Genomic DNA, 182,507 nt, shown 5'->3' with positions numbered 1-182,507 from the left:
ATCCTCGATGGCCTCACCGCAACCGAATGCACCAACTACTTCGAAAACGCCGGATACTGTTCAACCTAAAATCATCCAGCTCTAGGGCGGAGCAAGGAGCGAAGCGACGCGCGCAGACCCTAGACTAGGATCCATTCCGTTACGCTAAGGCGTTGCAATGGTTACGGAATTCTGCCGTCGCACGCTATGGCAGAGGTCACGGCATGGGATCCTCGGGTCAAGCCGGTCAAGCCCGAGGATGACGAAGGAGTCAGTTACGCAGCCGCGACCTGCGCCGAGTTCGAGCCGATATAATTGCGGATCGTCTCGATGACCTTGTCCTGGTCGGCTTCGCCGAGATAGGCGTGCATCGGCAGGCAAAGGATCTGCTTCGGCAGCTTTTCCGAAACCGCGAGACCGGTCGGCGTACGCGCATAGTCGCGGTAGGCGATTTGTTCGTGCAGCGGCTTCACGTAATAGATGACCGACGGGATGCCTTTCTCGCTGAGATGGGCCTTCAGCCCATCGCGCTTCGGCGTCTCGATGGCATATTGCGCCCAGGCCGAGCGGCCGTGGCCGAGATTGCGTGATGCCTTCACGATGTCGCCAAGCCCATTGGCGTAACGGTCGGCGACCGCCTGGCGCGCCACCATCTCTTCCTCGAGGATGGCGAGCTTCTCGATCAGGATCGCCGCCTGCAGCGTGTCGAGGCGCGAATTGATGCCGACGCGGATGTTGTCGTACTGCGTCTCGCCCTTGCCGTGGAAGGCGAAGGAGCGCAGCTTGTCGGCGAGCGCTGCATCATTGGTGAACATCGCGCCGCCGTCGCCGTAGCAGCCGAGCGGCTTGGCCGGATAGAAGCTGGTCGAGCCGATATGGCCGAAGGCGCCGCACATCTTGGCGTCGGCGGAACCGCCGATCGCCGTGCCGTCGGCCGAGCCGCCCATCGACTGGGCGGCGTCCTCGATCACCAGCAGGCTCTCGCGCTTTGCGATCGCCATGATGGCCTCGTAGTCGGCAGCAAGTCCGAACAGGTCGACCGGGATGATCGCCTTGGGCTTCAGCCTTCCTTCCTTCTTGACCATGTCGATCGCCGCCTCGAGGCTGGCGATATCGATGTTGTAGGTGTCGGGATCGACGTCGACGAAGACAGGCTCGGCCTTGGCGAGCGCCACCACTTCGGCCGTTGCGGCGAAGGTGAAGCTTGGCACGAACACGGCATCGCCCGGACCGATGCCGGCCGCAAACAGCGGCAGAAGCAGCGCATCGGTGCCGTTGGCGCAGGCCACCACATGCTTGACGCCGACATAAGCCGCGAGCTTGTTCTCGAATTCTGTGACTTGCGGGCCGAGGATGTAACGGCCATCTTCGACCACCTTGTCGATCGCGGCTTTCAGCCGGTCGCGGATTCGTTCGCGCTGCGCGCCAAGATCAATGAACTGCATGTCGGCCTCAGATGCTGCCTGTAAACCGGCCCGCTGGTACCAGACTTGCCACGGCTGAAAAAGCCGGCCATGGCCCAGGCGAATTGCGCAAGTGTCGCAGCCTGTTACCGTTTTTTGCCGGTGAATTGCCAGAAGAAGCCGGAAATCCGGGCTTCCAAGACAATTCTAAGCGCCTCTTGTCGCGCTGTTCCGGCCGTTCGAAACATAAAGTGATCGCTCCGGCAGGGACCGCCGGCGAGACCGGGCAACCGATCAGGCGATTTCGTGCCGCCATGGCGGGTTGGCGCCGGCCCGAGATACCGTCACGGCGGCCGCCTTGGCGCCAAGCTCCAGCGCCCTGCGGATGGCTTCCTCTGAGAGACCGCCGATCGCTGCCTTGGTGAGGAGACCCTGCTCGTGCAGCGAGGCAAGAATGCCGGCATTGAAGGTGTCGCCGGCGCCGACCGTGTCGACCACCTTCACCTTCCGCGGCACCACGGTGACCTTGTGCTCCCTGCTGTAGCCGACGGCGCCTTCGCTGCCATGGGTGACGACGATCAGCCTGGGGCCGCGGTCCAGCCAGTTGCGCACGACCTCCTCATGCGAGCCCGCTTCGTCGAACCAGTTGAGGTCTTCGTCCGACAGTTTGACGATGTCGGCCATCGCCATCATCTCGCGGATGCGCCTCAGATGCTTGGCCTTGTCCGGAATGAAGTTCGGCCGGATGTTGGGGTCGAGCATCATCACCCGGCTGTTGTGCTCGCGCCGCATGAACTCCTCATAGGCCGATCCCGCCGGTTCGGAGATCAGGCTGATCGCGCCGAACAGCATCGCCTCGATCTCGGCGCCGAGCTTCGGCAGGTCCTCGATGGCGAGCATGCGCCCGGCGGTGTTCTCGTCGTAGAAGGTGTAGGTCGCCTGGCCGTCGGTGAGTCGCACGAAGGCGAGCGTGGTGGGCTTTGGCGAGGTGTGCGCATAGGTCGAGCTCACTTTGCTTGCTCCCAGCGCCTCGCGGAGCTGGCCGCCGAAAAGGTCGGACGAGAGGCCTGAGAAGAAGCCTGCCGGAGCGCCCAGCCGTCCGAGCGCGATCGCCGTGTTGAACACCGCCCCGCCGACATAAGGCGCGAAGGCCGCTTCGCCTTCAGCCGTCGTGCGCGGCAGCATGTCGATCAGGGCTTCGCCACAGCAGAGGATCATTGTGTCTCGGTCTCCGGCGGATGGATCACGCCCTTACGGATGATGATATTGGCATAGAGCCTGGGTTCGCTGGTCGCGACGATCGCATGCGCGGCCTTGACGCGTGCATAGAAGTCGGCCCCCGCCAGCGCAATCACCTTGTGGCCCGGCGCGCGCTTCGCGCAGACCGCTTCCATCTCGTGATGCACGGGATCGGCGAGCGCCGGATCGCCTTTGACCGAGGCGCGGAACAGCGCCTCCGGCACCGCCTCATCCACCGGCAGCACGCTCAAAACGGCGTCCAGCACTGGAATGACGGGATGGCCGTCGGCGCGGATCAGCCTGCGCGCCTGTCCCTCGGCCGGATAATTGCCGTCGACGATGGCGATCTCGTCGCCATGGCCCATGGCCCTGAGCGTCGCCAGAAGCTGCGGGCCGAGCAGCGACGGAATGCCGATCAGCATGGTCAGGCGCTCCTGGAAATCGTCGTCGGTCCGATCAGGAAGCGTTCGGAAAGCGGCAGGCTGGCGCCGCCAAGCGCCCGCGCATGGATACCGACCGTACCTTCGCGTACCACCGGCAGCTTCAGCCCCTCGGCGTCGATACCGGTGATCGCGTCCGTCACCGCATCGACAAGCCTTCCTCGCACATCGAGCGGCATCCAGCCGTCGATCACCGCAGCCTCGAAATCGATGACCGACGAGGCGGCGACGATCGCATAGGCCAGCGCCTGTGCAGCACTTGCGATCCAGTCGTCGAGCTCGGCGCCGATCTCGCCCCATTCCTGCGGCGAGGTCCACAGATAGGAGCCGTCGATGCCCTTGGCGCTCAGCGCCTTTTCCAGCATCGCGATCGAGGCGACGTCGATAAGCTGTGTCGGCTTGCCGTCCGGTCCGGGCACCGGCATCGAACCCAGCGCGCCGGCATTGCCGGTCGGCCCGCCGAACAGGCGGCCGTTAAGCACGATGCCGCCGCCGGCAAAGGCGCCGATGTAGAAATAGACGAAATCGCGCGCCGCTCCGGCCTGGCCGAAGACGAGCTCTGCCCCGCAAGCGGACGTGGCGTCGTTCTGTAGATAGACCGGAAAGTCGCACTGCGCCTGGATGTCGGCACGGATATCGCGATGGCGCCATTCGTCCATGATCTCGCGCGGCGCGCCGGCTGTGTCGGCCCAGCTCCAGAGCTCGAACGGCATGGCGATTCCGAGCCCTGCGATGCGCTTGTCCTGCGCCGGCGTCAGCTCGCCGCGCATTTGTTTGATCCCTGCGCTGACGAACTCCACCGTCTCGCGCGGCGCCGGATAGCGATAGGAATTCTGCAGCATCGATCGCACATTGCCGAGGAAGTCGATCAGCACCAGCTCGGCGCTGCGGCGGCCGATCTTGAGGCCGATGAAGAAGGCTCCTTCCGGATTGAGCGCCATCGGGATCGACGGCTGGCCGATCTTGCCGCGCAGCGGCGCCTGGCGCACGAGCAGCTTGTCCTCTTCCAGCTCGCGCATGATGACGGATACCGTCTGGGCCGAAAGCCCGGTCATGCGCGCGATGTCAGATTTGGCGAGGCTGCCATGCTGGCGCACCAGTGAGAGCACAAGCCTTTCATTGTGGTCGCGCATGCCGCTCTGGTTCGTGCCGCGATGCAGCCGGCTCTCCAGAGCCTCGGGCGAACCGTGCCTCGCCATGCCGGTCTCCACCCTCATCCTCCCGTCGGTTTCCCACACTGGCTTTTCGTTCAGAATGAGTGAACAGCGCAAGTCTGTCAATAATAAATAAGAGTGATTTAATTATTGACAGATGCCGCGGACTGGTGTCTTTTGGGGTAGCGTCCACGCTGGGAAAAATGGTTGGATGCGCTCGAGGCGCCGGGTTGGCCGGCGTCCGGAATGGTTCCATTGGGAGGAAATCGTGACCAAGAAATCGCTGCTGAAGTCCACCGTATTCGCGGTGGCCGGGCTGGGCCTGCTCGCATTCGCCTCGTCCGCATCGGCTGCGGGCGTCGGCGCCTGCCTGATCACCAAGACCGACACCAATCCCTTCTTCGTGAAGATGAAGGAAGGCGCGACCGCCAAGGCCAAGGAACTCGGCGTCGACCTGAAGACCTATGCCGGCAAGATCGACGGCGACAGCGAGAGCCAGGTCGCGGCGATCGAAAGCTGCATCGCCGACGGCGCCAAGGGCATCCTGATCACCGCCTCTGACACCAAGGGCATCGTGCCGACGGTGAAGAAGGCGCGCGACGCCGGCCTGCTGGTGATCGCGCTCGACACGCCGCTCGATCCGATCGACGCTGCCGATGCGACCTTCGCCACCGACAATCTGGAGGCCGGCAAGCTGATCGGAGCCTGGGCCGCTGCCACGCTCGGCGACAAGGCCAAGGACGCCAAAATCGGCTTCCTCGACCTCACTCCCTCACAGCCGACCGTCGACGTTCTGCGCGACCAGGGCTTCATGATGGGCTACGGCATCGACGTGAAGGACCCGAACAAGATCGGCGACGAGGACGATCCGCGCATCGTCGGCCATGACGTGACCAACGGCAACGAGGAAGGCGGCCGCAAGGCGATGGAGAATCTCCTGCAGAAGGACAACACCATCAACGTCATCCACACCATCAACGAACCGGCCGCCGTTGGTGCCTACCAGGCGCTCAAGGCCGTCGGTCTCGAAAAGCAGGTGCTGATCGTTTCGGTCGACGGCGGCTGCCCGGGCGTGAAGTCGGTTGCCGAGGGCGTGATCGGTGCCACCTCGCAGCAGTACCCGCTGCAGATGGCGGCGCTCGGCATCGAGGCGATCGCCAAATTTGCCAAGGACGGAACAAAGCCGAAGCCGACCGAGGGCAAGAACTTCTTCGACACCGGCGTCAATCTCGTCACCGACAAGCCGGCCAACGGCGTCAAGTCGATCGACACCAAGGAAGGCCTCGCCAAGTGCTGGGGCTGACGCTCTGACGGTTCACAAGCTTGCGGCTGGGGGCTTGATCCCCGGCCGCATCGGGTGGACGATGCGCCTTCGTCAAGCGCGGACAATCCTGGCGACAGACCGGAAGAGGCGCCGACGGCGCGCGCAGCAGTGAGAAGGCTGTGCGCATACGGGAGGATACATGTCTCAGATTCAGGAATTCGAGAAGGTACTTTCGGGCAGCGACACCAGCGTCGCGGCCTTCGACGAGCACGGCAAGTCGTTCGTCAAGCGCGCCCAGCATTTCCTGCACTCCACGCCGGCGGCGGTGCCGCTGATCGTTCTGGTGCTGTCGGTCATCATCTTCGGCATTGCCATCGGCGGGCGTTTCTTTTCGTCCTACACGCTGACGCTGATCCTGCAGCAGATCGCCATCGTCGGCATTCTGGGCGCTGCCCAGACGCTGGTCATCCTGACCGCCGGCATCGATCTTTCGATAGGCGTGGTGATGGTCATCTCGGCGGTGGTGATGGGCAACTGCGCCATCACCTACGGCATGCCGACAATCCTGGCCGTGTTGCTCGGGCTTGCCGCGGGCGCGGTTTGCGGCATGCTCAACGGCTTGCTGGTGGCCTATATGAAATTGCCGCCCTTCATCGTGACGTTGGGCACCTGGAACATCGTCATGGCCACCAATTTCATCTACTCGGCCAATGAGACGATCCGCGACGCCGATGTCGACGCTCAGGCGCCGCTGCTGCATCTCTTCGCACTGAGCTTCAGGGTCGGCTCCGCCGTGCTGACGGCCGGCGTCATCGCCATGGTCCTGTTGGTGCTGCTCCTGTGGTATGTGCTAAACCACACGGCGTGGGGCCGCCATGTCTATGCCGTCGGCGACGATCCGGAAGCGGCGAAACTCTCCGGTATCCAGACCAAATCTGTGCTGATGGCTGTTTATACGCTTGCCGGTCTGATTGCCGCCTTCGCTGCCTGGGTGTCGATCGGCCGCAACGGCTCGATCTCGCCCTCCGCCGCCGTCACCGACTACAATCTGCAAGCGATCACCGCGACCGTGATCGGGGGCATCTCGCTCTTTGGCGGCCGCGGCTCCATCCTCGGCACGCTGTTCGGGGCCATGATCGTCGGCGTCGTCTCGATGGGCCTCAACATGCTGGGCGCTGACCCGCAGTGGAAAGTGCTGCTCACCGGCGTCCTGATTATCGGCGCCGTGGCGATCGACCAGTGGATCAGAAAGGTTTCGGTGTAACCATGACCCAGCAGGCTGTTCTCACCGCGCGCGGTCTGACCAAGCGCTACGGCCGCGTGACGGCGCTCAACAACTGCGACTTCGATCTCTACCCGGGAGAAATCCTGGCCGTGATCGGCGATAACGGCGCCGGCAAGTCGACGCTCATCAAGGCGATCTCCGGCGCCGTGCATCCCGATGAAGGGGTGATTGAGCTGGACAGCAAGCAGGTCCAATTCAAATCGCCCATCGAGGCCCGCGAAGCCGGCATCGAGACCGTCTACCAGAATCTGGCCTTGTCGCCGGCACTGTCGATCGCCGACAACATGTTCCTCGGCCGCGAGATCCGCAAACCGGGTCCGCTCGGCAGCTGGTTCCGCATGCTGGATCGTCCGGCGATGGAGAAGCGCGCCCGCGACAAGCTGACCGAACTCGGCCTGATGACCATCCAGAACATCAGCCAAGCGGTGGAGACGCTCTCGGGCGGCCAGCGCCAGGGCGTCGCCGTGGCGCGCGCCGCCGCCTTCGGATCGAAGGTGGTGATCATGGACGAACCGACGGCGGCGCTCGGCGTCAAGGAAAGCCGCCGCGTGCTCGAGCTTATTCTCGACGTCAAGAAGCGCGGCCTGCCGATCGTGCTCATCTCGCACAACATGCCGCATGTCTTCGAGGTCGCCGATCGCATCCACATCCACCGGCTTGGACGGCGTCTATGCGTCGTCGATCCGAAGCAGATTTCGATGTCGGATGCCGTCGCGCTGATGACCGGCGCCAAGAAGCCGCCGGAGGACGCGCTGGCGGCCTGATCTCCTTCCCACCATGGTAATCAGCCGCAGGAGTATCAGATGGACATCCTGTCCTAAATCGATTTAATATTTTATGCTGCAGCGCGGCAAACTAGGGTAGGAGAAACGGTGAAAGCCGCTATGATCAGGCCAACCGAACGAGAGGCGATATGAAACCCGCCATGACGATCGAAGCCCCCGCTCTAGACCACCCGGATCCCAGGACGCTCGCCGAAGAAGTCCTGATGTCGCTCAAATACCGGGTCGGCAAGGACACGACCGTCGCAACGCCCTATGACTGGCTGACCGCCTCGATCAAGGTGGTGCGCGACCGCGTCGTCGATCACTGGATCCAGGCGACCAAGGAAGCCTACGACCAGCAGGAAAAGCGCGTCTACTATCTCTCGCTCGAATTTCTCATCGGGCGCCTGATGCGCGACGCCTTCTCCAATCTCGGCCTGATGGAGAACATGCGCGAGGCGCTGGCTTCGCTCGGCGTGGATCTCGACCTCATCGCCGGCCTCGAACCGGACGCAGCCCTCGGCAATGGCGGCCTCGGCCGGCTCGCCGCCTGCTTCATGGAAAGCATGGCGACGGTCGATATCCCCGCCCACGGCTACGGCATCCGCTATGCCAACGGAATGTTCCGGCAGGAGATCCATGACGGCTGGCAGGTCGAGCTGCCGGAGACCTGGCTCGACCACGGCAACCCATGGGAGTTCGAGCGGCGCGAACGTTCCTTCGAGGTCGGCTTCGGTGGCTCCGTGGAATCGATCACCTCAAAGGATGGCCGCCTGGAGCGCCATGTCTGGAGGCCCAATGAGCATGTCCTGGCGGTCGCCTACGACACGCCGGTCGCGGGCTGGCGCGCCAAGCGCGTCAACACGCTGCGGCTCTGGTCCGGCATGCCGATCGACCCGATCCTGCTCGACAAGTTCAATGCCGGCGACCACATCGGCGCGCTCGCCGAAAGCAACAAGGCCGACGCGCTGTCGCGCGTGCTCTATCCCGCCGACTCCCACATGGCCGGGCAGGAGCTCCGGCTGCGCCAGGAATATTTCTTCTCGACTGCTTCGCTGCAGGACATCGTCCAGCGGCATCTCAGCCAGTACGGTGATCTGAAGTCGCTGCCCGACAAGGCCGCGATCCACCTGAACGACACCCATCCGGCCGTCGCGGTGCCGGAGCTGATGCGGCTTCTGATGGACGTCCACGGCATGGATTTCGACCTTGCCTGGGACATCACCAAGCGCACCTTCGCCTACACCAACCACACGCTGCTGCCGGAGGCGTTGGAAAGCTGGCCGGTGCCGCTGTTCGAGCGTCTGTTGCCGCGCCACATGCAGATCGTCTACGCCATCAATGCACAGGTTCTCCTGGAGGCGCGGGCTACCGGAAAATTCTCGGGCGAGCAGATCGCCCGCATCTCGCTGATCCAGGAAAATGGCGACCGCCGCGTGCGCATGGGCAATCTCGCCTTCGTCGGCTCGCATTCGATCAACGGCGTCTCGGCGCTGCACACCGATCTGATGAAGGAGACGGTGTTTGCCGATCTCCACAAGCTCTACCCGGACCGTATTAACAACAAGACCAACGGCATCACCCCTAGGCGCTGGCTGATCCAGTGCAATCCGGGCCTGACCGCGCTTGCCCGCGAGGCGATCGGGAACCGCTTCATGGACGACATCGAGGCAATCAAGGATCTCGATCCTCTTGCCAATGACGCCGCCTTCCGCGAGAAGTTTGCCGCCGTGAAGCGCCAGAACAAGGTGCGGCTTGCGAACCTCGTCGCCGACCGGCTCGGCATCAGGCTCGATCCTTCGGCGCTGTTCGACATCCAGGTCAAGCGCATCCACGAATACAAGCGCCAGCTGCTCAACATTCTGGAGGCGATCGCGCTCTACGATCAGATCCGCTCGCATCCCGAGCGGGACTGGATGCCGCGGGTTAAATTCTTCGGCGGCAAGGCGGCGCCGAGCTACCACAACGCCAAGCTCATCATCAAACTGGCCAACGACGTCGCCAGGGTCATCAACGGCGACCCCTCGACGCGCGGCCTGCTCAAGGTTGTGTTCGTGCCGAACTACAATGTCAGCCTGGCCGAGGTGATGATGCCGGCGGCCGATCTTTCCGAGCAGATCTCGACCGCCGGCATGGAGGCTTCCGGCACCGGCAACATGAAGTTTGCCCTCAATGGCGCCTTGACCATCGGCACGCTCGACGGCGCCAATGTCGAGATCAAGGAGCGCGTCGGCGACGACAACATCTTCATCTTCGGCCTCGCCACCGCCGAGGTCGCCGAACGCCGCAACAACGGCTACAACCCGCGCGGCGTAATCGAGTCCTCGCCGGAATTGTCCCAGGCGGTGTCGGCCATCTCCTCCGGCGTCTTCTCGCCTGACGATCCCAACCGCTACCGCGACCTCATGAACGGCCTTTATCAGAGCGACTGGTTCATGGTGGCGGCCGATTTCGACTCCTACGCCTCCTGCCAGCGCGAGGTCGACGATGTCTGGCGCAACAGTCCCGACTGGTATGCGCGCGCCGTCCGCAATGTCGCCCGCGTCGGCTGGTTCTCCTCCGATCGCACCATCCGCCAATATGCGAAAGAAATCTGGAACGTGCCTGTCTGATGTGATTGCATGAGGCCGCCGACAACGTGGACGTGCATGTCGCCCAAAAGTGCGTAGCGGTTTTGGGCAACGATATGCACAACCCAAAATAGTTCCCAGGGAGGGACGCCGCCTGATGAGGAAGCCGCGCGCGACCGCTGCAACAAGCGGGCCGGACGGACTGGCGCCAGCCGGCGATGTCGCGGCGATCGTCGCCGGAACGCATGGCGATCCCTTTGCAATTTTGGGTGTGCATGCAGCCGGCAAGGGCTTCGTCGCCCGCTGTTTCGTGCCCAATGCCGAATTCGTCACCGCCTATACGCTCACCGGCAAGGAAGTCGGGGAACTCGTGCGCAGCAACGATGCCGGCTTCTTCGAGGGCAAGGTTTCGATCCGCAAGCGTCAGCCGCTGCGCTATCACGCGCGGAATGCCGGCGGCGACTGGTGGCTGACCGACCCTTATTCCTTCGGCCCGGTGCTGGGGCCGATGGACGACTACTACATGGCGGAGGGCTCGCACCTAAGGCTCTTCGACAAGCTCGGCGCCCATATCATCGAGCATGAGGGCGCCACCGGCGTGCATTTCGCGGTATGGGCGCCCAATGCCCGGCGCGTCTCGGTGGTTGGCGCCTTCAACGACTGGGACGGCCGCCGGCACACCATGCGCGATCGCAAGGACACCGGCATATGGGAGCTGTTCATTCCGGACCTCGGCGCCGGCCAGCCTTACAAGTTCGAGATCATCGCTCCCGACGGCGTGCGCTTGCCGCTCAAGGCCGATCCGTTCGCCTTCGAGTCCGAGCTGCGTCCGGCGACCGCTTCGGTGACGGCGCCGCCGATGGCGCATCAATGGGGCGACGAGGCGCATCGCAGCTTCTGGGAAAAGGCCGATCCGCGGCGCGAGGCGATCTCGATCTACGAGGTCCATGCCGGCTCGTGGCAGCGCCGCGATGACGGGACTTTTCTCACCTGGGACGAGCTCGCCGCGCAGCTGATTCCTTACGTGGTCGAAACCGGCTTCACCCATATCGAGTTCCTGCCGATCTCGGAGCACCCCTACGATCCGTCCTGGGGCTACCAGACGACCGGTCTTTATGCGCCGACCGCGCGCTTCGGCGATCCCGACGGCTTCGCCCGCTTCGTCGACGGCGCGCATCGTGCCGGCGTCGGCGTCATCCTCGACTGGGTGCCGGCGCATTTCCCCGTCGACGAGCATGGCCTGGTGAAGTTCGACGGCACCGCGCTCTATGAGCATGCCGACCCGCGCCAGGGTTTTCACCCCGACTGGAATACTGCCATCTACAATTTCGGCCGCCGCGAAGTGGTCTCGTTCCTCGTCAACAACGCGCTGTTCTGGGCCGAAAAATACCATGTCGACGGTTTGCGCGTCGACGCGGTCGCCTCGATGCTCTACCTCGATTATTCGCGCAGGTCGGGCGAGTGGATCCCCAACGAGAAAGGCGGGCGCGAGAATTTGCAGGCCGTCAGCTTCCTCCAGAAGATGAACAAGGAGCTTTACGGCCATCATCCCGGGGTGATGACGATCGCCGAAGAATCGACCTCATGGCCGAAAGTCTCGCAGCCGGTGCACGAAGGCGGGCTCGGCTTCGGCTTCAAGTGGAACATGGGCTTCATGCACGACACGCTGGAGTATTTCTCCAAGGAGCCGATCTACCGCAAGCACCATCACAACGACATCACCTTCGGCCTGGTCTACGCTTTCTCCGAGAATTTCGTGCTGCCGCTCTCCCATGACGAGGTCGTGCACGGCAAGGGCACGCTGCTCCACAAGATGGCAGGCGACGACTGGCAGAAATTTGCCACTCTGCGCGCCTACTACGCCTTCATGTGGGGCTATCCCGGCAAGAAGCTTCTGTTCATGGGCCAGGAGTTCGCCCAGCGCCGCGAGTGGAGCGAGGAGCGCGCGCTCGACTGGAATCTGCTGGAGCACGCCCCGCACCGCGGCGTCCGGCAGGCGGTGCGGGACTTGAACTACCTCTACCGTTCGCGCCCGGCACTGCATGCGCGCGACTGCGAGCCGGAAGGCTTCTCCTGGCTGATCGTCGACGATCGCGACAATTCGGTCTTTGCCTGGCTGCGCAGCGCGCCGGACGGCAACCCGATCGCCGTCATCTCCAATTTCACGCCGGTGCCGCGCGAGAACTATCGCGTGCCGCTGCCGAAGGCGGGCGAATGGCGCGAGATCATCAACACCGACGCCGCCGAGTATGGCGGCTCCGGCATGGGCAATGGCGGCATGATCGTGGCGAGCGGGGAAGGGGGCGGCACGTCGGCGGCGATGCTCTTGCCGCCGCTGTCGACGATCATGCTGGAATTCGTCGCGGATGAAGCGAAGGTCCGGACAGCTTAGGAGGGAGGCAAACGATGGCAGAGATCAAGAGAACCCAGCCGCTGGCGCGCGATGCCATGGCCTATGTGCTGGCCGGCGGCCGCGGCAGCCGCCTCAAGGAGCTGACCGACCGGCGCGCCAAGCCCGCCGTCTATTTCGGCGGCAAGACGCGCATCATCGATTTTGCGCTGTCCAACGCGCTCAACTCCGGCATTCGCCGCCTCGGCGTCGCCACCCAATACAAGGCGCACTCGCTGATCCGCCACCTGCAGCGCGGCTGGAACTTCCTGCGGCCCGAACGAAACGAGAGCTTCGACATCCTGCCCGCCTCGCAGCGCGTCTCGGAAACGCAGTGGTACGAGGGCACGGCGGATGCGGTCTACCAGAACATCGACATCATCGAGGCCTATGGCCCGGAATACATGGTCATCCTAGCCGGCGACCACATCTACAAGATGGATTACGAGCTGATGCTGCGTCAGCACGTCGATGCCGGCGCCGACGTCACCGTCGGCTGCCTCGAAGTGCCGCGCATGGAGGCGACCGGCTTCGGCGTCATGCATGTCGACAAGAAGGACACCATCATTTCCTTCATCGAGAAACCCGCCGACCCGCCCGGCATACCGGACAAGCCGGATCACGCGCTGGCCTCGATGGGCATCTATGTCTTCAAGACCAAGTTCCTGATGGAGCAGTTGCGCCGCGACGCGGCCGAGCCAGGATCCAGCCGCGACTTCGGTAAGGACATCATCCCCTACATCGTCCAGCACGGTAAGGCGATCGCCCACCGCTTCGCCAAATCCTGCGTGCGCTCCTCGCACGAGTCGGAGCCTTACTGGCGCGACGTCGGGACGGTGGACGCCTATTGGGAAGCCAATATCGACCTGACCGACGTCACGCCTGAACTCGATCTCTACGACCGCGATTGGCCGATCTGGACCTATGCCGAATTGAAGCCGCCGGCCAAATTCGTGCATGACGAGGACGGCCGTCGCGGCGAGGCGATCTCCTCGCTGGTGTCCGGCGACTGCATCGTCTCCGGCGCATCGCTGCGCCGCAGCCTGATCTTCACCGGCGCGCGCATCAATTCCTATTCGAAGCTCGAGGAAGTGGTGATGCTGCCCGACGTTCAGGTTGGCCGCAACGCGCGCCTCAAGCGCGTCGTCATCGACCATGGCGTGCAAATCCCGGAGGGACTGGTGGTCGGCGAGGATGCGGCACTCGACGCCAAGCGCTTCCGCGTTTCGGAAAAGGGCATCTGCCTGATCACGCAGGATATGATCAACAAGCTGTCAACCTGATAGGGTTGATCGGCAAGTTGTCAGTCTGATCAACAAGCCGTCACTTTAGCCGTGGATCTTAGGCGCATGCAGGTTCTGTCCGTCACGCCCGAAATCTTCCCGCTGATCAAGACCGGCGGGCTTGCCGACGTGACCGGGGCCCTGCCGATCGCGCTCGCCGGCAAGGGCGTGGCGATGCGCACGCTCATCCCCGGCTATCCGGTGGTGATGGACGCTTTCAAGAAAAAGAAGGCCGTCTACCAGTACCCGCTGCTGCAGGGCGGCAAGGCTTCGGTTCATGCCGTCAAGATCGGCGAGCTCGACCTCTTCGTGCTCGACGCGCCGCATCTTTTCGACCGCCAGGGCGGGCCTTACGGTACCGCCTCGGGCTCGGACTGGCCCGACAACTGGCGGCGCTTCGCGGCGCTGAGCCAGGTCGGCGGCGACATCGCCGGCGGCGCGATCTCCGGCTACCAGCCAGACATCGTGCATGCCCATGACTGGCAGTCGGCTATGACGCTCGCCTACATGCGCTACGGCAATGCGATCGGCGTGCCGTCGCTGATCACCGTGCATAACCTTGCTTTTCAGGGACAGTTCGGCTCAGGCATTTTCGGCGAGCTCGGCCTGCCGGGCGTCGCGATGCAGCTCGACGGTGTCGAATATTATGGCGGCGTCGGCTTCCTCAAGGCCGGCCTGCAGGCCGCCTGGGCGATCACCACGGTGAGCCCGACCTATGCGCAGGAAATCCGCTCGCCGGAATTCGGCATGGGCCTCGACGGCCTGATCAACATGCGCGCCGTCGACCTCTACGGCATCGTCAATGGCATCGATGTCGACATCTGGAACCCGGCGACCGACAAGCACCTGGTCGCCAACTATTCGGCCCAGACGCTGGAAGCGCGCGCTCTCAACCGCAAGGCGGTCGAGGATCGCTTCAGCCTCGAGCCGGACGACAGCCCGATCGTGTGCGTGGTCAGCCGTCTGACCTGGCAGAAGGGCATGGACATACTGGCTGCCGTGGTCGACGGCGTCGTTCAGCGTGGGGCACGACTGGCGGTTCTGGGCTCGGGCGATGCCGGCCTCGAAGGCTCGCTGCTTGCCGCGGCCGCGCGGCATCGCGGCCGCGTCGGCGTCGTCATCGGCTATGATGAGGCGCTCTCCCACATCATGCAGGGCGGCTGCGACGCCATCGTCATCCCGTCGCGCTTCGAGCCCTGCGGGCTGACACAGCTCTATGGCCTGCGCTATGGCTGCGTGCCAATCGTCGCCCGAACCGGGGGGCTTGCCGATACGATCATCGACGCCAACGAGGCGGCACTTTCGGCCGGCGTCGCCACCGGTTTCCAGTTCGCGCCTAACAATGGCGGCGCCCTCCTGCACGCCATCCGTCGCCTCGTCGAGGCGCATGCCAGACCCGCCGCTTGGGCCTCGATCCAGCGCCAAGGCATGAAGGCCGACGTTTCCTGGGACAAGAGCGCCGAGAAATATGTCGAACTCTATCGCTTGCTGCTTTCAAAAAGGGCTGCCTGAGGCATGATCAAAACCGTCCCCACCAAACCCTATACCGACCAGAAGCCCGGCACCTCCGGCCTGCGCAAGAAGGTGCCCGTCTTCCAGCAGGAGCATTATGCCGAGAACTTCATCCAGTCGATCTTCGACGCGCTGGAAGGGTTTCAGGGCAAGACGCTGGTGATCGGCGGCGACGGCCGCTTCTACAACCGCGAGGTCATCCAGACGGCCATCGCCATGGCCGCTGCCAACGGCTTCGGCAAGGTGATGGTCGGGCAGGGCGGCATCCTGTCGACGCCGGCCGCGTCCAACATCATCCGCAAATACAAGACGTTTGGCGGCATCATCCTGTCGGCCAGCCACAATCCGGGCGGCCCGCACGAGGATTTCGGCATCAAATACAATGCCGGCAATGGCGGCCCTGCGCCGGAGAAGATCACCGACGCGATCTTCGAAAAGACCAAGACGATCTCGAGCTTCAAGATCGCCGACATCGGCACCGTCGACATCGATACCATCGGCACCTTCAAAGCCGGCGGCATAACGGTCGAGGTCTTCGACCCGGTCAAGGACTATGCCGAGCTGATGGAGAGCCTGTTCGACTTCGACGCCATCCGCGCCAATTTCAAATACGGCTTCCGCATGCGCTTCGACGCCATGCATGCGGTGACCGGCCCCTATGCCAAGGAGATCCTCGAGCGCCGGCTTGGCGCGCCGAACGGGACCTGTCGCAACTTCAAGCCGCTGCCGGATTTTGGCGGCCATCACCCCGATCCGAACCTGGTCCATGCCAAACATCTCTATGACGAGATGATGGGGCCGGACGCGCCGGATTTCGGCGCCGCTTCCGACGGCGACGGCGACCGCAACCTGATCATCGGCAAGGGCATCTTCGTCACTCCGTCGGATTCGCTGGCGATGCTTGCCGCCAATGCGCATCTGGCGCCCGGCTACAAGGAAGGCCTGAAGGGCATCGCTCGCTCGATGCCGACCAGCGGTGCTGCCGACCGCGTCGCCGAAAAGCTCGGCATCGGCATCTACGAGACGCCCACCGGCTGGAAGTTCTTCGGCAATCTGCTCGACGCCGGCATGGCGACGATCTGCGGCGAGGAAAGCGCCGGCACCGGCTCCAACCATGTGCGCGAGAAGGACGGGCTGTGGGCCGTGCTTTTGTGGCTCAACATCCTCGCGGTGCGCGGCGAGAGCTGCAAGGACATCGTCACCAAGCACTGGGAAGCCTACGGCCGCAACTATTATTCGCGCCACGACTATGAGGAGGTCGAGACAGACCGCGCCAACGCACTGGTCGACGAATTGCGCGCCAAGCTCGGCTCGCTGCCCGGCACCAGCGTGCGCGGCCTGAAGATCGCCAGCGCCGACGACTTCGCCTATCACGACCCGGTCGACGGCTCGGTCAGCAAGAACCAGGGCATCAGGATCCTGTTCGAAGGCGGCTCGCGCGTCGTCTTCCGGCTCTCCGGCACGGGCACGTCCGGCGCCACGCTGCGCGTCTATATCGAGCGTTTCGAGCCCGACAAGGCGAGGCATGATCTCGACACGCAGCAAGCGCTCGCCGACCTCATCGCCGCCGCCGACGACATCGCCGGCATCAAGAACCACACCGGCCGCAACAAGCCGAGCGTGATTACTTGAGGGGGGTGCCGACCTTACCCTCCCCCTTGTGGGGAGGGTCGATCCGCGCAGCGGATCGGGGTGGGGGTACTCGTAAAGCGCGTTTCCTGCGCCGACCCCCACCCCGCTCACTTCGTTCGCGACCCTCCCCACAAGGGGGAGGGTGGGGGCCGCGCCCATGACACAGCTCGGCGCCACCATCACCCCCGACGGCATCCGCTTCACCGTCTGGTCCTCATCGGCGCGGCGCCTATGGGTGTCGCTCTTCGACGACACCGGGGCGCGTGAGATCGAACGGTTGGAACTCAACCCGGAAGGCGAGGGCGTGCATGCGCTGCTTGTCCCCGGCCTTGGCGACGGCATGCGTTACGGTTTCCGCGCCGACGGCGACTATGCGCCGGAGCGTGGCCTCTGGTTCGACCCGAACAAGCTGCTTACCGACCCCTACGCCTTGGAGATCGATCGCCCATATCAATACCACTGGCGGCTCGCCGCCAAACGCCACGAGGGCGCCGACACCGCACCGCTGATGCCCAAGGCGATCGTGGCCGCGCTGCCTGAGGCCGTGGCGCCCCAGCCGGCCCTGTTCCAGCCCGGCGGCCTGATCTACGAGCTGAACGTCGGCTCCTTCACCAAACTGCATCCGGATGTGCCGGAAGCGCAGCGCGGCACCATCGCCGCGCTCGCTCATCCGGCTATCCTCGAACATCTGAAACGCCTCGGTGTCTGCGCCGTTGAACTGATGCCGGTCACCGCGTCGATCGACGAGCGCCATCTGCCCCCGCTGGGACTCTCCAACGCCTGGGGTTACAACCCCGTCACCTTCATGGCGCTCGACCCGCGCCTGGCCCCTGGCGGCCTCAAGGAATTGCGCGACACCGTCGCGGCGCTGCGTGAGGTGGGCATCGGCACGATCCTCGATCTCGTCTTCAACCACACCGGCGAAAGCGACCGGCTCGGCCCGACACTGTCGCTGCGCGGCCTCGACGCGCGGACCTATTACCGGCACATGCCGGACGGCCGACTGGCCAATGACACCGGCACCGGCAACACCATCGCCTGCGATCACCCGGTCGTGCAGCGGGTGGTGCTCGACACGCTCCGCCATTTCGTCCGCAACGCCGGTGTCGACGGCTTCCGCTTCGATCTGGCGCCGGTGCTCGGCCGCGTTGACGGCACGTTCGATCCGGAGGCGCCGCTTCTCGAAGCCATCGCCGGCGACCCCGTGCTCGCCGACCGCGTCCTGATCGCCGAGCCATGGGACATTGGCTCGACCGGCTATCAGCTCGGCAATTTCCGGCCGCCTTATCTCGAATGGAACGACCGCTATCGCGATGACGTCCGGCGCTTCTGGCGCGGTGACGCGGGCGCGATCGGCGCTTTAGCCACGCGGCTTGCCGGTTCCTCCGATGTGTTCGGCGGGGCGGGCCAGCCGGTGAGCCGCAGCGTCAATTTCATCGCCGCGCATGACGGCATGACGCTGGCCGACATCGTCGCCTATGAGAAGAAGCACAATGCGGCCAATGGCGAGCACAATCGCGACGGCCACAATGACAATCTGTCGTGGAACAACGGTGTCGAGGGCGAGACGAACGACGCCGAAATCGCCAACGCCCGATTCGATGACCAGCGCGCGCTGCTGGCGACGCTCTTTGCCTCGCGCGGCACCATCATGCTCACCGCCGGCGACGAGTTCGGCCGCACACAGAAGGGCAATAACAACGCCTATGCGCAGGACAACGCCATCACCTGGCTCGACTGGGCCGGCCGCGACCAGGCACTGGAGCGGTACACAGCAGCGCTCTCGCAATTGCGCAGTGCCTTTGCGCCGTTATCCGACACGAATTTCCTGACCGGCAAAGCTGCAGCGGAAATCCCGGACGTCGAGTGGCTGACCGAAACCGGCGCCCCGCTCGGCGAGAGCGACTGGAACGATCCCAGCCGACATCGCCTCGTCATGATGTTGGGGAACCGCGAGGGCGGTCGCCTTGCCGTCATGGTCAATGGCGACCGCCGCCAATGCGTCTTCACCTTGCCGCTGCGAGACGGTTACGAGTGGCGTCCGGCGATCGAGACGCAGGCGATCGACCTGGCGCGGCCGCTGCCCGGACGCACCGTCAATTTCATGATCGAGCGCAGGGCCGGGAAGGCCCGCGCCGGGAAGGGTTCGTAATGGCTGGTGAGAATGCCGAATGGTGGCGCGGCTGCGTGATCTACCAGATCTATCCGCGCTCCTTCCAGGATACGACCGGCGACGGCAGCGGCGATCTCAAGGGGATAACGTCGCGGCTCGCCCATGTCGCTTCGATCGGCGTCGACGCCGTCTGGCTCTCGCCCTTCTTCAAGTCGCCGATGGCCGACATGGGCTACGACGTGTCGGACTATCGCGATGTCGATCCAATGTTCGGCACACTGGAGGATTTCGATGCGCTGGTCGCCGAGGCGCACCGGCTCGGCCTGAAGCTCATCATCGACCAGGTGATCTCGCATTCGTCGGACAAGCACGAATGGTTTAGCGAGAGCCGCGCCAGCCGCGACAATGCCAAGGCGGACTGGTATGTCTGGGCCGACGCCAAGCCGGATGGCAGTGCGCCCAACAACTGGCAATCGCTGTTCGGCGGGCCGGCCTGGGAGTGGGACACCACCCGCCGGCAATACTACATGCACAATTTTCTCGCCGCGCAGCCGGATCTGAATTTCCACAATCCGGAGATGCAGGATGCGGTCCTTGACACCGTGCGCTTCTGGCTGGAGCGCGGCGTTGACGGGTTCCGGCTGGACACCGTGAACTACTATGTCCACGACCGCTGGCTGCGCGACAACCCGCCGCTGGCTTCAAGCGTCGCCGGCACCAACGTCGCTACCACCACTTACGCCTTCCAGGAACATCTCTTCGACAAGACGCGGCCCGAGAATCTCGATTTCCTGAAGCGCTTCCGTGCGCTGCTCGACAAGTATCCGGACCGCGCCGCGGTCGGCGAGGTGGGCGACGAGGAGCGTTCGCTGCAGACGCTCGCCGCCTACACCTCCGGCGGCGACAAATTGCAGATGTGCTACACCTTCGACCTGCTCGGCCCGCAATTCTCGGCCGCTCATGTGCGCGGCTGCGTCGAGGCTTTCGAAAACGCGGTTGCCGACGGCTGGGTCTGCTGGGCCTTCTCCAACCACGACGTCATGCGCCATGTCAGCCGCTGGACGCGGCCCGGCGAAAATCCGGACGGGGTGGCGAAGTTCGCAATCGCGCTGTTGTCCTGCTTGCGCGGCTCGATCTGCCTCTACCAGGGCGAGGAACTTGGATTGGAGGAAGCCGAGCTTGCCTATGAGGACCTGCGCGATCCGCTGGGCATCCGTTTTTGGCCGGGCGTGAAGGGCAGGGACGGCTGCCGCACCCCGATGGTATGGGAGGCCGGGGGCGAAAATGGCGGCTTCTCTGCGGCCAAGCCCTGGCTGCCGGTGCCACCGGCGCATCGCGCCCGCGCGGTCGATGTGCAGGAGGGCGAGGACGGTTCTGTCCTTGCCGCCTATCGCTCGATGCTGGCCTTGCGCAAGCGCCATCCGGCGCTGGTCAGGGGCTCGATCCGCTTTCTCGAGGCGGAGGGCGACGTGCTTGCCTTTGTCCGCGAGGGCGGCGGCGAGCAACTGCTTTGCGTCTTCAACTTCGCTGGGGAACCGGCGGACTGGACCCTGCCGCCAGATCTCGGGCATGTCGAGGCGATAGACCTTGGGAGTATCAGCGCGTTCATCGGCGAGTATGGATTGTCACTGCCACCTCTAAGTAGTTTTCTGGGGAGAACTAACTAGGCGGCAAGCCGTAAGCCTATGCAACAAAAGCCTCTGAAGAGATTGGGTTTTGCAAAGGCGCTGGTGAAGTTGCACGCTAATCAAGCGTTGGACGGGGTTTGGCTATGCGTATCGAATTCACCAATGAAGTCGCGTTTGGGGAGCCTCCCCCGTCTGTAATTGTATCGTGCACGTTGCGCGAGGTCAGAGAGCTGTCTTCCAGATTGTTGCATCAGGATAAGTTGGACCTATCATCTGAATTTGAAGCGAAGTTTTCAGCGGGAATATCCGGTTTTCAGATTGCGATTTCTGAAGGTGATGAGCACTTAGTCAAGGTGGAAGACGGAAAGGCATCGATATCCTTATCCAGAGAGAACGCCCGGACTATTTCAGAGATGCTAAACGGCGTCGATTCGGCAGGGCAGACCATATATGTCGATCTGGATGGTCTGGACCTCTTTGAAGAGGCAAATTTAATTATCTATACGATCTGACTACTGCACCAGCACCGAGCGTCCGCAGGTCGCGCCGGTGACGCGGACATCGGCTTCGCCGACATGGACGCCAAGCGCTGCAAGCACGTTGTAGACGAGGTTGTCGACCGGCGCGGTGACGCCATTGAGCAGCGTCGTCACCGCCGGCTTCACCGTGCCGAGCAGCGTGGTCGCGTCGAGGCCGAGGCCGAGCGCGTTGACCGTCAGCGACAGGTTGTTCACCAGCGAGGTGGTGAGCGACTGCGTCAGGTTCTTGGTCGACACTGTCTTGATCGCCTTGTTGGTGATGTCGGTGGCGCCGAAGGTCAGGTTCGTCGGCGCCATGTTGGCGACCGAGAAAGCCGACGATCCCTTGATCTGCAGCAGATTGAGGTTGACCAGCAGCATCTTGAGGCTGACGTCGGCGATGTCGGCGTCGCTGAAGGATTGCGGCTTGCTGAAATCTGCAAAGCCGCTGGCGTTGCTGTCGGCGAGATGGGCCGCGACGACGCCCGGCTGCGCGGCGATGGAGACCTTGATGCTGGAGGGGCCGGTCGGGCAGCTGATGTCGGTCAGCTTGGCTTCGGCATGGGCGACTTCGATATTGAGCGGCAGGTTGACGGCAAGCAGCTTGACACCGCCGCCCAAATTCATTCCGGCTGTGCCATTTCCGGTGCCGTTGCCAAATCCATTGCCGTTGTTCCCGTTTCCAATCCCGACGCTGGCATTGAGCTTGATGCGCGTCTGCGCAGTGCGCACCACCGTGCCCAATTCTCCCACCGCCAGCCATGGCGAGGATTGCATGGGTTCGCCGATGGCGACCTGCAGCGTCGTCGATGTCAGTCCCGGTATCGTCGCCCCGAGATCGACCGTAACCTAGTTCGTGCCGTTGGCGAGCGCCGCGGCTGCGCTCAGCATGCTCATGGCACTGGCGTTAACCGAAAGCCCGGCGGGCTTCTGTCCGAGGCCGTGCTGTCCTTGGCGTCGACCGTCAGCTTGTTCGGGTCGACAAAGGCATAGCCCGCGACGTCATGGCTGATGAAATCGGTGACCAGCGCCTGGCGCTCCGTCTGGTTGAGGCCGGCGATCGCCGTTCGCGCCGCGTCTGCGGCGATCTGCTGGACCGAATGGCTGGCGCCGAAATAGATTCCGTATGCAACCATTGCGAGCAATAGCAGCATAAAGATCGGCGCCAGCATGGCGAATTCGACCGCGGACGTGCCCGCGGCATCAGCCCGGAAACGGAACCAAGGAGCAGGGAAATTTCGGTTCTTCAGCATGGCCCGGAGAATGCCAAAACCTGCTTGCAAAAACAGAAAACGGCTGGAACAACCGAAAGATGCACAAAGTTGAACGGGTGCCTGAGCTTTAGATTTCGCTGTTTTAGCGAGACGCTGCTCACTCAACGTCAAGCAGCGGGCAGTTGAAATAAGATATTCCTCTGTCTAGTCTCCCGCCACCAGCCGCCGGAAGGGAACCGGCGGCGCGCTAAAAGGGACCCGTTGATGGTTCCGGGGCGTCAACACTCAAGGCGTGGTTGAGGGGCCGCGCCCAAAGGGAGAGACTTCATGCTGAAAAACCTGCTGAAGGCGACCGTGTTCGCCACCACGATGGCTTTGGCGACCGGTGCCTTCTACACGCCTGCCTTTGCCGAGACCGTCTACAATCGCGGATCCGCTGCCGAGGCGGAGACGGTCGATCCGCACAAGACGTCGACGGTCTACGAGGCCGATATTATACGCGACCTGTTCCAGGGCCTCGTCATGCATGACCAGAAGACGAACCTCATTCCGGGCGCCGCCGAAAGCTGGACGGTGTCCGACGACGGCACTGTCTACACGTTCAAGCTGCGCAAGGACGGCCTCTGGTCGGATGGCAGCCCGGTGACGGCGGACGACTTCGTCTACTCGTTCCATCGGCTGGAAGATCCCGCCACCGCTGCAGAATACGCCTCGATGCTCTATCCGGTGAAGGGCGCCGAGGACTTCAACACCAAGAAAGGCAAGGCCGAGGATATGGGCGTGAAGGCGGTCGACGCCAACACGCTGCAAGTCACGCTGAAGGCTCCGACGCCCTACTTCCTTGAGATGCTGACCCACCAGGCGACCTATCCGGTCAACAAGGCTTCCATCGACAAGCTCGGCGCCGACTGGATCAAACCGGGCAAGCTGGTCTCCAACGGCGCCTATACGCTGGCGGAGTGGGTTCCCAACGACCATATGAAACTGATCAAGAACCCGAAGTTCTGGGATGCCGCCAGCGTCAAGCTCGACGTGGTCAACTACATCCCGACCGAGGATCGCTCGTCCGCGATGAAGCGTTTCGAGGCCGGCGAACTCGACAGCTATGGTGACCTGCCGACCGAACAGCTCGCCGATCTCAAAACCAAATTCGGTGACCAGATCCGTGTGGGGCCATATCTCGGCACCTATTATTATGCGGTCAAGACCGACAAGGCGCCTTGGGACAATGTCGAGCTGCGCAACGCCATCTCCATGGCGATCGATCGCGACTTCCTCGCCGAGAAGGTCTGGCAGAACTCGATGCTGCCCGGCTATTCGATGGTGCCTCCGGGCATCGAGGGCTACACGCCGGCACTGGCAAAATACGCCGACATGTCTCAGATCGACCGCGAGGATGCGGCCAAGAAAGTCCTGGAAAAGCTAGGCTATACACCCGAGCATCCGTTGAAGATGGAGATCCGTTACAACACCTCGGAGAACCACAAGAACACGGCGGTCGCGATCCAGGAACAGCTGAAGCCGCTCGGCATCGAGGTGACGCTGCTCAACACCGACACCAAGACCCACTATGGCTTCCTCGAGCAGAAGGGCAACTACGACGTCGCCCGTGCCGCCTGGATCGCCGACTACAAGGATCCGGAGACCTTCCTCGGCATCTCGCGCAAGGCGAGCGGCAACAACTACTCAACTACAACAGCCCTGCCTATGAAGCCGCGATGGACAAGGCAGCCGCCGCCGGCGGCAAGCCTGAGGAGCGCATGAAGGACCTCGCCGCAGCCGAGCGCATCCTCGTCGACGATGTCGGCCAGATCCCGCTGCTCTACTACAGCTACCACGACATCGTGTCCTCGAAGCTGCATGGCTTCGAGGACAATGTGATGGACATTCATCCGTCTCGCTTCATCTCCAAGGACTGACAAGGAACCTTGGCCGTGCCGCCGCTCTCTCTACAGCGCCGCGCGTCCTTCGGGACGCGCAAAGGACGCTGTAGCACCTAGAAGGCGCATGATCCCATCCGAACCTACGGTTCGGGTCATGCGCAAGAGCGGCGGCCGCGGTCTGTCGTCGTGCCGGGCCGAAAGTCGGATTGGATTTTCGGCAATCCCGGTGCGAAGATCAGAGATGCCAGCGCGCCACGATCTCGTCTGGAGAGCCGTCGCCCTGGCTGAAGCGGGGCGCCGATGCTGCGTTATGTCTTCCGGCGGCTATTGACCGCCATCCCGACGCTGTTCGTCATCGTGACGGTGGCGTTCTTCCTGATCCGCGTCGCGCCAGGCGGCCCGTTCAACCAGGAGCGGGGCTTGAGCCCCGAGATCAGGGCCAATCTCGAAGCCCAGTTCGGCCTGGACGATCCGCTCTGGCTGCAATATGTCCACTATCTCGGCAATCTTTTGCGCGGCAGTTTCGGACCGAGCTACAACCTGCCGGATTTCACCGTCACCGAACTGTTCGCCAAGGGCCTGCCGATCTCGGTGCAGATCGGTACCTCGGCGCTGGTGCTGGCGCTGCTGCTGGGCTCGATCCTTGGCACGATCGCGGCGCTCAACCAGAATAAAATAGCCGACTATTCGGTGATCGCTTTGGCCACCGCCGGCAGCACCATCCCGACCTTCGTCACCGCGCCGGTGATCCAGCTCGTCTTCGGGCTTTCCTGGAAGCTGTTGCCGATCGGGGGCTGGGGTGACGGCGCCTTGATCAACAAGGTCGGGCCGGTGCTGACGCTCGCCCTGCCGCAGATCGCCATCGTCGCCCGCCTGATGCGCGGCTCGATGATCGAGAGCCTGCGCTCGCACCACATCCGCACCGCCCGCGCGCTCGGCCTCTCCGACTGGTCGGTGGTGGTCAAGCACGCGTTGCGCGGCGCCGTGCTGCCGATCGTCTCCTTCACCGGTCCGGCGGCGGCGGCGCTGCTCACCGGCTCGATCATCGTCGAGACCATCTTCTCCATTCCAGGCGTCGGCCGCTACTTCGTCGACGCCGCGCTCAACCGCGACTACACGCTGGTCATGGGAACCGTGGTGGTGATCGCGCTCTTCACGATCGTCTTCAACCTGATCGTCGATCTTCTCTATGCGGTCGTCGATCCGAGGGTGCGCTATGACTGAGCTTGCCGTCGCCGTTCCCGAGCCGATCGTCGGCCGCTCGCTCTGGGGCAATGCCTGGGCGCGGCTGAAGCGCAACCGCGCCGCCATGTTCAGCCTCTACTATCTGGCATTCATTGCCGTCATCAGTGTATTCGGCCCTATGGTCGTGCCGCATGAATACACGACCATCTACGGCGACTATGTGCGCACGCCGCCGAGCCTTTCGGCCTATCCGAAGCCCGACATGATCCAGGGCGCGCTGAGCGACGCGATCAAACGCATGCGCGTCGACATCAAGGAGTGGCACCAGGACGGCAGCCGCGTCATCGTCACCGTCACCTCCAAGAAGCCGGTCGACGACCGCAACATCCGCTATCTCGACCGCTCCGACGCATTCGACGACACGAAGATCGAGAGCAAGTCGCCGGATGGGCTCGAAATGACCATGAGCTCCGCCGTCAAGCAGCAATATTTCATCTTCGGCACCGATAACACCGGGCGCGATCTCTTGTCTCGCACGCTGATGGCCGGGCGCATTTCGCTCGCAATCGGCCTGCTTGCCGGTGTCGTCGCCGGCGTCATCGGCGTGATCTACGGCGCGACGGCCGGCTTTGCCGGCGGCAGGGTCGACGAGGTGATGATGCGCATCGTCGACGTGCTTTACTCGCTGCCCTTCATCTTCTTCGTCATCATGCTGGTGGTGTTCTTCGGCCGCAACTTCGTGCTGATGTTCCTTGCGGTGGGCGCGGTGCTGTGGCTCGACATGGCGCGCATCGTGCGCGGCCAGGCGCTGTCGATCCGCAGGCAAGAGTACGTTCAGGCGGCGGAAGCGATGGGCGTCGGCCAGCGCGGCATCCTCGTGCGCCACGTCATCCCCAACCTGCTCGGGCCGGTGGTGATCTACATGACGCTGCTGGTGCCGCAGGTCATCATCCTGGAAAGCTTCCTGTCCTTCCTCGGCCTAGGCGTGCAGGAGCCGATGACCAGCTGGGGCGTGCTGATTTCGGTCGGTGCCAAGAACATCGGCTATGCCAACTGGCTGCTGTTGTTCCCGGCCTTCTTTCTCGTCTCGACGCTTTTCGCGCTGAACTTTGTCGGCGACGGCCTGCGCGACGCGCTCGACCCGAAAGATCGATAAAGATGGGGATCGCTGACATGGCTTCCGAAACGATCCTCAGCGTCCAGGACCTGCGCGTCCGCTTCCAGACCCTCGACGGCACGGTCGAGGCGGTGAAGGGCATCAGCATAAAGGTCAATGCCGGCGAGACCGTCGCCGTCGTAGGCGAATCCGGATCCGGCAAGAGCCAGACGATGATGGCGGCGATGAGCCTGCTTTCCTCCAATGGCGAAGCGACCGGCCAGGTCGACTACCGCGGCCGCAACCTCCTGGAGATGACCAAGAGCGAGCTCAACAAGGTTCGCGGCCGAAAGATCAGCATGATCTTCCAGGAGCCGATGACCTCGCTCGATCCGCTCTACACCATCGGCAACCAGCTCATCGAGCCGATCCGCCGCCATCGCGGCCTGAACGCCCAGGCGGCGCGTGAAGAGGCGCTGAAGCTGTTGAGACTGGTGCACATCCCCGATCCCGAGCGGCGGATGAAATCCTATCCGCACGAAATGTCGGGCGGCCAGCGCCAGCGCGTCATGATCGCTATGGCTTTGGCGAATGATCCCGATATCCTGATCGCCGACGAGCCGACGACGGCGCTGGACGTCACCATCCAGGCGCAGATCCTGATGCTGCTTGCCGAGCTGCAGCGCAAGCTCGGCATGGCGATCGTGTTCATCACCCATGACCTCGGCATCGTCCGCCGTTTCGCCGACCGCGTCTATGTCATGCGCCAGGGCGAGGTGGTGGAGGAGGGGGAGGCGGAGGCGCTCTTCGCCAATCCGCAGCACGCCTACACCAAGATGCTGCTTGCCGCCGAGCCAACCGGCACCAAGGCGGCCGCGCCAGCCAATTCGCCCGTGCTGCTCGAAGGCCGCAACGTCGAGGTCGTCTTCAAGATCGGCGGCGGCTTTCTCGGCGGCGAGCCGCTGATGCTGCGGGCCGTCGACAAGATATCGATCCGGCTGAAGCGCAACCAGACGATCGGCATCGTCGGCGAGTCCGGCTCCGGCAAATCGACGCTCGGCCGCGCGCTGCTGCGGCTGCTGCCCAGCGACGGCGTCATCCGCTTCGGCGACCGCGACATTTCAGAGGCCGACCGCCACGCGATGCGGCCGCTGCGGCGCGAATTGCAGCTCGTCTTCCAGGATCCGTTCGGCTCGCTGTCGCCGCGCATGACGGTTGGCCAGGTCATCACCGAAGGGCTTTTGGTGCACGAGCCTTCGCTGACGGGCAAGCAGCGCGACCAGCGTGCCGTCGAGGCGCTGCGCGAGGTCGGCCTCGACCCGAACGCGCGCAACCGCTACCCGCATGAGTTCTCCGGCGGCCAGCGCCAGCGCATCGCCATTGCCCGCGCTATGATCCTGAAGCCGAAAGTGGTGGTGCTTGACGAGCCGACCTCGGCGCTCGACCGCTCGGTGCAGAAGCAGATCGTCGAGCTATTGCGCAAGCTGCAGGCGGACCACGGACTGTCCTACCTCTTCATCAGCCACGACCTTGCGGTGGTGCGCGCCATGGCCGACTACATCATCGTCATGAAGCAGGGAAAGATCGTCGAGGAAGGGCCGGCCGAGGAGATCTTCGGCAATCCGCGCGAAGCCTACACGCAGACGCTGATGAAGGCGGCGATCGATACGACCAGGTTCCGCGTCAGCGCTTGAGACTTCCGCTGCTCGGCGACGCCCTGCTCACTGCGAGGACGGGCAGCGGCTCTTCCTGGCCCCGATGATCGCCTGCTGCTGTTGCTGCAGCCGCTCGATCCTGGCGGTATCGCGATTGGCCACGACCGTCTTCACGCGCTCGCCGCCCGGCAGCCAAGTCGGCACGCTGGTATTGGCGACCTTGCCGCGGCTGATCGCCGTCCGGGAAATATCGGTGGCGGTGTCGCCGAGCGCGCTGTTGAGCTCGGCGCAGCTCATCCTGTCGTATTTCGCCGGATTGATGGACGCAACACTCGACGAGCAGCCTGCGATCAAGGTCAATGGCAAGAGACCCAGCAGCGTGAACTTCATACCCTTACCCGGTCTCGCCGTTCCAAAATCGTCCAGCGGCTCTCGAATGGATAGCGGCAACCATTAGGCCAAAGTGAGGGCCTATTGTCGACCATTTATCTGATCGACCGATTGACGGCAGGCTTTTGCCTAGATCTCGGCGCCGCGGAAGCGCGTGGCGTGATATCGATGCGGATACGCACCCACAGAAAACGCCGGACAGAGGTCCGTCCGAATCGAGAGCCGTAAAATTGTATTGCGGTCCGTTACCGATCCTTAGGCATGGTTGAAACTGCTCGGCGGCGTTAACGCCACGGTTGCGCTGCGTCTGTGATATTGCCGGCTGCACAACTCAAGGGTGGGACCTCCATGATCGACCAGATACGCTCGCTGCTCGAGCAGCATCCGATGATTCCGCTGAACTTCGGTGCGCTCGCCGACGACGCCAATCTCTATGACGCGGGGCTGACCTCCTTCGCCTCGGTGCAGATGATGCTGGCGCTCGAAGAGGAGTTCGACATCGAATTCCCTGAGACGATGCTGACGCGGCGCACCTTCTCTTCGCTGGCCAGCATCGCGGATGCCGTTTCGCAATTGACGCGCAAGGCGGCGTAGCCATGAACGTGTTGAGAAAGATAGAGGCGGCCCCGCTCGCGGAGGCGCCCGAAGCCGTAACCGAGCGCATGCGCCGCGTCGCCGAGATCGCCGCCGGCCATGCCGACGCCGTCGACAAGAACGGGCGTTTCCCGGCGGAGACGATCGATGCGCTGAAGCGCGAGCGCCTGCTCGGCGTGGCGATCCCGATCGAGCATGGCGGCGAGGGGCTCGGCACGATGCAGATCGCCGACCTCATCGTCCAGCTCGGCCAGGCCTGCGGCTCGAGCGCGATGATCTATGCCATGCATCAGATCAAGACGTCGAGCTTCGTCACGCACGGCGGCGCCAGCGACTGGCACCGCGCCTATATGCGGCGCATCGCCGACGAGCAGCTTCTGATGGCTTCGGCGACAACGGAGGCCGGCATCGGCGGCAATTTGCGCAATTCGATCTGCGCGGTCGAGGTCGCCGGCGGACGCTTCGCGCTGACCAAGGAAGCCACCGTCATCTCCTATGGCAACTATGCCGACGCCATCCTTGCCACGGCGCGCCGCGCCCCGGATGCGGCCAGCTCCGATCAGGTGATGGTGGTGATCCCGGCCGATGGCAGCCGCACGCTTGAGCGCACGTCGGTGTGGGACACGCTCGGCATGCGCGGCACCTGCTCCGACGGCTTCCATCTGGTCGCCACGGGTGACGCGGCGCAGATATTCCCGAAGCCGTTCTCCGAGATCGCGGCGCAGTCGATGCTGGCCAGCTCGCACATCTTCTGGGCGGCGACCTGGTTCGGCATCGCCGCCGACGCCTTCAATCGGGCGCAGGCCTTCGTCAAAGCGGCGGCGCGCAAGCAGCCCGACTCCATGCCGCCGGGCGCGCTGAGGCTGGCCGAAGCGGCCGCCCTTTTGCAGGAGATGAAAGGCCACCTGACGGCCGCCATCCACCGCTTCGAAGCGGCCGCGGGCGACGACGACGCGCTGTCTTCGATCGGCTTCGCCGCCGAGATCAACGCGCTGAAGGTCGCGGCCAGCGAGAAGGCCGGCGCCGTGGTGCGTTTCGCCATGCTGGTCAACGGCATCCTTGGTTACAAGAACGGCACCCCGTTCAGCGTCGGCCGGCACCTGCGCGATGTGACCTCGGCGCCGGTGATGATCTCCAACGACCGCATCCTTTCCAATACCGCGACGCTCATGCTGATGAGCCGCTTCGACACCGGCCTGGGGAGCTGAGATGGACGCCAAGACATTCGACTCCAAGTCGCTGCTCGACAGCCTGTTCGAGAACGGCATCCTGTTCGAATCCGGCGTCGACGGCCTTTATGGCCGTTCGGGCGCATTCGAGGAAGTGATCGAGCGGTTTGAGCGTCTCGTCACCCGGCTCGGCGCGCCCGACAAGGCCACCCGCATCCATTTTCCGCCGGGCATGAGCCGCGCGACGCTGGAGAAGAGTGGCTACATGAAGAGCTTTCCGCAGCTTGCCGGCTGCGTGCATTCCTTCATGGGCGGCGAGCGGGAGCATGCGCAACTGCTCGGCATGATGGCTGATGGCGGAGACTGGACGGAGCTGCAGAAGGCGACGGACCTCGCGCTGACGCCCGCCGCCTGCTATCCGCTTTATCCCACCGTCGCTGCGCGCGGCCCGGTGCCGGCGCAGGGCCTGCTTTTCGAGCTCTCCTCCTACTGCTTCCGTCACGAGCCGTCGAAGGACCCGGCGCGCATGCAGCTTTTCCGCATGCGCGAGTTCGTCAAGATCGGCACGGCCGAGCAGGTGCGCTCGTTCCGCGAAAGCTGGCTGAAGCGCGGCAGGGCCATGATCGAGTCGCTCGACCTGCCTTGCGAGGTCGATCTTGCCAACGATCCGTTCTTCGGCCGCGGCGGCAAGATGATGGCCAACAACCAGCGTGATCAGGGCTTGAAATTCGAGCTGCTGATTCCGGTGACCAGCCTCGAGAAGCCGACCGCCTGTTTGAGCTTCAATTATCACCAGGACCATTTTGGCCAGACCTGGGGCCTGAAGTTCGCCGACGGGGAGTTCTGCCATTCGGCCTGCGTCGGCTTCGGGCTGGAGCGTGTGGCGCTGGCGCTGTTCCGCCATCACGGGCCGGACGCGGAGGTCTGGCCGGCGGCGGTCCGCGACGTGCTCTGGAGCGTTTGATATGCTGAGAGCTATCGCCGGCCTCGATCCGGCCAGCTACCGGCCGCACTGGCTGCACGATCCGCAAAGGCGCTGGCCGCAGACCAACTGCTATGTCGACCTTCTGATTGAGGTTCTGCACGCGACCGGGCACGATCCGGTCGCAGCGCTCGGTTTCACCGTGGCGCAGGATTTCGAAGGTGATCAGTTTGCGTTCTTCAAGTTCCCGACCGCCGACCTGCAGAGGCTAGCGGGCCTGGACATCCAGGAGCTGGCGGTCTTCGACCGGCTTGAGACGCATGTGCTGACGCAAGTTGAGCTCGGCCGGCTGCCGCTGGTCGAGGTCGACGCCTTCTACTTGCCCGACACCAAAGGCATCACCTACCGCAGCGGCCATTCCAAGACCACGGTCGGCATCAATGCGCTCGATCCCGAGGCGCGGCAGATGCGCTACTTCCACAATGACGGCTACTTCGCGCTCGAGGGCGAAGACTATGACGGTATTTTCGGCCAATGGGATAGTGTGTCGGCGGGCGACCTGCCGCTGTTTCCTTACGCGGAATTCCTGAAGCTCGACGCCACGCGCCCGGCCCGTGACGCGGTCGGGACCGCGGCGGTGCTGCTCGCGCATCACCTGAAGCGGCGGCCGAAGCGCAATCCGCTCGGCGCCTATGCGGCCGCGTTCGGCCGCCACGCTGAAAGTCTGGCGACGAAGTCGCCTGCCTATTTCCACACCTATGCCTTCAACACGCTGCGGCAGGTCGGCGCAAATTTCGAACTCCTCGGCAGTCATCTCGAATGGCTGGGGCAGCACGGCGAAACCTGCATGGCAGAGGCGGTGCAAGCCGCCAGCAACATTGCCGACGGCGCCAAGGTCATGCAGTTCAAGCTCGCCCGCGCGATGGCGCGGCAGCGCTTCGACGGCTTGAGCGAAGCAATCGCGCCAATGGCGCAGGCCTACGAAACGGTGATGGAAGTGCTGGACGCCCGCATGGCGGATGTCGCCTCCAAGGCGGCCTAGCGGGCCGGCCGAGGTGCATTCGAGCATGGGTGGGGGAATGGACGCCACGATGTCGGTCGCCGGCACTGCCGGATTGCTGGATCGGGGTTGGCGGATGGCCGTCTCCGCGGCAGGCGCCTGGGCTTCGCCGGATGACATCGACGCAAATGCCGAGTGGCTGGACGCGGCCTGTCCCGGCACGGCGGCCGCCACGCTGGAAAAGCATGGCCGCTGGGACCGCAAGCAGCCAACCCGGCTGCACGACCGCGATGTCTGGTACAGCCGCAGGCTCGACGCGACCGGTCCGGTGCGGCTGGTGTTCGAGGGCCTGGCGACTGTCGCCGAAGTCTGGCTTGGCGAGCGGCTGCTCATCACCTCAACGTCGATGTTCGAGCGCCATGAGGCTGCGGTAAGCCTTTCGGGGGGCGAGCAGCTCGCCATCGTCTTTCGCAGTCTCGATCGCCATCTGGAAACGGCGACCGGTCCACGCGCCCGCTGGCGCCCTCGCATGATCGACGATCAGCGGCTGCGGCTGGTGCGCACGACCCTGATCGGTCATATGCCGGGCTGGTGTCCGAGCTTCGATGTCGTCGGGCCGTGGCGCCCCGTCAAGCTGATCCGCGAAGAGGGCGGGCAGCGCATCCTCGACGTCGACATTCGCGCCAGGCTCGACGGCACGACCGGGCATCTTGCCGTTGCCATCACCCTCGCCGAACCCCTCGACAATGCGCAAACGGCGCATGTCAGTTGCGCCGGAGTGCGCGCGCTCCTCGAGGTCGAGACACCCACCCGGCTGACGGCGGAATTGGCTATTGCCGATGTCGCCCCATGGTGGCCGAACAGTCATGGTGAGCCGGCGCTGCACGAAGTGATGGCGACGCTCGGCACGGTGCGCAGCCGGCTGGGCCGGGTTGGATTCCGCCGCATCGAGATCGATCGCGGCGCTGACGGACGCGATTTCCGCCTGGTCGTCAACGGCGTGCCGGTGTTCTGCCGGGGCGCGGTCTGGACGCCCTCCGATCCCGTGCGGCTGCCCTGCGAGCGGGCCGAAATCGAGCCCGACCTCGACCTCGCGCGCCGAGCCGGCGTCAACATGCTGCGGGTCGGCGGCACCTTCGCCTATGAAAGCGATGGCTTCCACGAGTTGTGCGACGAGATGGGCATTCTGGTCTGGCAGGACCTGATGCTCGCCAATTTCGACTATCCGGCCAAGAGCCAGACCTGGCGGACGGCGCTGTCGCGCGAAGTGGAAAATCTATTGAGACGGCTTCGACATTCGCCGTCGCTGGCAGTGCTGTGCGGCGGCAGCGAGGTGGCCCAGCAGGCCGCGATGCTCGGCATGCCGGTGGCGATGGATCCGACACCCTGGTTCGACGATGTCGTGCGTCCGGCCGCACAGGCGATCCTGCCCGATCTGGCGCTCGTGTCCTCATCGCCCTCCGGCGGCAGCCTGCCCTTCGCCGCGGATGGCGGCCCGACGCATTACTATGGCGTCGGCGCCTATTGCCGGCCGCTGGAGGATGCGCGCCGCGCCGAGGTGCGTTTCGCCAGCGAGTGCCTCGCCTTCGCCAACGTGCCGGAACAGGCGACGCTGGATGAGCATCTGCCCGTTCCGCCCGGCCACGATCCGCGTTGGAAGGCCGGCGTGCCGCGCGATGCAGGTGCGTCGTGGGATTTCGAGGACGTGCGCGAGCATTATCTGGAGACGCTTTTCGGCGTCGATGCGCGCCGGCTGCGCATGGAGCATCCGGCGCGCTACCTCGACCTCTCGCGCGCCGTCATTGCCGAGGTGGTTGAGCGCACGATCGATGAATGGCGCAGACCAGCCTCGCCGACGGCGGGCGCGCTGTTGTTCTTCTGGAAGGATCTGCGCCCGGGAGCAGGGTGGGGCGTCGTCGATTCTGCCGGTCGGCCGAAATCGGTCTGGCATGCGCTGAGACGCGCCTTCGCGCCGCTCCGGCTGACGCTGAGCGACGAGGGCGTCAACGGGCTGGGCGTCCATCTCGTCAATGATACGGCCAAGGCAGTCGAGGCGACGCTATCGCTTGCCTGCCTGCGCGATGGCCTCACCCCGGTGGTCACGGCGCGCCGGCCGCTCACCCTGCAGGCGCGCGGGGCCCAGTCGCTGTCGGCGTTCTCGCTGCTCGGCGCCTTCTTTGATCTGTCTTACGCCTATCGCTTCGGCCCGGCGGGTCACGAGGTAACCGTGGCAAGGCTGGAAGGCCGGGACGACGAAATCCTGGCCGAAGCCGTTCATGTGCTCCCCGGCGCCATGACTGCGCGGTGCGATGTCGGCCTATCAGCACGGCTGATGCGCGGAAGAGACGGCTGGCGCCTGCGGCTCGCCTGCAGGCGCGCCGCCTATCACATCGCCATCAAGGATGGGCTGTTCTTTCCGCGCGAGAACGGCTTCCACCTGATGCCGGGCGCGGTGAAGGAAATTGGCCTGGATGGGCCGGCCTCCGCCACGCCGGCAGGCGTCGTGACGGCGCTGAATGGCGATCGCGACGTGGCCTACGATGCGCCGCAAGCCGACAATGTAGAGACCAGGGCGGAGTTCATGCGGGCGTTGCAGCCCGCCGGGAGCGTGGCATGAAGGGGATCGTCTTCGCCGACACGATCGGCTGGCTTTATGAAGGCAAGGGCACCGAGCGGCGCGGCCGGGGCGTCGTCATCGCCGGGGCGCATGGCCACGAGGACCTGTGCAGCCGGCGTTTCCTGCGGCTTCTGGCTGACAAGTTGGCCGAAAACGGTCTGCCGGCGCTGCAATTCGACTATCCCGGCTGCGGCAATGCCGCCGGGGACCATTCAACGCCCGGTCAGGTGCAACGATGGACGGGGAGCATAGGCGCTGCGATCGATCGGCTGAAGCAGGATTGCGGCGTGGCGGACGTCATCTTGGTCGGCTTCCGGCTTGGTGCCTTGCTGGCCCCGCTGGCGGCGGCCGGACGCGACGACGTAGCGGGTCTCGTGTTGCTCGCGCCGCCGTCCTCCGGCAAGACCTATGTTCGCGAGATCACAGCCATGTCGCGCATGATCGATGCGCCGCTGGCCAGCCGTTCGGCGGGCGAAGGGGTGTTCACCGAGGGGCGCGAGGCCGCCGGCTTCCGACTTTCGCATGAAACGCTGGCCGATCTCTCGACGCTCGATTGGCGGCTTGCCGCGGCAGGCCTTCCATCCCTGCCGATGCTGGTGCTTACCAACGGCAAGCCGCTGGCTGCCGAAGAGGTTCGCGCCGACAGGGTGGGCGCTCCAGAGATCGCGACGGCCGAGTTCGATGGCTATCCGCTGCTGATGTGCGACCCGACCGCGAACCGGATTCCGGCCGCCACTCTCGATCGCTGCGCGGCCTGGATCGCTGGCCATGGCGACGAAGCGGCAGCCGGAAAGGCCATGTCGCGCGATGCGTCCGAAATCCTGGATGGTCCGCATTACACGGAAAGCCCGGTGCTGATCGGACCGGAGCCGATGATCTGCGGTGTGTTTTGCCGACCGCGTGGACGCCAGACCGCGGCCGAGCCGGTGATCTTCCTCAATGCCGGCGGCGTGCCGCATGTCGGCTGGGCGCGCGGCACGGTGGAAGCGGCGCGAGCCCTGGCGGCGGAAGGCGTAGCTTCGCTGCGCGTCGACCTGCCCGGACTTGGCCTCAGCGATCCGACCGAGGAAGGGCGCCTGTTCCTTTATGACCGGCGGACGCGCCATGATGTAAGTCGTGCGATCAATTGGATGGAGCGAGCCGGCTACCCCGGGGTCGGCCTGGTCGGCACCTGCGCCGGCGCATTTCAGGCTTTTCACGCCGCGCGGGCCGATCGGCGGGTACGGATGCTGACCATGATCAACCCGCTTTGCTTTGCCTGGAACAGTTCCTACGCGCTGGAGATGGCGGTCTGGAAGACTTACGAGACGTCCAAGGCCGTGCTCGGGAAGAACGCCGCCGCCATGCAGGAGAGCCGTGAGCCGGCCGCCCCCGCATGGCGCGGGATCGCTTCGCGCTACGCCCGGCTGATCGTCCGGCGTGGGCTCGAGGCGATCAAGTCCACATTGTCGATGCTGCATCCGGGCGCTTTGCTGGGACAGCGGCGGGTGGAACGCTGGATGCGCGACCTGTGCTGCCGCGGCGTGCAAGTCCTCCTGGTGACCTCGGAAGGCGACCTGAGCCTGAAGGAGATCGCCCGCCATTTTGGCTCGGAGGAAGAGCGGCTCGATAGCATTCATGGTGTGACCAGGGTGTCGCTGCCGAATGCCGACCATACGTTGACGCCGTATCACGCGCGGCGCGCCGTGATCGCCCGCCTGATCGATCATGGCGGCATCAGGCGTGACGGCTATGCTCGTTCCGAGCCGGTGCGCGCGACGACAAGCCCTTCCTTCCTGGCGCCATAGGGCATCATCAGTTCGGCTTCGGCATCGACATGCGGCAAACGCGTCGCGTCTTGCAGCATCACGCTGCGGTTCTCTGCGCGAAAGCCCGCAAGCGGTTGAATTATCAGGAAAATCGAAGATTTTCGGGAGACTTCGTTCTGGTCGGAGTGGCAGGATTTGAACCTGCGACCCCATCGTCCCGAACAAGCCGTCTTGCCAGAAGAAGCCCGGAATTCCGGGCTATTTCGATTAATGTTCGACGCCCTTTTCTGCCTTTGTTCACGTTTGTTTCCGGGGTTTCAGGTGGGTTTCAGGTGGGAGCACCGAAGCGGACGACAGTGCTCTTCCGGCGCGGCGCCGGCGCCTTGGCGGTGATCGCGGCGGCGGCGTCGGCCTGGAAATCGGGGTGATGGTGGTAGTAATGCTTGCGCAGCACGGCTTCCGTCATGCCGCAGAAGTCGGCTGCCTTGGAAAGCTCGACCCCGTTCTGCATCAGCCATGTCGCAGCTGTATGGCGCAGCGTGTGCGGGGTGACATCTGTGACAAAGACTTGCGTCTCGACGCCTTTGACGATCCGCGGCTCGTACCAGCCGAGGCCAGCGATCTCGCATGCCGTCTTGAAGGCCTTGCGCACGGATCGAACGGGGCCGCCTTCCCATTCGACGATGAAGTCATGCGCGATCATGCGGCCGATCGTGCGGCTTTTTCCGCGCCGCTTGGTCTTAATGTCAACCGGGGTGCGGGCCCAGCGGCGCATGTGCGCCAGCAGCCGGTCCGGCACCCTGACCGGCGGCTGCCGCTTCCTGGTCTCGACCATGTCGGCGGCTCGCCTGTAGAAGACGCCGCGTTCAAGGTCGACGAAGCCACGTCCGGTCGTGGGCCGTGTCGCGGCGCCGCAGATGGCGGCAGAACGCGTGCCGGTGTAGAGCCCGGTCAGGATGAAGCGGGCTAGGTGCCGGCCGGTCCGGCGATCGCTCTCTTGCCCCTTCCACGTTTGCCGCATCTGCCAAGCCGCCCAGAGCAGCGTCGCCGCCTCTGATCGCGTCAACGCGCGCTTGGCCTTCTCCGATCGCGCCGGCAACACGATCTTCGGCACGGCCGTGATGTATTTTTCGGCGTGATAGTGGTTGATGGCAGCGCGCAGATCCTCGAGCTGCCGGCGTCCCATGGCAGGCGTCGGCAGGATCCGACCATTCTTAGCCGGGCCGTTGACGTATTCGCGGCAGAGCGCGCCTGAGATGTCGGCGACCGTGCCGGTGAAGAAGGTGAGAATGGCGAGCAGGCGCGCGGCCGTTTCCTTGCGATAGCTCTGCGAGGGGTTGAGCGCGACCACGTCCTCGGCATAGACGTTGACGACGTCCGCGATCTTTACTTGGTCCGGGTCGCGGTTGCGCTGACGCGTCGGCTGATGTTGTTCGTTGATGTATTCGGCGAGCCGCCTTTGAGCTTCAACAAGCTCGCTCTTGCCGCAGCCAGTGGGATGTCGTCTTCCGGCATCCTCGATGTACCAGGCGGCTTTGCTGCGCAAGCTGCCGTCGGCCTTTCGGCTCTCGGACCGCCAGACGAGTCGAATTCCTTTGCTTGGACGCGGCATTGCTTTCGCATTCTCCCGATTGCTGCGAGTGTGGTGTATTCCTTGCCGGCGATGATTTCCGTCTCTAATCGCCCGCGGTCGCGCTCCTTGCGCAAACCGGCTGGGCCCATCGAGCCATCAGGAAAAGCAATCCGGGCCGCGATGTCCAGCCGCAGCGGCGCGTTTTCCGTATAGTCGTCGGACCCGTTCATCGAGTGCAGTTGCCGCTGGTTTTCATGCCAATACCTGCACGTTCAGCACGTCCGCGCTGCGATACCGAGATAGCGCTGCAGGCGGTCGATGAAGGCAAGCTCTGCCTTCATGGCCCCCCACGGTGCGATCGCACCGACAAGCTTTGGCGGAGGCAGCGAAACGCGCGGCAGACAGGGACTGTCGGGCCTTGCTCCGAACAGGGCCACGGCCTCGGCAACCAGCATGCGATCGTCCATCTCGCGGATCTGACGGCCGTAGGCCGGCACGGCATGGATGTCTGGCAGTTCAGCCGCCTGATAGATCGCAACGTCGATGCTGCGCTTAACAGATGCGATCGCGCGGTGGGCGAGCTGATCGATGAAGTCTGCAGCCAATCCGGCGTCTTTCGCTAGCCGACCGATGTGATGCTGAATGAGGTCGACTGCCGGCCTGGTGATATCCCCCAGCGCGTATTCATGCCCGTCATGAAGAAGGAAATAGCCGGCAGCCACGCCGTCGCCGGTTTCGCGGAACAGCGCGTCGGCGCCCATCACCGAGTGCTGCGCCACAGAGTAGGCCGGGCAGCGATACAGACCGTTGAACCGGGCCAGCTTGGACAGCGTGTTGGCCATATCGGCGAAGCTGATGTCGGACGCCTTCGGTTCGAGCAGGTCGAAGGCCGACCCATCCGGCTTGAAGGTTGGTATGATGGCGGGGCCACCGCTACGCGCGTTGCTGGCGGACCTCATTGGTGCACCCGCGGCATAGCTGCTTCGACGGCGGTGATAACGCTCGACCGGATGGCCGGGAAGATCGGCAGCCGCTCGAGATAGCCCGACAGCACGGAAATGCAGCGCTCGCGTTGACCAGACCAGGGGTCGAGCAGCAAGGCGCCGCGGGCGGCACAATATTGGCCCCAGGCCAGGATGAGGCTCTGTGTAGGCTCCGCGCCGCCGGGCAGCGGTGGCCGATTGGGCGCTGCGTGCCGGGCCTTCTCAATCATGTCTGCAAGCAAATCGGGGCGGATGCTGATCTGCTTGGTGCTGGCGAGCAAAGCGAGGCGTGCGGCGCTGTCCTGAAATTCGATGATTTCGGCGCTTGTGAAGCCGGCGCCGATGAGGTCTTCGAGCCGGACGCCGCCGCCAACAGCGAAGAGATCGCGCATCGCCTCTGCCATTTCCAGGCAGCGCGGATGGGCCTCGACCGTGGCTTCCGGAAACTCGCGGCGGGTTTGCGATGAACGTCGGGCTTGATCGAGCAAGACGGGTCTCCTTGAACGAAAAATCAGAGCGCGCCGACGGTGACGGCGGCGCAGAATAGGGTGGCGGCAATGAAGGCAAGTGAGGCGAGCCGCTTCGCGACGGCTTCGTCCTTGTGATAGCGTTCGAACCGCGAACCACGGGCAGGGGTGATTGGATGAGAAAGCTGGTGCGGGCTGCCGTGGCGTTGTTCGTCTTGCCGGGTCCGGCCTTTGCCTACAGCGACGGGCAATTGGCGGTTATGTCCCATGTCGGGCAAGCGATCGCCGGCACCAAGATCTGTCCGAAGCTGGAAATCAATGAAGGCGCCATGGCCCTGATGTTCGCCGACGAGGATGTCAAGCTCGACGACCCGACCGTTGCCGCCGTCATTCGGACTAAGATCGAGGAGACCGTTCGGGCCTGGGACGGTAAGGACGAGGGCCTCGGCTGCGCCGCGGTGCTGATGCTTTACGGACCGAGCGGAGCCAAGGTCTCCGGACTCCTGCGTTTCAAGGATTGATTCCACCTGCTGGCTCCAACTCGTGATATCGTAATGGTAGGTATTACCTACCTACCTTACCTTGTCAAGTCGAGTAGGTGAGAGCTGCAGCTCTGGGCTGTGGATTTGTCGCACTGGCCCGCCAGGTTTGTACTTGTTTTGTTCCAATGACTGAGTCAGATTGACGCGGCTAAGGAGGCGGCATTGCTGACGTATTTTGTGGTTCAGAGTTTCAGGCTGACGTCCAAAGGGGCAATCACACCGGGAGAAGCGGTCGAGGTTCAGGACGTCGAACACGCGCTACGGCTGGCAGAAAAACTGGCGGCGAGCTCTGCCGGCGTGGTTGCGTTCAGTCGGACTGGGGATCCTTCCACCGGAGAGTTCGAGGATGCCGTGGTCCTCTACGCCAACGGGGTAGTGCCAGTGCTTGAGCCCGAACTGGCGATTGCTTGCTGAAGGTTTAGGGCCCGACTGCCCCTGGGAATTATCGTGTGGACCGAATGGGTCTGCGTTCTTCAGACTCCGGTCTGCGGAGCACAATTCGGTTGCGGCCTCTTTCCTTCGCGAGGTAGAGCGCTGCGTCCGCTTGACGCTGTAGCTGCTCCGGCGAGACGGCCTCGTCAGCGGTCTGAACCGCAACTCCAATGCTGAGCGTGACGCGGCGAGCGCGAGAGCCTGGGTTGGGGATGGCTGCGGCCTCAATGCTCTTTCGAATGCGTTCGGCAACCGAGGTCGCCTCTTCCTCGGTCACCCCAGGCAAAAGCACGAGGAACTCTTCGCCGCCGTAGCGGGCCACGTGATCGTGATCGCGTCTGACGTTTTCCTGGATGATTCTGGCGACCTCGACCAGACAGCGGTCGCCTTCGGCATGCCCGAGGTGATCGTTGAGCTTCTTGAAGTGGTCGATGTCGCACATGAGCATTGCCGCACCGTCGAGGCAGCGTCGGTCGCTTCCCCAGATACGGCCGAGCGTTTCCGTCATCCAGCGCCGGTTGGCGATGCCGGTGAGCGGATCGGTCCTTGCCAGCATTTCCAACCGCTGGTTCGCCTTGGCCAGTTCGGCTACCCTGCGCCGATCACGCAGCTCAAACAGGAAAGTCTTCTGAGCAAGAATTGTCATGATGCGCCGCGCGGCGACGGTTGCGAAGATACCGCTCGCGAAGAACAGGGTCGCAGCCACGGCGCTCCCGAATCCGATGGCCGGGTTCTGCAGCTGAAACAGGAGATAGAGCCCGAGCGCGAGCCCGGCGATGGCCACAGTCCAGGCCAGCGGGATACCGAAGATGATGATGGCGGTAATGGCCACGAACAGCATGACATTCAATTGCCCTTCATAGAACTCGCCGCCGGCGCTTACGCCGACCAATGCGACGGACAGCAGGATGAGGAACATGCCCGCAATCAGGGAAGTTCCTTGCAGCCAGGCCGCCTGCGGTTTTCGCCACGCAAAAACAACGGCTACTGCCACTGGCGGAATGATGGCCCCCGGCAGGAGCATGGAGTGCGCGACAGACCTTGGCAGAATCAGCATGTTGAGCGCCAGGGTCAGCACGTCAAGCAAGGCCACCCAGGTCATCCAAGAGCGAATGATTTTCGCCGTTTGCGACCAGACACGTGCTCGAAAGAGGTTCTTTATCTCGCCTTTTAGACGGATGTCGCGCGTGCGGCGCGCCAGAAGCCGGTCGACTTCGGCGGCGAGGGCGGGGTTATCGTGCCCCTCGAGGTGCATCAGATCTGACACGGCCGCTAAGCTCTAGAACGCTTCCTCGTCGAACTCGTCTGACCCATTGGATCGCAAAAGAACGCGCTAGCATGCCTAGTTATGATGAAGATTTGATTTCGAGCGGCGATCGCATGGCAACCAGCTCCTGAGCCGCGATCTGCTCATGCTTTCTTCGCGAAAGCCCACACCATCAGCGGGTACTCCTCGTCGTTGCTGAGATCCCGCCATAAGCCATAGGCCCGCACCGGCCCGCCGATGTGCGCCCTCGCGCAGGCCTTGTTGCCCCAGCCGAAGACCTGCACGTCATTTTCTGCGAAGCCGCCTTCGATCATGACCTGCTTCAATCCCGCCGGCGTCCAGCGGTTGTAGTCATGCGGCCGGGCGTGCACCCTGAACAGGAAGGGTGTCGCCACCATCGCCCAACCGCCTTGTTTGGTCATTGCATGGATGTTGGCGGCGGCCGCGAGCGGCCGCTGCACGTGCTCGAGCACCTGGTCGGCGATGACGATGGAAAATTGCTCTTCGGTGCGGTCGCGGCAGATGTCAAATTCGGGGAAATCGACGGACCGATAGTTTGGACACATCGCCCGCCAGTAGCGGTTCCAACCCGGCGAGATCTCGATCACATCGCGGGATTTGCGGTTTGCTGCTTCGAGGAAAGTGGTGAACGCTTCGATCTGGCGGATCCGCAGCCAGTTGCGGGAATCATAACCAATCAGCCGCTTCACAGCCCGCTTGCCACGGTCTTTCAGCGCGCCGGCAAGGCTTGTCATCATCTCGACCTCCTCGCAGCCCGCCGCAAACGTACTACATCGCAAAGCGTACAAAAAAATGACGCGAGGGAGCGCAGCGTCTCCCTGCATCGAAGGTTAACGATGAGCCCAGCCGCCTTCGAAGGCCGCTGCGGAGTCACGATATCTGCGCGAGAGTTGATCGACGCTTGTCGTTCGTCAGCTTGGGGCTATGGTTGGAAAGGTTGCGTCGGACAAGGGACAAGATTTTGCCTCGTCGATCGGCACGATCCCATCTGCTTGGCCTTATCGCAGCGGCCGTGTTGCCGGTCTGGCTGTTTGCTGCCTATTTGTTTGTTACCTATGCCGTGCATGAGCGGTCGCGCATCGAACAAGAGGCGCTATGGACTGCCCGACAGGTGTCGCTGGTCGTCGACGGCGAACTCGCAAACCTGAAAACCCTTCTTGACGGCCTCGCTAGATCTCCTGCTCTCGCCAATGGCGATCTCCAGGCTTTTGGCATTGAAGCCAACCGCCTCGTCGAGGGCACAGATCAGGTGATCACGCTGCGTGCTCTCGACGGGCGCGCCCTGGCCAGCACCCAATCCGCCAAGGGCTCCCAGTTGCCTAAGCCCGAACAGTTGACGGGCGAGGAGCGCGAGCAACTGGAACTCGCCGGACTGCTGGTCAGCAACGTCTTCGCTGGGCCGGGAAAAAACGAATATCGCATCGCAGTTACCAGGCAAGTGTCGGGCTCAAAGGGCGAGCCGTTGCTGCTTTCGATATCGGTTCCGACTGAGCGTGTTCGCCTCGTGATGCTGCCAGCGGTACCGGAAGGATGGACGGTCGGCGTTGGTGATCGTGAGGGCAAGTACGTCGCGAGATCAAAGCTGCACGATCAGTGGACCGGCAAGCCGGGTTTGCCCGAATATGTAGAAAAGATCGTCGGCCGCGCCGGTACTTTCCGGGCTAGCAATTTCGAAGGCACCACGCTGCTGGCTGGTTATTACCGGTCCCCCTATTCCGACTGGTTCTACACCGCCAATGTTCCGCTCTCGGATGTTCAGGCACCTCTCTGGTGGTCGCTCGCACAGATTGGCGCAACCGGCCTGACCGCACTGCTTATTTCACTCGCTCTGGGGTACGTCGTCGGAGCGCGATTGACCAAGGCCACAGTCGACCTGGCCGCGCGCGCCGATGCGCTCGGCACCGGCAGCGAGGTCGAACCTATGTCAACCTCCGTCGCCGAGTTCGACACGATTGCGCAAGCGATGATCAAAGCCGGGCGCGCAATCGCAGAACGCACACGCGAGTTGGAAACGGTTCTGGAAACGGTGCCCGCGGCGGTCTGGTTTACCTATGACCCGGAGGCCCGCCAGGTTATTCGCAACCGGTTCGCTGCGGAACTCATGGGAATGCCGACCGAGTCTCGCAAAGCGTTCGGCAAGCCCGAACTCGTGATCGACACGCTGGCCTACAGGAACGGCCAACCGGTCAGCCGGGAGGATCGCCCGCTGAGTAGGGCGATGCGCGGCGAGGAAACCAACAGCGAAGAATTTGCCTATACCCTGCCGTCAGGAGTGCAGCGGTACCTGCTTTCCAGCGCGAGACCCATCCGCAGCGCGGAAGGGTCAATCATAGGCGCGGTGCAGATCAGCCTCGACATCTCCGAGCGCAAGCGGGGTGAGGAGCAGCGTCAACTGCTCGTCAACGAGCTAAACCACCGGGTAAAGAACACCTTGGCCGTGGTTCAGGCGATAGCGAGCCAGACAATCCGCAACGCCACCAGTCTTGCCCAGGCCGGAGCGGCGCTTTCCAGCCGGCTTGTCTCGCTGGCAAAGGCGCATGACATCCTCACCCGGGAGAACTGGAGCGGTGCCGATCTCCGCACGCTCATTGCCGCCTCGATCGAGCCTCATGCGCCGCTCGATCGGTTTGATTTAAGTGGCCAACAGGTTTGGCTCCCTCCCAACGTAGCGCTTTCCTTCGCCCTCGCCTTTCATGAGCTTACGACGAACGCCATCAAATATGGAGCGCTCGCGAATACGGCCGGATCGATCTCGATCTCATGGAAGCTCGCGGAAGGCGAGATCGACCGGGTCCTTGAACTGGAGTGGCGTGAGACAGGCGGGCCGCCTGTCGCCCCTGGCAAGCAGGGGTTTGGGACGCAATTGCTGCAGCGGGTGTTCGAACATGAAAATGCCGGCCGGACGATCCTGAACTATGAGGAGTCCGGTCTGCTTTGCGCCTTTCGAGTGAGCTTACCCGCTGAAAGAGAACGGCTCCAAACGATTCAAGCCTCACCGGCTGATCTCCCCGGGTAAGGAGATCAGCCGATCGGGCGATATCAATAGTCGCCGCGGTAATACCGATCGTCGCAAGGCGCGGTGTAGATGCTGCCGTCGTAGCGGTCCCGATAGCGGCAGAGCTGCTCGCCGCGGCGCTGCGGGGTGGTGGCGCTGCCGACGACGGCGCCGAGCAGGGCGCCGCTCGCGGCGCCGATAACGGTGCTCTTGGTATTTCCTCCGATGGCCTGGCCGACAAGCGCGCCGCCGGCGCCGCCGATCAGCGCGCCGGTGGTGGCGCGCTGCTGGCCCTCGGTTTGGGTCTCGCATCCGGCAAGTGCTGCGGTCATCAGAACCGCCACGAAAACCTTCTTGATCATCATCTCCAGAACTCCTTCGAAGCCCCAAAGACCAAAAGAAACAGGGGCGTACCTGGCCGAAGTGGGCTCGCATTGCGGCGGAACGGCGGCGGATCCTGCTCACGAACTGAGTCATGGTTTCCCGGCTGTTGAACAGCATGGTGGCCAAAATGGAAACGTTGGGGGAGCTAATTGTGAAGCCCTTCGTACCGCTGCGGCCAGGATCCTCGTCTAGGCCAGCCGGTGATGGCCGCAAGTCACCACTGTTTTAGAAGAACCTTAATTGCCTTGTGGGAATTTCGCAGACGGCTGGTGGGGCCAGTCGAGCGCACGTTGGGTTTGCGGCGTTGCGACGTCGCGGGTTGGGCAAAATGGAACAAGCATTTTCTGAAGGTGAATGCCAGGGTTGCGGCGGCACCGGCACGATGTTCGAATGTCCGAGATGGCGGAGCTCGAACGGCCACTGCTGCCCGGCAGGAACGCATGAGCATAGATGTCCCGGCGTAAGCGTGCGCTGCGTGGAGTGCGACGGGACAGGCTCCGGGGCGCCGAAGTCACGCGACCTTCAACCCGGCCGACCTGTTAACTCCATCGTAGCTTCAGACGCACCAGGACAGTAGCGAGCAGGTCGCTCTCGGCTACCACACGCTCGAGCGATGTCGGCTCGGGAATGGGATAGCCGTCCTCTATAAGCCCCTCGACGTGAAAGGCGAGCGCCGGCTCGGCGAGCCGACGCACTTCAGCCATTGTCCGGCCGGCGGTAACGAGACCCGGGAAATCGGGAAAAGAAAGCCCGAAGTCGCTGTCGATCTCCTTGTGGATCACTCCAACATATCGGCGCATACCACCTCCATAGCTTGTCGGCGAAGCCAGCGAACCTATTTCCAGATCGCGGATGTCCCGGCCGTCCTTGGCTGATTGGGCGGGATGTCGCTGGGTCAACTCATGGGTACGACGACGCGAAGCGATGGACAAGTTTGCAGCGGCCCGCAACGCTCCTCGAGAGAGACGCAGGGTTCGCGCGGCCCAATATCTGCGGATGTCCACCGATCGGCAGGCGTATTCCATCGAAAATCAGAGGGACGCCATCCGCGACTATGCCGCCCTCATGTGTTACGACATCGTCGCAACCTATGAGGACGCCGGCCGCAGCGGTCTCAACATCGAAAGGCGCCCGGCACTGCAGCGGCTGCTGGCGGATATTGAAAGCGGGCAGGCCGATTACGAAACGGTCGTGGTATACGACGTGAGCCGCTGGGGGCGCTTCCAGAACATCGATGAAAGCGCTTCCTACGAATACCGGTGCCAAAGGGCCGGGGTGCGGATCGAGTTCTGCGCTGAGCAATTCGCAAATGACGGCAGCGTCGGATCGGACGTGCTGAAGGCCATCAAGCGCAGCATGGCCGCAGAACTCAGCCGCATGCTCTCGCAAAAGGTCTTCATCGGTCAAACTCGGGTCGTGAAAATGGGCTTCCGCGGAGGCGGGCACGCCGGATATGGCTTCCGGCGCCTTCTGGTGGATGCATCTGGCAAGCCCAAGACAATTCTCAAACGCCATGAATGGAAGGCGCTCGCGACGGATCGCGTCGTGCTCGTGCCCGGGCCGGAAGCAGAGATTGAGATCGTCCGCTGGATCTTCAAGCAGTTCATAAAGGGCAAGCTGGAAGTCGAAATCGCCAGGGCTTTGAACGAGCGCGGCGTTCTGACGGACCTGGGCCAGCCATGGACGACCGCTTCGGTGCGCTCGATTCTCACCCACGAGAAATATATCGGCAACAATGTCTGGAACCGGACTTCAGAGAGGCTTCATAGCAACCGAGTGAGAAATCCTGCGAGCGCCTGGATCCGCGTGGAGAACTGCTCGGCGCCGCTCGTCAGCCGCAAGCTGTTCGAGCGTGCCCGAGCCATCGCACAGGCACGCCGTTCCCGTATCTCCAATGAGCAGCTGCTGGTCGAGCTTTCCAAGCTTCTGGAACAGCGAGGAAAGTTATCGGGCTCGATAATCAACGCGGAGCCCGGCTATTCGACGAAAAGCATGTACATCCATCGCTTCGGAACCCTGCAGGCAGCTTACGACCTGGTCGGATATGAGGCCTCGGCGAACTACCGCTATTTCAACATCATCACCCAGCTTCATCGGCGCCGGCTGGAGATCATTGAGGACCTTCTAATGGTCATAGGCCAGGCGGGCGGGCGCGCTCGTTACGACTCCAAGACCAAGCTAGTGACGGTGAATGAGGAATTCTCCATCGCGGTGTGGATCGCCCGCTGCCGGCCCTCGACCTATGGCTATCCTCACTGGCCATTCCACAAACGGCGCCTCCTTGGGGCCGACGTCTCGATTTTGATCAGGGTACTGCCCGACAATGTAACGGTGCGCGACTATTTGATTGCACCGGCATGGGAGGCGGAGCGCGCGGCGCCCATGCTGTCCCCCAACAACGGGGTCAGGCTTGATGCCTTTCTGTTCCAGTCGCTGGATCCCGTGGTGGAAATGGCAAAGCGAGCCCCGATCGGGGAGGTCGGATGACGCAAGCCGCCCAGGTCCTGAAGAGCAGCCGGCACGCAATTCATCTGACCGGCGATTTGCGGGAGCCCGCTCGCTCGCCTCACAAATACGTGTTCCTTGTGACCCACAAGAAACTGAGTGAGCGAATGCGGTGTTTCATCGGCGAGGCGAATGAGTCGCGTGACCGGTTGGAGAGTGTCGTTGAGGCGCTCCGGCAACTGCTGGCAATAGATGTTTTTCGAGGCCTGCTGAAGGCGGAGGGGTTCACCGCCATGCCAGCGATGCTGGCGGATCGGATCTCGGGCCGAACTGTTTCGGTCGCAAGAAGGAAGCCCAACCAAGGCGAGACCAGCGGGCCGCTTATCCGAGGAATTTGCCCCGAAGTTCTCGACCTTGTGCAGGATTGCGTCGTGCCGCCGAAGATGTTTGGCGTGCTGCGTCAGGTTTTGCCGAGCCGACAGATCGAGATTGTAGAGATGATGATCGCGCTCGAACGGGTGAAGCTCAACACGGCAAGGGTCTTCATCCTATTCACCCCGCAGTCACAGCTTGCCGATCCGTCGACCCCGCGGAAGCAGTTCGCCGGCATCACTCCGGAGCAATTCGCCGCCATGGAAGCCGAGTTTGACCAGTTGAGCAGGAAATTTCGCAACGCCGCCGAGCGCAGTGGCATCTGCAATCTCGAGCTCGTGGCGGCAAGGGGCTACCTGGACCGCATCATGGGGAACATGCGCGTGGTGAAATATCTGGCGCACAAGTTTCCGGAGCGGTTTTCCCAGTTTCAATCGATCCTGGAACCCTCGAGCGGATCCTCTTCACAAAATCCGCGCGTCAAAACAAAAAACGCCGGGCGGAGCCCGGCGCCCTGATCATGTCCCCGCCTTTGGCGGCTTAAAACTTGATGCCGATGCCGACCCGGAAGTCATGTGTCTGCGCGGTGTGCTGGAGCACGCAAAAGCTGCCGCAGTATTCGAACGTCTTCTTTCCGAAGAATGAGAAATCGTACTCACCACGAAGGAACACGTTGTGCGTCAGCGGCACGTCGATGCCGGCGCCGACAATCCCACCAACGACCGTTCCGTCCCGTTCCGCAAAGCCGACCGCGTCGGTTTTCAACCGCGACGCCGTAACACCCGCCGTCAGGTAGGGCAGGTACCCGCCCAAGTCCATGCCGACCCGACCCTTGAGAGAACCGAACAGGCCAAGCGACTCGTCGAGATCGCCAGGGCCTGGCACGTCGTGGAAGTGGCCCTTCTTGAACCGGTAGCCCAGCTCGCCTTCAACGCCGTAGACGATGTTGCCCGATTGGAAGTTGTAGCCGACAAAGCCGCCGATCGTCGGCGAGCCGACATTATGGGTTACGCTGGCGCCGGCGTTCGGCTCGCGAATTTTGTAGTGCTCGAGTGTGCCGGCGCCGAAGGCGCCGGCATAGGCTCCCTGCCACGTCCACTCTGTCGTCGCTGCCGGTTCTACGATATCGGCCGCCATGACAGGGCCGCAGACAGAAAGGCCGAATACGCAAGCAAGCAAAAGAGATTTCATGTTTGTCCCACCGCAATTTAACGTTGACTCGACATATACCGCACAGCGCGCCGGATTGCTGTTGCGAAAACATCACGGCCGCCGCGCTTATGTACACACCCGGACTGCTCCGCTGACTGGCAAGGGCAGAACGGACTTCAAGTCTTCGGCGGCCCGCAGCGCCCTTTGAGGACAGCGATCTCGGTCTCATGATCGCCACCGGACATCGACGATACCGGCACGCCGATGAGGAAGACGCCAAGCGCGTCACCGGTCGCAGCCTTGTTCTGCTGATTTGTCAGGACCGCCAAACGCTCTTTGTCGGCTTGCGTGCAAGGGCCAGCATTCGGCACGCCTGCTATTTTGTCCGGTGGTGTCGCGCAGCCAGCAATGCAAACGAAAGCAGCGACGGCTAAAACAAACCGCTTCATAGGCCCCCCAAAGTCTCCAACCCAACTAGCAACGTTGCTTAGGTTGAAGCGAATGGCAAGCCGCCAAAGTCGGATTCGACAACAAAATCGGAATGGACCATTATGCCAGCCGGTGTCGGGGGATACCTCAATGAATTTGCGATCGTATTTTGCCACAGCTAGTGTGGTGCTGTTATCAGGCTGCGCTGCCGACTATTTGAACGATTATGACACGATGACGCTTGCGTCTGGCGACGCAAACAACGCCAATTCGCTTCTGCAAACGGTCGACCCGTTCAATCCGAACGGCAACAACACGCATATTGAAGGCGACGGGCAACGCAGCGTGGCACTCATCGAGCGCTATCGGTCGCCTGCATCGAGTGGAGGCGGCTACTCGGGCAACTGTCCGACCGATGAAAGCACGGCGGCCGATGGATCGCGCTGCGGCGGCCGCTCGGCCGAGAGCCGTCCGGGCGGCGCGACGTGAGCGGGATCGACAAATCGCGCTACGACAACCGCTCTGACCAGTGGCGGCGGCGCACCGGCGCGAAGAGCTTACGCACCAGGCGATGGGCAAGCGTCCCGCTTCGTCTTGTGCTCGTGACGGTAGCCGCAGTTTCTGCCCTGGTCGCCCAATTCGTCATGCACAACAGCGCGTCGCTGCCGGAAATCGACCTGCAGAACATCATCAAGCCGAGGCCGGTGGTGATCACCGGCCTCGCCTCGGTGATCGATGGCGACACGATCGAGATCCACGGCCAGCGCGTGCGCTTCAACGGCATCGACGCGCCGGAGAGCCGGCAATATTGCGACGATACGAAGGGCTTCGAATATCCGTGTGGCCGCCGTTCCGCCGAGGCTCTGGACAAATTCCTCGCGGCATCCCGGCCGCTGCAGTGTTCATTCGTGACATGGGACCGCTACGGGCGCTTTGTCGGCAGTTGCACGCGCGCGGACGGGACCGACGTGGCCGCCTGGATGGTCGAGCACGGGCAAGCCCTGGATTGGCCGAAATACAGCAGCGGCGCCTATGCGGCGCAGCAGGCCAAGGCCCAGGCGGCAAAGCTCGGCCTATGGGTTGGCAATTTCCAAGCGCCCTGGGATTGGCGGACGCAGCGTAGCGACGATGTGCGCGCGCCTGTTGCACCGACCTTCGCGCTCGGCAGCGGCAACGCCGGTTGCAGCGTCAAGGGTAACATCTCGGCCGACGGCGAGCGGATCTATCATCTGCCCGGGCAAAAATATTACAGCGTCACCATCATCAACCCTGCCAAAGGCGAGAGGTGGTTCTGCTCGGAAGCCGAAGCCGTCGCGGCGGGTTGGCGGCGGTCCAAGCGGTAAGAGCGCTGCGGTGCTCGCTCGTATTACGCCGAAGCTCAGGGTAAACAAACCCCTCGCTCGGTGACCCAACGGGCCACCTGCCTCCCGGGCTGAATCAATTTGCGCCCACGACAGACTTTGACAGCTTCCGCTCGGTTAAAGCCGCTTGCAAGATACTGTTGGGTATAGCCCCTTTATTAAGAAGAGCTATGTACCTGTACCTCGCTCGGGTAATCACTAGATACATCTCCCGAAGGACCTGCTGCTCGACTGCAGATGCAAGAGCCACATTATCTACTATCCGAGGGGGGACGATCCCCTGTTCCAAACCGACCGCGAAAACGGCATCGAACTCCTGCCCACCGACGAAAGCAGGACGGCTGAGTACTACCATTGGTTGATCCGGCGCGACCTTCTCGCCGCGCTGCTGCAGGACGTGGAGGGGTAGGCCCGATGCGGTAAACGCATCCAGCATTTCCTTCCAATATGTCTCCGCGTGGCAAACGACCGCAATTTGGCGAACATTGCTCGCCCTGAGCTTCTGGACCTGCTTAACCGCGAAGCGGCCAAAACTAGGCTGTTCGTCATTGCACGTGATGATGAATGGCGGGGCGGCCAGCGGATGGGTCGATGAGACCATTGCTTCCTCGATCGACTTGAAGTCCGGAAAGTCCGTCGAAAAAAGGTCTGTGGTCTGCTGGATAATGAAAAAAGCGAGGTCCACGATCTCGCGTGTTGACCTATGATTGGAAGGCAGATTTTTGTCCTCAACGTCGGCTATCCCAAGCGTCGCGAGACCGGCGCTAGAGAACGCGTACAAATCCTGGGCGTCGTCGAGAGCCAACGCGATAGGCGTGTGCGAAGCGTGGCCGTTTGCGAGATACGGGAAAATGCGCCGCTCGTTTTCGTTAAACAACTGCGCCTCGTCCACACAGATGAAGTCGAAGGCTTCCTTTTTTCTTTTCAATTGCCACAGCGGAGTTCTTAAACGTCCGGCCAGTGTAAGAGCGATGTCATCGGAATCCAGCATCTCGAACTGTTCGAAGACCGCAGCATGATAGCTTTTGAAGCATGAGAAGATGATTTGCCGCTCAGTCGTATTTAGAACGCCGTGCAGGCGACTCAAGGGAGTTTCGGCGTTCACATAGCCCTTTTCGTTATCGGTTAGGCCGCGACCTTTGATGGCGTTTGATATTTCAGTCACGATCAGGGCTGCAAAAACAATGAAAAGATCTTCGTTCGTCGCCACTTGGCTCATTAGCGGGCTTGCCGCGACCTTTTCAGCGTTCTCCGAAAGCACTTTCCGGAGACTATCGCGCACTTGCGTGAGCTGAAAGAGCTTAGTCTGCTGTGCGTCCTTGTCTATAACCATGGCCTCTGTCAGGCCGGACACTTGCCGGCCAAACTCTGCCAGCGTGGTTATCTTGAGGTTCTGAATAGGATTAGTAAAATAATCCTCCGCGCCTAGTGTCCGGAAACGGTCGGAGACCGTCTGGGCCATCGCTGCATTATGCACAATGTAGAGGAATTTGCATTCACTCTGGTTTTGTTCCGCGCGGCGAAGATACCGGATCGCCAGAAGCTGCATGAGGAGTGTCTTACCTGACCCGGCAGGACCGATAACACGAACCGGATGTCGGAGAAGAACGTCGGATTCGAGGACTGCCCTCTGAGCATCGTTGAGCGCACCCTTGGTGATCCAGTCGTCATAGCTCCAAAAGGCCGTCTCGTGAGGCAGGATCCCGGAGGTTCTATGGTGGAACGAGGCGCTGACGCTGACTTTATCAAACTGGAACTCATGCTGGCGCGCAGGAGATAACGCTTCGCGCAAAGCATGGAATGCAGGGGCCTCGATCAGTGGCCTCCGACGGGTGTCTATAATACCATCGGCCGCAGCGGCGATGGGAGTCATTGCTTCTGTCTCGCGGGCAATTTCTTTTTGTAGAACGTTGAAATCATGGGCGGGACCGATTGCAATAACAGCTTTTGCGTTGAGCGCGCCAAAACCAGGGCTACCTTCAAAATAGCAGATCGAAAACTGTCGGGCTTCCGTACCTCGTCCAGCTAGGCACGTTTGACATCCGTTGGGCCAGCTTCGATGAATGAAGTCGCTATCGATGATTAAGCTCTGAAGCCTTTGATTGAAGACATAAATCTGACGCTCAAATACCTGTTGGCCTATTGAAAGATGACTCAGGAGGCCGAACGGCCCCGATAGTTTAATTATTCCCCATGCTTCGTGCCCAGTCCCACTCAAGTATTCCTTGTTCCACACTGAAACGAACCGCCCATCTGTGGTGCCAGCAAGCCTAAGGGGGCCAGCCGCGAACTCACCTTTTGTGAGACTCTCGACTTCTCTGTTTTCGATTGCTTTGTAGAGGGCGCTTGTCACGGCATTGTGCGCCAGGAGCCATGAACATGTTTGCTGCGTAATTGCCAGATATTCAGCCATTTTCGAGTTCCGATGCGTACCTTTCGATCTGCATTTGAGAAAAGTCCGGCGAGCCAATCCGACTGTAAAGCGAGGTAAACCTATTTAGCAGGTCGACGAGGAATGACGCCTTGATTGAAAGGCATTTCAGGGGAGGCATGCTAATTATCTGACGCGATAGAATTGAATCACCTGCATAGCCATCAACAAATGATGCCCATTGATCGGTTCGGTGAGTCTGTGCCGCTGCCAGAAGCTCTGCGTGTAGTGTCATTGGGTACCGGAAAAGAACGAGGGAGTGCGAGCCAAGATGACTTTCGTTGTTCGGGCCATTGTCTTTCGGGAGGAAATGAACGTCCGAGCGGAAGGAGTTAGAGATTAACTGGTGCTTAACGCCTGCCCACTTCGATCCGAATAACTTCGCCACGTCAGAGAGAGAACCTTCTTCAGTTTGCGCACAAGCCCTTGCGATACGAAAGCCAGCCGCGGCACGAGGTAGATGGTCTCGCTCGGGCTTGCTAATTTTATCTGACGCGAGACGCTCCTCGATCGACGCCAACTCCTTGTCAATTTCCGAGGCGTTGGGAGTCAGGTACCCCGGTTCGGGCCAAGCGCTGTTCGCTTGATAAGACGCGGAGCGCAGCCGTTCAGCAATCTCTCGCCGAAGTGTCGGAATGAAGCCGATAGTCGAAAAGTAAGATTTTACCGGGATGATTGGAAGGTACGTTATAGTCTCTGTTTTAAAGTTGCTCACGTCGCACGCCGGCGATACCACCACGCCGGGTGTTTTATCGTTCTCAGCAAGCCGAACGTCGGCATGTGGAGCCAAATATCTCCACATGAATTCTCGTATGGAGGCAAGTACTCATAATATGATTTCGCGTTCACAGGGTGGAAGATGGTCATTGCCGATTAACTGCATGAGAGCGGATTTGCCCATGTACAGATATCATGGGATGGTGGAAAGTGAACCCGGGCAGTATTCACACTTTTCACTAGAGCAGCTAGGTTCAAAGACGCTGGCGATCAGACCCGTGCAGGGCTGCTGAGCCAGTAGTCCTTGAAGGGCCTACCGCGCGTTATATTTCCCCACCACCCGATGGCAAATCGGCCAATCGACGCGGCTCTCGGTAAACGTCTTCGCCGGCCGATACTGCTCCAGCGTCCATTCGCGGTCGTTCATGCCGACCAGGCGCTTGATGATTGCTTCCTCGTCGCCGCGCTCCTTGGGCGGGGTGTGGAAGAATACAGCGTCGGAGTCCCGCGCCGGCTGCAGATGCGGGTTCACCAGCGCAGTGTCGCCCGGCCAATAGGCGGGGATCATGGATTCGCCGCGCACCAGGATGCCGTAGCCGCCGCGCACATTCTGCAGCACCGCCGGCCGCTTCACCCAGTCGATCGCCTCGAAGGTGACGATCATGTGGCCTTCGCCGCCCATCGCCGCGGCGTAGATCGGCAGGTCGCGGCCGCCGACCAGCTCGTCGCCGGGGATGATCGGCGTGCGCGAGGCCCGCGGCTTCGGCTCGCGTGCCACTGGCACCGGTGCGGCGCCTGAGGCGTCGAGCAGCCAGGCAACATCGGTCTTGAGCAGTGCGGCGAGCTCGGGCAGACGCTCCATCGAGGGACGGGTGGTATCCGCCTCCCATTGCGTGACCGAGACCCGCTTGATGCCGAAGTGATCTGCGACGTCGTTCTGCGTCAGGCCGGCAGCCTCCCGCGCCTGGCGCAGGCGCTGGCCGAGGGAGGTCGAGTCGGTGCGTATCGTCGCGATCATGCCGCGCATAGTAATTGTTGCTTACTTTTTTGCAAGCGATGGCCTGTTGACATAGTAGGTAGGTAATACCTACCATCATGTCATGATCGAAATCGCCCGGCCGCGTCGCCGCGGCCAGGGAGCAAAAATCCACCAATTGTCGAAGGGCGCCTGCGGCGCTGTGATGCACATATCGGAACGACAGCCGATAGCTTCAAGACATTGGCCGAACAGGGGCTCGATTAATGCAAGCCGCGGTCGCACTCTTCGTCGAGGATGCGCGCTCTGTGCCGATCGTGGATGCAGCTAAGAAACTCGGTTTGAAGTTCAGCGGCAATCGACACGAGCACCCGCAGCCCTGTCCGCAGTGCGGCGGCAGCGACACCTTTGCCTTCAACACCGCCAAGAACAAATGGAATTGCCGGGCCGGCGGCGCCGGCGGCAATGATGGCATCGGCATGGCCGCGCATTGCGAGGGCCTGGATCTGCATCGGCGCGCGCATTTCCTGGAAGCCTGCGCGATCGTTCTCGGCCAGCCGATACCCGACGAGGCCGAGCAGGAGAGCGCGGAAGAGCGCAGCCGAAGCCTGAGGCGGATCGAGCAGCGCCGGCGGCAGAACGAAACCAATGCCGCCGGCAAATCAGGAACTCAGCTCGAGTTCCGCGAGCGAGAACGGCAAAGGGCGCGCGCGATCTACGATGCCGCCGCCCCTGTGGGCAAATACGGGCGTCCGGTGGCCGACTATCTCGCTGCGCGCGGCTGCGGAGAGATCAGCTCCTCGCGATGGCTTCGCTATGCCTCCAGCCTTGCCTATTGGCATGGCCAGGACGAGCGAGGGCATCCGGTCGCCCTCCATGCCGGGCCGGCGATGATCGCGCCGTTTGTCGACCGCTCGCTTGTTGCGATCGGGTGCCACATCACCTGGCTCGATCTCGCCTGCGCGCCAAAATTTCGGCCGCAACTGTTCGACCCTGCCAGCAGCGAGCTGTTGCCGTCCAAGAAGATGCGAGGCTTGAAAAAGGGCGGATTGATCCCGCTCTTCGGCGATCCCTCGGCTCGGCGATGGGTCGGGGGCGAGGGCATCGAGAACGGCGCCGCCTTTGCCTGCTGGGAGAACTGGCGGCCCGACACGTTCTATTTCGCCGCCGGCGACCTCGGCAATCTTGCCGGCCCGGCCGATCCCGCCTCGCGCTTCGTCCATCCGGTGTTGAAGACGCCCGATGCGAAAGGCGTGGCGAGACCACTGATGATTGCCGGGCCGATCCCTCGACCCAATCAGGATGCGCATGACGCGATGTGGGTTGCGCAGCACGTCACCGAGCTGGTGCTGCTTGCCGACGGCGACTCCGAGCGCGTGATGACGGCAGCCGCCATGGCGCGCGCCCGCGCCAGGCATGCGAGGCCGGGCAGGGCGATTCCGATCGTCTGGCCACGCCCCGGAAGCGACTTCGCTTCCATGGCGGCGGAAGCGGCGAAGAGGGTGGCGTGAGCAGCAAGAAGCCCGCCATGCCGGACGAGGTGGCCGCCGTGCTCGTGGAAGCCCAGCGGCAGGCTGCGGCTTATGGCATAGAGCCCCGATCCCCCTTGCCCGGCGCGCGTGAAACGCGGCGACAGCTTCCCGAACAGCTCGACGAGCAGTCGGTTCTGAGCGACTGCGCCTCGGAGCCGGAGACGGATATCGGCAACGGACGCCGTTTCCTGATCCGTTACGGCTCGCGCGTGCTGCATGTGGCGCGCGTCGGCTGGCACGGCTTCGACGGCACGCGCTGGAAAGAGGACGAAGATGGGTCGGTGGTCCGGCCGCTGGCGCAGAAAACCGCCGAGTTGATCTCGGCCGAGGCCGCTCTGCTGACCGCGACCGAGGATGAGGAGAGGGCGCTGGAGGCCGGCCGGAACGCCCGCCTGGAGCGCAAGCGCTTAGGCGCGCCAAGGAAGGACTGGGACGCCGAGAAGCTCGGCCGGCTGATGGAGCTGGAAGACATCATCGACGCGGCCAATGAGGCGCAGAAGAGCGCCAACGCCAGGAAATCGTCACGGCATCGCCATGCGAAGAGCTCGGCCGGTTCCTCGAAGCTGGACAACATGATGAAGGAGGCGCTGCCGCATGTGGCCAGGATGGTGGGCGACCTCAACAAGGATGTCTACGCCTTCAACTGCCGCTCCGGCACGCTGCGCTTCGTGCGGATGGAGCACGAGGAATCTGATCCGCAGGATCCTGTCTATGAGTGGCAGCCGCGCCTCGACCTCCACAACCCCGTCGACCTGATCTCGAAAAGCGGCGAGGCCGACTATCGGCCGGGTGCTGCGGCGCCGGTCTTCGACGCCTTCCTGAAAGAGGTGCAGCCCGATCCCGAGATCAGGGGCTTCCTGCAGCGTTTTGCAGGCTATTGCCTGCTCGGCCTCACGGTCGAGCAATGCCTGGTGTTCTTCTACGGCGCCGGTTCGAACGGCAAGTCGACCTTCGTCGACCTGCTCTGCTCGATCTTCGGCGACTTTGCGGTGACGCTGTCGATCGACAGTTTCGCCGGCGACACCAGACGAGGGGGCAATGAGGCGACGCCGGACCTCGCGCGCCTGCCCGGCGCCCGGCTGGTCGCGGCCTCCGAGCCTGAAATGGGGGTCAAGCTCAAGGACGCGCTGATCAAGACGTTGACCGGCGGCGAGAAGATCGCGGTGCGCCGGCTGCACCAGGATTTCTTCGAGGTGGTGCCGCAGTTCAAGATCCTGCTTTCGGGCAACCATAAGCCGCGCATCGACGACACCTCCGACGGCATCTGGCGCCGCGTTTACCTCGTGCCTTGGGAAGTCCAGATCCCCAAGGACAGGATCGATCGTGATTTGCCCAAGAAGCTGCGCGCAGAAGCCGACGGCGTATTCGCCTGGCTGGTGAGGGGAACGGTCGACTATCTGAACTATGGCCTCAGGCCGCCGGAAAGCGTGCTCGCCGCGACGCGGGAATATCGGGAAGAGAGCGATCCGATCGGCGCCTTCCTGCGCAACGCTTGCATCGTGACGGGCAAGGAGGATGACGAGACCTCGCCGGGCGACTTGCATCTCGGCTACGCCAACTGGGCAGCCCGTGAGGGCGCGGCCGAGTTCAAGTCGTCGACGTTCTCGCGCAAGCTGCCCGACTACACGCGGCTGACCTGGCGATCGCCCGAAGGCGCGATGAAGCGCTTCTGGAAGGCAAAAAGCGGCACCACGATTTACCGCGGCATCAAGGTCAAGGATGAGTTCGTCAGGTCGCCAGGTCGCGACCCGGGGCCTTCGCCGGAGGCATACGGCTATGAAGGCTGACCCTTTCCCCCTTTCGCCAAGGCCGCGAGGGACGGAAGAGTGCGAGTTGGGGCGGGGAGCCGGACTGAAAGGGTTTGGGAAAACAGCAGACTAGGACGCGAGGGACGCTAGGGTCGATTCTTCTCGGTTTGTCCGTGCGCGCGATGAGATCAAATGGAGGGCAAAGAGGAATGGCGGGGCGTTTCATGTATGGCGCGGATTTCATCGTCCCTTGCGCCCCTTCGATCCCGGCACTCCGCTTACCCGGCTGCTTTTGTTCGCTTTCCTGTTTTTCGATTTGGGTCGAATAGCAGCGAGTTGGGTCGATAAGACGAAAATTGGGACGAAGGGGTGAATGCACATGAAGACGGTGAACATAGAAGAGCTGTTGACCTGGGCCTTCGTCCATGAGTTGCCGAAGGGCGGTGGCGTGGAAGGTCTGGAAAATCCACATTCGGCCTGGCGCATGCTCCAGGCTTCCTCATGGAGCAAGATCACCAGCTTTGGCGAGCTTGGCGCGCTGATAGACGGCGGCCGCAACGACTACGAGAACTTCTGGATCGAGCAGGGCGAGCCGCACGAGGATGCGGTGACGGTCGGTCGGGCTGCCGCGGGGCTGGCCGCTTGCGAGGTCATCATCCCGCAGGGCTGGAATGCCTTGGCCGATTGGCCGGATACGCACGGCTTGGCCGAACTTTATGTGGCGCGCGCGGTTGAGCGATATGGCGCCCGTTCGCAGGCGCAGCGCGGCGAGGGGATCGTCAGCCTGGTCGTCGGAACCGCCATTCTGGGGCGAGAGCCGGACTGGGGCGCGGAGCCGGCGAGGGTGCGGCTGGCCGAGCGCAGCGGCAAGCCGGCCTGGTTCGTGATGAAGCGCGTGACCGACAACAACGGCCAGACCTACGACATCGAGGTGCATGGCTATGACGAGCGCCTCAAGCGGCCGGCGAAGGGCGCCTACCGCAAATACGAGTTCGTGTCCGATCCGAGCGGCGACATCATGGGTCGGCTCGACTACCAGGTCTGGGTCGCGGCGCTGCGCCGGCTCGAGGCCGAGCTCGGGCCGCAGCTTATCGCGCATCGGCTGCTGTCTTGCGATCGCTCTATGACGCCTTGGCTCGACGAGGACAGACCGGGGATCTGGTTGGCGGACAGCGCTGCGGGTCAGCGCGCGAAAAAAACTGCGTCCGTCCGTTGACGCGCGGCAGAAACTTGACTTAGACCTGATCACGGTAAGAAAGAACTCGCCCCGGCGCTCCTCGCGACCGGGGCTTTTCATTTTTGGAGTGCCACGTGGACGGCTTGCTGACGATCAGGTGGGCCGATCTCTCCGGGCTCAAGCGGCTCGACAACGCGCTGGGCCGCTTGAGCGAGATGCAGCGCAGCTTGGTGTTGGCGCGAGCCATCAATCATGTCGGCGATCGGTTACGCACCAAGCTGACGCGGACACTGGCCAGCCAGACGGGCCTGCCATACCGGACGATCCGCAGGGCGATCAAGGTCGAGCGCGCCAACTATGGCGAGCTCGCCTATGCCATGCGCACACAGGGCGGCGACATCTCGCTCAAATACTTCAAGCCGCGCGAGACGCGGGCAGGCGTGACCGCTTCGCCCTTCGGCACGCGGCGGCTGTTTGCCGGAGATTTCACCAAGGCAGGCCGGTTTCCAAATCGCGTAACAGCCATGGGCTTGCGCGGCCACGTCTACGCTCCGAACCGCTCCTCGACGAGGTGGGGCAGGCCCATCTCGTTCGTCGATTCAGGCGTCATCATCCCCGCTGAGATGGTCAAGGGCGACACGGCGCAAGAGTTCACAACCTTTGCCAACCGCGAGCTGCCGCCGCGGGTCATGCATGAGATCAGCTTCATGCTCCCCGGCTTCTTCGACTGACCCGCAAGACAGCCGCGCCAGCCGTGTAAAGTTTAGGGACCGTATCCCGCTCCTCGACCGCGGACGGGCAGACCGGCCGCTGGATTTCCGCCAGTCGCACCATCGAAAAAGTTGGGTTGTCAGGGTTGTCAGCGGCCCGAAGGAAGTTGTCTGAATGCCGTCTGAAGAAACCGTGATGGCGACGCCGGCCGACGTTGCGGCGCGCGATGGCGTCACAAAGCAGGCCGTGACCAAACTCGTGCGGCGCCTGGTCGAGGAGCACGACCTTCCCGTCGAGCGCGACGCTCGCGACCGGATCATGCGCTTCTCGCTGGCGCACTACGATCACTACCGCGGCGAGTTCGCCAGCTCCGAGAAGATTGCGGTCGCTCGCAGGGACGCGCCGTCGGCTCCGCCGGCCAACTCCAGCACGTCGCGCGACGAAGCGCTTCGGCAAGACGCCTGGCTGAAAGTCGGACGCGAAAAGCTGCGGCGGCAGGAAGAGATCGGCCAGCTCGTTCGCGCCGACCGCATGCGCGAGGCCCTGACCATCTGCGGCCGGGAGATCCAGTCGAGCATCGCGCGCCTGCAGAACAAGGCCGACGACATGGCTTTGGCTGTCTCGCGAGAGGGCTCCCACGGACTGCGTGTGTTGCTCCGACAGATCGCCTTCGACCTCAACAGCGAGATTGCCGATCGCCTGGGCGCAATCATCGAAAAGGCGGCCGAACACGACGAGGCGCTCGAGGACGAAGAGTTATGAGCATCCATGTCGGGCGCGGCCATCCGGGAGCGCTCCGCCTAGCCGGCATGGCACTGGCGGAGGCGATCAGGCCGCGCCCGCCGGCACGCTTTCGCGACTGGCTGCCGGCGAACATCGTGCTGGTCGACGGACCGAAAAAGGGAGAGCTCTGGGCGCTCGACGACGCGCCCTATCTCGGCGAGATCGCCGACTGCCTGTCGCTGGACCATCCCTGCAATCTGGTGACGGTGCGGAAGTCGCAGCAGACCGGCGTCTCGATCCTTGCCCTTGCGTGGTCGCTCTACATCGCCGACACCGCGCCGGACAACACCATCTATGGCCTGCCGTCGATCGACTTCCTGCAGGACATGAACAGCCAGAAGCTGCAGCCGCTGATCGAGGCGTGGCAAAGGGAAACCGGCAAGGAGGTCATCTTCCCGGCCGTGAGCCGATCCGGCTCGGGCTCGACCATCTACGAAAAGCGCTTCGCCGGCGGATCGCTGATGCTCGCCAACGCCAACGTCGCGACCGATCTCTCGGGCAAGACCACGCGCTACGGCGTGAAAGATGAGGTCTCGAAGTGGCAGACGCATGTCAGCGGCGACGATCCGGAAACGCTCTTCTTCGGTCGATTCACCGCCTTCCGGCGCACGAAGGCCTTCAAGATCTTCGAGCTGTCGACGCCTGAGATCGACACCGGCGATGAACTGGGCGATCTGCCGGGGCATTGCCGAATCGACCGCTCCTTCAAGCGCTCCGACCAGCGTTTCTGGAATATTGCCTGCGTTGAATGTCGCGAAGAGTTCGTCCAGTCGCACGAGGGCTTCCACCTCGATCGACTGCATCCGCACAAGAGCTTCTATGTCTGCCCGCATTGCGGTCACATCATCAGCGAAACGGAGCGGGTCATCGGCGTCCGCAATGGGCGGTATATCGCGACCCTGGCCGGTCCTGACCGGCACCCCGGCTTCCATGTCGATGCCTTCATCTCGCTGATGATGAGCTACGAAGCGATCGCGGAGGACATACTCAACCACTCCAAGTCCGGCGGTCTCGGCGACAAGGGTATTTTCAATCTGGTGTACGGCCTGCCCGCCAAGGTGAAGGGCAACGCGCCGGAATACGAGCGGCTGATGGAGCGCCGCGAACCCTTCGCGGAAATGAAGATCCCTGCCGAAGGGCTTATTCTCGTCGCCGGCGCCGACGTGCAGCACAATGGCATCTGGACCGTCGTCGTCGCCTTCGGCGAAGACCGGCAGTGCTGGGTGCTAGGCGTCCGCTTCTTCGCGGGTGTGACGGACAACACCGGCGAAGGCGCCTGGACGAAGCTCGGTGAGTTCTTCGCCAGGCCGCTCGACGACGCTTTCGGCAGCTGGCGCCGGATCGAGGCGCTGGCGGTGGACGGCGGCGACGGCGGCCGCACCAACCAGGTTCTCGAATGGTGCCGGCGGCGCCCCAATGCCTATGCCGTCAAGGGCGTCGGCGGGCGCGGTGTGCCGGCAGTCAGCGTCCCGGCGAAGAAGTCGGTCACCAAGCGCGGCAGGCGCAAGCGTTTCGGCAGCGCCATGCTATGGCCGGTCGGGACATGGGGCTTGAAGTCCGAGCTATTCGCCAATCTGCACAAGCCCGGCCTGCGGTCCGGCGAGCCGGCCGATCCGCCTGGCTACGTGCATTTCGGCGACTTCCTGCCGAAGGAATATTTCCTGCAGCTCACGGCCGAAGCCTTCGTCGCCGAGGTCGTGCGCGGCAAGTTCCATGAGGAATGGAAACGCCTGCGGCCGGACAATCATTGCCTGGACGCTCAGGTTTACGCCATGGCGATGGCGGAAATGCTCGGGCTGTCGACCAACAGGGCGGACGACTGGGCGGCGTTGCGCGAGCGGCTGAGACCTGCTTCGGAGCCGGACCTGCTGCACGGCCTGCGCCATGCTCCGAGACAGGACACCATGGACCCGACAGAACCGACGACGGGCGAGGCCTCGCAAGCGCGTCGCGAGAAATGGAAAAGGCGCGCATGAAGGTTCTGGACCGGATATTCGGCAGGGGAGGCGCGTCCGCTCCGCGCCCGCCCGCACATGCCGGGTATCTGCGCGACAGCCGCTCGAGGATTCTGTCGACTCGCGGCACCGCTCTGCGTGACCACCGCGACGAGGTTCGCACCGCCTGGCGACGCGCGGCCGGCCTTGCCATGGACATCATCCAGAATTCAGGCCGCCTGAGAGGCGCGGTCGACCAGGTCATCGCCGACACCGTCGGGGTCGAGCTCATCCTCAATCCCATGCCGGAGCTGTCAAAGCTTGGTTACGACAGGAAGGAGACGGACGATTTCATCAAGCTGTTGAAGGCCGAGTGGAAGCGCTGGGCGTGGAACGCGCGCGAATGCGACCTCAAGGGCAAGTTCATCGTGCCGCAAAAGGTCGACATCGCGCTCCGTCATGACGTCGTCTTTGGCGAGGCGCTGATGCTGATGGACTATATGTCCGCCGGCGACCGTCGCCGCTATGGCATCAGGTCCGGCACCAAGATGTGCCTGACGACGCCTACCGCTTTGGTGCAGGACACCAGCGAGTTCGAGGGGCTGTATCAGGGCGTTATCCACGATCCGAACGGCCGCCCGGTCGCCTATCGTCTCGCCGAGAAGGAAGCCGTCATCGTCGTCAAGCGCGACCATCGGGCCTATGACGCGCAAGGGCGGCAGATGGTCGCTCATGTGTTCGACCCGGTCGACGGCAACGACGTGCGCGGCATTTCCCGGCTCGTCGCGGCCTTTCGCGAATACCTGCAATGGGAGACGCTGGTCGACGTGACGATCCAGACCGGCATCCTGCAGACCGTCTTTGCCCAGGTGCTGACCAGCGAAAGACCGTCGGCGGAGGCCTTCGAGGCTCTTGAAGCGCTTGGCGAGAGCCAGGACGGCAAGGAGTTGCGCGCCCAGTTCCGCGACTACTTCCTTGCCGTCATGGACAAGGCGGCTGAAAGCGAGATCTCGGTCGGCAGCGATCCGAAAATCTCGCATCTGGCGCCGGGAGAAAAACTGGACCTGATGTCGACCGGCATTCCGGGGCCGCAATTCCTGCCCGTGTCCAACGAGCTGCAGCGCGGCATCGCGCGCGCGATCGGCATCAGCGTTGCCAGCTACACGATGAACTATGAGGGCGCGACCTATTCCTCGACCCGGATGGAAGGGGCGTCCCTGCATCCGGTTGTCACCCGCCGCCGCGATCGCATCGCTTCGCCGATCTGCCAGATCGGCTTCGAGCATCTGGTGGACGAGCTGATCGGCACCGGCCGGCTGCCGTTCAAGGGTGGCTACGAAGCTTTCTCCGCCAACCGGGACAGGGTGCTTTGGGCAATGTGGCAAGGCCCGGCCAAGGCCACTGCCGACGACCAGAAGAGCGCCAAGGCGGCGAGCGAACGGCTGCTCAACGGGACCTCGACGCTTGACATGGAATGCGCCGAGATCGGGGCGGACGCGGAGGAAGTCTTCGAGCGCCGGCTCTACTGGCACAAGCGCTATGTAGACGCGGGCATGCCGTCGCCTTTCGCTCCAAGTCAGGGGTCGGGCGACGCGAAGGACGACGTCATCCAGGACCAGAAGGCACCGAAAAAAAAGGAAGAAGCCTGATGCCGGTCCTCGTCACCATCAACGGCGTTGCCGTGGACCAGGATGACCCCTGTGCACTCTACCAGGCGCTCTATGCGGTCAAGCTGCGCGCGCTCGCTGGCGAGCATGTCGAGGAACTTTCTATCCAGTCGCCGGTGACGCGAGAGCAGCTTCGTTTCTCCGGAGCCGACGTCAAAGCGCTCGACGCCGAACTTATGCGGCTCGCCGCTGCCTGCTCGGCAAAGAACGGCAAACGTTCGCGCTACGCCAAGACCACGCGGTTCGTGCGGTAGGAGCGTCCATGACATCGCTGATCCATATCGCCGACCGGGTACTGAATCGGCCGCTGCTGATCACGCGTGACAAGGCCGAGGTGGTGCTTTCCGTCCTCGCCGGCAGGCTAGGCGTCAATGGGCCCGAGAGTTCCCGATTCGAGGGGGGATCGGTGGTCGAGGACGAGAACGGCGCCCGTCGCGCCGTGCCTTATCGCGTCACCCGCGACGGGGTTGGCATCATCACGATCACCGGCTCACTGGTGAACCGCGGCGCCTGGATCGGGGCCAGCTCCGGTCTGACCTCCTATGAAGGGATCGGCTTCCAGCTGAAGTCGGCAGCTGCCGACCCGGCTGTCAGGTCTGTTATCCTCGACATGCATTCGCCTGGCGGCGAAGCCGTGGGCGCCTTCGAAACCGCGGCCTTCGTGCGCAATCTTGCCGCAAAGAAGCGAACCGTCGCGGTTGTCAACGGCATGGCGGCTTCGGCCATGTACGCCATCGCGTCGGGTGCCAACGAGATCGTCACCACCGAAACCGGCATATCGGGCTCGATCGGCGTCGTTCTTCTGCACGCCGACTTCAGTCGGCAGCTGGACCGCGACGGCATCACCCCGACGCTTATCCATGCCGGCGCCCACAAGGTCGACGCCAACCCCTTCGAGCCGCTTTCCGACGCCGTCCGCGAGGACCTGCAGGCGGAAGTCGATGCCTTCTACGGCGCATTCCTCGGCACGGTGGCGAAAGGGCGGGGCTCCAGGCTCACCGCAGCCACCGCGCGCAAGACGGAAGCGCGCACTTTCATCGGCAAGGCTGCGGTCGACGTCGGCATCGCCGACCGCGTCGGTTCGTTCGAAAGCGTACTTACTGAACTTTCCCGCGCCTCCACGCCGAACGGCGGGCGCTCAACGCCGCAGAAAGGGAGCACATCCATGAGCGAGACCACCGGCGCGCCCGCCGCCATCGAAGTTGCCGGCATTCCGAAAGCCGACCACGACGCAGCCGTCGCCGCTGCCGAGACCAAAGGCCATGCCACCGGCGTGTCGGCCGAGAACAAGCGTCTGACGACCGCCCTTGGCGCCGAGGGCGTCAAGGGGGACGGCACCCGCATGGCGGCGGCGCTCGACCTGGCGACCAAGTCGCCCGCCATGACCGGCGAGGATGTCGCGGCTTTCGTCGTAGCCAATGTCGCTGTGTCCAAGCCGGCCGGGGCGCACGCCGAGGCCTATGAGAAGTCGCGTCTTGCCGCGGCCGGCCTCGCACAGCCCGGCGCTGGAAAGTCCGCAGCGGCATCGCAGGAAACGGCTAACCGAATTCTCGCCAACTACCGCGCCTCGATGGGTGCGCCGGCCAGGCAGGGCTGATGGTTCGAACCATCCAACCGCAACTCTTCACCTGAAAGGGTCGATCATGATCAGCATTCCATTTGCACAGCCGGGCATGGCGGCTCGGGACGTGTCCGATACGTTCACCTCCGCCGAAATCTTCAATTCGGCCATCCCGCACCCTGTCACCGAAGACTTCCCCGTGGCAGCGGATGTAGCGCTGCCGGCTTTCTCGGTTGTCGGCCTCGCAGCCTCAGACACCCTGGCCATGGCGACTTTTATCCATGCGCCCGGCAGCAAGGCGACCGGCCGGCTGGTCTTCTCCGGTGGCGGCGCCGTCGACGACACCATCACCATCGGCGCGACGGTCTATACCTTGAAGGCTGCGCCGACCACCGTCGCCGGCCAGGTCAAGATCGGTGCGACGGCGGCGGAAACCGCCAGCAACTTGATCGCGGCGATCAATGTCGGAGCTGGTGCCGGCACCGCATACGGCTCGCTCACCACTCCCCATCCCGATGTCAGCGCTCAATCCGATGCCGCCGGCATCGTCGGTATCGTCGCCAGGGCCGCGGGAGCGACCGGCAACGCCATCCCAACCACCGAGACCGCCGCCGCCATCGCATTTTCCAACGCCACCCTCGTCGGCGGGGCGGATCAGATCGGCGTGGCGCCGCTTGGCATCACGACGGCCCCGGTGGTCGATACCGAGGCCGCGCAGCGCGTCGCGATCTACCGCGCCGGCAATTTCAATCCGGACGCGCTCAACTGGGATGCCTCGTTCAACACCGACGACAAGCGCGAGGCTGCTTTCCGCGCCGCGCCATCGCCCACCAACATTGTCATCCGCAAGCGGCTCTGACCCGCGAAACCTTCGACGCAATCGCGGCCTCGGCCGCCTCCTTTACAAAGGCCCCCGATCATGGCGGACTTCGACCATTATGAACTCTGGGACACGCACACTCTCCTCGGTGTGTTCCGTGAACTCGACATCGTGCCGAGCTACTGGCTCGATCTTCTCTTCCCCAACCAGATGTCATCGACCGACGAATACATCGACCTGGAGAAGATTCCGCGTTCGGGCCGCAAGCTCGCGCCCTTCGTCGCCCCGATGGCGCAGGGCCGGCCGATCTACGAGGAAGGCGCGCGCGTCGAGCGCTTCAAGCCAGGTTATGTCAAGGCGAGCGATCCTGTCTCGCCGCTGCGGGCTCTGACCCGCCGCCCGGGCACGTTGCTTGGTCCCAATGCGCAGAGCCCAGCGGCGCGATACGACGCGGTCAAAGCCGACATCCTGCAGTTCCATCGCGTTGCGGTCGAAAGGCTCTGGGAGTGGATGGCCGCCAAGGCCGTCATTGATGGTAAGGTCGTCATCGAAGGCAAGGACATGCCGCAACGGCTGGTCGATTTCGGTCGAGCGGCCGCACACACTGTGGTGCTCGGCAGCGGCGCGCGCTGGGGCGACCCCGGCGTGTCCATCCTCGACGACATCCAGAGCTGGGCGGACACGATGCATTCGGCCGAATTCGGCGGCGCGCCGAACCGCATCACCGTCGGCACGGATGCTTGGGGTGTCATGCGGCGCGACAGCGAGATTCTCGGCGAGATGGACTTGACCAGGCGCGGCAATGCCGACCTGACGATCAAGACCGGCCTCATGACCACCGGCGAGGTTCGCTATGGCGGCACGCTCGGGGGCGGCATCGAAGTCTGGGTCTATAAGGACTATTACACCGTCAATGGCTCGGTCACACCGTTCATGTCGCCCAAGGATGTCGTGCTGACCGGTCCGAACGTGCAGGGCTACCGCTGCTTCGGCACGATCGTTGATGTGCATGCGCAGTTCGAGGCGCTGCCGATCTTCCCGCGCAACTACATCCCCGAAGGAGATGTGGCGATCGAGCAGATCCTCACCCAGTCGGCGCCACTGATGGTGCCCGTCAACCCGAACGCGACGCTGAAGGCGACCGTCCTGGGCTGATTGCCCCGGTCCGGCCTCGGCATTCAACACAATTGGAGATAGCATCATGGTCAAAGCCGTTGCTTTGAGCACCGTTCACCTGTGCAAGTCGCCAGGCGAGAAGAGCCCGGAAGGCAAGACGGTCAAGCGCGCCGAGATCGAGGTCAAGGCGCCCGGCTCGATCATCGACGTCGACAAGAAGCAGCTCGAGGATCTTGTCGTCAAGGGCGCCGCGCGCCCAGCCACCAAGGTCGACCTTGCGCGGGCCGACGAAGCCAACCAGATGGACCTCGGCCAGGCCTGAGGTCTCATCTCATTCGGAGCCTCTCATGGACATTCGTGCAGCCCGCTCGCGCCTTGTCCATGAGACGCGCTCTCGCCTCGGCGATCTCATCACCATCCGCGCCAAGCTGCGGGGCGAGATGTCGGTGGCCGACGATCCGTCGCGTCCGGCGATGGTCAACCTGAAAGGCCGGTTTGACATCGATCCGGACCTCGATTTCCTTGGCGGCCGCGACCGCGGCATGGCGCCGACGCGCTTTGCGGGGCGCTTGTGCACGATCTCGATCCCGCGTTCGGATATGGCCTGGTTGCCCAAGGACGGCGACCAGGCGGAGGTGACTAGCCGCCCGGCCGAGCCGATCTATTCAATCGTGCGCGTCGTCGACGACCTGCCCGAGGTGATCGTGTTCTTCCTGTCCAACCTCAAGCCAGCCGCATGAGTTCAAGAACATGAGCTTGGTCAACGCAATGCTGCGCATGCTGGCGGTGCAGGCGCTGCGCGGCAACACCATCGCCGCCGACGGCGTGACCGATTCCTCGATCGAGGCGCTCTCCGCCATCATGACCGACCGGCAGGCGCCGGTCATCCTGGTGCGGATCGACGAGAGCAAGTATGCCGGCCAGAACGAAGGCTTCTTCGCCACCTCCGGCACGGTGAGCTTCGCGCTCGACCTGATCGTCGCCTCGAGCGTCGCCTATCAGACGACGGATGGCCAGACCGTCGCCCAGATCGAGATCGCGGCGACCGATGCCGGCCTCGAATTCTCGCTCGACATGCTCGACCGGCAATGGCGCCGCGTGCTGTCCGATCCGAACAACGCCTTCGCCGAATGTTTCAGGTCGCTGGTTGCCGCTATCGGGCCGATCAAGGCCAATCGCGGCGTCGACCCGGAGGGCGGTCGCAAGCATGCGATCCGAATGGTCGAGATCGAGATCGAGCCGGTCTGCGATCCGGCGCCCGGTGCTGGGTTGCCCACAGTCATCGACGCTGCGTTGACCCAGTTGGCGACCGTCGCTGATTACCAGTCCGCCGTCACCATCATGCGCGCCGAGCTCGGCAAGGGCGCGGACCTGTTGACCTGGCAGAAGGTGCAGTCGACCCTGATGACGACGGCCGCTGTACCGGGCATGCTCGGCGTCGCTCCGCCGGACGAGGAGCAGCTGGTCGAGGTCGTCGAGTTCGACCAGGTTGGCACCGTGCTCAACGGCGCGCAGACCGAGCTGACGGAAGACATCCTGCCCGATCCCGAGCTCGGCGGTGCAGCCTGATGTCTGATGTCGAGTTGGTGAGGGTCATTCTCGGCCTGCAGGCCGATATCGCGGCCCTCAAACGCATGGTTGCCGGCAATCTGCGCTTCGGCACGGTGAAGAAGGTCGACCACGACACCAAGCGCGTGCAGCTGCTGCTGTCCGACGCGAACGGCCGCGAGTTCCTGTCGCCGCTGCGGCCATGGGGCGAGATAGCCGGCAACGAGAAATCCTGGCGGCCGCCGACGGAAGGCCAGCAGATGATGCTGGTCGCGCCGCATGGCGACATGCGCCAGGCGGTGTGACCTTTTCGGATCAGAACCCGTCGCCCTCGTCGGACCCTGAAACGAGGATCCTGTCGAAATACGGCTCCGCCACGATGCTGTTCGACGGCGGCGGCGACCGGGCGGAACTGTCAGCACCGCGGGTCGATCTTGGCGGCGCAGATGGCCGCAAGGTCGCCCGCATCGGTGACAGGGTCCACGTCATGTCGGGCTCCTCGACCGGCCTTTGGCCGATCGTCGAGGGGTCCTCGAAAGTCTTCGCCGCTGATTAACGAGCATCGCCAGATGCTTCGATGGAGGCCATCTTGAAGTTCATTGTCACCGATCGCGCGCCGAAGCTTGGCGCGCCGGGCTCTACCGTCGAGATGACGCCTTCGCAGGCCGCTTATGAGCGGCTGCGCGGGCACCTTGTTCCGCAAGTCACGGTGGTTGACCCGCCGCCAAGCCAGATCGAAATCGCGGACCAGGTCGATGTCGCGAAGGCGGTCGGGCGCGGGAAGCGCAAGTGACGCAATTCGGCATGGACCGCTCGACCGGCCTCCGGCAGAGCGGTTGGGACAATGTCATCCAGGCGATCGAGATACTGCTGACAACGCGCTATTTCGAGCGCGTGTTGCGGGAATATGTCGGCAGCCCGGTTCCGGCGCTGCTCGGCGAACTCGCCAACGTGCAGACGGTGATCCGTTTCCAGTGGTCGGTCGCGGCCGTGATCCTGCTCTTCGAGCCGCGCTTCACGCCGACCCGGATTTCACCGCTGACGCTCGACCGCACTGGCGCCTCCGACTGGTCGATCGAAGGTATCTACCGTCCGCGCGCTCATCTCGGCGACCTGACGCCGGCCGGCACCGTTTCGCTTCGCCTGGCGCAGTCGGGCGGCAATCTGATTGTCACGGGGTAGACCGATGCTCGACCTGTCCACCCTGGAAGGTCTGCCGGAGCCGCAAGCGATCAGCGTCACTTCGGAGGCTGACGCGCTCGCTGCGGTGAAGGCGACCTTCGTCGACCTTGCGACCAGCTATGGTCTCGACGTGTCCGGCATCATCGATCTCGAGGGCGAGCCGGCCAACATCCTGCTGCAGGCCGGCGCGTTCCGCGAGGTGCTTTACCGCGCTGCGATCAACGACGCGGTCAAGGCCAACCTTCTGGCCTTCGCCGCCGGCGTCGATCTCGACCATCTCGCCGCCTTCTACGATGTGGTGCGCCTGACAGGCGAGAGCGACACCAGGCTTCGCGCCCGCACCGTGGTCGCCATATCCGGCCGCTCCACCGCGGGCAGCGAGGACTGGTACAGGACTGCCGCGCTGCGCGCCTCGATTCGCGTCAAGGATGTCGCCGTCTATCGCGTCGGCACCGGCCCCGACATCCGTATCGCGGTGCTTGCGACCGACAATTTCGGCGAGCCCGATGCCGCGCTGCTCGCAGCGGTCGACGCCGAGGTGCAGAAGAACAGCGTTAGGGTGATTTCCGACCGCATCACCGTGGTCTCTGCAACAAGCGCCACGGTCAATGTCGCAGCCGATATCTGGCTTCTGCCGACGACGCCGATCACGGTCTTCGAAAGCCTTGAGACGCTGCTGCGCCAAGCCTTGGCGGACGAGGGCGGGCTCGGCTTCAACGTCACGCGCTCCTGGCTGATCGCCAAGCTGCAGGCGCCCGGCGTGCAGCGTGTATCGCTGGCTGCGCCGGTGGCTGACGTGGCGGTCGACGACGGTTCGGCCGTCAAGATCGGCGCCGTCTCGCTCGCCTACAAGGGGCGCGACCGGTGACGGAACGGCTCAATCTCCTGCCGCAGAACACGACGCTTTTCGAGCGCGCGCTCTCGGAATCGTTCGATCGCCTGCCGGAGCTGCAGCCCGGCTTCGACGAACTGCGCGGCTTCAAGTTCGCACCTGGCCAGGAATCGATCCTACCCTGGCTCGTCGTCGAGTATGGGCTTGGCGGGATCACGCAATATCTGCCGGACCTCGCCTCCGTCATCGAATATGGCCTGCGCTGGCAGCGGGTGAAGGGCACGCCGCAGGGGGTCGCCGAAAGCCTGACATGGGTCGGCTATGCGTTTTCGACCTTCTATGAGGCGCCGGTGCGCCGCACGCGCTGGCACCTCTACGAGCTCGAGCTCGACCGGTTCCGCGACAATGAAGACGACCTCGCCACGATCGAGGCTGTCGTTCGCCTGTCGGACCCTGTTCGGTCCGAATTCTATCGCGCATGGAACGGCTACAACGTGCGGGAGCACGATTGGGCCTATTCCAGGTGGGGAGACGGCATCTGGGGCGACAATTCCGGCGTCTTCCTCCATGGCGGCGGCGTGAAATGGTCGTTCGGCCGCACCTTCGACGCCGGCTTCCATGAATTGACCGAGGCCGAGCTGAGAGCTCTTGGCGCGTGGATCGAGCCGGTCGAGGGCGGGTCGATCAGCTGGGGACCGTTTCCCTGGAACACGCCCGGGCTGCAGTGGGTTTCGGACGCGGCCGCCTCGCGGGCGCAGATCATCGCCACCGCGCTGCTGGCAAAGAGCTGCTGGGTTGGCGTCTACCGGCAGGACGGCACGCCGATCGGTTTCCGCAAGGCGCACGTCTACCGGCCAGTGACGGCCCTCTTCGGCGGCTATTACCAAGCTGGCGGGCTGGGATGGATCGCATCCGATATCCCCGGCCCGAACATCTACGTCGAAGCCCGCATGGACTTCGGCGAGGGCGACGGCGAGACCGTTCATTCGTGGAGCGTCACCCTTGGCGGCAATGTCGTGGGAACGCACCCCGCCGGCATCCGATGGCTGTCCGGCGCTGGCATCAGCGGCGGCTCGATCGTCGGCGGGTTCGACATCGCGCCGGCACTTCTCGGCAAGACTTCGCGCGAGCGCTTTCGCGCTCTCCTGAAAATCGTTTGAGGCAAAATGGCTTACGAGCATAAGTCGAACCTGACTGGCGCTTACGACCGTTCCGTTGCCTTTCCGCTGTGGGACATGGTTCTCACGCGCGAGGGCAAGATCGGCCAGGCGGCCGAGATGTTCGAAGCGCAGCAGATTCTGCAGCGGAAGATCCGCTCGGTCGGCAACCTCGTCGCGCGCGACGGCGACCGCGTCGAGGGCGCCGACATCATCATAGATGCGGAAGCCGAGACCGTCACCCTCACGCTCGGCAAGCTCTATGTGAACGGCCGTGTTCTCGACGCTCCGGCCGCGGTCCTGACCGACGTGCCGATGGTGGGCGCTGTGCATATCGGCGTTCGCGTGCTCGAAACCTATCTGACCGAGTTGGACGAGCCGGCATTGCTCGGCCTGATGCCCGGCGCGCTGTCGGAAGAGGAGGCAGGCGCCGCGCGCGTGGTGGTCTCGCTCGCCTGGGGCTTCTCCGGTGACGACGGGGAGGGCGACCTCTATTCGGTCTATCTGCTCAAGGATGGCGTCGCCATCGATCAGACGCCGCCGCCGAACCTCACCGGCATCAACGCGCAGCTCGCGATCTACGACTTCGACGCCAACGGCAACTACATCGTCTCGGGCTGCACCGTTTCTGCTCTGGGCAAGGATGGCACCGACCAGGTGTTCTCGATTGCGGAGGGAGTGGCGAATATCAAGGGCCAGAAGCGCACGCGGTACGCCGCGCTGCGCCACCGCGAGACGGAGACTTTCGACCTCTTCCGCATCCCGACCGAGGTGCACACCTTCGGCACCAACCCGACGGTGGTCACCCTCAATCACGGACCGATCGCCACGATCCGTGAAGTCCTGGTCGAGAAGGAAGTCACCGAAACGGTCGTGCGCGGCGGCACCCCGAACGGGTCCGATGCGCTGGTCAATACAGGCGTCACGTCGATCCTCGAGGTCAAGCAGGGCGCCACGACTTATGCGACGCCGGCCGATTACACGAAGGCCGGCGACCTGGTGTCATGGGCGGCCGGCGGCGCCGAACCGGCGACCGGGTCGAGCTACACGGTCAAATACCGCTATCTCGGCATCGTCTCGCCGACCGACATCACCGCCACCTCGATCACGGTCGCCGGCGGCGTCAACGGCGGGCAAATCCAGGTCGACTATGACTTTAAGCTGCCGCGCGTCGACGTGCTCGGCCTCGATAGCGACGGCAATTCCGTCTACCTGAAAGGGGTTTCCAGCCGCACCAACGCGCTGCCGCCCACCGTTCCCGCCGACGTGCTGCCGCTCGCCCTGGTCGAGAACGTTTGGACCGGCACGCCGAACGTCACCAACATCGGCGTGCGCGCCTACACCATGGCCAAGATCGACCGCATGTATAACAGCCTGGTCGATGCGCTCGACCTGATCGCGCTCGAGCGGCTGCAGCGCGACATCGACAGTCGCGAGCCGATCTCCAAGAACGGCGTCTTCGTCGACCCCTTCACCTCGGACCGCTATCGTGACGAGGGCGAGCCGCAGACCGCCGCCGTGTTCGGCGGGCTGCTGCGGCTTGCCATCGACCCGACCTTCCATGCGATCAACCTGCCTGGCGTGACGCTGCTCGACTGGACCGAAGAGGTAGCGATGGAGCAGGCGCTGGCCACCCGCTGCACCAAGATCAACCCCTACCAGAACTTCACGCCGCTGCCGGCGTCGATGGTGATCAACCCGCCGGTCGACTACTGGACCGAGAGCGCGACCGAATGGGCGTCCGACAGCGCGGCCGCCCTGTCTTCGCCGGTCGTCATCACCACGTCGAAGTCGACCACCGGCCGCACCACGACGACCACCACGACGACACAGAAGGAGACGATCGAGAGCTCGACCCGCGAGGAGACGCTGGCCTATCTCAGGCAAATCTCCCTGCAGTTCACCATCAAGGGGTTCAGCGCGGGCGAGAACCTGACCAAGCTCGAGTTCGACGGCATCAACGTCAACCCGGGCGGTGTCAGCGCCGACGGCTCCGGCCAGATCGTCAACAGCTTTACCATCCCTGCCAATGTGCCGGCCGGCTCGAAAGGTCTGGTCGCGGAAGGCCAGGGCGGCTCGAAGGCGGCCGCCATCTTCGTCGGCCAGGGCACGATCGATATCGAGACGCTCCGGCGCGTCATCACCACGACCGTCCAGCAGACCTCGGTCACCGCGCCGCGGGAAACCGGCGGTGTGGGCGGTGGCGGCGGCGGCAATGGCGGCAGCCGGTCCGACCCGCTGGCGCAGACCTTCACGCCCACCGAAGGGCGGCACATTGCCGGGGTCAACCTGAAAGTCTGCCTGGTCGGCGATCCGGACAACCCGATCGTGCTCGAGCTGGTCGAGGTCGCCAACGGCATCCCGACCGTCAACGTCATCGCGCAGGCGTTCTACGACATGAACGAGGCGGTGATCGGCCAATGGACCGAGATTCGGTTCCCATACCCGATCTGGCTGGCGGGCGGCGTCGAGTATGCCTTCGTCGTCAAGACCAATGACGGCAACCATTCGATCAAGACGGCCAAGCTCGGCGACTTCGACGCCGACCTCCAGCAGCCGGTCGCCGCGCAGCCCTATTCGGTCGGCGTCATGCTGTCGTCGTCGAACGCCGTCACATGGACCCCACACCAGGACGAGGACATCTGCTTCCAGCTGATCGCGGCCAAGTTCGCGCCGACGACCAAGTCGGTCGATGTCGGCACCTTCGCCGTCGCCAACATGAGCGACCTCCTGATCCGCGCCGAGGTCGAGCTGCCGACCGCAGCGGCCGCGATGCATTTCGAGGTCGAACTCGACGACGGCTCCGTCACGCTGCTCAATCCCGACCAGGCTTGGGAGCTGCAGTCGTTCTATACCGGGAATGTCGAGGTCCGGGCAGTGCTGTCCGGCTCGCCCAAGGTCTCTCCGGTGGTCTTCCCGGTCATCCTGGCGATCGAGGGCGAGCTGCAGACGACGGGTACTTACGTGACCCGTGCCTTCGACATGGGTACCGGCGTCGACATCCTGTCCTACCTGAAGACCAAGATCCCGACCGGCGCGACGATCGCGCTGCATGCCGACGCGGCGAACGATGTTTGGACGCCGGTTCCGCAGGTGACGCAGACGCCGTTGCAGGACGCCGGCTGGGTCGAGCGCAAATACAGCGTCACCGGCTTCAACGCCAATCCGGTCGGGCGCATCCGCATCACGCTGACCGGGACACCGGCGGCGCGGCCGATGGCCTACGACTTCCGGGCGATCTCCGCCCCGTAACGCCGACAAGGATCGCCATGCCGACTGAAAACGCCACGCCGAACCGCGGCTACCAGCTGCCGGACGGCAGCAACAATCTAGAGGACGATGTGCTGCGGCTGATCGCGGCACTGTCGGCGATCGATGTCGACATCGCCGGCCTGCTGGTCTCGGTCGCCCAGCGCGCGCTGCTGGTCCACAGCCATGTCATCGCCGACACGACGGGGCTGCAGGCCGCGCTCGACAGCAAGCAGAACGAGAGCGAAAAGGGCAACGCGAACGGCTATGCCGAACTCGACGCAACCGGCAAGGTCCCGGCCGCGCAGCTGCCGTCGGCTCTCTTCGGCTCCCTGTCCTATCAGGGCACTTGGAACGCGAACACCAACACGCCGACGATCCCGGCGGCGTCGAGCGCCAATAGAGGCCAGTACTACAAGGTTGCCACGGCGGGCGCGACGAATGTGTCCGGCATCACCGATTGGCAAATCGGCGACTGGATCGTTTCCAACGGCACTGCTTGGGACAAGATCGACAACACCGATCAAGTTTCAAGCGTGGCCGGGCTTGTGGGCACGATTACGGTCGCCGCGCTGAAGACGGCCCTCGTTCTCGTGAAAGCCGATGTCGGGCTCGGCAACGTCGACAATACCGCTGACAGTGCCAAGCCAGTCTCTACTGCGCAAGCTGCCGCCGATGCCCTGAAAGCCGACAAGGCTACCACGGTTTCAGCCGGCGGGCTTGCGACCGGCGGCGGAGATCTGTCGGCAAGCCGAACGATCACCGTTACGAAATCCACCAACGCGCAAGCTATGGCGGGTACGGATGACACAACGGCCATGACGCCGTTGCGCGTGAAGGACGCGATCACAGCCCTTTCACCGGCACCGAACTACGGGGTCGGCAATGCGGCGCTGGCTTACGGTGCTGTCGGGACTTACGTGTTCGGCTACTCCCTTAACAGCACCGGCATTGTGGATGGGTCGACGTACGCTGGCTCCGCCATTCAGCCCGCGGGCGTCACTACGAATGTTGGCACTGATCCCGGCGATGACGTGGTGTTTGGCTCGGGTTCCATCACCGGAGTTAAGGGCGGCAGCACTCTCTCGGGGACCTGGCGTGCGATGGGCCGCGTGAACAACAGCGCCGGCTCTAATCGCCTCCGGCAAACGCTCTTTCTGAGGGTTTCGTGATGGACTTTCGCAACCCCGTCTACAACCAGTTCGGCACAATTGATGTCGAAATTGAGCATCCGGAATTTGGCTGGATACCCTTTACGGCGTCTCCGGATGATCCCGAAGAGCTTGGCGGGACCTTGTTTGCCGATGCGGCTCCGATCGCGGCAGCATATTCGCCGCCGACAGTCACGCTAGAGGAAAGTCGCGCGGCTAAACTCGCGGCTCTCGCAGAAAAGCGCTGGAAGGTCGAGACTGGCGGGACGATCGTAGGCGGCGTTCCCGTCCGGACGGATGCGAACAGTCAAGCCAAGATTACCGGCGCCGTGTTGCTCTTCGGCAATGACCCGGAGTTGACGGCTATAGATTGGGAGGCGCAGCCGGGGGTTTGGGTAACAGTAGACGCAGCGACCATGAAGTCGATCGGCGTAGCTATTGGCCGCCATGTGCAGGCGTGTTTCAGCCGGGCTAAGGCGCTATCGGCGGAGATCGTGGCGGCGTTCGACTCCGCGGCCCTCGACGCGGTCGACATCGAAAGCGGGTGGCCAGTCTAGGCTTACCAGAGCCGCCACAAGATGAGGCAGAGGACGGCCAAGCAAAGCCATAGCGAAAGGCGAATTTCGAACAGCGCTTGCGTGACAGCGTTTGGCGCGACCTCCTCGAAATGCTCCCCCTCGAAGCGTTCCTGCGCTTCGATGAATAGGCTCTCCGCCTTTGTGGGCCTGTCCTTAGTCACTGCTGCTGGTCTTCTCTGATCTTCCAAGCGAGTTCCCATAGCTCGATAGTTACGCAGTGTCCAGTTTGACAAATATTACTTGTCTCTAAAGTAATGCACCAACCCGCACAGCGGGGTCTTCTTTCTGTCCACAGGAGAAACCACCATGACCGACCCCGTCTTCGGGATCACAATCCGTCGCGACGCCAACGAGGCGGCCGTGCCGTCCAATGCGCTGATGAGCGTCGTCGGCATCTGCATGCCCTTCGCCAAGGCGGCGACCGCGACGCAAGCTGCCTTCGAAGCGGCCTTCCCGGCCGGTGTCGCGGTGCGTCTCAACTCCAACGACGCGACCAAGCTCGCGCTCTGCGATCCCGATTCGCTGTTCGTCGACGCCGTCGAGGGCATCAACGCGCAGCTCGGGCCATACCAGGTCGCTGCGCAGCTGGTGGTCAACCGTGTTGCCGAAGGCGCCGACATCGCGGCCACCATCGCCAACATCGTCGGCTCCTCGGTCGCTGGCACCGGCATCCATGCCTTCGTCAATGCCGGCGCCGATCTCGGCGTCTATCCCCGCCTCATCCTGGTGCCCGGCTACACGACCCAGCAGTTCGGCGCGCTGACCGCGCTGGCGCTCGCCACTCAAGGCACCAACATGACCGCGGCTCCCGATGTCGCCTTCACGGGCGGCGGCGCCGATCCGAACAAGGTGCTGCCGACCGCGCACGCCGTCATGGGCTCCGGCCCCGGCGCCCAGAAGGTCGCCTCGCTCGTCATCGACACGCCCGGCGCCTATCTGTCGGCGCCGCTCAACGTCACCTTCTCCGGGGGCGGAGCGGACGCCGGCAAAGTGCTGCCGACCGCGACCGCCACGGTTGAGGAACTGGCCAATGCCGTCTGCGCGGCGCTGCCGGAAGTGCTGAACAAGATCCTCGCCGTGGCGATCGTAGACGGCCCGAACGGCCCCGACGCCTTCACCCAGTGGCGCGAGACCCTGTCTTCGGACCGGCTGATCCCGGTCACTCCCGGCATCAAGCGTCTCGACGCTTCCGGCGATGTCGTCACCCGGCCGGCAGCACCTCGCATCGCCGGCGTCGCGGTGCGCCGCGACTATCAGAACGACGGCCGGCCGTTCCGCTCCTGGGCCAACCAGGCGCTCTACGGCATCGTCGGGCCGGAGCAGAACTACCGCTTCTCGCTCACCGACGGATCGACCGAAGGGCAGGAAATCCTGGCCGCTCAAGGGGGGATCATCGTGCGCGGCGACAGCGGCGACGATTTCGCAATCGCCGACGGCGGCTTCGTCTATATCGGCACCGACAATCTGTCCGACCAGACGATCTGGCAGCAGTATCACAAGGTGCGCGGCCGCGACTTCATCGAGCTGACCTGCCTGCGCACGCTGCGGCAGTTCCTGGGCAAGTTCAACCTCACCACGCAGACGATCCAGTCCGTCGTCAACACCGTGCACGACATCCTCGCCAAGGCCGAGGCGAACGGCGACATTCTCGGCTTCAAGTGCCGCTTCGACCCGCAGCTCAACAACGCGCAGGATCTGCGCTCCGGCCACATCTACATCGACGCGCAGTTCGAGGAAGCACCGGTGTTCCGCCGCCTGACCATGACCAGCCGCCCCTACGCGCCTGCGCTCCAGGCGACGATCGACGAGCTGATCGCTAGGCAGAACCTGATTTCCTAGGCCTCCAGCCGCGCACCGGCTCCGGCGGGGCGGCGAACGGTCGCCCGCCCGCAGTCGCGGGCTCGGGCTTCGCCCGGGCCACCTCTTCACCGCTGTCTCATAGAAGGACCATTCAACCATGGCCGAGAAACTTCTGCTGCTCGAACAGGTCAACCTCTTCGTCGGCGACCAGGACCCGGAAGATTCGAACCACATAAAGCTCCAGTCGCTTGGGCTCCCGACGCTGGAGCAGGTGACCGTCGCGCATCTCGGCGGCGGCGCGCCGGGCGAGGTCGAATGGGGCATGAACGCCATCAAGGCGCTGCAGCCGACCTTCAAGCTCGCCGGCTTCGCCAAGTCGAGCTATCGCGCCATGGGCGTCGGCACCAACCAGCCGCTGAACTTCACCGGCTATGGCGTGCTGAAGAACAAGCAGACGGGCGATGCCTTCCAGGCCAAGACCGTCATCCGCGGCATCGTCAGCCGCATCGCGCCGGACGCCTTCGACCGCGCTTCGGCCTTCGGCCACGATCACCAGGTCAGCGAGGTGACGCACTACGAACTGTCGGTCGACAACGAGGAATGGTTCTACTGGGACTATTTCACGACCCGCCGCCGGCAGTTCGGTGTCGACGAGCTGGCCAAGGCCCGCGTCCTGCTGGGCATTGAATAATGCCGCCCAAGAACGCGATTGAGGACTTCATGACGGGCGCCGACGAACCGGCGCCCGTTGCGGCCGCTGCGGCGGCTGCGGAAATCGGCGGAGGGCTGGAAGAGGCCGCGCTCGAATTGACCGATGCCGACTACCGCTATCTGACCCTTCGCCGCCCTGTCACCCGCGGTGGCGAGCGCATCGTCCGGATCAGGATGCGGCCGTCCACGCTGGAGGACATTGACGACTGGTCGAGCGCCGGGATCAGCAACCGCGAGCTGCTGGCGCGGCTCTGCGCCTTGCCGCCCGAGGTGCTGAAGAAGCTCGCTTGGGACGATGCTGAGGCCTTGATGGAAGTGTTCCACCAGGTCGTGCCGGAGTTCGTCTTCGCCGCTGCCAAGGATGATGCCTGATGGCCAGGATGTCGGCCGAGCTGATTGTCTCCCTGCTCGACCGTGTGTCGGGCCCCGCCGCCAAGGCGCGGACCAGCCTGACCGCGCTGCAGAGGGCCGAGCGCGATGTCTACCTGGCGCGCAACAACACGCGCCTGACGCGCACGCAGGTGGCCGAGGAGCGGCTCTTGGCGGCGCAGGACGCGGAACGGGAGAGGCGTCTCGCGCGAGTGGCGACATTCGGCAAGGTTGCCGGCATCGCCACCGCTGCCGCCGGCTATGTCGCGATCCGCACCGCGCGCGACTACGCGCAGCTCGAGCGCACCATCGGCCGCATCATCATCAATGCCGACAAGCCCGCAGCCGCGATCAAGCCGACCATCGCCGTGCTGCAGGAGCTTGCCGACAAGTCCAAGCTGCCGTTCGACAATGTGGTGCAGGGTCTCGAAACCCTGATCGCCTCCGGCCGCTCGCTGGAGGAGGCGCTGGCCTTCCTGCCGACCGTGGCGCGGACCGCGCAGGCCTCCGGCGCCGAGATGTCGGATATCGCGCTCACCGCCGATGCCTTGGCCAACTCGCTCGGCATCACCGCCGACAAGATGCAGGAGGCGTTCGACATCCTCGCCTTCGAGGGCAAGGCCGGCAAGTTCGAACTGAAGGACATGGCGGCGGAGCTGCCGGCCATCGCGCCCGCCTTCGCTGCGCTCGGCTACAAGGGCACCGAAGGGCTGAAGCGCCTGGCTGCCATGCTGGAGATCGTGCGCAACCAGACAGGATCCTCGGCCGAGGCTGCGACCAACTTCTCCAACATCCTGCAGAAGGCCTATGGCAACGAAGTCGCCAAGAACTTCAAGAAATATCACATAGACATCCGCAAGGAACTCGATCGCACCCGGAAGGAGGGCGGCGACGTCATCCAGACGCTGGTCGAGCAGACGCAGAAGGCGCTCAAGGGCGACCTGTCGAAGCTGCCGCTGATCTTCACCGATATCCAGATGCAGCAAGGCATGCGCGCATTGCTGACGCAGATGCCGGAACTGCAGAAGCATCTCGACGCGCTTGGCGGCTCGGCCGGGACCGTGGCCAAGGACTTCGCCCAGATCACTGGCGATTCCGAAGGCAACTGGCAGCAGCTGATCAACAATATCCAGGAGACGGGGAGGGCCCTTGGCGACCTTTCCGGGCGGGCGCTCAATCCCGTGCTGGAGAAGGTGAACCAGCGGCTGTCCGATATGATGGCGGTCGACAAGGGTTACGAGGCCTTGCGCGCCAGCGGCCGCGATCCCATGGCCTACATGGCCGAATTCAGGGACCGCTACAACAAGCAGCATCCGGAGCTGGGGTGGTTCGATCGCAACATCACCGGAGCATCCGCCGAGAATGCTTTCCGCGCGGCGCTTGCACAGCTCGGCCGCGGCGAGATCAAGAACGTCTTCGATTCTCTTCAGAAGCAGTCCTCGGCTATCGAAGACCGGCTGACGCGCGTGCCGAATGCCGGCGTGCAGCCTGCCGGCACGCCCGTGCCCACGCCGCGGCCGAAGCGGTGGGAGGAAATGACCGCAGCCGAGCGGCAATTTCGGGCCATCAGGGAGGGCGCGCACGCACCGGCGAAAGGCGGTGACAAGGCGCCGGAGCCGCTCGGCCGGCCCTTTGACATCGGCGAAATCGAACGCAGCCTGCAGTCCGGCGGCAATGACGCGGGCGCCAAGATTGCCGAAGGCGGCACGCAGGCCGGCCAGAATGCTGCGCAGACTTTCACATCGGGCGTCGCGGGCGCCGGCCAGTCATTCGGCCAGAGCGCCGCCGCGGCCTTCATCGCCGGGGTCGGCGGCTTCCTGTCTTCGGCCAAGGGCGATCTGATGCGGCCTATCGGCTCGCTCGGTCAGAGAACCACGGGGCAGCAGGTGCAATCCGACACGCGCGGGCAGGCGATCGACTTCGGAGGGCCACGCTGATGCTGATGAAGATCGGCCTGGTCGAATGCGATCTCTCGTTCAACATCGATACGCATTCGCGAGAGACAACGCATGACTATGCGGAAAAACCGGTCGTCGGCGCGATGCCGCCGCTCGAAGATGTCGGCCTCGGCGCCGAGACGCTGACCGTCTCCGGCCAGCTGCTGCCGACCAAGCTCGGCGGCTTGGGCACTTTGAACATTCTGCGTGGCGCTCAAGCGGCCGGCACGCCGCAGCTGGTGACGCGCGGCGACGGCTCGGTGTTCGGTTTCTATGTCGTGCAGTCGGTGAACGACGAGCACACCTACCTGGAGCGCGACGGCGTCGGCCAGGTCGTGGATATCATCGTCAAACTGCAGAGATCGGCGGCGCCGGCGGCGAGCGACTTCTTCACATCGCTGTTCTCGCTGCTGGCCTAAAGATGGTGCCGAGCGCTTCCACGGCCCGTGCGGTGAAAAAAACGATTACGTCGTTGGAACCGGAAGGCAATTGAAAGCGTAGTGGCCCGAATAGGGACCGGCCAATCAATGAGTGACAGCGAGATTCTGGTCGTTGAGGACGAACCTCTCATCCTCTTGGAAATCGAAACGGCTTTGGAGGAAGCAGGCTTCTCTGTGCTCAGCAGCAGGAGTGCTGAAGACGCGCTGAGCGCCTTCAACGCGAAGCCCGAAAAGTTCAAGGCGCTCATCACCGATATTCGGCTGGGCCCGGGCAAGTCGGGGTGGGATTTGGCTCGGCTCGTTCGCGAAGCCAGTCCAACGATGCCCGTCATTTATGTGAGCGGTGACAGTGCCATCCACTGGTCTGCAGAAGGCGTTCCCAACAGCGTCATGATTCCTAAGCCTTTTTTCATGCCGCAGGTCATAACCGCTCTGGCTACGCTGCTTAATGGGCAGCCGCCGGCTAGCCTATAGCTAGAGCAACTCCCGCAACACATATGGGAAGATACCGCCATGACCGAGACCGTCATCGTCAAGACGGAAGGCACGACGCTGTCCGCATTGCTGGCGCGGCATTATCGCAAGGTCTTCTCGGGCATGGTGGCGAAGACCTTCGCCCTGAACCGGGATCTCGCCCGGTCGGGCCCGCTCCTGCCGGTGGGTCGCGTCGTCACGGTGTTGACGCCGGCCGAAATGGCGGCCGAGGGCGGCGCGGCGAAATCCGTGATTGACCTGTTCTCATGAGAAAAGGTCATTTCCGCGTGGTTGTCGGCGGACAGGACGTAACCTCACGTTTCTTGCCGCGCCTGATCTCGCTGTCGATCACCAAGTCGAGCACCGAGGCGACGCAATCGGCGACCTTCACGCTTGACGACAAGGATGCGACGGTCCGCTTTCCGAAGACCGGCACGCCTGTGTCGATCGAGCTCGGCTGGCAGGGCGGCGCGATGCGGACTTTCGAGGGAGAAGTGGACACTTGCGACTGGTCGCTCGACCGGGGATCCGGCAGCGTGCTCTCCATCACCGCGCGCTCGGCGAGCCTGAAGGGCAAGGTCAAGCAGCCGGTCGACCGGCATTGGGAGAAAAAGACGCTTGGCCAGGTCCTCGAGGACGCGGCGCAAGACGCAGGCCTGTCGATCAAGGTGCATCCGTCGCTTGCCAGCCGGCAGCTGGAATATGAGGCGCAGGACAATGAGAGCTTCTTCGCCTTCGCCGATCGGCTTGCGCGTGAGCATGGCGCGACCTTCGCCATCAAGGGCCAGCAGGCTGGGTTCGTGCCGCGCAACCAGGGCGTCTCGGCGACCGACCAGCCTCTGCCGACCATCGTCATCACCCGCGGCATAGTGATCTCGGCGAGCGGCCTGACGCCAGTGACGGACCGGCCGCGTTTCAAGAAGAAGAAGGGCCGCTGGTACGACTTCCACCGGGCAAAGCAGGTGATCGAAGAGGTCGAGACCGGCGAGGATGTCGAGCCGGAGGACGTGCTGCGCTTCATGGAGCCGGACGCCACGGCCGCGCAGACCCGGGCCGATGCCGATCGCGTCGACGGCGCGCGGCAGAAGGGATCGGGGTCGATCACAATCGAGGGCGAGCCGACCGCCGAGCCGGAAGGCACGGCCGTGATCATGGTGCGCGCCGGCGTCGACGGCAGGTACACGATTGCCTCGATCACCGACACGCTCGACCGCGGCAGCGGCTACACCACACAGATTTCGCTTGGCAACCCGCAGGGCTCGGCTGGTACGGACGCCCGCTAGGTCGAGAGCAGCTTCACCATACTCAGTCGCCGATGCGCCAGGTGTCGTGCTGAGGTCTGGAACGCCTCGCGCTCGGTTTCGAGTAGGAAATCCAGCGTCATCATGTCGAGCAGGAATTCGTCGATCGCCTCAGCCAGTCCCTGAGACTTGCCTTTTAGTTGAGCGAGAAGGGCGCGCGCCTCTCCGACGGCGTTGGCGCCGCCGGCCTCGATAAGCGTCTCGAGCTTCCTGAAACAATCCAATCCCGAAATCCCCCTTGCCGCGGCCATCAATCGCCGACGGCCAGGAAAGTTCCCAAGCTCAAAAGGAAAAATTCATGACCGCATCTCGCGAGCAGGAATCGCTCGCCCGCGTGCTCGCGCACGAGGGCGGCTATAGCAATCATCCGGCCGACCCGGGCGGGGCCACGATGAAGGGCATTACGCAGCGGATCTATGATGCCTATCGCCGGAGCAAGGGGCTGGCGCTTCGTTCCGTGAAGGGCATTATGGGCCAGGAACTCTTCGAGATTTACGATCGCCAGTACTGGGACGCGGTGAAAGGCGACCAACTGCCTGCCGGGGTCGACTACGTCGTGTTCGATGGTGCGGTGAACTCTGGCCCGAAGCAGTCAATCATCCGGCTGCAGCGCGCGCTCGGGCCGCTGTACCAGGGCCGGCTTGACGGCGTCTTGGGGCTCGGCACCATCGCGGCCGTCCAGGCCTGCAACAACCACGATGCCCTGATCGACCGGATATGCGATCTGCGGTTGGCCTTCCTTCAGCACTTGAAGACATGGCCGGTGTTCGGCCCCGGCTGGTCTTCGCGCGTCGCGGAGGTCCGGTCGATCGGCCAGTCCTGGGCATCCGGCCTCACGCCGCAGATAGCGAGCTTCGTCGACGGCGGCCAGGCGAAAGCCTTTATCGGGGATGCCAAGGTCGCCCCATCGACCGCACCGGCCGATGCGGCAACTGGAGCCGGTGCCGGCGGACTTGGCGTCTCCGGCTACCTGTACGATCTGCAGAACCAGCTTTCGCCCTTCGCCTACACCAGCGAATGGATCGGCAAGGTCGTCGTCGTCCTGGCAATCGCAAGCGCGCTGCTCGCCATCGGCGGTCTCGCCTGGCGCTGGCGTGCGAACCGCAAAGCAAAGCACCTGCTGGCGGCTCTTGGGGCGGAGGCGGCGTAATGGAGAACCTTGCCTCCGTCTTCGCCGTGGTCCTTCATCGCGGCCTGCGCCTGGTCGGTGCCGTAGGCCTGGCAGTCATAACCGGATTCCTCATCTGGTGGCTCGTATGAGCGTCCTGATCAGCCTGCTTGTCGGCCGCCTTGGCATCTCGCGCCTTTTGGCAGGCGCTATCGCCTGGGCGGCCATTGCGACCCTCGTCTCGGGCGCCGCTTTCACCGTTTGCGAAGTCATCAAGTACCGTGGCGCCGAAGAGGTCCGCGCCAAGATCGAAAAGGAAAATCAGGATGCGATCAGGAGGGGCATTGATGCTCGCATGTCTTTTGACGACTGCGTCGACGCTGGCGGCGTGTACGACTTCCGACGTCAACGGTGCGCCGGCGCTGCGCTCGGCCATCGGTAATAGCCTGGCCGGAGCGCAGGGCAAGACAACCGCCGATCAGAACAGGATCGACAAGACCATGGCGCCGGGCTGCGCCATCGGTGTCTATACGCCGGCGGAATGCGACCGCCACACCAGGGCGAGCGCCGCGCGTCGAGCTGAGCTGGGGAGGGGAGATTGAGCGAATTCAACTCCAATATCGCGTTCCTACTTGCCGTCGTCAGCGCGGTGGCTGGCCTGTGGTGGCGCATCGAGGCGGCCATCAAATCGGCTCGGGACGAGGTCAAAAAGGATGCGCACGACGCACATGCCAGGGCAGACATGGCGATCGCATCGGTATCGCTGCTTGCCGAGCAACTCGCCGCGCACAAGCTACACGTTGCGGAGACCTACATCACCAAGGCCGGCCTTCGCGAATTTCGCGACGAGGTGATGACGGGCGTGCGCGACCTCAAAGGCAGCGTCTCGACGCTGCACGAGCGCATGGACCGCTTCATCGAGAGCGATAAGATCGCCCGACATCGTTCTTCTTCGCAGCTCGAGTAAAGCTGCCATCCTATTTTGGACCGGTCGACCCCAGCCGGAGTTGTGCGACCAAGCAGCAGCAGATGGCTAGCCCGGCGATCAGGTATTTTAAGCGCGATGACAGAAGCAGTCCGAACAGGCAAAGCGTCGCAACGGAACGGATGCGCATCCCCCGGCGCTCTCAGTTTGAAATTTGAAGCGGCAAAACCCGTCGTCGCGATCCGGCCCGAACTCCTATACGCTTAGCGCAAAGCATGGGAGGAAAGGCTTGTCTCAAAAGAGTGACATGCGCATGTGGCGCGAGGCTGGGAAACTTGCCGCATCGGGCGACTGTGAAGGGTGGCAAGCCATCGAACGGGAGCTTCTTAGCAAAGGTTTCCCGCGCGCCAAGCTACTGCTTGATAACGATCGGGTCCGCGACAAATTAGATCATCTCTGTAAGAGCGCACAGGAGAAACGTGCCGATGCCAACCGGGCCTAGAAATACGGCCGCCTTGGAGCGGAAAGTGGAACCCACAGGTATCACTAGCCACGCGCGGCGGACGTGATTATTCTGAGCGGGGGTGTTTGGACGGGTGGCAAAGCCATGCCTATGGGGCGGTTGACAAAGGGCGTATTCAATCCCGATGAAATAGAGGCCCTGAGCCGAGTTTTTGCGGCCACCTCTGCACCCAACGAAACGGAGGAGCAGAAGGAGCACCGCGCCTCGCGCATTATTGCAAACTACATGGCGGGCATCACCGACGAGCGCGAACTGATCGAGCTCTCCCGCAAGCCGCTGGGCAGATAGCTCGTCGCTCGTCATGCCTACTTGTACACTGCGCGGCTCCGCTCGTCAGTGGCACGCACTCAATACCGTTCGTCGCGTCGACCCCGGATTTCTCTCCTTACTGTAAGGCCGGCACCAACCAGCGGCCAATTTCTGCGACTGAAGTCCCGGGTGCCATCCCATTCTTAACAGCGAAACAAACCCCTCGCGCCCATCCCAACATTTTAACAATCGGCAAAATGCACCAGTAATGACGGTTGGTAACTGTTGATTCAACCATTGCTGGTATCTGTGGTGGCGGCTCCGACATTGGCAGTTGGGCTGCTAGGTGTTGCCGGAGCCGCCTGCGCGGCCGATGGGAGAGACCGCGCTGTCTTAAAATAGGACAGCGCGGTCTATAATTCGTTAAGGCTAACGTAATCCTCCCATCCCCCTCCTTTGTACACTAATAGGACGGCTTTCCCCGGCAGTTCCTGGCTTGCAGGCCCCCTCGCATCCAGTCGGTCCGACCCAAACAGTCCGCTCGCGCAGGGGGCGCTGCGCGACGTGGCAGGCATTGCACGGTAAGCCCCGTTTTACCAAACCGTATGAAATGTGAGTGGACCTTTCCCGCATATGCGAGGTTATAGGTCGCTATGCCCAAGTTTTTCTTCGATGTATCCGACGGTGGCGAAGTCTACCACGATGCGCGTGGGGTCATCCTCCCGAACGAGGACTCGGCCAAGCTTCGAGGCTGCGAAATCGTCACCAGACTTGTCGTCGGAACGCACCATCCCAAGGACGAGAGCCGCGAATTGCTCTGTACGATACGCGACATGGCCGGGCGTCCAATGATGAAGATCAGAGTTGAATCGGGCGCGCCTGTAGTCAGCGAAGAGACTGAGAGCCCCAGCGCTGAGGAGTGATCAGCGCTGGGGGCCTTGGCCACGTACGCGGTACTCATTCAACCCAAACAGATGCCCGTCACTCCAGGGAATGGCGGGCATCTCTCTAGCTGCTGCCGACGAGGAAGGTGACGCATTTCCTCACCGGCCCTATCAAATGATGCAGCGAGCCTTAGGTTTCAGCATAGGGACCAAAGCGTCAGCATCTCGGACTTCTGTCGCATATCCCGACGGGCAAGGGTTTAGGCTCCGACGTACGGTTCTGCCCCCGATTATCCGAGCCGTCTGAGGCTCGTGAAAAACTCGAGCGAGCTCGGTTCAGTTTGATTTGACAGGCTGCCTTCGGTGTCGACCGGCTGTCACCTCTGGTAGCGCCAGAGCGCGCCGCACGCTTTTGCGGCGTAGACAAGACCCTCGCCTGGCGGGGGCTGGCAGAGGCCACAAAGAAAGCCCGCCGCGGGTTAAGGCAGAACGGGCTTTTCTTCGGGAATGTCGCGCACTTAAAACGGTCGGCGACAACGTACGGAGTTATTTCTTCCCCGGAGGCCCGAGATGTATGTGGTTCTTGTCACCCCATCCATTCCCCGGGCGTGCTCCTCCCGATTTGGCGATCGCCCCAGAGTTCAGGCTCGTGCCGAGCAAAATGGTTATGGCCGGTGGGGTCACCGCCGCAAAACGCCCTGCTTTCTTCAAAAAGTCCCGGCGCGCCTCGCCCTCTGAAACAAGCTTTTCGGAGTTCTTTTCCGTCAGTCTTGTGCTCTCATTTGACATGTTGGCACTCCTTCCGAGGATTAAGTTTAGTTGCTGGATGCGAAGAAAGTAGTTCCCCAAAAGGCGTACATAGCCCGCTGGGTCGGACTGTTCCCCATTGCAATCGGCATTTCAGCAACCGCTAACGGAACGCTTGCGACTGTTCCATATTGAATCAAATTCGAGTTTCGCATTGGGGTTCGCATGCGTAAGCCTGCCGGCAGAGCCCGGCTGTCCTTCATCAAGCCTCTGGACCCAGTCCAGGTCGAGACGCCGCCGGTCAGCGACGATTGGCTGCACGAGATCAAATATGACGGCTACCGAACCCAGCTGATCCTCGACTGGGCTGGCGCCCGCGCCTTCTCTCGAAACGGGCATGACTGGTCGAAACGGTATTGGCCGATCGTCCAGGCGGCCGAAGAGCTACCCGCGGAATCCTTCATCATCGATGGGGAGGTGATTGCGCCGGATCCCGACGGCCGTCCGAACTTCCACGAGATGCACTCGCGCATGACCTGGAACGCCGAGCTGCTGGCGTTTGTCGCGTTCGACCTGCTGTATCTCAACGGCGATCATATTCGTCCCCTGCCGCTGGTCGAGCGCAAGGCGAGGCTCTGGAACCTGATCAAGCCGGCCAAAGGCATCATCCAGTATAGCGATCATGTCGAGGGGAACGGCGCCGTCTTCTTCGAAGCTGTCGAGAAGATGGGCCTCGAGGGCATCGTCTCGAAGCGCCGCACTAGCGACTATCGGAGCGGCAAGCAGGACTTCTGGGTAAAGACAAAGTGCTGGGAGGTCGGCGACTTCGAGCTGCTGGGCCTCAGGCGCGAGCCTGGGAGGCCTGCTGCTGCGATTATGGCGCGCAATGGCCGATATGCTGGCATGGCGGCAGTGACGCTTCCCAAGGGCGTCAGAGAGCGTCTTTGGCAGCGTGTCCAAGAGACCAGGGCGTCGAAGCCAGCGCAGAGGGTGCCGAGCGCCTTCGCCGATGATGTCGAGTGGATAAAGCCCGGCATCACTGGCCGGGTGAAGTTCCTTCGCGGCGAACACACGCTCCGCCATGCGACACTGCAGGACTTCGAGGAAGGAACCTAAGGCAGCCGGCCAACTTGTCTCAGCATGAGCGCGCGAGCCGTGGAGTTCCTGGACATGTGGATGGCAGAACATCTGCCAAACGTCATCACCGATGATCCCGTTGCCATCAGCGACCTTGTCGACGAACTGATGGCGGCTGCGAAGGGTGAAGGCATCAGGCCCAAAGAGTTTCACGAAGAAGTCGACAGCGTGTTCGAAGTCATCTTCGAGGCGATGCAGCACCGCGAGCGCGGTTTGGCCGATGGCGATGAGGCTGCCAGGGACTTGCTGGCGGGCCGCCTGGCCCAGGAAGCAGGCGTTACCAGGGAGCAAGCGCAGGATCTGATCCGGCGCTTCGGAATCGATTGGGAACCGCTGCTTCGTGAGGCTCATTTCTTGAAAGAACAGCGGTAAGATGAGCGAACGTGGGGCAGAATTCTATGGCAAGTGGATCAAAGACAATGCGCGGCAGCGTCGGCGCCGATATCATTTCGGTTGCTGAGTTGACGGCCAAGTTATTCGCCGATGCGAGGGCGGCCGAAATATCCGAGCATGAGATTGAAGAGGAGATCGGCAGCGCCTGCAACGCAATCCTGGCCGCGATTGTCGGTCCACAGGAGAAGTGCAACTGAGCCCTGTGGCGCTGGCTCAGCCTTTCAGGCGTCGAGTTCCAGCGGCTCGTGCTCGGGCTGCTCATGCCAGATGACTTGTCGCAGATCCCTCCGGTCGACCTGCTGGCCGCACCGCCGGCAATTGTAGAAATGATCCTGCTCACGCGCCGGCTCGTCGCCCTGTCGCGTGCCCTTGACCGGGGGTCGGAGATCGGAAAGTTTCGTCATCATGGCGCCCGAACACCTGCGGCCGCGCGATGTTCCGTCACGCCGGCGGGAGCCGGGAACATTCTCCCGGTGTCCCGGTTGGGTCTCGCACCGCATTGAGGATCAAAGGCGGTTCGAAGCGTCAAACTTGAAGGCATACTTATAGTACGCCCGGCTCCGCTCATCGGTCACCAGTACCCAGGACCATTCAGCCCGTCTGCCTTGGACCGGCTTACCGGTGGCCTTCTCAGCTGCCTCCCAAGGGGTATCCGCTTCGGCGACATGATAGGACGCCACCTCGTCCCCAGCCATCACCTCAACGCTGTATGTCTTCATGGGGCCGTTCCAGCAGCATCGATCCCAGGCTTGGCGGGGCCAGGTCCGGCTCCGCGAAATGGCCGGCGGCCGACGCATTCTGATGGAGTGTGGGGTTACAGAAAGCCTCGGCCGCCAACTTTGGGCGGCGCGGGGTGGCGCCTCCAATAAGGATGCCCTGATATGGTGAACGAATGGTTACTATCCAGAGCCATGGCGCGAGCCGGGAGGCCTTGCGGCTTTGAACCGTGCATGCGCTCGTGAGTTTGGCTACAGCGGTCGATCTCTTTCCCCGGCAGCGGTAGCCCGCAGGCTTGCGCGAGCGGTTGTCCAGCGCGTGCAGCAGGGCAAACTGGCCGAGCCGCGCGCCCGCCCGGTGCCGACCTACTGGGTGAAGCCGGGAATCACCGGCCCTAGTTTTGCAGCCGGGCAAATATCGAGCCTCGCTGTTCCGCAGAGGGGTCGCTTGGCCCTAGCAGATCTGGCTGCGCCGGCCGTCCAAGGTAAAGGAGATGATACGGCCCCAATTTCGATCGAATTCGCAGGACCCGGTAGTCCGGATAGGAGCATGCGCCTTGTTGCGCATCTCAAACTCGATCGTCACCTTTGGAGGATTGACCTCTTCGATCGCGCTGAGCGCCTTGTAAGCCATTCCGCGTTCGCGTGAGTTCAGCCTCAACAGGAAGAATTCGCAACGCTCGGCGGGGGACTGCGGCGGTGACGGCGCAGGTTGGCGAATCGTGAGGGCGTAGACGCCTGGCGCTGCAATCGCCAGACATGCCGCCATGGCCAAGGGAAAGAGCTTATTCATCGCTATGAGCTCTCGAGACGCTCCCGAACCCAAACAGATGCCCGTCACCCCAGGCAACGGGATGGCGGGCATCTATTCACTTCCGCCGACGATGAAGGGACTGATGCTCGCCGGCTCTATCAAACCATGCAGCGCGGCTTAGGTTTCAGCATCGGGACCAAAGCGCCAACCTGTCCGACTTCAGTCGGATCGGAGTACGCGCTGCCAGGCCCGCGCCGTTGGGAGTCCCGCCCGCCACCCCTCAAGGTGAGCGGGCTCTAACCTTTCCGGTGGTCGCTACATTTTGGTGGCCGTGATTTTGGGCAGGCCAAGGCGCCTATACGACAGGGTATGTGGCCCGGTGGCCTTGGGTGTGGCTTTGGGCGCGCCACCGGGCCTTGGCCGGCAGGGGTAAGAGCCGGCAAGGGCATATATGCGTATCTGCTAATGAATGGAAATTCAGCCAAAAGGCCGAGCCCAACTTGAATCCACAGTGAGTAACGGCTGTACACTGCAAGAGCTGACGGACGCGGGCGTGTCTGTCATGGCCGGCGGCCTCGATGGCAGGATTTCCCAACACGAGATCTTTGGCGGTACGCGCGTTGCCGGAGACTTGGTAGCAGGACGATCGATGCAGGAAACATCGCCCGGCGGCATAAAATCTGGAATGCCGAGCCTCGGGGATAATTTCCGACTCGACGGAGCGCTGAAAGGCCGTTCACGTTATAAGCCCATGGAAACCCCGCCTCCAGACGGTCCCCGTCGAGAACATCGCCCGCGCGTGCTGAAGGGCGCAACGATTATCACCGGTTTCCAAAACTCGGAAATCAGCTGCTCTCTACGCAATCAGCACTCCCAAGGAGCCGAACTGAGGGTGGCCGCAGACATCCAGATTCCAGCACGCTTTCTGCTTTATGTCCCCGTTGACGGCATCGCTTACAGAGCTGTTGTTCGATGGCGAAAGAATGACCGCGTCGGCGTCGAATTCGATGGTACCGAGCCAAAGCCGAAGTTCCATTACGGTTGAAATGCCGGAGGCACCACGCCCTTGGACTGGGGCGTTAGAAGGCCCGGACTGTCTGCTTAGGTCGTTCCCCGACTTCCCGCAGCCCGGGCCCCTTGGATCAACGCGCGTGCAGGTCTCTCCAACTCGGGCTGACGGGGAACATCCTGGCAGGCAAGCGGTTTTATAATTCGGCGGCACGGCCAGTTATCCGAGTCGTCCCGCATAGGAGCAACCGAGCCCGCTCGACCTCTCTCCGAGCGGGCTGTTGCAATTTTCTGGCGGCCTGGATGTTCGCAGCCTACCTCACCGGGCATGAGTAACGGCTGGTCAACAGCTGATCGACGCGCGCATGTCCGTCACGGCGGGCTGCCTCGATTGCCACCGTTATCAGAAGCTCGATCTCACTCCGCGATCGCTTCGGCTCTGATGCACCCGCCATGGAACGCGATTTGAGGCCATGGCTGAAGCGCGCTGTCTGCGGCCGCAAGCGCATCACACTGACCTATGCGCCTGATATCAGCCCGAAGCACCTTCGCCAGAGATAGCCTGCCAATGCTCGCTAGGAACTTCAGCGGTATCTAAAAGTTCTCCCAGGGAAGTCCCGTACAGTGGGTGCAAGATGGCCGAGTTGGCATTCGCTTTCGTGTATTATTCAGGGCTCACCGGCCATGACATGGTGGGCGGCGTCGTCTCGTTAATCGCCGGCCTGGTTCTCTATAATGTCATGCGCGAGGACAGGCCAAGCCGTTAGCAGCTCCTTGCCGCGGCGCTCCAAATCCCTAGGGCGCGCGGTTTGCCTGCCGGCGCCGCCACGTTCTGTTGTCGGTGTCGCGAGTCCGATGCTGGGCTTCAAAGCGGGTAAGTGAAGGGCTCCCCTCAAGCGGAAAGACAATCCCCGCCCCCTCCAAGGCTCGGCGTATGGCGGCAACATAGCGGGGATTCGGTGTCCTAAACCCGTTCTCGAATTCGCTGATCGTCGCTTCGCTGAGATTCGCCTTGGCGGCGAGTCGCACTCGCGACCAGTTCAATAGAGCTCGTGCGGCTTTTAGTTGTTGCCCTGACAGTATTTCACGGCTGTCCATAGGCGTGGAACATTCAATGGGCCTAAAATGTTCCGGCCGCAAATGCCGTGTGCGCTTCGCGGCTGAAAGTCATCCTGCGACCGGGATTTCCGTGCCCCGCTAGGTCGTGCTGCGGTTCAAGAAGTTCGAGAGAGGCTTCGGACCTCAGTCTGACCCTAATTGACTCGAAGCCTCTTGCTGTTGTTGGGTATCGGGGTAGAGGGTAATCGATGCGTGGAAGCGAGCATAATGCTGTCCCGCTCAGGAAAGCGGGATACGGAATAGTCGAACCGGCCGAGGTCAGCATTCTTGCAAAGGCCGTGAGTGATTACTGCTCAAGTCACAAGATCGAACGCGTGGATGAGCGTGAAAACATCGCGATCAAAGTCATGCGCTTGTTCGGACGCGGTGTGACGGACCCTGACCAGCTATTGGTAGAGCTCGAAAAGGTAGGCTAGGCGAACCTGGCCCTACTGGGCGCGCCCGGCCGCCAAATCCTGTGTCACCATGATAGCGGCCGGGTCGCCCAGAGGGCTTCATCATTTTGCGAAGTCTGTGCGCACGGGCTGCTCTTCGACGCCGAACTCGTGGACGCTGGCGTTTCTTTCGTCAACGACACGGAACCAGCGCTTGTGGTCACTTCGGGCAGAAATCTGGCCCCCGGTGACTGCTTTGACGGCGCTCAGCGCGTCGGCAGCACGGGTAACATGTCTGGCGAGGACAGTATCACCCGCCATCTCTTCAGCATGGAATTGTGGCATGCTCGGCTCCGTTTCTGGAGCAACCGTGCCCCGCCGAGAAGGTTCCAGCCTGATTCACGAAACCGTGACAGCAGGCTCGGACGCGTGGCTCCATGCGCGGAGCCGCCTGGGAACGTTCCATCGGGACGGAGCGTTCCCGCGCGAAGGGGAGATTCGAACCGCGCGCGTTCCTGCGAGACCGTTATGTGCAACGATTACGAGCAGCACATTGCTTGGGCCGAATACCGCCGCATGATGGAGACGCTCGCCTTGCGAGTTCCCAGCCATCAAAGCGAACTCGACCTGCCGCAAGCTGACGACATCCGCATCAACGACCCGGCTCCGATCATGCGGGCCGCCGGTGACGCGGTGGAACTTGCCTCGATGACATTTGGCTTGCCGCCTTCCGGTCCAAAAGGCGGGCCGGTGTTTAATTTTCGGTCTGAGGGGCGACAGTTCGCAAACAGCAGGCGCTGTCTTGTGCCGGCATCGGCCTTCTTCGAGTTCACCGGAACGAAGTACCCGAAGGCGAAGCACCGCTTTACGCTCAACGGCGCCCCGTTCATGGCAATTGCCGGGCTTTGGCGCGAAGCGGCCGGCAACATGCCGCCGAGCTTCACCATGCTGACGACGGATCCAGGGCCGGACGTCGCGCCATATCATAATCGTCAGGTCGTGGTTCTTGAGCCGGTGAACTGGTCCGCCTGGCTCAACCTGACAAAGCCGGAAGGTGAGCTGCTGCGGCCGCTTCCTGCCGGGTCGCTCACAGTCGAGACGGTGAGGCTAGAGAGACAGTGACCATTCTGGCGTTACAGCAAATAGCCCACCAGCATCCCGATGAGAGCGCTTGCGCCCGCCTCGGTCCAGCCCCTCCCTGTGGCGCCAGACCGGGCCAGCCTGAACCCGCGCTCTAGCCGCTGTGCGAATAGTCGAGCAATCTCGTAGCGACGGGCGACTTGTGACGATGCTCCGAATTGGCGCGGTCGATCCCGTCAACGGTGATGGCGAACATCCCGTTTTCGATCCTTCCTATCCATCCCTTCGCCTTGAGGTACCAGAGATGAAACTCCAGATGCTCGGTCGGGCAACCCGACAGGCGTTCGAGTTCTTCATCGCCGATGCCAGGATTGTGGACGTCCTGTCGGCGCCTTGTGCAAAGAAGTGACAGCACCTTCGCTTGAACGACAGAATCCCGCTCGATGGATCTCGGGTCAGCAGCGGCTTCAGCCAACTCTCGGCGATCACTTACATAATCTCGGTATTGGATATCGTACTGCGCGCGCTTCAGCGGATCTTTGAGCGTATTGTGCGCCTCTACGATGTCATTGAAGCGAGATTCATCGCCAGTGTCCCGATTGTCGGGATGGTAGCGCATGGCGAAATAGCGAAATATTCGTTCGACCGTCTCAGAGGTGGCCTTCGGGCTGATCTCTAGAAGCTCGTAGTAATCAGTGAACATTTCAGTGGTGTCCCCCAACTTTACACCACACTCCCCCAAAGCAGAATCGCGCAACTTCAGATCGCGTGCAAGGCGCCCCCAGACCTATTTCGCGGAATAGTAAAGAGGTTAGGCCTTCCTCAGGCGTTAACCGCGATCGTGTGCGGCACCTTCACAGGGACAGGTTCCCGACGGATGAGATGCGGCTAAAAGATTTCCACAAGCAGTCTTGACGATCGAGGAAAATGTTCCTTTTTTGTTCTCATGCCCGAGACCTATGGCCCGAAGCGGCGTGACTATCCGCTGTCGAACCTGAACGACACCATGCGCCTGGTTCGGGTGCGGTGCCGCTACTGCAAGCGGCAGCATAATTATCATCCCTCGGATCTGATCCAGATCTTTGGCGATGTCGACGTCGACTCGCTCGCCCGTCGCATGAAATGCGAGAACGGCGCCGACCACGGTATGCTCGATGTCGAGGCCTTCGTCCCGACCGGCCGCGAAGGCGTCGGCTTGCGCATCCGACGCCTGGTGGCGATCAAGATAAACCGGGTGCCGGTTTGGAAGGAGGAAGGACCGAAATGACGACCGACCAATTCGAACGCGTACTTGGGGCCCTGCTCGACGCCGACCCTGGGCCGATGTCGATCGCGGCCGGCATCGCCGCGTTGCGCGCGATCGGGTTCGAGGAGACGGACGGCGATCTGCAATCGCTGGTCGGAACGTTCGCAGCCGAACGGGGCAGGGCGATACGTTTTGACCTCCGAAGCTAGCAGGGCGACGACCATCATCGGCCGGACCCTGAGTTTCAGGTGGGATATCAGGTGGGAGGCAAAATCAGGAGAAGGCTAACTGCTTGTTTTTTCTGGTCGGAGTGGCAGGATTTGAACCTGCGACCCCATCGTCCCGAACGATGTGCGCTACCAGACTGCGCTACACTCCGTGACCAGACGGCGGGCTTATAGCTGCCACTTTCCGATCCTGCAAGCGTCAATGGCTGCACTTGTGTCGCATTTCTCGGCTTTCACCAAGCTTGCCCGGAAGGCACGCGATTTAGCCATCGGATAAAGACCGGCTTAAAAGCTTTTTGATAAGCCGCGCTTTCTATAGATCGGCATTCCGGCTCTCTGGAGTTTCAACCATTGACCCTGACGATTGTTGGCGAAGCCCGGCCCAGCAGCTTCGCATTCGAGACCTCGGCGCTGATCAGGGCGTCGGGCTTTCGCGAATATGACGCGCGCTGGTGGTTCGGCCATCCCGGCTCGACCAAGGCGCCGGAGCTCAATTTGATCGGCGTCCAGGCGCTCGGCATGGGCCTGGGCACGCTGATCCGCCGCTTGGGCGTTGGGCCGGATATCGTCACCGGCCATGATTTCCGCTCCTATTCGCTGTCGATCAAGCTGGCGCTGGTCTCCGGCTTGATGGCGGCTGGCGCCCGGGTGAAGGATATCGGCCTGGCTTTGTCCCCCATGGCCTATTTCGCGCAGTTCGCGCTCAACACACCCTCGGTCGCCATGGTCACTGCCTCGCACAACGAGAATGGCTGGACCGGCGTCAAGATGGGGGCGGCGCGGCCGCTCACCTTCGGTCCGGAAGAGATGAACGCGTTGAAGAAGATCGTGCTCGAAGCCGACTTCGGCCTCCGCGGCGGCGGTGCCTACGAATTCGTCTCCGGCTTCCGCGAGACCTATCTCGCCGATCTTACCAAGGGCAAACACATCTCGAGAAGGCTCAAGGTCGTTTGCGCCTGCGGCAACGGCACGGCCGGCGCCTTCGCGCCGGAAGCGCTCGCGCGTGTCGGCTGCGAGGTGATCCCGCTCGACGTCGAGCTCGACCATACGTTCCCGCGCTATAATCCCAATCCGGAGGACATGCAGATGCTGCATGCCATCAGCGAAAAAGTGCTGGCGACGGGCGCGGATGTCGGACTGGGCTTCGATGGCGACGGCGACCGCTGCGGCGTCGTCGACAACGAGGGCAACGAGATCTTCGCCGACAAGGTCGGCCTTATGCTCGCGCGCGATATTTCATCGCTCCGTCCGGGCGCGGCCTTCGTCGTCGACGTCAAGTCGACGGGGCTCTTCGCCACCGATCATGTGCTCAAGGCGAACGGCGCCGTAACTGACTATTGGAAGACCGGCCATTCCTACATCAAGCGCCGCGTTGCCGAGCTCGGTGCCGTCGCCGGCTTCGAGAAATCCGGGCATTTCTTCTTCAATCCGCCCATCGGCCGCGGCTATGACGATGGGCTGATCACCGCGATCGTCGTCTGCCAGATGCTCGACCGCAACCCGTGGAGCTCGATGGCCGATCTCTATCGCGCGCTGCCGCTGACCTACGGTACGCCGACCATGTCATCGCACTGCCCCGACGAGGTGAAATACGGCGTGGTCGACCGCGTCGTGGCCGATTTTCAGACGATGCACCGCGAAGGTGCTGACTTCGCCGGCCAGAAGATCGCAACGCTCATCACCGTCAACGGCGTGCGCGTCGTCGCCGAGGACGGCACCTGGGGCCTGGTGCGCGCCTCCTCGAACAAGCCCGAGCTTGTCGTGGTGGTGGAGAGCCCGGTATCGTCCGAGCGGCGCCGGCAGATGTTCGAAGCCGTCGACGCCGTGCTGCGCCGCAGTCCCGAAGTCGGCGCCTACAACCAGACTTTCTGACAGGGCAGCCATGAGCCAGCGCATCGTCAGTTTCGTCATGAGCGGCGGCGTCGGCTCGCGGTTATGGCCACTGTCGCGCGAGGACAATCCCAAGCAATTCCATGACCTTTCCGGCGACGGCACGATGCTGGCCAAGACCTTGCGCCGGCTGGCCGCGCGGTCTGAAGGGCAGACTCCGATCTTTCTCATCGCATCGGAGCGCCATGCCGAGCGCGTCCATGCCGATCTTGCCGGCATTGATCTCGCCGGCGGCGGCCCGCTGTTCGAGCCCACGGGTCGCAACACCGCCGCTGCCGCGGCGCTGGCTAGTCTGCGCACCCTCTCCGAATTTGGCGATGAGCTTGTCCTCGTAGTGCCCTCCGACCACGAAATCTCCACCGCACGCCAGTTCTGGCAGAGCATCGAAGCAGGTGCTGCAGCGGCGAGAGCCGGTCGCCTGGTGGTGTTCGGCATCAAGCCGACGCAGCCCGAGACCGGCTATGGCTATATCGAGGTCGCCGACGACCGGGACGGTGTGTTCGACGTCTCACGCTTCGTCGAGAAGCCCGACCTCGCCATGGCGCGGGCCTATCTGGACGCCGGCAATTTTTACTGGAATACCGGCATTTTCCTGTTTCGCGCCGGCGCCATGCGCGATGCCTTCGCCGCCTTCGAGCCCAAGATCTGGCAGGCGACGGAAGCCGCTTATCAGGCGGCCACCAACGATCTTTCCGGGCTCTACATGCCGCTGGAACTCTACTCGGCCATCCCGTCGACCTCAATCGACTACGCCGTCATGGAGCGAGCCAAGGACATCGCCATGGTGCCGGCCGGATTCCGCTGGAACGATCTCGGTTCGTGGCAGTCGCTGCTCGACGTCGGCCCGTCGGACAAGGATGGGAACGTCATCCTCGGCGATGTCGTCGCCATCGATTGCGAGAACTCCTACATTCGCGGCGACGGCCGGCTGCTGTCGGCCATCGGCATGAAGGACGTGGCCATCGTCTCGACCGCCGATGCCACGTTCGTGGCGCCGGTCAGCCATAGCCAGCACGTCAAGAAGATCGTCGAGCAGCTGGAGAAATCCGGCCGGCTGGAGACGAGGTTCACGCCGGCGCATGACCGCGTCATCGAGACCGGCGCCTGGCGGCGGCGCGTGCGGCACTGGCTGTTCGAGGAGACGCTGCCGCTGTGGTCGAGCGCCGGCGTGGATGAGCGTCATGGCGGCTTTCACGAGGCATTGGGCTTCGACGCTTCGCCGCTGATGAAGCCGAAACGCATGCGCACGCAGGCGCGCCAGGTCTATGCCTTCGCGGTCGCCAAGGAGCGCGGCTGGGACGGCCCGGCCGACCGGCTGATCGCTCATGGCCTCGACTTCATGGCAGGCCGGGGCCGCACCGACAAAGGCGGCTGGGTGCGCACGCTCAATATCGACGGCTCGGTCGCCGATCCGGTCGAGGATGCCTACGATCATTCCTGCGTGCTGTTGGCGCTGGCGCACGCCCATATGTCAGGTCATCCCGATGCGTTGCGGCTCGGCGAGGAAACATTTGCTTTCCTCGATGCCCATCTCGAGGACAGCCGCATGACCGGTTTCCTCGAAACCTCGGACGGCGATGGCGAGCGTCGCTCCAACCCGCACATGCATCTGCTCGAAGCCTTTCTCGCTTGGCACAGGGCCACCGGCGAACGCGCCTATCTGCGCCGCGCGGCGCGCGTTATCGATCTCGTCCGCAGTCATTTCTTCGATGCCGAAAGCTGGACGTTGGGCGAATATTTCGACGACGGGTGGCAGCCCGTGGCGGGCGAGAAGGGCGCCTGGACCGAGCCCGGCCATCATTTCGAATGGGCCTCGCTGCTCGTCGATTTCGCCGCCCGCAGCGGCCAGTCCGAACTCACCGGCTTCGCCCGCAAGCTCTATGCCTCGGCGGTCGCCAACGGCCTCAACCGCGCTACCGGCCTTGCCTACGGCGCCGTCTCGCGCCAGGGCCTGCCACTCGACACGGTCTCGCGCAGCTGGCCCCAGGCCGAGGCGATCAAGGCGGCGATCGCGCTCGACGGCTCGGGCGGGCCGGACCTCAAGCCGGAGATCGAGGCGCGCGTCGGCCGCCTGTTCCGCTGGCACATCGATCCGGCGCCGCTCGGCCTCTGGATCGACCGCATCGACGAGCGCGGCCGGTCATTGGCCAGCGACGTCCCGGCCAGCATCTTCTACCATCTGGTCTATGCGCTGACGCAGTATCTGGATGGGACGGCGGAGAAGGGGTGAGGAGTTGGGGGAGGCGGACGCCAGCGATTTTGTAGAAGTTCCGGGCGACACAACCCTTTGGAAGACACAGGGCATTCCGCCGATAAGGATCAAACTCCCCATCGAGGCCAGCGGCCGCTTTCCTTGGTACTGGCCCATCTTCGGCATAGCCTCGGTGTGGGCACTATCGTCTTCGGTGAAGTTCTACTCTACTGCTGTCCAAAACTGGGAAGCAGGAAATTCACTCGGCCGGCTAGGGTGGGTTGCTGGGATATTCGGATGCCTGTTTGTCAGCTTTCTGTTCGCGGGGATGTTAGCAAGGGCGGTATTGGACGCGGCAAGTTCACGTCCATTGCTCATTCTCACGAAAGAAGCCCTGTGGGATAGGCGGCAGCTGGACGAACCGATGCCGTGGAGCAACGTCGAACAAGTAAGCTTTCAATCCAGTAGGCTTTCGTTGGCCGCTCACCTGAAACTTGCCCAACCTGTGTATGTCCGAAGCGGGCTGTTCCGATTCGGTGGGACAGTCACGAGCGGGCTCAGATCAAATGTGGTCGTCTTGATTTCGGACTTGGACATGGACGAGGGGGTGATCGAGAAGGTCATCGTCGCCCTTCCCAAGAATGCGCAACCGTAACCAAGTCAGTAAGGCGCCGCCACGTCCCCCGTCTCGACATAGATCGCCTTCAGCTGCGAATAGTGCGCCAGCGCCGCCAGCGAGTTCTCGCGACCGATGCCCGACTGCTTGACGCCGCCGAACGGCATTTCCACCGGCGTCAGATTGTAGGCGTTTATCCAGCAGGTGCCTGCCTGCAGCTCGGCAATCACCCGATGGGCGCGGGGCAGGTCGCGGGTGAAGACGCCCGCAGCGAGGCCGAATTCGGTATTGTTGGCGCGTTCGATCACCTCGTCTTCGCTGTCGAATTTCAGCACGCTCATCACCGGTCCGAAGATTTCCTCGCGCGCGATGCGCATGCCATCGGTCACGCCGGTGAACACGGTCGGCTCGATGAAGAAGCCACCCTCGAAGCCCTGCAGCGACGGCACGTTGCCGCCGCAGGCAAGCGTCGCCCCTTCCTCTCTACCGGCGGCAATGTACGATGCAACCTTGTCCTGCTGCGCTTTGTTGACCAGCGGCCCCATCTGCGTTTCCGGATCGAGCGGATCGCCGATGCGGATCTTTTTGGTGCGCTCAATCAGCCGCTCGACGAAGCGGTCGTGCAGGTCCTTCTGCACGAAGACGCGCGTGCCGTTGGAGCAGATCTGGCCGGTCGAATAGAAGTTGCCCAGCATGGCGCCGCCGATGGCGTTCTCGAGATCGGCATCGTCGAAGACGATCAGCGGCGACTTGCCGCCGAGCTCCATCGTGGCGTGCTTCATCTTCGAGCCGGCAAGCGACAGCACCTTGCGGCCGGTCGGCACCGAGCCGGTCACCGAAACTTTCGCCACGACATCATGACCGACGAGGCCGGCGCCGACATCGCCATAGCCCTGGACGACGTTGAACAGCCCGTCGGGCAGGCCGGCCTCGCTGTAGATCTCGGCCAGCGCCAGTGCCGAGAGCGGCGTGTTCTCCGACGGCTTGAACACCATGGCGTTGCCTATGGCTAAAGCCGGCGCCGACTTCCAGCCGGCGATCTGGATCGGATAGTTCCAGGCGCCGATGCCGACGCACACACCAAGCGGCTCGCGTCTGGTGTAAGCAAACGGTCCGCCGAGATCGATCATCTCGCCGTTGAAGGCCGCCACTGCGCCGGCGAAATATTCCAGGCAATCGGCGGCCGAAGGCGCATCCGCCACCAGCGTCTCCTGGATCGCCTTGCCGGTGTCCAGCGTCTCGATGCGCGCCAGGTCGGCATTGCGGGCGCGCAGGATATCCGCGGCGCGGCGCAGGATGCGGCCGCGCTCGATCGGCTTCATCCGCGCCCAGGCCGACTGCGCCGCGCGCGCCGCTTCGATCGCCAACTCAAGCACGTTCGGCGTCGCCGAATGCAGCGTGGCGATGGTCTCGCCCGTCGCCGGATAGATCACCGGCAGTGGCGCGCCGCCTTCGTCCTCGACGTAGCGGCCGTTGACGTAGTGCGATGCCGTTGGCTGGGCGCGCATGGTCTTCTCCGTTCGTAATCGCCGGGGCAGGGGGGCGCCCGCCGGATCATGCGCTATCTGTCGGCCACCTGCCAGCGCGGATTGATCCAAGGTTCTTGGTTCGATGGCGCGAGCGGCGTGCGGCCGAGGATGTGGTCGGACGCCTTCTCGCCCGTCATGATCGACGGCGCGTTGAGGTTGCCGTTGGTCACCCGCGGGAAGATCGAGGAGTCGGCGACGCGCAGACCCTCGACGCCGATCACCCGGCATTCCGGATCGACGACGCTGGTCAGGTCGTCGGCGCGGCCTATCCTGCAGGTGCCGCAAGGGTGATAGGCGCTCTCGGCGTGATCGCGGATGAAGGCGTCGAGCTCGTCGTCGGTCCGCACATGACTGCCCGGCGAAATCTCCTTGCCGCGAAAGCCGTCGAAGGCCTTCTGGCCAAAAATCTCGCGCGTCAGCCGGATGCAGTGGCGAAACTCGCTCCAATCTTCGGGATGTGACATGTAGTTGAAGCGGATCACCGGTTTCGCTTTCGGATCGGGCGAGCGCAGGCTCACCGAGCCGCGCGACTTCGACCGCATCGGCCCGACATGTGCCTGGAAGCCATGCGACTTCGCCGCCGCCTTGCCGTCATAGCGCACCGCCGCCGGGATGAAGTGATACTGGATGTCGGGGTAGTCGACGCCGGCGCGCGAGCGAACGAAGGCGGCGGCCTCGAAATGGTTGGTAGCGCCGAGGCCCGTCTTGAAGAACAGCCATTGCGCGCCGATCATTGCCTTGGAGAACGGGTTGAGCACTGAATTCAGCGTGATCGGCCTGGTCGATTCCTGCTGGATATAAAGCTCCAGGTGGTCCTGCAGATTGCCGCCGACGCCCGGCCGGTCGGCAATTACATGGATGCCGTTCTCCTGAAGATGCGCGCCAGGGCCGATGCCGGACAGCATCAGGATCTTGGGCGAATTGATCGAGGATGCCGCGACGATCACCTCACGTCGCGCCTTAACGACCTGAATCTGTTTGTTAGCTTCGATCTCCACGCCGACGGCGCGTTGATTCTCGATCACCACGCGTCGGGCGAAACCCTTGAGCAGGGTGACGTTTTTTCGTTTGAGCGCCGGCTTCAGATAGGCGTTCGCGGCCGACCAGCGGCGGCCACCGCAAATGGTCTGCTCCATCGGTCCGAAGCCTTCCTGCTTCGATCCGTTGTAGTCGTCGGTGAGCTCGAAGCCGGCCTGGCGCCCGGCCTCGATGAAGGCGCCATAGAGCGGATTCTTGCGCGTGCCGCGCTGCACATGCAGCGGGCCGCCGTGACCGCGCCAGCCGTCCTCGCCGCCGTCGGAATTCTCCATGCGCTTGAAATAGGGAAGCACGTCGGCGAAGCCCCATCCGGCAGCACCCTGTTCGGCCCAATGGTCGAAGTCGCGCGCATGGCCGCGCACATAGACCATGCCGTTGATCGAGGACGAACCGCCGATCACCTTGCCACGCGGCGTGGCGAGCACGCGACCGCCGAGATGCGGTTCCGGCTCGCTGGCGAAGCCCCAGTCGTAAAGGCTCATGTTGAGCGGGATCGACAGCGCCGACGGCATCTGGATCAGCGGCCCGATATCCGTGCCGCCGAATTCGACGACGATCACCGAATGCCTGCCGTCTTCCGAGAGCCGGTAGGCCATGGCCGAGCCGGCGGAGCCGGATCCGATGATGACGAAATCCGCTTCAAGCATTGTTCATATGCGCCATGAAATCGGCGAGCGAGACATTGCCGCCGGTAGCCACCACGAGGACGGTTTTGCCCGCCACATCCACTTTGCCGCCGAGTAGCGCCGCAAGCGACGCCGCGCCCGAAGGCTCCAGCACCAGCTTCAGCCACTCGAACGCGATCTTCATTGCACGCCGCACCGCGGCGTCGTCGACGGTGATGCCGCGAGCGCTGGCAGCACTCACCGCGGCGAAAGGCGCCTCGCCTGGCTTGCGCGCCATCAGCCCGTCGCAAATGGATTTCGGTCCGATCGGCATCGTCTCGATCGCGCCATGCGCCAGCGACGAGCCCATGCCGTTGAAGCCTTCCGGCTCGACGGCGACGATCTCGGTCTTCGGCGACAGATAATGGAAGGCGAGCGAAACGCCGCCGATCAGCCCGCCGCCGCCGACCGAGCAGAACACCAGATCGACGTGGGCCTTCTTCGCCGCCAATTGGTCGAGCGCTTCCAGCCCGGCCCCTGCCTGGCCGGCGACGATCTCGGGATCGTCGAAAGGGTGAAGCAAGGTGAGGTGCTCGGTCTCGGCGATCTCGCGCGCCTTGGCGGCGGCGACTTCCTCGCGGGCACGGTCGCCATGATCGGTCAGCACGACGCGCGCGCCGTAACCGGCAGTGGCGTCGCGCTTGGCGGCAGGCGCATCGACCGGCATGACGATCGTGACGGGGATGCCGAGCGCCTGGCCGGCGGCCGCAAGCCCTTGCGCGAAATTGCCGGAGGAATAGGCGACCACGCCCGCCCTCGCTTCATCCGGCGACAGCCGCTTAAGTCGCCAATAGGCGCCGCGCACCTTGAAGGAGCCCGCCCATTGCAGCGATTCCGGCTTGACGAAGACCCGTGCGGCGCCGGTCTCCCTCGCAAGCGCGGCCGACTCCAACAGCGGCGTGACTTGCGTCGCCGTCGAGGTGACGGCGTAGGCCTGCTTCAGGCGGTCGAGGGTGGGAACCAGAACGTCTGACATCATTCGCCTCGCGGATACCGTTTGCTCTCTTCGAGATTGTCGAGATTCATGTGATTGCGCATGTAGCGCTCCGAGGCTTTCTGCAGCGGCTGGAAATCCCAAGGGTAGTAGGCGCCGTTGCGCAGCGCCGGGTAGATGACCCAGCGACGCGCCTGGCTTTCGCGCACGGCGGCATCGAATGCGGCCATGTCCCATCGCGCCCGGACTTTTTCCATGAACGCCGCCACCAGGGCTGCGTTCGCCGGGTCGTCAGCGAGGTTGTTCCGCTCGAGCGGGTCGGCCTCTAGGTCAAACAGTTGCGGCGCGTCGAGCTCGCAGTGCACGAATTTGTATTTGCCGTCGCGGATCGCGGCCAGCGGCGCATAGGAGCCTTCGGCGGCATATTCCATGAGAACGGGTGCGGTGCGCGCCTGGCCATTGAGCAGCGGCAGCAGCGACTGGCCGTCGGTCCACGGCGCGATTGCAGCGATATCGATGCCGGCGAGGTCGCAGAGCGTCGGCGTCACGTCGAGATTGGAGACGGGCGCCTCGATGAGGCCGGCTGGCACGCCGTTGCCGGCAATCATCAGCGGCACGCGCGCCGAGCCCTCGAAAAAGCTCATCTTGAACCACAGGCCGCGCTCGCCCAGCATGTCGCCGTGGTCCGAGCAGAACAGGATGATGGTGTCGTCAAGCATGCGGGTGCGCTTGAGGACGTCCAGAAGCTGGCCGAGCTTATCGTCGACATAGGAAATGTTGGCGAAATAGCCGCGCCGGGAACGGCGCACCTGCTCGGGCGTGATCTCGAAGGACGGATAGTCGCCCGCCCGGTAAAGGCGCTGCGAATGCGTGTCCTGTTCGTCATGCGGGATGAACGGCGTTTCGGGATCGAGCGCCTGGCAGTTCTCGTAAAGATCCCAGTACTGCTTGCGCGCGACATAGGGATCGTGCGGGTGCGATAGCGAAACGGTGAGGCACCACGGCCGATGTCCCGGATCGTCCTGCTCGCGCGAAAGCTGATAGAGTTTTTGCTCGGCCAGAAACGCGACCTCGTCGTCATACTCCATCTGGTTGGTGGTCTCGGCAATGCCGGCGCCGGTGACCGAGCCCAGATTGTGATACCACCAGTCGATCCGCTCGCCGGGCTTGCGGTAATCCGGGGTCCAGCCGAAATCGGCCGGATAGATATCGGTGGTCAGCCGCTCCTCGAAGCCGTGCAACTGGTCCGGTCCGACGAAATGCATCTTGCCGGACAGACAGGTGTAATAGCCGGCGGAGCGCAGATGATGCGCGAAGGTCGGGATCGAGGAGGAGAATTCGGCGGCGTTGTCATAGACACCGGTGCGCGACGGCAGCTGGCCGCTCATGAACGAGGCCCGGCCCGGCGCGCAAAGCGGCGAGGCGGTGTAGTTGTTGGCGAAACGCGCCGAGCGGGCGGCAAGCGCCTTGAGATGCGGCACATGCAGGAAATCCGCTGGGCCGTCGGGGAACAGCGTGCCGTTGAGCTGATCGACCATGACGATCAGGAAATTGGGCCGTTTGATCGTCAAGGCAGGCTCCGTCCGCTGAGCTTGATTTCGAGATAATCTTCGACGAGCGCGATCGCTGTCTGCGCATCGGGCACGCCGTCCTTCAGCGCGCGCCGTATGTAGAGCCCGTCGATCAGCGCCGCCGTCGCTTCCGCGACGCGGTCCGCTTCGGCTCTCGGCAGAATGCCGGTCAGCCCGCTCATCAGATTGGAATTGAGTCGCCGCGCATAGATGCGAAGCAGCCGTCGCAGCTCGGTCGATTGCTGCGCCTCGACATAGAAGGCGAGCCAGGCGGCGATGATCTCCGGCTGGAACTGCTCGTCGGAGAAACTGACCGCGACGACGGCCGAGACGCGCTGGCGCGGTGTCGCGGCGACGCGAAGCGCTCGTCTTGTATCGACGTTGAGCTCGGCAAGGATGTGCCGCATCGTGGCGAACAGCAGCTCGTCCTTGGCGCCGAAATAGTGATGTGCGAGCGCCGACGACACGCCGGCGCGGCCGGCGATCTCCGACATGGTCACGTCCAGCGAACCGCGTTCGCCGATCGCCGAGATCGTCGCGTCGATCAGCGCCCTGCGGCGCAGCGGTTCCATTCCGATTTTCGGCATTTGAAGGGTCCGGTTCGAAGTCAGATTATTTTTTATTGACGGATCAATCAATAAAAATTCGGCATCGGGATCAATCGATCGTGTCGCTCTGGCCTATCCCTCCGCTGGAAAACGGTTCACTGTTGAACAATATTGAATGTCATGCCGCGATCGGAAGTGCTAGGCTGCGCGGCAGATGGAGGCTGCCATGACCGCATGCATCGTCGGCTGGGCGCATTCGCGCTTCGGCAAGCTCGAAGGCGAGACGCTGGAGGGCCTGATCACCAAGGTCGCCGTGGACGCGCTCGATCACGCCGGCATCGGCCCTGACGATGTCGACGAGATCGTGCTCGGCCATTTCAACGCCGGCTTCTCACCGCAGGATTTCACCGCAAGCCTGGTGCTGCAGGCCGACGACCGGCTGCGCTTCAAGCCGGCGACGCGCGTGGAGAATGCCTGCGCCACCGGTTCGGCTGCGGTGAGGCAAGGCGTCCGCGCCATCGATTCCAACGCCGCCCGCATCGTATTGGTGGTCGGCGCCGAGCAGATGACCACCACACCTGGGCCCGAGATCGGCAAGAACCTGCTGAAAGCCTCCTATCTGCCCGAGGACGGCGAAACGCCGGCTGGTTTCGCCGGCGTCTTCGGCAAGATCGCGCAGACCTATTTCCAGCGCTATGGCGACCAGTCCGATGCGCTCGCCATGATTGCGGCCAAGAACCACAAAAACGGCGTCGACAATCCCTTTGCCCAAATGCGCAAGGATTTCGGCTACGAGTTCTGCCGTCAGGAAAGCGAGAAAAACCCCTTCGTCGCCGGACCCTTGAAGCGCACCGACTGTTCGCTGGTCTCGGATGGCGCCGCCGCGCTCGTGCTCACCGACACCGCGACGGCGCTCAGGATGCGCCGCGCCGTGACCTTCCGCGCCAACGAGCATGTCCAGGATTTCCTGCCGATGTCGAAGCGCGACATCCTTGCCTTCGAGGGCTGCGAGCGGGCTTGGGGCCAGGCGCTGAAGAAGGCCGGCGTCACGCTCGACGACCTCTCCTTCGTCGAGACGCATGACTGCTTCACCATCGCAGAGCTCATCGAATATGAGGCGATGGGCCTGGCCAAGCCCGGCGAGGGCGCGAAGCTCGCGCTGGAAGGCGTCACGGCAAAGGACGGCCGACTGCCGGTCAATCCGTCCGGGGGCTTGAAGGCCAAGGGCCATCCGATCGGCGCCACCGGCGTCTCGATGCATGTGCTCACCGCCATGCAGCTGACCGGCGAGGCCGGCGGCATTCAGGTGCCTGGGGCAAAACTCGGCGGCATCTTCAACATGGGCGGTGCCGCGGTGGCGAACTACGTTTCCATCCTCGATCGGATCAGGTAGAAGCGGCCCGCATCAAAGCGGCGCCCGCTGGCGCGCGCGTGCGGGAGGCAGCATGGCAAATCCGGTTCTGGTCGAAGTCACGCGCGGCGCGGCGGTCGAAAGCGCCCATCGCGGCGCGGTTTCTGTCTTCGACGCCGACGGCAAGCCTGTCTGGGAGATCGGCGATACGGCGCGCCCGGTGTTTCCGCGCTCGGCGGTGAAGGCGATCCAGGCGCTGCCGCTGCTCGAATCCGGTGCTGCCGACGCCTACGGCTTTGGCGATCGCGAATTGGCGCTGGCCTGCGCCTCGCATTCAGGCGAGCCGGCGCATGTCGAACTGGCGCAAGCAATGCTCGCCAAGGCCGGTCTCGACAAGACGGCGCTCGAATGCGGCGCGCACTGGCCGTCGAGCCACGTTGCGACAATCGCGCTGGCGCGCGCCGGCAGCGCGCCCAACCCGCTCCACAACAATTGCTCCGGCAAGCATGCCGGTTTCCTCTGTACCTGCGTGCATTCCGGCATTGCCCATGGCGGCTACATCAAGGCCGGCCATGCGCTGCAGGAGATGGTGCGCGACGCGATGCAATCGGTGACCGGCGCCGCGCATGACCTCGACCATTGCGGCACCGACGGCTGCTCGATCCCAACCTATGCCGTGCCGCTGAAGAGCTTTGCGCTGGGCTTTGCGCGTATGGCGACTGGCAGGGGCTTTGCGCCCGAACGCGCGAAAGCGGCGAAGCGCCTGCTCTCGGCCTGCATGGCCGAACCGTTCCTGGTGGCCGGCACCGGTAAGGCGGACCTCGCGCTGATGCGGGCCGCGCCGGGCCGCATCTTCGTCAAGACCGGCGCCGAGGGCGTCTATTGCGCGGCCTTGCCCGAGCTCGGCCTCGGCATCGCCTTGAAATGCGATGACGGCGCCGGCCGCGCCTCCGAGGTGATGATCGCCGCCGTGCTGGCCAAGCTGCTGCGCAGCGACGAAGCGCTCGCGGCCAAGCTTACCGAACTCGCCCATCCGCCGGTGGAAAGCCGTATTGGCGCCAAGGTGGGCTTGCTGCGGCCGACTGCGGCGCTGGCCTAACTCACCTTATTCCGCTCGACGGTCAGATGCGCGTAGCCGGTATAGGTTGATCCTGCCAGATCGCCCGTCACCGGATTGGCCCAGCGCTGGCCGATAATGGCGCCGTTCTGCGCGGCGTCGATGATGTTGTCCGAAATGACGGCGCTGCCGGAACCCTCGACGACGCTGACGACGATGCCCGTGCCGGACTTACGGATGATGTTGCCCGTTGCAACCACATTGCGCAGATAAGGTCCCCAGCCGAGCTGCATGCCGTAGAGTGGCGCGTTCTCCACCACATTGCCGGAGACGGAGGTATCGGCCTCGGCGCTGATGCCCACGCCGAAGCCTGGCGGCTCGGCGGTGTAGGGGCCGACGGTCGAGAGGTTGCGCACAATGTTGTTCGCGCACACGGCCATGCGGCCGCCTTCGTTGAAGTTGACGATCGAGATGCCGTTGGCGGCACCGTCGACCAGATTGTTGCTGAGGATCGCGCCCTCGAAGGAGAATTCCGAATAAATCCCCGTCTCGCCCGAGCGCGAGCAGGTGTTGCCGGCGATCTGCAGATTGCTGGAGCTGTTGGCGCGGATCGCCGAGAAGGCGCAGTCCGAGACGACGTTGGCGGAGATGATGACATTGCCGGCGCGGAAGGCGTTTATGCCGTTGCCGTTCTGGCCGGTGCCGCCGCTCCTCGCGCCGATGCGCTGCACGCGATTGCCGCTGACGATGGTGCCGTCCTCGGCCGGTTGCCAGCGATGCACCAGAATGCCGCCATTGGCGCAATCTGAGACGGTATTGCCCGAAATCTCCAGCCCGCCGGCCTCGACCGAATAGATGCCGGCATCCGCCGCGCCCGAAACATCGCAGCGCCCGATGCGGCCGGCAACATGTTCCAGCGCCAGCCCGTTTTTGCCGCTGCCTGTTACCTGGCAATTGTCGATGGCGAGATGCGCGACACGGCGCAGATCGAGCAGCCCTTGCGTATAGTCGGCCAGCCAGCGGTTGCTGCCGTCCAGCACCAGCCCGCTGAGCTCGATATGCTCGGCCTGTTCGGCCATCATCAGGTGGCCGTTGCCGCCATAGACGATGCGGGTCGCGCCGGGGACGCCCGAAAGGCGCACGCGGGCAGGCAGCTTCAGGTTGGAGACAAGATAGGTGCCGGGCGGCAGAAACACCGGCGCATCGCGGTCGCTAGCGTCGCTGAGCATCGTGGCGAAGGCCTTGCTCTGGTCGTCCAGCGCGCCCGGCTGCACGCCGATTTCGATGGCGTTGATAGAGCCGCGCATCGCGGCCTTCTCGATGCCGGGCAGCATCTTCGCCGATGCCTTGCCGGCAAAGAGCCCGGCAGCGGCGAGGCCGGCGGTGCGGGCAAGCAGCGTTCGTCTGTTCAACATCGGCACAGGTCCTGGCGTTTCGACCGCTCCATCGCAGGAATCGTGCCAGGGCAGGCTTAGGCAAACCGCTTGTGCAGTTGCCTCACCAAGCTTAAGTTCATGTTATGAGTAGAGCTTTCACCCGCGAGGAAGACAGCGAAAACGCCATTGCCGGTGTCGGCGAACGGCCGATCAGTCCGCACCGCAATCTGGTAACGGAGCGGGGACTCGCGATGATCGAAGAGAACCTCGCCGAACTGCGAGATCAGATGGCCAAGGCCGAAAGACGCGGCGATCGCGAGCGCCTCGCAATCGTGTCCCGCGACCTGCGCTACTGGACCGCGCGGCGCGAGAGCGCGGAGCTTTCGGTGCCGGAGTCCGGCAGCAATGTGGTCCGCTTCGGCATGGGCGTCACGTTGGAAAACGGCGACGGCAAAAAGGTCCACTGGCGCATCGTCGGCGAGGACGAGGCCAACCCGTCGAAAGGCAGCATCTCCCATGTCTCGCCGATGGCGATGGCCCTGTTCGGCAAAAAGGTCGGCGAGGTCGTTGCCGTCAACGGGAAGGAATGGGAGATCGTCAAGCTTTCGGACAGGGCCGAGAGTTAGCCCTCGAGCGCAGAGATTTTGACCGGTCAGCGAGGTGGGCAGGCTGTAGCCGATCCCCAGCGATTGCGCCGATTTGCCGAAACGGGCAGGCAAATCGGCAAGAGCCTTACCGATCGGCCATCAACCGATCCATCAGCCTGTCCGCCGCTTGCGGGATGACGGTGCCCGGCGGGAAGATTTCCGCCGCCCCAGCCTTCAGCACCGCGTCATAATCCTGCGGCGGGATGACGCCGCCGGCGACGATCAGCATGTCGCCATGGCCGAGTTTCCTCAGCGCCTCCTTGAGCTCGGGGATGAGCGTCAGATGTCCGGCGGCGAGCGAGGAGGCGCCGATGATGTCGACATCGTGCTGGACCGCCAGCTTGGCGATCTCGTCCGGCGTCTGGAACATCGGTCCGACGGTGACGTCGAAGCCGAGATCGGCGAAGGCGCTGGCGATCACCTTCTGGCCGCGGTCGTGCCCGTCCTGGCCCATCTTGGCAACCAGGATGCGCGGCTTCGCGCCGGATTTCTTCTCGAACGCCTCGAGCTTTTCCTTGAGCCGGTCGACCGCAGGATTGTCGCCGAGCGCATCGCGATAGACGCCCGAGATTGTCTGGACGGTGGCTGCATGGCGGCCGAACACCTTCTCCAGCGCCAGGGAGATCTCGCCGACGGTCGCATTGGCCCGCGCCGCGCGGATCGCGAATTCGAGCAGGTTCTCGCCGCCTTCAGCCGCGCGGGTGAGGGCGGTTAGGGCATGCTCCAGGGCGGAGACATCGCGCGTGCCCTTCAGCCGCTGCAGCTTCGCCAATTGCCGGGCCTTGACCTCGGCATTGTCGATCTTAAGCACATCGACCTCGATATCGGCTGCCGGGCGATGCGCATTGACGCCGACCAGCACCTGCTCGCCGGAATCGATGCGCGCCTGGGTGCGCGCCGCCGCTTCCTCGATGCGCAGCTTCGGAATGCCTTTCTCGATAGCCGCCGCCATGCCGCCGAGGTTTTCCACCTCCTCGATATGGGCGAGCGCGCGGGCCGCCAGATCATGCGTCAGCCGCTCGACATAGGCCGAGCCGCCCCACGGGTCGATAATGCGCGTGGTGCCGGATTCCTTTTGCAGGATGAGCTGCGTGTTGCGCGCAATGCGGGCCGAATGGTCGGTCGGCAGCGCCATCGCCTCGTCGAAGGAGTTGGTGTGCAGCGACTGGGTGTGACCCTGCGTTGCCGCCATCGCCTCGATCATCGTGCGCGTGATGTTGTTGTAGGGATCCTGCGCCGTCAGCGACCAGCCCGACGTCTGGCAATGGGTGCGCAGCGACAGCGAGCGCTCGTCCTTTGGCGCAAAATTCTTCTTCATCAGGCTCGACCAGAGCAGCCGCGCCGCCCTGAGCTTGGCGACCTCCATGAAGAAGTTCATGCCGATCGCCCAGAAGAAGGAAAGGCGCGGCGCGAAGCGGTCGATATCGAGCCCGGCGGCCACGCCGGCGCGCGCATATTCGATGCCGTCGGCGATCGTGTAGGCGAGCTCGAGGTCGGCCGTCGCGCCGGCCTCCTGCATGTGATAGCCGGAGATCGAGATCGAATTGAACTTCGGCATGTGCCGCGAGGTGTAGGCGAAGATGTCCGACACGATCCGCATCGAAGGCTCCGGCGGATAGATGTAGGTGTTGCGGACCATGAACTCCTTCAGAATGTCGTTCTGAATGGTGCCGGCGAGGTCCTTCTGCGCGACCCGCTGTTCCTCCGCCGCCACGATATAAAGCGCCATGATCGGCAGCACGGCGCCGTTCATGGTCATCGACACCGTCATCTCGTTGAGCGGAATGCCGTCGAACAGCTGGCGCATGTCGAGGATGGAATCGATCGCCACGCCCGCCATGCCGACATCGCCGGCGACGCGCGGGTGGTCGCTGTCATAGCCGCGATGTGTGGCGAGGTCGAAGGCAACCGACAGGCCCTTCTGGCCGGCCGCGAGGTTGCGCCGGTAGAAAGCGTTGGATTCCTCCGCCGTCGAGAAGCCGGCATATTGCCGGATGGTCCAGGGCTGCTGGACATACATGGTCGGGTAGGGGCCGCGCACGAAGGGCGGCAGGCCCGGATAGGTGTCGAGATTGGCCAGGCCCTTGAGGTCGCCCTGCGTGTAGAGGTGTTTCACGCCGATGCCTTCCGGCGTCATCCGCTGGCCCTTGAGATCGACCGGCGCGCGGCGCGGCGCCGACCAGCCGATCTGGCTGAAATCCGGGATCATGAGCCGGCTCCGATCGACTGATCGATGCGCACCGGAAACAGCGGCTCGCAGGTTGCCACGCCCTCTGTCAGCGCGGGCCGGCGTTCGGCTTTCAATGTCTCGACGGGACGCTCGCTGCCGGTGCGGAACAAGGTGGTGCCGATGATGCCGCGTTCACCCGCCCGAAAGGCGGCATTGCGCTTCGCGGCGGCCGTCTGCACACGGTTCTGGATATAGCCCTGCTGCAGGCTGTTGAGCACGCCGCCCTCGGCCTCGATGCGTTGGAATTCTTCCCAGGCAGCGGCGCAAAGATGGTCGGTCAGCGCCTCGACTGCTCCGGAGCCGCTGGCCGGATCGGCCACGTGATGGACATGGCTCTCATGCGCCAGGATCAGCTGCGCGTTGCGGGCGACGCGGCGGGCAAAACCGGCCGGCAGTCCATGCGCGATGGTGTGCGGCAGGATCGAGACGGAATCAGCGCCGCCGGTCGCCGCGGCAAAAGCGGCAATCGCGGTGCGCAGGATGTTGGTTTCCGGATCCGCCGTCGCTATCATGCGATAGGAGGTCTCGGCGTGGACGTTTGCCGTCGAGGCCGGGATCGAGCAGACTTCCTGGAGCCGCGCCCAGAGCTTGCGCAACGCCCGCACCTTGGCCATCGACAGGAACTGGTCCTGGTCGACGCTGAGGGCAAAGCCGATGTACGGCGCGGCATAGACCAGCGGCTGGCGCGCCTTCTCGAACATCCTGAGATAGGACACGGCGGAAGCCATCATCGTGCCGAGCTCCTGCGCCTCGGTGGCGCCGGCATTGTGGAAGACGCGGCCGTCCGCTTCGAGCAGCACGCCGGGCACGCCCATTGAGAAGAAATGCGCCAGCGATTGCGGCATTGACTCCTGCAGCGCCTCGATCGAGGTGCGCAGCCGTCCGGTGCCGGCGAAGATCGCCGCCGGGTCGATGCCGAAGGAAAGGTTGAGCTTCGATGGATCGGAGCGGCGCCGGGTCAGGAAGGCGAGCAGCCAATCCGCCACGGCGCGGCTCCACGGATGCGCATCGATGCGCACCTGCGCCCGGTTGAGCGGCACGCCGTCGAGCACCGTTTCCAGCGCCTCCGCGGTTCTCGGCAGCCCGTAGCCGAAGGCATTCGGCGCGCCCTCGAAAACCAGCGACAGGCCGGTCGCGCCCTCGGCGATGTCCTCCAGCGCCTGGGCGCTGGCGCGGGCGATATCCGGATCGTCGATGCGCTGGCTGACGATCCATGGCGATTTCGGATTGGTGCGCACCAGCGGCTCGGCTGTGGTCGACCGCTCGCTGAGCGGCTCGATGCGGATGGCGTCATCGGTGTGCGAAACAAGCTTCTCCTCGAAAGAGCCGCCGGCAAGCGCTTTTTCCGCCAGCGCCAGCCAGCGCTTGGCGTCTGGGTTTGGAAGGTCGATATCGCTAGTCAAGGCGCCGGCGCCCATCGCACTCCTCGTCTCTCCGCCGCATCAGCCACCAGTCTAAGGTCCCCCGTCGGAGATCACAATGCGACATCCGTCGCGGTTGTTCCGGGAGCCGCTAACCGATTGCCAAACATGCGCAAAATCCGCAAGCTCAGTAAGGTGATTTCGATGGCAGCCTCAAGTTCGAGTAGCCCAAATTTGATAGTGGGCATTGTCGCGCGCCGATCGCGTTACTATCCTCCATCAGGCCGGGCGTTTTTGACCCAAGAGATTGCGGAGACCGGAAAATGGCTGACGACACCAGCATCTTCATCGGCGCCAGCCGCAAGCCTGACGATTCCTATCAGCGCGCTGAGGAGCTCCTGCTGCGCTACGGCAACCGCCACGGCCTGATTACCGGCGCCACGGGCACCGGCAAGACGGTCAGCCTGCAGATCTTGGCCGAGGGCTTTTCGAATGCCGGCGTTCCCGTCTTCTGCGCCGACATCAAGGGCGACCTTTCGGGCATCGCCATCATGGGCGAGGCTAAGGATTTCCTGGTCAAGCGTGCAGAGCAGGTGAAGCTCGATCCCTATCAGTTTCAGGAATTCCCGGTCATCTTCTGGGATCTGTTCGGCGAGCAGGGTCACCCGATCCGTGCGACCATCTCGGAAATGGGGCCGCTGCTTTTGTCGCGGCTGATGAACCTCACCGAAGCGCAGGAAGGTGTCATGAACATCGCCTTCCGCATCGCTGACGAAGAGGGCCTGCTGCTGCTTGATCTCAAAGATCTGCAGGCGCTGCTCGCCAACATTGCCGAGCGCGCCGACGAGCTCAGCGCCCGTTATGGCAATGTCACCAAGCCTTCCGTCGGCGCTATCCAGCGCACGCTTCTGGTGCTTGAGCAGCAGGGCGCCGCGAACTTCTTCGCCGAACCGGCACTGCGCATCGCCGATTTGATGCGCACCACCCGCGATGGCCGCGGCGCGATCAGCGTTCTGGCCGCCGACAAGCTGATGATGAATCCCAGGCTCTACGCCACTTTCCTGCTCTGGCTGATGTCGGAGCTGTTTGAGGAACTGCCCGAGGTCGGCGATCTCGAGCGGCCGAAGCTGGTCTTCTTCTTCGACGAGGCGCATCTTTTGTTCGAGGACGCGCCGAAGGTGCTGGTTGATCGCGTCGAGCAAGTGGTGCGGCTGATCCGCTCCAAAGGCGTCGGCGTCTATTTCGTCACCCAGAACCCGCTCGACATTCCGGAAAAGGTTTTGGCCCAGCTCGGCAACCGCGTGCAGCACGCGTTGCGCGCCTATACGCCGCGCGAGCAGCAGGCGGTGCGAACGGCGGCCGACACCTTCCGGCCCAACCCGGATTTCGACTGCGCCACCGCGATTACCCAGCTCGCCACCGGCGAGGCGCTGGTCTCGATGCTGGAGGACAAGGGCGTGCCGGCCATGGTCCAGCGCACATTGATTCGCCCGCCATCCTCGCGGCTTGGGTCGATCACACCGGACGAGCGCCGCAAGGTTCTCGCCGAGAGCCCGGTCGCTGGGCTGTACGACCAAGCGGTCGATCGCGAATCGGCTTTCGAGATCCTGCAGAAGAAGACCAAGGAGGCGCAGGACGCCGAAGCGCAGGCGCAGCAGGCGGGCACCGGCGGCTCTCGCTGGACGATTCCGGGCTTCGAGGATGTATTGGGAGGGTCGGGCCGCCGGTCCTCCAACCGCCAGACTGTGGCCGAAGCCGCGATCAAATCGGTGGTGCGCTCGGTCGGTTCCTCCGTCGGCCGCGCGATCGTGCGCGGGATTCTGGGCAGCCTGGCGCGCGGGCGGTAAGTGGGCCTCATATCGCCCAACTGAGGCCCGGCAGTCATAGGGCAGGGCGCTTGGCTACCGCGAGCCCGATGCCGAGCGCGATCAGCGCGCCGCCGGACACCTCCCGCATCCGGCGTATGCTGCCGGAACGGCCCGCCGCGCCTTCCCTGATACGGCCGGCCGCGAATGCCACCACGACATCGGCCAGCGTGTTGAGCGTCACCGACACGAAACCGAGGGCCATGAACTGCAAGGCGACATGGCCGGCGCCGAGGTCCACGAACTGCGGAATGAAGGCCAGGAAGAAGGCGGCCGTCTTCGGGTTTAGGGCCTCGACCAGCACCCCTTCGCGAAACGCTCGGCCAGCGCCGGCCGCGGGCGTCGGCGCGCCACCTTCCAGCATTGTCTTTGCCTCGCGGCGGGCGGACTGGAAGGTGCGCAAGCCGAGCCAGACGAGGTAGACGGCGCCGATCAGCTTCAGCGCCGTGAAGAGTTCGGCGCTCGCGAGCACGAGGGCGGAAACGCCCAGGCTTCCGGCAAGCACGTGAACCATGCCGCCCAGGCCCGTCCCGAAACTGGAGGCGATGCCTTCGGCGCGCCCTCCGCCCAGCGTGCGCGCCGCGACATAGAAAATGCCCGGTCCGGGCGTGATGGCGAGCAGGAACGCCGCGGCGAAGTACAGGGCGAACTGGGTCAGGTCGGGCATGATGATACCGGCTGCGGACGTGGAGGGGGCGAGTTCACGACGGGATGAGAGCGGCGACTTCACGGTCGGAAGGCCGGTCGCTCGCTGCTAGACCAGTCGCGACGCCGGCGCGATCGGCCGCGTTGCGGTTCTGGCTCATCTTGCGCTTGCCATCGAGCCGCGTGATCGGCATGCGCAAACCGACAATGCCTTTGAGTTGCGCCTGGATGAAATCCGGCGGCGCGTCCGATACGGACCAGGGCGAGGGGCGTCCGCCTTCGTGGAGATTGGTCAGGCGCGTGACGATCTCGAGCAGCCTGTCGGCATCCTCGAAGAATTCGATCGGCCCATAGGCATGAACGGCGAGGTAGTTCCAAGTCGGCACCACCTTTCCGGTCTCCTGCTTGGTCTGGTACCAGGCCGGCGTCACGTAAGCGTCCGGCCCCATGAAGATCGCCAGGCCATCGCCCAGCACCGGTGCGCGCCACTGCGGGTTTGCCTTCGCGACATGGCCGTAGATCGTGCCATGCTCGCCCTCGCTCTCGTTGAGCAAAAGCGGCAACGGCGTCGCCAGCGGTCCTTCCGCCGTGGCGGTGGCCAGCGTCGCCAGCCGTGCCGCGCGGATCGTAGCCATAAGGCTCTCATGATCGTCATCGCGGAAGGCGGGCGGTATGTACATGGCGAAAACTCCTTGCATTGCATGGAAAGATGCCGGAAAGCTGGCTTGCTTGGAACATCCAGTTTTGCAGGTTTTCTGTGGTCCAGTTGGAACAGGAAGGCGTGGCGCGCCGGATCATCGCGGCCATCAAGGCGCAGATCCACAGCGGCGTTTACCGGCCCGGCGATCGCCTGCCGTCGTCGCGCGCCTTTGCCGCCGAATGGGGCGCGTCGCGAACCACGGTGACCGCGGCCTACAACCAGCTCGACGCCGAAGGCTATCTGAGCATCCGGCAAGGCGCGCGTGCCATCGTGGCTCCGGGACTGGAGAGGCCGTCAGGGGCGGCCCCCATCGCGGCTGCCTCGCCACGCAACCTCTCGACGTTCGCGCGCAGGCTACTGGCTTTGCCTCCGCCGGCGGAACAGCAGCCGGCCAAGGTTGCGGATTTCCGCTATGGCGACCTGTCCGGGGCGGACTTCCCGGTGCTGGCTTGGCGACGGGCCTCGAACAAAGCCATTCTGCAGCGCGGCGCACGGTTGCGCTATGGCGACCCACAGGGATCGCTTGCTCTTCGCAGCGCCCTTCAAACCTATCTCTGGCGCGCTCGCGGCATCATCTGCGCGCCGGACCAGATCGTCATCGTCAACGGCTCACAGCAAGGGCTCGACCTCTGCGCGCGGCTGCTGCTCGACCCCGGCGACCCGTTCGTGATCGAGAATCCGGGCTATCTGCTGGCCCACCATGCCTTCACGGCTGCCGGCGGCGTCGCCGTCCCAGTTGCGGTCGACGCTGACGGGCTAAGGACGGATGCGCTGCCGCCGGCCCGTCTGGCTTACGCGACGCCATCACACCAGTTTCCGCTCGGCGGCGTGCTTTCGGCGACGCGGCGGCGTTCCCTCCTGGCCTGGGCCACTGCATCAGGCGCCTACATCGTCGAAGACGATTACGACGGCGAATACCGCCACGACATCGCCCCCATCCCGCCTCTGCAGACGCTCGATCCAGGCTTGGTCATCTATGTCGGCACGCTGTCCAAAACGCTCTCGCCCACCTTGCGGCTCGGCTATCTCGTCGTCCCCGCCGGCCTGCGTCGGGCCTTTAGCGAGGCAAAGCGCCTGACCGACCGGCATGCGCCGATGCTGGAGCAGGACGTGTTGGCCGACCTGCTGACGAGCGGCACTTACGAGCGCCACGTCCGCAGCATCCGCAGGAAAAATGCCGAGCGCAGGGCGATCCTGCTGCAGGCGCTGACCGACCGTCTCGGCCTGAGCGTCACGGTAGCGGGAGCCGACACGGGCCTGCACGTCGTGGCCTGGTTGAACGGCATCGATTCTGGATGCGAGCCGGCGATCATCGCCGACGCACGTGCTGCGGGGATCGGCCTCTATCCGGTATCGCCGCTCTATGATCAGGCCGAGCCGCGGCCCGAAACGACGGGCTTCATCATGGGATATGCTGGTCTCGACGCGGAGGCGTTGCGACGCGGCGTTGCGGTGCTGGCGGACATCCTCGCCAAGCACCGCTGACGAACGCCGGATCAAAAGATCTCGTTACTCTCCTGCGGCACCGGCCCCAGCAGGACAGAGTCGTCCGGCACGCCGTTGTCGATCGGAATGGCCCGGCGCTCGGGCATATCGGCCATCGGCTCGCCGACAGCTGCTGTGACCACGACCGGCGTCTTGTTGGGCACACGGTCATAGAGGTCGATAATGTCCTGGTTGATCAGGCGCACGCAGCCCGACGAGACCGACTTGCCGATCGACCACCATTCCGGCGACCCGTGCAGACGATAGAGCGTGTCCTGGTTACCCTGGAAGAGGTAGAGCGCACGTGCCCCGAGCGGGTTCTTCAGACCTCCCGGCATGCCGCCGTTCTTGGCACTGAACTCCGTCAGTTCCGGCTGGCGGGCGACCATCTCGTCCGGCGGCGTCCATTTCGGCCACTTCTGCTTCCACTGCACGACCGCATCGCCCGACCATTCGAAGCCGGCGCGGCCGAGACCGACGCCGTAGCGGATCGCCTGGCCGCCTTCGCGCACCAGATAGAGGAAGTGGTTGGTGGTATCGACGACGATGGTGCCCGGGCGCTGTCCGGTCGGATCGGGAACGATCTGGCGCAAATATCTGTGATCGATCTTGTTCACCGGGATGGCCGGCAGGTCGAAGCCGTTGTCGGACATCGGCCCATACATGGTGGCGTAGTCGCCGAGCGGCGGCTCGACAGAGGCCGGCGGTGGCGGCTGCACGGCCGCCGGGCCACGACCGGTGGTGGAGCAGGCGGAAACCGCCGAAGCAGCGCCAAGGGCCGTGAGATTGAGGAAGCCACGGCGGCTGATGCGGAAGGAAGCGTCTGACATGGTTGCCTTTTCTAGGTCTTAATTCGCAAGAATGCATGAAATCGGCAGGCGGCCGCCGGCAGCTCCAATAACAGTCGGCGGTGATAGGCGGTTCCAATTCTGGCCTCAGGGTGGACAAACAAAGGCGAAGCTGTGACCGCGACACATCTGTTGCACTGCAGCAACAGCACCCCTCAAACCTCTGCCAGAAGGCCTTCGAGCGAGGGCAGGATCAGCCCCGGCGGAAAGTCCCGGTATTCGTCGGGCTGATTGGCGCGATTGATCCAGACGGTGCGGAAGCCGAATCTGGCGGCGCCCGCGACGTCCCAGCGGTTGGAGGACTGGAACGACACCGCCCCCGGATAGAGCCGCCAGCCGGTGACCACCATATCGTAGACCGAAGGGTCGGTCTTGAAGCGCTTGATCTCGTCGACCGAGAAGACGTCGTCGAGGATCTGGTCGAGGGCGGCCGATTTCACCGCCGCCCGCAACATTTCCGGCGAGCCGTTGGACAGGATCGCGAGCTTCGCGCCCGCTGCTTTCAGCGCCTTCAATACCGCCGGCACTTCCGGATAGCAGTCGAGCCGCCAATAGGCTTCCAGCAGCCTTGCCCTTAGCGCCGGATCGGCCGACGGCACCTTGCGCAGCGCGAAGTCCAGCGCCTGCTCGGTCAGTTGCCAGAAATCGGCGTAGGCGCCCATCAGCGTCCGCACCCAGGAATATTCGAGCTGCTTGGCGCGCCAGATTTCGGAGAGAAGCTGGCCGTCCGGCCCGATCTCGCCGGCATGACGGCGCACGGCGGCGTGCACGTCGAACAACGTGCCATAGGCGTCGAAGACATAGGCTGCATGATGCATAGGGAGAGTTTTGCGGCGCGCGGCCTTGCCGCGCAAGCGCTGATTGCGGCTAATGCATGTCGCCCAAAAGTGGGCAGCGGTTTTGGGAAAGGATTGCATAAGACAAAAACTTAAAACGCATCACCCATCCCCTTCGGTGCGCCGCGCTTTAAGTGCCTCTGGCCTCAAGGATTTTTTCCGATGTCGGTTGACGCCGGCCGTCAAAGCATCGTCCTATGGCTGCCTGAAATCATCCATACGGACGGCAAACGATGACACTGGCGGCAGCGGCGCAGTCCGCGACATGGACCTATGTGGACGGCGACTGGTACGAGGGCAATGTCGCCATTCTGGGACCGCGCAGCCACGCCATGTGGCTGGGCACCAGTGTGTTCGACGGCGCCCGCTGGTTCGAAGGCGTGGCGCCCGACCTCGATCGCCACGCCGCGCGCGTCAACGCCTCGGCGATCGCGCTCGGCCTGAAGCCATCCATGACGATGGAGCAGATCGTCGGGCTGACCTGGGACGGCCTGAAGAAATTCGACGGCAAGACCGCCGTCTATATCAGGCCGATGTACTGGGCCGAGCATGGCGGCTATATGGGCGTGCCGGCCGACCCGTCCTCGACCCGCTTCTGTCTCTGCCTTTACGAGTCGCCGATGATTCCACCTTCGGGCTTTTCGATCGGCCTCTCGCCGTTCCGGCGGCCGACCATCGAGACCATGCCGACCAACGCCAAGGCCGGCTGCCTCTATCCCAACAACGGCCGCGCCATCCTCGAGGCCAAGATGCGCGGCTTCGATAACGCGCTGGTGCTGGATATGCTGGGCAATGTCGCCGAGACCGGCACCTCCAACATCTTCCTGGTCAAGGACGGCCACGTGATGACGCCGGCGGCGAACGGCACGTTCCTCTCCGGCATCACCCGTTCGCGCACGATCAGCCTGCTCGCCGACTACGGCTTCAAGACCACCGAGAAGACGCTGTCGATCCGCGAATTTCTCGAGGCGGACGAGATCTTCTCGACCGGCAACCATTCCAAGGTGGTGCCGATCACCCGCATCGAGGACCGCGACCTTCAGCCCGGGCCGGTCGCCAAGAAGGCGCGCGAGCTCTATTGGGATTGGGCGCATTCGACTTCCGCCGCCTGAGCGGATAAAAAGGCGATCGGCGCTCCATTCCGGAGTTGCCCCAACCCATTCCAGACCTATCTTAGTCCGGTAGTTGCACCGGACTTTTTCCTGAGGGAGTACCATCCATGGCTTTTGAGTTGCCCGCTTTGCCCTACGACTATGAGGCCCTGCAGCCTTACATGTCGAAGGAGACGCTGGAGTATCACCACGACAAGCACCACAAAGCCTATGTCGACAACGGCAATAAGCTGGCCGCCGAGGCTGGAATGGGCGACCTGTCGGTCGAAGAGGTCGTGAAGCAGTCCTTCGGCAAGAATGCCGGGCTCTTCAACAATGCCGCCCAGCACTACAACCACATCCATTTCTGGAAATGGATGAAGAAGGGCGGCGGCGGCAACAAGCTGCCGGGCGCGCTGCAGAAGGCCGTCGATGCCGATCTCGGCGGCTACGATAAGTTCAAGGCCGACTTCGTCGCCGCCGGCACCACCCAGTTCGGCTCCGGCTGGGCATGGCTTTCGGTCAAGGATGGCAAGCTCGCGATCTCGAAGACCCCAAATGGCGAGAACCCGCTGGTCCATGGCGCTTCGCCGATCCTCGGCGTCGACGTCTGGGAGCACTCCTATTACATCGACTACCGCAACGCGCGGCCGAAATATCTCGAGGCCTTCGTCGACAGCCTGATCAACTGGGACTATGTCCTGGAACTCTACGAGAAGGCGAAAGCTTGATCGACCTCTGCGAAAAGCCCCGGCATGACCGGGGCTTTTCTTTTGCCGGCGCAGGAGGGCCATTCCAGTCCAGAAAATCGTTGCCGCGCGGAGGGAATAATTCCACTGCGACGCCCGTTAACGTCTAGTCGCGAACTCTCTTCACCATGGAGCCAATTGAATGAGAAAGCTTGTCATCGCCATCTCTTTGCTCGCCTTTGCCGGCTCGGCCGCTTATGCCGACCCGATCAAGGATCGCCAGGCCCTGATGAAGGAACGCGGCAAGCTCGCCGGCCAATTGTCCAAGGTCGTCAAAGGCGAGGAGGCTTTCGACGCCGCCGCTGTGCTGACGGCGCTGCAGGCGCTGCAGGCCAATGCCGAGAAATTCGATGCCGAGAAACTTTTCCCGGCCGGCAGCGACAAGGGCGACACCACGGCGGCGCCGAAGATCTGGGAAGACATGTCGGGCTTCAAGGCGGCCGGGGACAAGTTCCTGGCCGACGTCAAGGCCGCAGTGGCGTCGCCGCCGGGTGATGTCGATGCGCTGAAGGCGCAGTTCAACACGATCGGCGGCGACTGCGGCGCCTGCCACCAGACCTACAGGATGAAGAAGAGCTGATCTCCCGCCATGGCCTGGCTGAAGAAGCTCGTCGGCGCCGTCGCCGTGCTGGGCGGCGCCGGCGCGGTCGCCGGCTGGGCGTTGTCAGCGCCCGTCAGACTTGATGCCGCGACCGTGGCGCAGCTCGGGCCCGGTGATGCTGCGAAAGGCAAGCGCATCTTCTTTGTCGGCGGCTGCACGTCCTGCCACGCCAAACCGGGGTCCAAGGGTGATGCCCGCCTGGAGCTTGCCGGCGGGCTGGAGCTGAAGACGCCGTTCGGCACCTTCGTGCCGCCCAACATCTCGCAGGATCAGAAGGACGGCATCGGCGCCTGGAGCGAGGAGGACTTCGCCAATGCGATGCTGAAGGGCATTTCGCCCTCCGGCGAGCATTTTTATCCGGCCTTCCCCTATGCCTCATATGCTCGCATGAAGCCGGCCGATGTCGCCGACCTCTATGCCTTCATGAAGACGTTGCCGGCGGTCGCCGGCAAGGCGCCCGGCCACAAACTCTCCTTCCCCTTCAGCATCCGTCGCGGCATTGGTCTCTGGAAGCGGCTCTATGTCAGCCCTGAACCAGTCATTGCCTTGCCCGATGGCGAGCCCGACAAGGTACTGGCCGGCCGCTATCTGGTCGAGGGCCCCGGCCATTGCGGCGAATGCCATACGCCGCGCGACTTTGTCGGCGGCGTCAAGAAGGCCCAATGGCTGGCGGGAGCCGTGGCTGCCGAAGGCTCGGGCGTGGTGCCCAATATCACCCCGCAGGGCGGCACCAAGGACTGGTCGGAGGCCGACATCGCCAACTATCTCGAAACCGGCTTCACGCCGGATTTCGATTCCGTCGGCGGCGCCATGGTCGACGTGCAGCGCAACATAGCTCAGTTGACGGCCGACGACCGCGCCGCGATCGCGGCGTATCTGAAGGCCGTCCCGCCGCATCCCAACGGCTATCCGGCGCGCAAGCCGGCGAGCTGACCGACGCATATCGGCTGTGCGACATCATCGGTGCGATGTGCCTGTGGTGTTTCAAGTCCGTATTAGTTGACTTTAATAGTCATGTATCATACGCGCTTCGGCCAGTTTCCAGGCGGACCGAAGCTTGCCCATGCACTCTCTCGATCTTGTGTCTGAATTCGCTCGCGGCGAGCAGCGCGCCGCACTTCTCTTTGTCGGCGGGCGCAGCCTGTCCTATGCGGAGCTCGACGAGCTTGCGCAGCACTTCGCCACGCGGCTGGGGCATGAGGGAAAGCAGCTCGTGGCTATTTCAGCGGAACCCTCCGAGCATGCGGTCGCCGCCTATCTTGGAGCCCTGCGGGCGGGTCATGCGGTGGCCATGCTGCCGCCTTGCGACAGAAGGGTCTGGGACGATTTCCTGGCGGCCTTCCGGCCGGATTTCACCTACCGTCCGGCCGATGGCCGCTGGCGTCTCGTGAAGGAAGCTTGGCCCGCGAGAGACACTGAGCCGCTGCATCCCGATCTCGCGCTGCTGCTGATGACGTCCGGCAGTTCGGGCGCCGCCAAGGCGGTCAGGCTGTCCTATGCCAATCTCGAAGCCAATGCGCGCGCGATCACGACCTATCTCGAACTCTCGTCCGCCGACAGGGCCGCTCTCATGCTGCCGCTGCACTATTCCTACGGACTGTCGGTCCTCAATTCGCATCTGATTGCCGGCGGCAGCATCCTCTTCCCCGGTGTTTCGGTCATGGACGGCGATTTCCTTCAGACAATCGCCGACGGGGGCTGCACCAATCTGTCCGGCGTCCCGTATTCCTACGAACTCCTGGAAAGGATGCGTTTCCGCGACGCTAAGCTCAAGGCTTTGCGCATGATGACGGTGGCGGGTGGACAGCTCAGCCCCGACGTCATCCGCCTGTACCGGGACCACATGCGCGCCATGGGTGGGCGCTTCTTCGTCATGTATGGTCAAACCGAGGCGACGGCGCGTATTGCCTTCGTGCCGCCGGAGAGCCTTTGCGACCGGGAGGAGCGGATCGGTGTCGCGATCCCAGGCGGCAGCCTCGGCATTGTCGACGACAAGGGGAAGCCGGTCAGCCGGTCCGGCATCCCGGGAGAACTTGTCTATCGCGGCCCGAACGTCATGATGGGTTACGCCGAGCAGCGTTGTGATCTGGTGCGCGGGGCTGAGGTCGAGATCCTGAACACCGGCGATATTGCCGTCCAGGACGAGCACGGTTTCTTCCGCATCGTCGGGCGCAAGAGCCGCTTTGCCAAGATTGCCGGCCTCCGGATCGGCTTCGATATCATGGAGCAGGCGCTGGAGCGGGCGGGCATTGCGGCCGCGGTGCTTGGCGACGATCGAGGCCTGCAGGCCTATGTGATCGGCGCCGGCTCGGCGGGCAGGGCACAGCGTATCCTGGCCGAAGTCAGCCGCTTGCCCGCCAATCTGGTTCGAGTTTCGACGCGCGGCGACTTTCCCAGGCTAGCCTCGGGCAAGATCGACTATAGCTGCCTGCAGCGCGAGATGTTGCTGGGACGGGCGGAAATCCGCTCCGAATGTGGCGGCGTGCCTGGAGCCTATGCCCGCGTGTTCTATCCGCTTCCGGTCGGCCGCACTGACAGCTTTGTCTCCCTTGGCGGAGATTCCCTTCGCTTTCTGCAATTGGCTCTGGAACTCGAACGGCTCGGCTTGGAACCACCGGACGGCTGGGAACGGCTAAGCGTTGGAGACCTGACAAATCTTCATTCGGCGGAACGGCGTTTCATGCGGGACCAGGCAAACTGGACGCCTGTCGACATCGTGCTGAGGGCCTTCGCCATCCTGCTAGTGGTCGTGCATCACGAGACGCTGTGGCCTATCCCGGGCGGCTCCGGCATCATGATGCTGCTTGTCGGCTACAGCCTTGCGCGTTTCCAGGCTGTCCATTTGCTTGCCGGTCGGATCCGGCACGCGCTGAAACCTGCGATCGGCGTCCTCATCCCTTATTTTCTCATAGTCGCCGCTTACTCCCTCGCCTGGCAGGCGGCGCCCTGGGCCTCGATGACCCTTACCGGCAACTTCGGCTATGCCGAACCGGAACGTCACGAGATGATCCCGTATCTCTACTGGTTCATCGAGGCCTATGCGCAGACGCTTCTGATCTTCGCCCTCGCCTTTGCCGTTCCGGTTCTACGCAGGCTCGCCCAGGCTCGACCCTTTGCCTTCTCGATCGGACTATTGGCGTTTGCCGCCGCTGCGCGCTTCTCAGTCCCATTGTTCGTGGACTTAGGCAGCCGCCAGATCTTCGCGATCTACTGGGTCTTCCACCTTGCGGTCTTCGGCTGGTGCGCCGGTTTGGCCGACACTCCCGCCAGAAAACTCGTCGTGACCGCATTTGCCACTGCCGTATTGGGGTATCTAGCCTTTTGGGAGTCGGTCTGGCTGGGGACGACGGTCAAGTATTTGACGATCTTCGCGGCGCTTTCGGCACTTCTTTACCTGCCGCGTGTTCGCCTGCCTGCTGGGGTGGGGCGGGCGGTTACGCAGGTCGCCGTCGCGGCTTTCCCCATCTACCTGGTCCATCGCTTCATCCCGGAGCTTTTGATGGCACCGGTCGCAGACTGGCTGCCGGCTCCGAGCTTCCAACTGCTTGCGATCGCCGGCGGGGTCGCTTTAGGCATGATCGCCGGCAAAGCCTTAGCCGCCATCCGACACCTGCGCGGCAGATTGGCCATGGAGCGCTTGCCGGAATTGCTCTCCGCGTGAGACGCTTCGACCGCGGTCGCTCCGATTACGGGTGGCGGTCGCCCAAAAAATCGAAGCCGTTTTCGAAGAAGTGGTTGTAGTCGCAGGTCAGTTCCTCGCCGGGGGCGATGTCGCGCAGTGCGTAGGTTTCCTCTGGCGAGGAGACGTCGCAGTTCGGCTCGTCGGCATGGTTCATATAGCGCGCATCGTCGGCCTCGAAGACGATATAATTCCGGTCGCGCCTGTCCGGATAGGAATAGCGGTCGAGGTAGGACTTCACTGGGCCGCTTTCGTTCTCATAAGTGTCGACCGAAATGCGCCGGTCGAACCTTGGATCGAGCTTCCAGATCAACGTGCCCTTTGGAATGCGGTGTTTGGCGAAGACGCCGATGCCCTGGATGGGCGATTTGTCGAGATAGACGTCGACGAGCAGCATGACGAACCCTGGAATGACAGTTGGCGCGGCCCGAAACAGCCGCGACCAAAAACGACGGCGCATTGCGTAGCGCGAGGTGCTCGCGATTGCGAGGGAAAAATCAGGCCTTGCCGGTCACTTTCAACGCAAAGGCGTAGATATACGCGATCTCCTCCAGGCGCGAGAACCGGCCCGAGGCGCCGGCATGGCCGGACTCCATGTTAATCTTGAACAGCACCGGATTGTCGCCCGCCTTGCGGTCGCGCAGTCGCGCCACCCATTTGGCCGGCTCCCAATAGGTGACGCGCGGGTCGGTCAGACCTGCCAGCGCCAGGATCGGCGGATAGTCGAGCGCCGCGACATTGTCGTAGGGCGAATAGGCCGCGATCGTCCCGTAGTCCTCGGCCGAGGCGATCGGATTGCCCCATTCGGGCCATTCCGGCGGCGTCAGCGGCAGGCTGGCGTCGAGCATTGTGGTGAGCACGTCGACGAACGGCACCTCGGCGACGATGCCGCCGAAGCTTTCGGGTGCCATGTTGGCGATCGCCCCCATGAGCATACCGCCGGCCGAGCCGCCCTGCGCGACGATGCGATCGTGCGACGTGTAGCGCTCGGCCACGAGATGGCGCGCCGAGGCGATGAAATCGGTGAAGGTGTTCATCTTGTGCCGACGCTTGCCGTCGTCATACCAGCCGTAGCCCTTGTCCTTGCCGCCGCGCACATGGGCGATGGCGTAGACGAAGCCGCGGTCGACCAGCGACAGGCAATTGGTGTTGAAGGCGGCGGGAACCGTGATGCCATAGGAGCCGTAGCCGTAGAGCAGGCAGGGCGCCGAGCCATCAAGCGGCGTGTCGCGATGGTGGATCAGCGAGATCGGCACCAGCTCGCCGTCGGCAGCCGGCGCCATCAGCCGGCGCGTGACATAATGCTCCGGATCGTGGCCCGATGGCACCTCCTGCGTCTTCAAGAGAACGCGCTCGCGGCTGCGCATGTCGTAGTCGAACACCTGTGCCGGTGTCGTCATCGAGGAATAGGTGAAGCGCATCACTTCGGTGTCGTATTCGTAGGAGCCGGAAAGGCCGAGCGAGAAGGCCTCCTCGTCGAAGGAAATGAGGTGCTCCTCGCCGGTTGCCCGATCGCGCACGACGATGCGCGGCAGGCCCTCCTTGCGTTCCAGCCTGACCATGTGGTGCCTGAAGCCGAGCACCGACAGGATCAGCCGGCCGGGCTCGTGCGGCACCAGTTCCTTCCAGTTGGCCGGCACCGGATCGTCGACCGGCGCGGTCATGATCTTGAAGTCCTTGGCGCCGTCGGCATTGGTGAGGATGAAGAAGACGTCACCGCCTTCCTCCAGATCATATTGCAGGCCGGTCTGGCGCGCCGCCACCAGCTTCGGCTCGGCGAACGGCTCGTCGGCGCTCAGAAGCCGGTATTCGGAGGTTTCATGGTCGTTGATGCCGATCATGATCCAGTCGTTGGAACGCGTGCCGCTGACATCCATGAAGAAGCCGGCATCTGTCTCTTCGTAAATCAGCCGGTCGTTCTCCGGACTGTCGCCAAGCGCGTGGAAGAACACTTTTGACGGGCGGTGGCTGTCGTCCAGGCGGGTGTAGAAAAAGCCGTCGTCTCCGGCATTCCACACGCCGCCGCCACCTGTATCCGGGATCAGATCGGTGAGTTCCTTGCCGCTGGCGACGTCTCGCACGCGCAGCGCGAAGAATTCCGAGCCCTTGTCGTCGAAAGCCCAGAGCAGCTTGCGATGGTCGGCCGAATGGTCGAATCCGCCAAGACGGAAATAGGGCTTGCCTTCGGCTTCCGCATCGCCATCGAGCAGGATCTCCTCAATGCCGCCATCGCGCGGCGTGCGGAAGTAGCGCGGTTGCTCGCCGCCGAGCTTGAACGACGAGCCGTAGGCGTAGGGACCGTCCTTCATCGGCACGGTGGAGTCGTCCTCCTTGATGCGCCCCTTCATCTCGGCGAACAGCTTGCTGCGGAGTTCGGCCGTGTCGGCCATCAGCGTTGCCTGGTAGGCATTCTCGGCCTCGAGATGAGCGCGGATCGCGCCGTCGAGCAGTGCAGGGTCCCTGAACATCGCCTGCCAGTTGGCGGCCCGCATCCAGGCATAGTCGTCGGTGCGGGTGATGCCGTGATGAACGTCGAAGATGGGGCGTTTCTCGGGCCGCGGCGGGATGGCGGTCGGAAAGACGGAGGTTCTGGTCATTGCGTCTCGCTGTGGAATTTGCCCGAAATTTGCTTGAATGGCGAATGAACGCGTCGCTCAGCAGCGGTTCAAAGGGCGGGGTTCAAGGTGGTCTACACAAGGTAAGTCGAAAGGGGGAAAAGATGAAATCCTATGTTCGAGCCGCCGTGGCTTTCGCTGTCGCTTCGGCAGTCCTGGCCTTTTCCGGCCAGTCTCATGCAACCGTGTTCGCAGCTTGGCAAGTGGCTGGCGTGCCGTTCGGCGACACGCTCAACGCGCGTAAGTATCCGTCAAACACATCGCAAAGACAGGCGGCCTATCCGAATGGCACGGTCTTGCAGATGACCGGCCGTTGCACGGGCGGGATAGATCTGCTCGACATAGCCGGCCAACCGCACTGGAAGCAGCGGCAGACGATCCGCTACCGCTGGTGCGAGGTCTGGCACGATCCGGCGCAGAACGGTCATTTTGTTACCGGGTGGGTCTACGGCAAGTACATCACACCCTACTGAGAGGTTCGTCGAGGCCACTTGGCTGTGTGACGCGAGGATGAATGTCGCGGCCTATGATCCTTAGGATTCTTCGTTCACAGGGTGGCCAAACCTTAGTTTAGCCAAGCATTAAGAAGCTGATTTGACGCGACCAGAGGTGTAAAAGCGTGCTTGACGCCACGTCAGGCTGCACTGACCCCGCCAGAAAAATCTCGTTAAGTTACACGGCACACGAATTTTTGAAGCTGAATCGGCAATATTTGATGAATATCGCCGAATATAATTCAATAGGTGAATTGACTTACTTGCAGCACAGGGTCATTAAGATGACGCGACGCGAATCGCAGGGCTTGCCTGCATGAAATTCGCGCGGTGCCCGATCCAGAAAAAGGGCGCAGTCTAGAAAACAAACTCTCGTTGGGGCCTGAGCACAATGGATATCGTCGAAACACCTTCAAGGAATGGGGACGCGCTAATCGAGCTGACCGCCGATGTCGTCGCGGCCTATGTCAGCAACAACCCGGTGCCGGTCGGCGAACTGCCGAACCTGATTGCCGATGTCCATGCTGCGCTCGGCCGCGTCGGCGGCACGACGGAGCAGCCTTCGGCCGAGAAGCAGAAGCCGGCCGTCAACCCTAAGCGCTCCGTGCATGACGACTACATCGTCTGTCTCGAAGACGGCAAGAAGTTCAAGTCGCTGAAGCGCCACCTCATGACGCACTACAATCTCACCCCGGAAGAATACCGCGAGAAGTGGGGCCTGGACGCCAACTATCCGATGGTCGCTCCAAACTACGCAGCCGCCCGTTCGCAGTTGGCCAAGAAGATGGGCCTCGGCCGCAAGCCCAAAGGTCGCCGGTAGCAGCTTACGCAATTCGGCAAAAGCAAACGGCGCCCGCGGGGCGCCGTTTGCTTTTTGAACTATTTTAGGAAAGGCTTGCTGCGAACGGGTCAACCCGCCGCAGTGCGGCTTGTTGCCGGGCTTGGGTAGAGTCAGGCGGTTTGCCTCAAGGCGGCTTCGGCGTCGCGCTTGATGCGCTTGACCATAGAGCGAAGTCCGTTGGCGCGCTGCGGCGACAGATGCTCGTCGAGGCCGAGCTCTTTCAGCGTCACTTCCGCATCGGTGTTCTGGATTTCGCTGGCCGGCCGGCCCGAGAACAGCGCCAGCATGATGGCGACAAGGCCGCGCACGATGTGGGCGTCCGAATCGCCGCGGAAGCTGACCACCGGATCGATGCCTTCTTCCTGCTCGGTGGTCAGCCACACCTGGCTGACGCAGCCCGGCACCTTGTTGGCCGGTGTGCGTTCCGCCTCGGGAAATGGCGGCAGCGCCTCGCCGAGCTCGATCACATAGCGGTAGCGGTCCTCCCACTCGTCGAGCAGGGAGAAGTCGTCGCGGATCGTTTCGATCGAGGTCGTCATTGCCCGCATATAGTAACCCGGCGCCGCCGCGTCACGGAAAAAAGAAAGACGCCGCGGGCGTCGAGAGGTCGGACGGGCCCGCGGCGTTAGAGCAATTCCAGGAAAAAGAAAGTCTCAGTTCTTCGCTGTCAGCGTCACCGGAATGTTGACCTTAGCGGGCAGCACGAAGTCCTCGGCGACGCTGCCGGTGGTCTCGACAGACGTTTTCGCTACCTTCGCATCGGGCGCGACCGCCTTTTCCGACTGCTGGTCATCAAGCATGGCGGCGGCGATCTTGGCTGTCTCCTTGGCGCGCACGGTGATGGTGTGCATGGCCGATTTGCCGGTCTCGCAAACATCCGGCTTGCGCTCGCAGATGCCGGCGATGTCGCCGACCGCCTCGCGCGCCGCAAACAGCGCCTGGATCGGCCCGACCGCCTCACGGCCATCCTCGTCGGGGCCTACGCTGAGCGGCAGCGCCAAGAGCACCAGCGAAAACCAGAAAGCCAGTCTGATCAGAAAGCCCATCTCAATGCCTCTCGTCGTGACCGGATCATGCATCCATCGGCATGACCTCTTTTATGGACAGGATAGTGGCACAAACGCGCGAAGGGCGGCTTGCCCTGAACTCGCGAATTTTCTTCAAATTTTAGGTAAATTCGAAAGGATTGGTTTTCCCAATCGATTTAACTCAAATCTCATCGACGGCATTAACTTTGAAGTAACCATCTATATAGCTGTTTCAAAAGAACAATTTTGAAGAGGGCGGGCACCGGCGCTGGGTTTCCAGGAGGCCAGGCGAGCCGGGCTTTGGCTAACGCTCCATTTACCATGGCGGCAGATCGGCGGGCTTTGGGGTGCCGGCGTCCCGATATTTGCCTTGGGCATGGCGCTCGCCTTGTCTGCCTTATCCATTCCTTAAACGCTGAATGCGACCTTCGAGCCATCAAGAGTCACCTGCAAAAAGGCAGGGCAATTCACGACCGGGTACGAGTGCGTTGAGTTCGATTACGGCCAGATACGTTCCTCTGCCTGGCGCGGTTGCCGACGGCTGCGAACGCATGGTTCATCCGACCGTCATGGACGAGGCTGAGCGCCTGCGCCAGCGCCGCTTCATCGGCGTCATGCTCGCCGCTCCCTTCCTCGCCGCGGGTGCGGCGGTGACGCTGGTCACCTCAAGTCTGGGTGCCGCCGTTACCGTGGCTGCGATCTTCGGCGCTTTCGGTCTGTGCTGGTTTGCAGCGCTTATGGTTGCCGCCACCGGCCGCATGAGGCTCGCCGGCCGTGCCTCGGTTGCGACGGGTGGCTTCGCGCTTGCCGGCGCAATTGCCGCGGCAGGTGGCTTGGCCTCGCCGATTGCGCTGCTCGCCGTGGCTTTGCCGGTCGAGGCCTGGTGGATTGCCGGATCGCGCCGCGCCGCGCTCTCGGGCGCGCTGGCGGCACTTGCCGCCATTCTGCTGCAGCCTTTCGCGAACCAGTTCCTGCCGCTCGGCGAGACCGGGATCGCCAGTTGGCACTGGCTGCTGCCGCTTGCCTGGGCACTGACGCTCTTGCCGCGCGCGGCTGCCTTCGCCAATCCGGCCAACGCTCGCCAGGCGGAACCTGCGGTGGACCGTCTCGAAGAAATCATCGACGCCGTCGTGCTGCGCGTCGGCCGCCAGGGCGAGGTGCTCGACGCCTCGGCCAAGGCGCGTTCCATTCTGAAGCTGGCGCCGGAACTGCTGCTCGGCACGGGCCTGTTCGAGCGCGTCCATCTTTCCGATCGCGTCGCCTATCTCACCGCGCTCGCGGACATGCGCGAGGGCGCGCCGAAGCGCCGGCTCGACCTGCGCATCCGCTTGCCGCGCGACGGTAGCGGCTCGGCCGACAATTTCCGCCCGTTCCGCCTTGAATTGATGCGCGGCGCGCTGGAGCAGGACATCTTCACCTTCGTCCTTCGTGAGAACGACGAGGTCGCTGCGCTCCGCGAAGAGCTTGCCACGGCGCGGGAGGCTGCGGCTGCCGCCGAAGTGGCCAAGGGGCGTTTCCTGGCGGTGGTCAGCCACGAGCTGCGCACGCCCCTCAACGCCATCATCGGCTTCTCCGACATGCTGCTGCACGAGATGTTCGGCGCCTTCCGTGATCCGCGCCAGAAGGAATATGTCGCGCTGGTCAGGGAGTCCGGCCAGCATCTTTTGTCCGTCGTCACCTCGATTCTCGATGTCTCGCGCATAGAGGCAGGCGCCTATGCGACCGAGCTCGAGCCGTTCCGCTTCGCCGATGCCGTCGACATGTGCGGCTCGATGATGCGGCCGCTGGCGGAGGCCAAGGGCATCTCGCTCGGCGCGCAGATCGCGCCTGACGCCGGCGAGATCAATGCCGATCGCCGCGCCGTGCAGCAGATCCTGATCAATCTCATTTCGAACGCCGTGAAGTTCACGCCTGACGGCGGCAGCGTGGTAATCGGCGCCAAGCGGGTCGGCTCGCGGCTGCATTTCTGGGTGAGCGACACCGGCATCGGCATCGCCGAAGAAGATATGGCCAATCTCGGCAAGCCGTTCATGCAAATCCAGAACGACTATACGCGCCGCTTCGAGGGAACCGGGCTCGGCCTGTCGCTGGTCAAGGGCCTTGTGGGGCTGCATGAGGGCACGATGTCGATCGAGAGCGCCCCGGGCGAGGGCACGACGGTGACGATCAGCCTGCCGGTGAACGGACCGAAGCGGCGCTCGGGCGCGCCGGTCGACGTGCTGCCGGTGCCGATTGCAAAGCCGAAGGGGGATGCAAATGGGGACAGCAATGGCTCGCTCCGCAAGACGGCCTAAGGTGGTCGAACCCGAGCGCGGCATGCTTGCCGAGGGCGCTGCGGCGGTTGGCCAGATGATCTCGCGCAATCCGGTTCTGGTCGGCGGCTCGACCGCCTTCCTGGTGACGCTCTTCTACGTTTCGGCCAACGCGCTCTGGTACCAGCCTTTTCCGCACACGGGCGCCTTCTTCGCCACCAGGAGCATCGAGAATTTCCCGCATGCCATCTCGGATGAGCCGGAGACCACCATCAACATCGTGCGGCAGGCGCCGCCGCAGCCCACTCCCAAGCCCGACCCGGTCGTCCAGGAGGTGCAGGGCATATTGAAGGACCTCAATTTCTACGACGGCACCGTCGACGGCCTCACGGGCCCAGCCACGCGCAAGGCCATCCAGGCCTATCAGCTCAAGGTCGGCATGCCCGCTGCCGGCGATATCGACGGCGCGCTGCTCGATCAGCTTGGCGCCAGGCAGACGACCGCGGCCATTCCGCGTCCGGCGCCGAGACCGGCCGATAGGGCGACGGCCCAGGCCGCCGGACCGGCAGCCATTCCGGTCTCCGCCCCGGCCAACGGCGCAACGCAGGCGCCCGACGCCCGCATCGTCAAGATCCAGGCTGGCCTGAAGGCCTTCGGCAACGACGATATGCAGCTCGACGGCGTCGTAGGCGCCCGCACCAAGTCTGCGATCAAGGAGTTCCAGGCGCTGTTCGGCCTGCCCGAGACCGGCGAGCCGGACGAAGTGGTCTATGCCAAGATGCGCGAGATCGGCCTGACAAACTGAGGGCTGCCGGCTTTTCGGTTCCATTGCCGATGCTGTAAGGAACCGCGCATGCCATCCGGAACCCTGCCATGCGCGTGACTACCGATCTTTGGGTATCGGCCCTTCTGCGCCGGGTCTTCACCGCCGGCGGTTTTGCTGCCGTGGTCAAGCGCGGCGCGACCGAGGCTGGCGCCGTCTTTGTGTTGTCGCGCGGCCGGCTGGGCGAGGTGGCTTTGTACGGACCGGCGCCGCAAACGAGCTACGATTCGGCCAAGCCCGACGAGCGCTTCTTCACCTTGCTCGATTCTGGCGACGATAGCTCGGCATTCGATGCAAGGCTGGAAAAGGAAAAGAGATTCGATCCCGACATCTGGGTGGTCGAGATCGAGGCCGGCTCCGTTTCGGTCGAGGAGCTTGTTGCCGTGAAGGCGGAATAGAGGCGGCGGCCCGGCGTCCCTTCCGGCCATGGAAAACCGCTGTGCACTTTTGAGAATTGGTTCAGGACGCCCTGCGGCCGGTGGCCTTGTCATCGCTGTTCGATGCGTGGCGCCCTGCGCTTGCTGTCTCGACGGCATTGCCGCGTATCGTCCGCGACAGCGTTTCGGCTTTCCAGGCCCGCACCTTGTCTAGCGCTGCCTCGCGATGCAGCCGCCGATAGCGGTCGAGGAACAGACGGATCGCCTGCGGATGCGGGAACTCGCCAGGATAGACCGCGACCGCGATCAGGAAGGCCCTGTCTTCGCTGAGGTCGAGCGCCTTGAGCCCCGCAAGCAGCGCTGCGTAGTCCGATTGCTCGATGATCGAGCGCGCCGTGGCAAAATCGATGTCGAGCGCATCGGCAAGCGCTGTCTGGAAGAAAGCAAGGTTGCCCGTCAGCGCCGTCTCGCGCAGCTTCAGATAAGTCGACTGGCCGAGGAACAAGTTGACCGCCGCACCTTCGCCGTCGGGCCGCATCATCGAGCGCAGGCGCCGCCGCGCGTTTTCCTCAGACACGCCGGGATCCGGGCGGCTGCCTTCTGTTGTGGACGCGGGCGCCGGTTTCACCGGCGCGAGCTTCGTGACCGTCTCCGCCGGCCGCGTGTTGACCAGCGTCGGCTTCTCCAGCGCGCGGATCAGGTGGGCGATGGTTGCATTGAGTTCCTTGCGGCGGGCGATTGCGCGCGCGTGCGGTAGACCATGGCGGCCGATGAGCGCGATCAGATCGATGTCGCTCAGCGCGTTCGAGCGGGTAAGCAGCGGCGCCGCGATCTCGACCGGCTCCTCGGCCAGCCGCCGCACCAGCGCGGCCGGCGCATATTCGCATTCGGAAAGGGCCGCGGCGACGTAGCGGCGCGATTCGACCGACACTTCGTCGAACAGCGGCAGCGTCAGATCCTCGAGCTGGGCGATTTCGCGCCGCGACGGGCGCGTCAGCGAGCAGAAGGCCGACACTGCGGCGCGGAACAGCCTTTCGGCTTTTCCCGCCTCGGTCCGGATAGCGATGTGCCTGAAATCCGAAGAAGACACGGAGGATACGCCCGATACTCGACACAGACCCGGCCCCGCGCAATCCGGCCGGGCCGGTTTCGCGTCTCCAGGGAACAAACATCAAATTAGCCGCGATCCGTTAGCGCTCCGTTAACCCTCTGCCCGCCTTAATCGACTTTGGAGGCGTTGCGTTGTGCTCCGGTCCAACCGAGAGGAATACGCGAACCATGGGCATGGTCCTGTCTTTCGTGCCGCGAGCGGCACCCGTCAATCGAGTAACCCACGACACCGACACGGCGGCGGCCGTCATCATCTTCCCCGGCGTCCGCTATGAGCCACAGCCGCAGGTCGGCGCCGCGCGTCCGGACGGCCCGGACAAGCCGGGGTCGCCACGGCCACTAGTGCCGCATCACTGAACTGACGCTAGTAGTCCTGCAGCTCGCAGGCGCTCTGTTCGAGAAAGCGCGACACGATCGGCTTCCAGCTATCGTCCGGCACGAAGGCGCGGACGACGAAGATTCCCTCCTCGATCGGCACCTCGACGAAGATCGCGCCCTGCAAGTCCTCGGGAAGATCGCGCCGCACGTCGATCATCTGCGCCGGTGTCAGCACCACGGCATCGAGCTTCTCGCTGTTCGCATTGTGGTCGTTGAAGGAATAGATGTTGTGGCCGCTGCGGTCATAGACCGAGGCCGACCAGAACGGCACGTCTCCCGGCGCCCGGATCCGCACCAGCCCGTCGGCGAGATTGAAGCGGCAGGCGGCCGCGTAGAACATGGGGTCGACCGACTTCACCACGGGGGCACCGCCGGCCTCGGCGTCCAGGCGCGTCATCTTGTAGAGGTCGGAGGCCATTGCCAGCCGCGACCAGGCATCGCGCTCGGAAAATTCCGGCACCAGAAACAGCACCGCGATATGCACGATGCCGGCGCCGAGCAGGCCGAGGATCAGGGCGTGCAGCAGGCTACGCATGGCAGCCCGCCTTTAGGATACGCGGCAGCGTCACGTCGGAAAGCCCGGTGCTGCTCGCGATCGGCGTGTCGTAGAAGGTCAGCACGAAATACATCTTGCCGAAGCCGGCCGTCAGCAGCCAGTTGCCCGGGGCAGGGCGGTCGCCGACGGAGATGACGACCGAATTGTCCGGCCGGCGCAGCACCTCGTAGGATTGCAGCGCCGCCTGTCTCGCCTTGCCGGTGTCGAGGACGCCGAGCGACTGGTCGGCGGCATAAAGCGTCCAGAACCGCGCCGTCGGGTAGCCACCTTCGAGCGTATAGGCGCATTCCCGCTTCAGCGGCTGGCCGGCTTCGTCGCGCTCGGCAACGAAGGACAACCCTTCCGCCCGGCCGAGCGCCAGCACGCCCTCACGCGCCACGCGCGCCTTGGAATAGGGGTCGGAGCCTTCCGTGCCGATTTCAGGAAAAGCTGTCCATTGGCCGATGCGGATCGCGCCGACGCCGTCCTGCGCGTTGAGCGCGTACCAGACGCTGCCGCCGCCAAGGCCGATGGCGATGGCAAGCGAAAGCAGCGTGAGGAAGACGGTCTTGAGCATGGAAGGCCGGAACTGAGGAGGTTGCCCGGGATATCGCGGCGTGGGGCCTCGTGGCAAGCCGGCGTGCCGTGGGCGTGGCGATATTCAGGTGGTTCCGGCCTGCAAGCAGCATAACGTTCCCGAGTCAGCGACCGGCCTGTCACAGACGAGCCTGCACCCGCGCCCTGATTCTCGCACCTGCACGTGGCCATCCAATCACTGACTTGTCAGGCGCCGATCCGATGCGTGTGCTTGAAGCCGCCGCCATTTCGTTCCACATCGATCGGGATGAAGGGCGAGACCGAAGAGCGGCGTCGGAATTTGGCGTGGACTTTGCCCGCATCGCTGATGCTGCATGCGCTCATCGCAGCGTTTCTGGTCTATACCTTGCCCAAGCCCGCCCAACAGCCGGATCAGGAACAGCCGGTCAATGTCGCGCTTGTGCCTCCGCCCGAGCAGCCGAAACCGAAGCCTTCGCCCGCACCGCAGCCGAAGGAACTCAAGGCCGAAAAGCTGCCGGAACCGAAGGTCGAAAAACCGCCCGAGCAGAAAGTTGAAAAGCCAGTGCCGGAAAAGCAGCCGCCGAAGCCACCGCCGATCGCGGTGCTAAAGCCCGTTTTCCAGTACGGCGACAAGGACACCGGCCCCAGGAAATCCCTGGATGGAGCCGGCAACCGGGACAACACGCCGTCGCCGGCAAAGGATAACGAGACCAAGCCGCCTGCCGTGCCGAAGCCTGTACAGAAGCAATCTGCTGCGCCGGCAGATGCCGATCAACCGGCAGATCAAAGCACGGCTGACGAGAAGCCGGTAACCGCCGCGACGGACGCCGAGCCGGCGCAAAGTGAGGAGAAGCAGGCAAGCCAGGAAACGGATAAACAGCAGGCAGCCAAACAAGAGGCAGGAGCGCCAACCGCCGAAAAACAGACAGCCGTGGCGCCGGCGCCGCTGGATGCTAAGAGCGGCGGTAAAGTCGAGCTTCCGGCGCCGGCCGCAAAGCAAAAGCCCAACCCCGCAAATGCGCTGAAGTTCAGGCCTGCAAAGGTCTCGAAGCCCAGAAACAAGAGCGCCGGGGCGCCAAGTTCTACCAACGCCGCCGTTGCTGCGTCGCCGATCTATTCCGGCCTCCCGGGTGTTCGAAAGCTCTATTCGCAGGGCGCTACCGGCGATGCGCTGGCCACAAGCCCTATGAGCGAGGTGCCTCGCGGCCAGCGGGTTGCCAACCTTTGCGGCAGCGTTTTGAACGAGGAATTGCAGGGCGCCTCTTATTCTCCCAAATGGCTGCCATCCATTCCGCTGAAGGTGGGCAATGTTCTTAGCCCTCCGGTGGCCGCCTTCAGCACGGCAACCACATGGTACCGCCTCAGCTTCCGGTGCGAGGTCGACGCCGATGCGACAAGGGTCTTGTCGTTCAACTTCCGTGTCGGGGCTGAGATCCCACCCGGCGAATGGGCCCGGCTCAGATTGCCTAGTCTCCGCTAAGCATTTCCCTCGAAAGCGGGTACCGGTTTCGGGACAAGCGCATGCGTCGAGCGAAGGTTCAAAGCGCCGACAGCGTCTCCGGCAGGGTAGGAGCGTTGAGAACCGGCGCCGCCTGGAAGGCTTTGGTCATTGCCCTCAGCGTCTGCGTGGTGCGGCTGGACAGCACCGGCGGACGCTCGGCCTCCGCCTGCGCCGCGGCATCCGCGGCCTCCTTCTTGGCCTCTTCCTCGGCCTTGGCCGCGACCTCCGGGTCGACCCAGGGATGATCGAGGCCAGGGATCGGCTTCAGGTCGATGTTCTGGTGCGCATAGACCATCAGCCGCTGCCAGACCATCGCCGGCAGCGAGCCGCCGGTCATCTTGTTGGTCGGCGTGAAATCGTCATTGCCGAGCCAGACGGCGGCCGTGTAGTTGCCAGTGAAACCGACGAACCAGGCGTCTCGGTAGGACTGCGTGGTGCCGGTCTTGCCCGCGACGACGATGTTGGGAAGCTGCGCGCGCCGCGCCGTGCCGATCGCCGGCACCGCGGCCAGCATGGTGTTCATGTATTTCAGCGCTTTTTCCGACAGCACACGGTGCGGTTGCGGCGAGTCCTTGGCCCAGTCATAGACGACGTCGCCGGTGCGGGTGACGAGCTGTGTGATGCCGTGCCGGGAGCCGACGAAGCCGTTCTGCGCGAAGACGCTGTAGCCTGTCGCCTGGTCCATGACCGTCATGAGGGACGTGCCGAGCACCATGGTCTTGTGCGATTCCAGCGGCGATTCGACACCCATGGATTCGGCCATCGCCTTGATCGGCCCGATACCGAGATAGTCCTTGGCGAGCCGCACCGGCACGGTATTGATCGACTTGGCGATTGCCGTGAGCAGCGTGACGTTGCCGGCCGAGCCGCCATTGTAATTGTGGGGCGACCAACTGCCCCAACTGACGGCGCCGCCGGAAACCACCGAGTCCGGCGTGAAGCCGTGCTCCATCGCGGTGGCATAGACATAAGGCTTGAACGACGACCCGGTCTGCCGCAGCGCCTTGGTGGCGCGGTTGAACTGGCTGGCACCATAGTCGCGGCCGCCGACGATGGCGCGCACCGCGCCGTTCGTCTCGATCACCACTACCGCGCCCTCGGTAACGTTGTATTCCTTGCCGAACTGGCGGAGATGGAATTCGACCGACTCTTCGGCCGCTTTCTGGATATTGGCGTCGAAGGTCGTATGGGCGACCAGCGAGTGTTGGCCGGGCTTGGCGATCTTCTTGACCTCGTCGAAGGCCCAGTCGAGGAAATAGTCGGGGCTCTTCTGCTCGCCGCGGTCGACGACATCTGCCGGATGCAGCCGCGCCTGCAGCACCTGGCCCTCGGTCATGAAGCCGGCGTCGACAAGGTTGGAGAGCACCACATTGGCGCGCGCACGGGCGGCCGGCAGGTTGATGTGCGGGGCGTATTTGGTGGGCGCCTTGAACAGGCCGGCCAGCATTGCCGCCTCGGCGAGGTTCAGGTCCTTGACGCTTTTGCCGAAATAGAAATCCGCCGCCGCCTCGATACCGAACGTGCCGCCGCCCATATAGGCGCGGTCGAGATAGAGCTGAAGGATCTCCTTCTTGGAGAGGTTGGCCTCCAGCCAGAGCGACAGGAAAGCCTCCTTGATCTTGCGCTCCAAGGTGCGCTCGTTGGACAGGAACAGGTTTTTGGCCAGCTGCTGGGTGATGCTGGAGCCGCCCTGGACCACCGAATTGGCGCGCACATTCTCGAAGATCGCGCGCGACAGGCCGAGAACGTCGATGCCGTAGTGGTCGAAGAAGCGCCGATCCTCGGTCGCCAGCACCGCCTTGATGACGATGTCCGGCATTTCGTCGACCGGCACGGAATCACGCTGGATGATGCCGCGCTGGCCGATCTCGTTGCCGTAGCGGTCGAGGAAGGTGACGGCGAAATCGCCCTGGTTGCGCCAATCGCCGCCGGTGATCTCGAAGGCGGGCATCGCCAGCGCGAGCAGCACCACGAAGCCGCCGGCTCCCATGGTAAAGCCTTCGCTCAGCACCTCGATGATGGCGCGCCGCCAGCCATGCAGGCGGAAGCGACGGGAAAAGATGGTCGCCGCCTCCCAGAATTCACGCGCTTTGAAGCTGATCTCGTAGAGCGAGGAATCGAGCCACGCGTCGACGGCAAGAGCCGCCGAGGCGATCCGGCCTCTTCTCTTGCGTGGTTTCGAAGGACTTGGCATTCCAGACTTCCGCCCCAATGCGCTTTCGCCCGAAAACAGCATGCGGGCAGTTTCAGGTGACACCCTGCCAAACTATTCGACCATTTTATCACTGCTCACAAGGGCAGCGAAGCCACAGCACAAGCTTTGTTGAATGGAGGTCAATCGGCCGTGAACGGGGGCAGTTATCACCGCGCCGCGATGAAGCGCATGAAATGCGCCACATCCGCGTCGGACGGCTCCTGGCCGGTGAAGGACCGCAGGTAGGCGGCGAGATGGCTGACACGGGCCTCGACCGGCTCCTTGAGGTCGAGCACGTAATAGCCGATCTGCATGTAGTAGAGCACACGCGCTCGGATAAAGGCGTCCTCGTCGTCGTAGCCGTGCCGGCGGTACATGTCACGGATGGCGCTGAGGCGCTCGTCGTCGGCCCGGTCGATCATCTGCCGCACGTCGGCCGAGCGCCTGGCCCATTCGCGCACGGCGAAATCAAGCCTCGGGTCGAACAGGCGCTCGTCGGCCCAACATTCGAATACGTTCATCACGCCCATGATGATGGTCTCGGCAGGGCGCCGGGCGCGCTCGACGATCGCCGTGGTGTTGGTGTCGTGCCAATGCTTGAGCAACTGATCGAGCAGATCCTGCCGGCTGTTGAAATACCAGTAGAAGCTCGAGCGCGACACGCCGAGCTTCTGGCCGAGGGTGAGCACGCGCACGCTCTCGATGCCGTCTGAAATCAGCGTCTCAAGCGCCAGAGTGATCCAGTCCGAGCGCGTGACCTTGATATTGCCGGGAACCGGTTCGGCCTGCGGAGCGGTCATGATCATGGCCGCACAATAGGCATGGCGCGAAGTGGCGCGCAAGCGACCTGGACACTTATGTCTAGACACTTATGTACAGGACCTGTATCGTAAAGCCCTCCAACGAGAGGGAGAGGCTCGTGAAATCGCATTACCGGGCAGTCGTCATCGGAGGAGGCGTGGTCGGCGCCTCGGTGCTCTATCACCTGACGCGCTTCGGCTGGAGCGACGTGGCGCTCATCGAGCGCGCCGAGCTGACGGCCGGCTCGACCTGGCACGCAGCGGCCGGCTTCCATGCGCTTAACGCCGATCCCAATGTCGCGGCGCTGCAGGATTACACGATCAAGCTCTATCGCGAGATCGAGGCCGAGTCCGGCCAGGATGCCGGGCTGCACATGACCGGCGGCGTCAACATGGCAAGCGATCCGCAGCGCTGGGAATGGCTGAAATCGGCCTGGGCGGTCTTCCAGTCGGTCGGTATCGAGACGGCCCGCCTGGTGACGCCCGAGGAGATCAAGGAGATCTGCCCGATCGTCGATGTCAGCGACGTGCTGGGCGGCCTCTTTGATTCGAACGAAGGCCATCTCGACCCTTACGGCACCACGCACGCCTATGCAGGCGCCGCGAAGAAGCGCGGCGCCGAGGTGATCCTGCGCAACCGCGTGATCGAGCTCAGGCAGCGCGCCGACGGCGGCTGGGATGTGGTCACGGAGAAGGGCACTATCGTGGCCGAGCATGTCGTCAACGCCGGTGGGCTGTGGGCCAAGCAGGTCGGCCGCATGGCAGGCGTCGATCTGCCGGTGACGCCGATGGAGCATCATTATTTCGTCACCGAGGACATTCCGGAGGTCGCTGCCCTCGACAAGGAACTCGGCCTCGCCGTCGATCTCGACGGCTTCTCCTATCTGCGGCAGGAGCGAAAGGGCGTGCTACTCGGCGTCTACGAGCAGGACCCAAAACATTGGAACATGGACGGCGCGCCCTGGGATTACGGCATCGAGCTGATCCCGGAGGACATAGACCGCATCAGCCCTGAGCTTTCGAAGGCCTATCAGCGCTTCCCCTGCCTGGCCAAAGCGGGCATCCGCAAATGGGTCAATGGCGCCTTCACCTTCACGCCCGACGGCAATCCGCTGGTTGGCCCGGTGCGTGGGTTGAAGAACTACTGGGTCGCCTGCGGCGTCATGGCCGGTTTCAGCCAGGGTGGCGGCGTCGGCAAGTCGCTTGCCGAATGGATGATCTACGGCGAGCCGCAGGCCGATATTTTCGGCATGGACATCGCCCGCTACGGCGCCTTCGCCGCCAACCGCGAGTATCTCAGGCAAACCACGCGCCAGTTCTACGCCCGGCGCTTCGTCATGACCTTCCCCAACGAGCGGCTGCCGGCGGGCCGGCCGCTGAAGCGGCCCGGCGCTTATGACGGCATGAGCGCGGCCGGCGCCGAGTGGACGGCCTCATGGGGGCTGGAAATCCCGGCCTATTTCGCGCCGATGGGTTTTCGCGAGGAGACGACGCTGAAGCGCTCCAACGCCTTCGACATCGTCGGCGATGAGGTGCTGCAGGTTCGCCGCGCCGCCGGTCTCGTCGACACCACGGCCTTCTCGCGCTACGCCGTGTCCGGTCCCGGCGCCGAGGCCTGGCTCGACCGGCTGCTCGCCTGCAAACTGCCGAAGCCTGGGCGCGCGAAGCTTGCCCCGATGCTCGGCCATGACGGCAGGCTGAAGGGCGACCTTACCGTGCTCAACTGGGGCGGCGGCGACTACTGGATCATGGGCTCCTATTACCTGCGCGAATTCCACATGCGCTGGTTCGAGGCGCACATGGCGGAAGGCGTCTCGATTAGCGACATCTCGGACGCGATGTCCGGCTTCCTTGTCACCGGACCCAACGCAAGGGAGATCGTCGAGCGCACCGCGCACCAGGACGTCTCCGCCAAAACCCTGCCGTTCATGGCCTGCGCCGAGTTCGACATCGGCATGGTTCGCGCCCGGGTCGCCCGGCTGTCAATCGCCGGCGAGCTCGGCTTCGAAATCAATTGCCCGGCCACCTTGCATGGGACCCTGCGCGAGACGCTGCTTGCCGCCGGCGAAGATCTTGGTCTCGCCGAGATCGGCTACTACGCGCTCAGCGCGCTGCGGCTGGAGAAGAGTTTCGGCATCTGGTCACGCGAGTTCACGCAAGGCTACACGCCCGGCCAGACCGGGCTCGATCGCTTCATCGCCTTCGACAAGAGCGATTTCGTCGGCCGCGAAGCAGCTCTCAAGGAGCGCAAGGCGGGTGTCGCGCGGCGGATCGTAACCCTGGAAGTCGATGCTGTCGACGCCGACGCCAGCGGTTTCGAGCCGGTCTGGCACAAGGGACGCCGCGTCGGCTTCGTTACTTCCGGCGGCTATGGCTACACAGTGGGCAAGAGCGTCGCCCTGGCGTTGCTGGATGACGATTTCGCCGGGCAGGGGACGCAACTTTCCGTACACATTGTCGGCGTCGAACGGCGGGCGCGCGTCGTCGCGGCCTCGCCTTACGACCCGAAGGGCGAGGCAATGCGGCAATAGGGAGGACTGGGCATGATTGATGAAGCCGCGCGCGATCTGAGGCGCGAACGCCGGCGCGGACGCACCGGCGAGGCCGGCACAGAGTCGAGCCGCCGCCCGAACTACCGCTCGCTGAAAAACCCGTTCCTGCCGCAGCCGGTCTTTTCCGGCGATCAGGTCGCCGCGATCCACGACACGGCGCTGCGCGTGCTGGAAGAACTCGGCATCAAGGTGCTGCTGCCGGAGGCGCGCGCCATTCTTGCCAAGGCCGGCGCCCTGGTCGACGAGGACAGCCAGATGGTGCGAATCGGCCGCGACATGGTCGAGGCAGGCTTGGCGTCCGCGCCGCGCTCGATCCCGGTCTATGGGGGCGACCGCTCCCGCGATCTTGCGCTCGAGCTTGGGTCCATGACGTTCCTTGCCGGCTCCGGCGCGCCCAACGTCACCGATCTCGAGCGCGGCCGGCGGCCGGGCACGCTCGCCGCCTTCGAGGAATTCATGAAGCTGCTGCAGCATTTCGACGTGCTGCATATGCTCGGCCCCTGCATCGAGCCGCAGGATGTCGACACCCGCTTTCGCCACTATGCCACCGGCCGGGCGCAGCTCACCTTGTCCAACAAGTTCCCCTTCGTCTTCGCCCGCGGCACGCCGCAGGTCGAGGACAGTTTTAAGATGATCCGGCTGGCGCGCGGCGTCTCGGAAGACGAATTCCGCAACGGCGCCTACTGCTACACCGTCATCAACACCAATTCGCCGCGCCAGCTCGACATCCCGATGGCGCAAGGCATCATCGACTTCGCCAGGTTCGGCCAGGTGTCGATCATCACGCCCTTCTGCCTGGCGGGCGCCATGGCCCCGATCACGGTCGCCGGCGCGCTGACGCTGCAGCATGCGGAGGCGCTGGCCGGGCTGACGCTCGCCCAGATCGTGCGCCCCGGCGCTCCGGTGGTCTATGGCTCGTTTTCCTCCAATGTCGACATGAAGTCGGGTGCGCCGGCCTTCGGCACGCCGGAGCACATCAAGGCGACCTTGGGCGCTGGCCAGCTCGCGCGCTTCACCGGCCTGCCTTGGCGCTCCGGCGGAGGCAGCGCCGCCAATGTCTCCGACGCGCAGGCGGCGCATGAGACGCAGTTCGCGCTATGGGGCTCGGTGCTTGCTGGCGCCACCGTCTGCATCCACGCCGCCGGTTGGCTGGAAGGCGGCTTGAGCGTTTCCTTCGAAAAGCTGATCACCGACATCGAGGCGCTGCAGACAGTCGCCGAGCTTTGCGCCACGACGCCGGGTGATGCCGACGCCATTGGTTTCGACGCCATCGCCGAGGTGCAGCCCGGCGGCCATTTCTTCTCGGCCGCCCACACCATGGCCCGCTACCGCACCGCCTTTTACGAACCGCTGGTGGCCGACTGGTCGAATTTCGGCAACTGGACGCAATCCGGCGGCAAGACCGCGACGGAGCGCGCCACCGGCATCTGGAAGCGGATTCTTTCCGATTTCCAGCCGCCCGCGTCCGCTGCCGCCATCGCCGGCCCGCTCGACGAGTTCATCGCCCGGCGCACCGAAGAGGGCGGCGCGGCGCCGGTGTCGTGAACATCAAGGCAGCAGAGCAACCGCTTTGCGCGAATAAGTCTTGTCGCTGACTTGATCGAGCATGAAGGCCGCCACGCCGGGCTGGCCGTGATGCCCTCCATGCTGGCCGAACCGGAACCGCGCATGGTGCGGCTCACCTCCGAAATTCTTGGCAGCCACCCGGTTTCGCTTGTCTATCGCCGCGAGATCGGTGATGAGGCGCCTGTGCGCGCCGTCATCCGTTTCGTGACCGCCGTGATCAAGGACCAGGCAACGGTGATCAGCGGCAAGGCTTGAGGGCATTGCCTTAAGCAGCCGCCCAACGATCTGGCGAAACGGGTGCAAGGCGGCTACGCTGCGATGAGAACCAGGCAGGCGAGAGGAAGCACATATGACGGCGCCTGGCGATTTGATGCAGGCCTTGTTCCTGCGACTGAAGACCGATGCGTCGCTGTCGGCGCTGCTGGGCGGCGCCGGCCTGCTCGAGCGCGCCGACGCCAAGGCAGCATTTCCGCACGTCACCTACGGCCGCACCAGCGCCTTCGACCTGGACACCGGCGCCGACAACAACGACGACCAACTCATCACGCTCCACATCTGGTCGAAGGCGCAGGGCGAGGCCGAGACGCGGCTCATCATGGACAGCATCAAGGCGCGCCTCGCCGGCGCGGCCCTCTCGATCGGCCCGCGTGGCCAAACGCGCCTGGCGCTGGAATTCGCCGAGGCGCGCTATGACGACGACCTCGAGGTGCACCACGGGCTGCTGCGCTTTCGCGCGCTGACGCAAGAAAGTGCCTGAGAGGCCAGCTTTTCCTTGAGCAATTCCAGGAGAAGTGCGCAGCGGTTTTCCGTCCGGAATTGCGAAAAAGCAAAGAGTTAGAGCAGTTAGGCGTTTCCTCGAAACGATGAACTTCTCTAAAGCTGAGCCTGGATGGCGGCCTTGTCGATGACGGACCAGACCTCGCGTATCCGCCCGTCCTGGAATTCATAAAAGACGTTCTCGGCGAAGGAGACGCGCTTGCCGTTCACCGGCAGGCCGAACAGCATGCCCTTGGGCCTGCAGTCGAAATGCAGGCGGGCCGCCACGCGTGGTGGCTCTGAAACCAGAAGCTCGATGCTGAAACGCAGATCGGGAATGGCCTGAAAATCGCCTTCCAGCATCCGGCGATAGCCCGAAAGCCCCACCGTCTCGCCGTTATACTGCACCTCCTCGCCGACGAAGCGGCCGAGATTGTCCCAATCCTGTTCGTTGAGGCAAGCAATGTAGTCCTTGTAGAGATTGGCAAGGTCGTCGTGGCTCATGGCATTCTCCGATCGTCAACCTGCTTTCATGCCGCAACTAGAGCATACCTAACCCTCGAAAACCGTAGCCGCGCTGGTGATTTTCCGGCTATGAATCCCAGGCTGGGCTAGGTGGGTCCAGGCAGTTGGATCGCATTTGTTCGTCTCGCGCGCAGGGGGTATGGCGGGCATGGATTTTCGGCCGTTCACCGTTCATTTCATGTTCAGCACAAATGCGTTAGTACCGTGATCATGAAAACGTTCTGCTCCCATATTCGCGCCGCGACGCTGGCGCTTGCCGCTGTCGGGCTTTTTGCGTCGCCGGCGACGGCGATGCCGCTCGTCGAGCCATCTGTCGACGAGCCGGTCGTGCTTGCTGCCAACGATTGCTATGCGATCGGCCAGCAGGTCGCCGCGCAGAACGGCGGCACGCTCGCCAAGGCCTCGCAGGCGACGCGCGGTGGGCAGCAGGTCTGCGTGATCGTGGTACTGGTCCCCGGCAAGGAGGGCCAGCGCCCGCGCCGTACCGAGATCGTGGTGCCGCTGAACTGACGCCCAATTCCATTTAACAGGCTTAAGTTTCCTGGCCGGCGGAATCGGCCTATACCTCCACCCTTCAACAGGCTCCGAACCATGCGCGTGCTCGTCGTCGAGGATGACAAGGATCTCAACCGGCAGCTGGCGGATGCGCTGGTCGATGCCGGCTATGTCGTCGACCGCGCCTATGACGGCGAGGAGGGGCATTTCCTCGGCGACACCGAGCCTTACGACGCCGTCGTCCTCGACATCGGCCTGCCGCAGATGGACGGCATCAGCGTCGTTGAGCGTTGGCGCCGCGGCGGGCGCAAGATGCCGGTGCTGATCCTGACCGCGCGCGACCGCTGGAGCGACAAGGTTGCCGGCATCGATGCCGGCGCCGACGACTACGTCACCAAGCCCTTCCACATCGAGGAGGTGCTGGCCAGGGTGAGGGCGCTGATCCGCCGCGCCGCCGGCCACGCCTCGTCCGAGCTCACCTGCGGGCCGCTGAGGCTCGACACCAAGGCCTCCAAGGCTGACGTCAACGGCGTGCCGCTGAAGCTCACTTCTCACGAGTTCCGGCTGCTTGCCTATCTGATGCACCATATGGGCGAGGTGGTGTCGCGCACCGAATTGGTCGAGCATCTCTACGACCAGGATTTCGACCGCGACTCCAACACCATCGAGGTGTTTGTCGGACGCCTTCGCAAGAAGATGGGCATCGATATGATCGAAACCGTGCGAGGCATGGGCTATCGCATGCGAGAGCCGGAGGCGTGACGCGGAACCGCTGAAGCCGACGATGAGAACGTGGCTTTCCAAGCTGCGGCTCTGGCCGCGCTCGCTGACTTTCCGCGTCATCGCCTTTTCCACTATTTGGGCGATCCTGACGCTCGTCGTCATCTTCACCCTCATCACAACGCTCTACCGCCAGGCCAGCGAGCGCGGCTTCGACAGCCTGCTTTCGGCGCACCTGTTCAACCTGATCGGCTCTGTCGGCATTTCCGACAATGGCGCGCTCACCGGCTCGCCCGACCTTGGCGATCTGCGCTTCTCGGAGCCGAATTCCGGGTGGTATTGGTCGGTCGAGCCGGCCTCCGAGGGGGTTCACGGCGAGATCCACTCCTCCTCGATGACGACCTCGATCCTGTCGCCGAGCGTCGCCGAGGTGCCCTTCAACGCGAATTTCCAGCGCAGCTACTCGACCGAGGGCATCAAGGGCGAGGAACTCGAGGTCTTCGAGAGCGAGTTCGTGCTCGATGCCAAGAACCGCGCCGCGCGCTTCCGCGTCATGGGCAATCACAGCGAGCTCGAGCAGGAGATCGCGACCTTCCAGCGCCGGCTGCTCACCTATCTGTCGCTGTTCGGCGTCGGCATGATCGCCATCAACGCCATCGCCATCCTTTTCGGCTTGCAGCCTTTGCGCCGCGTGCGCAATGCGCTGGCCATGGTGCGCGAGGGCACGGCGCAGCGGCTCGACGGACGCTTCCCGGCCGAGATCGAGCCTCTGGCCAGCGAGACCAACGCGTTGATCGAGAACAACAAGCGCATCGTCGAGCGCTCCCGAACCCAGGTCGGCAACCTCGCCCATTCGCTGAAGACGCCGCTTGCCGTGCTGATCAACGAGGGCCGAGCGCTCGGCGGCACCAAGGGAGAGCTCATCGCCGAGCAGGCTGCCTCTATGCAAAAGCAGGTCGACCATTATCTGCAGCGCGCCCGCGTCGCCGCCCAGCGCGACAGCGTCGTCTTCCGCACTCCGGTGGCGCCGCTAGTCGAGCGCATGGTGCGCGTGCTGCGCAAGCTCAACCCGCAGACACAGCTTTCGCTGTCGCCGCCGGCCGCCGGGATCGTCTTTGCCGGCGAGCGCGAGGACCTCGAGGAATTGCTCGGTAATCTGCTCGACAATGCCATGAAATGGGCGAAAAGCGCCGTTGCCGTCTCGGTCGCCACCGTTGCGGGAAGCGCCAACCTGTTTGAAATCGTTATAGAGGACGACGGCCCCGGCATTCCCGACGACAGCGCGCGGGAAGTGTTGAAACGCGGCAAGAGACTCGACGAGACGAAGCCGGGAACGGGGCTTGGATTGGCCATTGTCGCCGACCTCGTCAACGAGTATGGAGGCGCCCTGGCGCTGGAACGGTCCAGCATGGGCGGCTTGAGGGCGGTGGTGAGATTGCGGAGCCTTCAATAATGTTTTTATCGATTTCCGTGCGGCCGGTTGCGACCAAATTTCGGACAACTATCAATACTATGGGCTCGTTATCCTTCCCGATGGCGCGGTTTCCAATCCATCTGGCTCAGGAAATGCATTTCGCCCAAGAAGCCCATCCCGCTCAAGAGAACCGGTTGCTGGCATGAAGATTCGCGTTGCGCTCGTTTCCGCCCTGATGGCCGTGTCGGGCTGTACCACGCTGGGCAGGACCGGCCCGACCTCTCCGGTCACGCCCGTCGCCACGCCGCCAGCCGCCGGTAAGGTGGGAGCCAGCATCGTCGCGGCCATGAATGGCGGGCTTATCGGCGGATCGATCGGTTCGGGTCTGAGCGATGCCGAAAAGCGCAAAGGCCTCGAGGCCGAGTACAAGGCGCTGGAATATAACGCCAGCGGCCAGAAGGTGACGTGGAAGGGCGACAACTCGACCCATTATGGCGAGGTCGTTGCCGCCCAGCCCTATCGGGTCGGCTCGCAGGACTGCCGCCAGTACACCCATACCGTTTATACCAGCGGTTCGGGCGTCACGGCGCGCGGCACCGCCTGCCGCAATGCCGACGGCAGCTGGACGCCGCTGAGCTAGCAACGATCGACGCAATTTGGCATTGATCAAGGACGGCCGGCGCGTCTGTCGCCAAAGCGTCGCAGGGCGTCCGTGTTGGCAGGGCAGGGCTCTGCCTTTATTGGAATAGCCATGCTGTTCTGGGTCATAGCTGCAATCCTTACGCTGGGCGCCAGCCTGGCGGTGCTTTTGCCGCTGGCCGGCGGCATGAAAGGCGGCTCGACCGCCGGCGATCACGATCTCGAAGTCTATCGCGACCAGCTTTCAGAGCTCGACCGCGACATGGCGCGCGGCCTCATCCAGCCGGGTGAGGCGGAGGAAGCGCGCGCCGAGATCGGCCGCCGCATCCTGCGTCTCGTCTCGGACAGCCAGCCAATCACCCGAGCGCCGCGCCCCTCACGCAGCGCAAGGCTGGTTGCGACCGCCGCCGTGCTGGCGGTGCCGCTAGTGAGCTGGGGGCTTTACGGCGAACTCGGCTCGCCGGATCTGCCATCGCAGCCGCTGGCCGAACGGCTGGCCAAGAACCCTGCCGAGTCCTCGGTCGACGAGCTGGTCGCCCGTGCCGAGGCGCATCTCGCCGCCAACCCTTCGGACGGCAAGGGCTGGGACGTGCTGGCGCCGGTTTATCTGCGCCTGCAGCGTTACGCCGACGCGGTGACCGCCTATCGCAACGCCATCCGCCTCGACGGCGACAGCGCCGTTCGCCAGGCCGGCCTTGGCGAGGCGATCGCCAACGCTGCCGGCGGGATCGTCACGGCCGAGGCTCAAGGCGCCTTCGACGCGGCCTTGAAGCTCGACCCCGCCAACGCCAAGGCCAATTTCTATCTGGCGATGGGCCTGGCCCAGGAAGGCAGGAAGGCGGAAGCCGCCGCCGCCTGGCAAAAGATGCTCGGTCACCTTGCGCCCGATTCGCCCTGGCGCAGCGCCGTCCAGCAGGCGCTCGCCGAAACGGCCGAGCCGCCGGCAGCGGCAGGCAAGCCGGCGACCGGCCCGGATGCCGGGCAGGTCGAGGCGGCGCAGCAGATGGCGCCGCAGGACCGGCAGGCAATGATCGAGACCATGGTCGCCAGCCTCGACGACCGGCTGAAGCAAAATCCGCGCGACGAGGAAGGGTGGATGCGGCTCATTCGTTCCTATGTCGTGCTCGGCAGGGCCGACCGGGCGCGCGACGCGCTCGGCCGCGCTGTCGCCGTCTTTGGCGCCGACAGCGAGCAGGCCAAGAAATTCACCGCCTTTGCCGCCTCCCTCGGCGTGACGGCAACGGAGTAGGACATGACGCGCAAGCAGAAGCGGTTGTCGGTGATCCTCGCAGGGCTGGCCTTCCTCGGCGCCGCCGCCGGTCTTACCTTCTACGCGCTAGGCCAGAAGGCATCCTATTTCTACATGCCCGCCGACCTCGCCACCGCAACCGTCCAGCCCGGACAGCGCATTCGTCTCGGCGGGCTCGTCGAGAAGGGAACCATCGTGCGCGGGCAGGGCGCCACCGTCGCCTTCTCGGTCACCGACAAGCAGAAGTCGGTGAAGGTTGCCTATACCGGCATCCTGCCCGACCTCTTCCGCGAGGAGCAGGGCGTCATCACCGAAGGTGCTTTCGGCCCGGACGGCGTCTTCGTCGCCGATAGCGTTTTAGCCAAGCATGACGAGCGCTATATGCCCAAGGAAGTCGCCGATGGCTTGAAAGCCAAGGGCGTCTGGCAGGAGAGTAAGAGCCAATAATGGTTGAGACCGGACATTTCGCGCTCGTCCTCGCCTTCGCGCTGTCGCTGGTGCAGATGCTGGTGCCGTTGGTCGGCGCTCGCACCGGCAACCAGCGGCTGATGGCGGTCGGCGGTCCGGTCGCGGTCACCGGCTTTGCGCTCACCGCGCTGTCCTTCACCGCTCTTGCCACCGCCTATGCCGGCTCCGACTTCTCGGTGGCGAGCGTCTGGGAAAACTCCCATTCGCTGCAGCCGATGATCTACAAGATCACCGGCACGTGGGGAAACCACGAAGGCTCGATGCTGCTCTGGGTGCTGATCCTGACCTTCTTCGGCGCGCTCGTCGCTGTCTTCGGCTCCAACTTGCCGGCGACGCTCAAGGCCAATGTGCTGGCCGTGCAGGGCATGATCGGCGCCGCCTTCTTCCTGTTCATCCTGGCGACGTCCAATCCCTTCGTCCGGCTGAACCCGGCGCCGATCGAGGGCCGCGACCTCAACCCGATCCTGCAGGACCTCGGCCTCGCCGTCCATCCGCCGCTGCTCTATCTCGGCTATGTCGGTTTCTCGATCTGCTTCTCCTTCTCGGTCGCAGCCCTGATCGAAGGCCGCATCGACGCCTCCTGGGCGCGCTGGGTTCGGCCCTGGACGCTGGTCGCCTGGATGTTTTTGACCGGCGGCATCGCCATGGGTTCCTACTGGGCCTATTACGAGCTTGGCTGGGGCGGCTTCTGGTTCTGGGACCCGGTCGAGAACGCCTCCTTCATGCCCTGGCTCGCCGGCACGGCGCTCCTCCATTCGGCAATCGTCATGGAAAAGCGCTCGGCGCTGAAGATCTGGACGCTGCTGCTGGCCATCCTCACCTTCTCGCTGTCGCTGCTCGGCACCTTTCTTGTCCGCTCCGGCGTGCTCACTTCGGTCCATGCCTTCGCCACCGATCCGGCGCGCGGCGTCTTCATTCTCTGCATCCTGACGCTGTTCATTGGCGGCTCGCTGGCGCTGTTTGCACTGCGCGCTTCCAAGCTGACCGCAGGCGGCCTGTTCCACCCGATCTCGCGCGAAGGCGCGCTCGTGCTCAACAATCTGTTCCTGACCACGGCGACCGCGACGGTGCTCGTCGGCACGCTCTATCCGCTGGCGCTTGAGGCCATCACCGGCGGCAAGATCTCGGTCGGCGCGCCCTTCTTCGACCTGACCTTCGGCCCGCTGATGCTGCCGCTGCTCGCCATCGTGCCGTTCGGGCCGCTGCTTGCCTGGAAGCGCGGCGACGTCCTTGCAGCCTCGCAGCGCCTGATGGCGGCCTTCGCAGTTGCGATTGCCGCGATGCTGGTCACCGGCCTGTTCATCGATGGCGCCTCGGTCTTCGCCGCGCTTGGCGTCGGACTCGCCGTCTGGCTTGCCGCCGGTGCGCTGACCGACATTGCCGTCAAGTCGGGCGCAGGGTCGGTGGCGCCGGCCGTCATGCTGAGGCGCTTTGCCGGCCTGCCGCGCTCGGTCTTCGGCACCGCGCTTGCCCATTTCGGCCTCGGGCTCACCTTGCTCGGCATAGTCGGCACCTTGTCCTTCGGCACCGAGAAGATTCTCACCATGCGTCCCGGCGAGACGGTGGAACTTTCCGGCCACACGCTGCGCTTCGAAGGGCTCTTTCCTCAGAAAGGCCCGAACTTCACCGAAGATCGCGGCCGCTTCGTGCTGATTGGCACCGATGGCAATGCCGATGGCGAGATCACCTCGGCGAAACGCTTCTATCCGGTGCGGCAGACAGTTACGACCGAGTCCGGCATCAGGACGCTGGGTCTGAGCCAGCTCTATCTGTCGCTCGGCGATGGTGCCAAGGACGGCTCTGTCGTCGTGCGCCTGTGGTGGAAGCCGTTGGTGACGCTGATCTGGGGCGGCGGGCTGGTGATGATGGCGGGCGCCGCCATGTCGCTGCTCGACCGGCGCCTGCGCGTTGGCGCCCCCGCAAGGCGCCGCAAGGCGGCTGCCGCTGCCGCACCCGCGAGCCCGACATGAAAGCGAAGTTCTCGCTCGCCTCGCTGATCCTCCTGCTGGCGTTGGTCTTCGCCGGCGCGGCACAGGCCGTGAAGCCCGATGAGGTGCTGCCCGATCCGGCGCTGGAGGCTCGCGCACGCGCGCTTTCCGAAGGCCTGCGCTGCATGGTTTGCCAGAACCAGTCGATCGACGAATCCGACGCCGATCTGGCCCGCGACCTGCGCATCCTCGTGCGCCAGCGCCTCGTCGCAGGCGATACCGACCAGCAGGTGATGGATTACATCGTCTCGCGCTACGGCGAGTTCGTGCTCTTGAAGCCGCGCTTCAGCCTGCGCAACGCGCTTTTGTGGGGCACCCCGGCGCTTCTGCTTCTGGCCGGCGGCATCTTCATCGTGCTCAGCACCCGTTCGCGCCGCCCCGCGCCGGACAGCACGCTCAGCGCCGAGGAACAGGCGGCGCTGGACAAGCTCCTGCGCGACTAAGCGCCAACATTACAAAATTTTCATGTATCGGAAATGGCGCCGTAATGTGCGCCTCACTAAGTCTCTTTTCCGAGGATGCTCGCCTGAGCGCATCCACTTCGAAAGAGGAAACGAGACCCATGAATATTGCTCCCAATTCATATTCAAGCACCCGCAAGCGCCTGATGGCGGCTGTCGCGTCCCTGGCCGTCATTGGCGCGGTCGGCGCGGGCGCGCTTGCCACCGGCACTGCCCCCGTGCTGGCCGATGCTGTGCGTGTCGAGGCTCCGCAGGTCCCGAGCTTCGCCGACGTCGTCGAGCGCGTCTCGCCGGCGGTGGTCAGCGTCAAAGTGAAGGCCAAGATCCAGCCGACGGCCGATGACGGCTCCGACGATCAGAACGGCTTCGACAACCTGCCCGACAATCCGCAGCTGCGCCGCTTCTTCAAGGAGTTCCGCGGCTTCGGCGATCAGGGCGGCCAGTTCGGCATGCCTCGCTTCAACCACCGCAACCACGGCAATGGCGAGCCGCGCCCTGTCGCTCAAGGTTCGGGCTTCTTCATTTCCGAGGACGGCTACCTCGTCACCAACAACCACGTGGTTTCGGAAGGCTCCGACTTCACCGTCGTCACCAATGACGGCAAGGAGCTCGACGCCAAGCTGATCGGCACCGATCCGCGCACCGACCTCGCCGTGCTGAAGGTCGATGGCGGCGGCAAGTTCACCTATGTCGACTTCGCCGACGACTCCAAGATCCGCATCGGCGACTGGGTGGTTGCCGTCGGCAACCCGTTCGGCCTCGGCGGCACCGTCACCGCGGGCATCGTCTCGGCCCGCGGCCGCGACATCGGCGCCGGCCCCTATGACGACTTCATCCAGATCGACGCCTCGGTCAACCGCGGCAATTCGGGCGGTCCGACCTTCAACCTCAACGGCCAGGTGATCGGCATAAACACCGCCATCTTCTCGCCGTCGGGCGGCAGCGTCGGCATCGCCTTCGACATTCCGGCCTCGACCGCCAAGCAGGTGGTCGAAGACCTGATGAAGAACGGCTCCGTCCAGCGCGGCTGGCTCGGCGTCGAGATCCAGCCGGTCACCTCCGACATCGCCGAGTCGCTTGGCCTGAAGTCGGACAAGGGCGCGCTGGTTTCGAGCGCCCAGGACGCCGGTCCCGGCAAGAAGGCAGGCATCGTCGCCGGCGATGTCATCACCCAGGTCGACGGCAAGGACGTCGCCTCGCCGAAGGAACTCGCCCGCATGATCGGCGCTTACGCGCCCGGCAAGTCGGTTGATGTCACTGTCTGGCGCAACGGCAAGAACGAGACGGTCAAGGTCGATCTCGGCACGCTGCCTTCGAGCGACAAGCAGGCCTCGAACGACGACGGCAACAAGCAGGCGGCCCCCGCCAAGGCCGATACGCTTGCCGATCTCGGCCTCACCGTCACCAAGTCGGAAAACGGCAAGGGCCTGGTGGTCACCGATGTCGATCCGGACAGCGATGCGGCCGACCGCGGCATCCAGCCCGGCGACGTCATCACCTCGATCAATTCAAACGAGGTGAACACCACCGACGACGTTTCCAAGGCGATGACCGACGCCTCCAAGTCGGGCCGCAAGGCCGTGCTGATGCAGATCACCCGCGACGATAGCAACCGCTTCGTCGCGCTGCCCGTCGGCAAGGGCTGATCTGGTAGAGCGGTTCATCGTTTCTCGGAAACGCGGAACCGCTCTATTTCTTTGTTTGACGCAATTCCGGACGGAAAACCGTTTCACACTTTTCCTGGAATTGCTCAGCGACTTTCCTTGCGGCGGTTTCAACACCCCCGAGCCGCCGCCGGGAAAACATGGGCCGAGCACGTCAGTCAGTCACCGTGTTTCGCTCCTGGCGGCAGCGGGTTTCCCATCACCCGCTGCCGCTTTACCAAGCACGGTGCCCACAAGCGGGTACCGGTCTGGGGATCACGATACGCGGCTGGCGAACGCAAAGGCGCTGAGTCATGGCTGCCCCTCAACCTTCCGGTGAAATCGCGTATAACGGCCCCATGAAGATTCTCGTCATGGAAGACGATCGCGAGGCTGCGGACTATCTGCAGAAAGCCTTCGCCGAGGCGGGTCACACCGCCCATGTCGCCGGCGACGGCGAGACCGGCTTCGCGCTTGCCGATGCCGGCGACTATGACGTGATGGTGGTCGACCGCATGATGCCGCGCCGCGACGGGCTGTCGGTGATCGCAGCGCTCCGCTCGCGCGGCAACACCACGCCGGTGCTGATCCTGTCGGCGCTGGGCGAGGTCGACGACCGCGTCACCGGGCTGCGCGCCGGCGGCGATGACTATCTGACCAAACCCTACGCGTTTTCCGAATTGCTTGCCCGTGTCGAGGTGTTGAACCGCCGCGCCAGCGCCCGGGAAACCGAGACCGTCTACCGCGTCGGCGATCTCGAGCTCGACCGTCTGTCGCATTCGGTCAAGCGCGCCGGCCGCGAGATCACGCTGCAGCCGCGCGAGTTCCGCCTGCTGGAATATCTGATGCGCCATGCCGGCCAGGTGGTGACGCGCACCATGCTGCTGGAAAACGTCTGGGACTATCATTTCGATCCGCAGACCAACGTCATCGACGTTCATGTCTCGCGCCTGCGCGGCAAGATCGAAAAGGGTTTCGACAAACCGATCCTGCATACCATCCGCGGCGCCGGCTACATGCTGAAAGGCGGCTAGAGCATGATCCCGAACCGAAGAGCCATCGCAAAAACTGGGAACCGGTTTTCGGAAAAGATTATGCTACAACAAATGGTTAGATCGGGATGACGATGCAGCCAATCGTCATCCTGATCTAGGCGCAAATGGCTCTTTCTCTGCCGGCCATCATGAAGACGACGGCGGCCCGGCTCTCGGCGCTTTACCTTCTGCTTTTCGCGCTGTGCGCCGTGCTGCTCGTCTTTTACATGACGTCGCTCTCGGCGCGCATGCTGACGGCGCAGACTCAGGACACAATCAATGACGAGACCCTGGGATTGGCTCGCGCATACAAAAATGGCGGCCTGCCGTTGCTGGTGCGCGTGGTTGAAGCCCGCTCGCGCCAGCCCGGCGCCAACCTCTATCTGATCGCCGACACCAACGGCCAGATCCTGACCGGCAATGTGCAGAGCCTGGAGCCGGGAGTCATCGAAACCGAGGGCTGGACGACGGAGCCCTTTTCGTACCATCGCTTCGGGGAGGGCGAACTCGACAGATTGCGTAGCGGTGGCACCGATCAGAGCGCGCCGTCCTCGCGCGACAGCAGCGCACAGTCGGAAGGCGAGGAAGGCCACAACGCTATCGCGCTGGTGCTGCGACTCCCCAATCAGATGATCTTGCTGGTCGGCCGCGATCTTGGCGAGCCCGAGCGCTTCCGCGCCGTCATCCGCCGCGCGCTGATGCTGGCGCTGGGCATGATGGGGCTCGGCGGCCTCTTGATCTGGTTCTTCGTCGGACGCGCCGCGCTGAAGCGCATCGACAGCGTCTCCGACGCAAGCCGCCGCATCATGGGCGGCGATCTCAGCGGACGGCTGCCGGTGACCGGCGCCGGTGACGAATTCGACCGCTTGTCCGAAAACCTCAACACGATGCTTGCCCGTATCGCCATGCTGAACGAGGGGCTGAAGCAGGTCTCCGACAACATCGCTCACGACCTAAAGACGCCGCTGACCAGGCTGCGCAACCGCGCCGAAGCCACCCTTGCCGGCAAGCACGAGACGACCGACTACCGTCAGGCGCTGGAGGGGACGATCGCCGAGTCCGACCAGCTCATCAAGACCTTCAACGCCATCCTGATGATCTCGCGGCTTGAGGCCGGCTATTCCTCCGAGACAACCGGCCCGGTCGACCTCGCCGCTACGGTGAGCGATGTCGTCGAGCTCTACGAGCCGGTTGCGGAAGAGGCAGGCGTCGTGCTGGAAACCGCGGTGTCGGAAGCAGTTACCATCAACGGCAATCGCGAGTTGATCGGCCAGGCGCTGTCGAACATCGTCGACAACGCGATCAAATACTCGACCGGCGCCGCCGAGAGCCCGAAAGTGCGCGTTACGCTGGAACCCACCGGCGGCGAGGTCAAGCTCGCCGTTTCCGACAACGGCCTGGGCATTCCCGACGATGCCGACCGCGCCAGGGTCACCGAGCGTTTCGTGCGGTTGGAGAAGAGCCGTTCGCAGCCGGGCTCGGGTCTGGGCCTTAGCCTCGCCAAGGCGATCATGACTTTCCACAACGGCAGGCTTGATCTTCTACCCGCCAATCCCGGATTGTCCGTAGTCATGAGTTTCCCGGTACGGGAGACGCATTGATGGCGGCGAGGATGGCAAAGAAGAAGATCGACACGGAATGGCAACTCCGACCGACGCTGGCGCTTCGTCCGCTCGACGGCGACCATGCCCGGCGGGAATTGTCCGAGATCGCTGACGCGGCCGAGGAAGACGGCCTTCCGCGTCTCGCCGCGTTCCTCGCCGGCGAAGGACCGCTACAGGATCTGCTCGCCGCCATCTTCGACCTGTCGCCGTTCCTGCGCGATACCGCCCGCCGTCGGCCGGCCATTCTCGACACGCTGTTCGGCCAGACGATCGAAGCGCGGCTCAACGAGATCGGCGAGGCGGTTGATCGCGCGGCGCGGGCCGAGAATGTTTCGGAATCGAGCCTGATGATGGCGCTCAGGCAGTTCAAGGCCGAAGCGCATTTCCTCATCGCGCTAGCCGATCTGTCCGGCGAGGCCGAGACCGCGCTGACGGTACGCCGTCTGAGCGACCTGGCGGATGCCTGCACACGCGCCGCCGTCGATTTCCTGCTGCTCGACGCGCACGGGCAGGGCAAGCTCAAGCTGCCCCATCCAAAAGACCCGGCGCGCGGCTCGGGCTGGATTGTGCTCGGCATGGGCAAGCTCGGCGCGCATGAGCTGAATTTTTCCTCCGACATAGACCTCGTCGTCTTCTTCGATCCGGAGGCGCCGGCGGTCGTCGATCCGGTCGATGCGACGGAGCTGTTCTCGCGCCTCACCCGCCGCCTCGTGCGCATCTTGCAGGACCGCACCGAGCATGGCTATGTCTTCCGCACCGATCTGAGGCTGCGCCCCGATCCCGGCTCGACGCCGCTCGCGATCCCGGTCGAGGCGGCGCTTCGCTATTACGAGGCTCGCGGCCAGAACTGGGAGCGCGCCGCCATGATCAAGGCGCGGCCGGTGGCCGGAGACCTTGCCTCAGGCTCGGCCTTCCTCAAGGAATTGCAGCCCTATGTCTGGCGTAAATACATGGACTACGCCGCGATCGCCGACGTCCATTCGATCAAGCGCCAGATCCATGCCCACAAGGGCCACGGCGAGATCGCGGTTAAAGGCCACAACGTCAAGCTCGGCCGCGGCGGCATCCGAGAGATCGAGTTCTTCGTCCAGACGCAGCAGCTGATTGCGGGCGGCCGCTTCCCGGAACTGCGCGGCCGCGAGACGGTGCCGATGCTGGACGCGCTCGCCGCGCGCGGCTGGATCACCGCCGATGCGCGCGATGCGCTCACCCGGCAATACTGGTTCCTGCGCCGCGTCGAGCATGCCGTCCAGATGGTGGCCGACGAGCAGACGCATGTCCTGCCGGAAGAGGACGAGGAGTTGGAGCGTATCGCGCTGATGCTCGGCTTCACCGGCGAGGCGGAATTCGCGGAAGCTTTCCGCGCCTCGCTGCAGCAGGTCGAGCGCCATTATGCGGCGCTTTTTGAGACGGCACCCGAACTGTCGGCCGGCGTCGGCAACCTGGTCTTCACCGGTGATGTCGACGATCCCGACACGCTGCAGACCTTGCATCGCCTCGGTTTTCAGCGGCCGAGCGATATCTGCCGCGTCATCCGCGGCTGGCATTTCGGCCGCTACCGCGTCACCCGGTCGGCGGAGGCGCGCGAGCGGCTGACGGAACTGACACCGGCACTGCTCAAAGCCTTCGGCCAGACGCGCCGCGCCGACGAGGCGCTGGTCCGCTTCGACGAGTTCCTCGCCGGCCTGCCGGCGGGCATCCAGCTCTTCTCGCTTTTGCAGACCAATCCGGCACTGCTCAAGCTGATGGCGACGATCATGGGCGCCGCTCCGCGGCTCGCCGCCATCATCACGCGCCGCCCGCATGTGTTCGACGGTCTGCTCGATCCGGCCTTGCTCGCGGAACTGCCCGACCGCGCCTATCTCTCCGCGCGGCTTGCGGCCTTCATCGAGGGAGACCGCGCATACGAGGACGTGCTGGACCGGCTGCGCATCTTCGCCTCCGAGCAGAAATTCCTGATCGGCGTGCGGCTGCTTGCAGGCTCCATCGATCCCGGGCGCGCCGGTCGCGCCTTCTCCGACCTGGCCGATCTCACCATCGAGGCGGCGCTCGACGCAGTCATTGCCGAGTTCGCGTTGCGCCATGGCAGGATTGCCGGGGGCAGGGTCGCGCTGCTCGGCATGGGTAAGCTCGGCAGCCGCGAGCTCACTGCCGGCTCGGATGTCGATCTCATCCTGCTCTATGATCACGACGCGGATGCGGAAGACTCCGACGGCGAGAAGCCGCTGGCGCCCTCACATTACTACACCCGCATGACGCAGCGGCTGATCGCCGCCGTCTCCGCGCCGACGGCCGAGGGCGTGCTTTACGAGCTCGACCTCCGCTTGCGCCCGTCCGGCAACAAGGGGCCGGTCGCCACTCATGTCGACGCCTACAAGAAGTATCAGCGACAGGATGCCTGGACCTGGGAGCACATGGCGCTGGCACGAGCACGCGCCATTGGCGGTGACGCAGCGCTTTGCGCCGAGGTCGAGGACGAGGTGGCGGCGGTTCTCGCCCAGCCGCGCGACAGCGCCAAGGTGAAGGCGGATGCCTCCGACATGCGGGCGCTGATCGACACGGAAAAGCCGCCGCGCGATCTCTGGGACATCAAGCTGATCCCCGGCGGCCTGATCGACCTCGAATTCATCGCCCAGGTCGCGGTCATCACCGGCGCGGTCGAACCTGGCAGGCGGGCAACCGCGACCGCAGAAGTGCTGGCGCGGCTGGCCTCCGGGTTCGCGGCGCCTGATGTCCGGCAGGAGCTTTGCGAGGCTTGGCGGCTCTATCTGGCGCTGACCCAGATGATCAGGCTCTGCCTTACCGGCGAGTTCCAGCGTGACGATGTTCCGCCGGGGCTTTCGGATCTGCTTCTAGCGGCTACCGACCTGCCGGATTTCGGTGTGCTCGAAGCGCATCTCAAGGAGACGTCGCGAAAGGTTCGGAAGGATTTCGACCTTCTGCTTCGCGCGGGAGCGCCGACCTCGCGAGGTTGACTGCACGCCTCATTCGTTGGTGCCAGCGTCTCGACTTCGGCCCGTAGACTAAGCCGCCACCTTCACTATGGGCGGCGCCTTCTTCAGCGGGATGCGGACCGACACGATCGTGCCGATACCTTCGGTGGAGCGAATCTTCAGCGCGCCCCCCTGCAGCTCGGCGAGCGAACGCGAGATGGCGAGGCCCAGGCCGGAACCGGTGTGGTTCTTGGAGAACTGGTTTTGCACCTGCTCGAACGGCCGCCCGAGCTTGCTCAGCGCCTGCTTCGGGATACCGCAGCCATTGTCCTCGATGGTGAGCACCAGCGCGCCTGAGGCGCTGCGCGCCCTAACCGTGATCTTGCCGCCCTGTCCGGTGAACTTCACCGCGTTGGAGAGCAGATTGATGGCGATCTGCTTGATCGCACGGCGGTCGGCGTAGAGCCGCATCGCATCGGCGATGCGCGTCTCTACCGTGATCGACTTCTCCGCCGCCTGCAGCGAGATGACGCGAACCGTTTCCTTGATCAGCGGGCAGAGGTCGATCTCCTCGCGGTCGAGCGAGAACTGACCGGCCTCGATCTTCGACATGTCGAGTATGTCATTGATGACGCCGAGCAGATATTTGCCGCTGCCGTTGATGTCGCTGGCATATTCCTCGTAGCGCTCGGAACCCAGCGGTCCAAACAGGCCTTGCTGCATCAGCTCGGAGAAGCCGATGATGGCGTTGAGCGGTGTGCGCAGTTCGTGCGACATATTGGCGAGGAATTCGGATTTCGCCCGGTTGGCGGCCTCGGCGCGCTCGGTTTCCTTCATGTATTTGCGATTGAGCTCGACAAGCTCCTTGGCGCGTTCCTCCTCGGCGCGGCGGGCGAGGCTGAGGTCGTGGATCGTCGCCATCAGGCGGCGCTCGCTGTCGACCAGCTTTTCCTGATGCAGCTTGATCTGGGTAATGTCGGAGCCGACCGAGACGATGCCGCCGTCTCTGGTCCTAAGCTCGTTGACCTGCAGCCAGCGGCCGTCGGCGAGCTGGCGCTCCAGCGTGACGCCGCCATGCGGCCCATTGGCGTTGGCCAGCCTGCGCTCGGAGGCGAAGGCGAGCATGCGCTCCTCCAGCATGTCGCGGGTCGCGCCCGGCATCACGTCACGGTCCGAGAGCCCGTTGTCCTGCTGGAATTTCGAGTTGCACATGATCAGCCGTTCGGCGGCGTCCCATAGCACGAAGGATTCGTTGATGTTCTCGATCGCCGTGCGCAGCCGCATGTCCGCCGCTTCCGAGCGCAGCGCGAGATGCCGCTGCTCGGTGACGTCGACGGCAATGCCGATCAGCTGGATCTCGGGCGCCTCCGGGTCGATCACCTGGGCGCGGGCGCGCATCCACACCCATTGCCCGTCGGCGTGGCGCATGCGGAACACCTGGTCGATATGGTCGATCTCACGCTCGACGATGCGGTTGGCGAGCTCGAAGAGGTCGCCGTCGTCGGGATGGATGATCTCGTCCACCTCGCCGAAGGACAGCATTGTATCGCAGGGCTCGTAGCCCAGCATGTCGTACATCGAGCGCGACCAGTACATCTTGCCGCGCACCATGTCCCAGTCCCACAACCCGCAGCGGCCGCGCACCAGCGCCATGTCGATGCGCTGATGGGCTTCGAGATAGATGCGGTCGGCCGCTTGGGCGCGCGCCGCCTGGCCGAAATAGGCATAGAGGATGACGATCAGCACGCCGGCCGTCAGCACGAACAATGTGACGTTGAGCGATACCGTCTTGCGCCAGCTTTCGAACACCGCCTCCTTGGGCACCAGCACCGCCGCGGCGTTCTTGCGGTCGCCGGTGAGACTGACGGCGGCGAACCAGTCCTTGCCGCCGATGCTGACATCCATGACGCCGGCGCGATCCCCGAACATGAAGAGCGGCTGGCCGCCGAGCACGAGGCTGTCCAGCGAGCGTCCCTGCCAGCCGGTCGACAATGGCGATACCGCGACGATCTTGAAAGCGCCGTCGGTGATGGCCAGCACGTGGCTGCGGCCCATGGCGCCTTGGCGGCTGGTCTTCTCCAGAAGGTCCATGGCATTCACGCCGGCTGCGTTCGGGTCGGCGGCAATCGCCTGTGCCATCTGGCCGGCGGCTAACGCCAGCACCGACTTGGCGTCGCGTTCGACCTCGTCACGGTCGTTCACCAGCGACAGGAAGCGCAGTGCGGCGATGACGATCAGGAAGATGATGATGAGTGCGGGGATGGAGCGGCGCAGCAGCGGTTCCGCCGCCAGCAGCCGCCGGTAGGCCGGCTCGGCGATCAGACGCGCATTGCCGGCAGGCCCGCCGCTCCTTGCCTCGCGACGCGCAAAAGCTCTCCCTCCGGGCGCGCCCCACGCGTCCGTCTTGGCCATAAATGGCACTCCCCGATTGCCGTATACTTGACGATCCGGCTACGCCGCACGTCCGAATCGTCAATAAGGAATCAAAGGTGATTCGCCTTGTCCAGAGGCACGGCCAAAAAAGATTAAAAGTTGATTGAAATTGGCGCTTTTGCCTCCCTCCCCGTTGAGGGGAGGGTGGACAGCCGCCGAAGGCGGATGGACGGGCGGGGTCGCTGCGGCAGTGCTCGGCCTCAACCGACCGCAGCTCGATCTTGTCTTGGACTAAGGATGGAGCACTTCACCGAGGACCCCTCCCGGCCCTGCGGGCCACCCTGCCCTCAAGGGGGAGGGATCACGCCAGCGTCCGCTCCACGATGTCGCGCAAATCAGCCGACAGGTTCTCGGCGTTCGCAATCTGCAGCAGTGCCTGCCTTGCTTTGTTCTGCCGGACCGCTTCCAGCGAGCGCCAGGATCGGAGCGCCGTCGCCAGCCGTGCCGCCACTTGCGGATTGCGCTTCTCAACCTCCAGCACGGTCTCGGCGAAGAAGCGGTAGCCCTGGCCGTCGGCGAGATGGAAGCCGGTCTGATTGGCGCTGGAGAACGTGCCGATCAGCGAGCGCACCCGGTTCGGATTCGCGATCGAGAAGGCAGGGTGCTGCATCAGCGCGCGCACCTTTTCGACGGTCAGCGGTCCCGGCACTCCGGCCTGGATCTGGAACCATTTGTCGAGCACCAGCGCATCGCCGCGATATCTCGTCTCGAAGGCCGACAGTGCCTCCTCCGCTTGCGCGGAGCCGGCATGACGATGCGCCAGCACGGTCAGCGCTGCCGCGCGGTCAGTCATGTTGGTGGCGCCGTTGAAATGCCGCCCCGCAAGCGCCGCGCCTTCGGATAGCAGCGAAAGATAATCGAGCAGGATGTTGCGCAGCGCGCGCCGCCCAGCGCTTGCCGCGTCGGGCGTGAACGGACCGTTGTCGGCCAGGCTGGCGTAGAGGGCCGAGAAGATCTCGCGGTTCCCTATGGCGATCGTCCGCGCCAGCGCCTCGCGGGCGGCGAAAATGGCGTCGGGATCGATGCCCTGGCCAATGTCGCGCGCAATGTCGGCCTCGCCGGGGAGCGACAGGGCCAGCGCCCGGTAGGCCGGCTCCAGCGTCTCGTCGCGGGCAATCCTTCCGGCAAGCTCGGCGAGCTTTGCGTCGAAGGCCGGCTCTTTGCCGCCCAGCAGCTGGCGGAACGCCGCGATGAGCGCGTCGGTGAGCAGCGTGTTGAAGGCCTGCCAGCGCGAGAAAGGGTCGCTGTCATGGCTGGCGAGGAACAACTGGTCATCGGCCTTCTGCTGCACCGAGAGCGTGACCGGCGCCGAGAAGCCGCGGTTGAGCGACACCGAAGGCCGCTCCGAAACGCCCGAGAAGCGCACCGTGTGCCGCCGCTTTCGGACGTGGATGATGCCGTCCTCGACGGCGGCGCCATCGACGGCTGTCCAGGCGACAGGCTTGCCGCCGGCGCCGACCAGGCCGAATGCCAGGGGAATATGCATCAGCCGCTTGCGGCTTTCCGAGGGCGTCGGCGGCACCGACTGTTCGATCTCCAGCGTGAATGCCTTGGCCGCCGCATTGTAAGAGGAACTCACCGTCAGGTTCGGCGTACCGGCCTGATGGTACCATAGCGCGAACTGCGCGAGGTCTCGGCCCGAGACGTCCTCGAACACTTTGAGGAAGTCCTCGATCGTCGCCGCTTCGCCGTCATGCCGCTCGAAATAGAGATCCATACCGGCGCGGAACGTCTCCGCGCCGAGGATGGTGCGGATCATGCGCACCACTTCCGAGCCCTTCTCGTAGACTGTTGCCGTGTAGAAGTTGTTGATCTCGCGATAGCGCCGCGGCCTGACGGGGTGCGCCAGCGGCCCCTGGTCCTCGGGGAACTGATGCGCGCGCAGCGTGCGCACCTCGGCGATGCGCTTCACCGCGCGCGAACGCTGGTCGGCCGAGAATTCGTGATCGCGGTAAACCGTCAGTCCTTCCTTCAGACAGAGCTGGAACCAGTCGCGGCAAGTGATTCTGTTGCCAGTCCAATTGTGGAAATATTCATGCGCGATGATCGCCTCGATATTGGCGAAATCGGCATCGGTCGCCGTCTCCTCGTCGGCCAGCACATATTTGTCGTTGAAGATGTTGAGGCCCTTGTTCTCCATCGCGCCCATGTTGAAGTCGGACACGGCGACGATGTTGAAGACGTCGAGGTCGTATTCGCGGCCGAAGGCCTCTTCGTCCCATTTCATCGAGCGCTTCAGCGCATCCATCGCGTAGCCGGCGAGCCGCTCCTTGCCGGGCTCGACATAGATGCCGAGCCCGACCTCGCGGCCCGACAGGGTGGTGAAGCTGCCTGCGACCTTGCCGAGCGCGCCAGCCACCAGCGCAAACAGGTAGGAAGGTTTCGGGAAGGGGTCGTGCCAGACGGCAAAGTGCCGGCCGTCGGCGAGCGCTCCACTTTCTACGGGATTGCCGTTGGACAGCAGCAGCGGCGCCTCGTTGCGCGGCGCCTCGATGCGCACGGTGTAGACCGAGAGGACGTCTGGACGGTCGAGGAAATAGGTAATGCGGCGAAAACCCTCCGCCTCGCATTGCGTGCAATAGACATTGTTGGAGCGATAAAGGCCCATCAGCGCCTCGTTGCTGGCCGGCGCGACCTCGGTCTCGAGACGAAGCTCGAAGCGCCGTGCCGCCGGCGGCGTCGGAATGGTCAGTTGTTCGGGCGTTGCCTGATAGTCGGCTTCCGAGAGTACCTGCCCTTCGATGGCAACGCCGAGCAGCTTCAGCCCGTCGCCGTCGAGCACCAGCGGCGCGGAAGCGGCGACCCCCTGGCGTCGCTCGACGGTGAGCACGGCAGTGACGCGGGTAGCATCCGGAGACAGACGGAAATCGAGGCTGGTCCGCGGAATGAGATAGTCGCTGGGGCGGTAGTCTTCGAGCTTGAAGACATGGCCGGTATCTGTGCGCATTCCGTGGTTTTTCCTGTCGATTTTCGTGGCGGAGACTGTGTCCGCTGGTCCAAGAAATTTGAGGTCCGCGCTCTTTACACGAAACGGCCACTCGACAAAACTGCGGCACGGCCTATTTCAGGGCGCCGTTTTCCAATCATCCCCGCGAGGCATAGATGACCGTCGATCATGCCGTCGGCCACAACACGCTGCGCGGCATCGCGCTCAAGATCGTCTCGGTGGCGGTGTTCGTCGGAATGCAGACCTGCATCAAGGCTTCCGGCGACGTGCCCGCCGGTCAGATCGTCTTCTTCCGCTCTTTCTTCGCCATCTTCCCGATCATCGCCTTCCTGGCCTTCAAGGGACAGCTGGCCATCGCATTCACCACGAAACGGCCGTTCAACCACATCGCGCGCGGCGTCGTTGGCGTCGGCGCCATGGGGCTCGGCTTCTTCGCGCTGACCCGGCTGCCGCTGCCCGAAGCGATCACGCTGAATTATGCCCAGCCGCTGCTGGTCGTGGTGTTCTCTTCGATCTTCCTGGGCGAGACGATCCGCGTCTATCGCTGGAGCGCGGTTGTCGTCGGTCTTGTCGGCGTGCTCATCATCTCCTGGCCGGAACTGACGCTGTTGAATTCCGACGAGGCGCTCCACGACCAGGAGGTGCTTGGCGTCATGGCAGCGCTGATCGCCGCGGCGATCTCGGCCGTCGCCATGCTTCTGGTGCGCAATCTCGTGCAAACCGAGAAGACGGCAACCATCGTGCTGTGGTTCTCCTCGACGGCGAGCGTGCTGGCGCTGCTCACCGTGCCTTTCGGCTGGCAGATGCTGACGCCGATGCAAACCGCGCTGCTTGTCATGGCTGGCTTCTGCGGCGGGCTCGGGCAGATCCTGATGACGGCCGCCTACCGCCACGCCGAGGCTTCGGTCGTGGCGCCTTTCGAATATACCTCGATGATTCTCGGCGTCGTCATCGGCTATCTTGTGTTCGGCGACGTGACGTCGTTCAGCACGCTGATCGGCGGCATGATCGTGGTGGCCGCCGGCATCTTCATCATCTGGCGCGAACGGCAACTTGGCCTCGAGCGCACGCGCACCCGAAGGGCGACGCCGCCGCAGGGGTAAGCCTACGAAGCGGCCGTCCGCTCTTTCGCCAGCCGCACCAGCACGGTCCGCGTCTGCTCGTCGGCCGGGAAAAAAGATTCGATCGCCAGCTCCGACAGCGTGACGTCGAGCGGCGTGCCGAAAACGGTGATCGTGCTGATGAAGGACAGCACCTGATCGCCATGTGCGAGCCGCAGCGAATGCACTATGCCGTTCGGCTCGACCGGCGCCGGACGGCTGCTTTTCAGCCCGGACGGATAGGTGCGCAGCTCGCGCTCCAGTTCGATCAGCGCCGGATCGCCAGTTGCGTCGTTCTGGTGCTTGAGGCGCTCCAACAGATGTGCGCGCCATTCCGCCAGGTTGACGATGCGCGGCGCCACGCCACCCGGATGCAGGCTGAGCCGGAGCACATTGACCGGCGGCGCGAGCAGGGACGGCTCGAAATGTCGGCCAGGAACGGGCCGATCGCCGCGTTGGCGCAAACCAGGTTCCAGTGCCGGTCGACCGCCAGCGCCGGGAAGGGCTCGTGGCCCTTGAGCACCGTCTCGACCGCGGCCATCGCCGGCGCCAGCGTCGCATCGCTCAGCGGCCTTTCGCTGAAGCTCGGCGCGAAGCCGGCCGCGAGCAAAAGCTGGTTGCGCTGGCGCAGCGGGATCGAAAGCTGCTCGGCCAGATGCAGCACCATCTCACGCGAAGGCTGGGCGCGGCCGCTTTCGACGAAGGAAAGATGCCGCTGCGAGATATCGGCTTCCATGGCGAGGTCGAGCTGGCTCATGCGTCGGCGCGTGCGCCACTCGCGAATGAGGCTGCCCGCGGAAATGTCGGATGTTGTCATGGGGGATGAGTAGGGCGGCGAGGGGCGGAGTTCAATTACCTCGGAGGTTATTGGTTCCCTCTTGCCTCGGAGATTGGCGAAGGCGGGTAGCGCCGGCCGATCTCCCCCCTTGTGGGGGAGATGCCTGGCAAGGCAGGGAGGGCGCTGTCCCGCCAGCTTGTCAGTGTTTAGGCTGCCGTCCTGAGAGAAATAGGATGCAGAGGCCGGGATCCTTCGCGCCCTCCTCTGTCCTGCCGGACATCTCCCCCACGAGGGGGGAGATCAGCTCATTTTCAGCTTGGCCTTCACCTCGAGAAAATCCCGCCAGGCCAATTTCTTGTGCGCCGGCGTTCTCAGCAGATAGGCCGGATGCAGAGTTGGCATGGCCGGAATGACCGTGCCTGAGGCGGTCGTATGCGCACGCCAATTGCCCCGCAACCGCAGGATGCCCTCGGTGGTGTTGAGCAGCGTCTTGGCGGAAGGGCCGCCGAGATTGACCAGCACCTTCGGATTGACCAGCTCGATCTGCCTTTCGATGAACGGGCGGCAGATCTCCGTCTCGTGCGGCGTCGGCGTCCGGTTGCCCGGCGGACGCCACGGGATGACGTTGGCGATATACGCCGATGTCCGGTCGAGGCCGATTGCTGCCAGCATGCTGTCGAGCAGCCGTCCGGAGCGGCCGACGAATGGCAGCCCTTCGAGGTCCTCGTCGCGGCCCGGCGCCTCGCCGACGAGCATCAGGTCGGCATTCGGGTTGCCGTCGGCGAAGACCAGGTTCTTGGCGGTGAATTTGAGATTGCAACCGTCGAACGCCGCCATGTGCTGGCGCAACTCGTCAAGCGTCGAGGCGCTCGCCGCCAGCTGCCCCGCGAGCTTGATCTGCCCCTCGTCGGGGACCGTAGCGGTGGTGAGCGTCGGGCGCCGCGGCGCATCGGGCACTTGGCGTGCGTCCAGCCCGGTCGATGCCGCCGGCCGTTCCGCCGCCCGGCCTGCCTCGAATCTGGGCTCCGATGCCGGCCGCCCCTCGTGCCCGCTTTCACGCACGGTCGCGGCCTGCACAGGCGCCCGCTCGGCTTGCTTGGGCCTGGCCTCGGCGAACCGGTTGACAGGCGTGTCTTCCACCGCCTCGTCAACGCCGGTGCTGGCATAGAAGGCCAGCAGCTCTGCGATATCGATCGGGTTGTTCGGGGAGGCGGCAGTCATGGCGCCACCATCGTCCGCGCGGCAAAGATTTGCAACCGCCGGGAATTCGCCATTCAGCGCAATGTCTGTCAGCCCGTCGGTATGCGTGGATCCTGCACCAGGAAAAATGTCCAGCGCGGCGTGTAGTCGGTGATCAGGAACTCGAAGGTCGCCGTCTTCAGCGGGTCGACCTTGCCGTTCTTGAACAAGAGCCGGTCATAGGGTTCGAACTGGCGGTCGAAATCGGCGAAGTTGCTCGAGACGATGTTATCGGGATTCTTGTTGCGCTGGTCGAAGGAGAGACCGTCGCCGAATACGCTCGGCTGGTCGAGGATTTCCTGCAGCTCGAACTGGAACTCGACCCAGGGCAGGGAGCTATTGTTGAGCACGTCGATGCGCATGTACATGACCCCGTTGGCCACGTTGCCGGCCCTGCCAAAGGCTTCGATCGGCTTGATTGCGCGGATGGTCAGCGTCACCGGTGTCGCCGAATTCAGCTCCTCGGTGATGACCAGCGGGTCATCCTTGGTGCCAACTCCGGAGGCGCCGGTAATGCGGAAGCCGCCGAGCTCGTCGGAAAAGGAGTAGGCCCCGGCCGCCCAGACTTTCTGCGGATCGGCCTGGGCGACACCGAGCGAAAAGAGGAGCGGAAGAACCGCGCGGCAGAGCACGCCGGGCGTGAAGAGTAAGCGCTTCATTGAAAAGCCGGTTGGCTCGGGGGTGCGCATGCGGCCAAGTATTGCCGATAAGCAAGCCGTCGAACAATTAAAAACGTGCCGGACAGGCCTGGCCTTCCAACTGCATGGCCCTGGCCTATGCTTCGCTCTCGCCTGTCCGATGGCCGTTTCGTATGGAACACCGCGACTTTTTGTCGAAATCGGCTTTGTCACGCCAGCGCCGGTTTCGCGTCGCGAATTGATGCGCTATGCAGCGCGTGAGCCAGCAAAATGCGAGAATAGCGCGAGCCAGCGAGGGGCAGATGAGCGAAATCGAACGCGAGAGCATGGAATTCGACGTGGTCATCGTCGGCGCCGGTCCGGCTGGGCTTGCCGCGGCGATCCGTCTGAAGCAGCTCAACCCCGACCTTTCCGTCGTCGTTCTGGAAAAGGGCGGCGAGGTGGGCGCCCATATCCTGTCCGGCGCCGTCGTCGACCCGATCGGCATCGACCGCCTTTTGCCGGGCTGGCGCGAGGAGGAAGGGCACCCTTTCAAGACGCCTGTCACCGACGATCATTTCCTGGTGCTCGGCCCTGCCGGTTCCTTCCGCCTGCCCAACTTCCTGATGCCGCCGCTGATGAACAATCATGGCAACTACATCGTCTCGCTCGGAAATGTCTGCCGCTGGCTGGCGACCAAGGCCGAAGCGCTCGGCGTCGAGATTTATCCCGGCTTTGCCGCGGCGAGCCTTGTCTACAACGAAGTCGGCGCCGTGACCGGCGTGATCACTGGCGACATGGGCGTCGAGAAGGACGGCACGCATGGCCCGGCCTACGCCCCGGGCATGGCGCTGATGGGCAGATACGTGCTGATCGGCGAGGGCGCGCGCGGCTCTTTAGCCAAGCAGTTGATCGCGAAGTACCAGCTCGCCGACGGCCGCGAGCCCGCCAAGTTCGGCATCGGCCTCAAGGAACTCTGGCAGGTCAAGCCTGAGAACCACAAGCCGGGGCTGGTGCAGCACTCCTTCGGCTGGCCGCTCGACATGAAGACCGGCGGCGGCTCCTTCCTCTATCATCTGGAGGACAACCAGGTGGCGGTCGGCTTCGTCGTTCACCTGAACTACAAGAATCCTTGGCTCTCGCCCTTCGAGGAATTCCAGCGCTTCAAGACTCATCCGGCGATCAAAGGCACCTTCGAGGGTGCCAAGCGGATCGGCTATGGCGCGCGCGCCATCACCGAGGGCGGCTGGCAGTCGGTGCCGAAACTCTCCTTCCCCGGCGGCGTGCTGATGGGCTGCGCGGCCGGCTTCGTCAACGTGCCGCGCATCAAGGGCTCTCACAATGCGGTGCTGTCCGGCATGCTGGCGGCCGAGCATGTCGCGGACGCCATTGCCGCCGGCCGGGCCAATGATGAACTCGCCTCCTATGAAGACGCCTGGCGCGGCAGCGACATCGGCAAGGACCTGAAGAAGGTGCGCAACGTCAAGCCGCTGTGGTCGCGCTTCGGCACCATCGTCGGTGTCGGCATCGGCGGACTCGACATGTGGCTGAACACGCTGTTCGGCTTCTCGCCCTTCGGCACGCTGAAGCACGGCAAGGCCGACTATGCGACGCTCGAGCCCGCCTCCAAGCATCAGAAAATCGCCTATCCGAAGGCGGATGGCGTCTTGACCTTCGACCGGCTCTCCTCGGTGTTTTTGTCAAACACCAACCATGAGGAAAACGAGCCCGTGCACCTCATCGTCGGCGACATGGCGCTGCAGCAGCGTTCCGAGCACGACGTTTTTGCCGGCCCCTCGACCCGCTACTGCCCGGCCGGCGTCTATGAGTGGGTAGACAAGGACGGCAACGCCGCCGCCGATCCGTCCGCCAAGGACGTGCGCTTCGTCATCAACGCGCAGAACTGCGTCCACTGCAAGACCTGCGATATCAAGGACCCGAACCGGAACATCAACTGGGTGCCGCCGCAAGGCGGAGAGGGGCCGGTCTACCAGGGCATGTGAGCCCCACGTCTCGCCCGGGCCGGCTCGACAGCCGCCGTCCTGCGGGAGAAGCTCGCTCGAGCCGGGTAAGGGGCGGTACCTACGAGCAATACCGGTTGCGACGGCGCAACCTCAAGGCTGTTGAATCCGCTGCCTGCTTGTGTTCCCTTTCCGTGAGGATAGGGAGGAGACGGTTATGCGCATGGCGGCTCTGACATGCCTTGTCGCTCTCGGCGCGCTTTGCGCGCCGCAGGCTTCGGCCGGCACCAGGGTGCTGGTCCAGACGCGCACCTATGACATTGCCGGCAATTCCGGCGGGGCGCTCATCAAGGCCATGGCCAGCAAAGGTCCCAAGCACGGCTTCATGACGCGTGCCATTGCCCAGACCGCCTATACGGTCGACTGGGAGCTTGGCGTTGTCCAGGACAACCGCTCGTGCCGAATACGCCAGGCGAACGGAACGCTCAATCTCTTCTTCACTTTCCCCCGCTTGGCGTCGCCGGCAACGCCTGCGTTGAAGAAGCGCTGGAACCGGTTCTCCGCCGGCGTGCGTTCACATGAGGGAACTCATGGCCGCATCGCCCGGGAAATGATGCGCTTCACCGAGCGCTCGATCACCGGTCTTGCGGTCGCTAACGACCCCTATTGCTACAAGGCACGCACCGAGGCGCGCCGACGCATCCAGGCCGCCTACGCCGAATACGAAACCAGGCAAAATGCCTTCGATGCCCGCGAGCACCGTGACGGCGGCCATGTCGAGCACCTTGTCGCGGCTTTGATCAGCCCTTAGCGGCACAAGCAGAAACCGTCGATGTGGCGGGAAGGAATGCGACGCTAACTGCCCGTCTTGCCAAGTCGTGCGTTTGCCGCCAGCGCCGACTGGTGCTCGTCCTCGGGCTGTCGGCCGTCGGACCGCAACGAGAACTCGACCAGCACCGGCAAGTGGTCGGAGCCGGCGTCTTCCAGCCGCGTCGCCGAATGGATCGTCACGGCGCCCTTGCTGAACACCTGGTCGATCGGCAGGCCGGCGAAGCGCCGGACGAAATCCGGCAGCTTCCGGTGGATCCAGGTCGGCCCGGCCGACGGCATGACGGTCAGTCCGCCGAGCGAGGCGACGCGGCGCACCGCCGCGCTCCACGGCGCGGCGTTGCAGTCGCCGGCCATGATGGCGGTTTCGCCGAGCGCGGCAAGCGGCTCCGCCAACTCGCCGATCTGCCAGTACTGCTCGCGCGGCCAGGGCCAGCTCAAATGGATTGCCGCGACGTCGACACCGATGCCCCCGAAATCGATCGTGGCGGTCGCCATCGCGCCGCGCGGCTCGCAATGCGGCGCGGTGCCGGGGGCAAAAGGCCGCCGCGAGAGCAGCGCGACGCCGAATATGCCGTTGGGGTAGGGGCAGAGGATGCGGTACGGATAGGCACCGGTGATATAGCCGAGCTCTCTCGTCCACATTCCCGACACTTCGTCGAGGGTGATCACATCAGGGTTGGTGCGGCCGATCAGCGACAGCACCTTCTTGGGCGTCGGATTGTCGAAGCGAAGATTCATCTGCAGCAGTCTATAGACGATACGGTCGGCAGGTTTGGCGACCGCCTGATGCGGCCACAACCCGGGCAGCGCGCTGGCCGTCGTGGCGAGGCAGGCGAGGGCGAAGAGCAGCGCTGCTGCCGCCTGCAGCCGGGACGAACTGGCAAGCAGCGCCAGCGCCAGCAGCGCCGTGAGCACGCTCAGATGAATGCGAAAATGCGAGAACGAATCGAGGGCCGGATGCAGCGCGCCGAGGAATCCGGCCAGCAGCGCGGCCGAGAGTGCCGTCATCGCCAGGAAAGCCACCCCAGCCGTCATGTTCGAGCGCGCGCCGCCTATGGTCATGTCAGTCTTGTTCTGCCGAATGCCGCCGGCAACCTGTTTGCAGCGATATAATCTCGCTCAGGCCTGCTTATCGGCAAAATTGCGGCCCGGGCAAGACGACGAGTTGCCTCGGCTACTGGAAAGCAGTCTCGGAGAAGCTTCTCAACTTGCGCGAATGCAGCCGCTCCATCGGCATTTCCGCCAGCTTCTCCATCGCCCTGATGCCGATGGTGAGGTGCTGCGCCACCTGCCGCTTGTAGAACTCGGTCGCCATGCCGGGCAGTTTCAGCTCGCCGTGCAGCGGTTTGTCGGAGACGCACAGCAGCGTCCCGTACGGCACGCGGAAGCGGAAGCCGTTGGCGGCGATGGTTGCCGATTCCATGTCGAGCGCGATGGCGCGCGACTGCGACAGGCGCTGCACCGGTCCGCGCTGGTCGCGGAGTTCCCAGTTGCGGTTGTCGATGGTGGCGACGGTGCCGGTGCGCATGATGCGCTTGAGATCGTAGCCGGAAAGTCCCGTCACTTCGGCGACCGCTTCCTGCAGCGCCACCTGGATCTCGGCCAGCGGCGGGATCGGCACCCAGACCGGCAGGTCGTCGTCGAGCACATGATCCTCGCGCACATAGGCATGGGCCAGCACATAGTCGCCCAGCGCCTGCGTGTTGCGCAGGCCGGCGCAGTGGCCGAGCATCACCCAGGCATGTGGCCGAAGCACCGCGATGTGGTCCGTGATGGTCTTGGCATTGGACGGGCCGACGCCGATATTGACCATGGTGATGCCGCCATGGCCCGGCTTCTTCAGGTGGTAGGCCGGCATTTGCGGCAGGCGCTGTGGCGGGGTGCCTGGGCTCGCCGCGCCGGCCCCGGCCCTAGTCACGAGGTTGCCCGGCTCGACGAATTCGTTGTAGCCGCCACCGCCGCTCTCCATCAGCTCGCGGGCCCGCGCCACGAACTCGTCGATGTAGAACTGGTAATTGGTGAACAGCACGAAATTCTGGAAATGCTGCGGGCTGGTCGCCGTGTAGTGCGTCATGCGGTGCAGCGAATAGTCGATGCGCTGTGCCGTGAACGGCGCCAGCGGCCTCGGCTCGCCGAATGCCACCTCGAAAGTGCCGTTGGCGATCTGGTCGTCGGTGCCGTCGAGATCCGGCACGTCGAACAGGTCGCGGATCGGCCGCCTGATGCGCTCGGCAGCCGTGCCGTCGACATATGTGCCTTCCAGAAAGGCGAAATGCAGCGGGATCGGCGTCGTCGATTCCGACACCGTGACCTGGACGCCGTGATTGCGCATGATGAGCCGAAGCTGCTCGACGAGATAGTTCTCGAACAGCTTCGGCTGGGTAATGGTAGTGGCAAAATGCCCGGGCGTCGGCATATGGCCGTAGGCCTGGCGTGAGTCGATCTGTGTGAACGAAGTGGTGGTGACGCCGATCTGCGGATAGAAGGCGCGGTAGCGCCTGCTCTCGTCGCCGCCTGCGGCGAGCTTGGCGAAGGAATCGCGCAGGAACTTGGTGTTGCGGTCGTAGAGCGCCTCCAGCGCCGCGACCGCCTTCTTGGCGTCGTCAAAACTCTGCCTGCCGAAAGGCTCCGGCATGACGACCGATTCGATGGCTTGGGGGTAGATTCGCTTTTCCATGGCCCAATATAGGGATTTGGAACAGCGCTTGGGAGGGGGAGGCGGGCGCGAAGCCCGCCTGCGGCGTATTTTTCTCTGGCCGTGTCAGCCGCGCTGCAGGCTGACCAGCAGCACGAAGCCGATGCCTGCCTTTTTCGGCGCCGGCGCCTCGATGACCGAACCGGCGTCGGCGCGCATCATCGGCACCGCCAGCACAGGAGCGGCAAGCAGCATCAGGATGAGCATCGCCCGCGGCAGGAGCCGAAGAGCTTTGAGGGTGGAGGCAGCGATGCGGTTCATGGTGGTCGTTCCGGTTTCGAGTATTGGTCGTTTCAGCGGCCGAAATGGTTCATGCAGTCCAGCCGGCAGGTGTCGGCCATTCCCGATGAGCGCGCCGGACGGCCGGCTTCGGCCACGAGAATGGCGAAGAACATGCCGAACAGGCTCATCAACAGACAGACGATGGTGAAGCGGCGGACAAGCATTGGTCTCTCCTTCAATGACGAGGAGAATGCCCGAATGCCTCTGAACCGGTTCTGAGACCGGCATTCATCTGCCGTTCAAATAGATTGATGGGGTTCCTGACCCCAAGGGCTACGAATTGCCTTGTCCAGCGTTGCGCCCAGAGAGGGCGCTCAAAAAGAAAAACGGGGCACGCTAGGCCCCGTTTTGCATCGCCATCTGTGCGACTATCAGAGTTTGGTCCAGGTCTGGCTCTTGCAGATCAGGCCGCCGAGCACGCAGCCGCTCATCTTCAGCGAGGTGCCGGAAAGCGTCGCCTTGCCGGAATAGGTCTTGTCGGTTTCCGGGTCCGTTATGGTGCCGGTGTACTTGTTGTCGCCGGCCGCCTTGAAGGAGCCGATCGTCTTGCCGGCATATTTGCCGGACTTGAGCGTGATGGAAAACGCCCCGCTGCCGGCGATCGCCGCGGTCGATCCGGCCTGCGTCTTCCAATTGCCCTCGATCGGGTCGGCCGACGCGGCGCCTGCCATCATCAAGGTGGCCGCAAGGGCCAGGCTGACTTTTCGAAACATGCTTGTCCTCCCTTTAGGGTTCCGGCGGTCCTCGTTCCGCCTCTCTGTCCCTTACGCAAACGTAAAGCTAATCCAGCTATCGCCAAAACGAAAGCGGTGCCGTGACGGAAGCTTGTATGGATTTTGGCCGCGTCGGTCGCCGAAAATGAATGGACGGCGAAAAAGGCTTCGATTTCCGTGGTTAGCGAAGTCTTGATTCCCGCGCCTCAAATTTTCCTCGAATTTAGCGCAGATCGGCTGAATTGCTGGATTCCTATGCTTAACAGTTCTTCGCGTTTACCTCTTGTTTTAGCTTTGTTTTCTTCAAATTAAGCAAGCCATTTAACGACGGATTCAAGGCGAGCCGTCATCCTCGAAAGCATCGAAAGAGCGGCCCGCCCAGGGGACTTCCAGGGACAGAAGGAGGCAGCTCTCGGGAGCAGACAGGGGATTGAAATGGCACGTTTTGAAATGCTTGAAGCCGGCTTCGGCGCCATGGGGGCAACTGCCCAGGCCGACATTCTTTTCGAACTGGGCATGATGTATGCGACCGGCCGCGATTGCGAGACCGACATCATTGCCGCCCACAAATGGTTCAACATCGCCGCGATCAAGGGCTCGCTCCGCGCCGCGGAATTGCGCTCGGAACTGTCGGCCACGATGTCGAAGCCGGAGATCGCCAAGGCGCTGCGCGAAGCGCGCGAATGGATGACGATGCACTGATTTTACGGGCTAAGGCCCGGAAGCTCTCAGGGGACAAGGCCGCGAAAAGACGGCCGGCTAACCAGACCAAGAATGCGGCAGGTCAACGAACCTAAGCCGTGCGACAACACAGGGAAGCGAGCGGGTTCAGGCGCGCGGGGCGCCGGGAATCTCGACTGCAAAAGCCGCGACCGGCCGGGACAAGGCCGGCGCGGCTTTTGCATTTGCGCAGTCACCGGCTGTATGGGAACGGCGGCTTGGCCCAAGAACTCCCCGTCGAAATGAACCAAATCCCGATACATTGTGCTCTCGACAGTTCCGGCGAAGGGTGAAATTGTCCCGGCTCTCTGGAAGAAGCGTGGCCGGAACGGCCGCGCGCAATGGAGGAGTTCTATTGTCATGAAAAGATTGGGTATTTTGAGCGCGGCCGCATTGGGCCTGATGATGAGCGCATCGGTTGCCTTCGCCGACGACATCACCATTTCGGTGGTCGGCCCGATGACCGGCCAGCTCGCCACCATCGGCGACCAGTTCAAGCAGGGCGCGCAGGCGGCCGCCGACGCCATCAATGCCGCCGGTGGCGTCAACGGCAACAAGATCAAGCTCGACATCCAGGACGACCAGTGCGATCCCAAGCAGGCCGTCTCGGTCGCCAACCGCATCGTCGCCGACGGCACCAAATTCGTCGACGGCCATGCCTGCTCGGGCTCGAGCATTCCGGCCTCCGCCGTCTATGCCGAAGCCGGCACGCTGATGATGAGCCCGGCCTCGTCGAACCCGGTGCTGACCGATGCCGCGGCCAAGGCCGGCTGGCCGACGATCATGCGCCTCTACACCCGTGATGACGCGCAGGGCGCCTTCATCGGTCCGTGGATCGCCAAGAAGTATGCCGGCAAGAACGTCGTCGTGCTGCACGACAAGAGCGCCTATGGTCAGGGCGTGGCCGATGCGGTGAAGGCGACGATGAACGCCGGCGGCCTCAAGGAGGTCGACTACGAAGGCATCAATGCCGGCGAGAAGGACTATTCGGCTCTGGTCACCAAGCTGAAGGACCTCAAGGCCGACGTCGTCTATTTCGGCGGCTATCACCCCGAAGCCGGCCTCATCCTGCGCCAGGCGGCCGAGCAGAACGTCAAGTTCCAGCTGATCATGCCGGACTCGATCGCCTCGCCGGAATTCTGGCAGGTCGCCGGCCCGGCGGGCGAAGGCACCATGTTCGTCTTCCCGTCGGATCCGCAGGCAAAGCCCGAGGCCAAGGACGCGGTCGCCAAGATCAAGGCCGGCGGCTTCACCCCGGAAGGCTTCACGCTGTTCTCCTACGCCGTGGTCCAGGCCATAGCGGAGGGCGTCAAGCGCGCCGGCACGGACGATCCAGGCAAGGTCGCTGCGGCATTGAAGGACGGCAAGCCGATCAGCACCGTCGTCGGCGACGTGATCTTCGACGAGAAGGGCGACCTGAAGAACGCCAGCTACGACATCAACCAGTGGCACGACGGCAAATACGCGCCGATCAAGCCGTAGTTCGTTCTGCAGATCGAAATGGCCGGGTTTGTCCCGGCCATTTTTTCGTATGTGCCTTGGCACTGGTGTGAGCCGAGGCCGGCGCTCCACGGGCCCCTCTGGGGTCCTGCCGCCCTAGAGCGGGATGAATTTGGATTGAATCGAAGGGATTCCCAAGGGTCTGCAAATCAGATTCAAGATGCTGGCTGGGAG

At 63.7% G+C, this 182,507-nt stretch carries 171 protein-coding genes, 1 tRNA gene and 3 pseudogenes; 115 read left to right on the top strand and 60 right to left on the bottom strand.

Annotated features, from left to right (window positions below):
• Positions 1–254: 254 nt before the first annotated feature.
• The 4 genes from CK220_RS19945 to CK220_RS19930 form a co-directional block, all read right to left on the bottom strand.
• Positions 255–1,424 carry a DegT/DnrJ/EryC1/StrS aminotransferase family protein gene (locus CK220_RS19945; RefSeq protein WP_095813164.1) on the bottom strand — a complete coding sequence of 390 codons (1,170 nt, stop codon included), beginning with the start codon at positions 1,422–1,424 and terminating at the stop codon, positions 255–257.
• Between the two features lie 252 nt (positions 1,425–1,676).
• Positions 1,677–2,600, bottom strand: a complete 924-nt coding sequence (locus CK220_RS19940) for a carbohydrate kinase (protein WP_095813163.1) — start codon at positions 2,598–2,600, stop codon at positions 1,677–1,679.
• On the bottom strand, positions 2,597–3,043 hold the full coding sequence (locus tag CK220_RS19935) for an RbsD/FucU domain-containing protein (RefSeq protein WP_095813162.1): 447 nt from the start codon (positions 3,041–3,043) through the stop codon (positions 2,597–2,599). Before CK220_RS19935 ends, CK220_RS19940 begins: the two co-directional genes overlap by 4 nt.
• Positions 3,044–3,045: 2 nt before the next feature.
• Positions 3,046–4,272, bottom strand: coding sequence for an ROK family transcriptional regulator (locus CK220_RS19930; RefSeq protein ID WP_095813181.1), 1,227 nt, complete (start codon positions 4,270–4,272; stop codon positions 3,046–3,048).
• Positions 4,273–4,501: 229 nt separating this feature from the next.
• On the opposite strand from CK220_RS19930, the gene CK220_RS19925 reads away from it, so the two are divergent.
• From CK220_RS19925 to CK220_RS19875, 11 genes are all read left to right on the top strand, one after another.
• Entirely contained in the window at positions 4,502–5,518 is a 1,017-nt protein-coding gene (locus CK220_RS19925) for a sugar ABC transporter substrate-binding protein (RefSeq protein ID WP_176479140.1), read from the top strand.
• A 160-nt stretch (positions 5,519–5,678) separates the two neighbouring features.
• Positions 5,679–6,743, top strand: coding sequence for an ABC transporter permease (locus CK220_RS19920; protein ID WP_095813161.1), 1,065 nt, complete (start codon positions 5,679–5,681; stop codon positions 6,741–6,743).
• A gap of 2 nt (positions 6,744–6,745) precedes the next feature.
• Positions 6,746–7,528, top strand: coding sequence for an ATP-binding cassette domain-containing protein (locus tag CK220_RS19915; protein ID WP_095813160.1), 783 nt, complete (start codon positions 6,746–6,748; stop codon positions 7,526–7,528).
• Positions 7,529–7,677: 149 nt separating this feature from the next.
• Positions 7,678–10,140 carry a glycogen/starch/alpha-glucan phosphorylase gene (locus CK220_RS19910; protein WP_095813159.1) on the top strand — a complete coding sequence of 821 codons (2,463 nt, stop codon included), beginning with the start codon at positions 7,678–7,680 and terminating at the stop codon, positions 10,138–10,140.
• A 115-nt stretch (positions 10,141–10,255) separates the two neighbouring features.
• Positions 10,256–12,490, top strand: a complete 2,235-nt coding sequence (gene glgB / locus CK220_RS19905) for a 1,4-alpha-glucan branching protein GlgB (RefSeq protein ID WP_095813158.1) — start codon at positions 10,256–10,258, stop codon at positions 12,488–12,490.
• 14 nt (positions 12,491–12,504) lie between these two features.
• The gene (glgC, locus tag CK220_RS19900) at positions 12,505–13,770 is read left to right on the top strand and encodes a glucose-1-phosphate adenylyltransferase (RefSeq protein ID WP_095813157.1); all 1,266 of its coding nucleotides are present in this window, start codon (positions 12,505–12,507) and stop codon (positions 13,768–13,770) included.
• 66 nt (positions 13,771–13,836) lie between these two features.
• A complete protein-coding gene (gene glgA, locus CK220_RS19895; RefSeq protein WP_095813156.1) occupies positions 13,837–15,282 on the top strand; it encodes a glycogen synthase GlgA in 1,446 nt (481 codons plus the stop codon).
• Positions 15,283–15,285: 3 nt separating this feature from the next.
• A complete protein-coding gene (locus tag CK220_RS19890; RefSeq protein ID WP_095813155.1) occupies positions 15,286–16,914 on the top strand; it encodes an alpha-D-glucose phosphate-specific phosphoglucomutase in 1,629 nt (542 codons plus the stop codon).
• Positions 16,915–17,071: 157 nt separating this feature from the next.
• Positions 17,072–19,066, top strand: a complete 1,995-nt coding sequence (glgX, locus tag CK220_RS19885; protein WP_095813154.1) for a glycogen debranching protein GlgX — start codon at positions 17,072–17,074, stop codon at positions 19,064–19,066.
• Positions 19,066–20,694: an alpha-glucosidase family protein gene (locus CK220_RS19880; protein WP_095813153.1), complete on the top strand. Its 1,629-nt coding sequence runs from the start codon at positions 19,066–19,068 to the stop codon at positions 20,692–20,694. Before glgX ends, CK220_RS19880 begins: the two co-directional genes overlap by 1 nt.
• 104 nt (positions 20,695–20,798) lie before the next feature.
• Positions 20,799–21,167, top strand: a complete 369-nt coding sequence (locus CK220_RS19875; protein ID WP_095813152.1) for a hypothetical protein — start codon at positions 20,799–20,801, stop codon at positions 21,165–21,167.
• Here the strand turns inward: CK220_RS19875 and CK220_RS19870 are convergent, their stop codons facing one another.
• Positions 21,168–21,950, bottom strand: a complete 783-nt coding sequence (locus CK220_RS19870) for a hypothetical protein (RefSeq protein ID WP_245429284.1) — start codon at positions 21,948–21,950, stop codon at positions 21,168–21,170.
• A gap of 161 nt (positions 21,951–22,111) precedes the next feature.
• Positions 22,112–22,345 (bottom strand): annotated as a pseudogene (locus tag CK220_RS19865) (TadE/TadG family type IV pilus assembly protein); the annotation flags it as partial.
• Positions 22,346–22,714: 369 nt separating this feature from the next.
• On the opposite strand from CK220_RS19865, the pseudogene CK220_RS19860 reads away from it, so the two are divergent.
• From CK220_RS19860 to CK220_RS19845, 4 genes and pseudogenes are all read left to right on the top strand, one after another.
• Positions 22,715–24,306 (top strand): annotated as a pseudogene (locus CK220_RS19860) (peptide ABC transporter substrate-binding protein).
• 264 nt (positions 24,307–24,570) lie between these two features.
• Entirely contained in the window at positions 24,571–25,494 is a 924-nt protein-coding gene (locus CK220_RS19855) for an ABC transporter permease subunit (RefSeq protein ID WP_095813150.1), read from the top strand.
• Entirely contained in the window at positions 25,487–26,611 is a 1,125-nt protein-coding gene (locus CK220_RS19850) for an ABC transporter permease subunit (protein WP_095813149.1), read from the top strand. The genes CK220_RS19855 and CK220_RS19850 overlap by 8 nt, the downstream gene beginning before the upstream one ends.
• Before the next feature lie 17 nt (positions 26,612–26,628).
• Complete coding sequence (locus CK220_RS19845) at positions 26,629–28,245, top strand: ABC transporter ATP-binding protein (protein WP_095813179.1); 1,617 nt, start codon at positions 26,629–26,631, stop codon at positions 28,243–28,245.
• Positions 28,246–28,272: 27 nt separating this feature from the next.
• On the opposite strand, the gene CK220_RS19840 is transcribed toward CK220_RS19845, so the two are convergent.
• Positions 28,273–28,596, bottom strand: coding sequence for a hypothetical protein (locus CK220_RS19840; protein ID WP_095813148.1), 324 nt, complete (start codon positions 28,594–28,596; stop codon positions 28,273–28,275).
• Positions 28,597–28,944: 348 nt separating this feature from the next.
• Here CK220_RS19840 and CK220_RS19835 point away from each other — a divergent pair, with 348 nt between their 5' ends.
• From CK220_RS19835 to CK220_RS19810, 6 genes are read left to right on the top strand one after another with little or no spacing between them, the layout of a single operon-like run.
• The gene (locus tag CK220_RS19835) at positions 28,945–29,190 is read left to right on the top strand and encodes an acyl carrier protein (protein ID WP_066997751.1); all 246 of its coding nucleotides are present in this window, start codon (positions 28,945–28,947) and stop codon (positions 29,188–29,190) included.
• 2 nt (positions 29,191–29,192) lie between these two features.
• Entirely contained in the window at positions 29,193–30,398 is a 1,206-nt protein-coding gene (locus CK220_RS19830) for an acyl-CoA dehydrogenase family protein (protein ID WP_095813147.1), read from the top strand.
• 1 nt (position 30,399) lies between these two features.
• On the top strand, positions 30,400–31,323 hold the full coding sequence (locus CK220_RS19825; protein WP_095813146.1) for an amino acid--[acyl-carrier-protein] ligase: 924 nt from the start codon (positions 30,400–30,402) through the stop codon (positions 31,321–31,323).
• Position 31,324: 1 nt separating this feature from the next.
• On the top strand, positions 31,325–32,323 hold the full coding sequence (locus CK220_RS19820; RefSeq protein WP_095813145.1) for a DUF1839 family protein: 999 nt from the start codon (positions 31,325–31,327) through the stop codon (positions 32,321–32,323).
• 37 nt (positions 32,324–32,360) lie between these two features.
• The gene (locus tag CK220_RS19815; protein WP_245429283.1) at positions 32,361–34,898 is read left to right on the top strand and encodes a glycoside hydrolase family 2 protein; all 2,538 of its coding nucleotides are present in this window, start codon (positions 32,361–32,363) and stop codon (positions 34,896–34,898) included.
• Positions 34,895–36,685 (top strand): alpha/beta hydrolase family protein, encoded by a 1,791-nt coding sequence (locus CK220_RS19810; protein WP_095813144.1) that lies wholly within the window; start codon positions 34,895–34,897, stop codon positions 36,683–36,685. The genes CK220_RS19815 and CK220_RS19810 overlap by 4 nt, the downstream gene beginning before the upstream one ends.
• Before the next feature lie 289 nt (positions 36,686–36,974).
• On the opposite strand, the gene CK220_RS19805 is transcribed toward CK220_RS19810, so the two are convergent.
• The 3 genes from CK220_RS19805 to CK220_RS19795 all read right to left on the bottom strand — a co-directional run bounded on the left by CK220_RS19805 (position 36,975) and on the right by CK220_RS19795 (position 39,690).
• Positions 36,975–38,192: a tyrosine-type recombinase/integrase gene (locus CK220_RS19805; RefSeq protein WP_245429282.1), complete on the bottom strand. Its 1,218-nt coding sequence runs from the start codon at positions 38,190–38,192 to the stop codon at positions 36,975–36,977.
• A gap of 299 nt (positions 38,193–38,491) precedes the next feature.
• Positions 38,492–39,061 carry a hypothetical protein gene (locus CK220_RS19800; RefSeq protein ID WP_141245176.1) on the bottom strand — a complete coding sequence of 190 codons (570 nt, stop codon included), beginning with the start codon at positions 39,059–39,061 and terminating at the stop codon, positions 38,492–38,494.
• 113 nt (positions 39,062–39,174) lie between these two features.
• Entirely contained in the window at positions 39,175–39,690 is a 516-nt protein-coding gene (locus CK220_RS19795; RefSeq protein WP_095813141.1) for a hypothetical protein, read from the bottom strand.
• A gap of 155 nt (positions 39,691–39,845) precedes the next feature.
• Between CK220_RS19795 and CK220_RS19790 the strand changes: the two genes are divergently transcribed.
• Together CK220_RS19790 and CK220_RS31495 are read left to right on the top strand one after the other, a co-directional pair.
• Positions 39,846–40,190, top strand: coding sequence for a hypothetical protein (locus CK220_RS19790; RefSeq protein WP_095813140.1), 345 nt, complete (start codon positions 39,846–39,848; stop codon positions 40,188–40,190).
• A gap of 183 nt (positions 40,191–40,373) precedes the next feature.
• On the top strand, positions 40,374–40,625 hold the full coding sequence (locus CK220_RS31495; RefSeq protein ID WP_141245175.1) for a hypothetical protein: 252 nt from the start codon (positions 40,374–40,376) through the stop codon (positions 40,623–40,625).
• Between the two features lie 28 nt (positions 40,626–40,653).
• Here the strand turns inward: CK220_RS31495 and CK220_RS19780 are convergent, their stop codons facing one another.
• Positions 40,654–41,898 (bottom strand): GGDEF domain-containing protein, encoded by a 1,245-nt coding sequence (locus tag CK220_RS19780; RefSeq protein WP_095813139.1) that lies wholly within the window; start codon positions 41,896–41,898, stop codon positions 40,654–40,656.
• Positions 41,899–42,053: 155 nt separating this feature from the next.
• Positions 42,054–42,668 carry a methyltransferase domain-containing protein gene (locus tag CK220_RS19775; RefSeq protein WP_095813138.1) on the bottom strand — a complete coding sequence of 205 codons (615 nt, stop codon included), beginning with the start codon at positions 42,666–42,668 and terminating at the stop codon, positions 42,054–42,056.
• Positions 42,669–42,943: 275 nt separating this feature from the next.
• Between CK220_RS19775 and CK220_RS19770 the strand changes: the two genes are divergently transcribed.
• Positions 42,944–44,947 carry an HWE histidine kinase domain-containing protein gene (locus CK220_RS19770; protein ID WP_245429285.1) on the top strand — a complete coding sequence of 668 codons (2,004 nt, stop codon included), beginning with the start codon at positions 42,944–42,946 and terminating at the stop codon, positions 44,945–44,947.
• A gap of 23 nt (positions 44,948–44,970) precedes the next feature.
• Here the strand turns inward: CK220_RS19770 and CK220_RS19765 are convergent, their stop codons facing one another.
• The gene (locus CK220_RS19765) at positions 44,971–45,291 is read right to left on the bottom strand and encodes a YMGG-like glycine zipper-containing protein (RefSeq protein WP_095813137.1); all 321 of its coding nucleotides are present in this window, start codon (positions 45,289–45,291) and stop codon (positions 44,971–44,973) included.
• 558 nt (positions 45,292–45,849) lie between these two features.
• Positions 45,850–46,110 carry a type II toxin-antitoxin system HicB family antitoxin gene (locus CK220_RS19760; protein ID WP_095813136.1) on the bottom strand — a complete coding sequence of 87 codons (261 nt, stop codon included), beginning with the start codon at positions 46,108–46,110 and terminating at the stop codon, positions 45,850–45,852.
• A 124-nt stretch (positions 46,111–46,234) separates the two neighbouring features.
• Between CK220_RS19760 and CK220_RS19755 the strand changes: the two genes are divergently transcribed.
• Together CK220_RS19755 and CK220_RS19750 are read left to right on the top strand one after the other, a co-directional pair.
• The gene (locus CK220_RS19755) at positions 46,235–47,797 is read left to right on the top strand and encodes a recombinase family protein (RefSeq protein ID WP_176479137.1); all 1,563 of its coding nucleotides are present in this window, start codon (positions 46,235–46,237) and stop codon (positions 47,795–47,797) included.
• Positions 47,794–48,645 carry a plasmid partitioning protein RepB C-terminal domain-containing protein gene (locus tag CK220_RS19750; RefSeq protein WP_095813134.1) on the top strand — a complete coding sequence of 284 codons (852 nt, stop codon included), beginning with the start codon at positions 47,794–47,796 and terminating at the stop codon, positions 48,643–48,645. Before CK220_RS19755 ends, CK220_RS19750 begins: the two co-directional genes overlap by 4 nt.
• Positions 48,646–48,667: 22 nt before the next feature.
• Here the strand turns inward: CK220_RS19750 and CK220_RS19745 are convergent, their stop codons facing one another.
• Entirely contained in the window at positions 48,668–49,318 is a 651-nt protein-coding gene (locus CK220_RS19745) for an outer membrane protein (RefSeq protein ID WP_095813133.1), read from the bottom strand.
• A 137-nt stretch (positions 49,319–49,455) separates the two neighbouring features.
• A complete protein-coding gene (locus CK220_RS19740; RefSeq protein ID WP_141245174.1) occupies positions 49,456–49,728 on the bottom strand; it encodes a hypothetical protein in 273 nt (90 codons plus the stop codon).
• Positions 49,729–49,858: 130 nt separating this feature from the next.
• Between CK220_RS19740 and CK220_RS19735 the strand changes: the two genes are divergently transcribed.
• Both CK220_RS19735 and CK220_RS19730 read left to right on the top strand, forming a co-directional pair.
• Positions 49,859–50,197, top strand: a complete 339-nt coding sequence (locus tag CK220_RS19735; protein ID WP_210201435.1) for a hypothetical protein — start codon at positions 49,859–49,861, stop codon at positions 50,195–50,197.
• A complete protein-coding gene (locus CK220_RS19730; RefSeq protein WP_095813131.1) occupies positions 50,194–51,051 on the top strand; it encodes a thermonuclease family protein in 858 nt (285 codons plus the stop codon). Before CK220_RS19735 ends, CK220_RS19730 begins: the two co-directional genes overlap by 4 nt.
• A gap of 94 nt (positions 51,052–51,145) precedes the next feature.
• Here CK220_RS19730 and CK220_RS19725 read toward each other — a convergent pair whose 3' ends face one another.
• The 3 genes from CK220_RS19725 to CK220_RS19715 all read right to left on the bottom strand — a co-directional run bounded on the left by CK220_RS19725 (position 51,146) and on the right by CK220_RS19715 (position 55,244).
• Complete coding sequence (locus CK220_RS19725) at positions 51,146–53,482, bottom strand: UvrD-helicase domain-containing protein (RefSeq protein WP_095813130.1); 2,337 nt, start codon at positions 53,480–53,482, stop codon at positions 51,146–51,148.
• Positions 53,475–54,302 carry a hypothetical protein gene (locus CK220_RS19720; RefSeq protein WP_095813129.1) on the bottom strand — a complete coding sequence of 276 codons (828 nt, stop codon included), beginning with the start codon at positions 54,300–54,302 and terminating at the stop codon, positions 53,475–53,477. The genes CK220_RS19725 and CK220_RS19720 overlap by 8 nt, the downstream gene beginning before the upstream one ends.
• A gap of 228 nt (positions 54,303–54,530) precedes the next feature.
• Positions 54,531–55,244, bottom strand: coding sequence for an XRE family transcriptional regulator (locus CK220_RS19715; protein WP_245429281.1), 714 nt, complete (start codon positions 55,242–55,244; stop codon positions 54,531–54,533).
• A gap of 215 nt (positions 55,245–55,459) precedes the next feature.
• On the opposite strand from CK220_RS19715, the gene CK220_RS19710 reads away from it, so the two are divergent.
• The 31 genes from CK220_RS19710 (at position 55,460) to CK220_RS19555 (ending at position 84,953) form a co-directional block, all read left to right on the top strand.
• A complete protein-coding gene (locus tag CK220_RS19710; protein WP_095813128.1) occupies positions 55,460–56,704 on the top strand; it encodes a P4 alpha zinc-binding domain-containing protein in 1,245 nt (414 codons plus the stop codon).
• Complete coding sequence (locus CK220_RS19705) at positions 56,701–58,512, top strand: phage/plasmid primase, P4 family (protein WP_245429279.1); 1,812 nt, start codon at positions 56,701–56,703, stop codon at positions 58,510–58,512. The genes CK220_RS19710 and CK220_RS19705 overlap by 4 nt, the downstream gene beginning before the upstream one ends.
• Before the next feature lie 340 nt (positions 58,513–58,852).
• Positions 58,853–59,689 carry a hypothetical protein gene (locus tag CK220_RS19700; protein ID WP_095813127.1) on the top strand — a complete coding sequence of 279 codons (837 nt, stop codon included), beginning with the start codon at positions 58,853–58,855 and terminating at the stop codon, positions 59,687–59,689.
• Between the two features lie 95 nt (positions 59,690–59,784).
• Complete coding sequence (locus tag CK220_RS19695) at positions 59,785–60,381, top strand: phage tail protein (protein WP_095813126.1); 597 nt, start codon at positions 59,785–59,787, stop codon at positions 60,379–60,381.
• A gap of 175 nt (positions 60,382–60,556) precedes the next feature.
• Positions 60,557–61,123, top strand: coding sequence for a hypothetical protein (locus CK220_RS19690; RefSeq protein WP_095813125.1), 567 nt, complete (start codon positions 60,557–60,559; stop codon positions 61,121–61,123).
• Entirely contained in the window at positions 61,120–63,120 is a 2,001-nt protein-coding gene (locus CK220_RS19685) for a terminase gpA endonuclease subunit (protein ID WP_095813124.1), read from the top strand. Before CK220_RS19690 ends, CK220_RS19685 begins: the two co-directional genes overlap by 4 nt.
• Positions 63,117–64,727, top strand: a complete 1,611-nt coding sequence (locus CK220_RS19680) for a phage portal protein (protein ID WP_210201434.1) — start codon at positions 63,117–63,119, stop codon at positions 64,725–64,727. Before CK220_RS19685 ends, CK220_RS19680 begins: the two co-directional genes overlap by 4 nt.
• Positions 64,727–64,999 carry a hypothetical protein gene (locus tag CK220_RS19675; protein WP_095813122.1) on the top strand — a complete coding sequence of 91 codons (273 nt, stop codon included), beginning with the start codon at positions 64,727–64,729 and terminating at the stop codon, positions 64,997–64,999. The genes CK220_RS19680 and CK220_RS19675 overlap by 1 nt, the downstream gene beginning before the upstream one ends.
• A gap of 8 nt (positions 65,000–65,007) precedes the next feature.
• The gene (locus tag CK220_RS19670) at positions 65,008–66,342 is read left to right on the top strand and encodes a S49 family peptidase (protein WP_095813121.1); all 1,335 of its coding nucleotides are present in this window, start codon (positions 65,008–65,010) and stop codon (positions 66,340–66,342) included.
• A gap of 46 nt (positions 66,343–66,388) precedes the next feature.
• Complete coding sequence (locus CK220_RS19665) at positions 66,389–67,165, top strand: hypothetical protein (protein WP_141245173.1); 777 nt, start codon at positions 66,389–66,391, stop codon at positions 67,163–67,165.
• Positions 67,166–67,225: 60 nt separating this feature from the next.
• Entirely contained in the window at positions 67,226–68,281 is a 1,056-nt protein-coding gene (locus CK220_RS19660; protein WP_095813119.1) for a major capsid protein, read from the top strand.
• A 46-nt stretch (positions 68,282–68,327) separates the two neighbouring features.
• On the top strand, positions 68,328–68,564 hold the full coding sequence (locus CK220_RS19655; RefSeq protein ID WP_095813118.1) for a hypothetical protein: 237 nt from the start codon (positions 68,328–68,330) through the stop codon (positions 68,562–68,564).
• 25 nt (positions 68,565–68,589) lie between these two features.
• Positions 68,590–68,982 carry a hypothetical protein gene (locus CK220_RS19650; protein ID WP_095813117.1) on the top strand — a complete coding sequence of 131 codons (393 nt, stop codon included), beginning with the start codon at positions 68,590–68,592 and terminating at the stop codon, positions 68,980–68,982.
• A 10-nt stretch (positions 68,983–68,992) separates the two neighbouring features.
• Positions 68,993–69,811 (top strand): hypothetical protein, encoded by an 819-nt coding sequence (locus CK220_RS19645; RefSeq protein WP_095813116.1) that lies wholly within the window; start codon positions 68,993–68,995, stop codon positions 69,809–69,811.
• Complete coding sequence (locus CK220_RS19640) at positions 69,811–70,095, top strand: phage baseplate assembly protein V (RefSeq protein ID WP_095813115.1); 285 nt, start codon at positions 69,811–69,813, stop codon at positions 70,093–70,095. Before CK220_RS19645 ends, CK220_RS19640 begins: the two co-directional genes overlap by 1 nt.
• Positions 70,092–70,346 carry a hypothetical protein gene (locus tag CK220_RS19635; RefSeq protein ID WP_095813114.1) on the top strand — a complete coding sequence of 85 codons (255 nt, stop codon included), beginning with the start codon at positions 70,092–70,094 and terminating at the stop codon, positions 70,344–70,346. Before CK220_RS19640 ends, CK220_RS19635 begins: the two co-directional genes overlap by 4 nt.
• A gap of 33 nt (positions 70,347–70,379) precedes the next feature.
• Positions 70,380–70,583: a hypothetical protein gene (locus CK220_RS19630; RefSeq protein ID WP_141245172.1), complete on the top strand. Its 204-nt coding sequence runs from the start codon at positions 70,380–70,382 to the stop codon at positions 70,581–70,583.
• Positions 70,580–70,972: a GPW/gp25 family protein gene (locus CK220_RS19625; RefSeq protein WP_095813112.1), complete on the top strand. Its 393-nt coding sequence runs from the start codon at positions 70,580–70,582 to the stop codon at positions 70,970–70,972. Before CK220_RS19630 ends, CK220_RS19625 begins: the two co-directional genes overlap by 4 nt.
• Positions 70,973–70,976: 4 nt before the next feature.
• Positions 70,977–71,840 (top strand): baseplate J/gp47 family protein, encoded by an 864-nt coding sequence (locus tag CK220_RS19620; RefSeq protein ID WP_095813111.1) that lies wholly within the window; start codon positions 70,977–70,979, stop codon positions 71,838–71,840.
• Entirely contained in the window at positions 71,837–72,964 is a 1,128-nt protein-coding gene (locus CK220_RS19615; protein ID WP_095813110.1) for a phage tail protein, read from the top strand. The genes CK220_RS19620 and CK220_RS19615 overlap by 4 nt, the downstream gene beginning before the upstream one ends.
• A 6-nt stretch (positions 72,965–72,970) precedes the next feature.
• Positions 72,971–76,213, top strand: coding sequence for a DUF4815 domain-containing protein (locus CK220_RS19610; RefSeq protein ID WP_095813109.1), 3,243 nt, complete (start codon positions 72,971–72,973; stop codon positions 76,211–76,213).
• A gap of 17 nt (positions 76,214–76,230) precedes the next feature.
• Positions 76,231–77,382, top strand: a complete 1,152-nt coding sequence (locus tag CK220_RS19605; protein ID WP_095813108.1) for a hypothetical protein — start codon at positions 76,231–76,233, stop codon at positions 77,380–77,382.
• On the top strand, positions 77,382–77,918 hold the full coding sequence (locus CK220_RS19600) for a DUF4376 domain-containing protein (RefSeq protein ID WP_095813107.1): 537 nt from the start codon (positions 77,382–77,384) through the stop codon (positions 77,916–77,918). The genes CK220_RS19605 and CK220_RS19600 overlap by 1 nt, the downstream gene beginning before the upstream one ends.
• 327 nt (positions 77,919–78,245) lie before the next feature.
• Positions 78,246–79,778, top strand: coding sequence for a phage tail protein (locus tag CK220_RS19590; RefSeq protein ID WP_095813105.1), 1,533 nt, complete (start codon positions 78,246–78,248; stop codon positions 79,776–79,778).
• A 118-nt stretch (positions 79,779–79,896) separates the two neighbouring features.
• Positions 79,897–80,430: a phage major tail tube protein gene (locus tag CK220_RS19585; protein ID WP_095813104.1), complete on the top strand. Its 534-nt coding sequence runs from the start codon at positions 79,897–79,899 to the stop codon at positions 80,428–80,430.
• 29 nt (positions 80,431–80,459) lie between these two features.
• On the top strand, positions 80,460–80,822 hold the full coding sequence (locus tag CK220_RS19580; protein ID WP_176479136.1) for a phage tail assembly protein: 363 nt from the start codon (positions 80,460–80,462) through the stop codon (positions 80,820–80,822).
• Positions 80,822–82,756, top strand: a complete 1,935-nt coding sequence (locus CK220_RS19575) for a phage tail tape measure protein (protein WP_095813102.1) — start codon at positions 80,822–80,824, stop codon at positions 82,754–82,756. The genes CK220_RS19580 and CK220_RS19575 overlap by 1 nt, the downstream gene beginning before the upstream one ends.
• Complete coding sequence (locus CK220_RS19570) at positions 82,756–83,175, top strand: phage tail protein (RefSeq protein ID WP_095813101.1); 420 nt, start codon at positions 82,756–82,758, stop codon at positions 83,173–83,175. Before CK220_RS19575 ends, CK220_RS19570 begins: the two co-directional genes overlap by 1 nt.
• Positions 83,176–83,283: 108 nt before the next feature.
• On the top strand, positions 83,284–83,670 hold the full coding sequence (locus CK220_RS19565; protein ID WP_095813100.1) for a response regulator: 387 nt from the start codon (positions 83,284–83,286) through the stop codon (positions 83,668–83,670).
• Positions 83,671–83,709: 39 nt separating this feature from the next.
• Positions 83,710–83,940 (top strand): tail protein X, encoded by a 231-nt coding sequence (locus CK220_RS19560; RefSeq protein WP_095813099.1) that lies wholly within the window; start codon positions 83,710–83,712, stop codon positions 83,938–83,940.
• A complete protein-coding gene (locus CK220_RS19555) occupies positions 83,937–84,953 on the top strand; it encodes a contractile injection system protein, VgrG/Pvc8 family (protein WP_095813098.1) in 1,017 nt (338 codons plus the stop codon). Before CK220_RS19560 ends, CK220_RS19555 begins: the two co-directional genes overlap by 4 nt.
• On the opposite strand, the gene CK220_RS19550 is transcribed toward CK220_RS19555, so the two are convergent.
• Positions 84,950–85,222, bottom strand: coding sequence for a hypothetical protein (locus CK220_RS19550; RefSeq protein ID WP_095813097.1), 273 nt, complete (start codon positions 85,220–85,222; stop codon positions 84,950–84,952). The genes CK220_RS19555 and CK220_RS19550 overlap by 4 nt on opposite strands.
• Positions 85,223–85,269: 47 nt before the next feature.
• On the opposite strand from CK220_RS19550, the gene CK220_RS19545 reads away from it, so the two are divergent.
• The 6 genes from CK220_RS19545 to CK220_RS19525 all read left to right on the top strand — a co-directional run bounded on the left by CK220_RS19545 (position 85,270) and on the right by CK220_RS19525 (position 88,699).
• Positions 85,270–86,121: a glycoside hydrolase family 108 protein gene (locus tag CK220_RS19545; RefSeq protein WP_095813175.1), complete on the top strand. Its 852-nt coding sequence runs from the start codon at positions 85,270–85,272 to the stop codon at positions 86,119–86,121.
• A 106-nt stretch (positions 86,122–86,227) separates the two neighbouring features.
• On the top strand, positions 86,228–86,521 hold the full coding sequence (locus tag CK220_RS19540; protein ID WP_095813096.1) for a hypothetical protein: 294 nt from the start codon (positions 86,228–86,230) through the stop codon (positions 86,519–86,521).
• Between the two features lie 156 nt (positions 86,522–86,677).
• Positions 86,678–87,046 carry a hypothetical protein gene (locus tag CK220_RS19535; RefSeq protein ID WP_095813095.1) on the top strand — a complete coding sequence of 123 codons (369 nt, stop codon included), beginning with the start codon at positions 86,678–86,680 and terminating at the stop codon, positions 87,044–87,046.
• Positions 87,047–87,293: 247 nt separating this feature from the next.
• Complete coding sequence (locus CK220_RS31490) at positions 87,294–87,506, top strand: hypothetical protein (RefSeq protein WP_141245171.1); 213 nt, start codon at positions 87,294–87,296, stop codon at positions 87,504–87,506.
• Positions 87,507–87,569: 63 nt separating this feature from the next.
• Entirely contained in the window at positions 87,570–87,815 is a 246-nt protein-coding gene (locus CK220_RS19530) for a hypothetical protein (RefSeq protein WP_348629669.1), read from the top strand.
• A gap of 614 nt (positions 87,816–88,429) precedes the next feature.
• Positions 88,430–88,699: a hypothetical protein gene (locus tag CK220_RS19525; protein WP_095813094.1), complete on the top strand. Its 270-nt coding sequence runs from the start codon at positions 88,430–88,432 to the stop codon at positions 88,697–88,699.
• A 507-nt stretch (positions 88,700–89,206) separates the two neighbouring features.
• On the opposite strand, the gene CK220_RS19520 is transcribed toward CK220_RS19525, so the two are convergent.
• Positions 89,207–89,449: a hypothetical protein gene (locus CK220_RS19520; RefSeq protein ID WP_141245170.1), complete on the bottom strand. Its 243-nt coding sequence runs from the start codon at positions 89,447–89,449 to the stop codon at positions 89,207–89,209.
• 183 nt (positions 89,450–89,632) lie between these two features.
• On the opposite strand from CK220_RS19520, the gene CK220_RS19515 reads away from it, so the two are divergent.
• The 3 genes from CK220_RS19515 to CK220_RS19505 are packed head-to-tail and all read left to right on the top strand — an operon-like array spanning position 89,633 to position 91,134.
• On the top strand, positions 89,633–90,523 hold the full coding sequence (locus tag CK220_RS19515) for an RNA ligase family protein (protein ID WP_095813092.1): 891 nt from the start codon (positions 89,633–89,635) through the stop codon (positions 90,521–90,523).
• A gap of 60 nt (positions 90,524–90,583) precedes the next feature.
• On the top strand, positions 90,584–90,916 hold the full coding sequence (locus tag CK220_RS19510) for a hypothetical protein (protein ID WP_245429278.1): 333 nt from the start codon (positions 90,584–90,586) through the stop codon (positions 90,914–90,916).
• Positions 90,917–90,963: 47 nt separating this feature from the next.
• Entirely contained in the window at positions 90,964–91,134 is a 171-nt protein-coding gene (locus CK220_RS19505; protein ID WP_245429277.1) for a hypothetical protein, read from the top strand.
• 24 nt (positions 91,135–91,158) lie between these two features.
• Here the strand turns inward: CK220_RS19505 and CK220_RS19500 are convergent, their stop codons facing one another.
• The 3 genes from CK220_RS19500 to CK220_RS31485 form a co-directional block, all read right to left on the bottom strand.
• Complete coding sequence (locus CK220_RS19500; RefSeq protein ID WP_245429276.1) at positions 91,159–91,344, bottom strand: hypothetical protein; 186 nt, start codon at positions 91,342–91,344, stop codon at positions 91,159–91,161.
• 99 nt (positions 91,345–91,443) lie between these two features.
• Positions 91,444–91,656, bottom strand: a complete 213-nt coding sequence (locus tag CK220_RS19495; protein ID WP_095813090.1) for a hypothetical protein — start codon at positions 91,654–91,656, stop codon at positions 91,444–91,446.
• A 451-nt stretch (positions 91,657–92,107) separates the two neighbouring features.
• A complete protein-coding gene (locus CK220_RS31485) occupies positions 92,108–92,518 on the bottom strand; it encodes a hypothetical protein (protein ID WP_141245169.1) in 411 nt (136 codons plus the stop codon).
• Positions 92,519–93,158: 640 nt separating this feature from the next.
• Between CK220_RS31485 and CK220_RS19485 the strand changes: the two genes are divergently transcribed.
• Positions 93,159–93,452: a PilZ domain-containing protein gene (locus tag CK220_RS19485; RefSeq protein ID WP_095813172.1), complete on the top strand. Its 294-nt coding sequence runs from the start codon at positions 93,159–93,161 to the stop codon at positions 93,450–93,452.
• Between the two features lie 598 nt (positions 93,453–94,050).
• On the top strand, positions 94,051–94,182 hold the full coding sequence (locus CK220_RS32815; protein ID WP_280952743.1) for a hypothetical protein: 132 nt from the start codon (positions 94,051–94,053) through the stop codon (positions 94,180–94,182).
• A gap of 28 nt (positions 94,183–94,210) precedes the next feature.
• Here CK220_RS32815 and CK220_RS19480 read toward each other — a convergent pair whose 3' ends face one another.
• Positions 94,211–94,513, bottom strand: a complete 303-nt coding sequence (locus CK220_RS19480) for a helix-turn-helix transcriptional regulator (RefSeq protein ID WP_095813088.1) — start codon at positions 94,511–94,513, stop codon at positions 94,211–94,213.
• Positions 94,514–94,722: 209 nt separating this feature from the next.
• On the opposite strand from CK220_RS19480, the gene CK220_RS19475 reads away from it, so the two are divergent.
• Complete coding sequence (locus CK220_RS19475) at positions 94,723–94,950, top strand: hypothetical protein (RefSeq protein ID WP_095813087.1); 228 nt, start codon at positions 94,723–94,725, stop codon at positions 94,948–94,950.
• 81 nt (positions 94,951–95,031) lie between these two features.
• On the opposite strand, the gene CK220_RS19470 is transcribed toward CK220_RS19475, so the two are convergent.
• Complete coding sequence (locus tag CK220_RS19470; RefSeq protein ID WP_141245168.1) at positions 95,032–95,253, bottom strand: hypothetical protein; 222 nt, start codon at positions 95,251–95,253, stop codon at positions 95,032–95,034.
• A 183-nt stretch (positions 95,254–95,436) separates the two neighbouring features.
• Here CK220_RS19470 and CK220_RS19465 point away from each other — a divergent pair, with 183 nt between their 5' ends.
• Positions 95,437–96,030 carry an SOS response-associated peptidase gene (locus tag CK220_RS19465; RefSeq protein ID WP_095813085.1) on the top strand — a complete coding sequence of 198 codons (594 nt, stop codon included), beginning with the start codon at positions 95,437–95,439 and terminating at the stop codon, positions 96,028–96,030.
• 112 nt (positions 96,031–96,142) lie between these two features.
• Here the strand turns inward: CK220_RS19465 and CK220_RS19460 are convergent, their stop codons facing one another.
• Positions 96,143–96,691 (bottom strand): J domain-containing protein, encoded by a 549-nt coding sequence (locus CK220_RS19460; RefSeq protein WP_095813171.1) that lies wholly within the window; start codon positions 96,689–96,691, stop codon positions 96,143–96,145.
• Positions 96,692–96,934: 243 nt separating this feature from the next.
• Between CK220_RS19460 and CK220_RS19455 the strand changes: the two genes are divergently transcribed.
• Both CK220_RS19455 and CK220_RS19450 read left to right on the top strand, forming a co-directional pair.
• A complete protein-coding gene (locus tag CK220_RS19455) occupies positions 96,935–97,255 on the top strand; it encodes a hypothetical protein (protein WP_095813084.1) in 321 nt (106 codons plus the stop codon).
• Complete coding sequence (locus tag CK220_RS19450) at positions 97,252–97,443, top strand: hypothetical protein (protein WP_095813083.1); 192 nt, start codon at positions 97,252–97,254, stop codon at positions 97,441–97,443. Before CK220_RS19455 ends, CK220_RS19450 begins: the two co-directional genes overlap by 4 nt.
• A 93-nt stretch (positions 97,444–97,536) precedes the next feature.
• Here CK220_RS19450 and CK220_RS19445 read toward each other — a convergent pair.
• A tRNA-Pro gene (locus CK220_RS19445) sits at positions 97,537–97,613 on the bottom strand.
• Between the two features lie 199 nt (positions 97,614–97,812).
• Here CK220_RS19445 and CK220_RS19440 point away from each other — a divergent pair.
• Genes CK220_RS19440 through CK220_RS19430 form a run of 3 tightly spaced genes read left to right on the top strand, consistent with a single transcriptional unit; the run spans position 97,813 to position 102,197 of the window.
• Positions 97,813–99,333, top strand: a complete 1,521-nt coding sequence (locus CK220_RS19440) for a phosphomannomutase/phosphoglucomutase (RefSeq protein ID WP_095813082.1) — start codon at positions 97,813–97,815, stop codon at positions 99,331–99,333.
• A gap of 10 nt (positions 99,334–99,343) precedes the next feature.
• Positions 99,344–101,581 carry an AGE family epimerase/isomerase gene (locus CK220_RS19435; RefSeq protein WP_095813081.1) on the top strand — a complete coding sequence of 746 codons (2,238 nt, stop codon included), beginning with the start codon at positions 99,344–99,346 and terminating at the stop codon, positions 101,579–101,581.
• Positions 101,582–101,585: 4 nt separating this feature from the next.
• On the top strand, positions 101,586–102,197 hold the full coding sequence (locus CK220_RS19430; RefSeq protein WP_141245167.1) for a hypothetical protein: 612 nt from the start codon (positions 101,586–101,588) through the stop codon (positions 102,195–102,197).
• 5 nt (positions 102,198–102,202) lie between these two features.
• Here the strand turns inward: CK220_RS19430 and betB are convergent, their stop codons facing one another.
• Genes betB through betI form a run of 5 tightly spaced genes read right to left on the bottom strand, consistent with a single transcriptional unit; the run spans position 102,203 to position 108,482 of the window.
• The gene (gene betB / locus CK220_RS19425) at positions 102,203–103,666 is read right to left on the bottom strand and encodes a betaine-aldehyde dehydrogenase (RefSeq protein WP_095813079.1); all 1,464 of its coding nucleotides are present in this window, start codon (positions 103,664–103,666) and stop codon (positions 102,203–102,205) included.
• Positions 103,667–103,719: 53 nt separating this feature from the next.
• Positions 103,720–105,372 carry a choline dehydrogenase gene (gene betA, locus CK220_RS19420; protein WP_095813078.1) on the bottom strand — a complete coding sequence of 551 codons (1,653 nt, stop codon included), beginning with the start codon at positions 105,370–105,372 and terminating at the stop codon, positions 103,720–103,722.
• Entirely contained in the window at positions 105,365–106,366 is a 1,002-nt protein-coding gene (locus CK220_RS19415; RefSeq protein WP_095813170.1) for a threonine/serine dehydratase, read from the bottom strand. The genes betA and CK220_RS19415 overlap by 8 nt, the downstream gene beginning before the upstream one ends.
• Positions 106,366–107,895, bottom strand: coding sequence for a choline-sulfatase (betC, locus tag CK220_RS19410; protein WP_176479135.1), 1,530 nt, complete (start codon positions 107,893–107,895; stop codon positions 106,366–106,368). The genes CK220_RS19415 and betC overlap by 1 nt, the downstream gene beginning before the upstream one ends.
• The gene (betI, locus tag CK220_RS19405; RefSeq protein ID WP_095813077.1) at positions 107,892–108,482 is read right to left on the bottom strand and encodes a transcriptional regulator BetI; all 591 of its coding nucleotides are present in this window, start codon (positions 108,480–108,482) and stop codon (positions 107,892–107,894) included. Before betI ends, betC begins: the two co-directional genes overlap by 4 nt.
• Before the next feature lie 187 nt (positions 108,483–108,669).
• On the opposite strand from betI, the gene CK220_RS19400 reads away from it, so the two are divergent.
• The gene (locus CK220_RS19400; protein ID WP_095813168.1) at positions 108,670–109,836 is read left to right on the top strand and encodes an acetyl-CoA acetyltransferase; all 1,167 of its coding nucleotides are present in this window, start codon (positions 108,670–108,672) and stop codon (positions 109,834–109,836) included.
• A 52-nt stretch (positions 109,837–109,888) separates the two neighbouring features.
• On the top strand, positions 109,889–110,893 hold the full coding sequence (locus tag CK220_RS19395; RefSeq protein WP_095813076.1) for an asparaginase: 1,005 nt from the start codon (positions 109,889–109,891) through the stop codon (positions 110,891–110,893).
• On the opposite strand, the gene CK220_RS19390 is transcribed toward CK220_RS19395, so the two are convergent.
• Complete coding sequence (locus CK220_RS19390) at positions 110,890–112,266, bottom strand: TIGR03808 family TAT-translocated repetitive protein (RefSeq protein WP_095813167.1); 1,377 nt, start codon at positions 112,264–112,266, stop codon at positions 110,890–110,892. The two genes, CK220_RS19395 and CK220_RS19390, sit on opposite strands and share 4 nt — an antisense overlap.
• 104 nt (positions 112,267–112,370) lie before the next feature.
• Between CK220_RS19390 and greA the strand changes: the two genes are divergently transcribed.
• Positions 112,371–112,853 (top strand): transcription elongation factor GreA, encoded by a 483-nt coding sequence (gene greA, locus CK220_RS19385; protein WP_095813075.1) that lies wholly within the window; start codon positions 112,371–112,373, stop codon positions 112,851–112,853.
• A 106-nt stretch (positions 112,854–112,959) separates the two neighbouring features.
• Here the strand turns inward: greA and scpA are convergent, their stop codons facing one another.
• Together scpA and CK220_RS19375 are read right to left on the bottom strand one after the other, a co-directional pair.
• Positions 112,960–115,083, bottom strand: a complete 2,124-nt coding sequence (gene scpA / locus CK220_RS19380) for a methylmalonyl-CoA mutase (RefSeq protein WP_095813074.1) — start codon at positions 115,081–115,083, stop codon at positions 112,960–112,962.
• Positions 115,080–116,522 carry a methylmalonyl-CoA mutase family protein gene (locus CK220_RS19375; RefSeq protein ID WP_095813073.1) on the bottom strand — a complete coding sequence of 481 codons (1,443 nt, stop codon included), beginning with the start codon at positions 116,520–116,522 and terminating at the stop codon, positions 115,080–115,082. Before CK220_RS19375 ends, scpA begins: the two co-directional genes overlap by 4 nt.
• Before the next feature lie 266 nt (positions 116,523–116,788).
• On the opposite strand from CK220_RS19375, the gene CK220_RS19370 reads away from it, so the two are divergent.
• On the top strand, positions 116,789–118,312 hold the full coding sequence (locus CK220_RS19370) for a helicase HerA-like C-terminal domain-containing protein (protein WP_095813072.1): 1,524 nt from the start codon (positions 116,789–116,791) through the stop codon (positions 118,310–118,312).
• A 34-nt stretch (positions 118,313–118,346) separates the two neighbouring features.
• Here the strand turns inward: CK220_RS19370 and CK220_RS19365 are convergent, their stop codons facing one another.
• Together CK220_RS19365 and CK220_RS19360 are read right to left on the bottom strand one after the other, a co-directional pair.
• Positions 118,347–118,997, bottom strand: coding sequence for a LysE family translocator (locus CK220_RS19365; protein ID WP_095813071.1), 651 nt, complete (start codon positions 118,995–118,997; stop codon positions 118,347–118,349).
• A gap of 34 nt (positions 118,998–119,031) precedes the next feature.
• Complete coding sequence (locus tag CK220_RS19360; RefSeq protein WP_095813070.1) at positions 119,032–119,655, bottom strand: FMN-binding negative transcriptional regulator; 624 nt, start codon at positions 119,653–119,655, stop codon at positions 119,032–119,034.
• Positions 119,656–119,684: 29 nt separating this feature from the next.
• Here CK220_RS19360 and CK220_RS19355 point away from each other — a divergent pair, with 29 nt between their 5' ends.
• Positions 119,685–121,160 carry a PLP-dependent aminotransferase family protein gene (locus CK220_RS19355; RefSeq protein ID WP_095813069.1) on the top strand — a complete coding sequence of 492 codons (1,476 nt, stop codon included), beginning with the start codon at positions 119,685–119,687 and terminating at the stop codon, positions 121,158–121,160.
• Between the two features lie 11 nt (positions 121,161–121,171).
• Here CK220_RS19355 and CK220_RS19350 read toward each other — a convergent pair whose 3' ends face one another.
• Positions 121,172–121,990, bottom strand: coding sequence for a L,D-transpeptidase (locus CK220_RS19350; RefSeq protein ID WP_095813068.1), 819 nt, complete (start codon positions 121,988–121,990; stop codon positions 121,172–121,174).
• 173 nt (positions 121,991–122,163) lie between these two features.
• Entirely contained in the window at positions 122,164–122,826 is a 663-nt protein-coding gene (locus CK220_RS19345) for a haloacid dehalogenase type II (protein WP_095813067.1), read from the bottom strand.
• A 251-nt stretch (positions 122,827–123,077) separates the two neighbouring features.
• Between CK220_RS19345 and CK220_RS19340 the strand changes: the two genes are divergently transcribed.
• The 5 genes from CK220_RS19340 to CK220_RS19320 all read left to right on the top strand — a co-directional run bounded on the left by CK220_RS19340 (position 123,078) and on the right by CK220_RS19320 (position 128,946).
• On the top strand, positions 123,078–123,956 hold the full coding sequence (locus CK220_RS19340; protein WP_095813066.1) for a branched-chain amino acid aminotransferase: 879 nt from the start codon (positions 123,078–123,080) through the stop codon (positions 123,954–123,956).
• Between the two features lie 107 nt (positions 123,957–124,063).
• Entirely contained in the window at positions 124,064–124,666 is a 603-nt protein-coding gene (locus CK220_RS19335; RefSeq protein ID WP_066997682.1) for a superoxide dismutase, read from the top strand.
• Positions 124,667–124,826: 160 nt separating this feature from the next.
• On the top strand, positions 124,827–125,264 hold the full coding sequence (locus tag CK220_RS19330; protein WP_095813065.1) for a cytochrome c: 438 nt from the start codon (positions 124,827–124,829) through the stop codon (positions 125,262–125,264).
• Positions 125,265–125,273: 9 nt separating this feature from the next.
• Complete coding sequence (locus CK220_RS19325; protein WP_095813064.1) at positions 125,274–126,218, top strand: cytochrome c; 945 nt, start codon at positions 125,274–125,276, stop codon at positions 126,216–126,218.
• Between the two features lie 130 nt (positions 126,219–126,348).
• Positions 126,349–128,946, top strand: coding sequence for an AMP-binding protein (locus CK220_RS19320; protein ID WP_095813063.1), 2,598 nt, complete (start codon positions 126,349–126,351; stop codon positions 128,944–128,946).
• A gap of 25 nt (positions 128,947–128,971) precedes the next feature.
• Here the strand turns inward: CK220_RS19320 and CK220_RS19315 are convergent, their stop codons facing one another.
• A complete protein-coding gene (locus CK220_RS19315) occupies positions 128,972–129,361 on the bottom strand; it encodes an SET domain-containing protein-lysine N-methyltransferase (RefSeq protein ID WP_095813062.1) in 390 nt (129 codons plus the stop codon).
• Between the two features lie 100 nt (positions 129,362–129,461).
• On the bottom strand, positions 129,462–131,561 hold the full coding sequence (locus CK220_RS19310; protein WP_095813061.1) for a S9 family peptidase: 2,100 nt from the start codon (positions 131,559–131,561) through the stop codon (positions 129,462–129,464).
• A gap of 122 nt (positions 131,562–131,683) precedes the next feature.
• On the opposite strand from CK220_RS19310, the gene CK220_RS19305 reads away from it, so the two are divergent.
• Entirely contained in the window at positions 131,684–132,052 is a 369-nt protein-coding gene (locus CK220_RS19305) for a hypothetical protein (protein WP_095813060.1), read from the top strand.
• Between the two features lie 412 nt (positions 132,053–132,464).
• Positions 132,465–132,893: a MucR family transcriptional regulator gene (locus CK220_RS19300; protein ID WP_067320912.1), complete on the top strand. Its 429-nt coding sequence runs from the start codon at positions 132,465–132,467 to the stop codon at positions 132,891–132,893.
• 131 nt (positions 132,894–133,024) lie between these two features.
• Here the strand turns inward: CK220_RS19300 and CK220_RS19295 are convergent, their stop codons facing one another.
• Positions 133,025–133,453, bottom strand: a complete 429-nt coding sequence (locus CK220_RS19295; RefSeq protein WP_095813059.1) for a SufE family protein — start codon at positions 133,451–133,453, stop codon at positions 133,025–133,027.
• Between the two features lie 114 nt (positions 133,454–133,567).
• On the bottom strand, positions 133,568–133,960 hold the full coding sequence (locus CK220_RS19290) for a DUF5330 domain-containing protein (RefSeq protein WP_095813058.1): 393 nt from the start codon (positions 133,958–133,960) through the stop codon (positions 133,568–133,570).
• A 533-nt stretch (positions 133,961–134,493) separates the two neighbouring features.
• Between CK220_RS19290 and CK220_RS19285 the strand changes: the two genes are divergently transcribed.
• The 3 genes from CK220_RS19285 to CK220_RS19275 all read left to right on the top strand — a co-directional run bounded on the left by CK220_RS19285 (position 134,494) and on the right by CK220_RS19275 (position 137,415).
• Positions 134,494–136,236 carry a PAS domain-containing sensor histidine kinase gene (locus CK220_RS19285; protein ID WP_095813057.1) on the top strand — a complete coding sequence of 581 codons (1,743 nt, stop codon included), beginning with the start codon at positions 134,494–134,496 and terminating at the stop codon, positions 136,234–136,236.
• The gene (locus CK220_RS19280) at positions 136,211–136,999 is read left to right on the top strand and encodes a peptidoglycan-binding protein (RefSeq protein ID WP_095813056.1); all 789 of its coding nucleotides are present in this window, start codon (positions 136,211–136,213) and stop codon (positions 136,997–136,999) included. Before CK220_RS19285 ends, CK220_RS19280 begins: the two co-directional genes overlap by 26 nt.
• Before the next feature lie 68 nt (positions 137,000–137,067).
• Positions 137,068–137,415: a DUF1491 family protein gene (locus CK220_RS19275; protein WP_095813055.1), complete on the top strand. Its 348-nt coding sequence runs from the start codon at positions 137,068–137,070 to the stop codon at positions 137,413–137,415.
• Between the two features lie 61 nt (positions 137,416–137,476).
• On the opposite strand, the gene CK220_RS19270 is transcribed toward CK220_RS19275, so the two are convergent.
• On the bottom strand, positions 137,477–138,484 hold the full coding sequence (locus tag CK220_RS19270) for a DUF2336 domain-containing protein (protein ID WP_095813054.1): 1,008 nt from the start codon (positions 138,482–138,484) through the stop codon (positions 137,477–137,479).
• Positions 138,485–138,672: 188 nt separating this feature from the next.
• On the opposite strand from CK220_RS19270, the gene CK220_RS19265 reads away from it, so the two are divergent.
• Complete coding sequence (locus CK220_RS19265; RefSeq protein ID WP_082953733.1) at positions 138,673–138,861, top strand: hypothetical protein; 189 nt, start codon at positions 138,673–138,675, stop codon at positions 138,859–138,861.
• Positions 138,862–138,868: 7 nt separating this feature from the next.
• Here CK220_RS19265 and CK220_RS19260 read toward each other — a convergent pair whose 3' ends face one another.
• Together CK220_RS19260 and CK220_RS19255 are read right to left on the bottom strand one after the other, a co-directional pair.
• Positions 138,869–139,417, bottom strand: coding sequence for a DUF1254 domain-containing protein (locus CK220_RS19260; RefSeq protein WP_095813053.1), 549 nt, complete (start codon positions 139,415–139,417; stop codon positions 138,869–138,871).
• Positions 139,410–139,994 carry a DUF1214 domain-containing protein gene (locus CK220_RS19255; RefSeq protein ID WP_095813052.1) on the bottom strand — a complete coding sequence of 195 codons (585 nt, stop codon included), beginning with the start codon at positions 139,992–139,994 and terminating at the stop codon, positions 139,410–139,412. Before CK220_RS19255 ends, CK220_RS19260 begins: the two co-directional genes overlap by 8 nt.
• Positions 139,995–140,261: 267 nt before the next feature.
• Between CK220_RS19255 and CK220_RS19250 the strand changes: the two genes are divergently transcribed.
• Entirely contained in the window at positions 140,262–141,455 is a 1,194-nt protein-coding gene (locus tag CK220_RS19250; protein ID WP_095813051.1) for a DUF930 domain-containing protein, read from the top strand.
• 58 nt (positions 141,456–141,513) lie between these two features.
• On the opposite strand, the gene CK220_RS19245 is transcribed toward CK220_RS19250, so the two are convergent.
• Positions 141,514–143,670, bottom strand: coding sequence for a penicillin-binding protein 1A (locus CK220_RS19245; protein WP_095813050.1), 2,157 nt, complete (start codon positions 143,668–143,670; stop codon positions 141,514–141,516).
• A gap of 167 nt (positions 143,671–143,837) precedes the next feature.
• Entirely contained in the window at positions 143,838–144,476 is a 639-nt protein-coding gene (locus CK220_RS19240; RefSeq protein ID WP_095813049.1) for a TetR/AcrR family transcriptional regulator, read from the bottom strand.
• Positions 144,477–144,589: 113 nt separating this feature from the next.
• On the opposite strand from CK220_RS19240, the gene CK220_RS19235 reads away from it, so the two are divergent.
• The 4 genes from CK220_RS19235 (at position 144,590) to CK220_RS19220 (ending at position 149,345) form a co-directional block, all read left to right on the top strand.
• Complete coding sequence (locus CK220_RS19235; RefSeq protein ID WP_095813048.1) at positions 144,590–147,001, top strand: FAD-dependent oxidoreductase; 2,412 nt, start codon at positions 144,590–144,592, stop codon at positions 146,999–147,001.
• 12 nt (positions 147,002–147,013) lie between these two features.
• Positions 147,014–148,567 (top strand): trimethylamine methyltransferase family protein, encoded by a 1,554-nt coding sequence (locus tag CK220_RS19230; RefSeq protein WP_095813047.1) that lies wholly within the window; start codon positions 147,014–147,016, stop codon positions 148,565–148,567.
• A gap of 51 nt (positions 148,568–148,618) precedes the next feature.
• Positions 148,619–148,843, top strand: coding sequence for a hypothetical protein (locus tag CK220_RS19225; RefSeq protein ID WP_095813046.1), 225 nt, complete (start codon positions 148,619–148,621; stop codon positions 148,841–148,843).
• A 94-nt stretch (positions 148,844–148,937) separates the two neighbouring features.
• Positions 148,938–149,345, top strand: a complete 408-nt coding sequence (locus tag CK220_RS19220) for a DUF3168 domain-containing protein (RefSeq protein ID WP_095813045.1) — start codon at positions 148,938–148,940, stop codon at positions 149,343–149,345.
• Positions 149,346–149,461: 116 nt separating this feature from the next.
• Here the strand turns inward: CK220_RS19220 and CK220_RS19215 are convergent, their stop codons facing one another.
• On the bottom strand, positions 149,462–149,848 hold the full coding sequence (locus CK220_RS19215; protein WP_095813044.1) for an ester cyclase: 387 nt from the start codon (positions 149,846–149,848) through the stop codon (positions 149,462–149,464).
• A gap of 231 nt (positions 149,849–150,079) precedes the next feature.
• On the opposite strand from CK220_RS19215, the gene CK220_RS19210 reads away from it, so the two are divergent.
• The 12 genes from CK220_RS19210 (at position 150,080) to CK220_RS19155 (ending at position 164,559) form a co-directional block, all read left to right on the top strand.
• Positions 150,080–150,379, top strand: a complete 300-nt coding sequence (locus CK220_RS19210) for a hypothetical protein (protein ID WP_095813043.1) — start codon at positions 150,080–150,082, stop codon at positions 150,377–150,379.
• Positions 150,380–150,460: 81 nt separating this feature from the next.
• Positions 150,461–151,126 carry a response regulator transcription factor gene (locus tag CK220_RS19205; protein ID WP_041002188.1) on the top strand — a complete coding sequence of 222 codons (666 nt, stop codon included), beginning with the start codon at positions 150,461–150,463 and terminating at the stop codon, positions 151,124–151,126.
• Between the two features lie 22 nt (positions 151,127–151,148).
• Entirely contained in the window at positions 151,149–152,537 is a 1,389-nt protein-coding gene (locus tag CK220_RS19200) for an ATP-binding protein (RefSeq protein ID WP_095813042.1), read from the top strand.
• A 163-nt stretch (positions 152,538–152,700) separates the two neighbouring features.
• Complete coding sequence (locus tag CK220_RS19195; RefSeq protein ID WP_095813041.1) at positions 152,701–153,138, top strand: hypothetical protein; 438 nt, start codon at positions 152,701–152,703, stop codon at positions 153,136–153,138.
• A gap of 111 nt (positions 153,139–153,249) precedes the next feature.
• On the top strand, positions 153,250–154,386 hold the full coding sequence (gene ccmI, locus CK220_RS19190) for a c-type cytochrome biogenesis protein CcmI (protein WP_095813040.1): 1,137 nt from the start codon (positions 153,250–153,252) through the stop codon (positions 154,384–154,386).
• Positions 154,387–154,389: 3 nt separating this feature from the next.
• Complete coding sequence (ccmE, locus tag CK220_RS19185) at positions 154,390–154,833, top strand: cytochrome c maturation protein CcmE (protein WP_095813039.1); 444 nt, start codon at positions 154,390–154,392, stop codon at positions 154,831–154,833.
• Positions 154,833–156,824 carry a heme lyase CcmF/NrfE family subunit gene (locus CK220_RS19180; RefSeq protein ID WP_095813038.1) on the top strand — a complete coding sequence of 664 codons (1,992 nt, stop codon included), beginning with the start codon at positions 154,833–154,835 and terminating at the stop codon, positions 156,822–156,824. Before ccmE ends, CK220_RS19180 begins: the two co-directional genes overlap by 1 nt.
• Entirely contained in the window at positions 156,821–157,285 is a 465-nt protein-coding gene (locus CK220_RS19175) for a cytochrome c-type biogenesis protein (protein ID WP_066997591.1), read from the top strand. The genes CK220_RS19180 and CK220_RS19175 overlap by 4 nt, the downstream gene beginning before the upstream one ends.
• Before the next feature lie 119 nt (positions 157,286–157,404).
• Entirely contained in the window at positions 157,405–158,949 is a 1,545-nt protein-coding gene (locus tag CK220_RS19170) for a Do family serine endopeptidase (protein ID WP_095813037.1), read from the top strand.
• Between the two features lie 356 nt (positions 158,950–159,305).
• A complete protein-coding gene (locus tag CK220_RS19165; protein WP_095813036.1) occupies positions 159,306–159,980 on the top strand; it encodes a response regulator transcription factor in 675 nt (224 codons plus the stop codon).
• A 125-nt stretch (positions 159,981–160,105) separates the two neighbouring features.
• A complete protein-coding gene (locus tag CK220_RS19160; RefSeq protein ID WP_095813035.1) occupies positions 160,106–161,581 on the top strand; it encodes a HAMP domain-containing sensor histidine kinase in 1,476 nt (491 codons plus the stop codon).
• Positions 161,581–164,559: a bifunctional [glutamine synthetase] adenylyltransferase/[glutamine synthetase]-adenylyl-L-tyrosine phosphorylase gene (locus tag CK220_RS19155; protein WP_176479134.1), complete on the top strand. Its 2,979-nt coding sequence runs from the start codon at positions 161,581–161,583 to the stop codon at positions 164,557–164,559. Before CK220_RS19160 ends, CK220_RS19155 begins: the two co-directional genes overlap by 1 nt.
• A 48-nt stretch (positions 164,560–164,607) precedes the next feature.
• Here CK220_RS19155 and CK220_RS19150 read toward each other — a convergent pair whose 3' ends face one another.
• Both CK220_RS19150 and pepN read right to left on the bottom strand, forming a co-directional pair.
• Positions 164,608–166,929: a PAS domain-containing sensor histidine kinase gene (locus tag CK220_RS19150; protein ID WP_095813034.1), complete on the bottom strand. Its 2,322-nt coding sequence runs from the start codon at positions 166,927–166,929 to the stop codon at positions 164,608–164,610.
• A gap of 322 nt (positions 166,930–167,251) precedes the next feature.
• Complete coding sequence (gene pepN, locus CK220_RS19145; protein ID WP_095813033.1) at positions 167,252–169,897, bottom strand: aminopeptidase N; 2,646 nt, start codon at positions 169,895–169,897, stop codon at positions 167,252–167,254.
• 155 nt (positions 169,898–170,052) lie between these two features.
• Between pepN and CK220_RS19140 the strand changes: the two genes are divergently transcribed.
• Positions 170,053–171,000, top strand: coding sequence for a DMT family transporter (locus CK220_RS19140; RefSeq protein WP_095813032.1), 948 nt, complete (start codon positions 170,053–170,055; stop codon positions 170,998–171,000).
• A gap of 2 nt (positions 171,001–171,002) precedes the next feature.
• Here the strand turns inward: CK220_RS19140 and CK220_RS19135 are convergent.
• The 3 genes and pseudogenes from CK220_RS19135 to CK220_RS19125 form a co-directional block, all read right to left on the bottom strand.
• Positions 171,003–171,814: pseudogene (locus tag CK220_RS19135) on the bottom strand (helix-turn-helix transcriptional regulator).
• A 261-nt stretch (positions 171,815–172,075) separates the two neighbouring features.
• A complete protein-coding gene (locus CK220_RS19130; protein ID WP_095813031.1) occupies positions 172,076–172,996 on the bottom strand; it encodes a uracil-DNA glycosylase in 921 nt (306 codons plus the stop codon).
• Positions 172,997–173,064: 68 nt separating this feature from the next.
• A complete protein-coding gene (locus CK220_RS19125; RefSeq protein WP_095813030.1) occupies positions 173,065–173,703 on the bottom strand; it encodes a hypothetical protein in 639 nt (212 codons plus the stop codon).
• 251 nt (positions 173,704–173,954) lie between these two features.
• On the opposite strand from CK220_RS19125, the gene CK220_RS19120 reads away from it, so the two are divergent.
• Both CK220_RS19120 and CK220_RS19115 read left to right on the top strand, forming a co-directional pair.
• Positions 173,955–175,634 (top strand): electron transfer flavoprotein-ubiquinone oxidoreductase, encoded by a 1,680-nt coding sequence (locus CK220_RS19120; RefSeq protein WP_095813029.1) that lies wholly within the window; start codon positions 173,955–173,957, stop codon positions 175,632–175,634.
• A gap of 175 nt (positions 175,635–175,809) precedes the next feature.
• A complete protein-coding gene (locus CK220_RS19115) occupies positions 175,810–176,403 on the top strand; it encodes a DUF922 domain-containing protein (RefSeq protein WP_095813028.1) in 594 nt (197 codons plus the stop codon).
• Between the two features lie 44 nt (positions 176,404–176,447).
• Here CK220_RS19115 and CK220_RS19110 read toward each other — a convergent pair whose 3' ends face one another.
• From CK220_RS19110 to CK220_RS19095, 5 genes are all read right to left on the bottom strand, one after another.
• Positions 176,448–177,485: an endonuclease/exonuclease/phosphatase family protein gene (locus CK220_RS19110; protein WP_245429275.1), complete on the bottom strand. Its 1,038-nt coding sequence runs from the start codon at positions 177,483–177,485 to the stop codon at positions 176,448–176,450.
• A 112-nt stretch (positions 177,486–177,597) separates the two neighbouring features.
• Complete coding sequence (locus CK220_RS19105) at positions 177,598–179,058, bottom strand: AMP nucleosidase (RefSeq protein WP_245429273.1); 1,461 nt, start codon at positions 179,056–179,058, stop codon at positions 177,598–177,600.
• Between the two features lie 126 nt (positions 179,059–179,184).
• On the bottom strand, positions 179,185–179,379 hold the full coding sequence (locus tag CK220_RS19100) for a hypothetical protein (RefSeq protein WP_095813026.1): 195 nt from the start codon (positions 179,377–179,379) through the stop codon (positions 179,185–179,187).
• Positions 179,380–179,411: 32 nt separating this feature from the next.
• A complete protein-coding gene (locus tag CK220_RS31980) occupies positions 179,412–179,564 on the bottom strand; it encodes a hypothetical protein (protein WP_176479133.1) in 153 nt (50 codons plus the stop codon).
• A gap of 207 nt (positions 179,565–179,771) precedes the next feature.
• A complete protein-coding gene (locus tag CK220_RS19095) occupies positions 179,772–180,113 on the bottom strand; it encodes a DUF2147 domain-containing protein (protein WP_095813025.1) in 342 nt (113 codons plus the stop codon).
• A gap of 435 nt (positions 180,114–180,548) precedes the next feature.
• Between CK220_RS19095 and CK220_RS19090 the strand changes: the two genes are divergently transcribed.
• Both CK220_RS19090 and CK220_RS19085 read left to right on the top strand, forming a co-directional pair.
• Complete coding sequence (locus CK220_RS19090) at positions 180,549–180,815, top strand: sel1 repeat family protein (RefSeq protein WP_095813024.1); 267 nt, start codon at positions 180,549–180,551, stop codon at positions 180,813–180,815.
• A 378-nt stretch (positions 180,816–181,193) separates the two neighbouring features.
• Positions 181,194–182,315: an ABC transporter substrate-binding protein gene (locus tag CK220_RS19085; protein WP_095813023.1), complete on the top strand. Its 1,122-nt coding sequence runs from the start codon at positions 181,194–181,196 to the stop codon at positions 182,313–182,315.
• Positions 182,316–182,507 lie beyond the last annotated feature (192 nt).

This window comes from Mesorhizobium sp. WSM3860 (assembly GCF_002294995.1).
Classification (GTDB): domain Bacteria; phylum Pseudomonadota; class Alphaproteobacteria; order Rhizobiales; family Rhizobiaceae; genus Mesorhizobium.
This window is presented reverse-complemented; position numbering and strand designations above follow the sequence as displayed.

What these genes read in the sequence shown, in the direction of transcription:
- CK220_RS19300 (WP_067320912.1), top strand. Translation starts at nt 132,465, where the DNA reads ATGGATATCGTCGAAACACCTTCAAGGAATGGGGACGCGCTAATCGAG.
- glgB (WP_095813158.1), top strand. Translation starts at nt 10,256, where the DNA reads ATGAGGAAGCCGCGCGCGACCGCTGCAACAAGCGGGCCGGACGGACTG.
- CK220_RS19850 (WP_095813149.1), top strand. Translation starts at nt 25,487, where the DNA reads ATGACTGAGCTTGCCGTCGCCGTTCCCGAGCCGATCGTCGGCCGCTCG.
- glgC (WP_095813157.1), top strand. Translation starts at nt 12,505, where the DNA reads ATGGCAGAGATCAAGAGAACCCAGCCGCTGGCGCGCGATGCCATGGCC.
- CK220_RS19855 (WP_095813150.1), top strand. Translation starts at nt 24,571, where the DNA reads ATGCTGCGTTATGTCTTCCGGCGGCTATTGACCGCCATCCCGACGCTG.
- CK220_RS19940 (WP_095813163.1), bottom strand. Translation starts at nt 2,600, where the DNA reads ATGATCCTCTGCTGTGGCGAAGCCCTGATCGACATGCTGCCGCGCACG.
- CK220_RS19330 (WP_095813065.1), top strand. Translation starts at nt 124,827, where the DNA reads ATGAGAAAGCTTGTCATCGCCATCTCTTTGCTCGCCTTTGCCGGCTCG.
- CK220_RS19400 (WP_095813168.1), top strand. Translation starts at nt 108,670, where the DNA reads ATGACCGCATGCATCGTCGGCTGGGCGCATTCGCGCTTCGGCAAGCTC.
- CK220_RS19260 (WP_095813053.1), bottom strand. Translation starts at nt 139,417, where the DNA reads ATGCGTAGCCTGCTGCACGCCCTGATCCTCGGCCTGCTCGGCGCCGGC.
- CK220_RS19555 (WP_095813098.1), top strand. Translation starts at nt 83,937, where the DNA reads ATGAGAAAAGGTCATTTCCGCGTGGTTGTCGGCGGACAGGACGTAACC.
- scpA (WP_095813074.1), bottom strand. Translation starts at nt 115,083, where the DNA reads ATGATCCCGGATTTCAGCCAGATCGGCTGGTCGGCGCCGCGCCGCGCG.
- CK220_RS19370 (WP_095813072.1), top strand. Translation starts at nt 116,789, where the DNA reads ATGGCTGACGACACCAGCATCTTCATCGGCGCCAGCCGCAAGCCTGAC.
- CK220_RS19565 (WP_095813100.1), top strand. Translation starts at nt 83,284, where the DNA reads ATGAGTGACAGCGAGATTCTGGTCGTTGAGGACGAACCTCTCATCCTC.
- CK220_RS19620 (WP_095813111.1), top strand. Translation starts at nt 70,977, where the DNA reads ATGCTCGACCTGTCCACCCTGGAAGGTCTGCCGGAGCCGCAAGCGATC.
- CK220_RS19570 (WP_095813101.1), top strand. Translation starts at nt 82,756, where the DNA reads ATGCTGATGAAGATCGGCCTGGTCGAATGCGATCTCTCGTTCAACATC.
- CK220_RS19460 (WP_095813171.1), bottom strand. Translation starts at nt 96,691, where the DNA reads ATGTTCACTGATTACTACGAGCTTCTAGAGATCAGCCCGAAGGCCACC.
- betI (WP_095813077.1), bottom strand. Translation starts at nt 108,482, where the DNA reads ATGCCGAAAATCGGAATGGAACCGCTGCGCCGCAGGGCGCTGATCGAC.
- CK220_RS19520 (WP_141245170.1), bottom strand. Translation starts at nt 89,449, where the DNA reads ATGTCAAATGAGAGCACAAGACTGACGGAAAAGAACTCCGAAAAGCTT.
- CK220_RS19305 (WP_095813060.1), top strand. Translation starts at nt 131,684, where the DNA reads ATGAAATCCTATGTTCGAGCCGCCGTGGCTTTCGCTGTCGCTTCGGCA.
- CK220_RS19890 (WP_095813155.1), top strand. Translation starts at nt 15,286, where the DNA reads ATGATCAAAACCGTCCCCACCAAACCCTATACCGACCAGAAGCCCGGC.
- CK220_RS19575 (WP_095813102.1), top strand. Translation starts at nt 80,822, where the DNA reads ATGGCCAGGATGTCGGCCGAGCTGATTGTCTCCCTGCTCGACCGTGTG.
- CK220_RS19675 (WP_095813122.1), top strand. Translation starts at nt 64,727, where the DNA reads ATGCCGGTCCTCGTCACCATCAACGGCGTTGCCGTGGACCAGGATGAC.
- CK220_RS19585 (WP_095813104.1), top strand. Translation starts at nt 79,897, where the DNA reads ATGGCCGAGAAACTTCTGCTGCTCGAACAGGTCAACCTCTTCGTCGGC.
- CK220_RS19835 (WP_066997751.1), top strand. Translation starts at nt 28,945, where the DNA reads ATGATCGACCAGATACGCTCGCTGCTCGAGCAGCATCCGATGATTCCG.
- CK220_RS19155 (WP_176479134.1), top strand. Translation starts at nt 161,581, where the DNA reads ATGGCGGCGAGGATGGCAAAGAAGAAGATCGACACGGAATGGCAACTC.
- CK220_RS19510 (WP_245429278.1), top strand. Translation starts at nt 90,584, where the DNA reads ATGGCAGAACATCTGCCAAACGTCATCACCGATGATCCCGTTGCCATC.
- CK220_RS19780 (WP_095813139.1), bottom strand. Translation starts at nt 41,898, where the DNA reads ATGCACCTCGAGGGGCACGATAACCCCGCCCTCGCCGCCGAAGTCGAC.
- CK220_RS19150 (WP_095813034.1), bottom strand. Translation starts at nt 166,929, where the DNA reads ATGGCCAAGACGGACGCGTGGGGCGCGCCCGGAGGGAGAGCTTTTGCG.
- CK220_RS32815 (WP_280952743.1), top strand. Translation starts at nt 94,051, where the DNA reads ATGGCCGAGTTGGCATTCGCTTTCGTGTATTATTCAGGGCTCACCGGC.
- CK220_RS31980 (WP_176479133.1), bottom strand. Translation starts at nt 179,564, where the DNA reads ATGCTTGTCCGCCGCTTCACCATCGTCTGTCTGTTGATGAGCCTGTTC.
- CK220_RS19230 (WP_095813047.1), top strand. Translation starts at nt 147,014, where the DNA reads ATGATTGATGAAGCCGCGCGCGATCTGAGGCGCGAACGCCGGCGCGGA.
- CK220_RS19345 (WP_095813067.1), bottom strand. Translation starts at nt 122,826, where the DNA reads ATGCATCATGCAGCCTATGTCTTCGACGCCTATGGCACGTTGTTCGAC.
- CK220_RS19700 (WP_095813127.1), top strand. Translation starts at nt 58,853, where the DNA reads ATGAAGACGGTGAACATAGAAGAGCTGTTGACCTGGGCCTTCGTCCAT.
- CK220_RS19310 (WP_095813061.1), bottom strand. Translation starts at nt 131,561, where the DNA reads ATGACCAGAACCTCCGTCTTTCCGACCGCCATCCCGCCGCGGCCCGAG.
- CK220_RS19775 (WP_095813138.1), bottom strand. Translation starts at nt 42,668, where the DNA reads ATGATGACAAGCCTTGCCGGCGCGCTGAAAGACCGTGGCAAGCGGGCT.
- CK220_RS19255 (WP_095813052.1), bottom strand. Translation starts at nt 139,994, where the DNA reads ATGCTCAAGACCGTCTTCCTCACGCTGCTTTCGCTTGCCATCGCCATC.
- CK220_RS19760 (WP_095813136.1), bottom strand. Translation starts at nt 46,110, where the DNA reads ATGCGCCGATATGTTGGAGTGATCCACAAGGAGATCGACAGCGACTTC.
- CK220_RS19395 (WP_095813076.1), top strand. Translation starts at nt 109,889, where the DNA reads ATGGCAAATCCGGTTCTGGTCGAAGTCACGCGCGGCGCGGCGGTCGAA.
- CK220_RS19220 (WP_095813045.1), top strand. Translation starts at nt 148,938, where the DNA reads ATGACGGCGCCTGGCGATTTGATGCAGGCCTTGTTCCTGCGACTGAAG.
- CK220_RS19355 (WP_095813069.1), top strand. Translation starts at nt 119,685, where the DNA reads ATGCCGGAAAGCTGGCTTGCTTGGAACATCCAGTTTTGCAGGTTTTCT.
- CK220_RS19745 (WP_095813133.1), bottom strand. Translation starts at nt 49,318, where the DNA reads ATGAAATCTCTTTTGCTTGCTTGCGTATTCGGCCTTTCTGTCTGCGGC.
- CK220_RS19215 (WP_095813044.1), bottom strand. Translation starts at nt 149,848, where the DNA reads ATGAGCCACGACGACCTTGCCAATCTCTACAAGGACTACATTGCTTGC.
- CK220_RS19290 (WP_095813058.1), bottom strand. Translation starts at nt 133,960, where the DNA reads ATGGGCTTTCTGATCAGACTGGCTTTCTGGTTTTCGCTGGTGCTCTTG.
- CK220_RS19465 (WP_095813085.1), top strand. Translation starts at nt 95,437, where the DNA reads ATGTGCAACGATTACGAGCAGCACATTGCTTGGGCCGAATACCGCCGC.
- CK220_RS19870 (WP_245429284.1), bottom strand. Translation starts at nt 21,950, where the DNA reads ATGCAATCCTCGCCATGGCTGGCGGTGGGAGAATTGGGCACGGTGGTG.
- CK220_RS19175 (WP_066997591.1), top strand. Translation starts at nt 156,821, where the DNA reads ATGAAAGCGAAGTTCTCGCTCGCCTCGCTGATCCTCCTGCTGGCGTTG.
- CK220_RS19265 (WP_082953733.1), top strand. Translation starts at nt 138,673, where the DNA reads ATGGGCATGGTCCTGTCTTTCGTGCCGCGAGCGGCACCCGTCAATCGA.
- CK220_RS19195 (WP_095813041.1), top strand. Translation starts at nt 152,701, where the DNA reads ATGAAGATTCGCGTTGCGCTCGTTTCCGCCCTGATGGCCGTGTCGGGC.
- CK220_RS19750 (WP_095813134.1), top strand. Translation starts at nt 47,794, where the DNA reads ATGACGCAAGCCGCCCAGGTCCTGAAGAGCAGCCGGCACGCAATTCAT.
- CK220_RS19475 (WP_095813087.1), top strand. Translation starts at nt 94,723, where the DNA reads ATGCGTGGAAGCGAGCATAATGCTGTCCCGCTCAGGAAAGCGGGATAC.
- CK220_RS19100 (WP_095813026.1), bottom strand. Translation starts at nt 179,379, where the DNA reads ATGAACCGCATCGCTGCCTCCACCCTCAAAGCTCTTCGGCTCCTGCCG.
- CK220_RS19680 (WP_210201434.1), top strand. Translation starts at nt 63,117, where the DNA reads ATGAAGGTTCTGGACCGGATATTCGGCAGGGGAGGCGCGTCCGCTCCG.
- CK220_RS19945 (WP_095813164.1), bottom strand. Translation starts at nt 1,424, where the DNA reads ATGCAGTTCATTGATCTTGGCGCGCAGCGCGAACGAATCCGCGACCGG.
- CK220_RS19580 (WP_176479136.1), top strand. Translation starts at nt 80,460, where the DNA reads ATGACGGGCGCCGACGAACCGGCGCCCGTTGCGGCCGCTGCGGCGGCT.
- CK220_RS19810 (WP_095813144.1), top strand. Translation starts at nt 34,895, where the DNA reads ATGAAGGGGATCGTCTTCGCCGACACGATCGGCTGGCTTTATGAAGGC.
- CK220_RS19505 (WP_245429277.1), top strand. Translation starts at nt 90,964, where the DNA reads ATGCGCGGCAGCGTCGGCGCCGATATCATTTCGGTTGCTGAGTTGACG.
- CK220_RS19725 (WP_095813130.1), bottom strand. Translation starts at nt 53,482, where the DNA reads ATGGCTGAATATCTGGCAATTACGCAGCAAACATGTTCATGGCTCCTG.
- greA (WP_095813075.1), top strand. Translation starts at nt 112,371, where the DNA reads ATGAGTAGAGCTTTCACCCGCGAGGAAGACAGCGAAAACGCCATTGCC.
- CK220_RS19710 (WP_095813128.1), top strand. Translation starts at nt 55,460, where the DNA reads ATGCAAGCCGCGGTCGCACTCTTCGTCGAGGATGCGCGCTCTGTGCCG.
- CK220_RS19450 (WP_095813083.1), top strand. Translation starts at nt 97,252, where the DNA reads ATGACGACCGACCAATTCGAACGCGTACTTGGGGCCCTGCTCGACGCC.
- CK220_RS19500 (WP_245429276.1), bottom strand. Translation starts at nt 91,344, where the DNA reads ATGATGACGAAACTTTCCGATCTCCGACCCCCGGTCAAGGGCACGCGA.
- CK220_RS19090 (WP_095813024.1), top strand. Translation starts at nt 180,549, where the DNA reads ATGGCACGTTTTGAAATGCTTGAAGCCGGCTTCGGCGCCATGGGGGCA.
- CK220_RS19095 (WP_095813025.1), bottom strand. Translation starts at nt 180,113, where the DNA reads ATGTTTCGAAAAGTCAGCCTGGCCCTTGCGGCCACCTTGATGATGGCA.
- CK220_RS19205 (WP_041002188.1), top strand. Translation starts at nt 150,461, where the DNA reads ATGCGCGTGCTCGTCGTCGAGGATGACAAGGATCTCAACCGGCAGCTG.
- CK220_RS19740 (WP_141245174.1), bottom strand. Translation starts at nt 49,728, where the DNA reads ATGAAGCGGTTTGTTTTAGCCGTCGCTGCTTTCGTTTGCATTGCTGGC.
- CK220_RS19160 (WP_095813035.1), top strand. Translation starts at nt 160,106, where the DNA reads ATGGCTCTTTCTCTGCCGGCCATCATGAAGACGACGGCGGCCCGGCTC.
- glgA (WP_095813156.1), top strand. Translation starts at nt 13,837, where the DNA reads ATGCAGGTTCTGTCCGTCACGCCCGAAATCTTCCCGCTGATCAAGACC.
- CK220_RS19275 (WP_095813055.1), top strand. Translation starts at nt 137,068, where the DNA reads ATGCGCGTGACTACCGATCTTTGGGTATCGGCCCTTCTGCGCCGGGTC.
- CK220_RS19120 (WP_095813029.1), top strand. Translation starts at nt 173,955, where the DNA reads ATGAGCGAAATCGAACGCGAGAGCATGGAATTCGACGTGGTCATCGTC.
- CK220_RS19435 (WP_095813081.1), top strand. Translation starts at nt 99,344, where the DNA reads ATGAGCCAGCGCATCGTCAGTTTCGTCATGAGCGGCGGCGTCGGCTCG.
- CK220_RS19140 (WP_095813032.1), top strand. Translation starts at nt 170,053, where the DNA reads ATGACCGTCGATCATGCCGTCGGCCACAACACGCTGCGCGGCATCGCG.
- CK220_RS19540 (WP_095813096.1), top strand. Translation starts at nt 86,228, where the DNA reads ATGAGCGTCCTGATCAGCCTGCTTGTCGGCCGCCTTGGCATCTCGCGC.
- CK220_RS19390 (WP_095813167.1), bottom strand. Translation starts at nt 112,266, where the DNA reads ATGTTGAACAGACGAACGCTGCTTGCCCGCACCGCCGGCCTCGCCGCT.
- CK220_RS19720 (WP_095813129.1), bottom strand. Translation starts at nt 54,302, where the DNA reads ATGTGGAGATATTTGGCTCCACATGCCGACGTTCGGCTTGCTGAGAAC.
- CK220_RS19285 (WP_095813057.1), top strand. Translation starts at nt 134,494, where the DNA reads ATGGTTCATCCGACCGTCATGGACGAGGCTGAGCGCCTGCGCCAGCGC.
- CK220_RS19800 (WP_141245176.1), bottom strand. Translation starts at nt 39,061, where the DNA reads ATGGCCAACACGCTGTCCAAGCTGGCCCGGTTCAACGGTCTGTATCGC.
- CK220_RS19590 (WP_095813105.1), top strand. Translation starts at nt 78,246, where the DNA reads ATGACCGACCCCGTCTTCGGGATCACAATCCGTCGCGACGCCAACGAG.
- CK220_RS19665 (WP_141245173.1), top strand. Translation starts at nt 66,389, where the DNA reads ATGATCAGCATTCCATTTGCACAGCCGGGCATGGCGGCTCGGGACGTG.
- CK220_RS19485 (WP_095813172.1), top strand. Translation starts at nt 93,159, where the DNA reads ATGGAAACCCCGCCTCCAGACGGTCCCCGTCGAGAACATCGCCCGCGC.
- CK220_RS19840 (WP_095813148.1), bottom strand. Translation starts at nt 28,596, where the DNA reads ATGAAGTTCACGCTGCTGGGTCTCTTGCCATTGACCTTGATCGCAGGC.
- CK220_RS19515 (WP_095813092.1), top strand. Translation starts at nt 89,633, where the DNA reads ATGCGTAAGCCTGCCGGCAGAGCCCGGCTGTCCTTCATCAAGCCTCTG.
- CK220_RS19315 (WP_095813062.1), bottom strand. Translation starts at nt 129,361, where the DNA reads ATGCTGCTCGTCGACGTCTATCTCGACAAATCGCCCATCCAGGGCATC.
- glgX (WP_095813154.1), top strand. Translation starts at nt 17,072, where the DNA reads ATGACACAGCTCGGCGCCACCATCACCCCCGACGGCATCCGCTTCACC.
- CK220_RS19295 (WP_095813059.1), bottom strand. Translation starts at nt 133,453, where the DNA reads ATGACGACCTCGATCGAAACGATCCGCGACGACTTCTCCCTGCTCGAC.
- CK220_RS19170 (WP_095813037.1), top strand. Translation starts at nt 157,405, where the DNA reads ATGAATATTGCTCCCAATTCATATTCAAGCACCCGCAAGCGCCTGATG.
- CK220_RS19495 (WP_095813090.1), bottom strand. Translation starts at nt 91,656, where the DNA reads ATGAAGACATACAGCGTTGAGGTGATGGCTGGGGACGAGGTGGCGTCC.
- ccmI (WP_095813040.1), top strand. Translation starts at nt 153,250, where the DNA reads ATGCTGTTCTGGGTCATAGCTGCAATCCTTACGCTGGGCGCCAGCCTG.
- CK220_RS19350 (WP_095813068.1), bottom strand. Translation starts at nt 121,990, where the DNA reads ATGTCAGACGCTTCCTTCCGCATCAGCCGCCGTGGCTTCCTCAATCTC.
- CK220_RS19915 (WP_095813160.1), top strand. Translation starts at nt 6,746, where the DNA reads ATGACCCAGCAGGCTGTTCTCACCGCGCGCGGTCTGACCAAGCGCTAC.
- CK220_RS19340 (WP_095813066.1), top strand. Translation starts at nt 123,078, where the DNA reads ATGACACTGGCGGCAGCGGCGCAGTCCGCGACATGGACCTATGTGGAC.
- CK220_RS19250 (WP_095813051.1), top strand. Translation starts at nt 140,262, where the DNA reads ATGAAGGGCGAGACCGAAGAGCGGCGTCGGAATTTGGCGTGGACTTTG.
- CK220_RS19280 (WP_095813056.1), top strand. Translation starts at nt 136,211, where the DNA reads ATGGCTCGCTCCGCAAGACGGCCTAAGGTGGTCGAACCCGAGCGCGGC.
- CK220_RS19765 (WP_095813137.1), bottom strand. Translation starts at nt 45,291, where the DNA reads ATGATGATCAAGAAGGTTTTCGTGGCGGTTCTGATGACCGCAGCACTT.
- CK220_RS31485 (WP_141245169.1), bottom strand. Translation starts at nt 92,518, where the DNA reads ATGCCCGCCATCCCGTTGCCTGGGGTGACGGGCATCTGTTTGGGTTCG.
- CK220_RS19180 (WP_095813038.1), top strand. Translation starts at nt 154,833, where the DNA reads ATGGTTGAGACCGGACATTTCGCGCTCGTCCTCGCCTTCGCGCTGTCG.
- CK220_RS19550 (WP_095813097.1), bottom strand. Translation starts at nt 85,222, where the DNA reads ATGGCCGCGGCAAGGGGGATTTCGGGATTGGATTGTTTCAGGAAGCTC.
- CK220_RS19605 (WP_095813108.1), top strand. Translation starts at nt 76,231, where the DNA reads ATGCCGACTGAAAACGCCACGCCGAACCGCGGCTACCAGCTGCCGGAC.
- CK220_RS19085 (WP_095813023.1), top strand. Translation starts at nt 181,194, where the DNA reads ATGAAAAGATTGGGTATTTTGAGCGCGGCCGCATTGGGCCTGATGATG.
- CK220_RS19375 (WP_095813073.1), bottom strand. Translation starts at nt 116,522, where the DNA reads ATGGGCGCCGGCGCCTTGACTAGCGATATCGACCTTCCAAACCCAGAC.
- CK220_RS19790 (WP_095813140.1), top strand. Translation starts at nt 39,846, where the DNA reads ATGAGAAAGCTGGTGCGGGCTGCCGTGGCGTTGTTCGTCTTGCCGGGT.
- CK220_RS19910 (WP_095813159.1), top strand. Translation starts at nt 7,678, where the DNA reads ATGAAACCCGCCATGACGATCGAAGCCCCCGCTCTAGACCACCCGGAT.
- CK220_RS19455 (WP_095813084.1), top strand. Translation starts at nt 96,935, where the DNA reads ATGCCCGAGACCTATGGCCCGAAGCGGCGTGACTATCCGCTGTCGAAC.
- CK220_RS19875 (WP_095813152.1), top strand. Translation starts at nt 20,799, where the DNA reads ATGCGTATCGAATTCACCAATGAAGTCGCGTTTGGGGAGCCTCCCCCG.
- CK220_RS19245 (WP_095813050.1), bottom strand. Translation starts at nt 143,670, where the DNA reads ATGCCAAGTCCTTCGAAACCACGCAAGAGAAGAGGCCGGATCGCCTCG.
- CK220_RS19320 (WP_095813063.1), top strand. Translation starts at nt 126,349, where the DNA reads ATGCACTCTCTCGATCTTGTGTCTGAATTCGCTCGCGGCGAGCAGCGC.
- CK220_RS19830 (WP_095813147.1), top strand. Translation starts at nt 29,193, where the DNA reads ATGAACGTGTTGAGAAAGATAGAGGCGGCCCCGCTCGCGGAGGCGCCC.
- CK220_RS19480 (WP_095813088.1), bottom strand. Translation starts at nt 94,513, where the DNA reads ATGGACAGCCGTGAAATACTGTCAGGGCAACAACTAAAAGCCGCACGA.
- CK220_RS19560 (WP_095813099.1), top strand. Translation starts at nt 83,710, where the DNA reads ATGACCGAGACCGTCATCGTCAAGACGGAAGGCACGACGCTGTCCGCA.
- CK220_RS19125 (WP_095813030.1), bottom strand. Translation starts at nt 173,703, where the DNA reads ATGCGCACCCCCGAGCCAACCGGCTTTTCAATGAAGCGCTTACTCTTC.
- CK220_RS19735 (WP_210201435.1), top strand. Translation starts at nt 49,859, where the DNA reads ATGAATTTGCGATCGTATTTTGCCACAGCTAGTGTGGTGCTGTTATCA.
- CK220_RS19655 (WP_095813118.1), top strand. Translation starts at nt 68,328, where the DNA reads ATGGTCAAAGCCGTTGCTTTGAGCACCGTTCACCTGTGCAAGTCGCCA.
- CK220_RS19600 (WP_095813107.1), top strand. Translation starts at nt 77,382, where the DNA reads ATGGACTTTCGCAACCCCGTCTACAACCAGTTCGGCACAATTGATGTC.
- CK220_RS19845 (WP_095813179.1), top strand. Translation starts at nt 26,629, where the DNA reads ATGGCTTCCGAAACGATCCTCAGCGTCCAGGACCTGCGCGTCCGCTTC.
- CK220_RS19820 (WP_095813145.1), top strand. Translation starts at nt 31,325, where the DNA reads ATGCTGAGAGCTATCGCCGGCCTCGATCCGGCCAGCTACCGGCCGCAC.
- CK220_RS19335 (WP_066997682.1), top strand. Translation starts at nt 124,064, where the DNA reads ATGGCTTTTGAGTTGCCCGCTTTGCCCTACGACTATGAGGCCCTGCAG.
- pepN (WP_095813033.1), bottom strand. Translation starts at nt 169,897, where the DNA reads ATGCGCACAGATACCGGCCATGTCTTCAAGCTCGAAGACTACCGCCCC.
- CK220_RS19640 (WP_095813115.1), top strand. Translation starts at nt 69,811, where the DNA reads ATGTCTGATGTCGAGTTGGTGAGGGTCATTCTCGGCCTGCAGGCCGAT.
- CK220_RS19470 (WP_141245168.1), bottom strand. Translation starts at nt 95,253, where the DNA reads ATGCCACAATTCCATGCTGAAGAGATGGCGGGTGATACTGTCCTCGCC.
- CK220_RS19685 (WP_095813124.1), top strand. Translation starts at nt 61,120, where the DNA reads ATGAGCATCCATGTCGGGCGCGGCCATCCGGGAGCGCTCCGCCTAGCC.
- CK220_RS19325 (WP_095813064.1), top strand. Translation starts at nt 125,274, where the DNA reads ATGGCCTGGCTGAAGAAGCTCGTCGGCGCCGTCGCCGTGCTGGGCGGC.
- CK220_RS19610 (WP_095813109.1), top strand. Translation starts at nt 72,971, where the DNA reads ATGGCTTACGAGCATAAGTCGAACCTGACTGGCGCTTACGACCGTTCC.
- CK220_RS19935 (WP_095813162.1), bottom strand. Translation starts at nt 3,043, where the DNA reads ATGCTGATCGGCATTCCGTCGCTGCTCGGCCCGCAGCTTCTGGCGACG.
- CK220_RS19115 (WP_095813028.1), top strand. Translation starts at nt 175,810, where the DNA reads ATGCGCATGGCGGCTCTGACATGCCTTGTCGCTCTCGGCGCGCTTTGC.
- CK220_RS19545 (WP_095813175.1), top strand. Translation starts at nt 85,270, where the DNA reads ATGACCGCATCTCGCGAGCAGGAATCGCTCGCCCGCGTGCTCGCGCAC.
- CK220_RS19880 (WP_095813153.1), top strand. Translation starts at nt 19,066, where the DNA reads ATGGCTGGTGAGAATGCCGAATGGTGGCGCGGCTGCGTGATCTACCAG.
- CK220_RS19670 (WP_095813121.1), top strand. Translation starts at nt 65,008, where the DNA reads ATGACATCGCTGATCCATATCGCCGACCGGGTACTGAATCGGCCGCTG.
- ccmE (WP_095813039.1), top strand. Translation starts at nt 154,390, where the DNA reads ATGACGCGCAAGCAGAAGCGGTTGTCGGTGATCCTCGCAGGGCTGGCC.
- CK220_RS19415 (WP_095813170.1), bottom strand. Translation starts at nt 106,366, where the DNA reads ATGTCAGACGTTCTGGTTCCCACCCTCGACCGCCTGAAGCAGGCCTAC.
- CK220_RS19360 (WP_095813070.1), bottom strand. Translation starts at nt 119,655, where the DNA reads ATGTACATACCGCCCGCCTTCCGCGATGACGATCATGAGAGCCTTATG.
- CK220_RS19130 (WP_095813031.1), bottom strand. Translation starts at nt 172,996, where the DNA reads ATGACTGCCGCCTCCCCGAACAACCCGATCGATATCGCAGAGCTGCTG.
- CK220_RS19690 (WP_095813125.1), top strand. Translation starts at nt 60,557, where the DNA reads ATGGCGACGCCGGCCGACGTTGCGGCGCGCGATGGCGTCACAAAGCAG.
- CK220_RS19815 (WP_245429283.1), top strand. Translation starts at nt 32,361, where the DNA reads ATGGACGCCACGATGTCGGTCGCCGGCACTGCCGGATTGCTGGATCGG.
- CK220_RS19755 (WP_176479137.1), top strand. Translation starts at nt 46,235, where the DNA reads ATGGACAAGTTTGCAGCGGCCCGCAACGCTCCTCGAGAGAGACGCAGG.
- CK220_RS19650 (WP_095813117.1), top strand. Translation starts at nt 68,590, where the DNA reads ATGGACATTCGTGCAGCCCGCTCGCGCCTTGTCCATGAGACGCGCTCT.
- CK220_RS19920 (WP_095813161.1), top strand. Translation starts at nt 5,679, where the DNA reads ATGTCTCAGATTCAGGAATTCGAGAAGGTACTTTCGGGCAGCGACACC.
- CK220_RS19110 (WP_245429275.1), bottom strand. Translation starts at nt 177,485, where the DNA reads ATGACCATAGGCGGCGCGCGCTCGAACATGACGGCTGGGGTGGCTTTC.
- CK220_RS19715 (WP_245429281.1), bottom strand. Translation starts at nt 55,244, where the DNA reads ATGCGCGGCATGATCGCGACGATACGCACCGACTCGACCTCCCTCGGC.
- betA (WP_095813078.1), bottom strand. Translation starts at nt 105,372, where the DNA reads ATGCTTGAAGCGGATTTCGTCATCATCGGATCCGGCTCCGCCGGCTCG.
- CK220_RS19240 (WP_095813049.1), bottom strand. Translation starts at nt 144,476, where the DNA reads ATGATCATGACCGCTCCGCAGGCCGAACCGGTTCCCGGCAATATCAAG.
- CK220_RS19105 (WP_245429273.1), bottom strand. Translation starts at nt 179,058, where the DNA reads ATGCCGGAGCCTTTCGGCAGGCAGAGTTTTGACGACGCCAAGAAGGCG.
- CK220_RS19825 (WP_095813146.1), top strand. Translation starts at nt 30,400, where the DNA reads ATGGACGCCAAGACATTCGACTCCAAGTCGCTGCTCGACAGCCTGTTC.
- CK220_RS19525 (WP_095813094.1), top strand. Translation starts at nt 88,430, where the DNA reads ATGCCCAAGTTTTTCTTCGATGTATCCGACGGTGGCGAAGTCTACCAC.
- CK220_RS19365 (WP_095813071.1), bottom strand. Translation starts at nt 118,997, where the DNA reads ATGCCCGACCTGACCCAGTTCGCCCTGTACTTCGCCGCGGCGTTCCTG.
- CK220_RS19660 (WP_095813119.1), top strand. Translation starts at nt 67,226, where the DNA reads ATGGCGGACTTCGACCATTATGAACTCTGGGACACGCACACTCTCCTC.
- CK220_RS19210 (WP_095813043.1), top strand. Translation starts at nt 150,080, where the DNA reads ATGAAAACGTTCTGCTCCCATATTCGCGCCGCGACGCTGGCGCTTGCC.
- betB (WP_095813079.1), bottom strand. Translation starts at nt 103,666, where the DNA reads ATGCGCGCCCAGCCAACGGCATCGCACTACGTCAACGGCCGCTACGTC.
- CK220_RS19645 (WP_095813116.1), top strand. Translation starts at nt 68,993, where the DNA reads ATGAGCTTGGTCAACGCAATGCTGCGCATGCTGGCGGTGCAGGCGCTG.
- CK220_RS19200 (WP_095813042.1), top strand. Translation starts at nt 151,149, where the DNA reads ATGAGAACGTGGCTTTCCAAGCTGCGGCTCTGGCCGCGCTCGCTGACT.
- CK220_RS19165 (WP_095813036.1), top strand. Translation starts at nt 159,306, where the DNA reads ATGAAGATTCTCGTCATGGAAGACGATCGCGAGGCTGCGGACTATCTG.